The following is a 230,686-nucleotide window of genomic DNA, read 5'->3' as shown; positions in this document are numbered from 1 at the left end:
TCAAACGGTTTTGATTTCAGCTCGGGGTGAAACTGGACCCCGATGAACCATGGATGATCCGGCCATTCGACGATCTCGGGCAGTTTGCCATCAGGTGACATGCCGGAAAATGCCAGACCGGCTTTCTCCAACTGATCCTTATAGGCGATATCGACCTCGTAGCGGTGGCGGTGGCGTTCATCAATCGTCGTGGTGCCATAGGCCTCGGCGACGCGCGATCCGGCGGTCAGGGTTGCGTCATAGGCACCCAATCGCATGGTGCCGCCTTTGTCATCGCCGACCTTGCGTTCGACCTTGTGATTGCCCTGTACCCATTCCTTCAGGTGATAGACCACTGGCTCAAAACGTTTTTTGCCGGCCTCATGATCGAACTCTTCGGAGCCGGCGGTTTTCACGCCGGCCACGTTGCGGGCCGCTTCGATGACCGCCATTTGCATTCCCAGGCAGATGCCAAGATAGGGCACCTTCTGTTCGCGGGCGTATTGTGCGGCCTTGATCTTGCCTTCCGTGCCGCGCTCGCCAAAGCCACCGGGAACGAGGATCGCGTGATAGCCCTCAAGGTGGCTCGAGACGTCTTCGCTGCTGTCAAAGACTTCGGCGTCGACCCATTCGACCTTGACCTTAACCCGGTTGGCCATGCCGCCGTGGGTCAGGGCCTCGGCGATGGATTTATAGGCATCTTCCAGCTGCGTGTATTTGCCGACAATCGCGACCCTTACTTCGCCTTCGGGGTTGTGAACGCGGTCGTAGACATCATGCCAGACGCTCAGGTCGGGCTTGGGGGCGGGAGAGATGTCAAAGGCGTCCAATACCGCCTGATCCAGGCCCTGTGCGTGATAGGCCAACGGGGCCTCATAAATCGAACTCAGGTCATAGGCGGCGACCACATGTTCCTTACGCACGTTACAGAACAGGGCGATTTTCTCGCGTTCTTTCTCGGGGATCGGGTGTTCTGACCGGCAGACCAGAATATCCGGAGCAATACCGATGCTTTGCAATTCCTTGACCGAATGCTGGGTCGGTTTGGTCTTCAACTCTCCAGATGCCGCCAGATAGGGCAGCAGTGTCAGATGCATAAAGATGCATTGGCCGCGCGGCTTGTCATGGGCAAACTGGCGGATCGCTTCAAAGAAGGGCAGGCCCTCGATGTCGCCAACCGTGCCGCCGATTTCGCAAAGCATGAAATCAACTTCATCATCGCCAACCTTAAGGAAGTCTTTGATTTCATTGGTAACATGGGGGACGACCTGAATGGTTTTACCCAGATAATCGCCGCGCCGTTCTTTCTCTAGCACGGTGGAGTAGATCCGCCCGGAGGAAACGGAATCGGTCATCCGTGCTGGAACGCCGGTAAAGCGTTCGTAGTGGCCCAGATCAAGGTCGGTTTCGGCCCCATCGTCGGTAACAAAAACCTCGCCGTGTTCAAACGGGCTCATCGTGCCGGGATCGACGTTCAGATAGGGGTCAAGTTTGCGCAGCCGGACAGAGTAGCCGCGGGCTTGCAGTAATGCCCCCAAAGCGGCCGAAGCCAGACCTTTGCCAAGGGATGAAACCACACCGCCGGTGATGAAAATATAGCGTGCCATGTGCCCGAAGACCCCCGTGAATTTTTGAAACTGTGCGGAATCTCCGCAAGTGGCATGGGCTCAAAGCCGCACCATCACGGGATTTAAGAATAACAGGATTCGCCGCACCAAAGCAAGGCCAGCCCGCAACATCATGTTGCAATAAATGGCTGGGCCTCAAGGTTTAGATGTAAGTGGTTATTCGGAAACCGGAACCAGTGGCGCGTCGCTGTCCGCAGGGGGCAGCAGCAGATCACCGGAAGGCACCGATGTGTCGCTCTGCACAGGGGCAGGCGCTGCGGCACCCAGGCGGTCAATCACGGAAGCGCCGGAAGATTTCTGGGCCACGATGATCGTCAGGGTGATTGAGGTGACCAGAAAGGCCGCCCCGAGGATCCATGTCAGTTTGCCCAGTGCCGTTGCCGCCGAACGTCCCGGAACGGCCCCACCGCCGCCGCCGCCCATGCCAAGGCCGCCGCCTTCGGATCGTTGCATCAGCACAACGGCAATCAGGCCGAGGGCCAGCAATAGGTGGATAATCAGAACGACATTTTCCATGGTAGGGCTGCTTTCGGTTGGCGTTTGCGGCTATCTATTCATCTTTGCGCGGCGGGGCAAGGGAGGAACGCCTGTCTGAGGCGGCTCATTCGGGAAGAATGTAAATGGCGTGAAGAATATAAATCGCGCGAAGAAAGCAAATGGACAAGCCGTGAAAGCTGGGGCAGGTTTCGCATATGCCACATGATCACGCTTCACATGATGACCCGCACGCGCTTTTGCCTGTTGATCCTGCTTTGCGGGTCAAGGCATTGGAATCCCTGTTGACCAAGAAGGGCCTGATTGATCCGGCCGCTCTGGATGAGATCATAGATACCTATGAAAACAAGATCGGACCGCGCAACGGGGCGCTGGTGGTGGCGCGCGCATGGTCCAACCCGGCGTTTCGCGCAGCCTTGTTGGAGGACGCGACCGCAGTTGTGGCCGATCTGGGGTTTTACGGACGCCAAGGCGAACACATGGTCGCGGTAGAGAACACAGATTCGGTGCATAACATGGTCGTCTGCACCCTGTGCAGCTGTTACCCATGGCCGCTGTTGGGAATTCCGCCGGGCTGGTACAAATCCGATGCTTATCGCGCCCGGGTGGTACGGGAACCGCGCAAGGTACTGGCCGATTTTGGGGTGGTGTTGCCGGATGAAACGGCAGTGCGGGTCTGGGACAGCACGGCCGAGATGCGCTATCTGGTGATCCCCAAGCGTCCTGCGGGGACAGAGGGCATGGACGAGGCGGCGCTGATGGCCCTTGTTACCCGTGACAGCATGATCGGCACCGGACTGGCGGGCCAGCCATGAGCCGGCTGCATGATATGGGCGGGCGTTTTGGCGATGGCCCGGTTGAGCCTGAAGCGGAGGGGGTGATTTTCCACGCTGACTGGCATCCGCGCGCCATGGCGCTGACTGTGGCCACCGGGGCGGTCGGGGCCTTCAACATTGACATGTCGCGCCATGCCCGCGAATGCCTGTCTCCCAAGGATTACATGCGGTTTTCCTATTATGAAAAATGGCTGGGCGGGTTGGCGAATATTCTGGTTCAGACCGGGGTTATCACGCGCGACGAACTGGCAGGACTGACGGACCCTGCGCCCAGCCCGCTGGCCGAGCGCCGGTTAAGCGCGGATCGGGTCGCCGGTGTTCTGGCCAAGGGCGGACCCGTCGAGCGTCCGTCAGATGTGGCACCGGCCTTTGTCGCCGGGGATGTGGTTGTTGCGCGTAAATTTGCGCAAAATGCGCAGGTCAGCGGCGGGCACACCCGTTTGCCGTCTTATGCGGCTGGGGCACGGGGGCGGATTCTGCGCCTGCATGGGGCGCATGTGTTTCCCGACAGTAATGCCCATGGCGGCGGCGAAGCGCCGGAACCGCTTTATGCGGTGGGGTTTGCGGCTTCCGCGTTATGGGCGCACCCCGAACACCCGCAGGATGAGGTGGTTGTGGACATGTGGCAAAGCTATCTGGAGCGGGGCGAATGAAGCCGGAACCGGTTTTCCAAGCGCCTTGGCACGCGCAGGTTTTTGCCTTGACCGTTCATCTGAACGAGGCGGGACATTTTGAATGGGCTGCCTGGGCGGAGCGGTTCGGCGCGACCTTGAAGCAGCACGGTCTGGCGCGGGAACTTAATGGCGGTGAAGATTATTTTGCCGCTTGGCTGGAAACGCTGGAAGGGTTTCTGGCCGAGATCGGCATGGCCGCCCCTGCGGAGGTCACCGCCCTGCGTGATGCTTGGGAAGCGGCCTATCTCAGCACGCCACATGGCGCGCCGGTCACGCTGGCGGACGTCTGAGGGCGCTTTTGGCCGATGGCCAAATCACTCCGCTTGCCGCCCTTTATTCGTCGACATCATCCATATCGGCCTGCCCTGAAAGCATGCGGCGCACATGGCTCCAGCTGAGGCCGATGCCCAATACAAAGCTGAGCGCCCCGAGCCCAAGCCAGAGGTTGAAGTTGCGGTCATCGAGGCGCAGCACGCCCAAATCATACAGCACCCAGAGGCAGGCCCCGACGAGGGCCATCACCAGAACCATGCCCGCGGCACCGATCGAACGCAGGGTGGCGCGCAGGTAGATGATATAGCCGATGCCCAAGAGAAGCCCTGTCAGCACGGCGATCGACAGGTTGGCATTGCCGTAACTGCGGACCCAGCTGATATAGTTGTATGGCGTCGGATTGAAGGTCGCACTCAGCAGGAGGAAGGCGCAGAGCCAGCGCAGAATAAAGCCCATGTGGATGTCCTTGTTGCGGATTGTGGATGCCTAAAGCTTTTCGGGTTTAACTTGAGGCATCACCAAGCACTTTTTGCGGTGGTCCAATGGGACAGGCTGCGAGCAAGTGATTCAAGTGTTGTTCGAAATGCTATAGCGCGGGCAGGTGGTAAATGTCTACGGCCGGTGCGGGCAGAGAGTGCGGACAGTATATAAGGCCAAAAAGAGGGGAAAGGGTGCGTTTTGCGGTTTCCCGGACGCGGCGTGGCCGCTATGACGGGCGCGGATATCTGCAAAGGAAAGAACATTATGGCCAATGTCGTTGTTGTCGGAGCCCAATGGGGTGACGAGGGAAAAGGCAAAATCGTCGACTGGCTGTCGGAACGTGCCGATGTGATCGCGCGCTTTCAGGGCGGGCACAATGCGGGTCATACTTTGGTGATTGACGGCGAAGTGTTCAAACTGGCCGCATTGCCGTCGGGGATCGTTCGGGGTGGCAAGTTGTCGGTGATTGGCAACGGGGTGGTTCTGGACCCTTGGCACTTGATGAAAGAGATTGCGCAGATTCGCACGCAGGGCGTCGAAGTTTCGCCCGAGACCCTGATGATTGCAGAGAATACACCGCTGATCCTGCCAATTCATGGCGAGTTGGACCGCGCGCGCGAGGCGCAGAATTCCGTCGCCAAGATTGGCACAACCGGTCGCGGGATCGGGCCGGCCTATGAGGATAAGGTGGGCCGCCGGTCTGTGCGTGTCGCGGACCTTGCGGATGACGCGACACTGGAGATGCGGGTGGACCGTGCCCTTGTACATCACGATGCCCTGCGTCGCGGATTGGGATTGGAACCGGTTGACCGTGACGCTTTGCTGGCCGCCCTTCGCGAGATTGCGCCGGGCATTCTGGAATATGCGGCACCGGTTTGGAAGGTGCTGAATGAAAAGCGCAAAGCGGGCAAACGGATCCTGTTTGAGGGGGCGCAGGGCGCGTTGCTGGACATTGATTTCGGGACCTATCCCTTTGTGACCTCGTCCAATGTGATCGCTGGACAGGCGGCCACGGGCACGGGCGTTGGGCCGGGCACAATTGATTTCGTGTTGGGCATTGTCAAAGCCTATACCACACGGGTTGGCGAAGGCCCGTTTCCGGCCGAGTTAGACGATGCGGACGGTCAGCGCCTTGGTGAGCGGGGCCATGAGTTTGGCACCAACACCGGCCGCAAGCGCCGCTGTGGGTGGTTTGATGCGGTGCTGGTGCGCCAGACCTGTGCGACCTCGGGGGTGAACGGGATTGCCTTCACCAAGCTGGATGTGCTTGACGGTTTCGAGACTTTGAAAATCTGTACCGGTTACGAGCTGGACGGGGAGCGGCTTGAGTATCTGCCGACTGCCGCGGATCAGCAGGCGCGTTGCACGCCGATTTACGAGGAAATGCCGGGCTGGTCCCAGTCAACCGAAGGCGCGCGCAGCTGGGCAGATTTGCCTGCCGAGGCGATTAAATATGTGCGGCGTGTTGAGGAATTGATTGATTGTCCGGTGGCGCTTTTGTCGACCTCACCGGAGCGCGAAGATACGATTCTGGTGACAGATCCTTTTGCGGATTGATCGGAGGCACCTGTGGCACTGAGTTACAAAGCACGCAGGCGTTGGTCGCTGGTGATCCTTCTGGTGGCGATGCCGCTTTATGTGATCGTTGCCCTTAACATCGTCGCCTTGTTCGAGCGGCCTTCGATGCTGGTCGAGCTGCTTATCTATGTGGGGCTTGGCGTTGCCTGGGTGTTGCCGCTCAAGAGCATTTTTAAAGGGGTCGGACAGGCTGATCCGGACGCGAAGAGTGACGACAGCAGTCGCTTGGATTAAGAAAACGGGGCCGCTTGTTTGAAGCGACCCCGATACTCGTTACACAACAATGGCTGGTGTCAGTCAGCCGACGGCACGTTCATCCGGGCGATAACCGATGTCGTCGGAAACTGTGAACCGGCCCCCTTTGATTTTTTCGATCTTACCGGCGCGCAGCAACTGACCGAATGAGCGCAATCCCTCTTCGCGGCTGAAACTTTCGGGGCCGCCGGCCTGGCGTACCTTGGTCATCAGCTGCGGACGCGAGAACTGGTCGTGACCTTCGACGAATGACATATAGGCTGCTGCGGCTTCCAAAAGTTGGGGCAGGGTTGTGGCCCCCATTTCCGCGGCAAAGTCGGAAAAGCTTTCTGCATTGGGGTTTGGCGGCACATCATCGGCGGCAGCGGTAATGCGACGGGGACGTACCGGGCCTGTGTTGGCCGGTGGTTTTTGAACATCAATACGTTGCTCTGCCACCAGTTTCAGCGGTGCCGGGCGGGCGTCGCCAGGGCGTTCGGTGCGTGCGGCGGCGCTGGTCGGGCGGCGTGGTCGCACCACTTCGGCCAGATCCTCACGGTAGGCACCATCGCCATCTTCGGCATCTCCGGTGTCGCCCATGGCTACATCGGCTTTTCTAGCGGCGACGGCAGCGCGCAGGTGGGCAAAGGCGTCGCGCCGAATTGTGCTTTCCGGCTGGTCCATCTGATGGTCGGTCTCAGCCAACAGGCGGTTAACGTCTGTTTCCGAGGTGTCGTCAATCGCCGGCAGGCTATGGCGCGCCGCTTCGGTACGGTCGCCAGCTTGTTTTGCGGCGGGGGCCTTTGTGTTTTCCTCATCCAGCTCGGCCAGTTCGCGGGCCAGATCGGCGGCATCCTCGTCTGAAAGCGCAGTTTGCTTTTTGCCGCGGGCCGGAGCGAGGTCGTCCAGTTTCGGGGGCGTGACCTCTTCAGGCTGGTTGTTTGCGCCTTCGGGCTCGTCACCGTCGTCGCCGTATTCCTCAAGTTCACCCTTCTCAAGAGCGGCTTCAAGATCGGCACGTTTTACCTTGATCACACGGGCACGGGGCGCGGTTTTGTCTGATGTTGCATCGGTTGCATCCGCGACATTGGCCGTTTCTGTATCATCCGCGACCTTTGCGCTGGACGAGGCTGGCGCGGTATCAAGTGGGGCCTCGTCTTCAAACAGGTTGCTGACCGTATCTTCGACACTTGGTTGCGCCGGCGTGTCCGCAAGGGGGACATCCTTCAACGGTTTGGATTCCGCTTTGGCGACGGCAACCGGGGTGCCGCTTGCCGCGCTTTCCAGGCGGCTTAGGATCGCGCTGACATCATCATCCTGTTCGTCGCCCGCTTGGGACGGCGCTTCGGAGGTTGCGGTTTCGACCGCGTCATCGGCGTCAAGCGCGTCTTTGATCTCGGTGCGGGCATCCGCAATCACATCATCGGCTGACAGGTCATTGGCAGTGTCTTCTTCTTCAGCATGTTCGTCTTCAAGGTAGTCGTCGTCTTCCTCGTCGTCGTCTTCATGCTGTGCCACCACGGCGCGGATGCGCTGAAGCTTTGCTGTAATGCTGTCGGGTGCCGGCGCTTCGGAGGCGGGGGAAACTGTTTCCACCGGCGCAGTCTGCGTTTCATCGGCAAGGTCGGCGGCCAGTTCATCGTCTTCCGGCGGTAATTGTGCTTCCTTGCTGCTTTCGGCAAAGAAGGCTTCGACGTCTGCGTCGGGTTGGCCGGGCACAATGTCGTTTTCGTCTTCGACGAATTCCGGTGCCGCTGAATCGGTTTCAGCCACCTCTGCCACCGGCGCGTTAATTTCTTCTGGCGCGATTTTTGCAATGTCAGAGGATGTGTCGACGGCAACAGGCACGACGGATGCCGCATCTTGGGCGCTTTCCTCGATGGTGACGGTTGGTGCCGGCATATCTACCGCGGGCGCGGCTGTTGAGACCTCGACCTTCGCGTCAGCCGAGGGGGCGGGATCGGCGAGGGCGGCTGTGGCGGTGGCTGGCATCGGTGCCGGCTGTGAGGCAACGGTTTGGTCTTCGATGGCGCTGAGGACTATTTTGCCATCTTGTTCGCGGGCCTGAACACGGCGCGACACTTCTTTCTGTGCAATGCGTGCCAGCATATCCGCATCGGGCTGTGGCGGTTCCGCGCCAAAATACCGGTCATCGGCGGCGAGATCTCTAAAATACTCTGCAATAGCCTTCATCGTGCCAAAGGAATCGTCGAATCCCTCCAGCGTGCACGAAAATGTGCCATAGGAGACCGTAAGAATTTTGTTATTATTCATCATCGGATGCTCGTCCTCTGCGGTTTTCTAATTTACCGTTTACCACGATGTCCAAGACCAAAGCGGCCCGAATCTGTGCCCTGTAGCGTATCATTTTGTGGCGAGAATGTGATGAGTTTCCGAGAAGGCGCGTAATTGCCCATATTTGACCCCATTGTTTCCAGTCCTGATCTTGTTACCCTTGTTGGTGGCGGAGAGGCTACGCCGCAGGACCTAGCAGAAGCGTTAACGCTGGCCCCGGTTTGTGTCGCCGTGGATGGCGGGGCGGCATTGGCCTTGCGTTGCGATGTCGCACCAGCTGCCGTGATCGGTGATTTTGACTCCGTGTCCGACAGGGATCTGGCCGGTGTCCCGGCGCACCGTCAGCACCGGATCGCCGAACAGGACAGCACAGATTTCGAAAAGGCCCTGAGCAGGGTTGCCACGCCTGTGGTGCTGGGTGTCGGGTTTCTGGGCGGGCGGGTGGACCACCAGCTGGCCGCTTTTCACACCCTTGCCGCGCGCTGTGAACGGCCCTGTGTTCTGCTGGGGCGGGAGGAGGTGGTTTGCCTTGCGCCGCCTGCGATTTCCCTGCCGACACAGGTAGGGGATGTAGTTTCGTTGTTTCCACTGGCGGCGGTCGCGGGGCAAAGTACGGGGTTGGAGTGGCCCATTCAGGGCTTGGCGTTTGACCCTTTGACGCAGATCGGGACATCAAACCGGGCCACAGGACCGGTAACATTGCAAATGCAGACCGCAGCCATGATCTTGATTCTGCCGCGTCGCCTTATGCCCGAGCTTCTGTCAGCTCTTTCGCAGACAGCGACCGCGCGATGGCCCGCTCGCGCAGAATAACATACAGACCGGCAACAATCGTAATTGCGATACCGAGGCAGGCCAACCTGTTGGGAAATTCGCCAAAAATCAGCAAGCCCAACAAGGTCGCAAAAGGGATTTCGAGGTATTGCATTGGGGCCAGCGTCGCAGAGGGCGCAAAGCGCAGCGACCATGTCATCAGGAGGTGGGCGACTGTGCCTAAGCCCCCTAGACCTAACAGCATGGCCCATTGCCCGCTGGTGGGGGCGGCGATCTGAAGTGTTGGAATATCCTGGGCACTGCCGATCGCCAGAACCGGGACTATGAGTATCAGCGCCATTGCGCCACTGACGGCTTGCAGGCTGATCGGATCGGTTTCTTTGGCAATCTTGCGGGTGACGAGCATGAACAGCGAGAAGATGGCCGCAACGGCAACGGGCAGTAACGCTGGCCACCCGACGCTGACAAAGCTGGGCTGGATCACCAGAAGCGTGCCCAAAAAACCGACAAGGCAGGCGGCCAACCGCCGTTTACCGACTTCTTCGTTCAGGACGAATTTCCCAAGGATCAACATGAAGAAGGGCATGACAAATGCGATTGCGACGGCGTCGGCCAGCGGCAGATAGGTTAGGGCGATGAACATAGTCGTGATGCCCAGAATATGCAGGACGGTGCGCAGCAGAACCAGCCAAAAGGTGGCACCGTGTACCTGCCATGCCCGACCGGAAACCCAGACCAGCGGTGCCAGCAACAGGAATTGTACGGCAAAACGGATCATCACGACCTGCCCAAGGGCAACCGACGTGCCCAGCATTTTGGCGATGGCATCCGCCAGAGGCGCGATCAGGCAAAACCCGAGCATCAGGGTGATGCCGATGAAGGGGCGGTCTTGGGGCATGGGCAAAATCTAATGAAATCGGAGGGATTCTGCAACGCGTGGTTGTTTTGAGGCCGTTTTGGTGGATACGGCTGTCCGGTAAGACTGGCAATGCGGGAGAGGCTGGGCTGGCGAATACGGAAGCGGGCGGTTGGCGTGATGGCGGAGCAGATCAGGTGAGGGCGCGGTGGTTCTGTCGCCCTGATGCCAGCCTATAGGATTTGGAAGATCCGCTGTTATCCGGCACACGCCGCGAGCAGAAATGAATCGCCTGCGTGTTTGGCCCGTCTTGCTTGGTCTGCGACTGTCGATAAGGATCAACCGGTCGGGCGGCTTTGTTGTCTCCTCCGAGCCGGTTCTTGGCTGGGCGACAGCATCTGGTCCTCCCCTCAGGCTGCGGGTCGTCCCAGATTCACCTGATTGCGGCCGCGTCCCTTGGCCGCGTAAAGCGCACTGTCGGCTTCCTCCAGAAGAGTTTGGCCATCGCTGGTCTGGAGATCATGTTCTCCGGTATCTCCGCCGCCGATTGCCATGCCGATGCTGACGGTCACGGCGATTGGCGTCGCACTGCCCGGCACAATGAAAGGGGTGGACGAGATATCGCCGCACAGACGCAAGGCGGCTTTGCGCGCTTCCGCCAGATCCGCGGCGGGCATGATGACCAGAAACTCCTCGCCGCCGACGCGCGCAACCATATCAGAGCTTCGCAAGGTGCGGCGCAACCGGTTTGCCACCTCGACCAGCACCGCGTCGCCGGAACTGTGGCCATAGACGTCATTGATCCGTTTGAAATGATCCAGATCGGCCAACATCACCGCAAAGGTTCTGCCGGTCCTGTCCGCATGTTCGCAAATGCGCGCAAGGTGGGGCATGGCGTATCGGCGGTTGTAAACCCCCGTGAGCGGGTCAAACACCGCGGCTTGCAATCCGGTACGCACACTGGCGCGCAGCTGTTCACCCATCCGTTTCCGCCGCATCACGGCTTTGATCCGCAGGGACAGTTCGGCGGCGTCAAACCCGTGGGCCATCAGGTCATCAGCCCCTAGATCAAGCGCCTGCGCGCCCAAGCCTGCATCGGGCGCGGTCTGCAAGACGATAACGCCGGTATGTCGCGCGCTGGCATTGGCCCGTAACGTCGAAATCAGCCGCAGATCTTCAACTGCGGCGCTGGCATTTTCAGGCAGAACCAGCACGAATACATCCGGCAGGGCGTCTGACGTGACCTCAGCCATCAGGGTGGCGGCGCTGGAAAGGGTCAGTTTGGCCCGCAACACAGGGCGCAGATGCATGGCGAACTTCTGTAACTGCGGTGTATCCGAGCTGACGAGAACACAGCGGCATTGTTCCTCGAACCCGGTTTCCGGTTCTGCCAGTCCAAGGGCGCGGCACGTATCTTCGCGCATGCGCCATTCGGCGGTTGTGTTATGCGCCCGAATTAGGCTGCGCACCCGGCCCATCAGTAGGGTTTCGTCGACAGGTTGCGAGAAAACATCACGCACGCCGACCTCCAGCGCAGCCATGCGCGCTTCGGCATCTTCCTGCTGGCCAATGGCGATCACCGGAATATGGTCGGTTGCCTGATCGGTCGCCAGAACGTGGCACAGCTCGGCTGCACTGCCATCCGGTAGGGAAAAGGCAGAAATCACCAGACCGGGCAGCTCCTCACGTACAACGGCAATCGCCTCTTGCATGGATGTGGCATAGCTGACGTCATAATACACCTTGCGCAGCTTGACCTTGAGGATGATACGGTTCGTTGCGATCGCATCTACAATGAGGATTTTTCCCTGCACGCAAGCCGCCTTTCCACGTAAAAAGAGTTTCACATTTCATGGCGCAGTTTTTGCCGCTATTGGTTAACAAAGCGTTTCCACAGCTTCTAAAAACGGAAAGACACGATGCAAAAAACGCAAGAATCCGCCGAAACCCTTGGCTTGCAGGTCTTGGGCTGGTTGGTGGGCAATGATGATCTGATGTCGGTGTTTCTGGGCAGCACAGGCATATCAGAGGCGGACATCAGGGCGCGCGCTACCGATCCGCTGTTTCTGGGCGCTGTGTTGGATTTTCTGATGATGGATGACGCATGGGTCATCCGGTTTTGTGATGAACATACAATAGCTTATGATCGAATTATGCAGGCGCGCGCCGCCTTGCCAGGTGGGGAACAGGTGAACTGGACATGACAAAAATTACCGGAATTGTGTTCGACAAGGACGGCACGCTTTTTGATTTCTCCGCCACTTGGGCGGCTTGGGCCAGTGCATTTTTGATGCGGATTTCCAAGGGGGATCGGGCAAAAGCCGCTGAGATAGGCACTGTGATCGGTTTTGACATGGCGCGCGAAACCTTCGCTGCGGACAGTCTGGTTATCGCCAGCACGGCAGGCGAGGTGGGCGCGGCCCTGCATCCGTTTTGTCCGCATCTGACGATGCAGGAACTGATGGTCGCATTGAACGATGAGGCCGAACAGGCTCCTCAGGTTCAAGCCGTGCCGCTTGACCCCTTGCTGCGCGGGTTGCGGGCCGCGGGCATATGCCTTGGCGTGGCGACCAATGATGCTGAAAAACCAGCGCGGGCGCATCTGGAGCAAGCCGGAATCGGCGGTTTGTTCGATTTTATCGCGGGCTATGATTCCGGCCATGGTGGCAAGCCGGCACCGGGGCAACTGCTGGCCTTTGCCGCTGATACTGGTCTTGATCCCGCGCAGGTTCTCATGGTGGGGGACAGTACCCATGATCTTCATGCCGGCCGGGCCGCCGGGATGATCCCTGTTGGTGTGCTTACCGGGATTGCCTCGAATGCGGATCTGGCCCCCTTTGCGGAGGTTGTTCTGCCGGACATTGGGCACCTGCCAGGGTGGATTGCGGCACAAGGCTGACGGTTTAGCGCCCAAAAACGACAGAGACCGTCGCGAACGGCAAGGCTGTGACCGTGGCCTTGGGGCCTTCTGAAGACAACTTCAGGAGGACACAATATGACCGATGGACCTACGAAACGCAGGACACGCGGCGGCGGACGGGCAGGGGCCAAAGACCGGCGCGGCACCTCGGTTATTGAACAGATGCCCTGGAACCCGCCCGTGAACATTGACCGCCCGGTCGAACCGCTGGGCCCTGAGGGGGTTGCGGCCATTCACGACGGCGCTATGCGCATCCTCGAAGAGATCGGGATCGAATTCCTGAACCCCGAAGCACTGGACATCCTGCGCAAGGCGGGCTGCAAGGTCGAAGGGGAGAACGTCCGCATGGGGCGTGATTTTGTGATGGAATGGATCGGCAAGGCGCCGTCCGAGTTCACCCTGACGCCACGCAATCCAAAGCGCCAGATAACCGTCGGCGGGAACAACCTGTTGTTTGGCAACGTATCCTCGCCGCCCAACTATTGGGATATGTCCATCGGCAAGAAGATGGCCGGCACCCGCGCACAATGCAGGGATTTGTTAAAGCTGACCCAGTATTTTAACTGTATCCATTTCGCCGGTGGCTATCCGGTGGAACCCTGCGATGTCCATGCGTCGGTGCGCCATCTGGATGTGCTGTATGACAAGCTGACGCTGACCGACAAGGTGATGCATGCCTATTCGCTGGGGGCGGAACGGGTTGAGGATGTGATGGAGATGGTGCGCATCGCTGGCGGTCTGACCCATGAGGAATTCGATGCTAGCCCGCATATGTACACCAATATTAACTCTACTTCACCGTTGAAACATGACTTTCCGATGATGGACGGCTGGATGCGTATGGCGCGGCGCGGGCAGGGTCTTGTGGTTACACCGTTTACTTTGGCGGGGGCGATGGCACCGGTAACCATGTCCGGTGCTGTGGCGCAATCACTTGCCGAGGCACTTTGTGCCGTGGTGCTGGCCCAGATCATTCGCCCCGGCTGTCCGGTGGCGATTGGCACCTTTACCTCTAATGTGGATATGAAATCAGGGGCCCCGGCCTTTGGCACGCCTGAATATATGCGCGCGACACAGATGACGGGGCAAATGGCGCGGTTTTATGACCTGCCTTTGCGTTCTTCCGGCGTTTGTGCGGCCAATGTGCCAGATGGGCAGGCGATGTGGGAGACATCAAATTCCCTGTGGGCGGCGGTGCAATCGGGTACAAATATGGTTTATCACGCGGCGGGCTGGTTGGAAGGCGGGCTGATCGCGAGCCCTGAAAAGTTCATTATGGACTGTGAGGTTCTGCAACAAATACAGCGCTATATGCAGCCGGAGATTTGCGCGACCGGGCCGGATGAGATTGCTCTGGACGCGATCAAATCGGTTGGCAATCAGGGGCATTTCTTTGGCATCCAGCATACGCAGGACCGATATACCACAGCGTTCTATCAACCTTTCCTGTCGGATTGGCGGAACTATGAGGGCTGGGAAGTGGCAGGCGGTGTCTGGACGGCAGAACGGGCACATCACATGTTCAAGGAAATTGTCACCAGCTTTGAGTCACCGGAGATGGACATTGCGATCCGTGACGCGCTGGCCGATTTTGTGGCGCGTCGCAAATCAGAAGGGGGGGCTCCTACCGATTTCTGACACGGTGCATTGCCAATGGTGACTGCCACAGGAAAGTCCTTAAAATCAGGCATATTGGGTAAATTTTAACTCCGCTTGGTCTAGAACCCTCTGGGGCACGAGGGAGTAGAACAACATGCACGGGCTAATCAACCGCAGCATTCAGCAGTATGTCAGCCACACCTATGGCAGACCGGTCTGGGAACAGATCACACATAACGCCGGGCTGGATTTCTCAGATTTCGAGGGCATGTTGCGCTACACGCGGTCCTATACCGCCGATCTGCTTCAATCTGCCCAAGAGGTACTGGGGCGGCCACGCGGTGACATCATGGAAGATATCGGCGCGTTTCTGGTGTGCCATCCCGGTTTCGAGGCCGTTCGCCGCCTGTTGCGCTTTGGTGGCGTTGATTTCGTGGATTTTATGCATTCACTTGACGATCTTGATGACAGGGTGCGCCTTGCTGTCTCGGACCTGATCCTGCCCAAGGTCGAATTGCAGGTCTGCGCCGATGGCCATTTCATCCTGATCTGTGATGCCTCGATCAAGGGTTATGGCCATGTGATGATGGGGGTATTGCGGGCGATGGCGGATGATTACGGGGCTTTAGCCCTGCTTGAGCATTCCAAAGGTCGGGCGGCGGGAACGGAAACGGTCTCAATCACATTGGTCGAAAACGATTTCGCCGAAGGCCGCGCCTTCAGCCTTACGGCAGGTGCGCCATGAGGCCTGTCGAAGATTTCTCGGCGCTGGATGTTCTTTGTCCGATGCATCTGATACTTGGCCCTTCGGGCCATATTTTGCATGCGGGGCCGACCTTGCGCAAAATGCGCAAAGGGCAGGGGCTGACCGGCAAGCGTTTTCTTGAGGTCTTTGAGGTGAGGCGCCCGCGCGCTTTGCATTCTATGACCGACCTTGTGTCGAAAGAGCCGCAAAAGCTGCGACTTAAACTGCGCGATGCGCCGCATACGGCGTTGAAAGGGGTGCTGGTGCCGGCGGTGGACAGTGGCGGGACGATGATCGTCAATCTGAGTTTCGGGATATCCATACTGGACGGGGTACGCGACTTTGCCCTGACCAATGCGGATTTTGCTGCGACGGATCTGGCCATTGAGATGCTCTATCTGATCGAGGCGAAAACCGCCGCGATGGAGGCCTCATATAATTTGAATTCGAAGTTACAGGGGGCAAAGATTGCCGCTGAAGAACAGGCCTATACCGACACGCTAACCGGCCTCAAAAATCGCCGTGCATTGGATACGGTATTGACGCGGTTGCTGGCGACCAGCAATTCCTTTGCCGTCATGCATATTGATCTGGATTACTTCAAGACGGTGAATGATACGCTGGGCCATGCGGCGGGGGATCACGTGTTGCAGTATGTGGCCCGGATTATGGTGGATGAAACCCGAAGTCATGACCTTGTTGCACGGGTGGGCGGGGATGAGTTCACCCTCGTCCTGCCGGATGTGCGCGACGAGGGGGTTTTGAGGCGGGTCGGGCGGCGGATTATCCAGCGATTGGAGGTTCCCATCCCGTTTGAGGGCACCGAGTGCAAGATTTCCGCCAGCATTGGGACGGTCTGGATACAGCCCGGTGACAACCCGACGATGGAGGATCTATTGTCGGATGCCGATGTCGCGCTTTATGCTTCCAAACATGCGGGCCGCGCGACGCAAACACTTTATACGCCTGATTTGCGGGACGCGGCGAATGCCATCGGTGCCCCCTCTGTGCGGACGCCGCGCCCGGCCTGAGACGCGCCGCGTGAATGCCGGTTTGGGGCAGAAAGCGCAGGGCAAGAGTGGACCGCGCACGCGCACTGGCGTATCAGACCTCTATGAAAAGCCCCGCCCATATCCTGCGCCGTCTGTGGCAGCGCGCTGCCGAACGCCGCCGCGTTGCGCGGTTCAAAAAGACGCTGCGCCATTTACATGGCCCCAAGACACCTGAGATTCCGGCAGATGAGGTGTTGGCCATCGTCTTGGTGCGCAATGGCAGCTATTATATGGACGCCTTTTTTGACTATTACCGCGCGCTGGGTATCAAACATTTCGCTTTTATCGATAACGGGTCAACGGATGATACCATTGACTGGTTGCGATCCGAGCCGGGGGTGATCCTAGATCAATGCGTTTTGCCACTGGCTGGCTACGAAGACTTGCTGCGCGCCTATCCAGCCCAGACCTACGGGCAGAACCGCTGGTGCCTTTATGTAGACATGGACGAGGTGTTCGAATTCGAAGGCCGCGAGCGGATCGGGCTGGCCGGGCTGATTTCCTATCTTGAGGGGCAGGGCGCGATGGCGATGGTTTCGCAAATGCTGGAAATGTTCCCCAAGGCCCCGTTGGCCGCTGTGGCGAACTTCAGCTATGTGCAGGCGCTGGATGAATTTGCCTATTTTGACATCAGCAGCCTGAACCGTTTTGACTATCACAGCACTGAAATTCCGTTTTCCGCTTTACTGTCGGGGAATGAAGTACCTGATCCGGCACCGGAATTCATCTTTGGCGGGGTGCGGGGCAAGGTGTTTGGCGAAAACTGCTGTCTGACCAAACATCCGCTGGTCTTTAACGGGCCAGGCGTTATGCCGGGGCTGCATCCGCATTTGTCTGCAGGTGTGCGCTGTGCGGATATCACCGGGGTGATCAAGCATTACAAATTTGCCGGCGATACGGCGGCGCGGGATGCCGCGTCACTTTTGTCGGGTGATTTGGCCCATGGCGAGGATGCGGCGCGGGCGGCAGTTTTGGAACAAGCCCCTGATGTTACGTTGTTTTCGCTGGATGCACGGCGCTGGAACCGGATTGAGCTGCTTATCCGTGCCGGTTTCGTCATCAGCTCGTCCCGATATGCCGCCCATCTGGAAAAGGCGCAGATCTGACACGTCAGGCACGATTGTTCCGCGCAGCGCTTCAGCGTTGCCGCAACGCCTGCACCATCAGTCCGGGTAAGATTGCAAAACATTTGGCATAACGCGGCACCATGCGCATGGGGCTTTGCAGTGCCCGCCAGAGCCATTCAAGCGCCAGTGCCCGCATGATTTTTGGGGCGCGCACCTGATGACCTGAGAGGAAGTCCAGCCCGGCTCCGATCGAGGCAAAACCGACCGTTGGTGCCTTTTGACGGCCCCGGGCGGCAAAAAGCTCTTGTTTGGGTGCGCCAAGGGCGATGAAACACAGGCCGGCACCGCTGGCCGTCAGATCGTCAAAGATTGCATCAGCCTGCGCCCCCGCCGGATCAAACCCGTAAGGGGGGGCATGGGTATAACTTACGTTCAACCCGGCAACCCTTGCCTTCAGCGCCTCGGCTGCCCCTTCAAGGGCTGCGTCAGAACTGCCGACCAAGGCGATGGGCACGCCGAGTTCAGCACAGAGCGCACAGAGTGGCAGGATCATGTCGGAGCCGGGCATCAGCTCAAGCGGTTGTTGAGCCATATTGGCCAGCCAGACCACGGGCCTTCCGTCGGCAACCACAAGATCATGGGCGTGGTAAGCCGCCAGAAACGCGGGATCGACCGGCAATTTGGTCAGATGGTCAAGGTTCAGTGTCGCAAGGGCAAAACCGTCACGGGTGGTCAATCGATCTCTTACGGCCTGAAACAATGCTTGTTTCGTCGCTGTATTGACCTCGACTTGATGGGGGGGCTTGCCAAATTTCACAACGCTGGGGGCCGTGATGCTGTTGCTGTTTGGCCGCAGGAAATGCGGAGGGTTGGCAAATTTATCATATACTTCAAAACACTAAGGTCCTGTGGTTTAGGGTCGTTCAAATCTGTTGCTGAACCTAGCGGGATGACAGCCCCTGCGCCAAGTGCTAATTTGCGCCTTACCTCTGAGGCAAGAAAGCAAAGCGATCATGGGAAACGGACTTGCACATTTGATGCTGGCTGTCTGGCCGGTAGTTTGCCTTGTGCTGTTTCGCACCCAGAAGGTCGAACGCGCCCTCATCTGGTCGATTATGGGCGGCTATCTGTTCCTGCCTCCGCTGACGGAATTTGACCTGCCGTTGGTACCCAGCATGGATAAGGTTTCGATCCCCAACCTGTCGGTCTTGCTGATTATGGTGTTTGCGATGCGTGAGAAAGTCAGGCTGGTACCAGACTCGCGGGCGGCGTTGTTGTTGGTGGTGGGGTTGATCCTTTGCGCCGTTCCGACGGTGTTGACGAATACCGATCCGATTATTTTTCAAGTGCTGAGCGGCGCTGATCCGATCGTGTTCGAAGTGGATGCCCTGCCGGGGCAGTCGCTGCGCGACGTGGGTTCTGTGTTGATTGCGCAGGTGCTGACCGTGGTGCCGTTTCTGCTGGCGCGCCAGTTCCTGTCTTCTGAGGACGGGCTGCGTGAAATTCTGCTGGCGCTGATGGTTGGCACCTTAATCTACTCTATTCCCTCGCTGATCGAAATCCGGCTTAGCCCGCAGATGAACGTCTGGACTTACGGGTTCTTCCAGCATTCGTTTGCCCAGACCATGCGCGCGGGCGGGTTCAGACCGATTGTGTTCCTGCCGCACAGTCTCTGGCTGGCCCTGTTTGTTTGTATGGGGCTGTTGGCATCAGCCGCCTTTCTGCGTACGGCTCAAACAGAAGAACGGCGCAAGTTCCTGTTTGTGATGGGCTATATCGCGGTGTTGCTGGTCCTGTGCAAAAGCCTGGCTTCTTTTGCCTATGGGCTGGTGCTGACGCCAATCGTGTTATTCCTGCCGACCCGCTGGCAGATCAGGATCGCCGCCCTGTTTGCCTTTGTCGCCATCACCTATCCGATGCTGCGCAACCTTCAGCTGGTGCCGCTTGATGCGATTCTGGCGCAAGCCGAGGCGATCAGCGCAGACCGGGCGCATTCGCTGGGGTATCGGTTCTTTAACGAGGAACAATTGCTGGAACGGGCTGCTGAAAAGCCGCTGTTTGGGTGGGGTGGATGGGGCCGCAGCCTGATCCGTGATCCTGAAACTGGCGTCATCACCTCTATTCCTGATGGGCGATGGATCATTATTTTCGGTACTTTCGGTTGGCTTGGCTACCTGTGTGAATTCGGTTTACTTGCCCTGCCTCTGATCCTGATGTGGCGCTATGTGCGGGCCCAGGGTGATGCTGGGCTGTCCCCGTTTATTGCACCGCTTTGTCTGATCCTTGGGATTACGATGATGGATATGTTGCTGAACGCCACACTGACGCCGCTGACATGGCTGACCGCGGGTGCCATTCTGGGGTATGCGGAAAAGACCCGACCCCAGAAGGTGCGTCCCCCAAAGTTCGCCTTGGAAGGCGTCCTGATGCAAGGGGATGATCCGATAGAGGGCAAACGCACCGTTCTGTAAGGGAGGGGGCAATCCCATTAAGGCGGAAAACCGGACGCCCGGCTTTGGATGCTGGGGCTTATTGTTGCCGTTTTGGAAAAAAACCCCGCCGCATTGCAGGAATTGTTGTGGTATTCCCCTCAATATCCGCCGTCTGATTGGTGTAAGATCTCGGATATGCCCCGCGCATGGCGAAAAATGGCATAAAAATGCCCGAATTGCGCGATAGATCATGCGGGTATTTTTGAGGTAAACCATGGGGCCCACGCCCGGATTTTATCAACGGCGGGGTAGATTGCGAACGATGAACACAACAGCCAAAACCGCTTTTTCCGGCGAAGACATTGCGATTGTTGGTCTTTCTGTCAACGTACCCGGTGCTGCCGATGTAGAGGCCTATTGGGCCAATCTGCGCGACGGTGTGGAATCGATCCGCCGTCTGAGTGAACAGGAATTACTGGACGCCGGCGAAAGCCCCGAGGTGCTTGCGCGCAAGAACTATGTGCCCGCCGCCGCTGTTCTGGAGGGATTCGATACATTTGATGCGGATTTCTTTGGGTTTTCTCCGAAAGACGCCGCCATTCTGGACCCCCAGCACCGCAAATTCCTAGAGGTTGCCTGGGAAGCGATGGAGCAGGCGGGCCATCCGCCGGAAACCATGGCCGGACCAATTGGGGTCTATGCGGGCTGTGGCATGGGCAGTTACTTCTATTTTAATATCTGTTCGAACCCCGATCTGGTGGATGATGTGGGCATGTTCCTGTTGCGCCACACGGGCAACGACAAGGATTTCCTGTCAACGCGGGTCAGCCATGTGTTTGACCTCAAAGGCCCGTCGATCAACCTGCAAACCGCCTGTTCTACGTCTTTGGTGGCGATCCATTACGCCTGTCAGGCCCTGCGTGCGGGCGAAGTTGACATGGCGTTGGCGGGGGGCGTGACAATCGAATTGCCGCAGGGCAGAGGCTATGAATTCAAGGAAAACGAAATTCTGTCGCCGGACGGCCATTGCCATGCTTTTGATCACCGTGCCCAGGGTACGGTTTTTGGGTCAGGTGCTGGCGCGGTCGCGCTGCGTCGGCTGAGTGATGCCGTTGCGGATGGGGATCACATCTGGGCCGTGATCAAAGGCTCGGCTGTCAATAACGATGGTGCTGCCAAGGCAGGGTATCTTGCCCCTTCTGTTGACGGACAGACGCAGGCCATCGCCGCTGCATTGGATGCCGCAGGCGTGGCCGCGCAAAGCATCGGCATGGTCGAATGTCACGGCACCGGCACATATCTTGGCGATCCCATCGAAGTTGCTGCATTGACCGAAGCCTACCGTGCCGAAACCGCCGCTGTGGATTTCTGCCGTCTTGGATCGGTAAAGACCAATATCGGCCATCTGGATACCGCAGCGGGTGTTGCCGGCCTCGCCAAGGCGACGCTTGCTTTGCATAATAAACAAATCCCCCCGTCCTTGGGGTATGAAGCGCCCAATCCGGCGATTCCGTTTGACGGCTCGCCTTTCCGGGTGAATGCCAGCCTTACGGACTGGGCCGTGGGCGACACGCCGCGGCGCGCGGCAATCAACGCGCTGGGCGTGGGCGGCACAAACGCCCATATGATTCTGCAAGAAGCGCCTGAAGCTGCGGCTTCTGAGGAAAGCGACTGGCCCTTTCATGCGCTGGTGATTTCCGGTGCCTCCAAAGCAGCACTAGATGCTAATACCGCCGCGCTTGCGGCCCACCTGCGCAGCCATCCGGATCAGCCGTTGGCAGATGTCGCGCATACTTTGAAACAGGGGCGCCGCGCCTTTGAAAAACGCCGTGTGGTGGTTGCCGAAACCCACACCGAGGCGGCCGAGCTGCTAGAGAGCGCCGACACGCGGCGCGTTTTTACCCACGAGGCGCTGGGCGAGAACCCCGAGGTTGTCTTCATGTTCCCCGGTGGCGGGGCGCAATATGCCGGCATGGCGCGTGATCTATATGAAACTGAACCGGAATTCGCCGAATGGATGGATCGGGGACTGAACCATCTGTCGCCTCAACTTGACTATGATATCCGCGCCCTGTGGCTGCCCGAGGCGGATGAGACTGATGCCGCGTCGGAACGACTTAAACAGCCTTCTGTCCAACTGCCGCTGATCGCCATTGTCGAATACGCGCTGGCGAAACTCTGGATGTCATGGGGGGTGCAACCCGCCGCGATGGTGGGGCATTCCATGGGGGAAAACGTTGCCGCTTGCCTTGCCGGAGTGATGCGTTTTGAAGACCTGATCGACCTTGTTCTGCTGCGGGGCCGTCTGTTTGACGAAGTGCCCGCTGGTGGCATGTTGTCAATCTCGGCTCCCTTATCCGCCATCGAACCTTTGCTTGGGGATGACCTTGATATTGCCTCGATCAATGCACCTGAATTGATCGCTGTTTCCGGCCCGCAAGCGGCACTCGACGCTATGCAGGACCGTCTGAGCAAGGCTGACATCGACTACCAACGCATTGCCATCGACATCGCGGCGCACAGTCGAATGCTTGAGCCGATTCTTGCGCGATACCACGCCTTTCTGGCCGATCTCGACCTGCAAGCGCCGACCATGCCGTTCATTTCGAACCGGACAGGGGCGCCGATCACTGTGCAAGAGGCGACAAGCCCCGATTACTGGGTCGCGCAATTGCGCAACACGGTCAACTTTGCCGATTGCATCACAACGCTGAGCGCGCCGCGCCAACGCATCTATCTTGAGGTCGGACCGGGCAAGGCCTTGTCGGCGCTTGCACAAATGCATCCCGAAGTTGGCGCGGCACAGGTTTTGTCAACCCTGCGCCATCCCGATCAGGACATCGCGGATGACAAGTACTTCATCTCAGTAATCGGCCGCCTTTGGGCCTGTGGTCTTGAGGCCGATTGGTCGCAAATATGGGGTGAGGCCAAGCGAAACCGCGTGGTGCTGCCAACCTATCAGTTCCAGCGCGCGCGCTATTTCATCGAACCGGGCCAGACCGCACTGGCCGCGCCCATCGCACCCCTGACGCGCAGTGACGTGATCGAGGATTGGGGATCTGTTCCCGCATGGCGTCCGCGCTTTGCTGATACCGATATGGATGTTGCTACCGATCTGGGTGATGTGGGGCTGACATGGGTAATGTTTGCGGATGATGCCGGACGTGCCGCCCCCGCTGTGCAGCGGTTACGCGATGCGGGCCACAGGGTCATCACCGTGCGCGCCGGCGATGCCTTTGCCCGGACTGACGACACGACGTATACGCTTGCGCCTGAACAGGGGCGTCAAGGTTATGACCAATTGATTGCGGCGCTGAAAGAACGCGATCTGATGCCGGACCGGATTGGCCATTTCTGGCTGACGGATGACCATCTGCCGCCGCGTGCCGGGTCTTCGCTGTTTGACCGCAACCTGGAACAGGGATTCTGGAGCCTGACATGGCTTGCGCAAGCGCTGTCCGACGCAGGGCTTGATAAACCCCTGCATCTCAGCGCCTTTACCACCGGAGCCGCGCTGGTACGTGGCGAGGCGGTGCCCCATCCCGAGGCGGCGCTGATTGCCGGACCCGTTGGCGTCTTTGCCCGAGAAATGCCGGGTGTAACCTGCGCACAGATCGACATTGACCCGCGGGCCGAGCAGGCTGTTGTGTCAAAAGGTTGGTTTTCCAAGCCGGTCGAAGCCACGCCCGATGAGGGTTTGACTGAGCGTCTGCTGGAAGAGCTGATGGCGACCCCCGCGAATACTGTTGCGGCCTTGCGCGGGGCCAAACGGTTCGAACAAAGCTATCGTGACATCAAGCTGCCCGCGACAGAGACACCGGTGTTTCGCGACGATGGCACCTATCTGATCACCGGCGGCTTTGGCGGTATCGGGCTGACACTGGCGGCTGATATCCTTGGCCAGCATAAAGCGACTGTCGTGCTTTTGTCGCACGGCCCGATGCCCGCACGTCAGGCTTGGGATGGCTACCTCAAGACCCATGCCACCACGGACCGCACCGCGCGGCGTATCCACGCAGTGATGCGCCTCGAAGAGCTTGCCAAACCCTTGGGTGGTTCCATCGAAGTGGCACAGGCCGACGTGGCAAACCTTGCCCAGATGCGCCGCGTGACACAGGATCTTACAGCGCGCTATGGTGGGCTGACTGGGGTCATTCATGCGGCCGGTACGCTGGATGATGCGCCTTTGCTGGCCAAGACGGATGCCAGCATCGAAGCGGTGCTGTCCCCTAAGGTGCAGGGGTTGCGCGTGTTGGATCAATTGCTGCCTGACGGCACGCTTGAGCTGATGGTGCTGTTTTCATCGACTTCCACCGCCACACGTTCTGCAGGCCAAACAGATTATGTCGCGGCCAACGCATGGTTGAACGCCTTTGCCGCTGCACGGCGCGGGGCCAAAACCCGGGTTGTTGCGATTAACTGGGGCATCTGGGCCGATGTCGGCATGGCCGCCAAAGCGCTAAGCGGGGCGGCCAGTGATGTTTTGCCACCGCGCCGGTTGGAAGCTGCATTTTTGGAAACCGCCGGTGCGGATGCTGTTGGTGATATGGTGTTCACCGCACCGTTCACCACCGAGAACTGGATGCTGGATCAGCACCGCACCGCAGAGGGGCAGGCGATCCTGCCCGGCACCGGCTATATCGAACTTTTGGCCGAAGCAGCATCTGCGCAGGGCATGACAGGGTTTGATATTCAGGACCTCTATTTCCTGCGGGCCATGCCGGTTGAAGCGGATACACGCCGTGAAATGCAAATCACCCTGCGCCCCGAAGGCGGCGGATATGCAGCCGAAATGCGCAGCGATTGCACCCATATGGGCAAGGACGGTTGGCAGCTTCATGCGCAGGCCACAGTCACGCCACTGAGCAAAGCAGTGCCGGAAACGGTTGATCTTGCCGGGCTGGCCGCGCGGTGTACCACGGTTGAACAGGGCACGCACGAAAGCCGGCTGAAATCCCCGCAAGAAGCGCATCTGAACTTCGGGCCAAACTGGCACGTGCTGTCAGAAACGCGCATGGGCACAGCCGAGGGGGTGGCCAAGCTGTCGCTGCCATCGGGCCTGCAAACGACTGAAAATGCGCCGATCCTGCATCCGGGGTTGATGGATCTTGCCACCGGCTGGGCCATTGGGTTGGTGCCCGGATACGGCGCGACCCATCTTTGGGTGCCGGTGTCCTATGGGGCGATCCATGTTCACGCGGCCTTGCCTGCCGAGCTTTACTCATGGGTTCGTCTGCGCGAGGGGCAGGGTGATTTTGCCCGCTTCGATGTGACACTCTGCGACGGGGCAGGTCGCGTTCTGGTTGAGGTTAGCGATTTTGCCATGAAACGGCTGGAGGGCGGGTTGACGGCCATGCCGCTGACTGCCGCCGAAATCCGTTTCGCGGATGAGGATGACGGGGAAGGCACCCGCAGCCCCGCCGAAGAGCAACTGGCCTATCTGGTATCGCAAGGTATTCGCGCCAGTGAAGGCCCCGACGCCCTGCGCCGCGCCATCGCGCTGGACCGGTCACAGATTATGGTGTCCTCCCTGCCGTTGCAGGGGCTGATCGAGCGCGCCAATACGCCTGTGTCCGACAGTGCCGTGTCAGGGCAGAGTTTTGAACGCCCCGATCTGGATGGCTCTTTTGTGGCACCGCGCAATGGCATCGAGGAAAAGCTGGCTGAACTCTGGTCAAACCTTCTGGGCGTCAGCCCGGTCGGCGTTGAAGACAGTTTCTTTGACCTTGGTGGGCATTCACTGATTGCTGTGCGCCTGTTTGCCGCCGTGAAACGCGAATTCAAGGTAGAATTCCCGATTTCGGTTCTGTTCGAGGCACCGACTATTGCCAAATGCGCAGCTCTGATCGCGGCGCAGACCGGTGATCTGGGCGAGATATCAAGCGGGGAAGCCCCTGCCGCTGCCCCCGAAAAATACGAATTCCTTGTGCCGTTGAACCAAAGCGAACAGCGTGACGCACCGCCCTTGTTCATCGTGGCGGGAATGTTCGGCAATGTGTTGAACCTGCGCCATCTTGCGCTGCCTTTTGCGTCAGAACGGCGGGTGTTTGGCGTGCAGGCCCGCGGATTGATTGGCGACAGTGAGCCGCACCGTGATGTCGGTGCCGCAGCGCGTGATTATCTGGCGGAAATGCAGCGCCTACAACCCGAAGGGCCCTATCTGATTGCTGGTTACTCTGGTGGCGGGATCATGGCCTATGAGATGGCGCAACAGCTGCGTGATGCTGGTCACGCGGTTGGCGTACTGGCGATGTTCGACACACCTCTGCCGGTGCGTCCACCGCTAAGCAAGCCGGATAAGGCGTTGATCAAGCTGGCTGAACTGAAAACCAAGGGGCCCGGCTATTTGGTTGAATGGGCGCAGAACCGTTGGGCGTGGGAGATGCGCAAACGCAAAGGCGAAGCGGTTTCTGACGTGCCTGCGGGGGCCGAATTCAACAACCTGAAAATCCAGAATGCTTTTCTTGAGGCGGTGGGCAAATACCGGACGCCTGACTGGGACGGCCCGCTGACCTTGTTCCGTCCGGCGCTTGATTTGCATTGGCCGGTGACGGGCGGCAGGTTCGTCAGCAAGGAACGCGAATATGTCTTTGAGGACAATGATTGGCGGCATTACGCAACGCATCTTGAGGTGATCGAGGTGCCGGGTGACCATGACAGTATGATGCTGGCCCCGAATGTCACCACGTTGGCGCAGGAACTGCGCGAGGTGATCGGGCGGGCGCTTGAGGAGGGGGCGGACGATTGGCAACAGGCAACGGCGGCACAATGATGGCTGTTTCAACCCCTCGGGTGCTGGTGGTTCTGCTGAACTACCGGACCGCTGAAATGACCCTGCGCGCGGCTGCGGCCGCTTTGGCGGATATGCCGCAAGGGGCCGAATTGGTGATTGTCGATAATGCCTCTGGCGACGGATCGGCGGCGGTTCTGGGCAATGCCATCACGGAACGCGGCTGGGATGCGCAGGGGCGCGTGCGCCTGATCCCGTCGCCGGTAAATGGCGGTTTTGGCGCAGGCAACAATATCGGGTTCAAAGCGGGCATGTCAGACGGCAGCCAGCCTGACTATTTCTACGTCCTGAATTCCGATGCGTTTCCCGATCAGGGATGCTTGCGGGGGTTGATCCACCATCTTGAAACCACGCCAAAGGCGGGAATGGTCGGCAGCCATGTGCGCGGCGAGGATGATGCGCCCCATACTACAGCATTCCGTTTTCCTTCGATTGCAGGTGAATTCGAGGCGGCGGCGCGCACCGGGCCGATCACCCGCCTGTTCAAATCTTCGGTTGTCGCACCAGCCTTACCGCAGGAGCCCACCAGTGTGGATTGGGTGGCGGGGGCCAGCGTATTGATGCGGTCCAGGATGCTGCAAGAGATCGGCGTGTTTGACGAGACGTTCTTTCTCTATTTCGAAGAAACCGATCTGTGCAAACGTGCCGCTGTGGCCGGCTGGGAATGCTGGTATTTGCCGCAGGTGGGGGTCGTGCATATCGGCTCTGTCTCAACCGGGATGAAGGAATGGCAGCGCATTCCGGATTATTGGTTCGCCTCGCGCCGGCATTACTTTGTAAAGAACCATTCGCGGGCCTATGCGGCTGTTGCCCTGATGGCCAAGCTGGCCGGTGGGGCAATTCACCACCTGCGATGCAGGGTTTCCGGTGCCCCCCCGCAAGACCCGCCCGGTTTCAACCGTGACCTACTGCGTTTTGGCCTTGGCTTGCCATTGCGCCGCGAGACCCAAGTAAGCCGCCGTTCCGTATCGAAAGAAAACCAATGACTGTTCCCTTTAATTCACAAGCTTTTGACGCCTTTCTGATGGGGGATGAATCCCTGACCATCGCTTGCGGTGATATGATACTTGCGGGTGGGCACCGCCTGAGTGGTGTGATCACCTGCGACGCGACGGTGCGCGGCTGGGCCAAAGCCAAAGGGGTGGCGGTATTCGAACAACCCAGAGAGATCCTTGGCGCGGGTATCGGGGCGGATTGGCTGCTGTCCATTGCCAACCTGCGGATGATCCCGGCGGATGTGCTGGCTGTGCCGGGTAAGGGTGCAGTTAATTTCCACGACGGACCGCTGCCACGTTATGCGGGGCTAAACACGCCGGCTTGGGCGGTGATCAACGGTGAAACGTCACACGGCGTCAGCTGGCATGTGATCGAAGGTGGCGTCGACGAGGGCGACCTGCTGGCGCAGAAAACGGTTGCTATTGCGCCGGATGAAACCGCCTTTAGTCTGAATTCCAAATGCTATGCCGCCGGGATGGAGAGCTTTGCCGCAGTGCTGTCGCAGCTTGAAGCCGGCACGCTGGACCGCAGTCCGCAAGATTTGAGCCAACGCAGCTATTTCGCCCGTGACCAGCGGCCAGAAAACATGGGGCTGTTGGATTTCGCCAAGTCCGCCGCGCAGTTGGATAGCATGGTGCGGGGACTGGATTTTGGTGACTACTGGAACCCGCTGGGGCGGGCGAAGCTTGCGGCAGGGGGGGCGTTTTACAGTGTTACGGCGCTTGATCTGCTTGCGGATCAGACTGGCGGTGTTGGCGAGGTTCTGTCGGTCTCAGACGATCGCGTTACAGTGGGGACCGGCACCACGGCTGTGACCCTGCGCGGCCTGCGCAGCTTGGAAGGCGGGGCGGTTTGCGTTTCTGATTTGTTTGCGGTTGGGGATATGCTGACTGCGCCGGATGTGCCAACGCTTGATCTGAAAGACGAAGGGTACTGGCGCGCTGCGCTTACAGGGGCGGCACCAGTGCAGGTGCCCCTTGTGACGGTGGAAAATGGTGCTTCCATGGCGGAGCGCAATGGCGCTGACATGAACCGCCAGCCGTTATCCCTGCCTGCGGGGATGTCTGTTCAGGATCAGATCACGGTTGCAATGGCGGTGCTGTTAAGAGGCACCGAAGCCGGGCAGGGCAGTTTCGCGCTGAAATCCTCAAAACTCCATCCGATGGCCGCAGATTGGGTGCCGCTACAGGTGCGCGCTGTCCAGGACACGGATGTTAAAACGCTCAGAGAGGCGGTCGCCGGCCAGATGGAACGCGCAGCGACGTCTGCCGGCATGATGCGGGATTTACTGTCGCGCGATCCCGATATTGCGGCGCAAGGGCGGCCACCAATTGGCATCTCGCTGGATGCTGATCCGGTTGAAGGGGTCGCATTGTGCCTGTGTCTTGACGGGGAAACGGCCCATCTGTCCTATGATCCGGCAAGGCTGAAGGACGAGGCTGTTGGCCTGATCTGTGCCCGTATCCAATCGGCTGCGACGGCATTGGCCACAGCGCAGACCTGCGCCGACCTGCGGAGCTTGCCCGCCAGCGAAATGGCGCTTCTGGAGGGCTGGAATGATACTGAACGCAGCTATGAACGGACCACGATCCACGCCGCATTCGAGGCGCAAGTGGCCCAGACACCGGACAGTGAAGCGGTTGTTTTTGAAGGTGAAAGCCTAAGCTACGCAGCCCTGAACGCGCGGGCCAACAAGTTGGCGCATGTTCTGCGGGATCAGGGAGCCACCCCCGGCACCCCTATCGGTCTTTTCACAACCCGCAGCCTTGATCTGTTGATCGGGGCGCTGGGCATTCTCAAAGCGGGCGGGGCCTATGTGCCACTTGATCCTGCATACCCTGCCGAGCGGATTGCGCATTACATCAGCGACAGTGCCGCGCCGCTGATTGTGACGCAAGCCGCGCTGGCACAACAGCTGCCGACTCATAACGCGCAGGTTGTCGCGCTTGATGCTGATCCGCGCATTGCGGCAGCACCGGATGCCCCACTTGCCGAGGCGGCGACAGCGGACGATCTGGCTTACCTCATCTACACCTCCGGTTCGACCGGCACGCCAAAAGGCGTGATGGTCAGCCATGGCAATGTGGCCAACTTCTTTGCTGGAATGGACGACCGGATCGACCATGACGCAGGCGCAGTCTGGCTTGCGGTCACTTCGCTAAGCTTTGACATTTCGGTGCTGGAACTGTTCTGGACTCTTGCGCGCGGTTTCAAGCTGGTACTGGCCGGGGATGACTCGCGGACAATGGTCTCAAATGGCCCCATCGCGGCCTCAGACCGCAAGATTGATTTTAACCTGATGTATTGGGGCAATGACGATGGTGTCGGTCCCAAGAAATATGAATTGCTGCTGGAAGGGGCGAAATTTGCCGATGCCAACGGTTTTAACGCCGTCTGGACGCCCGAGCGCCATTTCCATGCCTTTGGCGGCCCTTATCCAAACCCATCGGTAACCGGCGCTGCGGTGGCTGCGGTGACGCAGAACCTGTCGGTCCGGGCTGGTTCTTGCGTGGCACCGCTGCACCACCCTGCGCGGATTGCCGAAGAATGGGCGGTGATCGACAATCTGACCAACGGACGGGTCGGCCTTGCCATTGCCAGCGGCTGGCAGCCGGATGATTTTGTGCTGCGCCCTGAGAACACACCACCCGCAAATAAACCCGCGATGTATGCGGCTATCGACCAGCTGCGCCAGATGTGGCGCGGCACGCCTGTGGAATTCCCCAAACAGGACGGCACCATGCACGCGGTTGTCACGCAACCGCGCCCGGTGTCCAAGGAGCTGCCGGTTTGGGTGACCACAGCGGGCAATCCGCAGACCTGGAAAGAGGCGGGCGAGATTGGTGCCAATGTGTTGACGCACCTGCTGGGGCAATCGGTTGATGAGGTCGCAGGCAAGATTAAAATCTATCATCAGGCGTTGCGCGATGCCGGCCATGATCCGGCGGATTTTACCGTTACCTTGATGTTGCACAGCTATCTGGCCGAGACCCGCGCGCAAGCCGAAGAGGTCGCACGTGGCCCGATGAAGGATTACCTGCGCTCTGCTGCCGCGTTGATCAAACAATATGCTTGGGCATTTCCGGCCTTTAAACGTCCGGAAGGCACCTCAAACGCCTTTGATCTGGACCTTGAAGGGGTGTCGGACGAAGAACTTGATGCGATCCTTGAGTTCGCCTTTCAGCGTTATTTTAATGACAGTGGTCTGTTCGGAACCGTGGCCGATGGCGTGGCGCGGGTTGAGCAATTGAAGGCGATTGGCGTCGACGAAGTTGCCTGTCTGATTGATTACGGCATTGATCCGGCATTGGTGATGGAGGGGCTGAAACCGCTGGCCGAGGTGTTGCACATGTCAAACCAAGGGACGGTGCTGGCGGATGATGATTTCTCGCTGGCCGCACAGATTGTCCGCCACAAGGTCAGCCACCTGCAATGCACCCCGTCAATGGCGCAAATGCTGGTGACCAATGACGGCGCTCGGGCGGCTCTTGGACAGTTGCAGCATTTGATGGTGGGCGGCGAAGCCTTGCCCGGTTCACTGGTCGGCGCGTTGAAATCTGCCACCCACGCCAGCCTGCAAAACATGTATGGCCCGACCGAAACAACGATCTGGTCAACCACCCAGATGATCGAGGATGCTGCAACAGCAACCGCGCCGATCGGAACGCCGATAGCCAACACACAAACCTTCATTATTGACGATAAGATGTGCCAGCAACCTGTTGGTGTGGAAGGAGAATTATGGATTGGCGGGGATGGGGTCACCCAGGGGTATTGGCAGCGCCCCGAGTTGAGCGATGAGCGGTTCGTGGCCAACCCCTTTGGCGCAGGCAAGCTCTATTGCACCGGTGATCTGGCGGCATGGGATGCGCAGGGCAGGTTGCATTTTGCAGGCCGCGCCGACGCACAGGTCAAGATTCGCGGCCACCGGATCGAGCTGGGCGAGATCGAGGCACGGATGGCCGAATTACCCGGTGTTTCCCAAGCGGTTGTGACCACGGTCAATGCGTTTGGTGGCGAACATCTGGTTGGCTATGTCACAGCGCAACCGCCGCTGGACCCAGAGCAGACCAAGGCGGCCCTTTCGGCGGTGTTGCCGGCCATCATGGTGCCCGGTTACTACGTGACTGTTGATGCCATGCCGTTGACACCAAACAAGAAAATTGACCGCAAGGCGCTGCCGCTGCCAAGGCACCGCCAGACGCCGCGCAGCGAAACTCCAAGCGTGCCGGCCAATGCCACACAGGCAACCATCAGCGAAGTCTGGACACGGCTGCTGGGGGTTTCTGACATCCGCGGCGAGGATAATTTCTTTGGCCTTGGCGGGCATTCCCTGCTGGCCGTGCAAGCCCATCGCGATATCAAGACAGCACTTGGCAGTGACAGTCTGACCATCACCGATATTTTCCGCTTCCCGACGCTTGCCGGGTTGGCGGGGCATATCGACAAGGGAACCGGCGGCGCGGCTCCGCAGGTCGCCGCATCGGCCCAGCCCGTTGCGACGGAGGCCATATCGAAACGGCGCGCCATGCGGGCTGGGCGCAGCAAGTCGGGGGCGTGAGCGTCTCACAGAGCGCCGACATGCTGGACCAGCTTAGGGCGGTAATTCCGCCACTTTTTGACTACCCCGTGGCAGTGGGGGTAAGTGACCCACGGGCGCCACAACCGCCCGTCATGGCGGGCGAGATGGCACATGGTCAGCGGGCCTTGGCATCTCGTGTGCAGGAGTTTGCCGCTGGCCGTGCTGCGGCGCGCCAAGCGATGGCGCAACTTGGCCTGGCGCCGGGGGCGATACCTGTGGCGGCGGACCGTTCACCGGTCTGGCCTGAAGGTTTACACGGCAGCATCTCGCATTGCGCAAGGCTTTGTGCTGCCGTGATTACAACCGGCCCGCAGTCTCTTGGCCTAGATATTGAAGAAAACACGCCCCTTTCAGAAGAGCTTTTACCGCTGATCTGTTCGGATGCCGAACAGGGCCGCATGGCGGGCCCGGATCTGTTTTGGCGGGCCAAACTGGTCTTCTCGGCCAAGGAAGCCGCATATAAGGCGCAATTTCCACTGACCGGCATGGTATTCGGATTTGATCACATCGACCTTAATCTGGATCTGCCGACACGCGCATTTACGGCCACCTTTTTGAGACCGGCGGGCTGTTTTGCGGCAGGCGACGGGTTGGCGGGGCGGTTCGATGAAATCGACGGTCACCTTGTCACGGCGGCGTGGGCTGATAAGTCTCTGTTAAAAGGAGCGTAAATTTATGCAGCCATTGACCCGACGTGCCGCCCTTGGGCTTTTGACTGTGGTGCTTGGGGCGGGTGGTTTGTTCTTTGCCCTCCGTCAACGCGGTGCTAAAATCGCTCAAACCCTCTATGCGCAGCCATTGCCCATGCCGGAAGGGGCGCTGCGGGTGTTTCATTTGGGGCATTCGCTGGTGGGGCGGGACATGCCCGCAATGGTGGCGCAACTGGCCGGTGCGGGGCATCACTATGACAGCCAGCTGGGGTGGGGCACCTCCTTGATGCAACATTGGGAGCCGGACCAACCGATCAACGGGTTTGATGTTGAAAACAACCATCCGCGATTTCGCGCCGCGAAAGAAGCGTTGGGAACGGGCGAATATGATGCGCTGGTGCTGACCGAGATGGTCGAGATTGCGGATGCGGTCCGGTATCACGACAGCGCCGCATATCTGGCACGGTGGGCGGGATTGGCGCGGGATGCCAGCCCGCAGACACGGATTTATCTCTATGAAACATGGCATCACACCGATGATGCGGCGGGATGGTTGACGCGGATCGACGATGATCTGCGCGGCTATTGGCAGGAAGGGATCACCTATCCCGCCTTGGCCGAAAGCGGTGCTGCGATCCATCTTATTCCGGCGGGACAGGTTATGGCCGCGTTTGTCCGGGCTGCCGCGGCGCAGGGGGGGCTGGACGGGCTGGATGGCGCAAACGCCCTAATGGCAAGAAACGAGGATGGCACGGTTGATACGATCCATCTCAATGATTTGGGGGCCTATCTGGTGGCCCTGACGCATTATGCAGTACTCTATCACAAGACGCCGGTTGGCCTGCCGTTTGCATTGAACCGTGCCGATGGCACGCCCGCGGATGCGCCGTCCCCCGCGGTGGCCGCGCTGATGCAGCGCACAGTATGGGAGGTGGTACGCCGCCATCCCGAAACAGGAGTAGCAGCATGAACGGTTTGGCATCCCTGTTTTCGGTTTTGATGGTGGGGCACAGCCTGTTCGGGACCACCGGCCCTACCATGCTTGAGCAGGCACTGCTGGCGGGCACCGGCGACGCCGAGGTTCAGGCGCAGATTATCAATGGGGCGCCCCTGCGCTACAATTGGGTTGAATCCCATACCGCAGAAGGGGTCGATGCCCGCGCGGTGCTGCCCGAAGGGGGGGTAAGCCATCTGATTCTCACCGAGGCGGTGCCGCTTGAAAACCACACGCAGTTTTCTGAAACCGGTGTATATGCACAGGCTTTTGCGGGGCTGGCGACGGCTGCTAATCCGGCGGTGCACATCTATGTTCAGGAAACCTGGCACAGTCTGAAAAGCGGCAGCGGCGAGCGCGTGGAACATGACGCCAAGGCGGATGTGCCTTGGCGCACACGGCTGGATCAGGATTTGCCGGTCTGGGAAAGTATCGTCGCCGAGGTGGCGGCAGGTGCGCGCTCTGACCGGGCCACGGTCACGCTGATCCCCGCCGGGCAGGCGATGGCACGGCTTTATGATGAAATTTCCGCCGGTCAGGTGGCGGGAATGGCTGACATCGCCGCACTTTTTGCCGATGATATTCATCTGAATGACAAGGGGCATTATTTTGTTGCGATGGTGCAATATGCAACCCTGACAGGGCAGAACCCGCTGGGTCTGCCGGTGGATTTCAAAGACCGGTTCGGCACAGCCTATGACACCCCGGACGAAGATACGGCCCGGGTTTTGCAACGTATCGCTTGGGAGGCGGTTCAGGCCTACGGCAGCCTGCCCGTGGCCCCTGTTTCATTGACCACAGCGGGGCGGGCCAGCATGGCTCCTGCCGCTCCGACCGGCCCACCAGCAGACCTGAGTGTTGTCAATGAGGGCGCTGTCGAGGGCAGCTCTGCCGTTGCCATCGGATTGGCGTCGGTCACAGACTGGAGTACGCAGGTGCCCTTCCTTGATCTGATGAAGACCGCCCGCCCGTGGATCGGGCACAAGGCGGGGCAATGGGGGGGCATGGAACAGGCCGAGCTGCGCGCAGAAGGGTTTCTGGATGCGGATGGTTGGCCGCTGAAGATGCCGCGCAGCCTGGGCAGTATTGGGACGCTGATCCTGACGGATATGCCCGAAGCTGCGGTATCGTTGAAGGGGCGCTACCGGCTGAAGTTTGATGGCAAGGGTGTGATTGAAGTCTCCGGGCGGGCGCAGAATGTGCGCTATGGCAAGGGCGAGGTGACATTCGATTACACACCGGGGCCGGGCAGTGTCGACATCCGCATCCAGCGTATCAACACCACCAACCCGCCGCGCAACATTAGCGTGGTACATACCGATAATGTCCGCCGTTTCGCGCGGGGCGCGGTGTTCAATCCGGCATGGACCGCCCATATCGGCCAGTTTCGCGCATTGCGGTTTATGGACTGGGCCGAAACCAATAACAGCCAGCTTTCGGACTGGGCACAGCGGCCACAGGTCACGGATGTCAGCTATGCCGAGGGGGTGCCCGTTGAGGTGATGATTGATCTGGCCAATGAGCTGGAGAGTGATCCGTGGTTCAACATCCCGCATCTGGCGGAAGATGATTTTGTCCGCGCCTATGCAGAGCTGGTGCGCACCCGGCTTGATCCCGAACTTACGGCCTATGTCGAGTTTTCCAACGAAGTCTGGAACTGGCAGTTTGCGCAGGCGGTTTGGGCGGATGAGGTCGCGCTGGCGCGGTGGGGGCAAAAGGACAAATGGATGCAGCTTTACGGTCTGCGGGCCGCTGAAGTGGCGCGAATATGGTCGGAGGTCTTTGCAAAAGAGCCGGAAGGGCGGCTGGTCAACGTGATTTCGTCACAAACAGGCTGGCTGGGTCTGGAAGACGAGGCCTTCACCGCGCCTTTGGCCGTGGCCGAGGGGCTGTCACCGCCGGTCGAGGCATTTGATGCCTATGCGGTCAGCGGTTATTTTGGCGGGGTTCTGGGGTTGGATGACCGTCAGGACATGGTCAAAGACTGGTTGGCGCAAAGCGCGGCCAAGGCCCAAGGGCAGGCGCAGGCACAGGGGCTGACGGGCAAGGCGTTGGAGGGTTACGTCGCGGCTCGCCGGTTTGATCATGCAAGCGAGCTGGCCGGGCGCGAGTTAACAGACGGCAGCGTCAGCGGCAGGTCCGAGGATACGTTGCACGATCTGGTTGGGCGGGTCTGGCCTCATCACGCACAGGTTGCCCGCAAGAATGATCTTGATCTGGTCATGTACGAAGGGGGCAGTCATATTGTCGGCATTGGCGGGCTGGTAGAGGATGCAACCTTGACCGAATTTATGCATCACCTGAATTACTCTGACGAAATGGGCCATCTTTATGCGGGTTTGCTCAAAGGGTGGAAGGCCGCTGGCGGGCAATTGTTCAACGCCTATTCGGATGTCTATGCTCCGACAAAATGGGGATCATGGGGGGCGCTGCGCCATCTGGACGACAGCAATCCGCGCTGGGATGCTTTGGTGGCGTTTCAATGAAGACCTCGGTTCTGATCCCCGCCCATAACGAAGCGGCCTATTTGCCGGCCTGCCTGTCGGCGCTGCTGGCCTCAGAGGCGGTTGCGGGGGACGTGCAGGTGGTGGTTGTCGCCAATGGTTGCACCGACAATACGGCGGAGATTGCCCGTGGTTTTGCCCCGCAGGCTGTGGCCAGGGGCTGGCAGCTGAAGGTGCTGGATCTTGCGCAGGGCGGCAAGTTGAATGCGTGGAACAAGGGCGAGGCGGCCGCCGTAGGCGAGGTGTTGATTTACCTTGATGCGGATGTGGTGGTTTCGCCGCAGGTGATCCCCCAGATCGCACAGGTTCTGGATGTGGATGCACCGCGCTATGCCAGCGGGCGCCCCAATGTTACGCTCAGCGGGGATGACGCGCTGACGCGGCATTACACGCGGTTTTGGCTGACCACACCGTTTATGGTCCATGGTGTGCCCGGCTTTGGTGTGTTTGCGATGAACCGCGCGGGGCGGGCGCGGTGGGATGACTGGCCCGACATCATTTCTGATGACACCTATGCCCGATTGAACTTTGCCCCGGCTGAACGGTTGAGTGTGCCCGCGGGCTATGACTGGCCGATGATCGAAGGGTTTACCCGTCTGGTTCAGGTGCGCCGTCGTCAGGACATCGGGGTGGCCGAGATCGAAGAACAGTATCCCGAGTTGATGGTCAACGACGACACCCATGATCAGACGGTGCCGGTGTGGAAACGGGCCCTATGGGATCCGGTGGCCTTTGTCGCTTTTGTCGCGGTGCGGATCGCCATTCGCCTGCCCATTCTGCGCAGCGGCAACCGTTGGGTGCGCGGGCGTTAGGAACCGCTGATATGGGTGGCCAGTTTGGCCGCTTCGGTGGTGATGTCGTGGCGCTCTAGCACCCGCTGACGGGCTTTGGTGCCCATGCGGGTCAGTTGGTCCAATGGGGTTTTTGCAAAATCGTCCATCGCGTCGGCCAGTGCCGCCACATCTCCGGCCGGTACCAGCCAACCGTGGGTGCCATCTTGCACCAACTCCGGTGTGCCGGCGATATAGGTGGCGATAACGGGCCGGGCGGCGGCCATGGCTTCCATCACCACCATCGGCAGCCCCTCGGCAAAGCTGGGCATGACCAACCCATGAGACGCGGCAAGCGCGCCATTCACCGCGGCCTCGTCAAGCCAGCCGGTCAGGGTCACGCGGTCTTGCAGTTTGTGCCGGGCAACGGCGGTTTCGATCACACCGCGCATTTCACCATCCCCGATCAGGGTCAGGTGGATGTCGCCTTGCGCCTGCGCCAACGCATTGATCAGCGCCAGTTGGCCCTTTTGCTCTACCAGCCGCCCGATGGCCACAAGGCGACGCGTACCATCAGGCATTGGTGCAGGGTCTGCAAACTTCTGCGGTTCAATCCCGCAATGTACGACCTTGATCTTGTCCCAATCCGCAGGGATGGCCCAGCGGCACAATTGCGAGCGGCCAAATTGGGTGATGGCCACGGTGAAATCCGAATGCGCGATCTTGGTCCCCAACGACAGGGCGCGGGGGGCGTCGTATTCTTCCGGGCCATGCACAGTGAAACTGTATTTCGGTCCACCAAGCAATGCGCTGAACATGGCTACAGCGGCGGAATTGGTGCCGAAATGTGCATGCGCATGGGAGGCACCCTCGGCACGGCAACGCTCGGCAACAAAGGCCGCTTCAGCGAGGTAGATCAGATGCCGCAGCACGCCAACTTCGGATGCGCGGCCCACAGAAAGGGCGGTTCGTATGGCCTGCCAGAACAGGGCAAAATCGCGTCTCGCGGCGCGCCAACTTGCCGCCAGCAGGGGTATCTTGCCGCCGGCCAGCACATATTCGGTGCGTTCGGCCTCTTCCCGGTCTTGCGGGTCAACCAGTGGGTCACTGCCCGGGCGCATGGCCAGCCGCAACACCTCTTGGCCGCTGGCTTCAAGCGCGCGAATTTCGCGACGGATAAAGCTTTGTGACGGTTGCGGATAGGTGTTCAGAATATACGCGATCTTCAAGGGGATTTTCCGCCTTATCGGTTTGCGGGATGGCGGGCCTGCCGTGCTGCGCGGCCCTGCAACCCGGCTTCGCTACGTTCCTGCCAAAGTTTGGCAATTCCTTTGCGTTCTTTGGGGCTGCGCGTTTCGGGGATAGAAACCACCGGCAACAATCCGGTTTCGCGCTGCATCTGGCGTGCGGTGCGGATCACGGGGCGGCGCAGTTCCAGTAAAAATGCAATAAGCAGCCCCAGACCGGTGGCGCCGGCAACCCCCAATAAAACCCGTTTCTTACGGCTCATGCTGATTGGAAACTCGGGAACCCGCGCCTCCTCAAGCGTGACAAAACGTTCACCGCGCGAGGCACTTTCCAGCGTAAATCCGACTTCGGCTTCACTGCGGCGGGTTGAAATATCGCCCAGCCGCTCGTTCAGCTGTTCAGAGCGGCGTTCGAATTCAGCCAAAGTCCGCTCCACTTCCGGGCGGGTTTCGATGCTGGCGCTCAGCGCGGCGCGCCGGTCCAGCAACAGCTGGCGCTGGGTGTTCAGGCTGTCCAGCAGCCGGCCCAGTTCTTCTTCCTCGCGTTTGACGGTTGCGGCGCGGGTGTTTCCGCTGCGGTCAATGTTTTCAAGGGCAAGCTGCGCCGAGATGATTTCACGGTCCAATGTCAGCAGGGCGTCATTGAGGCTGCCCAATTCCGAGCGGCTAAAGTCCAGTGACCCTTCGATGGAAATGTCGTTGGCGCTGCGAAACTCTGCCAGTTCTGTCTCCAGTTTGGCAATCTCCGCCTGCACGGCCTTTTCCTGTTCTTCAAAAAAGGCAAGCGTCTCTCTGGTTTGCACTTGGCGTTGCGAGGTTGCAAGGGCACGGGTCTGATCCGCAAACAAATGGGCGATGGCCTGTGCGGTTTCGGGGGAATCCATTTCGGCGGTAATGGTCAGCACCGCAATTGCACCATCATCGGCGAAGCCTTCACGGACCGCGGCAACGCCGGTGATCGTCACGGCTTGACGCAGCAAGTCAACCTTTTCAGACATCCCGGAAGTGCCAGCATTGCCGTAAAGGCCAAACTGGTTGATGACTTTTACCAGATTGTTATGCGCCATCAGTTGCTGTTCGATCAGCTGCAAGCGCCGCGCGGCAGAGCTTTCGACGGTTGAACGCGCCAGTTCGTCGGATATCTGCGGCTGCTCAATCTGCAAAACTTCGGAGGATTGGTAGAGGTGAGGAACAGATACGGCCCAGATCACCGACGCAAAGCAACCTGCAATGATCACAGCCGAGATCACACCCACGCGACGGCGCAGCATGTCCAAGAAATCGGCCATTGAAAAAATTGGTCCCATCAGTCCCTACATATCCCAGTTTTGATTCTCCGACAAACGCCAAGCGTGCCGGAAGATATGCCCTTTGATCAGAAAATTCTGACCAGAATAGGGCAAAAACAATCAGAAGATGAGAGGTTTCGCCTTAGGATCGGAAAAACCAGAGGCGGGCGCGATAACGCCCGTTCTCAGTTATAGCGCGGGACAGAATCCGCACGGGCCCGGTTCAGCACAACGCCCAAGAGTGGCACCTGATTGTTCAACAGGCGTTCGCATTCCATCAACTCACGGCCCATGGTCTGGGTGCCGTCGGAGACCAGCAAAACACCGTCAAGCTGGGGCAGGAACGCGGACACGTCATCATGGGTCAGCATCGCCGGAAGATCATACAGCACGATTTCGGGCTGCAAAGCGGCGCGCATCTGCGCCATTGTCTGGGCGGTTTCTGCGGACTGAAGTGTTTCTGCGGCTTCGGTATCGGGACTGTTGTTCAGACCCAGCGCCAAGGTGTCACTGACCTTGACCATATGATCCCCGATCGGCGCGTGGCCCATCAGGAAATCGCGCATGGCACCGCGTGGGGTGATGTCAAACGCCTTGGCGATGCCCGGGCGGCGCAGGTTGAAATCCATCAATACAGTCCGCGATCCTTTGACCCGCGACAGGCTCAGCGCAAGGTTCATCGCGGTGAAGGTGTTGCCACAGCCCGAGGTCGGGGTGGTGATGCCGATATTGGTCCAGCCATGTTCTTGAGTGATCTGACGCAATCTTGTGCGCAGCTGATCAAAAGCACGCACCGATGCGCTGTCACGGGCGGCGTCGACGACCGGCAGGGCGGTCCCGTCTTTGCCGCGGGTACCGGGTTCGACGCGATCCAGTTCGTGCCAGCGGGGCAGGTTGGTATCAGGAGCATACTGCCCCGGAAAGGCCGGTGCCATATCTGCCGTCAGATCAGCAGGAGTCTGAGCTTGGGATACCTGCGTCTTTGCGGTGGCAGGCAGTGCCCGCGTTGGCGTTACCTTGCCAGCGTCATCAATCAGTGCGCGGCGTGGGCGGATGCTGTGCCGCATGCCCGCTTTTGACATCACGACCGGCGTGTCCAACATCTCGGCGTGGAGATCCTCTGTGATTTGCAAATCACGCATTGTAGTCTCCTTCGGATCTTTGGGCATCAGACCTGTTTATACCTTTTTGTACCATCTCAACATCGTCCCTCATATCTAGTGACCTGTTGGGCGCAAAACCACACCAATGGTTTTGAAGAGGATTGTGAGGTCAAGTTTCAGCGTCAGGGATCGTTCGTAGGCGCTGTCTACTTCGTTGCGGTAAGTAAAGCGTTCACTGTTGCGCGCCGACACCTGCCATAGACCGGTGATGCCGGGTTTGACGGCATTATAATGGGTCGGATCGCCGTACATTTCCAACTGTTCAGGCATCATTGGGCGGGGACCGACAAGGCTCATGTCGCCGAACAACACGTTAAACAGTTGTGGCAATTCGTCCATCGAGGTCTTGCGCAGGAAATGCCCCAACGGGGTGATGCGCGGATCGTTGCGCAGTTTCTGGATTTCGTCCCATTCGCGGCGCATTTCGGGGTCTTTGGCCAGATAGTCTTCCAGAACCTGATCGGCATTCGCCACCATGGTGCGCAGCTTGAAGATCGAGAATTGTTTGCCGTCGGCACCCAGACGTTGCTGTGTGTAGAAGGGGGTGCCGCCGCTCAGCCACAGGGCAAGAGCGGACAGGCCGATAATAGGCAAGGAAAACGGCAGGGTCAGCAGAACAAACAAAATGTCCATGACGCGTTTGCCAAGGTGACGATACAAATTTATCGGTCCGGGCTTGGCGGCAAGTGCAGCATCCCAAACCTGACTTGGATGGGCCACGGCAGAGTCGCCAAAAGTGGTCCCATTTGAAAATGGAAAAATCCCGAAATCGGCGGAATTTGTTAAATTATCTTTCATTCCAACCCCCCAGGGTCAAATACGTTCTAAAAAAGGCAGACACCCTTTGGATGCCGGAATACTGTCCTGTCCGAGTGCTGGGAAGGGGAAAGGTTGGGTTTCAACGCCAAAATTAACCACTTCCTGCAACGATCCAGCTCACTTTCTGACAACAACTCGCTCAAACAGAGTGACCGAAACTTGTCAGGTTCTCGACGGGAACCGGGCAGACGCAATATTCACACCGCATCTATAACTCATTTTCGCCTCATTTGATGAAAACCCGGAGAAACAGTCTGTTTCTGGCAGGTTTTGACAACATTGGGGTTTCAGGAGGAGGATTGTTTACAAATGCGCATCCACCTTGCCACAAACTCCCGTTTGGAGGGAGTTATGTCCGGTCCCGCTTGTGCTTTGAAATCCCGTCAAAAGGGGGGGAAGATAGAATCAGTGCGGGCCGATCTCTGGAAAAGTTGAAATTTCCGCGCGACAATTTTTAAACTGTGCCGTAAAGTTTCTCTGCTGGTGACATAATGCATCGTAAGGATTTTGCGCGCCCTATGGAATACACGAAAATCAGGAACATGGAGGAGTTCGCCTCCGTCAGCGGATTGTCGCGCCCTACGGTCTCGAAATATTTCCACGATCCCAGCTCTGTGCGGGCAACCACCCGTGCGCGGATCGAGGCGGCGCTGGAGGAGCATGACTACCGGCCTAATATCTTTGCGATGAACCAGAACCGCAAACTGACCAAGAACGTTGGCATTCTTGTTCCCTATCTGGCGGACCCGTTTTTCGCCGAAATTGCACGGAACATAGAACAGCGCTGTATTGATGCAGGGTACAGCCCGACTTTGTATAGTTCACATGGCGACCCAAATTTGGAACGCGAGATTCTTGAGAACCTGCGGGCGCTTAAACCGGCCGGGGCCTTGATCGCGCCCTTGGGGCGGGTTTCGGACAACGGGGCAGTGGCGTCATTTTGCGAAGATGTGCCGACCGTGCTGTTTGACAGTAATCTGCCGGATGTCGGGCTGGCGTTTATCGGGTCGGACAACCCGCAGTTTTCCATGTTGATGGTTGAATACCTTAGCCGCACCGGCGAACCGCCGTGTTTTTTCGAGATGAAAGACCCCGCCAACCCCAATGCCAACAAGCGACGTCAGGGGTATCTGGACGCAATGGCGCAGCTGGGGTTCGAACCGACGATAGTTAAGGTGGACGGGCAGGGGTGGTCTTTTGAGGAAATTGGTCGTGCCGGCGGTATCCAGACGCTGGAGGCCGGCGGGTTTTCGACAAACACCGTATTATGCAGCAATGACCGGCTTGCCATTGGGCTGTTGACCGCTTGCTATGAAAAAGGTCTGCGTGTGGGGCGCGACGCGGACTGCGAACTGCGGGTCGCGGGGCAGGACGATCACCCGTTTTCGCGATACACCTGTCCGCCGCTGACGACCATTGCACAAGACTATGATGCGATGTCACGCCGCGCTGTGAAGACCCTGTTTGATGTTGTCGAATCCGGTGAGCGCAGCCGCCCGCATGAGACCGTACTTTATGAGGGCAGGCTGATTATGCGTCAGTCTGCCTAGGCTGATTTCCGTAAAGACGACTGAAAGGAGTGTGCCAAAGGATTGGGAATGTTTAACTTTTCTCAAAACTTTCCGCGCGTAAAAAATTATTTGACGCCGCGCTTTGTTTTGGCTTACCCTCAGGTCACATAACATCTAACGCTAGGGAGGATTTGGATGTCTTTGAGGAACGCACTTGGTGCGGCGACAGCGCTATCGCTGATTGCTGCAGGTGGCGTATTTGCCGAAACGCTTACAATCGCGACCGTGAACAATGGCGACATGATCCGAATGCAGGGTCTGACCGCCGACTTTACCGAAAAGACCGGCCACGAGGTTGAATGGGTCACATTGGAAGAGAACGTCCTGCGTCAGCGCGTTACCACGGACATCACGACCAAGGGCGGATCGTTCGACATCATGACCATCGGCATGTACGAAACCCCGATCTGGGGCAAAAATGGCTGGTTGGTGCCACTCGATGATCTGTCCGCAGAATATGATGCGGCGGACATTCTGCCGGCGATGGCGGGCGGGTTGTCTTATGAGGGAACCCTCTTTGCCGCCCCGTTTTACGGCGAAAGCTCAATGGTCATGTACCGCACCGATCTGATGCAGGCCGCCGGTATGGAGATGCCCAAGGCACCGACATGGGAATTTATCCGTGATGCGGCGGCGGCGATGACAGACCGTGAAAAAGAGATCAACGGCATCTGCCTGCGCGGAAAGGCCGGTTGGGGCGAGGGCGGTGCCTTTATCACCGCGATGTCGAATTCTTTCGGGGCGCGCTGGTTTGACATGGAGTGGAACGCACAGTTCGACACCGAGGCCTGGGCAAACACGTTGAACTTTTACAAGGACATGATGGACGCATCGGGGCCTTCCGGCTATGCGACCAACGGGTTCAACGAAAACCTGTCCCTGTTCAATCAGGGTAAATGCGGCATGTGGATCGACGCCACGGTTGCGGCTTCATTTGTGACCGGTAAAGATTCCACAGTTGCAGATCACGTCGGTTTCGCATTGGCACCCGACAATGGTTTGGGCAAACGCTCCAACTGGCTCTGGGCTTGGGCGTTGGCAATTCCGGCTGGCACACAGAAAGAAGCTGCGGCGAAGCAGTTCATCGAATGGGCCACCGGCACTGGCTATATTGAGCTGGTCGCTGCCAATGAGGGCTGGGCCAACGTGCCTCCGGGTGCGCGGACGTCGCTCTACGAAAACCCTGATTACCAGAAAGTGCCTTTTGCGCAGATGACGCTGGACTCGATCTTGTCGGCTGATCCGAACAACTCGACTGTTGAGGAAAGCCCCTATGTTGGTGTGCAATTCGCGGCAATCCCAGAGTTTGCAGGTATTGCAACCGACGTGAGCCAAGAGTTCTCGGCAGCCTATGCCGGTCAACAGACCGTCGAGGAAGCACTGGCCAAGGCGCAGGCTTTGACCAATGACGCAATGGAAGCTGCTGGATACAAATAACGAGACAGCGTGTGACTTGTAACGAGTAGCCGAAAGTATCCGAAGGGCGGCGGTATGCTGCCGCTCTTCACCCGCAAGACCCAATCCCTAACCATCCGCAACCTTAGACGGCGTGTCTGTCAACAGGAGAGGTGCATCCCATGGCAACCAAAGCATCCAGATCAGCCGCCCGCGTGATGATGGCACCCGCAGTGATCCTGCTTTTGGGATGGATGTTGGTGCCGCTCACCATGACCCTCTGGTTCTCGTTCAGAAAATACCTGCCGCTACGGGGCGGCGATCTGGGAGGGGCGGGTTTTGACAACTACCTGCGCTTTGTCAGCTCAAGTGCATTTTGGCCGTCGGTAATTACCACCTTGCTTATTGTCGGTTCTGTGCTGGTGATCACCGTGTGTCTTGGCATCCTGCTTGCGATGCTGCTGGATCAGCCGATGTGGGGACAGGGGGTTGTACGCATTCTGGTTATTGCCCCTTTCTTTGTCATGCCCACCGTCTCGGCGTTGGTCTGGAAGAATATCTTTATGGACCCCAACAATGGGTTGTTCGCACATCTTTGGAGGTTTTTCGGTGCTGATCCGGTGTCGTGGATGTCTGCGGCGTCGATGCCGTCGATCATTCTGATCGTCAGCTGGCAATGGCTGCCTTTTGCCACGCTGATCCTGCTGACTGCAATCCAGTCGCTGGATGGCGAACAGCTGGAGGCGGCAGAAATGGACGGCGCACCGCATCTGAAACGCTTCTGGTACATCGTGTTGCCGCACCTCAGCCGCGCCATCACTATTGTTATTCTGATCCAGACGATTTTCCTGCTGTCGATCTTTGCCGAAATCTTTGTGACCACCGGCGGGGCCTTTGGCACCAAGACTCTGACCTATCTGATTTTCCAGCGGGTGCTGGAAAGCCAGAATGTCGGGCTTGGGTCTGCGGGCGGTGTCTATGCCATCATCCTTGCCAATATCGTCGCTATTTTCCTGATGCGTATTGTGGGGAAGAACCTTGATGCTTGATCTGACACACCTCGCATCCGCGTACCGCGGCATTGATTTTCCGCCCTGTGAGACGCCAGCCGAGAGGACCGCATAATGGCACGTTCCGTCACACCTCAGCGCAAGGCGCTCAACACTGCGGCCGCATGGGCCATCGGTCTGCTGATCTTTTTCCCGATCCTCTGGACCATCATCACCAGCTTCAAAACCGAAGCGCAGGCAATCAGTGATCCACCGGTATTCCTGTTCTTTGACTGGACGCTGGAAAACTACGGCGCGGTGATGGAGCGGTCAAATTATGGCCGGTTTCTGTGGAATTCGATCATCATCGCGGGGGGCTCGACCCTGTTGGGGGTGATCATTGCCGTACCTGCCGCATGGTCCATGGCCTTTGTGCCCTCTAACCGCACCAAAGATATTTTGCTGTGGATGCTGTCAACCAAGATGCTGCCGGCAGTTGGGGTGCTTTATCCGATGTATCTGATCTTTATCAAATTCGGTCTGCTGGACAGCCGTACCGGCCTTGTCATTGTGCTGATGCTGATCAACCTGCCGATCATTGTCTGGATGCTCTATACCTACTTCAGGGAAATTCCCGGCGAGATACTGGAAGCGGCCCGCATGGACGGGGCGACCTTGAAATCCGAGATCATCTATATCCTGACACCAATGGCCATTCCGGGCATTGCTTCCACCATGCTGCTGAACTTCATTCTGGCCTGGAACGAAGCGTTTTGGACGCTCAACCTGACGGCCGCCAAGGCGGCACCGCTGACGGCGTTCATCGCCAGCTATTCCAGCCCGGAAGGCCTGTTTTATGCCAAACTGAGTGCGGCCAGCACCATAGCCATTGCGCCGATCCTCATCCTTGGCTGGTTCAGCCAGAAACAACTTGTACGCGGCCTGACCTTTGGCGCGGTGAAATAGGGACATCCGAAATGGGACGCATTACACTGGACAAAGTTACGAAATCCTTTGGCGAAACCGAAGTTATTCCGCCGCTGGACCTGACCATCGAAGACGGGGAGTTCACGGTTTTTGTCGGCCCTTCAGGCTGCGGGAAATCCACGCTGTTGCGCCTGATTGCGGGGCTTGAAGATACCACCAGCGGTCAGATCCGCATTGATGGCAATGACGCCACACAATTGCCCCCGGCGAAACGCGGTCTTGCAATGGTGTTCCAGTCTTACGCGCTTTATCCGCATATGTCAGTGCGCAAGAATATCGCCTTTCCGCTGAAGATGGCCAAGATGGCGCAATCCGAGATCGACCAGCGCGTCGACAATGCCGCCTCGGTGCTAAATCTTGCCGATTATATTGACCGCAAGCCGGGCCAGTTGTCAGGCGGGCAACGCCAGCGGGTGGCCATTGGCCGCGCGATTGTGCGCGAACCTTCGGCCTTCCTGTTTGACGAACCGCTTTCCAATCTTGATGCAGCCCTGCGCGTCGGTATGCGGATGGAAATTTCCGAACTGCACAAAAAACTTGCCACAACCATGATCTATGTGACCCATGATCAGGTCGAGGCGATGACCATGGCGGATAAAATCGTGGTCCTGCGGGCGGGGCATATCGAACAGGTCGGCTCTCCGCTTGAGCTTTATCGTGAACCGCGCAACCTGTTTGTCGCGGGGTTTATCGGGTCACCCAAGATGAACCTGATCGGCGGGGCAGAGGCAGAGAAACACGGGTGCCACACCATTGGCGTGCGACCGGAGCATATCGAAATATCGGCCAGTGAGGGCCCGTGGAGCGGCACGGTTGGCGTTTCCGAACATCTTGGGTCGGACACGTATTTCCATATCCACGACACCGGCCTTGCCGATACCATCACAGTACGGGCGGATGGCGAAGTGGGATTTAACTACGGGGACCGGGTGCATCTGAGCCCGCGAAAGGATGTGATCCATCGCTTTGGCGCAGACGGGCTGCGTATTGCATGAAGCGGCTGGACGGAAAAACCGCATTGATCACAGGGGCTGCGCGGGGCATCGGGTTAAGCTTTGCCAAGGCCTATGTGGCCGAAGGCGCGCGCGTCGCACTGGGGGACATCAATATCGACCTTGCCCGCGCCGCCGCAGCCGAGATTGGCGAAGCAGCAATCGCAGTCGAAATGGATGTGAGTGATCAAAAAAGCATCGACGATGCCGTGAGCGCAACACTTGGTGCGTTGGGCCAGATCGACATCCTGATCAACAATGCCGCGCTCTTTACGGCAGCACCGATCACCGAAATCGCGCGCGCAGATTTCAGTCGCCTGTTTAACATCAATGTTGCTGGCACGCTGTTCACGATGCAGGCCGTGGCGAAACATATGATTGATCGCGGCATTAAAGGAAAAATCATCAACATGGCCAGTCAAGCGGGCCGGCGGGGTGAACCGCTGGTTGCGGTCTATTGCGCCACCAAAGCATCAGTCATCAGCCTGACGCAATCGGCGGGGCTGAACCTGATCAAGCACGGCATCAATGTCAATGCCATCGCGCCCGGTGTGGTGGACGGTGACCATTGGGACGGGGTGGATGCGTTTTTTGCCAAACACGAAGGCAAGGCACCGGGGCAAAAGAAGGCCGAGGTGGGGGCGGCTGTGCCTTACGGGCGGATGGGGCGACCCGAGGATTTGACCGGTATGGCGGTGTTTCTGGCCAGCAAAGAGGCGGATTACATTGTCGCGCAATGTTACAACGTGGACGGCGGCCAATGGATGAGCTGATGGCAGATGGTGTGCAAAACATGGGACTGACCAGCCTGGGAAACGCGACGCTTGCGCAATTGCCCGAGGGCATCGTTCGGCCCACCTATGATCGCAGCAAGTTGACGGCGGGGATTGTTCACATTGGACTTGGCAATTTTCACCGGGCGCATCAGGCATGGTATCTGCACCGGCTGATGCAGCAGGGCAAAGCGTTGGACTGGGCGGTGATCGGGGCCGGTGTGCGCCCTGCGGACAGGATACAGCGGGATCGCTTGCTTGCACAGGATTGCCTGACCACACTTATTGAACTGGACCCCTCCGGAAAGTCAGCTGAGGTGACGGGGGCGATGATCGACTTTTTGCCGGTGCAGGATGGCAATGGCGCATTGATCGCAAAGATGGCTGATCCGGCCATTCGCATCGTGTCGCTGACGGTGACCGAGGGCGGCTACTACGTTGATCCCGTGACCGGCGGGTTTGATGCCAGCCATGCAGACATCCACCATGATGCTGCCCATCCAGATAAACCGCGCACGGCTTTTGGCGCGATGATTGCCGCCTTGCGGCTGCGACGGGACGCGAATGCGGGGCCGTTCACTGGGCAAAGCTGTGACAATTTGCAAGGCAATGGTGATATCCTGCGCCAGACGGTGGTATCGCTTGCGCGGTTGTCGGATCCCGATCTGGCCGAGTGGATCGCGAAAAAATGCAGTTTTCCCAATGCGATGGTGGATTGCATCGTGCCTGCGACCGGCCCTTCCGAGATGGCGTTAGCCCGCAGTTTTGGACTTGATGATGCGGCCCCCGTGACTCACGAGAATTTTCGTCAATGGGTGATCGAGGACAAGTTTTGTGCAGGCCGTCCGCCTTGGGAGGAGGCCGGTGCCACAATGTCCGACGCGGTACATGTGTTCGAGGCAATGAAGCTGCGGGTGCTGAATGGCGGACACCAGATCATTGCGGTTCCTGCCGAAGTGTTGGGGCTTGAGACAATATCGGGCGCGATGGCCCATCCGATGATCCATGCCCTGCTGGACAAGGTTGTTCGCGAAGAGATTGCCCCGCATGTGGCGGCGGTGCCGGGCATGACGCCCTTGGCCTATCTTGATCTGGTGGCCCGCCGGTTTGCCAATCCAGAGATCAAGGATACCACCCGGCGGGTGGCTTTTGATGGTTCCAGCCGCCACGCAGTTTTCCTGTTGCCCTCTGTGCGGGATGGGTTGGCGGCGGGCACGTCGGTTTCAGGGTTGGCTTTGGTCTCAGCGGTTTGGGCGCGGTATTGCATCGGTCAGCGCGAAGACGGCAGCACTGTGGTGGCGAATGACCCGGCGTGGAGTGCGTTGCAGAAGGTTGCAACCGCGGCAATAAGCTCGCCGGCTGCTTGGCTGGAAATGCGCCACATTTATGGGGATTTGGCCGGGGCGGCGTGCTTTGCCGATGCCTTTTGTGACTGGCTGTCGATGCTGCACCGGGACGGCATTGAGGCCACCTTAACGCGTTATATCGATGGTTAGGAGCGCACCATGATCATTTGCTGCGGCGAGGCCTTGATGGATATGATTCCGGTTGCGATGCCGGACGGTAGCACGGCCTTTACACCACATACCGGTGGTGCGGTCTTCAACACCGCCGTCGCCCTCGGACGGTTGGGCGCACCGGTGGCGATGATCAGCGGTGTTTCGCGGGACGAGTTCGGGGAAGAACTGGCTGAAACCCTCGTTGCAAATCATGTCGAAACCGCTCTGCTGGTGCGGTCAGACCTGCTTACGGCACTTGCCGTTGTCCATCTGGACAAGGGGCAGGCGACCTATGGGTTTTACGATGAGGGTTCCGCCGGGCGGATGATCGTTGCCAGTGACCTGCCAAAGCTGCCCGAAAATACCACGGCGCTTTATTTTGGTGGTATCAGTCTGGTGAGCCAGCCTGCCGCAGATGCCTATTGCGACCTTTGCGTCAAAGCCGCGGGCCGGTTTCCGGTGATGATTGATCCGAATATCCGGCCCGACTTTATCACTGATGCTGCGGCCTACCGGGCACGGTTGGACCGGATGCTGAAGCAGGCTGATATCGTCAAAGTATCGGACGAGGATTTGGCATGGATCACCGGCGGTGTCGGAAGCCTTGCTGAACAGGCAACAACCCTGCAATCCAAAGGACCACGGTTTGTCATCGTCACACGGGGTGCCGAAGGGGTGATGGCCCTATGTTCGGACAGGGTAATCCACGTCGCGGCGGAGCCGGCAACCGTGGTAGATACTGTTGGGGCGGGGGATACATTCAATGCGGGTTTCTTGGCGTATCTGGCACAACAGGACCGGTTGGATAAAGCTGCCTTGGTGCAGATGCCGCTGGAAGAATTGCGTGGCGCATTGGCCTATGGTGCGCGTGTTGCGGCAGTGACCGTGTCGCGCAGTGGCGCCAATCCACCCTGGCTGCACGAGCTGTGACAGGGGCGTCCATTGACCGGCGCGGCGCGGGTTATTTGCAAGCTAGGTTTGGGGAAAGCTGTATTTCGACAAGGGGGCCTTGCGGGGAAAATGGTTCGCAGGGATTCGCGGCAGTCATAACGCACCAAATACACGCAACAACTACCGCACCCTCCACAGGCGGGGTCACAAGTACCCCTCCGCGGAACCGCAAAAGCCTGACAAAAAGGCAGTTGCGCATGGCGGCGACCCAATTTCGCCTCCGAAGCCTTGGCACATCCGCAAGAATTGCGGACCAAAGCCCCGGAATTTCGACCCACACCCGGAGATGCGGGTTTTACGGTGGCGACAGCGTACCAATACCCGCCATCTCCATCGTAACTGCCGCAAGCCAGACAGAGACTGTCCATCTTGCGGTCTCCGTTCGCGCCTGACAAAAAGGCGTTTACGGCAGGCAGCGCGGTAAATTCGCGCTCGAACGCTGTGGCGTCCCACGAGACCGTGTTCTGCCAACCCGAAATTGCGGGTCTGGTTTTCCGAAGGAGTAGGTGACCGGTAACAGGTCGTTCCTTCGGAACCGGGCCGTGCCATAGCCCGACGAGCATTCTTTTGAGACGGCGCGGGTGCGGTGCAAATGCAGCCACGGGTGCGCGGTCAAATTCGTTTCCGGAGCAGATTGAAAGCCATAGCACCGGTGCATCCGTATCGGAAAATCATGGTGTCAGGGTATCGACCAAACCCGGTGCTGTCGGTTGCCACCTTTGTCCTGAACATCGGGGTGGTGGTTGTTGATTTCCTATCTTTCTTGTGTCCTCCGTCGGGTCTTTACGGACCGTAAAACAGGAATGCCATGATCCGGCCCGCTGATCTGCGAACCTGTTCACACAAGGTTAGGAAATTCAGTCAGGATTGAAGTTTTTTAATCTTTCAAGGGCTTCGCTGTCGCGTACTTTGATCCGGCCCCGCGACAGGCTGACGATTCCTTCGCGGCGCCATTCCGACAGAATCTTTGACACGACTTCGCGGGTGACGCCGACATAATCGGCCATCTGGGCCTGTGACATCCCGATTTCGCCGGTGTCGCCGGCCAGATAAAGGACCTTTGCCGCCAGTCGCGGGGCGGGGGGCAGGAACACCTGCTCCTCCATCTGCTGGCTCATCCAACGCATACGCTTGCCTGCCAAGCTAAGTAACTCTGCCGCCAGATGCGGCTTGCGGGCGATTTCGGCAATCAGGGCTGCCTGCCGGATATAACGCAGTTGGCAGTCCTCAACCGCTTCGATACGGGCGGTGCGCGGACCGGGGTCGAACATGGCGATTTCGCCAAACACACTTTCAGGGCGTAGCAGGTTCAGCGCATGTTTGCGCCCGCTTGCTGAATAAACACTGACTTCCAAAAGCCCCTTGTCCAGAACAAAAAGCCGGTCGTCATGTTCGTCTTGCTCGAACAGGGTTTCGCCCGCGTTCAGTTTTTGGGACACAAAGGCCTTGTCGAACAGCCGGCGCAGCTCTTGTGATGTTTCGAGAAAGAAACTGGCCTTATCCACGACTGGGTCTTTCGCATACAAACATAGCTGTTTGTATACCGGCGGTTTGCAGCGCAGTCTTTAGCGGAATGCGCCCAGAGCAGAATTTCGTGGCGTTTGACATCTGTAGCGTTGGGCCTGGGGTTCTTACCCTAGGCCTGCTGCAAGCGACCGTCCGCGGGTACACCGCATGATCCGCAGAACTTGTAGAACGAATTCTCCCGCTGGCCGCAGTTTTCACAGGCTTTGAACAGGCAAAACCCGCAATGCACGCAGAAATCCACTTTTGTCTCCGGTTTGGCACCGTCCTTGACCTTGCGGGTAGACTGTTCTGCGAACTGTCGGTCGCAACTGGGGCAGACACAATTCGAGATTTTCTTGATCGCGGTTTCATAGGCAATCAACTTGCGTTTTTCCGGCTCGGTGCGGGTTTCCTCCTTCTGCTTTTTCTGAAGGTATCGCGCCATGCCCTTGATTGAAAAATGCGCCAGCAAAAGCGCCAAAAGGATGCCAACACTATATCTGACATATCCGCCATAGGACGGCAGGTAGGGCACCAGTTCAACGAAAAATGCAAAGAGCGAAAACAGGATGAACCCTCGGTAGACCGGCCAATAACTTGAGCTGCGTTTCTTTGCGACCAGCCAGCCGGAAATCAGCAACAGGGGCATTGTCAGGCCCAGTCGCAGCAGGAACACCTTTAGAACCTCGCGCTTCTGCGCCTGTTGGTAGGGGGCGTTGGCGGCCGCCAGAAGCGCCGCATTTTGGCTGCTTAGGCTTTTCAAAGCGCGGTTGGTTTGAACCATCTCTTGCTGCAACTCTTCGACCCGCCGCGCGGCCTTGCGCTCTTCCTGCTTCAGTAGCTCGATTGCCTCAACACGTTTAACAACTTGGCTGTCTTGCGCCTCTGATCCGGTGGCAGAGCGGGTCTTGACCCAGTTTTCGAAGCTTGCACGTTGGTTCTGGTAGTCCAAACTACGTGAACGCAAGACGAAACGGGCATCTTCAAGCTCGTTCGCCTGAACCCTTTGTTCGTCCTCGCGTTGGTTAATATTGGCCTGCGTGATGTTCAGCTGGCTTGCGTCAACAAAATCGTTCCGTTCAAGCCGTTTGCCGGCTGTCGGAACATCCGACATGATCAATGCGCCAAGCTGAATCAGCAGTGAGGAGATCACAACCGACAGAAGCCACATTGCAAGGCTGTACCAAAATAGGGGGCGACGAACGGCTTTCATATCGGATCCAGTGCGGTGTGTGGCGGATAAGGTATGTCCACCAGTATAGCGTTTAAAGAAAAACTTGAATTCCTTGTTCACAGCCTCCCCCCTTGTGCGAACGTGAATAAGGGGGCGCGAAGTCTCCAGTTAAGCTTGAAGAGCTATAGTTAGGGTGTTCGGAACGATGTGACAACTGGCGGGCAAGATTGCTGCTGTTGGGCAAAGCTGTCGGGAAACACATTGTCGGCGCGAAAATTCGCCTGCACGTGGTGGATCTAATTACGTTCAACTGTTTGGGAAGATTAACAAGATGGCAGCCCGTAGGGGAGTCGAACCCCTCTTTTCAGGTTGAAAACCTGACGTCCTAACCGATAGACGAACGGGCCACTATCTTGTGAGGGCTTCACTAAGGTCTGTGGCGGTTACGCGCAAGAGAAAATTTGCCCCTGTTTGCGAAAAAGTTGCATTACGTACGGGCAGCATCTTCCAGGCGCAGCTGAACCGAGCGGCGGCCACGCCAATCGTTGATGTCCAGACGTCCGGCGAGGTGGAAACGGGCACCACCATGCGCCTCAAGGGCGGGGCCAAGGGCCGTGTTATACGCGCCAAAAGCAATGGCATCCATCTTGCCGCCCAAACCATCGCCAAAGCTGATCTTCAGGTGGTTTTCGCCAACCCGTTTGGCAAACAGAATTTGCATGTCTGCAAAAACATAGCGCGGGGCAGGGGCCGCGGCGCCAAAGGGGCCGGCCTGTTCGACCATCTCGGTCAGTTCAACTGTCGCGGCCCCCGGCATCAGCAGGCCGGTCACCTTCAGGTCTGCCGGTCCGCCCAGATGGGCACCTTGTTTTGCCATCAACTCACCCAGCCGCGTCATGGCGGCTTCGATTTTGTCCTCGGCAACCGTCAGCCCGGCGGCCATCTTGTGCCCGCCGCCCTTGATCAGCAGCCCCTCGGCGGCAAGACGCTGGATCGGCGCGCCAAGGTCGATCCCGGAAACCGACCGGCCTGATCCCTTGCCGATTCCCTCTTCCACCCCGATGACAATCGACGGGCGGTTTGAGGCTTCCTTGAGACGCGAGGCAACGATGCCCACCACACCAGGATGCCAACCCGGGCCTGCCGCCCAAGCCAAAGGGGCGTCAAATCCGCGTTCTTCGGCTTGTGCCATGGCGGCGGCACGCACGCTGGCCTCCACGTCGCGGCGTTCGGTGTTCAAGGTGTCCAGACGCTCGGCCAAAGCTGCGGTTTCATGCGGATCGTTCGAGGCCAGTAAACGCGCGCCCAAATCGGCCTGTCCGATGCGTCCGCCAGCATTGATGCGCGGCCCCAGCAGAAACCCCAAGTGATAGGCTGTCGGCGCGGTTTCCATCCGGGCGACATCGGCCAGCGCGGTCAGCCCCGGGCGTTCGCGCCGCGCCATGACCCGCAGGCCCTGACGAACAAATGCGCGGTTCACACCGGTCAGCGGGGCCACGTCTGCCACAGTTGCCAAGGCCACCAGATCCAGCAGCGCCATCAGATCGGGGCCCTTGCGATTCGCCGCACGCAATTGGCGTCCGGCCTCGACAAGCATCAGGAAAACAACACCGGCGGCGCAAAGATGCCCGCAAGCCCCGTCCTCATCCTGCCGGTTCGGGTTCACCACAGCCAGAGCATCAGGCAAGGTTTCGCCACCCAAATGGTGATCCAGCACAACCACATCCGCCGCGCTGGCTGCCGCTATCGGACCATGTGACAAGGTTCCGCAGTCGACACAAACAATCAGGTCGTGATCTGCGGCCAATGCGGCCATGGCTTCCTCGTTCGGGCCATAACCTTCGTCAATTCGGTCCGGCACATAAAGCGTCGCCGCCGCGCCCATATCGCGCAGCCAGATCAGCAACAAGGCAGCAGAACTGCCCCCATCCACGTCGTAATCTGCAAAAACCGCGATTCTCTGCCGCTGTGCCACCGCGGCCAAAAACCGCGCAGCCGCATTTTCCATATCTTTCAGCGAACGCGGGTCTGGCATCAAGTCGCGCAAGGAGGGCGCAAGAAAACCCTCGGCGTCCTCTGGGGCGACACCGCGGCGCGCCAGCACCTGACAGACGGCTTGGGGCAGGGCGGTTCGCTGCACCAGCAACTCTGCCGCCCGTTCGACTTCTACACCGGGACCAACCCACGTCCGCCCCGTCAGAGATGCCTCAACGCCCAGATAGCTCATGCGTCACCCCCAACTTCATCTTGCAAATTAAACTCAATCCCGCAGCAGCAACGGGGCGCAAACTTCACGCCCCGTAACGCCACATTCAGTCGTTTTCTACCGGTGTGCGGTAATTGATACGCCGCACAGAACCGGTCTTGGAACGCATGATCAGGGTCTCTGTGGTCATCCAACCCAATTCACGCTTAACACCGGGCACAAGGGCACCATCGGTCACGCCGGTTGCTGCGAAAATCACATCCTCGGTGACCATGTCGTCACGGGTATAGATGCGGTCGAAATCGGTGATCCCTGCCTTGGTGGCGCGGGCCTTTTCATCGTCATTGCGAAACAGCAGGCGGGTGAACATCTGCCCCCCCATGCATTTCAATGCGGCGGCGGCCAGCACCCCTTCAGGGGCACCGCCGGCACCCATGTACATGTCGATCCCGGTGTCAGGGTCTGCGCAATGCATCACCCCGGCCACATCACCATCGGTGATCAAACGGATCGCGGCCCCTTTGGCACGTACTTCGGCAATCATTGCTTCGTGACGCGGACGCTCCAGAATGCAGACCGTAATGTCGGATGCGGCACATCCTTTGGCTGCGGCCAAGGCATCAACCCGTTCACCCGGTGTCATCTCAAGGCTGACAACACCCTCAGCATATCCCGGCCCGATCGCCAGCTTGTCCATATAGGTATCCGGGGCGTGCAGCATGGAACCGCGTGGCCCCATGGCAATCACAGTCAGCGCATTTGGCATGTCCTTGGCGGTCAGCGTGGTACCTTCCAGCGGGTCCAATGCGATATCTACGCCGGGGCCTTCACCGGTGCCAACTTCCTCGCCGATGAACAACATCGGAGCTTCATCACGCTCGCCTTCGCCGATGACCACAACCCCAGCGATGTCCAACAGGTTCAGCTGTTCGCGCATTGCGTTGACTGCTGCCTGATCCGCCGCTTTTTCGTCGCCTTTGCCCACCAGCTTGGCCGAAGCCAGCGCGGCAGCCTCGGACACACGGGCAAGGCCCAGAGATAACATGCGGTCTTGAAAATCGGCTTTGGTGGTCATGGATATCTGTCCTTGATGGGGTTTTGTTGCCCCTCGTCTAGCGATAGGGGCGGATTACGGCAAGCCTGTCAAATCCACGCGAGGGCGATCAGGGCCAGAAAAACATAGCGAAAAGCCTTGGCCAGAGTGACCAGCAGTAGAAATGATGGCAAGGGTTCGCGCAACACGCCGGCCACAACTGTGATCGGGTCTCCGATCACCGGCACCCAACTGCCCAGCAAGGACCAGCGGCCGAACCGGCGATACCACCCTTCTGCACGCGCCAGCTGGGCTTGCGAGGCAGGAAACCAGCGCCGGTGACTGAACCGCAGCAGAAACCGGCCAAGCGCCCAATTGAGGACAGCGCCCAGAACATTGCCAAGGGTTGCCACGATTAGCAAGGTGGCAACCGGATGATCGCCTTGCAGGATCAGCGCGACCAGTACCGCCTCAGACTGCATTGGCAGGATCGTGGCCGCGATAAGAGCCGAGGCAAAAAGACCAGCATAGGCCAGCATGGTGTTGTGCTAGCCTTGTAGGGTCAGACTTCTTCGATGCGCAGCGCCACGGGGGCACCGGCCATCACGCCGGTGCTGTCCATTGAGGCAATGGCGGTTTCGATGTCCGCTTGGGTGGTTTTATGGGTGACAATCAACACCGGTGCCGAGGTGTCCTCATGGGCGTATTGGCGCATACGGTCAATGCTGACTCCTGCTTCGCCCAGAACTGTCGCGATCTTGGCCAATGCACCGGGTTTGTCCACCAATTGAAGGCGCAGGTAATAGGCGGCGGGCAGTTTGGTCAGCGCTGCTGTGGCATTCACAAGGTTCGCCGCAGGCTGGCCGAATACAGAGCCGCGCAGACCGCGGGCGATATCGCACACATCGCCCATCACGGCGCTGGCCGTGGGACCTTCGCCTGCGCCGGCACCGCGCAGCACGATCTGGCCGACCGCGTCGCCTTCCAGGACCACCATATTGGTGCCGCCATCCAGCTGTGCCAGTGGCGAGGTGTCCGGCACAAGACAGGGCTGCATCCGCTGTTCCAACCCGCGGCCGGTTTTCTGGGTCACGCCCAGCAGCTTGATCTTGTAGCCCATGTCAGCCGCGGCGCGAATATCCTCGATGCTGACCCGTTCAATGCCTTCCAACTGGATACCGTCGAAATCAACCTGAGTGCCAAAGGCAATGGCCGATAGAATTGCCAGCTTATGCGCGGCATCAATGCCGCCCACATCCAGTTGCGGATCCGCTTCGAGATAGCCCAGCCCGTCGGCCTCGGCAAAGATGTCCTGATAGGTGCCGCCGGAGGTTTCCATGCGGGTCAGTATATAATTGCACGAGCCGTTCATCACGCCCATCACGCGGGTGATTTCATTGCCGGCCAGGCCTTCCATCAAGGTCTTGATCACCGGGATACCGCCAGCCACTGCGGCCTCGTAACGGATGACGCGCCCCTTGTTTTCGGCAAGCTCTGCAAGGGCCTGACCGTGAATTGCCAACATTGCCTTGTTTGCGGTTACGACATCCTTGCCGGCTTTCAACGCGGCCTCGGTGGCGTCCTTGGCCGGGCCTTCGTCGCCGCCCATCAGTTCAACAAAGACATCGACGTCATCACGGGTCGCCAGTGCAACCGGATCGTCTTCCCACGCGTAGCTGTCCAGTGCGACTCCGCGGTCACGCCCCTTGGTGCGTGCCGATACCGCTGAAATGGTGATCTTGCGCCCTGTGCGTGCCTCCAGCACTGCCGCCTGCTGGCGAATAATGCGCACCACGCCGACACCGACGGTGCCCAAACCAGCAATACCAAGGCGAAGAGGGGCTGAGGTGGCATCAGACATGGCGGATGGTCCTTTTCAAAGGGAGGTTCAAACGAATTGGTGTTGCCTGGCGATGTAGCGGTTTCGCAGCGGCCTTGCAACGCGGCAAAACCCGGTTGGCCGTTATATATAGGGGGATGTCAGCGCAGGCCGGTTTCAAGCCGCCGCTTTTCTGCGTTTGACAAAACCGTGCCGCGCATGGCATTTGCCCGCGCCCGCAGACCCGCCAGCCGGCTGTCCAGATTTTCCTGCGTTTGCACCGGATCGGGACCGGGAGCATTGGCACGTGCCAAAAGCGGTTCGATCGGCACAAGGGCAGGGTATTCCGCCGCTTTCAAAGCGTCACTTTGGGTATGATCAAGATCGGGAAACTGGGTACAACCGGTCAGCGCGAGGGCGATCATGCAAAAGGAAAGGGCAAGTTTCATATGTTGTTCTTGCACCACTGTCTGCGACCGCGCAAGCGGGCTTTGCTTTTGAACGGATGTTCATTAATTTGGGGTCATGGCACGCACCACAGGATCACACGCCGGAATCACCGGCCCCAAAATACGGCAAACCGCTTTGCGCCTTTTTGCGCAGCGTGGCTATGCTGCGGTTTCGATGCGCATGATTGCCGCAGAGGTCGGCGTGCAGGCCGGTGCGCTGTATAACTACACACCGGACAAACAATCGCTGTTGGTTGATTTGATGCGCGGACATCTGGAGGCGCTACTGGCGGCGGCTGTCCCGGCAAAAGGAGATCCTCTGGCCCAGTTGGAGCAGTTTGTCTCTTTTCACATCCGTTTCCACGCCGACCGCCCCGACGAGGTCTTCATCGCCTATATGGAGCTGCGCAATCTGGAACCGGCCAACTTTACCGAGATCGAGGCGCTGCGCCGTCGGTACGAGGACCGGCTGGAAAAGATCCTGCACGATGGCGCGGCGGCAGGGGTGTTCGAGGTGACAGACAGCAAGATCGTTACCCTTGCCATCATTGCCATGCTGACTGGCGTGAACACATGGTTTCGCGATGGTGGCCGCTTGTCGTTGGATGAAGTTGTGGCACAGTATTGGGATATGGTGCGCAAAGCCGTAGGGGCCTAAGCGCCCGAACCTGGGGTCCTGACCTTAGAACAAACCGCGCCGCACGAGCTGGCGCATGGGGTCAGACACGTGAAAGGCGGGCTGGTTGTTGCCGGCGTGGCCCAATGCGATGCTGACCCCTGCACGCAATGTGGTGCTTGCATCCGCACGGTTGCGCCCATTCAGCCAATCGCGTGATGCTTCGGCAAAGAGAGAGGCGGGCGTGTTACCCAGACGGGTCTGCAAGCCAAATGTCGCTTCATGGGCGACAGCTCCAAAGTTCTGCTCGTCAAATTCGGTGATGTCATATTGAGCATAAAACCGGGTCGCATCCGTGGCTTGCCAGTGCAGACCCGCACCTGCGGTGATCCAATCCAGATTATTGTCAGCGGACAGGCCCGCAGCCGTGCGCAGCTCGAAATTGAAGTCTTTGGCCACAGTGAACATGCCCGCCGCACCAATCTGGCCATAGGTTGCAGAGGCATTGTTTTTATCGGCAACCATCAGCGTTAGCCCGTATTTTTGGCCGTCGCGCGGGGTCATGTACAGCACGCTGCCAAACCGGCCGATGCCGCCATTGGTGCGTTCTTCGTATTGCAGATCAAGTTGCAGGCCGTGGTTTTGAGTGATGGCAACATCCACAGTGCCAGCTACATATCCGCCTTCCCACTCCTGATCCGAGCCCCCCAGGCGCAATGTGCCCCCGATGATGCCCAAACCGGAATCAGCATGGGCTGGCAGCGCCGTCAGCGTGGCAAGAGCAGCGGCTTTTAACAACGAATGGAACATAGTGACTTTCCTTTGCTCAAATCAGCAATGCACCGGCCCCCGTCGGTACTCGGGCCTGTGTCGCGTGTTCTTGTGCTTTCGGAAAGTTGAAAGTAAACAATTGGTTAAGTAGTTAATTGGTTAACCCAACCAGTACCTCATTGTAGCGCGACACCAATTTTTGCAGTGAATGACAGAGATATTTGCTGTAGCGTGACACGAAGTTTTGCAGTGAATGACAGACATTTCTGCAGCAAACAGTTTTTGTTTTAATGCTTCAAATACGGCCTTAAACACCGTTTGAACAGTTGATTGTAGTGAATGTCAGCTTCGGAGCCCTGAGCGGCCGCCATCGAGCTGCGAACAGACTAAGGTTTTTAGAAATTCATACCTGTGAAGTTAGCCCCGCGACCTTCCATTACGCTACGGGCGATAGCAGCGGAGTCATTTCCAGAGTTTGGACTGTGTGGCTGATGTGTTTGTACAGGCTTTTTCTTTTTTGCTCGTAACAACTTGATGATCGCAATCACGAACGCTGCGAATATTAGCATCGGCGCTAAGAGCGAAAGAACTTGGTTAATTGTCATTGTTTACTCCATTGCCGAATAACTTAGCACACAGACCGAGAGTACTTGCAGAGGATGTCATAATTTTGACGGGTAACAAAGTCCGCACAGCCGACATCTAACCATCTTTAAGCAGGTACCGAAACACCGAGTTTGAAGGCCCCTTTAAGGGGCCATTAACACCCCCTTCAAATAACGCCACGCATTTGCCGCAGCCAAGGGGACCACCCCGTTGCCGGCCGCAGCGGATCGTTCCACCCAGAGGGCCATCCCATCATCCAGTCGCTGAACGCTGGGTTTAAGGTCAAGGCACCGGTCGAGTGTTTTTCGCCATTCAACAAGATCACTCGGCATGGGTGGGAATGGGGGAAGGTTTGGCCCTTCCGGTCACTGAAATAAGCTGTGTTACCTAACGCTCAATGCGCAGGTTTGATAAACGTCCCGTTGCGCAGTTCCGCCATGGCTGTTTGAAGCTCTGCGCGGGTGTTCATCACGATCGGCCCGTGCCAGGCGACCGGCTCTTCTATTGGGGCCCCTGAAATCAGCAGAAACCGGATGCCTTCGGGACCGGCCTGAACCGTCACTTCGTCACCGCTGCCAAAGCGGATCAGAGTACGGTCGCCAGACATGTCACGAATGTTGACTTCCTCGCCCGCAACCTCTTTCTCAAGCAGGACGCCAGCGGGCGCGGAGGCATCGGCAAAGGCGCCGGACCCGCCAAAAACATAGGCGAACGCGCGCCGGTAAGTGTCTATCCGAAATGTCTTTTTCACGCCGGCGGGTACGGAAATATCCAGATATTGGGGGTCAGCTGCAATCCCGTCGACGGGGCCTTTTTTGCCCCAGAAATCACCGGTGATCACTTTGACACGGGTGCCGTCATCCTCAGTGACCACGGGAATGTCTGCACTGGTGATGTCCTGATAGCGTGGCGCGATCATTTTCTGGTCGGCAGGCAGGTTGCCCCAAAGCTGGAAACCATGCATTTGCCCGTTGGCATTTCCCTTGGGCATCTCCTGATGCAAGATGCCGCGCCCGGCGGTCATCCACTGCACATCACCGGCCCCCAATGTGCCATCATTGCCCAGTGAATCCGCGTGATCGACAGTGCCTTCCAGCACATAGGTAATGGTTTCGATCCCGCGATGCGGGTGCCAAGGAAAGCCCTTTTCGAAATCCTCGGGGTGGTCATTGCGGAAATCGTCAAACAGCAGGAAGGGGTCCAGTTCTGACGGGTCCTGAAAACCAAAAGCGCGGTAAAGTTTGACGCCGGCCCCTTCCAGCGTGGGGCTGGCGTGGCGGGTTTCAAGTGTGGGTCTGATGGACATATTGACCTCCTTCAAAGGGTGTCCGGTGAAGATAGGCAGGGGGGAGATCTGCGACAACACAGCAAAATTGAACCACCTCTGTGCAGGTTTGCATGTCATCACCAATGGTGATGTGTTTGCTAACATATATTCGTTTTTAGAATTTAAATGTATCCCGTAAACAAGACCTGAACAAAACTCAGGAGGCTCCGATGGCGTGTCAAGATACAGATCACTCAATGAAATTCCCAAAAATCTCCCCGGCTCTTGTCATCGTGGTGCTAAGCTTTGCGGTTGGGCTTTGGCTTCTTTTGTCGGGCGGCGGTGGCTCCCTGATCGGCGCTTCACATCCCCATCAAAGCGCGATTCCCGGGGAGGACTGGCACGGCAATGTGCGCCGCTCCCGGTGACATTGGCCTTGGTGTAAAGCAGTCCCTGACCTCGCGCGGGCGCGCTGAGCGCTGACCCACAGCGTAACCGGTGCGGCAAAAGTCGCAGCTGGGCGCGACATGACGGTTCTGTCCCCGCTTCATGGGGTGAACAGCACAGGGAGAGCGTTATGAAAGTTGGGTTTATCGGGTTGGGTAATGTCGGAGGCAAGCTTGCAGGATCACTGCTGCGCAACGGGGTTGATCTGGCGATCCACGATCTGGATGCGGGGTTGGTTGCAGGTTTTGTGGCGCGTGGGGCGCAGGATGGTGGATCGGCAGCGGGACTGATGCAAAGTTGTGATGCGGTGATCACCTGTCTGCCCAGTCCGGCGGCCTGTGCGGCTGTGCTGGCCGAAATGATGCCGCATGTGGGGGGCGGCAAGATCTGGATGGAGATGTCGACCACGGATGCGGATCAGATCAAGGCGCATGCAGAGGCTGTGCTGGCCCGGGGGGGAGAGGCCGTGGATTGCCCGGTTTCGGGCGGGTGTCACAGGGCCGATACCGGTAATATCTCGATTTATGCGGGCTGCACGCGCGAGACCTTTGACAGGGTGCTGCCGGTCTTGACCCATATGGGCCGGCGCATTCTGCATGTGGGGGATGTGGGTGTATCCAGTACGTTAAAAGTGATGACCAACTATCTGGCAACAATAAACCTTTTGTCTCTTTGCGAGGCGCTGACTGTGATGAAGGCAGCGGGCATGGACCTTGGCGTGACCTATGAGGCGATTGCGGCGTCATCCGGTAATTCCTTTGTACATGAAACCGAGAGCCAGCTGATCTTATCGGGCGCGCGGGACGTGAATTTCACGCTTGATCTGGTGCAAAAGGACGTTGGCCTGTTCCAAAAACTTGCCGATGATCACAATGTGCCGTTGGAGATGTCGCCGTTGATGATTTCGATGTTGTCGGACGCGCAAGCGCGGTTCGGAGAGCGCGCCCAGTCTGACCGGATGATCGAGCGACTGGAAGAGGCAACAGGGCTGAGCATCACTGCGCCGGGGTTTCCGACGGAGCTGGTCGATGATGAACCCGAAGAGCGCGGATATGAGGTGCCGGTGCGCGGGCTCGGTTGATCCGCCGGACGCGCTTGCGCGCGATTACATTTTAGGAATTTGGGGGCGGCGTTCTCGCAGAATAGCGGTGTGGGGACACGCAGAGAGCTTCGCCCGATTTGCTGAGAGGTGCTTGAGGGATCACTGTGATCCTCAAGTCACCTGCGCAAGGGTGGGGGCGATTCCGAACGGCGTAAAGGACGGGCCAATCACAGATTGGTGCCTGCGGCATCCTTGACCCCGTGCAGAATCACCGCTGCGGGGATGTCAGCAGTTGGGCACATTGACCGCGAGACCGCCCAACGAGGTCTCTTTGTATTTCTCGCTCATGTCTGCGCCGGTCTGGCGCATGGTTTCAATACAGGCATCCAGCGGGACAAGGTGGGTGCCATCGCCGCGCAGGGCCAGAGAGGCGGCTGAGACGGCTTTGATTGCGCCCAGCCCGTTGCGTTCGATACAGGGCACCTGCACCAGACCTTTGACTGGGTCGCAGGTCATGCCGAGGTGGTGTTCAAGTGCGATTTCGGCAGCGTTCTCAACCTGTTCCGGCGTGCCACCCATCACAGCACAGAGGCCGGCGGCAGACATGGCGGCGGCCGAGCCGACTTCGGCCTGACAGCCGGCTTCGGCCCCTGAGATCGAAGCGTTGAATTTCACCAGCCCACCGATGGCCGCGGCAGTGAGCAGGAAATCCTCGATATGCGCCTCTGAGGCACCCGGTACATGATCGAGGTAATAGCGCAGGGTGGCGGGCAGCACGCCAGCAGCCCCGTTGGTGGGGGCGGTGACGACCTGACCGCCAGCGGCGTTCTCTTCGTTCACAGCCATGGCATAGGCGCTCATCCAGTCGTTGATTGTGTGGGGTGCGGGTTGGTTCAGGCCGCGTTCCGCGACCAGCGCATCATGGATACCTTTAGCGCGGCGTTTGACATAGAGGCCGCCGGGCAGGGTGCCTTCGCTGGTCAGCCCGCGATCGATGCAATCATTCATCACCTGCCACAGGCGCTTGGTGCCGGCACGCAGATGGATTTCCCCATTACGGGAGACTTCGTTGGCGCGCTTCATCTGGGCGATGGTTTTGCCAGATGATTGTGACATCTCCAGCATCTCGGTTGCGGATTTGAACGGGAAGGGGATTGGCGCCCCCTCGTCAGTGTCCTTGCCCGCAGCCAGTTCACTTTCGGTCATCACAAATCCGCCGCCGATGGAATAATACGTCTCGCGCAGGGTGATGTCGCCCTGGGCATCAGTGGCCATCAGGATCATGCCATTGGCGTGGCCGTCCAGTTTGGTATCATAGTCAAAGATCAGGTCGGTTTTGGGGTTGAAGGCAAGGGCGGGCAGCCCGTCCAAAGTGATCTGATGGGTGTCGTTGATGGCCGCCAGCGCCGCCTCGGCCTTTTCGGCGTCATAGGTTTCCGGCGTGAACCCTGCAAGGCCAAGGATTGTTGCGCGATCGGTCGCATGGCCGACGCCGGTAAAGGCCAGCGAGCCGTGCAGCGATGCCCGCAGCCCTGCAAAATGGAACGGCGAGGCGCGCATGGCTTCCAGAAACCGCTGTGCCGCAACCATCGGCCCCATGGTGTGGGACGAAGACGGGCCAATGCCCACTTTGAACATATCGAAGACGGAAAGAAACATCAGGTGGCGCTGCCTATGGGAGGGGTTGAAGGATGCGGATTGCTAAAAGGATGTGTGCCCAAGCCTTCGGTCAGGTGCAAGCAATCAGTGAATGGCAAGGCATCAAGTCGGGTGCAAATGCATTGAAGTGTTGGGAAAGCGGCAAGGGAAAACCAGGTCTTGGGCCGATCCGTTGGATAAATCGCTGACCAGCGCAACAGGGCTGCGGCGTAAAGATCAAGTGCTGTTGGCGTGCCCCCGCCAAAGATTGCAGGATGGTCGGCGGCGGCTTGGTCCAATATGTGAAAGTTCTGGTTCAGGGTTTGCTCAAGCCCGTCCCGCAGGGCCGCGGCGTGGTCTTGCGCGATGTATTTCTGAGGATAGAACAGCATCCGAAGCGCAGGGTGGAGCGTGTTTGACAGGAAGAACAGCCATTTCAAGAAGTCTGCCCGATTTGGGGCACCGGGGCCGGGGCCAAGCCCGCCATGGGTATCCGCAAGCCAGAGCAGGATTGCGCCGGTCTCAAAGATCGGTCCTTGCGGGGTTTCCAGTACCGGTATCAGTCCCGCAGGATTCAGTGCCCGGTAGTCGGCAGAGGCTTGTTGACGGCTGGCGCGGTCCACCAGACGGGTTTCATAAGGCTGTCCGCACAGCTCAAGGGCGGCCCGGATGATCAGGGAGGCATTGTCAGGGGCGTAGTGCAAAACATAGGTCATGGGAAACATCTAGGGGATCGGGCGGGAGGTGCAGGTGTGAATGCGACCTGATATACGCCATAATGGGCGTATGTGTAATGGATGGCCTGCGCGTTCTCTGGCTGTGGGGCCGCGAAAATCGGACAAATGTCACAAATCCCGGCCAAAAAACCGGCTTCCTGCCCCTCGCGCCCACAAGGGAATCTTTCTATAAGACCTGCAAGACGACCTGCATCTCACTTGCATCGGAGCTGACCCATGGCCGGAGAACTGTCCCCCATCGACAAGGCAAAGTTTGTCGCGGCCAAACGTGCCGCGCAATATGTCGAGGATGGTATGCGTGTGGGACTGGGGACCGGATCGACCGCCGCTTGGCTGGTGCGCTGTCTGGGCGAGATGGTGCGCGATGATGGGTTGCGCATCAAAGGGGTGCCGACCTCGTCCCGCACGGCAGAACTGGCGCGGGCTGTCGGAATTGAGGTGATTTCGCTGGACGAGGCCAAATGGCTGGACCTGACAATCGACGGTGCGGATGAATTTGACGGGGACTTAAACCTGATCAAAGGCGGCGGCGGTGCCCTGTTGCAAGAAAAAATCGTGGCAACGGCAAGTGACCAGATGGTGGTGATTGCTGATGTGGGCAAAGAGGTCGAGACTCTCGGGGCCTTTCCCCTGCCGGTCGAGGTGATCCCATTTGGCTGGCAGACCACGCAGGCATTGATAGAGGAAACGCTGATTTCCATGGATGTTCTGGGGCGCAGGTCGACGCTGCGCATGAGCGGTGACGTGCCTTACATCACAGATGAGGGGAACCACATATTGGACCTGCATATGAACCGCATTGGCAATGCCCGTCAGTTGGCGCTGGTGGTCAACCAGATGCCCGGCGTCGTCGAAAACGGTTTGTTTATCGACATTTGTGACGCAGTTGTGATCGGCTACGGGGATGGTCGTGTCGAGGTGCGGGACATAAATGATGGCACAGTCGCCACCGAGCGGCTGGATTTTGTCGAGGCGGACAATCTGTTTTCCGATCTCTCTGATTAAGGACTATTTGCATGGCTGAAACCTTTGATTTCGACCTTTTTGTTATCGGCGGTGGCTCTGGCGGCGTGCGTGCTGCGCGGGTTGCGGCGGGGGAACACGGGGCCCGCGTTGGCCTGGCCGAGGACGACCGGTATGGCGGCACCTGCGTGATCCGGGGCTGTGTGCCCAAAAAGCTGATGGTGTTCGCATCGGAATATGCCGGCATGCCCGCCGAGGCTGCGGCCTATGGCTGGGACATCAAGGCGGGGGCGTTCGACTGGACCGCGTTTCGCGGCAAGATGACCGATGAGCTGGACCGTCTTGAGGGGGTCTACCGCAAGCTGTTGGCGGGGTCGGGTGTCGAAACATTTGATCTGCGTGCCTCGATCAAGGATGCCCATACGGTGGCCTTGTCGGATGGCACCACCAAAACGGCGAAACATATTCTGATTGCCACCGGCGGACATCCGGTGCGCCCCGATCTGCCAAACGCAGAACTTGGCATCGTTTCTGATGACATCCTTCATTTGGAAACCCTGCCCAAGTCGATGCTGATTATTGGTGGTGGGTATATTGCCTGCGAGTTTGCCTGTATCCTCAATGGCTTGGGTGTTGAAGTCACGCAATACTATCGCGGCGCGCAAATTCTGCGTGGTTTTGATGACGAAGCCCGCGGGCTGGTTTCCGAAAGCATGTGTCACAGCGGCGTTGATTTGCATCTGGGCACAAATATCCTTGAAATGTCACAGGCCGAAGACGGCATTCGCGTCAAATCGACCAATGGCAGCGAGCGGAGTTTCGATCAGGTAATGTTTGCCACGGGCCGTGACCCCTCCAGCAAAGATATGGGGCTTGAGGATGTTGGCGTCGCGCTGGGCCGCAAGGGCCAGATCGAGGTCAACGAATACAGCCAGACCGCGGTGCCGTCGATCTATGCCATTGGTGATGTGACCGACCGCGTGAACCTGACCCCGGTGGCGATCCGTGAAGGGATGGCTTTTGTACAGACGGTATTTGCCGGCACTCCGACTGCCATGGATCACGACCTGATTGCCAGCGCAGTCTTCACTCAGCCCGAGATGGGCACCGTGGGCATGAGTGAGGAAGAAGCAAGCGAACAGGAAGAGATTGAGGTCTACAGCACATCGTTTCGTCCGATGCGGACGGCCTTTGCCGATCAGCCGGACCGGGTTTTGATGAAGCTTGTGGTTTCTAAATCCAGCCGGATTGTTCTGGGGTGTCACATCGTCGCGCCGAATGCCGGGGAACTGATCCAGATGGTGGGTATTGCCGTTAAGGCAAAGCTGACAAAAGAGCAGTTCGATGCGACCTGTGCGGTGCATCCGACCATGTCTGAAGAGCTGGTCACGATGCGCACGCCAACGCGCACCGCATGAAAAGACAGCCGCCACGGGGAACGGGGCGGTTGAAATTGATGGTTTAACAACCACATCAAGACGTAATACGACGGTCGCAAAGCTGCGGCAGAATGAGGGGAAGACGAATACATGGCTGGTAACAACGGCGGTCCTTGGGGCGGCGGCGGAAATTCAGGCGGTGGCGGACGGGACGACGGGCCCGATGGTCGCGGCAATCAGAACGGCGGCGGCGGGCGTGGACCCGGCGACAACAAACCGCAAATCCCCGAGATCGACGAACTGGTCAAAAAGGGGCAGGAACAGCTGCGCGTCTTGATGGGCGGCGGCGGTGGCGGCCCAACACGGGGCAACGGCTCTGGTGGCGGGCGCGGCAACGGCAGTGGGCCGGCGCTGACCCGCGGTACTGTTGGACTGGGGATTGTCGCGGCGGTTGTGGCATGGGGGCTGGCAAGCTTTTACACAGTGCGTCCGGAACAACAGTCAATCGAACTGTTTCTCGGGAAATTCTCGGCTGTTGGCACCGAAGGTCTGAATTTTGCGCCTTGGCCGGTTGTGACCGCCGAAGTGTTTGACGTCACAACCAACCGCACCGAAGAACTTGGTGTGCGGCGCGGCGGCGGCGGCAACGACGGTCTGATGCTGACCACCGACGAAAACATCGTTGATATTGATTTCCAGGTGGTTTGGAACATTAAGAACCCTAAAGATTTCAAGTTCTCCTTGCGGGACCCTGAATCCTCTGTGCGCGCGATTTCCGAATCTGCGATGCGCGAAGTGATCGCGCAGTCCGAACTGGCTCCGATCTTGAGCCGGGACCGTGGTGCGGTTGCCGATCAGGTCAAAGTTCTGATCCAGTCGACATTGGACAACCGCGAGACCGGTATCAATGTGCTGCGTGTCAACCTGAACAAGGTCGATCCGCCCAGCCAGAATGTCATCATCACCTATGCTGATGGCACGACGAGCCAAGGCTCTGTTGTGGATGCCTTCCGCGATGTTCAGGCCGCTGAGCAGGAACGCGATCGGGTGGAGCGTCAGGCAGATGCCTATGCCAACCGCAAAACCGCCGAAGCCCGTGGTGAATCGGCGCAATTGCTGGAAGCCGCCGAAGGTTACCGCGCGCGGGTGGTTAACGATGCTGTTGGTGAGGCCAGCCGCTTTGAGGCGGTTCTGACTGAATATGCCGCTGCACCTGATGTGACGCGCAAACGTCTCTATATCGAAACCATGGAAAAAGTACTGGGGGATGTCGACAAGATCATCCTCGAAAACGGTAATGGCGGTTCCGGAGGGCAGGGTGTTGTGCCTTATCTGCCCCTGAACGAGCTGCGACGCAGCGGAGGATCAAACTAATGGGTAAGTTGGGTTTATTACTGCCCATTGGGGTGGTTGCGATTGTTGCGGCCTTGTCTTCGATCTTTGTGATTGATGAGCGTGAAAAGGCTTTGGTGCTGCGGTTCGGGCAGATTAAGCAGGTGGTGACAGAGCCGGGTATCGGTTTCAAAGTGCCCTTGCTGGACGAGGTTGTGCGATTTGAGGATCGTATCCTGTCGCTGGAAACGGAGCTGATCGAGGTAACACCGGCGGATGACCGGCGTCTGGAAATTGACGCATTTGTTCTTTATCGGATCGATGACATCGAACAGTATCGCAAAGCCATTGGTGCCGGCGGTGAACGTCAGGCCGTTAATGACCTGAGCGGTATTATGGAATCCCAGATCCGGGCAGTTCTTGGTGCGCAGGGTGTGACATCGAACACCATCCTGTCACCTGAGCGTTCTTCCTTGATGGAGCAGATCCGCGAACGGGCAGATGCCCGCGCCGATGCGCTGGGTCTTGCGGTTGTGGATGTGCGTCTGCGTCAGACCAACCTGCCGGAACAGAACTTTGCCGCGACTTTGCAACGGATGATTGCCGAGCGGGACCGCGAAGCGACGGATGAGCGCGCAAGAGGCCGTGAGGCGGCACAGCGGGTAACTGCTTTGGCGGATCGTACCTATGAAGAGATCCTGTCAGAGGCCCGCCGGGATGCGCGGATCATCGAAGGTGAGGCGGATGCGGAACGTAACAAGATCTTTGCAGAAGCCTATGGCAAGGATCAGGAGTTCTTTGAATTCTACCGTTCTCTAACGGCCTATGAGGAAGCGCTGAAAGGCAATAACTCTACCATGGTTCTGTCACCGGATAGTGAGTTCTTTAACTATTTGCGCTCGGACCAAGGTGGAGCGCCGGTTCAAGGTGCGCGCAATTGAGCTTGATCTTTCTGGCTTTCGGGCTGGTGATGATTTTCGAGGGGCTGGTGTACGCACTGGCCCCTTCGTTTTTGGAACGCATGTTGGAAGCGCTGCGTCAGATGCCCGAAGCGGCTGTGCGCCAGATCGGGTTTCTGGTGATTGTAGCGGGTTTGATTTTTGTCTGGATCGCCTTTCAAATTGGGGCGTAACCCAAAGGCGCAGGCAAGCCTGCACGACATTTTTTTGGGGCTCTGCCCCGTCATCAAAGATGACTCCCCGCAGGATTTAAGGCCAAAAAGAGAAACGAAGAGGCGGCGGTGCGCAGGGCATCTGCCATCGGGGCAGTTGAATTCCCTGTGATAAGCCACATGTTTGATGTTGCGGCAGGGGCAAGAGCGTTGCAGTCTGTTTGCAAGGAATTTCCGGGCGCATATGCCCCACAAAAGTACAGCAGGAGAACACGGATGCAGACACAGGCCAATTTGCGGCGGCGCAGCGGTGCGCAGGTCAAGGTGCAGGCAAAACCGGTGTCGGAGCGTTTTGCCTGGAAGTCGATGATGCTGACTGTTCTGGCTTTTGCATTGGTGTTGTTGCAGGCGGTGGCGGCGTTTGCCAAGCCTGAAAGTCTGGCTCCTTTGGCCGAAAAGATCAGCCCGTCTGTGGTGAATATCACCACCTCGACTGTGGTCGAAGGGCGCACCGGTCCGCGTGGTATTGTGCCGGAAGGATCGCCGTTTGAGGATTTTTTCCGCGAGTTTCAGGATCGCAACAATGGCGGTGACGGGGAGGGGCGCAGGCCGCGCCGGTCATCAGCCTTGGGGTCAGGGTTTGTCATTTCCGAAGACGGGTTTGTTGTGACCAACAACCACGTCATTGAAGGGGCTGACGAGATCACCATCGAGTTCTTTTCCGGTCGTGAGCTGAAAGCCAAGGTGATCGGCACAGACCCCAACACCGATATTGCCTTGTTGAAAGTCGAGGCCACCGAGCCACTGCCATTTGTTAACTTTGGCGATAGTGATGCGGCGCGGGTAGGCGATTGGGTGATTGCCATGGGCAACCCGCTGGGACAGGGGTTTTCGGTGTCTGCCGGGATCGTGTCTGCCCGTAACCGTGCGCTTTCGGGGACTTATGATGATTACATTCAGACCGATGCGGCGATCAACCGAGGCAACTCGGGGGGGCCTTTGTTTAATATGGACGGAGGGGTGATCGGTGTTAACACGGCCATTTTGTCGCCAAACGGCGGGTCGATCGGTATCGGGTTTTCCATGGCGTCCAATGTGGTGACGCGGGTGGTGGATCAGTTGAAGGAATTCGGCGAGACGCGCCGTGGCTGGTTGGGGGTACGCATTCAGGACGTGACCGATGATGTGGCTGATGCCATGGGGTTGGCCAAGGCGACCGGTGCTTTGATCACAGATGTGCCAGAGGGGCCGGCGAAAGAGGCGGGCCTGTTGACCGGAGATGTGATCCTGTCGTTTGACGGTGTTGAGGTGGCGGATACCCGTGCGCTTGTTCGGCAGGTGGGCAACAGCCCGGTTGGTGCTGCTGTCCGGGTGACCGTAATGCGCGAGGGCAAGAGCCAGACCATCAAGGTGGTTCTGGGCCGGCGAGAGGATGCCAACGGAGAGGGTACGCAAACGGATGGCCCTGAAGCCGAGGCTGAACCGGAAACCAAAGATTTACTGGGGTTGACCCTGTCGCCATTAAACAATGCCATTCGCAAGGAGCTTGACCTTGAAGAGGAACTGACCGGATTGGCGGTGACAGAGGTAGATGAAACGTCGGAAGCCTTTGAAAAGGGGCTGCGCACCGGGGATGTGATCACCGAGGCGGGGCAGCAGAAGGTTGTCAACATTGCCGATCTTGAAAAACGGGTTGCGGCGGCAAAAGAAGCGGGACGTAAGTCACTGTTGTTGCTGGTCCGTCGCAACGGTGATCCACGGTTTGTGGCCTTGGCTTTGGGCAGCTGAGCCGCTCACAGAGGTATCTGCTTGCGACAAGAAGGGCACCTTACCGGGTGCCCTTTTGCGTTACTCTGACGGCACGCGCGGCACGGCGATCAGGCCCAATGTGCGGGCTGTGGCCAAGGAAAGCACAGCGCTGTCGAGACCCTGTGCGCGCTGGAACCTTTCTACCGCGGTGCGCGTTTTGGCATCAAGCTTGCCGGTGATGGCACCGCTATAGCCGCCGCGGACTTGCAAGGCGCGTTGCAATGAGGACAGGAATTCCGGGGTCAGAACATCCGGACAAGGGGTCTGGAACCAGTTATCGCGGCGCGGTGTCACAATCACCTGACGTTTTTCGGTGCGGTAGACGGGCAGGCGACCAATTGTGCCATCCGGATTCACCAATGCCGGCTTGATCTGCACCTGTTCGGTGACACGCTCCACCACGGCGGGGCTGATGGTCTTGCCCCAACAACTGCCTGCCGGCGCGTCGGCGGGCCCGTTGCGCGTGGCTTCCAGAACGCCGGGTTCAGGGGGCTCCGCTGGGGACGGGGAGGTCACGGGATCACAGCCGGCCAGCGCTGTGCAGGTCAGCAGTGCGAGTGCCAGGTGCCACGCCCGCCTGTTCTTGAAAATTGCCTGTGTCATTGCCCGCTGCCTTTGGGTCTGGTTTTTCAGGCACAATAGCGCGTTTTTGGCGCGCTGCAAAGCGGCAGAGGTGACTGCGAAAAGGGGCTGGCAGAGGTGGACGGCCCCCGTTAGAAACAATCTAAACTTTAAGACAGGAAAACAGATATGGCAAAAATTACCTATGTCGAGCATGGCGGCAAAGAGCATGTGGTCGATGTGGCCAACGGGCTGACGGTCATGGAAGGCGCACGCGACAATAACATCCCCGGCATCGAGGCTGATTGTGGCGGGGCCTGTGCCTGTTCCACCTGCCACGTCTATGTGGATGAAGCATGGGTAGAAAAAGTGCCGGCCAAGGACGACATGGAAGAAGACATGCTCGATTTCGCATTCGAGCCTGATCCAAAAACCTCACGTTTGACCTGCCAGATAAAGGTCACGGATGAGCTGGACGGTCTGCGCGTCAAAATGCCAGCCAAGCAGATTTGATGCGGTTGCTGGGCATTTTGTTGTGCGGGCTTTGTGCCCTGCCGGCGGATGCCCAGCAGATCACCTCGGCAGTTTTTGTTGAGCCCACGTCCCGCTATGCGCATGGCATTCTGGGGGATGCAATTGAATGGGGCGGGTTGCAGATAGATGTTGCAGGGCAGGGCCGCGTGACAGTGGATCTGCCGAAGGATCATGTATTCGAAGATATCGCCCCGCGATTGTGGGATGTCACCGGTGATGGACAACCCGAGGTCGTGGTGGTTGAAACCGATATGGCCAAGGGGGCGGCGCTGGCGGTTTATACCGCAGAGGGTAAAATTGCCGAAACCCCGCATATCGGGCGCAGCAATCGTTGGCTGGCCCCGATTGGCGCGGCTGATCTGGACGGGGACGGGGTGATTGAAGTCGCTTATGTTGACCGCCCGCATCTGGCCAAAACCATTCGAATCTGGCGTTTCGAAGCGGGCAATAAACTGACACCGATTGCTGCGCTGCGGGGGTTCACCAACCATAGGATCGCAGAGGCGGACATCGCAGGCGGTATCCGTAGCTGTGCGGGCAGACCTGAAATGATTGTGGCCACAGCGGATTGGGTGCGGCTTGCCGCCGTCAGCTTTGAAGGCCGCACTTTTGCGGTACGCGATATCGGGCCACACACGGGCCGCGCCAGCTTTGCAGCAGCGCTGGCCTGCGATTAGAGGTTTTCAGGTTTCTTTGGAAACACTGAAGGGCCTAGGGTCAGGACCCATTAATCCTGTGCCGTCAGTTTGCCTGATTTTTTCGCTAACAAGGAACATCTTATGCAGGAATCCCCTCTCGGGACATTGCTGCGCAATGCCCTGTCGGGCAGTGGTGGTTCTATTTCAAATAGATGTAACGCCCCCTCTCGGGATCATCCTTTGGATGACCCTGCCGGGCAATGGGAAGCGGGAAAATCCGGCAAACCCGCAGGGCAGTAATTTCACTTCATTTCAGCGTCTTGGACCGCTTGCAAATAGAACCACTATTGACCGCGCGGCCCAAACCATTGAAATTTCGTGGAATTGCCGCTGACGATACAGGATTATTGGGGCCTGACCCTAATCCAGCGCCCGCCAGCCAATATCACTGCGGCTAAACCCTTCAGGCCAGTCGATCCGGCTAAGCATATCATAGGCGCGGTTGCGGGCTTCTTTCAAAGTGTTCCCCCGCGCGGTGACATTCAGCACGCGGCCACCGGTGGCGGTGAGGCTGCCGTCTTTGGCGGTGGTGCCGGCATGGAAAACCATATTGCTGCTGTCCTCGGGCAAACCGTCCAGCCCTTTGATCACCGTGCCTTTTTCATAGGCGGCAGGATAGCCTTTGGCCGCCATCACAACTGTGATCGCGTGGTCGTCTGCCCAGTTGACCTGCACTTGCGAAAGGCGGCCCTGTGCGGTGGCATGGATCAGATCAAAGGCCTGTGCACCAAGACGCATCATCAGCACCTGACATTCGGGATCACCAAAACGGGCGTTGTATTCAACCAGACGCGGCTGGCCGTCCTTGATCATCAGGCCGGCATAAAGCACCCCTTGATACGGGATGCCGCGTTTTGCCATTTCGGCCATGGTCGGGCGGATGATTTCATCCAACGCCTTTTGTGCAATCTCGTCGGTTAGAACCGGCGCGGGGGAATAGGCCCCCATGCCGCCGGTGTTCGGGCCGGTGTCGCCGTCGCCAACGCGTTTGTGATCCTGTGCGGTACCGATGGGCAGGACATTTTCGCCGTCACATAGAACAAAGAACGACGCTTCTTCACCTTCCATGAACTCTTCGATCACCACCTCGGCACCGGCGTCGCCAAAGGCACCATCGAACATTTCATCCACTGCTGCGGCGGCTTCGGCGTCGGTCATCGCGATGATCACCCCTTTGCCAGCGGCCAGACCATCGGCTTTGATCACCAACGGCGCGGGGGTTTGGGCGACATAGGCACTTGCACTCGCGTGATCGGTGAAATGGGCGTATCCGGCTGTGGGCGCATTGCTGGCAGCGCAGATCTCCTTGGTGAAGGCTTTGGAGGCTTCCAGCTGTGCCGCCGCAGACGAGGGGCCGAAGACCAGAAACCCTGCACCGCGCAGGTCGTCGGCAACACCGGCGGCGAGCGGCGCTTCTGGGCCGATGATAACAAAGTCGATGTTGTTTTCTTCGCAAAAGGTAATGACCGCCGCACCATCCATGATGTCGATACTGGCGCAATCGGCGATTTTCGCGATGCCAGCGTTGCCCGGAGCGACGATCAGCTTGTCACATTTGGGGTTTTGCAAAGTGGCCCAAGCGAGGCTGTGTTCGCGTCCGCCGCTGCCTAAAATCAGGATGTTCATCAGCATGTTCCCTTGGCCTTTGATTGCGGGCGTTCTAAGCTGTGGGGCGGCAAGGGGCAAGGCAATCTAAAACGTCTGGCCTTTTGAATGAACCGAACTATATCGCCAATGTCCCGAGGGCGGCAAAGCCGTGGCAAGGTATGGGCGGTGCGGGTTAAAGGCGAGGCGATTTGATGGACATGTTTGACGATACACCTGACGAGGTGGCACCGGGGCAGAACAGCCCGGAGTTTTCGGTTACCGAACTGTCGGGTGCGATCAAACGGGTGATCGAGGGCGAATTTTCACATGTGCGCATCAAGGGTGAAGTCGGGCGCGTCAGCCGGCCACGCTCGGGGCATATCTATCTGGACCTGAAAGACGATAAATCGGTGATCTCCGGGGTGATTTGGAAGGGTGTTTCTGCCCGGCTTGAGACCCAGCCTGAAGAGGGGATGGAAGTGATTGCCACCGGGCGGATCACCACCTTTGGCGGGCAGTCAAAGTATCAGATCGTCATTGAAGATATTAAACCCGCCGGTATGGGCGCACTGATGGCGCTGCTGGAAAAGCGCAAAAAGATGCTGGCGGCGGAAGGCTTGTTCGATCCTGCCCGCAAGCGGCCTCTTCCCTATCTGCCGGAGGTCATCGGGGTGGTGACCTCGCCCTCTGGCGCTGTGATCCGCGATATTCTTCACAGGCTGCGGGACCGATTCCCGCGCAAGGTGTTGATCTGGCCTGTGGCAGTGCAGGGGGCAAAATGCGCGCCTGAAGTGGCCCGTGCCATTGACGGGTTTAATGCGATGACGCCTGGCGGGGCCATGCCCCGTCCTGACCTGTTGATCGTGGCACGAGGCGGCGGGTCGGTCGAGGATCTGTGGGGGTTTAACGAGGAAGTTGTGGCGCGGGCCGCAGCGGCAAGTGCCATCCCGCTGATTTCTGCTGTGGGGCATGAGACCGACACGACATTGATTGATTTTGTCTCCGACAAGCGCGCGCCGACGCCAACCGCGGCTGCGGAACTTGCTGTGCCGGTGCGCCATGAACTGGTGGCATGGTTGGAAGGGCAATCCGCGCGTATGGGGCAATTGCTGAGCAACGGGTTGAGCGCGCGGGGGCAGCGTTTGCGCGATATGGCGCGGGCTTTGCCGCGTGCGGAAACTTTGTTGGATGGTCCGCGCCAGCGGATGGATCGTGCGGGCGAGCAACTTGGCCCCGCGTTGATTGCCGGTGTACAGCGTCGTCGGGTGCGTCTGGCGGATGTGTCAGGGTCGTTGCGTTCTGCAACCCTGCGCCAGCGGCTGGCAAATGACCGGCGGCGTCTGGATGCGCTGGCCGTTCGGTTGGGGCCGGCTCTGGGGCGTGGTGTCGCGGCCAAGCGCGACCGTTTCGAAAGCCGCGCCAAGGGGTTCCGGCCCGAGGCCCTTGCACGCGACCGGGCGGTCAAGGCCGAGGTATTCGAGAAATTGGCGCAGCGCCTGTCCGATGCTGGCGTGCGGCAGACAATGGGCTGGCGGCAGCGGTTGGCCGGGCTTGAGCGGTTGCGCGAAACGATGAGTTACAAAGCCACGCTGGCGCGGGGGTATGCGGTGGTACGGGGCGACGGGGCCGTGGTGACGGATTCCAAAGCGGTGCGAAAAGCCGTTGAGCTGGAGATTGAATTTGCCGACGGGCGGGTCAAGGTCGGTCAGAAACCGGCCCCTGCGCGTAAGAAGGGAACACCGGAAGCACCGGAGCAGGGAACGCTGTTGTAACAGCTTGGCCGCTTGGGCAATTCGGCGAAGAGGGCTGTCAGGGGATTGAACGCAGCTGACGGCGTCCGGTCGAGGGTGAGGACAGTATATAAGGCCAAAAAGAGGAGGAAGAGGCGGCTGGCGCGGCTCTCAGACTCCGACCTTAGGGCCGAGGCAGAGCATTTTCTGATCCCCTTCATTGGCTTCGTATAGTTCGGTGGTGTCGGGGCGGTTTTCGAATCTGGCGATCAAGCCGTTGGCACCTTTACTGAAGCTCCAGCATTGCGGATCGGGATTGTTTTCATAGACAAAACAGATCAACCCGTTGGCGTCGTACCATTCACCTTCCTTGCAATCCCCATCCAGAAAGGACCACTCGACACGGCGGTTTTCGTAGTAGATTTCAGCACCATAAGCCTGACCGGATTTGCCGTAGAACAGGGTTTTACCTTTGGTATAGGCATCGAACTCTTCAGGGGTGAGGAGATCCTGTGCAGCAAGCGGGGTGGTCAGCAATATGAGCAGCAGCGCGTGTTTTTTCATAGTGCGAGACTGGCAGAAAACCGGTGCAACGACCAGAGGTTCAGGTGGAGTTTTGCCGCGTTAAGTCATGTCGCGGCCTATGCTGGCTGTTTCTTATTGGCGAAACCGGGCGCGTCACAGGAGAATTGTGATACCTGTAGAAACATGCCGAACGCGCAAAGGACAAGGGAATTGTCGTTTTCGGATCGTAGTGTGCGGCGTGTTTTTGCTAGAAAGGGCGCAATACTGGATGGAGGGACAGGAAATGGCGCTGGATCAGCACGACAAGGCCGCAGGCAAAGGCCCAGAAAAGGGCGTTTGGAAGTCGGGCAAGGGGAAAGGTCGGCGTCATACCAAGGGTCGACAGTTGCTGGACGGTCCATGGGAAGAGGTGCGAGCCCTGTTGGGAGACCAACCGCGCCGCGCGGATTTGCTGATCGAGTTTCTGCATCTGATACAGGATGCCTATGGTTGTCTATCCGCAGCGCATTTACGCGCTTTGGCCGAAGAGATGCGGATGTCGATGGCCGAAGTCTATGAGGTGGCCAGTTTTTACGCGCATTTCGATGTCGTGAAAGAAGGCGAGGTGCCGCCACCGGCCTTGACGATCCGAGTTTGTGATTCTCTGTCCTGCGAGCTGGCTGGGGCGCAAGCGCTGAAAGCGGCATTGGAAGACGGGCTTGATGCCAGTGACGTGCGTGTCTTACGCGCGCCCTGCATGGGGCGTTGTGATACGGCACCGGTGCTGGAGATCGGGCATAATCATATCGACCATGCAACGGTAGAGAAGGTTGAGGCGGCGATTGCGGCGGATGATACCCACGTGCATGTGCCAGCCTATGAAGGGTTCGACGCCTATGTCGCCGAGGGCGGCTATGGCAAGTTGAAAGAGCTGCGTGCATCCGGCAATTGGGAAGAGGTGCAGGAGACCGTGCTGGCATCAGGATTGCGCGGTTTGGGCGGCGCGGGTTTCCCATCTGGTAAGAAATGGGGGTTTGTGCGTGCCAATGCCGGCCCGCGTTATATGGCCGTGAACGGGGACGAGGGCGAGCCGGGCACATTCAAGGACCGCTATTATCTTGAGCGCGTGCCGCATCTGTTCCTTGAGGGCATGTTGATTGCCGCATGGGCCGTGGAAGCGGAAAAAGTATTCATCTATATGCGCGACGAATATCCGGCGGTGCTGGATATTCTGGCGACCGAGATTGCCGCACTGGAAGCTGCGGGCATTGTCGAGGCCGGATTTATTGATCTGCGCCGTGGGGCCGGGGCCTATATCTGTGGCGAGGAATCCGCGATGATCGAAAGCATCGAGGGCAAGCGGGGCATGCCGCGTCACCGGCCGCCTTTTGTGGCGCAGGTCGGGGTTTTTGGCCAGCCAACGTTGGTTCATAACGTTGAGACCCTGCATTGGGTGACACGGATTTACCGTGAAGGGCCGGAAGTTCTGTCCGGGACCGAGCTGAACGGGCGCAAGGGGCTGCGATCTTATTCCGTCTCTGGACGTGTGGCACAGCCGGGGGTTTATCTGCTGGCGGCGGGATCGACGATCACCGATGTCATTGCGGCGGCGGGGGGCATAGCCGAGGGGCAGGTGTTCAAGGCCTATCAGCCAGGCGGGCCGTCTTCGGGTCTGTTGCCCGCAAGCATGAATGACATTCCGCTGGATTTCGACACGCTTCAGCCCCACGGCACTTTCATTGGATCGGCGGCGGTTGTGGTGTTGTCCGAAGAGGATTCCGCACGGGCGGCAGCGCTGAATATGCTGCGGTTCTTTGAGGATGAAAGCTGTGGGCAATGTACCCCCTGCCGGGTTGGGTGTGAAAAAGCGGTCAAGCTGATGCAGGCAGAGCGCTGGGATACCGGATTGCTGGAAGAATTGTCCACGGCGATGGTTGATGCCTCGATCTGCGGTTTGGGGCAGGCGGCACCAAATCCGATCCGCATGGTGATGAAACACTTTGCTGATGAGGTTTAGGAGGGGATCGGTTTCTTTCAAAGAAATCGGCCGGAATTTTTGAAAAATTCCGGTCCCCGCTGACCGCTTAGTTTTCCATCACGCGACAGCGGCACCCTTGGCGGCGCATGGCTTTGCACAGCTGGCGCGCGCTGTCCTTGGTGTTACGGCCAAACTGCGCGAAAAAATATCCTTTGTTGCGCGCAACCCGGTGTGGTTTGTAAATCAGTTCGGGCTTTTCACGCCCGAGAACGCCACGGCAGGCCGCGGTCCTGAACCGCGCCGCGGCGCGGGCGGCTTTCTTCGATTGGGCAAAACCGACCTGCACCCCCCAGGGTTTGATCTTTGGGGCTGGCGGTTTCGGCTTTGCCAGCGGGGTGATCCGGCGGTTTTTGGCCATTGCATAACAGGCAGGCAGGAAGTCTTGTGTTTTGGACAGGCGCATGTCGTGCGCTTTGGGTTTTCCATCGCGCCAGTCTTCGGCGGGCAGGCCGGTAATGATCGGCACATAGTTGACGGTTTCCGGGGCCAGCCCTTTGCCCGCCAGAAACCCTTCGGCGCGGCGTTCCCCGCCGTTATAGCCGATCGCCGCCATGCCTTCGTTTCCGTATTTTCTTAACATTTCAGCGAGATATTGTGCAGAATGCTCTAGGGCATTCGCCGGATTATAGGGGTCGTTCAGCCCGCGCAGTTTTGCGGTCGAGGGGATAAACTGGGCAATGCCACGGGCATTTGCGTGGGATAACGCATTGGGATCAAACCTGCTTTCCTGCCAGATCAACCGCGCGAAAAAGCCACGGTCCAATCCGTGGCGTTTTGAAAAGACCTTGATCGCATTGCAGGTGTCATAGACAAAATGTGCTGGACGGATGCAGTGGGCATGTCCCCATTTTTGCGAGGAACACATGCGCCCGGGCTCTGCTTGTGCCGTGTCGGCGCAGGGGGCGGTCAATAACAGGGCAACAAGGGCAAGTTTGATCTGCATGGGGTGTTGTTGCGGGTCCCTCGCGCCTATGTCAATTCAAACAGGTACACTTCCATCCCCGCGACAGAGGGGGTAAGTCTGATCGAAACTGGTGCGGAGACCCTCCTTGGCGTTTTTCAAGAAATTAAAAGACCGTATGTTCAAGTCCTCGTCCAAGATTGACGAGGGGCTAGAGGCCATTGTCGGAGAGGGCGAAACCCAGGACAGCGCAGCAGAGATAGAAGCGCAGGAAGCTGCGGTAGCGGCTGAGGCTGAAGCACAGGTCGCTGCTGAAGCGCAGGCGGCAAAAGAAGCCGAGGCGCAGGCGCAAAGGGCGGCGCAAGAAAAAGCTGCACGTTTGGCGGCGCAGACCGCAGCTGATGAAAAAGCCGCCCGCGCAGCCGAGGCACAGGCGGTCCGTGACGCGGCAGATGCCGCCGCGCAGGCCGCAGAACGTGAGGCGGCCAGCCAAGCGGAAGCGGCGCAGATGCGCGAAACGGCAGCAGCAGCCGAGGCTGCGCGTCAGGCAGAAATTGCACAAAAAGAAGCGCAAGAAGCAGCACAACAGGCCGCCGAACCGCCCGCGCCGCCTGCGCCAGCCGCCCCTGAAACGTTGAAAACCACGCTGACTCCAGTGGCCCCCGATCTGGAAGAGGCGACGTCAGCGCCGGCTGCGAAACCCGGTCTTTTAGGGCGTCTGATGGGGCGTGCGGCACCCAAGACCGTGGTGCGCCGGGTGCTTGATGACGACATGTTGGAACAGCTCGAAGAGTTGTTGATCAGTGCCGATATGGGGGTGGATACGGCCCTGCGCGTGACGGCCAATATGGCCGAGGGACGCTTTGGCAAAAAGCTGTCCGTGGGGGAAATCAAGGCGCTGATGGCGGATGAAATTGCGCGGATCATGGAACCGGTGGCGCGGCCCTTACCGCTTTACCCCAAGACCCCGCAAGTGGTTCTGGTGGTGGGGGTCAACGGCTCTGGCAAGACGACAACCATCGGTAAACTGGCCAGCCAGTTCAAGGCGGCGGGCAAGTCTGTGGTGATTGCGGCGGGGGATACGTTTCGTGCGGCTGCAGTTGAACAATTGCAAGTCTGGGGGGAACGCGCCGGCGTGCCGGTGCTGACCGCAGCACAGGGATCGGACCCTGCAAGCCTTGCTTTTGACGCCATGGCACAGGCCGAGGCCGAAGGTGCGGACCTGCTGTTGATCGACACCGCCGGCCGTTTGCAAAACCGCAGTGATCTGATGGAAGAGCTGGCCAAAATCGTGCGTGTGATCCGTAAAAAGGACGAGACCGCCCCGCATAACACCTTGCTGGTGCTGGATGCGACCACGGGGCAGAACGCGGTGAGCCAAGTGAAGGTTTTTCAAGAGATTTCCGACGTATCCGGGTTGGTGATGACCAAGTTGGACGGCACCGCCAAGGGCGGTGTTCTGGTGGCGCTTGCAGATAAGTTCGGCCTGCCGATCCACGCGATCGGAGTGGGGGAACAAATAGACGATCTGTCCCCGTTTGATCCGCAAGAGTTTGCTGATGCGCTGATCGGGCACGAGCGTTGAACAGGGCGCAATGACCGACTGGCTGATCTCTATCGAGGGGACCGCGACGGGGCATACTGTTGCGTTGTTCCTTGCCATCATGGCGGCCATCCTTCACGCGGTTTTCGGGGCCCTGCAAAAAGGGCGACATGACCCCTGGCTTACGCGCGGTGCAATTGATTTCTCCTATTGCATGATGGCCGCGCCCTTTGCCTTTTTTGTGGTGCCATGGCCTGAACCGCATATGTGGGCAATCTTTGCCGGCGTCTTTGTTATCCACATTATTTATAAGTGTTTGCAGGCCTGGGCCTATACCAAAGGGGCCTATACGGTGGTCTACCCGGTGGTACGTGGCACAGGGCCACTATTCGCGGTCATCGGGGCTTATCTGATTTTTGACGAGCGGTTCACGCTGCTGCAATGGCTTGGGGTGGGGGTGCTGTTGGCCGGTATTTTCGGGCTGGCGCTCTATAACATGCGCAATCTGGTCGCCGAGCGCGAGACGCTGAACGCGGCCCTTGGGATCGCCGTGCTGACGGGGCTGTTTGTGGCACTTTATACTACATTTGACGCGTACGGCATTCGCGCAACGCAAAACCCGTTCACCTTTCTTGCGTGGTTTTTCATGATTGATGGTTTTGTGATGCCCTTTGTTGCCGCCCGACGGTGGATGCGGATGGACAACCCGCCCGCGTTGGGGCCTTTGATGACGCGTGGGCTGGCCGGTGGCATTATCGCCTTCCTCAGTTTTGGGGCAATCATGATGGCGACGCGGCTGGACAAGGTGGGCGAAGCGGCCGTTCTGCGCGAAACCTCGACGGTATTTGCGGCTGTCATCGGTGTGGTATTCCTGAAAGAGACCGTGGGGCCACGTCGCATTGCCTTGATGGCATTGATCGCGGCAGGCGCTGTGATAGTTGAGATGGGCGGGTAATACGTTTGCAAAGCGCCGCCCGCTATCCGGGCGCGCCGGTGACGGAACAATGCGGCAGTGGGCATCGGTGTTGAATGCCCGTGCGATGGCGCAAAAGGAGAACCAAATGGGGCAACCCAAAACCATAAATCCGATCCTGAAACAGGTGCTTGAGCTGGGACCGCCGCTGTTGTTCTTCGTAATCTACCTGCGCATTCGCGATGATGTGTTTGAACTTGGCGGCACCGAATATTCCGGGTTTATCGTGGCGACATTGGTGTTCGTGCCGATCCTGCTGGTGGCGATGGGGGTCTTGTGGGTCTTGACCGGACAGTTGAGCCGAATGCAGATTTTCACTGCCTTCATGGTGATTTTCTTTGGCGGGCTGACCGCGTGGTTCAATGATGAACGGTTTTTCAAAATGAAGACCACCATTGTTTACGGGTTCTTCGCGGCGATCCTGTCAATCGGTTTGCTGCGCGGACAAAGCTATCTGGCCTATGTCATGTCAGAGATGATTCCAATGAAACAGGAAGGCTGGATGGTGTTAACGCGCCGGTTGACCGTGTTTTTTGTCGCGCTGGCAATTGCGAATGAACTGGTCTGGCGCACGATGTCGACAGACGCCTGGGTCAAGATTGAAACCTTTGGCTTTCCGGTGCTGATGTTTGTTTTCCTCTGGACGCAGATCGTCGCGCTAGAGCGGTTTACCGAGTTGGATGAGACGGAGTAACCGGTCTGATTTGAACACCCCAGGCCGGAGGCTTTGAAAGCTTCCGGCTGTTTTCTTTGAAAGAAAACACCTGCTCTCCTTGTCTTTGTGTCATCTGCAAACAGGGTACGTCTTTGCGGCTGAATGATGGCGCTTAAATCACGGCTGAGCTTAAAGGTGGCGGATTGACGAAACCCGGTGACGGGCGTATGCCACACGATGTGGTGATTTGTTACCGGATTGCGGGCCACGTAAAATAATCTGCTAAAAGGTCAGGATGAAAGCCCCCTTTCGCTTGGCCGCGTCTGGGGTTTTTTATTGCCCGCCTGAGCGGGCCGGAAGGATGATTTGATGAGCGACGACACCCAAAACACTTGGCACAAAAGCACCCGCGCTGTACATACGGGCACCCGGCGCAGCCAATACGGCGAAGTGTCCGAAGCGATCTATATGACGCAGGGGTTTGTCTATGACAGCGCCGAACAGGCCGAAGCGCGTTTTGAAAGCGCCGGGCCGGATGAATTTATTTACGCGCGGTACGGCAATCCAACGGTCGCAATGTTCGAAGACCGGATCGCGTCTCTGGAAGGGGCCGAGGATGCCTTTGCCACCGCATCGGGCATGGCGGCTGTCAACGGGGCGCTGATGTCGATCCTCAAGGCGGGCGACCATCTGGTGTCGGCGCGGGCATTGTTCGGGTCTTGTCTGTACATTGTTGAGGAAATCCTGCCCCGTTTCGGGGTCGAGGTCACCCTTGTTGATGGTGGGGATATGGCCCAGTGGGAGGCGGCAATTCGTCCCGACACGCGGGCTGTGTTCTTTGAATCGCTGTCGAATCCCACGTTGGAACTGGTGGATATCGAAGCTGTTTCGGCACTGGCCCGGGCCAATGGTGCATTGGTTGTCTGCGATAATGTTTTTGCCACACCGGTCTATTCCAATGCTATTGCCCAAGGTGTTGATCTGGTGATCTATTCTGCCACCAAACACATAGACGGGCAGGGGCGGGCGCTGGGAGGCGTGATCATTGGCAGCCGCGAATTGATCCGCAAGACGGTTGAACCTTTCATGAAACACACTGGCGGCTCAATGAGCCCATTCACCGCGTGGATTATGTTGAAGGGGTTGGAAACCATGGCCTTGCGCGTCAAGGCGCAAACCACATCCGCGTTGGAAATCGCCCAAAAGCTCCAAGGCCATCCGGCGCTAAGCAAAGTAACCTATCCTGGTTTGCCGGATCATCCGCAACATGCGCTTGCGATGGCGCAGATGGGGGCGGGCGGCACAATGCTGGCGATTGAGGTGAAAGGCGGCAAGGAAGCGGCCTATCGCTTCCTGAATGCCTGCAAGATCGGCATTATCTCTAACAACCTTGGTGATGCCAAAACCATCCTTACCCCGCCGGCCTTTACCACCCACCAACGGCTGCCGCAGGATCAGAAGGACGCGCTTGGCATTACCCCTGGCTTGGTGCGTATTTCGGTCGGCCTTGAGGATGCGGGCGATCTGACCGCTGACTTTATCGCGGCGCTTTCGACCTGATTATGCCGGTTTCGCGGGGGGCATGCCCCCCGTTTGCCGGTCTAAGTTACATCGTTGTTTGTAATCATGGCAGGACACCCTAAGTATAGGGCAGACGCCAGAAGGGGCCCAGCTGATGAATGTGATAACGTCTGTCGACAAGGCACCAGAACGCGCGCAGGCCGAACAGGCGCTTGCCACCCTCAGGGCGTGGGCCGAACAAGCTACCAAGGCAGAGATCGAAGCACTTGACCCAGCGGTGGCGCGGTTGTTGTCGCAGACAGGCGGGTATCCCGAGTTTAACCGCAGCTACCCTGAAGATTTCGCAGTCGGTGATAACTACCATGCCACCTTGCCAGATTTGCAGAACGGCCCGTCCAGCCTGATCCGCGGTGCGCAGCAACAGATCCAGCATGTGGGTATTTCCAACTTTCGCCTGCCCATCGGGTTCCGGACCCGGGATGCAGGCGACTTGGTCCTTGAAACCTCGGTAACCGGTTCGGTCAGCCTTGAGGCGGATAAGAAGGGCATTAACATGTCCCGGATCATGCGCAGTTTCTACAAACATGCCGAACGCACCTTCAGCTTTGAAGTGATCGAGGCGGCGCTGGATGATTACAAGGCCGATCTGGACAGCATGGATGCACGGATACAAATGCGGTTCAGCTTTCCGATGAAGATTGAATCGTTGCGGTCCGGCCTGTCAGGTTATCAATATTATGATGTGGCACTGGAACTGGTCGAGAAAGACGGTGTGCGCCAGAAAATGATCCACCTTGATTATGTCTATTCCAGCACCTGTCCCTGTTCGCTGGAGTTGTCCGAACATGCCCGTTCAACCCGCGGGCAACTGGCCACGCCGCATTCGCAGCGCTCGGTGGCGCGGGTTTCCGCAGTGATCAACTGTGATGGCGATTGCCTGTGGTTTGAAGATCTGATCGACGCCTGCCGTCGTGCCGTGCCCACTGAGACTCAGGTGATGGTCAAACGCGAGGACGAACAGGCCTTTGCCGAATTGAACGCTGCCAACCCGATTTTTGTCGAGGATGCCGCGCGTTTGTTCTGCGAACAGCTGTTGGCAGAGCCAAGGGTCGGCGATTTCCGCGTTATTGCCAGCCATCAGGAAAGCCTGCACAGCCATGATGCGATTTCGGTGCTGACAGAGGGCCCGACCTTTGAGATGCAGAGTATTGACCCAAAACTCTTCAATACGCTGTTTCACGTCGGCTGAACGGCAGGTCCGTAAGAGGTGTGCCAAATTTATGCCGCAATGCGGCATGCGTTTTTTGCCAACCGGCTATGCAGTATTGTCTCTATTCTGCGGTGCAGCAAGTGCCTAGACGGACGTGTAACGATAAACATTCCGTCATGAGGCACCTATTATGGCTTACCAAGATTTCGCATCCACAAGCACTGATGCATCCGCCGTTCTCAACAATGAGATCACCGCAACCCGGAACTTCTTTATCCGTCTTGGTCTGAAGATCGAGAACGTTGTGAACAAAATGGCAATGTCCTCCACTGGTCAGCGCCGGGTGGATCAGGTTCACATGTTGCAGGCAAAATCCGACGCGGAGCTGGATAAGATGGGTATCAAGCGCGACGATATCGTGCATTTCGTCTTCCGCGACCTGTACTATCTCTGAACTGCGGCTTCCCAGCACAGTCTGATAAATGGCCTGTTCCGACCCCATAATACGGGTGTTGGGCAGGCCGTTTTCGTTTGAATAACCGGTGACCGCTTGACACTGCTGTGGCCCCGCGCCAACGCTGCGGCCATGTTAGATTTACGCCCTGTCGGATATGTTGTTGGCCTGCTGGTGGCTGTGCTGGGCGTGGCCATGCTGTTGCCGATGCTGGTGGATGTGGCCGAGGGCCGTGGGCATTGGCGTGTCTTTGCTGAATCCGCCCTGATCACAACCCTGGCCGGAGGTATGCTCGCGCTGGCCTGCGCCAATGGCGTGCGCGAGGGGCTGACCATCCAGCAGACGTTTTTGCTTACCACGGGCGTGTGGCTGATGTTGCCGCTGTTTGGTGCCTTGCCCTTTATTCTGGGGGCCACCGGCTCGGGGTTCACCGATGCGTTCTTTGAGGCAATGTCAGGCCTGACCACCACCGGATCTACGGTGCTGAGCGGGCTGGAAACGCTGCCCAAGGGGCTGTTGTTGTGGCGCGGCATCCTGCAATGGCTCGGCGGGGTTGGTATTATTGTTGTCGCCATGGTGTTCCTGCCGGAACTCAAGGTGGGCGGTATGCAGATTTTTAAGTCTGAAGGGTTTGACACCTTTGGTAAAATCCTTCCCCGCGCCGGTCAGATCGCCACCCAGATTTCGGTCATCTACCTTTGGCTGACGCTGGCCTGTGTGCTGGGCTACGTCTCAGTGGGGCTGAGCATCTTTGACGCTACGGTACATGCGTTGACCACCATCGCTACTGGCGGGTTTGCCAATTACGATGCTTCTTTCGGCGCGTTTTCGGGCAACGCCGAATACGTCGCATCAGTCTTTATGATCCTCGCGGCTCTGCCGTTCGTGCGCTACGTGCAGCTGTTGAACGGCAATACCATGGCCTTGCACCGTGATCCGCAAGTGCGCGGGTTTATCTTTACCCTGCTTATTCTTGTGGGGATCACGATCTTCGTTTTGCATCAGCTGTTTCCGAACTCATGGGAAAAGAACTTTCGCGAGGCGCTGTTCAATATCACCTCGATCATTTCCGGCACCGGATATGCCAGCGTTGATTACATGCAATGGGGCGGCTTTGCGGTAACCCTGTTTTTCTTCATTGGCCTGATCGGTGGTTGTGCGGGTTCTACCGCCTGTTCGATCAAGATTTTCCGCTACCAGCTTCTGTTTGCCTCGATCCGTGCCCAGTTGCGCCGTATCCGTTCGCCGCACGGCATTTTCACGCCGCGCTATGACGGGCGCCCCGTGGGGCCGGATGTTCTGTCCTCGGTGATGTCGTTCTTTATGTTCTTCATCGTGACGCTGGGGTTGGTTGCCGTTGCGCTGAGCCTGACAGGGCTTGATTTCATCACTTCGGTCTCGGGCGCGGCGGCAGCCTTGGCGAATATTGGTCCGGGATTGGGCCCGATTATTGGCCCAGCTGGAAACTTTGCCAGCCTCAACGATACCGCAAAATGGATTCTGACCATTGCAATGTTGATTGGCCGGCTGGAACTGCTGGCGGTCTATGTCATCTTAACTGTTAAATTCTGGAGAGCGTGATGCCCGAAACAAAACTTGCCAATGGGGCCAAACCACTGGGTGCGCAGATTTCTCATATGTTGAAAGAGCGCGGCGTTGATGTGATTTTCGGCATTCCCGGTGTGCATAACCAAGAGATGTATCGCGGCATTGAAGAGGCGGGCATCGCCCATGTTCTGGCGCGCCATGAACAAGGTGCAGGCTTTATGGCCGATGGCTATGCCCGTGCGAGTGGCAAGCCGGGGGTGGCCTATGTGATCACCGGTCCGGGGGTGTGTAACATTATGACACCTATGGGGCAGGCCTATTCCGATAGCGTGCCGATGCTGGTGATGTCATCCTGTCTGGACGAGGTGGCGGCGCGGCGTGGCCAGTTGCACCAGATGAAGGATCAGCAGGCGGCGGCTGCAACGGTCTGTGACTGGTCTGAGGTCGCCGTCAGCGCGGATGCGGCTTACGGGTTGGTCGATCGCGCCTTTGCTGAATTCATCAGTGCGCGGCCCCGCTCAAAGCACATTCAGGTCCCGATTGCACAGTTGGAAGCCGTGGCATCGCCGGCACCGGCCAAGCTGTCACCGGTGGTAGCAACAGGGTATCGGGCACAGGACGTTGCGCAGTTGGTCACGATGCTGGGGCAGGCGCAAATGCCGCTGTTTGTCTTTGGCGGTGGCGCGGCACAGGCAAGTGAGGCTGCACGTGCGGTGGTGTCGGCCTGCGGCGCGGCCAGCATGAGCAGCTATGCGGGGCGGGGCATCATCGCGGGGGACGACCCGTTGAATTACGGTGCCTGTCTTGCCCGCGGAGAAAGCGCCACGGTTCTGGGCAAGGCTGATCTGGTCATCGCCATCGGAACTGAATTCGCCGAGGTCGACATCTGGCGGTCCCATCTGGGACATACTGGCGATCTGGTACGCATTGATCTTGATCCCGAAGTTCTCTCCGATCCGCAACGGGCCAGCCATCCGATGCAGGCCGAAGCCGGTGCTTTCCTAAGCGCATTGGCCGCCGAACTGCCACAAGACGGCACCCGCCAAAGCGGCTGGAAGGCGGAGGAGGTCGCGGCGACCCGTGCCCGCTGGCGTGCCGAAACAGACGCCGAACGCCCCGGTATTGTGCCGGTTTGTGACGCCCTGCGCGCGGCGGTACCTGCGGACACGATGATCTATTCCGACATGACGCAGTTTGCTTATGTGGCCAAAGAAGTTTGGGATATGGACCGCCCCGGGCATTGGCACCATCCCTATGGCTTTGGCACTTTGGGATACGCCACGCCGGCGGCGATTGGCGGGGCGGTTGCACGTCAGGGCAAGCCGACCCTGGCGATTATCGGGGATTATGGGTTTCACTACACCATGCAAGAGCTGGGTGTGGCGGTTGAGCTGGGGCTGAGCCTGCCGATCATTCTGTGGGACAATGGCAAGCTGGGTGAGATCGAGGACAGCATGGTGCGCGCCCAGATTGCGCCAAATGCTGTGGTGGCGCGCAATCCGGATTTTGTGAAGCTGGCCGAGGCCTTTGGCGCGCGGGCTGTGGCACCGGGGGATTTGGCGCAGATGCAAGAGGCGGTTTCCGATGCCTTTGCAGCGGACGGGCCGACACTGATTTATCTGACGCCTGCCATTCTGGGATAGGCGTTTTCTTTTAAAGAAAACGGTCCGGATTTTTCAAAAAAATCCGTCTGGCGCGGTGTTCTGAAAAGCTCCGCGCCAAAGGAAAAAGGGCAAGACCTGCACAAAAGTCTTACCCTTTTTCATCATTCCCAGCAGCTGACCAATACGGTCATGCCCTGCGCGGCCAGTCGCAAGTCACGCGGGGCGATGCTGTCGGTGCGCTCCGAGGCCGTCAGTTCTACACCTGCTTGCGCAGCAAGAGCCGCAACAGTGCCGCCGGCCAGTGCAAAGCTGACATCTTCCGGCAATTCCTGCGCACCGGACGGTCGGGGCAACAACATCCCCACAACATTGCCGCTTGCGTCAAACACCGGACCACCGGCATCGCCGGCCTGTGCCTTGAGCGCCAGACGGTTCAGGTGTTCTTCGCCGGACAAGCCGCGCACGTCTGCCAGTTTGCCAAAGGTCAGAGTCGCGGCGGACAGCACACCTTCGTAGGAATAGCCAGCAACAGAGACTTCCGACTGCAGGCGCGGGGTGCCCAGATCAAAGGCGGCAACCGCCAGCGGGGCAAGGTCGCCGCGCGGCTTCAGGAACGCGATACCGTTGGTGTCGTCCTGTGCCAGCACATCGGCATCGGTGTCACCATCCACCGTCAAGCGCCCACAAGAACGCACGGCTTCAGCTGTGGTTACCACCGTGCCGCTGCGGTCAATGAAAAAGCCCGAGCGGGCCAGTTTCGCCTGACGCACCTGCAAGCCTGACACCAGATCAATGGCCTGTTCGGCGTCGCCGCCAGCAGCCGGATCAAGAACACCGGGCAGGCGGGTAAAGCTTTTGTCGAGTTCGGCCATCACACGGCTGCGACGCGCCTCGTCCCCAGCAGGCCAGATCAGGGTGAAACCCTTGACCTGACCGTCTTTCAGGCTGGCACGTGTTTCGCTGATGATCCGGTCGTTTTCCCCCACCAGCGTGAATGACGATTTGCGGCGTTCACGCGGCCCGTTCAGTGGTACGATTTCAAGGGTTTGCATGATGTCGTACAAACCGAACAAGGTGTTCTGGTCGCCGGCCTGTGATATCAGCAAAACCCGCGCGCCAATGTCGCCGGTGCTGTCATACTGGGCAAAAGGGGCCTCGTATCTGGCAAAAGCAACTTGTGCTGTTGGCATCACCATTTCGATTCCTGCCTGCACATCGCGCACAAGGTTCAGGCCCAATCCGTCAAGCACGGCATTATACTGTTTCAACAGCGTTGCCCGTTGCAGGGTCGTCAGAACACCGGTTGTTTCAAAGTTATTTGCATCCTGCCACGCGGCCATTGAATTGCGCGTGCCGCGCCCGAAAGAGCCGTCGATAGCTGCGTTATAGTGCCCGGCCCATTTCAGCGCGATCTGCAAATCCTTGCGTTCCTGCCCATTCAGCCGACGCTCACTGCGGCGCGCTTCGGATAGGGTTTCATCGATGGGTTCCTGAACGGGGATCGCCGGTGTCTGAGCAACTGTTGGTTGGGGCGCTTCGGCGGGTGCGGATGCGCTGTCCGGTGCATCGGGTTCTTGTGGAACGGCTGGTGCGTCCGGTGCCTGTGCGACATCGCGGTTCAGTACATTTGCGCCCACTGGCCAGAACTGCTGGCGAAAGCTGCTTGAAAGCTGGATGAAACTGTCACGCGGCACGATGCCACTGCGCACATATTGCCGCAAGACCTGCTCGGCGTCCGCACGGCGGTAGGGGCCCACTGCAATCGCGTACCAGCCGCCACCCAGTGAAAACCCGTTCACATCCTCTACCTGTTCGGCGTAAACGCGGGCGCGGGCAGTGGCTTCGGAAAGCCGTGGTTGTGCCTCGATCTGAACCCAGACGACATCGTCAGGTGACTGTGCGAGGGCGGCGCTCTCTAGAAAGATCAGGAGAGAAAAGGTTGCAGCCAGCAAAATCGAAAAAATGCGCGTCATAGGGGAAGTTTCTCATGTGATTCACAGGTTGCGGAGATAAAGCAGGAAAACGCTAGAAACGCCATGGTTGCATCGGGCATTTGCCGCGCGATTTTGTAGGTGTGATGCAATTGACGCCCAAGGGTGGGGACCGTAGGTAGAAGCCAAAGCCAACGAGAGGCAATTGAGATGTCCCAGACCCCCGAGAAAAACCAGAGTATCGCAAAACCAAAATCGTTTCAGGCGATCATTCTGGCGTTGCAGAATTATTGGGCCTCCAAAGGCTGCGCTATTTTGCAACCCTATGACATGGAGGTCGGGGCGGGGACCTTCCATCCGGCAACCACCCTTCGGTCACTGGGCACCCAAGCTTGGGCCGCGGCCTATGTGCAGCCCTCGCGCCGCCCCACTGACGGGCGCTACGGCGAGAACCCGAACCGGTTGCAGCATTATTACCAGTATCAGGTGTTAATCAAACCGAGCCCGCCAAACCTGCAAGAGTTGTATCTTGGTTCGCTTGAAGCGATCGGCATCAATATGGACCTGCACGACATTCGTTTTGTAGAGGACGATTGGGAAAGCCCGACCTTGGGCGCTTGGGGCTTGGGATGGGAAGTCTGGTGTGATGGTATGGAAGTCAGCCAGTTCACCTATTTCCAGCAGGTCGGCGGACATGACTGTCATCCGGTCAGCGGCGAATTGACCTATGGTCTGGAACGTCTGGCGATGTATGTCCTTGGCGTTGACCATGTGATGAACATGCCGTTCAACGATCCTGATGCGTTGATCCCGTTGACCTATGCGGATGTGTTCAAGCAGACCGAAGAGGAATACGCCCGCTGGAACTTTGACACTGCCAACACCGACGTGTTGTTGCGCCAGTTCGAAGAGGCCGAGGCCCATTGCAAGATGATCCTTGAACAGCCTGTAAATGATCCCAAAACCGGTAAGCGTATCATCATGGTACATCCGGCCTATGATCAATGCATCAAGGCCAGCCATATGTTCAACCTGTTGGATGCGCGCGGCGTGATCTCTGTGACCGAGCGGCAGGCCTATATCGGACGGGTGCGTGCCCTGTCCAAGATGTGCGCCGATGCCTTTGTGCAAACCCGTGCCGGTGGCTGGTCCGAGGATGCAGCATGAACCGGACAGCGCCGCAGTTGTCCCCTAAGGTGTTCCATATGGGGCGGCAGCCATGAACGGCAAAATCGTAGGGATTGTGATCTTGATTTCAGCACTCATTGCCGGCGCCGGGCTGTATTACCTGCAAATCTATGGTTTCTACGAAGCCGTGGCCGAGGAAGAGGTGGCCCTTGTGTCGCTGAATTCGCAGGCCCCCGAGCCGATCCTTTTCGACAGCTTCCAAGCGATCGACGCCGAAAGCTCTCCGATCCGCTATCGCGCCTGTTTCACCACCACGCAAAGCCTGGCCTTTTTGACCGAAAGCTATGTGTTGATCGACAATGTCGAACCGCGCAATGCGCCGGCATGGTTTGATTGTTTCGACGCTGCTGCCATCGCAGCCGAAATCACCGCTGGCACCGCGCTGACCTTTCTGAGTGGCAAAAACGTGCATTACGGCGTGGACCGGATTGTTGCCATCACCGATGACGGGCGTGGCTATGTCTGGCACGAGCTGAACGATTGCGGCGAAAAAGCATATGACGGCACCGTTGTGGGCGAAGAATGCCCCGCCTTGCCTGAAAAAACCGCGCCTTCTGAATAATCCGAACCTGACCCCTTCCACCGACCCGATGTTAAGGAAAACCCGTGCCTGACCTGCTGATCGAACTGTTCTCTGAAGAAATCCCCGCCCGTATGCAATCGCGTGCCGCTGCGGATTTGCAAAAGCTGGTGACAAACGGTCTGGTCGAGGCCGGTCTGACCTATGCCTCTGCCGCTGCCTTCAGCACCCCGCGCCGTTTGGCATTGACGGTTGAGGGGATGCTGGATGCCTCTCCTGCTGTGGTCGAGGAACGCAAAGGCCCCAAGGCCGATGCACCGGAAAAAGCCATCGAGGGTTTCCTACGCGGGGCAGGGGTGAACCGCGACCAGCTTGAGGAACGCGACACACCCAAGGGCAAAATCCTGTTTGCCAAGATCAACAAGCCGGGCCGTCCCGCTGCCGAGATCATTGCCGAAGTGCTGGAACAGACGATCCGCAATTTCCCTTGGCCCAAATCCATGCGCTGGGGCAGCGGCAGTTTGAAATGGGTGCGCCCGTTGCACTCTATCCTTTGTGTGATGTCCGCCGAAGATGGCGCGCAGATCGTCCCGCTGGAGGTGGATGGGATCACATCTGGCGACACCACCTTTGGCCATAGATTCCTTGCGCCTGACGCGATTAAGGTCACGTCTTTCGAGGATTACGAGGCGAAGCTTGCCCGCGCCAATGTTGTGCTGCGCGCTGATGCCCGCGGCGAAACCATTTGGAACGATGCCACCAATGTCGCCTTTGCCAGTGGCATGGAAGTGGTCGAGGATGCCGGATTGCTGGCCGAGGTGGCCGGGCTGGTCGAATGGCCGGTTGTGCTGATGGGCAATATTGCCGACGACTTCCTTGGCCTGCCGGCTGAGGTGCTGCAAACCTCGATGAAAGAGCACCAAAAGTTCTTTTCCGTGCGCAACCCCAAGACGGGGCGCATTGAGAAATTCATCACCGTTGCCAACCGCACCACGGCTGACAATGGCGCGACAATTTTGGCGGGAAATGAAAAGGTACTGTCAGCGCGTTTGGCCGATGCCAAGTTCTTTTGGGAGAACGATCTGCGCGTCGCCAAGTCCAAGGACGGCATGGCGACGTGGGTTAAGGCGCTGGAAAACGTCACCTTCCACAACAAGCTGGGCACACAGGCCGAGTTGATCAACCGCATGGCCGTGCTGGCCCGCGAATTGGCCCCGATGGTCGGCGCGGAAGCGGATGAGGCGGAAGCGGCGGCCAAGGTGGCCAAGGCCGATCTGTCGTCTGAAATGGTCTATGAATTCCCCGAATTGCAGGGCTTGATGGGGCGGTATTATGCGTCTGCTGCGGGCATGTCGGATGCGGTTGCTGCGGCGGCGCAGGAACACTACGCGCCTTTGGGGCCGTCCGATGACGTGCCAACCGCACCGGTGTCCGTGGCCGTGGCTCTGGCCGAGAAGATCGACAAGCTGACCGGCTTCTGGGCGATTGACGAGAAGCCGACGGGGAGTAAGGATCCATTTGCGCTGCGGCGGGCTGCGTTGGGGGTTATTCGATTGGCAGTCTCTAACGGGTTGAGCTTGGATATTAAATCAGCAATAGAGGAAGCTTACTGGCTTCTATTGAACCAACTTAACCGAAACAATCGACTCTACGATATTGGCTCTGACGAAGACAACGAGAGTGACGCATATGTCGTCAGTGCTTGGCCACATCAAGAAGCAGAATTATACTTAGGGCCGTCGCACAATGGGGTCACAGAAGTAGCATATGATATCGCTGAGTGGAGTGCTCATATTACTCCGATCGCGCAAGCACCACAGTTTCTTGAAATCCTCGCCTTCCTCCATGACCGCCTCAAAGTTTATCTCAAAGACCAAGGCATCCGTCACGACATCATCGACGCCTGCATCAGTATTCCTGATGGCGCGCCGGAAGGCGCGACGCCCCAAAACGACGACCTGACGCTTCTCGTCAAACGCGCCAAAGCCTTGTCGGAAACCCTCAAAACCGATGACGGTGAAAACCTGATCCAGGGCTTCAAGCGTGCCAACAACATTCTGACACAGGCCGAGGAAGCCGACGGGGTGGAATACTCCTATGGTGCGGATGTGAAGTTCAGCGAAACCGACGAAGAGCGTGCATTGTTTAAGGCACTGGATGAAGCAGAGGCGGTGATCACCCCCGCCATGGAGAAACAGGATTTCACCACCGCCATGTCCGCCATGGCCACCCTGCGCGCGCCGGTCGATGCGTTCTTTGATGCGGTACAGGTGAACAGCGACAATGGCACGGTGCGGCGCAACCGGTTGAACCTGCTCAGCCGGATCCGCACGATCTGTACCTCTGTCGCTGATTTGACAAAGGTGGATGGTTAAGCGGTTTTTGTAACGCCCGCATGACATCCGGGGCTGCGCGCCCTTGCCAGACATCGCATAAACCCTATGCTGCACCTGAACATCAGGGGTGCCGCAGTGCAGAATAATCCAGACACCACATTGGTCACCGCGACCGGGCCGATTGCAAACCACACCCATGGCGGGCGGGCGAAATGCCTGCAGCGTCTGGTGCGGCTTGATCTGCCGGTACCGCGCACGGTGGCTGTGTCCTTTGATGCGGTGCAGAAAATCGCCAAGGGCGAGATGCCCGATGTCGCAAGTGTTGTCGCCGAGATGCCAAAAGGCGCGTTGATGTGTGTGCGCCCGTCAAGTCAGGATCCCGATTGGGGCGGGCCGGGGGCAGTACTGAACATCGGGATCAATGACACCCGTTTCGAAGAGCTGTGTGGCAGCATTGGCGAAGAATCTGCTGCGGCGCTCTATACGCGGTTTGTGCAGGGCTACGCGATCAATGTCGCGCGCCTTGACCCTGATATGTTTGACGAGGTGTCCGGCGACGGGCGGGCCGCACTGACCCAATCCTTGCGGGCCTATGAGGCTGAAACCGAAGAACAATTTCCCCAAGACCCAGAGGTCCAGCTGGCGGCGGTGCTGCGGTCGATGGCGCGGGCCTGGGATGGCACATCGGCACGTTTGTTGCGTCAGGCCAAGGGGGCGCCTGCGGATGCGGGGCTGGGCCTTGTGGTGCAGGAAATGGCCTTTGGTGTGGGCACCGGGCAATGCGGGTCCGGTGTGTTGCAACTGGTTGATTCCGACACGGGGCTGCGCCAGATCACCGGCCGCTATCTAAGCCAGTCACAGGGGCGTGATGCCCTCGCGTCCGATGCAGGCAGCCTGTACCTGACCCGCGATCCGCGCGGCCCCTCACTGGAGGAACTGGCACCAGAGGCGTTTCAAGAACTGACAGAACATGCCGCGCTGATGCGGCGCAAGCTGCGGGCGGAAATGCAGGTCGAATTTGTCATTCAGGATGGCAAGCTGCATATTCTGGATGGAGTTGTTGTCGCGCGTTCTTCACGGGCGGCGGTGAAGATTGCCGTGGCCCTTGCGGATGAGGGGATTATCCCGCGCGAAGAGGCATTGATGCGGGTTGAACCGCGCACCTTGACCGAACTGTTGCACCGCCAGATTGATCCGCGCTTCAAACGGGACGAGATTGGCCGTGGCATTGCTGCCAGCCCGGGGGCTGCGACCGGCAAGATTGTCTTTTCCGCCAGTGAGGCACAGGCATCAGCCGCGCGTGGAGAGGCCTGTATTCTGATCCGGCGCGAAACCTCGCCCGAGGATATTCGCGGGATGCACGCGGCTGCCGGTGTCCTGACCGAGCGCGGCGGTGTGACCAGCCATGCTGCCGTTATCGGGCGCGGTCTTGGTCTGCCCTGCGTGGTTGGTGTGTCTGATATCAAGTTCAATCTGCGCAAAAAGCAGATGACAACGCAGGACGGTCGGGTGTTTGGCGAAGGGGACGAGATCACGTTGGATGGATCAAGCGGCACTATTCTTGCCGGTCAGGCCCAGATGATCGAAGCCGCGCTGGACGAGAATTTCACAAGGTTGATGGGCTGGGCCGAAGATGTGGCTGATATCGGTGTGCGGGCCAATGCTGATACGCCCGCGGATGCGCAGACGGCGCGCAACTTTAATGCCCACGGTATTGGGCTGTGTCGCACCGAACATATGTTCTTTGAGGCGGGGCGTCTGACGGTGATGCGCGAAATGATCTTTGCCGAGACCGGCAAGGACCGGCGCGCGGTGCTGGAGCGCCTGTTGCCGATGCAGCGTGATGATTTCAAAGAATTGTTTCGCATTATGCAGGGCCAGTCGGTGTGCATCCGCCTGTTTGATCCGCCACTGCACGAATTCCTGCCGATGCACAAAGCCGGACAGCGCGAACTTGCTGATGCGTTGAACCTGCCGCTGTCGGACGTCACCCGGCGGATCGAAGCGATGTCAGAGTATAACCCGATGCTGGGCCTGCGCGGCGTGCGTTTGGGTGTCACGGTGCCCGAAATTTACGAGATGCAGGCACGGGCAATTTTTGAGGCCACGGTCGAGGTCAGTCGCGGTGGCGAGCCGGTGGTTCCGGAAATCATGATCCCGCTGGTGTCTGCGCGACGCGAGGTTGAATTGGTCAAGACCGCCATTGATGCGGTGGCCGCTGCGGTGCGGACCGAACAGGACAGCAGTTTTGAATACCGTCTGGGTATTATGGTAGAGACCCCGCGCGCGGCGCTGATGGCCGGCGAGATTGCGCCGCATTGTGCCTTCCTCAGTTTTGGCACCAATGATTTGACCCAGATGACCTATGGTCTTTCGCGTGATGATGCGGGGCGGTTCATGTCGGATTACGTGCAGCAGGAGGTGTTTGACGAAGATCCTTTCCATATGCTGGATACGCAGGGTGTGGGCGAGCTGCTCAAACTGGGCGCAGAACGCGGGCGCGCGGCGCAACCGGGCATCACAATTTCGCTTTGTGGGGAACATGGCGGCAATCCCGAATCAATCGCATTTTGCCGCGATGCGGGATTTGACTATGTTTCCTGTTCACCTTTTCGCGTTCCGGTTGCGCGATTAGCCGCGGCACAGCTCGCAATAAAACACAAGATAGGGTAGGAAACTGGCGGGTTTTTGCCACAGAGTGTAGTGGTTAGGGGGTATGCAAGCGGGGAATTGTCGGCATCCTTTACCATTTTGGGAATTATGCTAAGCGCTGACCCAATTGAAACGACCTGTGAGACCCCTCATGCTGCCTATTCGCCAATTGTTCATTGCCCTGTTTTTGGGCGCGCTGACCTTCGTTCCGGTGGGGGCCTCGGCATCTTCCGACAAAGCAAAGGAACTGGCCCGTGTTGAACAGACGGGGCTGAAAGCGACCGGTAAGGACCGGCTGAATGAACTATTGGTACAGCCTGCCGCGGCAAAAGGCGGGGTAAAACTGACGCGCAGCTGGATCGACAGCCAGCCAAAGGCCAGCGGGTCGGCCCAGTGGCGCTGCCTGACAGAAGCCCTTTACTTCGAAGCGCGCGGTGAGACCGTCAAAGGGCAGTTCGCAGTGGCCGAGGTGATCATGAACCGGGTTAAGAGTGGGCGCTTCCCGGGGTCTCTTTGTGGGGTTATCAATCAGGGCACAGGCAAAAAGTACCAATGCCAGTTCACCTATACCTGTGACGGTCATGCCGAAGTCATCTCCGAACCACGCGCCTATGCCCGTGCCGGCAAGGTTGCCCGCTATATGATGGATGGCAAGGTGCCGGCGCTGACCAAAGGGGCCACCCATTACCACACAACAGCGGTGAATCCGCGTTGGGCCCGCGTATATACCCGAACTGCAAAGATTGGCGTACATCTGTTTTACCGTCATACTTGGCGTACCGCGTCCAACTGACGGATTTTGGTGCTGGCGTGCCGGAAACCGGACTGTCACTCGGGCGACAGGATCGCTAGATGGTTGGAAACGATCCATCACCAAGAGGTGCCCCATGCCGAACGAAGTCCGACTGGCCTTTGCCCATCCGTCCGAACGGGCTGATGCGATGTCCGAAACCCTGTCCGGTAGTGATCCGCTTGACCGGATTTCCCTGCGCGACCATACCGTAGAGGTCGAGATCGGCGCATTTCAGGCCGAACGGGGCGTCACCCAACGCATTTGTTTCAATGTTGTCGTTGAAGTGCGCCCGCTCACCGGCCCGATTGACGACGATGTTGACCGTATCCTCAGCTATGACCGCGTAACCGAGGCGATTGCAGCTGAACTGGCTGTTGAACGTCTGGCCTTGCTGGAAACGCTGGCCGGGCGGGTTGCTGAACGTATTTTACTGGAACCACAGGCGATGCGGGTGTTTGTCCGGATCGAAAAACTGGACCGTGGCCCCGGTGCATTGGGTGTGGAAATTGTGCGCACACGGGCCGGCGAGGTGGCTGTGGAGCTGGATGCAGAAGAAGCACCACAGCCGGAATTAGTGTACCTGAGCAATGCCGCGATTGCGTCGCCTCATCTTAAGGGGTGGCTGGACCAGTTGGAAGCACAGGGCCGCCCCCTGATCCTTTGCGTTGGCGCCCCCGAGACGCCGGCACCGAACCTGCCTCATAAAATGGCGCAACGGCGCATTGACCTGCTGGCGATCGAACAAAACGCTTGGGTATTGGCGTCCAAGGATGACCGTTGTGTGGTGGTGGAAACCCGCACAGAACTGGATTGGGCCATGAAAAACGGTCAGACCTGCGTTTGGGCCCCGTCCAAGATCGTGCTGGATGCGGTGGATACACCTTCAGCGCAGCCTCATGATGCGGTGGCATTGGCGGCATGGTTCGCAGCCAGTTTTGATGCGCAGGAGATGTTGGTGGTCGGGGCCGAAGGACCGGGCGACAGCTCTGTGCCGCTTCGGGTCATGGATGTGACACAGGCGCAGCTGTGACCGGGGCCGCCGAATATTACCGCCCGCTTGTTCAGACCGGACCGGGGCGTCCGGCGGGCGGGTTGGCATTGGCCGGCGGATGGGGGTGGTTTACCCACCTCGAAGTTCTGGCACGTGGACGCATTCCTACGGTGATCCCGATGACCGAGGCACCGGCGGATGTGATCGAGCGTCTGGCCGCGCCACGCTCGGATATTGGCGGGCTTTCCATGGCTGCGCCGCGTGTAATGGGTATCCTGAACGCGACACCGGACAGTTTTTCTGACGGCGGGCTACATGCGGCAGCGGCGGATGCGGTACGGGCCGGACAGGTCATGCGGGACGCCGGTGTCGATCTGCTGGATGTCGGCGGGGAATCCACCCGTCCGGGGGCAGAAACCGTGGCGATTGACGCAGAGATTGGCCGCGTTGTGCCGGTGATCAGCGGCTTGCGCCGCGCAGGTGTGAAAACGCTGGTCTCGGTCGATACGCGCAAGGCGGCGGTGGCACAGGCGGCCCTGAAGGCGGGGGCGGGGCTGATTAATGACGTGTCGGGGTTCACTTATGACGCGGCGCTGACACCCTTGGCGGCACAACAGAATGTTCCGGTTTGTGTGATGCACGCCTTGGGCGATCCCGCCACGATGCAGGTTGATCCGCAATATGATAACGTCCTTCTGGATGTCTATGACTTCCTTGAGCGGCAGATTGATACGTTGGTGGCGTTGGGCATCGCTCGAAACCGGATCATCGCCGATCCGGGCATCGGATTTGGCAAAACGCTGGAACATAACCTGACAATCCTTGCGCGGCTCGGGCTTTTCCACAGCCTTGGCGTTCCGGTCTTGTTGGGGGCATCGCGTAAACGGTTTGTCGGCACGATTTCGCAAACAGATCAGGCGGATGCCCGCGTGTCGGGCAGTTTGGGGGTCGCTTTGGCCGCTCTTTCCCATGGCGTCCAGATTTTGCGGGTGCATGATGTGCCTCAGACGGTACAGGCAATTGCATTATGGCGGGCTGCCATGGCAGGAAGACAGGTATGAGTACACTTTTTGGAACAGATGGCGTGCGTGGCACGGCCAATATTCACCCGATGACCCCTGATATGGCATTGCGCATCGGCGCGGCTGTGGGGCGGTATTTTCGCAACGACGGCTCTGCTGTGCATCGTGTCGTGATCGGCAAAGATACGCGGCTGTCGGGGTATATGTTTGAAAACGCGCTGACAGCGGGTTTGACCAGCACAGGCATGAACGTGTTGTTGCTGGGGCCGGTACCGACACCGGCGGTCGGATTGCTTACACGCTCGATGCGCGCCGATCTGGGGGTGATGATCTCTGCCAGTCATAATCCGGCCCATGACAATGGGATCAAGTTTTTTGGCCCTGATGGCTTCAAGCTGTCAGACGAGGCTGAGGGAGAGATTGAGGCACTTGTCGCCTCTGGTGTTGATCTTGCCCCGGCGATCGAGATTGGCCGCGCCAAGCGGATTGATGACAGCCGGTTCCGTTATATCGAGCGGGTGAAATCCTCCTTTCCACGGCGTATGCGGCTGGATGGGCTGAAGGTGGTGATTGATTGCGCCAATGGGGCCGCGCACCATGTTGCGCCCATGACGCTTTGGGAACTGGGGGCGGATGTGATCCCGATGGGGGTTGCACCCAACGGATTGAATATCAACGAGGGCTGCGGATCGACCCACCCTCAGGCCGCCGCTGAAATGGTGGTGGCGCATGGGGCGGATGTTGGCATCTGTCTGGATGGCGATGCAGACCGGGTGATTCTGATTGATGAAAAGGGTCAGGTCGGGGACGGGGACCAGTTTATGGCGCTGATGGCGGCACGCTGGGCCGAAGAGGACCGGCTCAAGGGTGGCGCATTGGTTGCCACGGTGATGAGCAATCTGGGCCTTGAGAACTTCCTGAACGGGCGCGGGTTGCGTCTGGAACGTACCAATGTTGGCGACCGTTATGTGGTCGAGCGGATGCGGCAGGGCGGTTACAACCTTGGTGGGGAACAATCCGGCCATATTGTGATGACCGATCATGCCACCACCGGCGACGGGCTGATGGCTGGGTTGCAGTTTCTGGCGGAAATGGTGCGCTCTGCCAAGCCGGCATCGGAATTGATGCATCAGTTCGAAAAAGTGCCACAGTTGCTAAAGAACGTGCGTTTCGACGTGGGGCAGACACCATTGGAAGCGCCCCAGGTGATTGCGGCAATCAAACAGGCCGAGGCCGATCTGTCTGGTGGTGGACGGTTGTTGATCCGCAAGTCGGGCACCGAACCTTTGGTACGGGTGATGGCGGAACACGAAGATGCTGGATTGATGACACAGGCCGTTGATCATGTGGCAGAGGCCGTTGCGCAGGCGGTCAAATAAGCGGGAGAGACGTACCTGCGTTAACCTGTCTGTCCCTTTGGGCGGGCAGAACCTGTTACGATTTCGCGCGAAACAACCTGCTGAGGGCGCCATATTGGCTTAACCCGACACCGGCCAAAATCAGTCCCATCCCATAGAGCAAGGCAGGCGGCAGGGGTTCTGACAGGATCAATGCGCCCAGCACCACGGACCAGACCGGCACCTGATAGTTGACCAGGCTCATAAATACCGGACCGGCACTGCGCACCACCAGAACCCGCAGAAGGTTTGCTCCCGCTGTCGGGACAAGCCCCAGAAAAGCCAGTACAATCAGCGTATTGCCGGTGGGCATTGATGGAATACCTTCTGCGATCAGGGCAAAGGGCAGACTGTAAACGGATCCGATCAGCAGCAAGACCGTAGAGAGGCCGATGGTGTCGACCGCCGGCAGGCGGCGCATCAGGATAGAACTGAGCGCGTAGCAACTGGCCGCCCCAACACAGGCAACCCGGCCCGCGGCCTCTAAGGATTCACCGGTGCTTTCAAAGGCTTGACCGCCGATCAATAGGGCAACACCGAAAAAGCCGATGATAAAGCCCAGCACCCGCCGCCATGTCATGCGTTCGCCCGGCACCAAAAAATGTGCCATGGGCAGAATAATCAAGGCGGATGATGCCATCGACACCCCCGCAAAGCCTGATGTGACATGTTGTTGGCCCCAGGCCAGCAAGGCAAAGGGGATTGCGCCACTTAATCCGCTGATCACAACCAGGATGACCAGATCGGCCCGCGACGGGCGCGAGGTAAATAATGCAAACCCGCGTATCGCCCAGATTACTGTCATCACGATGGCTGCAAACCCGATGCGGGCGCTGGCAATCCAAAAGGGTGTCATACCGGTCAGCGCAACTTCGGTGACCAGAAATGTTCCACCCCAAACAAAGCCAAGCGTGGCAACCATCAGCCAGCTTTTATAGGTAATTTCGGGGAGTTGTGTCATACAACCGGCTTACGTGCGGGCCGTGGCAGGGTCAATGGGGCGCGGTCCTATCAGGGTGGGCGCAGGGAAAAACGTTGCGGGACAATGCAAAAAGGGCGACCCGCAGACCGCCCTTTCTCTAGGATAAGGGATGCCCCTTAGTTTTTGGATTTATCGACCATCTTGCCGGCAGAAATCCATGGCATCATGTCACGCAGCTTGCCGCCGACCACTTCGATCTGGTGCTCGTCGTTGGCACGACGGGACGCTTTCAGCGTTGGCTGGCCAACAGTGTTTTCCAACATGAAGTCGCGCACGAACTTGCCGGTCTGGATATCGCTCAGAACCGCTTTCATACGGGCCTTGGTTTCATCATATGGCAGGATCCGTGGGCCGGAAACATACTGGCCGTATTCGGCTGTATTGGAGATCGAGTAATCCATGTTGGCGATGCCGCCTTCATAGATCAGGTCAACGATCAGCTTGGTCTCATGCAGACACTCGAAATACGCCATTTCAGGCTCATAGCCGGCTTCAACCAGCGTTTCGAAACCGCAACGGATCAATTCAACGATACCGCCACACAAAACGGCCTGTTCGCCGAACAGATCAGTTTCGCATTCTTCACGGAAGTTGGTTTCGATGATGCCGGAACGACCGCCACCGATGGCCGAGCAATAGGACAGGCCGATTTCCAGCGCTTTGCCGGTCGCGTCGGTGTCAACCGCTACAAGGCAGGGCACGCCGCCGCCCTTGGTGTATTCGCCGCGTACGGTGTGACCGGGGCCTTTGGGCGCCATCATGATCACGTCAACGCCCTCTTTTGGCTCGATCAGGCCGAAGTGTACGTTCAGGCCGTGGGCAAATGCGATGGCAGCGCCTTCACGGATGTTGTCGTGTACGTATTTTTTGTAGGTGTCGGCCTGCAATTCGTCGGGCATGGTGAACATGATTACGTCGGCCCATGCTGCGGCTTCGGAGATTTCCATAACCTTCAGGCCTTCACCTTCGGCTTTTGCTTTGGAAGCAGAGCCGTCGCGCAGAGCAACAACAAGGTTTTTCGCGCCTGAATCGCGCAGGTTCAGAGCATGGGCGTGGCCTTGTGAGCCATAGCCGAGGATGGCGACTTTTTTGTCCTTGATCAGGTTAACGTCGCAGTCACGGTCGTAATAAACGCGCATTTCTTTGGTCCTTTGGGTTGGTGTCTTCTGCTGGGGACCATAGCGGATGTGACGCGATGGGGTAGGTCGGATTTATGAGTTTATTTGGCAAGATGAAGATGGTAATGCGCGATATGTTTGAAAAATGGAAAAATCATGCTTGATGATGTGGATCGCCGCTTGTTGCGCTATTGGCAGGCCGAGCCAAGCCTGTCACCGGGCGAATTGGCGCAGCGCTGTGGTCTGACGCCGGGCAAGGCAGGCCGGCGGATTTCGCGGATGGAGGAAGAGGGTATTATTCAGGGTTTGGGCCGGGTGGTGAACTGGACGGCATTGGGATACGCGGTTGAGGTGTCGTTGAGGGTCACGCTGGACAAGACGCAGGGCAATGCCTTTGACGTGTTTCTGGCGGAGGCGCGTCAGGTGCCGGAGGTGATTGAGGTTCAGACCTTTTTGGGGCGCGTTGACCTGCGCCTGTCGATCATCGCGCGCGACATGGCGCATTATCAGCAAATCTATCGCAGCCGTATTCTGACCTTGCCACATATCGCCGACATCGAAGCCCTGATGCATGTAGCGCGGATCAAAGATGACGAGACCTTGCCGCTATGATTGAATTGGATGACATCGACCGGCAGTTGATTGCAAGTCTGGCGCGCAATGCCCGCCAGTCGGCGAGCGCCTTGGGCAAACGCTATGGGCTGTCGCAACCGGCGACCTGGCGGCGGATCAGGCGGTTGGAAGAGGCCGGCGTGCTGGGGGGGCAGCGCCTGCGTTTGGATGCGGAAAAGCTGGGTTTTGGTGTGACAGTGTTTCTGGGCATCAAGCTGGCCCGCAAGGGGCATGTATCACTGGAGGATTTCGAACGTGCGGTGGCAGCGGTTCCCGAGGTGCAGACGGTTGAGCATATTCTGGGTCTTTATGATTATCGCCTGAGGGTGGTGGCGCGGGATTTGCCGGATTTTGAACGCGTCCTGCGGCGCCGGATCATGACCCTGCCCGGGGCGGGGGATGTCGAGGCGAACGTGCTGTTGACTGAAGAGCGTCTTGCGGGGCCGCTTTAGGAAACCTGTGTTTTCAAAGGAAACCAGAAAAGGCGGGATGGTATTGGGGCTGCGCTTATTTGCATTGGCCAGGGGGGGCAGGGCGTTATAGTCCGCTTCAGACATCTGCATGAAGGATAGAAAATGGCATTGCTTGATACTGTGGACCCAACGGGCCTTGAAGAATTTTCGGTTGTATTCACCGACCGGTCACTGAACCACATGAGCGGTTGTTTCCAGCAGGTGATGCGCGACATATCGGAGCTGTTGCGCGAGGTGTATAATGCGGATGCCGTGGCACTGGTGCCTGGTGGCGGCACCTATGGGATGGAGGCGGTTGCCAGACAGTTTGCGCGCGGGGCTGACGTGTTGGTCGTGCGCAACGGCTGGTTCTCCTATCGGTGGTCGCAGATCATTGAGACCGGCGGTTTGACGGCGAAGACCACGGTGATGAAGGCGCGGCCAGAGGGCAACGCGCCAGTCAGCCCCTTTGCGCCAGCCCCGATTGAGGATGTCGTTACAGCCATTCACGACGAAAAGCCGCAGGTTGTTTTTGCCCCGCATGTGGAAACCAGCGCAGGGGTGATCCTGCCGGATGACTATATCGCTGCAATGGCGAAAGCGGCGCATGAGGTCGGGGCGCTGATGGTACTGGATTGCATCGCGTCTGGCTGTATCTGGGTCGATATGAAGGCGCTGGGAGTGGATGTGTTGATCTCTGCCCCACAAAAGGGGTGGTCGGCGTCCCCTTCTGCGGGATTGGTGATGATGTCGGCGCGGGCTGAGGCGCGGTTGGCGGAAACCACCTCTGACAGCTTTGCCATTGATCTGGGCAAATGGCGGGCAATTATGAAAGCTTATGAAAACGGCGGCCATGCGTATCATGCAACCCTGCCGACAGATGCCTTGCGGGCCTTTCGCGATACCATTCTTGAGACAAAAGAATATGGATTTGGCCGGTTGAAAGAGGCGCAATGGGCCTTAGGCGACGGGGTGCGCAGGATGTTGGCGGAGAAGGGGGTGACCTCGGTTGCCGCAGAAGGGTTCGGCGCGCCGGGGGTGGTGGTGAGTTATACCGGTGATCCCGAAGTGCAGAACGGCAAAAAATTCGCCGCTGAGGGCATGCAGATTGCAGCCGGTGTGCCCTTGCAGGTGGGCGAGCCCGAAGGGTTCAGCACCTTCCGTTTGGGGCTGTTCGGTTTGGACAAGCTCTATAACGTGGATGCAACGCTTGGCCGTTTGGCAGCGGTGGTTGACAAAGTTCTTTAACGCAACTGGGGTAGGGCGTTAGCGTACGCCCAACCCCATCTGCATCAGCAGTTTGCGCACCGGGGCCATGGCATAAAGCGCATCCAGCCCGGTTGCGCGCAAATCCCGTGCCAGCGGGTTTCCGGCTTGAGAGGCGCGGTTCAGCAGGTCGATGCCGTTGATACGCAGTTGCACATCACGATAGCGGGCCTTGTGATAGGCCTCCAGCATGGCGGCATTGCCCAAGTCCTCGCGGTGGGTTTCGGCAAGGGCCAGCAAAGTGGCAAGGTCTTGGAGGGACATGTTCAGCCCCTGCGCCCCAATCGGGGGCAACACATGGGCGGCCTCCGCGATCAGGGCGATCCGTTCGCCCGACAGACGTTCTGCATGTTGGCTGATGATCGGCCAGACGTTGCGGGGGCTGGCAAGGGTAAGCGGGCCGAGGATGTGACAGGAACGTTCGGACATTGCGGCTTCAAACGCAGGTACCGCCATTTTGGCGCGTTCCAGCGTTTTGGCACCGTCGTCCATCCAGACAACCGCAGAGGATGGCACCCCGTCGCGGTCCGGCAGGGGCACCAGCGTGAAAGGGCCGCCGGTGCGGTGGATTTCAGTCGATACATGCTCATGCGGGATCGGGTGGGTGACGGCATAGGCCAGCGCCTTTTGCCCATAGCGTCGCGTGCTGACGTCAATGCCCGCGGCGTTTCGCATCGGGCTGTCACGGCCGTCGGCTGCGATCAGCAGGCGGGCGACAATATGGGTGCCGTCTGTCAACCCCACCTTGGCGCTGGCGGTGCGGGTGAACAGGGATGTGGTGCCGGTGCCGGGGCGAAAATCCACATTGCTGAGCAGTTTAAGCCGTTCCAGCAGGGCACGGCGCAACAGCCAGTTAGGAAAATTCCAGCCGAAAGGCTGTTCGGATATTTCGGAGGCGTCGAAATCACGGGTCACACGCGGTTCGGGCAACGCGCCGCCGGCGTCGATCACCCGCATAATCTGTAGCGGCGCGGCATCCTTTGCCAGCCGGTCCCAGACACCAGCATTTTCCAGCACGGCGCGGGCCGGTTGCAGCATCGCGGTAGAGCGCATGTCCGCACCATCGGCATCGCGCTCGGTGATCGGCGGGGCGGGGTCAACGCAAATGACGTCAAAGCCGGCGGTGCCAAAAACCGCCGCCGCTGTCAGCCCGGCGATACCGCCACCGGAAATCAGGATATCACAATCATATTTCATAACACCAGTTTACCCCGTCAGGCGGCCAAGGAAGTGAGACAAATCGTCCGTGTGATATTCAATATGTGCGGCTTGGGCGTGACCGGTCTCAAGCGGTTTGGGGGCGACATGAACCGTGCGCATACCCATCTCAAAAGGCGCAGCAAGATTGCGCGGATCGTCCTCGAACATCGCGGCACGTGCGGGCACCACACCATCCAGCGCAAAAACCCGGTCAAAGGCGGCGCGTTCCGGTTTCGGCAGAAAATCTGCATGTTCCACCCCGTAGATCGCATCAAATAGGCCCGACAAGCCGCGTGCGGCCAGTACCCGTTCCGCATAAGGGGCGGACCCGTTGGTATAGACAATGCGCCGACCGGGCAGGGCGCGGATGTGCGTTGCAAGTGCCGGATCGGGGATCAGACTGTCCATCGGGATGTCATGTACATCAACCAGATAGGGTTCGGGATCAACGTCATGTTCGCGCATAAGTCCCGCCAGAGTGGTGCCATGGGTGCGCCAGTAATGTACACGCAACCGGTCGGCTTCGGCCTTGTCGACCTTAAGCTCATCCATGACCCAGGCGGTCATGCGGGTTTCGATATGATCAAACAGCCGCGCAGAGGGCGGATAAAGCGTGTGATCAAGGTCAAAGACCCAAGTATCAACATGTGAGAAAGCATCGCGTGGCATGAGGGCATCGTTAGGCGGTTCGCAAGGCGCGCGCAAGTCGGGTGCTTGCGCAAATGGCCGCGCTAGGTAGGATGCGCCAACTAAAAAGGAATCCTGTCATGCCTGCGCCCAAGACCGGCTCTACTGATGCTTACTCGCTGATTTTGGATGCGATTGATGGCGGTACCTATCGCCCCGGTGATCGTCTGGTGGAAAGCGAACTGGCCGAACGGTTCAATGTATCGCGGACGCCGATCCGCGAAGCTTTGCAGCGGCTTGAGACGCAATCCCTGCTGGCACGTGAAGGGCGTAGCCTGATTGTGGCGTCACTGGATCACAACCAAACGGCAGAGCTTTATGCGGTACGTGGTGAGTTGGAAGGGCTGGCGGCACGGCTGGCTGCGCGCCATGCCACCTCCGAAGAGGTGCGCGTACTGCGCGAGATGGTTGAGGCAGATAACGCGCTGATTGACCAGCCGCAGGCCTTGGCACGCAGCAATCGCCGGTTTCACAAACAGGTTCATCTGGCCTCGCACAACCGCTATCTGGTGCAACAGCTTGACCTTGTTTACCGCTCGATGGCGCTGATGGCGACAACATCGCTGGCCGCCGAAGGGCGCGGCGAGATTGCACAGGCCGAACATGCGCGCGTCGTCTCGATGATCGAAGCACGCGACGAGGAAGGTGCAAGCGAAGCCTTGCGGGCGCATATTTCGGTGGCTTTTGTGACCCGCCTGAAACAGGTCGCCGAGGGGAACGAGCAGGACGGCTAGGCCCGATTTTGGGCCGTCGCGCGTCTGGTGAAACTGACGGGGCTGGCGGCGGTGGCGGTTTGATAGCGCCGGCGAAAAACCGGCTCTGCTGGCATTGTTTTCTGTCGCGCTGTTGAGTGGAGAATTTGTGTGTCCGTATCGGGCAAGGGCGTGACCCCGTGTTCGGTTTTATCCCAGTAAAACGGGCTGGCGACAAACTCGTGCAGGGCCTTGAATGCTGCCAGTGCCCCCAAGGGAAAGTAAAATGGCGTCGTGAACACCCACCACAAAAGATGCCGGTGATCCTTGCCTGAAACCGCGACCAGCGACAGGGCGAGGTTCAGGGTCGCAGACAGGATGAACACCCCGACCATGGACCAAAGCACCGTCGTTCCAAAGGTTTGTTCAACCGGATGCATCACGCCAAAGACGGCCAGCCAGAAAGACCACAGCAATGGGGCGCAGGCGAATTGCGCAACCGTGGCCAGCAGCATAGTCTGCACGCCAATGAACCGCACCCATCCCAGATCCCGCACCAATTGGGCCGGGTCGCGCATATGGACGCACCATGTGATCAAAAACCCCTTGAGCCAGCGCGAGCGTTGCCGCACCCACGGCCAGAGCCGGCAATTGGCCTCCTCATAGGTGACCGTGGGCAACAATTCCGTGACATAGCCCGCCCGCGCCAGCCGGACGCCTAGATCGGCGTCTTCGGTGACGTTATGTGCGTCCCATCCAGCCAGTTTTTCCAAAATGGTGCGGCGAAAGAACAAGGTGGTGCCGCCCAGCGGTATCACCAGACCCAAGCGCGCAATACCGGGCAGCAGCACCCGCCACCATGCGGCGTATTCGATGGTGAAACAGCGCGCCAGCCAATTGGCGCAGGGGTTGTAGTAATCCAAAATACCTTGCAGGCAGGCGACATTCTTTGGCGCTGAATGAAAGCGGCTGACAACCCGTTCCAGCTGATCCGGCTCGGGGGCGTCTTCGGCATCCCAAACGCCGATGATACTGCCTTTGCAAAAATCCAGTGCGTAATTCAGCGCCCGCGGCTTGGTGGTCAACCCACCGTGCGCCGGCACGGCGATCACGCTGATCCATGGCGGCAGCGCGGTACGGGAAAGGGTTTCCTTGGTGGTTGTGTCCGTTTCTTCCAGCACCAGAACAACGTCGAGCAGGGACTTAGGGTAGGTTAGCATCGTCAGGCGCGCCACCAAGGCGCTGGCGATTTCCTTTTCCTTGAGGAGCGGCACCATGATCGACACGCGGGGCAGGCGGTAAGGCAATGTGCGTTGCGCAATGAAGGGCAATGGTGTTTCGGCAGTCTTGTTCATGATTTGCGACCAAAGGGCGGCAGCCTTGAGAACGGTGGTCATTAACAGTGTTATAAAGGCCAGCATGGTAAAGGCCGCCAGTGTGCTGATCGGGGCTTTGATCAGGGCGATGAGTGCTGCAATGGCAAGCGCAAAGGCAAAGATCTGGCGGCTGCGCCCTGCGGCCTCCCAGCTGCGGCAGCTGATGGCGGCCGGGACGCGGCTGGCCGCCTTATGGGCCAGTTCACCGCCGTAGGTCCGGGTGATTTCATCTTGAATTTGTTGTTCGCTGGCCACCACCGGCAGGATGGTCGGAGCCCGGTCCCCTAAGGCGCGGCGCAGCATCGCAAACCGATGCGGCTGGCTGGTCGCGACAAGCAGGGACCCGCCCATATCCAACCAGGCAATAGCACGATATTCCAGACATAGGCTTGCCGGCAGGCGATGCCCGAGCCCCGGCTGGGGGGGATCGTCGCGCAGATCGACAAACTGTGTGTTGTGTTGACGCGCCAGCGCCTCAAGAACGTCCTGTGGATTCGCCAGCCCCTCAGCCATGAGGATTTCACCCAGCGGCGCATCGACCCGGTTTTGCACCTCTAACGCATGGACCAGATCACTATTCCCGATTGCCCCCGCCTCGATCAGGTGCTGCCCCAACGGCATTGACGGGGGGGCAGGCCGCGCCATTTGCGGATTGGCAAGATGCAGCCGCAGATTACTCATTAAGGACCCCTACGCATTGAACGTAGGGACCTTGGCAGTGATCGGTTAATGACGCGTTAACGCTGTTTCGCGCGTTTGGGGATCAGGCAGGTTCGTTTACGGATTTTCTATCCTGCATGGCCGCAGCGAACCGTTCGAACAGATAAAAACTGTCCTGTGGTCCCGGAGAGGCCTCCGGGTGGTGCTGAACAGACCAAACAGGACGCCCTTCCATGCGGATGCCGCAGTTGGAGCCGTCAAACAGTGAAACATGGGTTTCAACTACGCCAGCGGGCAGGGTCTGGGCATCTACGGCGAAACCGTGGTTCATCGAGGTGATTTCAACCTTGCCGGTGTCGTTGTCCTTGACTGGATGGTTTGCGCCGTGGTGTCCGTGACCCATCTTGATGGTTTTTGCGCCCAAGGCCAGCGCCAGCATCTGGTGCCCCAGACAAATGCCAAAGACCGGCAGGTCGGCTTTTTCCAGAACGTCGCGGATCATTGGTACGGCATATTCGCCCGTGGCCGCCGGATCGCCGGGACCGTTGGACAGGAACACACCATCGGGGTTGTGCGCCATTACGTCCTCATATGTCGCACTGGCCGGCAGCACCGTGACGTCACAGCCAGCCGAGGCCAGACAGCGTAGGATGTTGCGCTTGGCACCATAGTCGATTGCTACAACTTTGTGTTTTGGATCAATCTGTTGTGCGAAGCCATCCGGCCATGCCCAACGCATTTCGTCCCAGCGGTAAGATTGCGCACAGGTGACTTCCTTGGCCAGATCCATGCCTTCCAGACCTGCGAATTCGCGGGCGGCCTTAACCAGGGCTTCAATGTCGAAATTTCCGTCAGGGTCATGAGCCAGCGCCACATGCGGGGCACCTTGCTGGCGGATGGCACGGGTCAGGCGGCGGGTATCAACGCCACCGATTGCGATGCGTCCGCGCGCGGCAAGCCACTCTGAAATTGGTTGTACATTGCGCCAGTTTGACGGGTCGGTTGGCATCCATTTCACAACCATCCCTGCCGCGACCGGGTCTGCGGTTTCATCATCTTCGGGGTTGGTGCCGGTGTTGCCGATATGGGGGAAGGTGAATGTCACGATCTGACCTGCATAAGACGGGTCGGTCATGATTTCCTGATAACCGGTCATCGCCGTGTTAAAACACAATTCGGCGACGGTCTGGCCGGTGGCCCCGAACCCCATCCCATAAAACAGCGATCCGTCAGCGAGGGCAAGGCAGGCGGTAGGGCGCATGGGCAGTCTCCGGAACATGAAGCTAATGGGTAAACGATGCCGTAGATACTGGCCTGTTCGGGCAGGGTCAAGGATCAAGCGGAAATAAGATATCACGTGATTTCAGGGGGTTAACTTGGCGGCAATGGCATTGCGTCGCTGGGGGAGTTTGGCTATGGTCGTGAACTTGGAAAATTCATAGAACAAGGCGGCAAAACGATGGTTCTGCGCACGCGCATCACGGATGCTTTGAAACAGGCGATGAGAGACAAGGACGCCGCGCGGTTGTCCACTTTGCGTCTGATCAATGCGGCGATCAAAGACAAAGACATTGCGGCCCGCGCCACAGGTACCGATGAAGGTGTTCCTGACAGTGAAGTGCTTGCGATTCTTGGGAAAATGTCCAAGCAGCGGTTGGAATCCGCACGCGCCTATGAGGAAGGCGGTCGTTTGGATCTGGCCGAGCGCGAGCGTTCGGAGATCTCGATTATCGAAGAATATCTGCCGCGCCAGTTGAACGAAGAGGAGACGGCCGCAGCGGTTGAAGCAGCCATTTCTCAGATCGGAGCCGAAAGCATTCGGGACATGGGCAAGGTTATTGGTGCCCTGAAAGCCAAGTTCACAGGGCAAATGGATTTCGGCAAGGTCGGTCCAATGGTTAAAGACCGCTTAAGTTAAGGACGATAACGCAGGGAGCGTGGCGATTTCTTAACGGCATTTTTACCGTTCACGTCTTGCCGATTACCTCGCGCAGAAGGGCCTTAATTTTACATCCCTTTCAAATAGATACGGGCAACCCCTCATGTTTAACGTGAGGGGTTTCTTTTTGCCTGCGTTTGGGCGCTTTGTCGTTCTGATACCAAAACGGCATCGGCGCCCAGCGGTTCGACCTTCTCGCTCACTTGTTCCAAATCAACGCATGATCAACCGCCAGCCTGTACATCTTTGGTGTGGCTTGAGGCGGTACGCTCTAGGAACGGGGAATCGAATGACCAAAATTGCTTTACTGTTCGGTGTTCTCCTGCTGCTGTTGCTTGTGGGGCTCTTTCTATGGCGGGCGCTGGATCATCGGGCCGACAAGGTGGAATTCGTAAGGCTGCTTGCCCTGCAACCCACCGAGCCAGCACTTTTTGATCGCAGCATGGTTGAAACCCTGCCAGAACCAGCGCGGCGGTATTTCCATTTTGCAATTAAGGAAAGAACACCGCTTTTTACTGTCGCCGAGATTTCCATGCGCGGACAATTCGGGATGGGGGACAAGAGCGCGCCGAACTATTTGCCGATGCGGGCAAAACAGGTTCTGGCGGTTCCTGAAGGATTCATCTGGAAAATGTCGGGCGGCTCTGGCGTTCTGCGGGTTTCCGGCTCTGACAGTGCCAGCTGGACGCGGTTCTGGCTGGCCGGCATTGTACCGGTTGCACGGGCAGGGGGCACGCGGGATCACGCTTTGTCCAGCTTGGGCCGATACCTGTCCGAAGCGGTGTTCTGGACCCCGGCGGCTGTTTTGCCGCGGCCCGATGTTGTCTGGACCGCGCTGGATAAGGATACGGCCCGGGTCACAGTGACCAGAGATGGCGCAGAACAGGCTGTGGATGTGACCGTTGACCCGGAAGGGCGTCCTGTCAGGGTATTTCTGCAACGTTGGAGCAACGCGAACCCTGACGGTGTTTACCAGCTTCAGCCGTTTGGCGGCACCTTATCGGCATTTCGCGAGGTCGAGGGGTTTCGCATTCCCACCCATGTTGAAGCGGGTAACTTCATGGGAACCGATGCCTATTTCCCGTTCTTCATTGCTGATGTCACCGACATTCGCTTTGATCCATTGTCGGGCGGTTAGGGACAGGACAACGCAGCCCCAGTTACTTGTGTGCCGGGCTGGTAAGTTGCGCTATAAGGGCTCAGCGGCGCAGGCTGCGTTGCAGTTCATCATAGAGGGTAATGCGTTCTTCCTCGCTGAGAAAAGCACCGATTTCCACCTCGCGCCCTTCGCCCCGCAGGGTGACATAATGCGGGACAGGCCCTTCGGATGGGTAGGTGGTGACCGTGGTCCAATAGCGGTTGCACTGCCATTCTTTTTCTTCGCCCTTGGGGGAAGTGTGGATCAGCCGCGCTGTATTGGCGTCGAGAGTCAGGATTTCCTCGATCTGGCGCGACTTATAGTTCGATTGCAGTGCGAAATAGATGCCAGCGACGGCCAACAGGGCAAAGGGCAACAGCCCCCACAACAGCACCGTGCCCAACAGCGCCAAGGTCGGGATTAGGATCATGACAAAGGTGGCGAGGATAAAGCCGGTAAACCCGCGGGGGGAAAGGGATTGATGCGGCCAAAGGCGCATCTGTTGGCTGGGAGCATTGGGCGGGGTGGTCCACTGGTAAGGCATCGCGGTTCTCTTGATCGTGTAAACCAAAGGTAACAGTCAACGCGGCGGTGGCAATGCGACAGGATGGTCTGGATCAGCTGCATTCGATCAAATCCCAGCGATTACCGTAAGTGTCGGCGAAAACCGCAACGGTGCCATAGGGTTCGTGGCGTGGCGTTTCCTCAAACTGGACACCCGCGGCGATCAGCCGGCTGTGGTCGGCGGCGAAATCTTCGGTCTCCAGAAACAGCCAGACGCGGCCGGCACCTTGGTTGCCGATTGCCTTGGTCTGATCATCGCAACCGGGTTCGGCAAGGATGATGCCGGTTTCTGCGTCAGGTGACGGGGCAATACGGACCCAGCGTTTATGCCCTTGGTCAATGTCGTCGATCAGGGTGAAGCCGAGGATGTCGGTGTAATAGGCAATTGCATCGTCGTACTTCGGGATGATCAGAGTGAGGGCGGAGAGGCGCATTTTGTGGATCCGTGATGAGGTGATGTGCTGCATTTAACTTTGTGCATTAAAGCCGGTTTCACCTGAAGAGTTAGACTAGTGATCGAGTGATCGATTGGCTATCACCTTTGAAACCCAAATGAGGACGCCAACGACAACGCCCCAGAATGCGCCGCTTACACCGAAAAGCGTCATGCCGCTTGCTGCAATTAAAAACGTCATCGCCGGCGCTTCCAGCTGGGCTGGTTCACTAAAGGCGGCAGAGATGGAGCCAACCAAAGCGGGGATAAGTGCAAGCCCGGCCACGGCAGTGATGAGGGCGATAGGGGCAAGGCTGGCCAAGGAGGTTACCAGCCCTGCGGCGAATGCCAGCCCTACATAAGCGATGCCTGATGTCATTGCCGCCCAATAGCGGGTTGCTGGATCTCGGCCTGCGTCCTCACCTGCCATAATCGCCGCTGTGATCGCGGACATATTGACAGGCACTGATCCGAACGGTGCAAATGCAAGGCTGACAAGGCCGGTTTTGCGGATCAAGGGTTGGCGTTCGACAGGGTACCCGTTCAGCTCTAGGACCGCGAAACCGGGTACGTTTTGCCCCGCCATTGTCACTAGGTAAAGCGGCAGGGCGATGGAAAAGAACGACTGGATCGTAAAGGTTGGCAGGGTTGGGGTGAAGGCAGGAAGCCATCCTGTGTCTGTATGAAGAGTGCTGCCTGACGTATCGACAGCGAAATAGAGAACCACAAGAAAGGCCAGGACGGCAAACGGCATTGCGGCCAACCGGTTCCATGTCAATCCAATCAACCATGCAATAAGCACGGGCAGGGCCAGCAAAGGAATGCTGCCGAGCGCAAGTGCAGGGGCGAAGCACAGTTTGAGCAGAACGCCAGCGAGCAACCCGTTTGCAATGGGTTTCGGGATGGCGGCGACGATCCTTCCAAGAGTTGGAATGAAACCGGTCAAGACAATCAGACCGGCGCAATAGATGAGCGCCCCTACGGCCTCACCAAAGCCACCCGGCAAAGCGGCTGTTGCCGCAAGAAATGCAGCCCCCGGCGTTGACCATGCCACCGCAGCGGGAATGCGCGTGACGGCAGGCAGCCAGATACTGCAAATTCCCATCCCAATTGTTGCAAAGAACAACCCGGTGGTGGCCTGCTCGTCTGTGGCCCCCATCGCCGTAATGCCTGCCAACACAATGGCGAATGACGCTGAATACCCCACAAACGCGGCGAGTAGCCCCATGGAAACAGCAGGTATTGAAAGATCGCGGAGCATTGGACTAGGGCACCTTGGTCAAGGGGTTTCACCGACGCTATAGAGTTTCACGGAATCTTCCAGAGCCGTCATTCAAAACCGAAATCTGGCAGGAAACGTTGCTGGCAATGCCGACCGTTCCCTGCATGGCTTTCACTCCAACTCTACCAGCAAGTCTTTCGCGTCAATCTGCCCCCCTGCCTGCACATGCACGGCTGTCACCACCGCGTCACGTTCGGCGTGGATGCCGGTTTCCATCTTCATCGCCTCAATGGTCAACAACAGATCACCTGCGTGGACCTGTTGGCCCACGACCGCACCTACAGACGCCACAACACCCGGCATCGGTGCGCCGATGTGGTTGTCATTGCCCGCTTCGGCCTTGGGTCGCTGCGCCGTGGTAGCCTTGACCAGACGGTTGGGCACGCGGATCACACGGGGTTGTCCGTTGAGTTCAAAGAAAACTTTGACCTCGCCGTCTTCGCTGGTCTCTCCAATGGCTTGCAGACGTATCTCAAGGGTTTTGCCGGGGTCGATTTCGGCGCTGATTTCCTCGGACGGGTCCATCCCATAGAAAAAGGTCTGCGTTGGCAGGGTGCGCACCGGACCGTATTGGCGGTGACGGCCCATGTAATCAAGGAAGACCTTGGGGTACATCAGGTAGCCGGCAAGGTCTTCGTTGTCGATTTCCATGCCTTCCAACTGTTTGGACAGGTCGGCGCGGGTCGCTTCAAGGTCGACCGGTTTCAGGTGTTTGCCGGGGCGTTCGAGGTTGGGTTTCTCGCCTTTCAGGGCTTTTGACACGATAGTTTCAGGGAAGCCTCCGGGGGGCTGGCCAAGGTTCCCACGCATCATGTCGATCACGGAGTCGGGGAAGGCGACATCGGTTTCAGGGTCTTCCACCTGCGCGCGGGTCAATCCTTGGGACACCATCATCAGGGCCATGTCGCCAACAACTTTAGATGAAGGCGTGACCTTAACAATATCGCCGAACATCTGGTTCACGTCCGCATAGGTGCGGGCGACCTCGGGCCAGCGATCGTCAAGCCCAAGAGAAGAGGCTTGGGCCTTGAGGTTGGTGAATTGGCCGCCGGGCATTTCATGCAGGTAAACTTCCGATGATGGTGCCTGCATACCGGTCTCGAAGGCCCCGTATTGGTGACGCACGTCTTCCCAGTAGTCCGAGATTTCACGCACGGCGGTCATATCAAGGCCGGTGTCGCGGTCGGTGTGTTTGAGGGCCGAGACGACAGAGCCGAGCGTGGCTTGCGATGTATTGCCGGAAAACGCGTCCATGGCGCAATCAACCGCATCTACACCGGCCTCAGACGCGGCGAGGATGGTGGCGGTCGCGATGCCGGCGGTGTCATGGGTGTGGAAGTGGATCGGCAGGCCGACCTCGGATTTCAGTGCTTTGACCAGCACGCGGGCCTGCGCGGGTTTGAGCAATCCAGCCATGTCTTTCAGGCCCAGCACATGCGCACCAGCGGCCTTCAGGTCTTTACCCATCTGGACGTAGTATTTCAGGTCGTATTTGGCGCGCTCGGGGTCGAAGATATCGCCGGTATAACAAATCGTGCCTTCGCAGACCTTGCCTGCGTCGATCACAGCATCCATCGCAACGCGCATGTTTTCCACCCAGTTCAGGCTGTCGAATACGCGGAAAACATCGACGCCGGATGTGGCGGCCTGTTTCACAAAGAACTGCACCACATTGTCCGGATAGTTGGTGTAGCCGACACCGTTGCTGGCGCGCAGCAACATTTGCGTCATCACGTTTGGCATGGCTTCGCGCAGGTCACGCAGGCGCTGCCACGGGCATTCCTGCAAAAAGCGGTAGGCCACATCGAAGGTGGCACCGCCCCAGCATTCCACAGAGAACAGCGTGGGCAGATTGGCCGCATAGGCGGGGGCCACCTTGATCATATCGTGGCTGCGCATTCGGGTGGCAAGCAGGCTCTGGTGGCCGTCGCGCATTGTGGTGTCGGTGATCAAAAGCTGGCGTTGTTGGGACATCCAGTCGGCGACGGCCTGCGGGCCTTTTTGTTCCAACAGGTTGCGGGTGCCCATCAGCGGCTCTGCCCGGTTGGCGGGGGGCTTGGGCTGGCGCACGCTAGGGGCAAGGCGGGGATGACCTTTGGTTTCCGGATGGCCGTTTACTGAGATATCCGCGATGTAATTCAATACTTTAGTGGCGCGGTCGCGGCGTTTCTTGAAGGTAAAGAGGTCGGGTGTCTCGTCAATGAATTTGGTGTGATAGGTGTTGTCGAGGAAGGTTGGATGTTTCAACAGGTTCTCGACAAAGGCGATGTTGGTGGCAACACCGCGGATACGGAATTCGCGCAGGGCACGGTCCATGCGGGCGATGGCCGCCTCTGGGGTTTGCGCTTTGGCGGTGACCTTCATCAGCAGAGAGTCATAATAGCGGGTGATTACGCCGCCGGAATAGGCGGTGCCACCGTCCAACCGGATACCCATGCCTGTGGCCTCGCGGAAGGCGGTAATCCGGCCATAGTCCGGAATGAAATTGTTCAGCGGGTCTTCGGTGGTGATGCGGGTTTGCAGGGCGTGGCCGGTGAGCTGGATGTCATCCTGTGACGCCTTGCCGGTGGCCTCGGCAATGGTCTTGCCTTCAGCGATCAGAATTTGGGACTGAACAATGTCGATGCCGGTGACTTCTTCGGTGACGGTATGTTCGACCTGCACACGCGGGTTTACTTCGATGAAATAGAATTTGCCGTCCGCCATATCCATCAGAAACTCAACGGTGCCGGCGCATTCATAGCCGACATGGGCGCAGATCTTGCGGCCCAGTTCGCAGATTTCGTGGCGTTGCTCTTCGCTTAGGTACGGGGCAGGGGCGCGTTCAACAACTTTTTGGTTGCGGCGCTGGACAGAACAATCGCGCTCAAACAGGTGATAGATGTCGCCGTGTTTGTCGCCAAGGATCTGCACCTCTACATGGCGCGCTTTGAGGATCATTTTCTCAAGATAGCCTTCGCCATTGCCGAAAGCGGCTTCGGCCTCGCGCCGCCCTTCAAGGACTTTCTCTTCAAGTTCGGATTCCGCGTAGATCGGGCGCATACCGCGACCACCTCCACCCCAAGAGGCCTTGAGCATGAAAGGGTATCCAACTTCGGCGGCTTCTTTTCGGATGGCGTCCATATCGTCGCCCAAGACCTCGGTGGCGGGAATGACCGGCACGCCCGCCTCAACCGCGACGCGGCGGGCAGAGGCCTTGTCGCCAAGCGCACGCATGGTTTCGGCACGCGGGCCAATGAAGGTGATGCCGTTGTTTTCACAGGCATCCACAAAATCCGGGTTTTCGGAAAGCAGGCCGTAGCCGGGATGGATCGCATCCGCACCGGCGGCCTTGGCGACGCGGATGATTTCGTCAATGCTCAGATAGGCGGCAACAGGGCCAAGGCCCTCGCCAATGCGGTAAGCCTCATCCGCTTTAAAGCGGTGCAGGCCCAGCTTGTCCTCTTCGGCATAGACGGCGACCGTCTTTTTGCCCATCTCGTTGGCGGCGCGCATAATGCGGATGGCAATTTCACCGCGGTTGGCGACGAGGATTTTCTTGAAGTCAGGCATGGCAGTCTCCGCTTTTGGGTGTGGGCACTCTAGGGCCGCTGCACTGCGGCACAATACCCAAAACCCCGGAGAATGTCACATTTCAGAAACATTTCGAAACCGACGGTCTGTGCAGGTCGCGGGCGTGTCGGCCATAGTCGGAAATGGTGCGGGCTTCAGCCGGAAGGGTTTCGGCCTTAACCGGAAATTCAGTCGAATCGTTGAAGCAGGGCCGAGAAAGACAAAGAGGCAGGCCATGATTTACCGTAAAGTCTATGTCAGTGACATGTCCCCGGATGTCGGGCAAAAGGATGTTGAACAAATCCTTATGGCGTCGCGGCGTAATAATGCTGTGGCCAATCTGTCGGGTTTGTTGGTTTCTGACGGCAGGCGGTTTTTTCAGGTTCTGGAAGGGCCGCTTGATGCTTTGGAAGCCTGCTATGCGCGGATCGAGGCCGACACCCGACACAGGCGGGTGCATCTGTTGGCCAAGGGTACAGCGCCGGAAAGGGCCTTTGGGAACTGGCAAATGGGCCATGCGAATCCGGCGGAATTGCAACCTTTGGTCAGAGACAGTGTATTTGAATTGACCCGCCTGTTGGATGCGCAGGCACCCGAGCGAGGTGACAATGCGCGGGTGCATGGTTTGCTTGAGACATTTTTGGCGGCGGCCATGGCCGGCAGTTTGGTCTCGCAGACGGGATCGCCTGTCGTTGGAACCTGATCGCCCGCAGACCGCCGTGGCGGGGGATTGCCGTCTGATTTCAGCGCAAGTTAATCGTGTCCGGCAGGGATTTAAGGTTGGCGGCACCCAGCTGCCCCATATTGGCGGCAAGGTCTTTGGCAAGGATATCAATCAGGTGGTCCACTCCTTTGGCCCCCATGGCCCCAAGGGCAAAGTGGAAAGCCCGTCCCAGCATGACAAAATCAGCCCCCAGTGCCAATGCCCGCAGGATATCAAGGCCGGATTCCACACCGCTGTCGAACACCAATGGTAGTTTCGTGGCGGCGCGGATCGCGGGAAGGGCCTCTATGCTGGCGGGGGCCGCGTCGAACTGGCGGCCAGCATGATTTGAAACCCAAAGGGCATCCGCCCCCATTGTTTCCAACCGCGTGGCATCTTCGGGGCGCATCACCCCTTTGATCACCAGCGGCCCATCCCAATGATCGCGCAGCCATGTGACGTAGTCCCAGTCAGGTGAGGTGCGCAAAAGATACCCGACATGGGCGGTCGGCGGCAGGCCCTTGGTCGCGGCAGAGGTATATTTATCGATACCCCGCATATAGGGCATACCGCGTTTGGCGGTTTCTAATGCCCAAGTGGGACAGGTGGCGATTTGCGCCAGAAGGCGCGGGGTGATCTTGGGCGGGTTGGTCAGCCCCGAGCGGACTTGCCGTTCGCGGCGCGAGGATGTCGGGACATCAACCGTCAGGACAAGGGTGGTGAAACCCGCGGATTTGGCACGGGCCAGCATGTCGCGGCGGATGTCGGGATCGCGTGGCGGGTAGAGTTGGAACCACGCATGTGTGCCGATATGCGGAGCCATGTCTTCTGGGCTTTGGGTGGCCACGGTAGAGATGCAATAGGGAATGCTGTGTTTGGCCCCAGCCTGCGCCAATGTCGGTTCGGCCCCCGGCCAGATCAGGCCGGACATCCCGATTGGCGCAATGCCGAAGGGCAAAGGGTGGGCCTGGTTCAGAAAGATCGTTGTCAGATCGGGCGTGATGTCGCCGTGCAAGATCGACGCGGCAAAGCCGATTTTGTCCAGCTCGCTTCGGTTGCGCGATTTCGTGGCCTCTGTCCCGGTGCCGCTGTCCAGATATTCCCAAACGAATTTGGGGATGCGTTTTTTCGCAAGGGCGCGCAGATCGGCCAAAGCGGGATATGTGCTGTGCAGGTCCATGCGGGTATCTGTGCGCGGCTTTTTGGATTTGTCCAGTGGTACCGAGGGGGCCATAGCAAGTGATCCGGGTTTGGTCAGGGGTGCGCCGCAGTATTTAGAGCCAAAAAGAGAAGCGGAACATGTGGCGAACATGGGTTTTCCTTTTTTGTGGAATTGGCTAGGTTGACGGGATGAATGATTTTGATGAAATGGACGCCTTTGAGGGCGCATCTCTGTCAGCGCGGGCCATGGCTGCGCGGCCGCAACCCTATCTGGATGGCTTGAATCCGGCGCAGCGCGCTGCGGTTGAGCAGATGGACGGGCCGGTTTTGATGCTGGCCGGGGCGGGCACGGGCAAGACCAAAGCTCTGACCGCGCGGATTGTGCATTTGCTGAATACCGGGCGGGCGCGTCCAAACGAAATTCTGGCGGTGACTTTTACCAATAAAGCGGCCCGGGAAATGAAGACCCGTGTGGGGACCTTGTTGGGTCAACATGTCGAGGGGATGCCCTGGTTGGGAACGTTTCATGCGATTTGTGTAAAGCAGCTGAGGCGGCATGCCGAACTGGTCGGGTTAAAGAGTAACTTTACCATTCTGGATACAGACGACCAATTGCGGCTGCTCAAGCAGTTGATCCGCGCGGAAGGCATTGACGACAAACGCTGGCCGGCGCGGATGTTGGCGGGGATCATTGACGGTTGGAAAAACCGGGCACTGACGCCAGACAAGGTGCCGGGGGCGGATGCCGCGGCCTATAATCACCGCGGTGCCGAGATTTACGCGGCCTATCAGGCGCGGCTGATCGAGCTGAATGCGACGGATTTCGGTGATCTGTTGCTGCATATGGTGACGATTTTCCAAAGCCATCCGGATGTGCTTGAGCAATATCAGCGCTGGTTCAAATACCTTTTGGTGGATGAGTATCAGGATACGAACGTCGCACAATACATGTGGTTGCGCTTGTTGGCACAGAGTCACAAGAATATCTGTTGTGTCGGTGATGATGATCAGTCGATCTATGGCTGGCGCGGTGCGGAAGTGGGCAATATCCTGCGCTTCGAGACGGATTTTCCGGGTGCCCATGTGGTTAAGCTTGAGCAGAATTACCGTTCGACCCCACATATCCTGGCCGCGGCATCAGGTGTGATTGCTGGCAATGAGGGGCGGTTGGGCAAGACCCTGTGGACCGACCGTGAAGAAGGCGAAAAGGTTCGGCTGATCGGCCATTGGGATGGCGAGGAAGAGGCGCGTTGGATCGGGGACGAAATCGAGGCGATGCAACGCGGGACCCGTGGAAAGGACCCGGTATCGCTGGACCATATGGCAATTCTGGTGCGGGCCAGCCACCAAATGCGTGCGTTCGAAGACCGGTTTCTGACCATTGGCTTGCCCTATCGGGTAATTGGCGGGCCGCGGTTTTACGAGCGTTTGGAGATTCGCGACGCGATGGCCTATTTTCGCGTGGTGACCAGCCCGGATGATGATCTGGCGTTTGAGCGGATTGTGAACACACCCAAGCGCGGCTTGGGGGATAAGGCGCAGCAGAAAATCCAGATGACGGCGCGGGAAAATGGCGTGAATCTTGTGGAAGGTGCGCGGATTTTGCTGGCGAACGGCGGTTTGGGCGGCAAGGGCGGTGCCCAGCTGCGGCTATTGATTGACGGGATCGAGCGCTGGAACAGCAAGCTGCGCGGGCCGGTGATGCCGGTGCAGGTGGATAATGAGGTGTTGGACAACGAAAGCGGTCCGGCGCGGGTTGAATATGGCCCGCCCGAGATCAGCCATGTGGAGCTGGCCGAGATCATTCTGGATGAATCCGGCTATACCGGCATGTGGCAGAACGACAAAACGCCCGAGGCACCGGGACGATTGGAAAACCTGAAAGAGCTGGTCAAAGCCTTGGAGCAGTTCGAGAACCTGCAAGGATTTCTGGAACACGTCAGCCTGATTATGGACAATGAAAGCGATGATGGCGGCGCGAAAGTGTCGATCATGACGTTACATGCCTCGAAAGGGTTGGAGTTTCCGGCGGTGTTCCTGCCGGGGTGGGAAGACGGGCTGTTCCCCTCGCAGCGTTCGATGGATGAAAGTGGTCTCAAAGGGTTAGAGGAAGAGCGTCGGCTGGCCTATGTCGGGATCACGCGGGCAGAGGCGATCTGTACGATCAGTTTTGCCGCCAACCGGCGGGTGTTCGGGCAATGGCAAAGTGCGATGCCGTCGCGGTTTATCGACGAGTTGCCAGAGGCCCATGTGGAGGTGTTAACGCCGCCCGGTCTATACGGCGGCGGGTTTGGCGCGGCGATGCCAACCAGCAACCTGCATGACGCAGCGGCAGAGGCGAATGTCTATAACTCGCCGGGTTGGCGGCGGTTGCAATCACGTGCCGGTGAACGCGGGGTGTCGCAGCCGTCTGAGGCCAAGAATGTGACCATTGATATGCAGGCGGTCAGCAGTTTTGCGATGGGGGAACGGGTGTTTCACCAGAAATTTGGCTATGGCGCAGTGACCGGGATTGAAGGCGACAAGCTGGAGATCGACTTTGAAAAAGCGGGGACCAAAAAGGTGGTCTCCCGCTTTGTCACCGGTTGTGATGACGTGCCGTTTTAGTCCGCGGCGGGAGTGTGGGTGTCAACGACATGGCATTTATCAAGCTTTTTCGCCTCGACCCATTTGCGCGCTTGGATGCCGATAGGGGCCATGCCGTGGGAACTGTCCAGTTTACAATAGGCAAGGGCAGCCTCCGTGGCCTCTTTTTTCGTGTCCCAGCCGAAGGAAAGGCCGAAACCATAGGCCCCGTTGATGGCAAATGCGCCGAATTTGCCGTCTTTTTGGCGTTTGGGATATTTGCGCTCGAATACCTTTCCGGCGCGTTGCCCCAATCCTTCAAGCCCGTTTCCGTTTGGGTCCATGCCCTTGGGATATAGAACCGCGTGCAAGACGCAGGATTTGGACTTTGACACGATTTCACAGCCGGTTTTTGCCGCTTCCTGTGCAGTTTTCATGCTGTGAAAATTTCGGGTCCAGAACAGATCATCCGTGCCTTCGACCACATAGAATGCACCGAAATAAGCCTTTTTGCTAGCATACCATTTCAAGGCACGGCGTTGTTTGGCGCTGAGTTTTACACCCGGCACTTTGCCCATTGTGACCGCATTGCCAAACAATTTTGGTTCGGCCTGAGCGGGCACCGCCATGAGGGTCGTACAAATCACTGCAGAGAGAATGCTTAGTCGTTTCATATCAAAAGTCCTGCTTCGGTAAGGTTGCCTAATGAAAGCTGGACAAGTAGCGAATATCAAGTAAAAATTATCGTAATGCAGTAAATTTTCTACCGGAGCGGGATTTGGAAAAAATTAAACGCCTTTGTTCAGTCGCCTTGATCTTGGTAATTCCAGTGATGATTTATTCGTTTGGCGCCGGGATCAGCTGGGCCTTTAATGAGGCGCTGTTGCAACCGGAACGCTGGTTGAATGACAGTTGGGTTGATCCAAATGCCGTGATTGCACCGATGACACGGGTGGTGTTTCTGTTGCTCTGGATCATGTCGCCACTGTTTGGGTTGTTTTCCTATGCTTGGGCAGTGCGTGCCCTGCTGTTGATGCGGGCAGGGCATTTGTTCGACTTGCGCACGGCCCGCGGCATCTTTGGGGTCGGGTTCTGGCTGAGCATGTCAGCACTGGCGCAGCTGTTGGGGGGCTGTCTCAGTCCGATGATCAAATCCTGGCACAATCCACAGGGGCCCTTGCCACTTCGATTCTGGTATTCAAGCGAAACCCTTGCGCTGGTGTTTTGTGGCTTGGGGTTCATCCTGTTGGGCAAAATCCTGCATGAGGCAATAGGCATCGCCCGCGAGAATGAGGAATTTGTCTGATGGAGATCATCGTGAGGCTGGATGTCATGCTGGCGCAGCGCAAGATGAAGTCAAAGGATCTGGCGGCAGCGGTGGGAATCACAGTGCAGAATATGAGCCTGCTGAAGTCCGGCAAAGTGAAGGGGGTGCGCTTTGAGACACTGGCGAAAATTTGCGAAGTGCTGGAGTGTCAGCCCGGTGACCTTCTGGAGGCCGCGCCAAAGCAGGGATGAATAATAGCAGAGTGTAAAACGGAAAACAGCTGCACCTTGGGAGGAAGGTGCAGCTGCTCACTTGTCGGCCCGAAGCGTGATGGGAGGATCATTCTTCGGGTCTTGTCACGTGGGCTGCAACCTCGGGGAGGAGGCGTTGCTGAAGCCCAACGCGACCTGACGTACCGCGGGGAGGCGCGGCACGGCAGGATCTCTTAGCGCAGGGTAATGCGTGATGATTCCCGTGCAATCTGTTGCAGGTTTGAACGGTTCAGACCCAGGTCGGCCAGCTCGCGGTTGCTGAGCGCGCTCAACTCGTTGAAGGTCTCACGGTACAGACGGTGCTGTTTGTAGCTTGTAACAATGTTCTGAAATGCTGCGGATGCACGGTCAGCGAATGATGTGCCGGTTGCGGATGTTGATGTCAAATATGCCATTAGGGCGCCTCGTATAGAATGCTAAATCGTCTCGTTTCGTTGACGCATAAATAGCCTCTGATTTTCATTGCACAATGGACATGCCGGCATTGCCGCTATGCGCTTTTTGCATAGGGGACGTCGGGTCAACTATCTGTAATTGAAATAGAAACAATTACCGCCGGCGCGATGTTTGGGTGTGTCGGGGGAAGTGGAGATAAAAAAATGGCGACGATATCTGGGAGGAGATATCGCCGCCGGAAAAACAGACTTGTTCGGGAGGAGGATGAACTCGTCTGGTCGTACTCGTGAAGAACTAATGTCGCTTCGATACACCTACATTCACATTTATGCTGCCGATGCACAATGAATTATTTTGCAATGCTGCCATGCAGCAATGGCATGGTTATGTTGTATATCCCCTAGGCGGTGTGCGGACAAAACAGGCAAATGGCCGCGCCCCCTTGTGTCCTCAGTGGAAAATGCGATGTCACAGGGACGTAAGCCGTTTATAGGAGCCGCGCCATGTCCGACCCGAAACCTGTCACCAAAGCTGATGTCGAAGCTGCCCTCGAACGGATCGGCCTGCCAGACGGACGCAGCCTTTTGGCGCATGATTTTGTGCGTGCCCTGAACATAGAAGGGGGTGTCGTACGGTTTGTGATCGAGGCCCCGAATGCAGACGCTGCGCGCCAGATGGGGCCGCTGCGCGATGCGGCGGAAAAGGCCGTGTCGGAATTGCCCGGAGTGACGCAGGCCACAGTCGCTTTGACGGCGCATGGTCCTGCGGCGAAACCCGCCGCGGCCCCCAGTCTCAAGATCGGGGGGCACCCCAAACCGCAGGAGGGGCCATCGAAACCATCGGGTGTACAGCGCATTCTCGCAGTGGGGTCTGGTAAGGGCGGAGTCGGGAAATCCACAGTCAGCACCAATTTGGCGGTCGCATTGGCCAAGGCAGGGCGCAAAGTCGGGCTGCTCGACGCAGATATCTACGGGCCCAGCATCCCGCGTATGATGGGGATCAATAAAAAACCGGCATCACCGGACGGCAAGACGATCATTCCCTTGCAGGCCCATGGCGTCACCTTGATGTCCATCGGGTTTATGATGGAAGAGGGCAAAGCGGTTGTCTGGCGGGGGCCCATGTTGATGGGGGCGTTGCAGCAGATGTTGGGGCAGGTCGAGTGGGGCGCGCTGGACGTGCTGATCGTTGATCTGCCGCCGGGCACAGGGGATGTACAGCTGACGCTCTGTACCAAGTCGGAACTGAGCGGTGCCATCGTTGTCAGCACCCCGCAGGACGTGGCGTTGATTGATGCCCGCAAGGCGTTGGATATGTTCGCGACATTGAAAACACCGGTTCTGGGTCTGATCGAAAACATGTCGATGTTTGTCTGTCCCGATTGCGGGGCAGAGCATGAGATATTCGGCACGGGCGGCGTTGCGGCCGAAGCGCAGACCATGGGCGTGCCCTTGTTGGGGGCCTTGCCTATTGACCTTGAGACACGGCTGGCAGGCGACTCCGGAACCCCGGTTGCCGCGGGAGATGGCACGATGGCACAGGCCTATGCGCGGATCGCAGAGGGGCTGATCAAAGGGGGGATGGCCTAAAACTCTTTGGGTTAACCTCAGGGGGCAGGCCCGCCTTTTCGCCTTGGGTTAGAGGAAGAGATATAGGGTACCTGTCTCAGGTTTTTCTCAGAAGGCTGTAGGTTATCCCTCTAAGCTCGGGTGTTAATGTTCTTTGGGGTGTCGCCGTGTCGCCGGCTTTTGGCACCGGCTATTGCCCCAAAGACCGGCCTTCGACCAGATGCCCGTAAAGGGTGGTTAGCATTGAGACAAAGACCAGACCTTCGAGCATGTAAACGAATGTCTGCACCAGTACGCCGGTAAGGCCCGTATCTGGCAGAAGGTTGCTGGTGATCAAATACATGCAGGTATCCAGCCCCGATAGCAAAAGGGCGACCCCCCAAAGTGCAGCAGCGGCTGGTTTGGTTTCATCCCAGCTTTGGCCGAGAGACATCGGATGACCTAGGGCTGCGGCTGGCAATACCAGGCTAAGCCGCATTGCAATCCAGACAAGGGCAATGCCCAATGCGAAGGTCAGCACGGTCGCAGTTGCTCCGCTTGGATCGCCAGTTAAGGAAGCGCCGGCCAAAATGCCTAGAATGAGGGCGGCCGGAATGCTTGCAATAATCTGCACCAGCCCCAAAACGATTGCACGCCAGACATAGCTAAGGAAGATGCGGCGGTCTGGACGTAGGTTTTCCCGGTTATCCGCTCCGTTCAAAAGGACATGGCGGTGCCAGAGTATCGCCATCAGCGCATATCCCATGAGGCCGATAAGACCAAACACCAGAAAGCTGAACACGGCATTGGGGGTGGGGATATACTGAAGGTCGCCTCCCACCTGCATCGAGGTTACCAGATCGCCGGCCAGCATTGTAATGGCCCAGCTGCACCCCAGCACGACAAGGATTGCAGGTAAAATGACGCGCAGCGTTGTTGAAGGCTCATGGATCAGCATGCGCAGGGCGTGGGCCAGAATAGCCAGTGCAGTGTTCATAATCGTCTCCGAAGAAATACAAATGTGTTTTGGCGACTTGTCAGCAAAGAAGCAAGCTTGGGCGGGGTATTGGGTGCGGCGCGAAGCTGTTGTGGGAAATCATGGGACGGCGTACGGGAAACCATGGGAAAGACCGGCGCAACGGCCAGCCTTGCCCACGGGGCTGAGTGAATTCCGAATCACTTTTCCGGAAAAACGCCTATGTTTTGAGTGAAAATACCGTTTGACTTGAGAACAAGTCGAGAACATAAGCTGTGGATAAGTCTGTGTGCATAATTTTCTGGGATTTAATGGGACACTATGGAGAAGGTTAGCGTTTTTCTATATGTTGTGTTTTTCGAAATGCTGCCATCTATATAGGATACAAATCTGCCGTGATCTACTGCGGTGTGCTGATATTCTTTCCTGTGTAGAACCAAAATCTCAGTATATCTTCCGAAATTTATATAGACGCCCATGAATTCCCACGGTATCCCTATTGTATCGGATGAGAACGGGACTTCGGGGCAGCAAACGACCCCAAATAAAAACAAAACCTAGCAGGTTTCATACAGGCACCTCGCTTTCATCAGACCAAGAGATCCGGCGCGCGAGCGAGCAGACATCCCCCCAGGTGGCGCGCGCAGTCGGACTTCCCCGCAAGGCGGGACAGGGACGGCGGGTTGATCAGTGGCAGCAGATCAGACCCGCCGTTTCCGCATCTAACACATTGGTTTTCCGCGCGGGGTGCGGCGGGCCGGGGCGCAAAGAAGCCAAGGCGCGCAAGCGCGTATATAGGAACGTAATACAGTGAGCCGCAGGTTCAGAGGCGAAAGCCACCACAAGGTCGATACGAAGGGGCGGGTGTCTATCCCAGCCTCTTTTCGGCGTGTGCTGGAGGCGGGCGATCCGAACTGGAAAAGCGGCGAAAACCCCGAGCTGGTCATTGTCTATGGGGATCACCGCCGCAATTACCTTGAATGCTATACAATGAACGCGATTGACGAGGTGGACGCCAAGATCGACGCCCTGCCGCGTGGCAGCATGGAGCGCAAGATGTTGCAGCGCCTGTTCCACGGTCAGTCCTTTCCGACGAATGTCGACGAAACCGGCCGCCTGGTGCTGCCTGCCAAGCTGCGTCAGAAAATTGATCTGGAGAACGAGGCATTCTTTATTGCCGCCGGTGATACCTTCCAGATTTGGAAAACCGAGACCTACGACACGGTAGAACGTGCAAAAGAACAGGAATGGCTGGACGATCTGCCAGAGGATTTTGATCCGATGGCGTTCCTTGACGGCCCTTCAGGGGAATAAAGACAATGGCTGCTGCGGCCTCTTCAGATACACCTTCCTCTCCCCATACACCGGTTTTGTTGCGCCCCATTCTTGAGGCTGTGGCCCCTGTTGAGGGTGTCTGGTTGGATGGGACGTTTGGGGCGGGCGGCTATACCCGTGGCTTTCTGGATGCCGGGGCGTCAAAGGTTATAGCCGTGGACCGCGATCCGCTTGCCTTTGAGATGGCCGCTGGTTGGGCCGGAGAATATGGTGAGCGGTTGGTGATGCAGGCGGGTGTGTTCTCCAAACTGGATGAATATGCGTCTGATTTGGATGGTGTTGTGCTGGACCTTGGCGTTTCGTCCATGCAGCTGGATCAGGCCGAGCGCGGATTTTCCTTCATGCGTGACGGTCCGCTGGACATGCGGATGTCACAAGATGGGCCTTCCGCGGCGGATATCGTCAATGAGGCCGATGAAGAGGTTATCGCCAACATCCTGTTTCAATACGGCGAGGAACGCGCAAGCCGGCGGATTGCTGCGGCGATTGTGCGGGCCCGCAATGAGGCACCGATCACCTCGACGTTAAAACTGGCTAAGTTGGTCGAGGGGTGTTTGCCGCGCTCCAAACCCGGCCAAAGTCACCCGGCGACACGCAGTTTTCAGGGGCTGCGTATTGCGGTGAATAACGAATATGGTGAGCTGTTTCAGGGGCTTATGGCCGCAGAACGGGCGTTAAAGCCCGGTGGGCAATTGGCAGTGGTGACGTTCCATTCTGTCGAGGACCGGATGGTGAAACGCTTTCTTACGGCGCGGGCAGGGACGGGCGGGAATGCCAATCGTTTTGCCCCCGAAGAGGTGCGCGCCGCACCACAATTCATCGTCAAGAAGCGCAAGGCCATCGGGCCGGATGCACAAGAACTAGAAGAAAACCCGCGCAGCCGTTCGGCAAAGCTGCGGGTGGCCATCAGAACCGATGCGCCCTCGGGCGAGATTGACGCAAAAACCGTGGGAATGCCCATGGTTAAGGGGCTGTAGAGATGCGCGCGATCCTTCATATTTTGACGACAATTGCGGTGATTGGTCTTGCCTTCTGGGCTTACCGCGAGAATTACGCGACCCAGCAAGCGCTGAGCGAGGCGGATAAGTTGCACGCAAGTATCCGCGCGGCCCATGCGCGTCTGGCTGTCCTCAAGGCCGAATGGGCCTATCAGAACCGCCCCGACCGTTTGCGCGATCTGGCGGAAATCAACTTTGAGCGTCTGGGCCTCTTGCCGCTGCACCCGGACCAGTTCGGTCAGGTTGACGAGGTACCGTACCCGCCTGCACCGCTGTTGCCGATCACCAATCCTGTAGATGTTTCCAGTGCCGCTGCCAAAGACGAGGCTCCGTTATGATCCGCACCCCGCTACGCCCGCTGGCACGTATTCTGGACGCCCGTCAAAAAGGTGAAAACCCGGACGCGATTGAGAATGAAAACAAACGTATCCGCCACGAACAGATGCGCGATAAGGCACGGATGCGCGCCGAGGGGCGTTTGTTGGTTCTGGGGGTGTTCTTCTTTTGCGCTTTTGGTGTTGTTGGTGCCCGAATGGGGATGTTGGCCAGCACTGATCCGGTTGAACCGCGTGCCCATGCGCCTGGGGCTGTAATCTCGGCCAGCCGTGCTGACATTGTTGACCGTCATGGCAACTTGCTGGCGACAAATTTCGACACTCACGCGCTTTATGCACAACCCAAACATATGGTTGATCCGGTGATGGCGGCCAAGGGGCTGGTTAAGGTGTTTCCCGATCTGAACGAAGAGCGGTTGATCAAGGATTTCACCGGTAAGCGCAAGTTCTTGTGGATCAAAAAGAAAATCAGCCCGGAACAAAAGCAGGCCGTGCATGATATTGGTGATCCGGGCCTGTTGTTTGCGCCGCGTGATATGCGTCTCTATCCCAACGGAACGCTGGCGGCCCATGTTATGGGCGGCGCGTCATTTGGCAAAGAGGGGGTACATGCCGCCGAGGTGATCGGGGTTGCCGGTGTCGAGAAGTATTTCGACGATTATCTGCGTGATCCTGCCAATGCCGGCAAGCCGCTGGAGCTATCGCTGGACCTGACAGTGCAGGCCGCCGCCGAGCGGGTGCTGTGGGGGGGGATGAAGTTGATGAATGCCAAAGGTGCCACAAGTGTGCTGATGGATGTGAAAACCGGCGAGGTGATCTCGGTGGTTTCCCTGCCAACGTTTGACCCCAACAACCGCCCACGCCCCGCAGTTGAGGGGGACGCCTCTGACAGCCCGCTGTTCAACCGTGCGGTTCAGGGGGTTTATGAACTAGGGTCTGTGTTCAAGATCTTCGCAGCGACGCAAGCGATGGAACTGGGTTTGGTAAGTGCTGAAACGGTGATTGAAACCAAAGGTCCGCTGAAGGTTGGCGGGTTCAGGATCGGCGAATTTCAGGGCAAGAACTATGGTGCCTTGTCGGTAACGGACATCATCGTCAAATCGTCGAACCGGGGCACCGGTCGGATGGCCTTGCAGATCGGACCAAAGCGGCAGCAAGAATTCCTCAAAAGCCTTGGATTTTTTGAGGCGACACCCTTCGAGATTGTCGAGGCCGCAGGGGGCAAACCCTTGTTGCCCAAAAAGTGGACGGATTTATCCGCAGTCACGATCTCTTATGGTCACGGGCTATCGACATCACCGATGCATCTGGCCGCAGGCTATGCGGCAATTGCCAATGGCGGATACAAGGTTACGCCGACCCTCATTAAACAGGTCAACCCGAAACAGGGGCCGCGCGTCATGTCGGAACGGGCGGCGCGCGATGGTCGCATGATGCTGCGCAAGGTTGTGGCTAAGGGCACGGCCAGTTTTGCCCGGGTGCCGGGGTATTTTGTTGGTGGCAAGACCGGCACTGCAGACAAGCCCAAGCCCCGCGGCGGGTATTACAAGAAAAAGACACTGGCGACCTTTGCGTCGATCTTCCCGTCACATGATCCGAAATATGTGTTGATCGTCACGTTGGACGAACCCTCTGAAAATTCTGGTGACAAGCCGCGCCGCACCGCCGGCTGGACGGCTGTGCCTGTCGCTGCCGAGATGATCCGCCGCGTGGCACCTTTGCTGGGGCTCAGACCCGCTGTTGAACCTGTGAAAACCTCTATGGTAACGCTGACCAGCAGCAGCAACTGATAGAAGATTTCACCATGAGCCGTTCAAGTGTTTCGCTTTCTTCCCTTGGACTTACGGCACGTGGGGGGGCGAATCCTGACATTACCGGACTGGCTGTCGACAACCGCGATGTCAAAGCCGGCTATTTGTTCGCGGCTTTGCCCGGCACTCATGTGCATGGGGCGAAATTCGTTCTTGATGCGTTGAAACGTGGTGCTGCGGCTGTTTTGACCGACAAAGAAGGTGCGTTGTTGGCGGGTGTCGAGCTTGGTGTTTCAGATGCTGCGCTGGTCGTGACAGATGCCCCGCGCGAGGTCCTTTCGCGCACGGCGGCTCTTTGGTCGGGGGGGCAGCCCAATACAATGGTGGCGGTGACGGGCACCAATGGCAAAACATCCGTTTCGACCTTTGTGCGCCAGATCTGGATTGAGATGGGGCTGGCGGCGGTCAACCTTGGCACTACAGGAGTAGAAGGCGCATGGGCTGCACCGCTGGCCCATACCACGCCCGAACCGATTACCCTACACAGGGCACTTGCGGATGCGGCGGCAAACGGCATCACCCATGCGGCGATGGAGGCGTCCTCGCATGGGTTGGACCAGCGCCGCCTTGATGGTGTGACCCTGAAGGCGGCAGGGTTCACCAACTTCACGCAGGACCATCTGGATTATCACGAAACATTCGACGCTTATTTCGACGCCAAGGCAGGGCTGTTTTCCCGTGTGCTGCCCGAGGACGGTACAGCAGTGATCAACATCGACGATCCCAAAGGGGTCGAGATGGCGGCGATTGCGCGCGCGCGCGGCTGTGCGGTTATCACAGTGGGCCGCGATGGCGGAGATTTACAACTGACCGGCCAGAGGTTTGATGCAACGGGGCAGGACTTGCGGTTTTCATGGGGCGGTAAGGATTATCAGAAACGGCTTGAACTGATCGGCGGTTTTCAGGCGGAAAATGTGCTGCTGGCCTGTGGGCTGGTGATTGCCTGCGGGGCCGATGCGGCGGATGTATTTGATACCTTGCCCCATCTGACAACCGTGCGGGGCCGGATGCAACTGGCCGCAACACGTGACAATGGGGCAGCGGTGTTTGTCGATTACGCCCATACGCCGGATGCCATTGCCACCGCACTTAAGGCCATGCGCCCGCATGTGATGGGCCGTCTGGTGGCGATTGTCGGGGCAGGCGGGGACCGCGATGCAACCAAGCGGCCCTTGATGGGGGCGGCGGCGGCAGAACATGCGGATCTGGTGATTGTGACCGATGACAACCCGCGCTCGGAAGATCCGGCGGTGATCCGCGCGGCGGTCCTGCTGGGGGCATCGGATGCCACCGAAGTAGGGGACCGCGCCGAGGCGATTCTGCGCGGGGTGGATGCGATTGGTCCCGGCGATGCCTTGCTGATTGCGGGCAAGGGGCATGAGACGGGGCAGACCGTTGGCGATGATGTGCTGCCCTTTGATGATGTGGAACAGGCAAGTGTGGCGGTGGCCGCCCTTGATGGGAGATTGGCATGACTCTTTGGACAAGCGCACAAGCCGAGGCTGCAACTGGAGGCCGTGCTATAGGCACATGGAGCTGTGATGGTGTGTCGATTGACACCCGCACGATTGAACAGGGCGATTTGTTTGTGGCGCTTAAGGATGTGCGTGATGGCCATGAATTTGTGGCGCAAGCGCTTGAAAAAGGGGCGGGGGCGGCTTTGGTGTCGCGCGTGCCCGAGGGGGTGGCGGAAGATGCGCCTTTGCTGATTGTCGAGGATGTGTTGGCGGGGCTTGAAGCACTGGGGCGCGCCGGGCGGGCACGGACAGGCGCAAAGGTGGCGGCAGTCACCGGCAGCGTTGGTAAAACGTCGACCAAAGAGATGCTGCTTGCTATGCTGGGCGACCAGGGACGCACCCATGCATCGGTGGCCAGTTATAATAACCACTGGGGGGTGCCGCTGACTTTGGCGCGGATGCCGCAGGACACGGAATATGCGGTGATCGAAATCGGCATGAATCACCCGGGCGAGATTGCGCCCTTGGCCAAAATGGCGCGCCCCGATGTGGCGATGGTGACCACAGTGGCGGCGGCGCATCTGGAAGCTTTCGACAATGTGGCGCAGATAGCTGTCGAAAAAGCAGCGATATTCGAAGGCGTTCCTGTGGGTGGCGTCGCTGTGATCAACGCCGATATTGAACATGCGGCAATCCTGATGGCCAAGGCGGTGGATTGCAAACTGCACGAGATCGAATTTGGCACCCACGGGTTCCAGTTCAAGTTGAAGGAGGTCAGCGTTCAGGCCGATGCCACCGTTGTACAGGCTGATGCCGACGGCACGCCGTTGTTGTTCAAGATTGCCACGCCGGGACGGCATTTTGCGATGAACGGGTTAGGGGCTTTGGCCGTGGTACAGGCGCTTGGGGCCGATATGGCGCTGGCGGCGCAATCGCTGGGGCGCTGGACGCCGTTTCAGGGGCGTGGTGTGCGCGAGGTGATCACGCTTGATCCCGTTGAAACCCATCTGACGCTGTCGCTGATTGATGACAGTTACAACGCCAACCCCACCTCCATGGCGGCATCACTTGAGGTATTGGCGGCCAGTGCGGTTACCCATGACATCGGGCGGGTCAGCAAAGGACGCCGGATCGCTTTCTTGGGGGATATGAAAGAGTTGGGAGATGATGCTATCGCGCTGCATGCGGGGTTGGCGCATCTGGAGGCGACCCAATCGCTGGACGTTGTGCATTGTGTTGGGCCGTTGATGCGGTCGCTTTATGATCTGCTGCCGGAACACCAGCGCGGCGATTGGACCGAGACATCGATAGAGATGTTAACTGGCTTGCGGCAAAAGCTGGACAGCGGAGATGTGGTGTTGGCCAAAGGATCGTTGTCGATGAAACTGGGGGCGATTGTTGACGCCATCCGGAAAATGGGCCATCGGACGGATGGTATGTAAGTGGACTTGTTCCCACAAGATGATGATAAGGTGTGCATTGAATGCTCTATTGGTTGACTCTACTGTCGGATGGCGGCGATTTCTTTAACCTGTTTCGCTACATCACGTTTCGCGCCGGTGGGGCCTTTCTGACGGCACTGGTTTTCGGGTTCATCTTTGGTCGTCCCTTGATCGCAGTGCTGCGCCGCAAGCAGGGCAAGGGCCAGCCGATCCGCGATGACGGTCCCGAGGGGCATTTTGTTAAGGCCGGCACACCCACCATGGGGGGGCTGCTGATCGTCGGGGCCTTGTTGACATCGACCTTGTTTTGGGCGCGGCTGGACAATCCGTTTGTCTGGCTGGTGCTGTTTGTCACCATGAGTTTCGCTGCCATCGGGTTTGCCGATGATTATGCCAAAGTCAGCAAGCAAAATACCGCAGGTGTGTCTTCTAAGGTGCGGATTTTGCTGGGCTTATTGATTTCCATCATCGCTGCGGTCTGGGCCAGCATGTATCACCCTGAGGGGCTTCAGTATCGGCTTGCCATGCCGGTTTTCAAAGACACATTGATTAATATGGGGGTCTTCTTTGTGCCCTTTGCGGTGATCGTTATTGTTGGGGCGGCCAATGCGGTCAACCTGACCGACGGTTTGGACGGGTTGGCGATTATGCCAGTGATGATTGCTGCCGCAACGCTGGGGGTGATTGCCTATGTTGTGGGCCGGGTCGATTTCACCGAGGGTCTGGGGCTGCATTATGTGCCAGGAACCGGTGAGATGTTGGTCTTTACCATGGGGTTGATTGGTGGTGGTCTGGGCTTTCTTTGGTATAACGCGCCGCCAGCGGCAGTGTTTATGGGCGATACCGGATCATTGGCTTTGGGGGGCGCGCTGGGGGCCATTGCGGTGGCAGCCAAGCATGAGATCGTCTTTGCCGTTGTGGGCGGTGTCTTTGTCGCTGAGGCTTTGTCAGTGATGATACAGGTGTTGTATTTTAAGCGCACAGGCAAGCGGGTGTTTCTGATGGCACCGATCCATCACCACTATGAGAAAAAGGGCTGGGCCGAGCCACAGATCGTGATCCGGTTCTGGATCATTTCGCTGATCCTTGCGATGATCGGGCTTGCCACGCTGAAGGTACGCTAGGCCCGACTTTGGTTCAGCAGTACCGCGCCTGGGCCAATGGTGCGGGCGGGGCCAGCCTTGTCTTTGAGTTTAAGGGCAAGATGAAGATGGGCGCGATGCGGGCGGCAGGTCCTTAGAAGATTGACCAGTTCATTTGACGGGCGAGGGTGGCAAGTGCTTCGGTGCCTTTGTGGCTGTTTCCATAGCGGTTCAGCCCGGGGGACCAGACGGCGATAGAGGCCTTGCCCGGCACAATGGCCAGAATGCCGCCGCCGACGCCGGATTTGCCCGGAATGCCGACGCGGTAGGCGAAATCGCCTGATCCGTCATAATGTCCGCAGGTCAGCATTAGGGCGTTCAGGCGGCGCACGCGTGCGGTGGAAATTAGTTTCGGCATGTTGGCGGCCCCCATCAGGAAACGGCCGGATTGGGCCAGTTGGGTGGTGGTCATTTCCAGCGCGCAATGGTGGAAATAGGTGCCAAGTGTCATATCAGGCGGGTTTTTTAGACTATCGAAAGACGCCAGAAAATGCGCCAGCGCAAAGTTGCGGTGCCCATGTTGGGTTTCTGATGCGGCGACGGCTTCGTTGATGTGGATGTCTTCGGAACCGGCAGCAGTGCGGATGAATTGCACGATTTCGGCCAGCGCGTCACGGGGGGCGCGACCGGCAAGCACCTCATCTGTGGTGACAATGGCACCGGCGTTGATGAAGGGATTACGCGGGCGGCCCTGTTCGCGCTCCAGCTGGACGATGGAGTTGAAGGCGCTGCCCGAGGGTTCGCGTCCCACGCGGCTCCAGAGTTGATCGCCCGAACGGCCCAAAGCGATGGCAAGGGTGAAGACCTTGGTGATGGATTGCACGGAAAAGCGGGTGTCGCAGTCACCGGCGCTGTAAACCGCGCCGTCCGCTGTGATCACTGTGATGGCGAATTGGGCGGGGTTGATACCGGCCAATTCGGGAATGTAATTGGCGGGGGTGCCCCAGTTGTCATCTGCGCGCATCGTGGTGTTCAGATTGCGCAAAAGAGTGGGAAGGTCGGCCATGGTGCAGGCTCCGGCTTGTGAAGGACGCGCAATGGCATCATGGTGCAGCAACAAGGCTAACAGGGGTAAGATGATGATTCCAGTGCAAGGTTTGGCGGGCAGCCGGGTGGCGGTTTTGGGTCTGGGGCGCTCTGGTCTGTCGGCGGCAATTGCGTTGCGGGCGGGTGGGGCGCAGCCTGTGTGTTGGGACGATAATCCGGCAGCACGGGAAAGAGCCGAAGCCGAAGGATTTGACTGTCGGGAGTTGAAATCACCGCAGGCATTTGACGGCATTGCGCGTCTCATTGTTTCGCCGGGTATCCCGCATCTTTATCCCGCGCCTAACCCAGTGGTGGGCTATGCCTTGGAGGCCGGTGTGCCGGTGGACAATGACATAGGGTTATTTTTCCAAAGCTTCGCCACCCGGGATTGGGACAATTTTGAAACCAGCCCGCGGGTTGTGGCCGTCACCGGATCGAACGGTAAATCGACGACCTCAGCATTGATCCACCATATTCTGGAGCATGTGCAGCGGCCCTGCCAGTTGGCGGGAAACATCGGGCGCGGGGTGCTGGATCTGGATCCTGCGGTGGATGGCGAGGTGGTGGTCCTTGAACTGTCGTCCTATCAGACCGACCTTGCACGTAACCTGACGCCGCATGTTGCGGTGTTCACCAACCTTAGCCCTGATCATCTGGATCGACATCACGGCATGGGCGGGTATTTCGCGGCCAAGCGCCGGTTGTTTGCCGAGGGTGGACCTGATCGGGCAGTCATTGGTGTCGATGAGCAGGAGGGGCGGTTTCTGGCCGGGCAGTTGAGCGAGGGACCGGCGGATGATCGGGTGATCCGTGTTTCGGTTGACCGCAAGTTGACGGGCCCGGGGTGGCAGGTGTTTGCGCGCAAGGGGTTCTTGTCTGAGTACCGCAAGGGCAAGCAGGTTGCGTCGATTGATCTGCGCGCTGTCGCCGGGCTGCCGGGGGCGCATAACCACCAGAATGCCTGCGCGGCCTATGCGGCCTGTCGGACGCTGGGACTGGCCCCGAAAGTGATCGAGCTGGCGTTTCATTCTTTTGGTGGTCTGCCACATCGCAGTCAGACCATTGCCGAAGCAGGTGGCGTGCGGTTTGTGAATGACAGTAAGGCAACGAATGTTGATTCAGCGGCCAAGGCCTTGGCTGCGTTTAAAAATATCCGCTGGATTTGTGGCGGGTTGGAGAAGGAAGGCGGGCTGGAAGGGCTGGCAGAGGCCAGTGTGTCTGTGCGCAAGGCCTATGTGATCGGGCGCGAGGCGGCCAGGTTTGCCATGCAGTTAAATGTCGAGGCCGAAGTCTGCGGTACGATGGAGGCTGCGGTGGCGCAGGCGAGCGCGGAAGCGGAAGACGGTGATGTTGTCTTGCTGGCACCCGCAGCGGCGAGTTTTGATCAATACGACAGTTTCGAGCGGCGCGGGGAGGATTTCATCGCGCAGGTACAGGTGGTTATTGGCCGCTGATCGCCCGTGCGGCGGCCATGCCCGAAGACCACGCCCATTGAAAATTGAACCCGCCCAGCCAGCCGGTGACGTCAACCGCTTCACCGATGAAATACAAGCCATCAACGTCTTTTGACATCATCGTTTTCGACGATAGCGTGTCGGTGTCAATGCCGCCAAGGGTGACTTCGGCGGTGCGGTATCCTTCGGTGCCGCCGGGGATGATCTGCCATGCGGCAAGCGTGTCGGTGAGTTCAGTCAGCCGGGTGTCGGACCAATCGGCAAGATTGCCGGTCAGGTCGAATTCTGTGGCAAGGTGCTCAACCAATCGGGCGGGCAGGTGGTGGGCCAGTTCGGTGGTAAAATTCTTGCGTCCCGAAGTCTGGCGCTGGGCCCGCAATTTCTCCAACATGTCGTTGGCGGGAATAAGGTTCAGGGTGATTGCCTCGCCCTCGTGCCAATAGGAGGAAGCTTGCAGCACCGCAGGGCCGGACAGCCCGCGGTGGGTAAACAGCAGAGCCTCTTCAAAGGTGGTGCCGCCTGCGGTGATTTTTGCAGGTGTGGCCGTGCCGGAGATGCCAGCGAAACGACCGTTTTCAAAGGTAAAGGGCACAAGACCGGCGCGGGTGGCGGTCACGGGAATGTTGAACTGGCGGGCGACGTCATAGGCAAAACCGGTGGCACCCATCTTGGGGATGGATTTTCCACCGGTGGCGATGACAAGGTTAGATGTCTGAATTTGCGATTTTTTATCAGCCTGTTGAAGTGCGATTTTAAAGTGATTTCCTGTCTTTTGGATGCCAGTGACGCTGGTGTTCAGGCGTAGATCAACATCCGCGTCCTCCATCAACCGGCGCAGCATTGCGACGATCTCTTTGGCGGAAGTGTCACAGAACAACTGGCCGAGTGTCTTTTCGTGCCAAGCAATACCATGGGCATCGACCAGCGCGATGAAATCCCATTGGGTATAGCGGGCCAGTGCGGATTTCGCGAAATGCGGGTTGCCCGACAGGAAGTTCTCCGGACCGCAGTACATATTCGTGAAATTGCAGCGCCCGCCGCCGGAAATGCGGATTTTTTCACCCGGCGTTTTGGCGTGATCCACCACCAGCACACGCCCCTTGGCATGGGCGGCGCACATCATGCCAGCGGCACCGGCACCTATGATAACCGTATCGAATTCCATGCCCCTCGCTTTTCACGCCATGGCGAGGCGGTCAAGTTGCTGTGAACAACCTTGCTGCTGGGCGGGTGGGCTGTCACCTTCGGCTTCAATTGGACACAAGCACGAAGGAATGAATATGACAGGATTGGCCGCAGGTAGCCGCTTTCCCACACAAAAGGTCGCACAATTGGGCGGCGGAACCCTGACGCTGGGTGTGCCGCAAGGCGGGCAGGATTGGCAGCTTGTCGTGGTGTATCGCGGATTGCATTGCCCGATTTGCAAAACCTATCTGGCCAAGCTGGATGGTTTGGTGAGCGATTTCAACGATCTGGGGGTCGATGTTGTTGTCGTTTCCGGCGATCCCGAACCCAAGGCGCAGACGATGGTGGACGAAAAAGAACTGACGCTGAACATGGGATACGGGCTGGATATCGCCCAGATGCAGGCGCTTGGGCTCTATATCTCGGACCCGCGCAGCGCGCAGGAAACCGACCGGCCCTTCCCGGAGCCGGGGCTTTTTGTGATCAACGACAAAGGTGATATCCAGATCATCGACATTTCGAATGCGCCCTTCGCGCGGCCCGAACTGGAGAGTATCAAAAATGGGATCAAATTTATCCGGGCAAATGGTTATCCAATTCGCGGAACCCACGTGACAGCCTAAGGACGGGGCAAATCTTGCGCCGCAGGCGATGGTTTGCGGCGGAAACCCCCTAGCTTGTGGGGCGAAATCTGTTTATACTTGTTCGATAGACCCCAAGAATGGGGCTGGCCCTAAGGGGCGTTTGAGGCAGTGTAAGGCAGACAGTCATGACAGCGATGGCGCACGGTACCGTTCGGGTGGTCGACGGCGAACCGATTCTTCCAAAATGGTGGCGAACCGTAGACCGGTGGGCATTGTCCTGCGTGTTGATGTTGTTTGCAGTCGGGCTTTTGCTAGGCTTTGCAGCCTCGGTGCCATTGGCCGAGCGCAATGGGTTTCAGCCGTTTCACTATGTTCAACGGCAAGCGGCCTTTGGCAGTCTGGCGATCGTTGCAATGTTGCTGACCTCGATGATGTCACCGCTTGTTGTGCGACGTCTGGCAATTGTCGGGTTCCTTGTGGCTTTTGTTGCGCTGGCGTTGTTACCGTTTCTGGGAACGGACTTTGGTAAGGGGGCAACCCGGTGGTATTCGCTTGGGTTTGCCTCTGTGCAACCCTCTGAATTCCTCAAGCCCGGATTTGTTGTGGCTTCGGCGTGGATGATGGCGGCGTCTCTTGAGATCAGCGGCCCTCCAGGTAAGGTCTGGTCCTTTGCCCTGTGTATCGCGATTGTGCTGATGCTGGCATTGCAGCCTGATTTTGGGCAGGCCTGTCTGGTTCTGTTTGGCTGGGGCGTGATGTATTTTGTCGCCGGTGCGCCAATGGTGTTGCTGGTGGGAATGGCTGCGATGGTGGTGATTGCCGGCACAGTGGCATATGCCAATTCAGAACATTTTGCCCGGCGCATTGACGGGTTCCTCAGCCCTGATGTCGACCCGACAACGCAGTTGGGTTATGCCACGAATGCCATCCGCGAAGGTGGCCTGTTCGGCGTTGGTGTCGGGGAGGGCGAAGTGAAGTGGTCGCTGCCCGATGCTCATACGGATTTTATCATCGCGGTTGCCGCAGAAGAATATGGTTTGGTTTTGGTGATGTGTATTATTGCGCTTTATACCGGTGTTGTTGTGCGTTCCCTGCTGCGGCTGGTGCGCGAACGTGATCCGTTTATTCGTCTTGCGGGCACCGGGCTTGCCTGCATGTTTGGCGTTCAGGCCATGATCAATATGGGTGTGGCTGTGCGGTTGCTGCCGGCCAAAGGAATGACCCTGCCGTTTGTCAGCTACGGTGGCTCTTCGGTCATTGCCTCGGGCATTGCGGTGGGCATGTTGTTGGCGTTTACCCGCACCCGTCCACAGGGCGAGATTTCGGATATTCTGGGCCGGAGCCGCTTCCGATGAGTGCGCCTTTGTTGATCATTGCTGCGGGCGGCACAGGCGGACATATGTTCCCGGCACAGTCTTTGGCCGAAGTGATGCTGGCGCGCGGTTGGCGGGTGCGCCTGTCCACGGATGCGCGCGGTGCGCGATATGTTGGCGGCTTCCCAGACGCGGTTGAAATTGTGCAAGTCAGCTCGGCCACCTTTGCGCGTGGTGGTCTGGCGGCCAAGGCCATGGTGCCTTTCCGTATATTGGCCGGAACAGTAGGGGCCGCATGGCGCATGTTGCGCGACCGGCCAAGTGTGGTTGTCGGCTTTGGCGGATACCCGTCGATCCCGGCGCTGGGGGCGGCAACAATGCTGCGCCTGCCGCGGATAATACATGAACAAAACGGTGTCTTGGGACGCGTGAACGAACTGTTTGCCAAGCGTGTCGATAGGGTTGCCTGCGGAACATGGCCAACCGAATTACCGGACGGTGTTGAAGGTGTGCATGTGGGCAATCCGGTACGGGCCTCTGTTTTGGAACGGGCAGGCGCGGGGTATATCCCGCCCGGCGATTACCCGATGGAATTGCTGGTGATGGGCGGTTCGCAGGGGGCGCGTATCCTGAGTGAAGTGGTGCCACCCGCGATTGCCGCTCTGCCGATGGAGATGTTGAAAAATATCCGCGTCAGCCATCAGGCCCGTGATGAAGATGGCGAACGGGTGATTGCGTTTTACCGCGACAACGGGATCAACGCCGACGTCCAGCCGTTTTTTGAGGATGTGCCACGCCGCATGTCCGAGGCGCAGTTGGTGATCACCCGCGCTGGCGCGTCAACCGTGGCGGATATGTCGGTGATCGGACGGCCCTCGATCCTCGTGCCGCTGGCGGCTGCGATCCGGGATGAACAAACCGCCAACGGGCGCGGCTTGGTTGATGCCGGTGCCGCTGTCATGTTGACAGAGCAGGAAGCCTCGCCTGATACGCTGACCGAACAAATTCAAACAATCCTCAGCATGCCGGAAATTGCTTTGCAGATGGCCAGCGCCGCCTTGTCGGTGGGCAAGCCAGAAGCGGCCGAAGCGCTGGCGGCATTGGTTGAGGATCTTGCAGATCAAGGAAAAAAGACATGAACGCTGCTGCAACCAAATTGCCCACCGATGTGGGGCCGATCCATTTTGTCGGGATCGGTGGCATCGGCATGTCGGGGATTGCAGAGGTTTTGTTGAACCACGGCTATACCGTGCAAGGGTCGGACCTGAAGGCGACCAAGATCACTGACCGTTTGAAGGGGCTGGGGGCAACGATCTTTGAGGGGCAGCGGGCTGAGAACATCAAAGGTGCCGAAGTCATCGTGATTTCCTCGGCGATCAAACCGGGCAATGCGGAACTGGATGCTGCGCGTCTGGCGGGGCTGCCTATTGTGCGCCGAGCTGAAATGCTGGCCGAGCTGATGCGCCTGAAATCAAACATTGCGGTGGCGGGAACCCATGGCAAGACCACCACCACAACGATGGTGGCGGAACTTCTGGTCGCGGGCGGTATTGACCCCACCGTGGTGAATGGCGGGATTATCCACGCTTACGGCTCAAACGCGCGTATGGGGCAGGGCGAATGGATGGTGGTCGAGGCCGACGAAAGCGACGGCACATTCAACCGCTTGCCCGCAACCATTGCCATCGTGACGAATATCGACCCCGAACATATGGAACATTGGGGCGACTTTGACACCCTGCGCCAGGGCTTCGTTGATTTTGTGTCCAACATTCCGTTTTACGGCTTGGCTGTCTGCTGCACTGATCATGAAGAGGTGCAAAAGCTGGTGGGCAAGATCACCGACCGGCGGGTGCTGACGTATGGGTTTAACGCGCAGGCCGATGTGCGTGCCCGCAACCTGCATTACAAGGCGGGCGTGGCGCATTTCGACATTCATTTTCAGGCCGAGGATGTGGTGATCGAGGACTGTGCCTTGCCGATGCCGGGGGATCATAACGTCTCGAACGCGCTGGCCGCAGTGGCGATCTCCAGACATCTGGGAATGAAGCTTGAGGAAATTCGGGCGGCTTTGGCGGCTTTTGGCGGTGTTAACCGGCGCTTTACGAAAGTGGGTGAAGTTGACGGTGTGACCATCATTGATGATTACGGCCACCATCCGGTCGAAATCGCAGCCGTGCTGAAAGCGGCACGTCAGGCAACCGAGGGGCGTGTCATCGCGGTGCATCAGCCGCACCGGTATTCACGGCTGAGCCATCACTTTGATGAGTTCTGCGCCTGTTTCAATGATGCGGATGTGGTTGGCATTGCCGAAGTCTTTGCCGCCGGTGAAGACCCGATTGCAGGGGCATCGCGCGATGATCTGGTGGCCGGTTTGATCCGTCACGGCCATCGCCATGCCCGCAGCGTTCAGGATCAGGATGATCTGGCGCGGCTGGTACGTGAACAGGCCGGGCCGGGGGATATGGTTGTTTGTCTTGGGGCCGGTACAATAAGTGCATGGGCCAATGAATTGCCGGAAAAGCTGGCGACTTCAAAAGGGGCCGCTGCGTGAGTGTAGAAATGGGCATCGCCGGCGCGCCGGCTGTGATGCCAAGGCATTGGATGGTGACACGATGATGCTGATGTGGATGTGTATCCTTTGGGTGTTTGCGTCGGTGGCGGTGGCGATGCTGCCGATGCGCCGGCAGTATGTCCCGGGTATCGCTCTGTTGCTTGCGGCACCGGTGTTGATTTTCTTTGTTGGCCAGCAACATGGTTGGGTGATGGCGGTGCTGGGGCTGGCGGCCTTTGTGTCAATGTTTCGCAACCCGCTGAAGTTCATTCTCGCCAAGCTGCGTGGACAGAACCCGCAGGTGCCCCAATGAGCCTGTCGCTGACCCTTGCCTGTTGTTGGGCGGTGCTTGCCAATGTTCTGGCGATGACACCAAGCCGCGATAACCATTGGCGCAACGCCTATGTGTTGATTGCTGTCGGCATTCCATTGCTGGGGTTCATCACCGCGCAACATGGGCCTTGGATCGGGTTGCTGGTGCTGGCGGGAGGGTGTTCGATCCTGCGTTGGCCTGTGATCTATCTGGGCCGCTGGGTGCGCAGTAAAATGGGCGGCTCAAAGGACCCCGCTGCATGAACACGCTTCTGGGCACCTTGCTTGGGTTGCTGGCCTTGTGGATGGCCGCCTGTTGTTTCTGTGGTTACAAACGGCGGTTTCTCTGGTTCTTGGTGGTGCTTCTTGGCGGACTGGGGGCGAACCTGTGTTGGATGGTCTTTGGGTTGAATGCGCGGGTTTTGGAAGTGAATGTACTGATTGCGCAGGCCTCGGCAGCGACGTATGCGGTCTGTGCGTTTGCGATTGGCCTGTTTGTGGGTCGCATCCGGCGCAAATGGATAGAAAGCCGTGTTGAAGGATCGTGAAAGCCCATGACAAGCAGCAATATGCCGACACCGCGCGGCAAACTCACAGCGCAGCGTAGCTTAGGTGATCTGACATGGCTGCGTGTCGGCGGGCCTGCGGATTATCTGCTGCAACCGGCCGATCTGGATGATTTGCGCGATTTTTTGCGCGATTTGCCGGATGATGTGGCAGTTTTCCCCATGGGGGTCGGCAGTAATCTGATTGTGCGTGATGGCGGATTACATGCTGTCGTGGTGCGTCTTGGACGCGGGTTCAACAGCATCGAGACCGACGGCAAGCTTGTAATTGCCGGGGCGGCGGCGCTGGACGCTCATGTGGCCCGCAAGGCTGCGGATGCGGGGCTGGACCTGACCTTCCTGCGCACCATTCCCGGCAGTATCGGCGGGGCTGTGCGGATGAATGCAGGCTGTTACGGCAGCTATACGGCGGATTGTTTTGTGTCGGCGCAGGCTGTTTTGCGCGACGGGTCGCTGGTGACCCTTACCGCTGATGATCTTAATTTTCGGTATCGCCAGAGTGACTTGGCCGATGGGGCGATTATCGTTTCGGCGACATTTGCCCCGCCCAAGGGAGATCCGGCAGAGTTGCACACGCGCATGGAAGAGCAATTGCGCAAACGCGACGAAACCCAACCAACCAAAGATCGCAGCGCGGGCAGCACCTTTCGCAATCCGGCAGGCTTCTCATCGACCGGTCAGGCGGACGATGTGCATGACCTGAAAGCCTGGAAGGTCATTGATGATGCGGGTATGCGCGGGGCAACAGTGGGCGGCGCACAGATGTCGCCCAAACACTCGAATTTTCTGATAAATACCGGTGGCGCCAGCGCCGCAGACCTCGAAAACCTCGGTGAAGAGGTGCGAAAAAAGGTTTACGATACCAGCGGGATAAGGCTAGTATGGGAAATCATGCGCATTGGTGAATTTGAAGGCTCTTCCGAGGTTGAACCAGGCGTATAGAACCAAGCCGGAAACCGGCAAAGACAAAGAATAAGGGCCGCAAAAGGTCCGGGTAAAAGGCAGCTAAAGTGGGTAAGTCGAGCAGACGAAACCCGATAGTGGCGGTAATTATGGGTGGCCCCTCGGCTGAGCGCGAGGTGTCGTTAAGCACGGGCAACGCCTGCGCGGCCGCACTGCGGGAACATGGTGGATATGAGGTGATCGAGGTCGATGCGGGCCACGATCTCTGTGCTGTCCTGACAGAAATCAAGCCGGACGTTGTCCTCAATTGCCTGCATGGGCGTTGGGGGGAGGATGGCTGCGTGCAGGGGCTGCTGGAGTGGATGGGCATTCCGTACACCCATTCCGGTGTGCTGGCTTCGGCGCTGGCGATGGACAAGCAGCGCAGCAAAGATGTGTATCGCGCCCACGGTTTGCCAGTTGTCGACAGCGTGATTGCCCCGTCTGCGGATGTGCGGGCAGGGCATGTGATGGCACCGCCCTATGTGGTCAAGCCGAACAACGAAGGGTCCTCTGTCGGGGTTTATCTGGTGCAGGAGGCAGCGAACGGGCCGCCACAGCTGGACGCTGATATGCCCGAGGAGGTGATGGTTGAGGCCTTTGCGCCGGGTCGCGAGATGACAACAACCGTGATGGGCGAGCGCGCCCTGACGGTCACCGATATCATCACAACCGGCTGGTACGACTATGATGCAAAGTACCAAGAGGGCGGTTCAAGCCATATTGTGCCGGCGGACATCCCACAGGAAATTTTTGATCTCTGCATGGAATACGCCCTGACAGCGCACCGCGCTTTGGGGTGTCGCGGTGTCAGCCGGACGGATTTCCGTTGGGACGAAAGCAAGGGCGCTTCTGGGCTTGTGTTGCTGGAAACAAACACCCAACCCGGCATGACAGCCACCTCGCTTAGCCCCGAACAGGCGCAAGCGGTTGGTATTTCCTTTCCGGAATTATGCGCCTGGATGGTGGAGGATGCCACATGTGGCCGTTGACCTTCGAGAAGCGGGCCCAGAAAGCCGATCCCGCGCCCTCACGCTGGGCATGGCGGATGCAGCGCCTGATGCTGACGCCGGGGTTTCGGCTGGCTTTGCGGGCAGGGGTGCCGTTTTGCCTGACCTTGATGGTGGGCACGATCTATCTGGCGGATGACGGTCGGCGCGGGGCCATCGCCCAAGCGGTTGCCGATGCCCGCACCAGCATCGAAGAACGTCCGGAGTTTATGGTCAATCTGATGGCGATTGACGGGGCCGAAGGCACCTTGGCCGCTGAGATACGTGACACCATGCCGCTGGAATTCCCACAAAGTTCGTTTGATCTGGACCTGACAGATTTGCGTCGCGAAATCACTGCGTTGCCGGGGGTGCGTACGGCGAATGTGCGGATCAAGCCCGGAGGTATCCTGCATGTTGACGTGACGCGCCGGGTGCCGGTTGCGGTTTGGCGCAATGACGCCGGGTTGGCGCTGGTTGACGAGGCCGGAGCCCATGTGGCGGAAGTCGCCGCGCGTGCTGCCCATCCCGATCTGCCGTTGATTGCAGGGGACGGGGCGCAAAATCATGTGCCGCAAGCTTTGGAATTGCTGCGCACGGCTGCGGCCCTGCGGGAAAGGGTGCGTGGTGTTGTCCGCATGGGGGATCGGCGGTGGGACGTGGTTCTGGACCGTGGCCAACGTGTCATGTTGCCAGAAGAGCAGCCGCTTCCGGCGCTTGAACGGGTGATCGCGCTTGAACGCGCCCAAGAGGTGCTGACCCGCGATGTGGCAATTGTGGATATGCGGCAGGGTGAACGTCCGACCATAAGGATGAACCCCGACGCAAACGAGGCTTGGTGGCAGGCCAAGACGAAATAATGGTTCGGAAAAGAGCCGGGCAGTGAAGGCAGTGCAATGATGAACGATCTATATGAAAGCCAGCGGTCTATGCGCCACATGCGCAAGCTTGCCATGCAGCGTGGCGTAGTGGCGATTTTGGATGTGGGCAGTTCCAAGATAGCCTGTTTGGTGTTGCGCTTTGATGGCGGTGATACGCTGAACGATGAGGGCACGATCGGATCCCTTGCCGGCCAGTCCGGGTTTCGCGTCATCGGTGCGGCGACAACCCGGTCGCGCGGCGTCAGGTTCGGCGAAATCGAGGCGATGAACGAAACCGAACGGGCCATTCGCACGGCCCTGCAAGCGGCACAGAAAATGGCCGGCATCCGTGTGGATCACGTGATTGCCTGTTTCTCAGGGGCCGAACCACGCTCTTATGGGTTGGATGCTCAGATTGATCTGGATGGCGAAACCGTCAGCGAAGATGATGTTGCGCGGGTGCTGGCGGAATGCGATGTGCCGGAGTACGGCGAAGGCCGCGAGGTGTTGCACGCCCAGCCGGTGAACTTTGCACTGGATCACCGGTCGGGCCTAAGCGACCCGCGGGGCCAGTTGGGGCAGATGTTATCGGTTGATATGCATATGCTGACTGTCGACGCTGCCGCTGTTCAACACCTCGCGCATTGTATCAAACGTTGTGATCTGGAACTGGCGGGCATTGCTTCTTCTGCCTATGCATCGGGTATCTCGGCTTTGGTTGAGGACGAACAGGAGCTTGGCGCGGCCTGTATCGACATGGGCGGCGGTGCCACCGGCGTGTCGATCTTTATCAAGAAACACATGATTTACGCTGACACGGTGCGCATGGGCGGCGATCACGTGACACAGGATATTTCGCTGGGCCTGCAAGTGCCGACGGCGAACGCCGAGCGGATCAAAACCTTTTACGGCGGGGTCCATGCCACCGGTATGGACGACCGCGAGATGATCGAAATCGGGGGCGACACCGGAGACTATGAACACGACCGGCGCACCGCGTCCCGCGCCGAGTTGATTGGCATCATGCGCCCTCGCGTCGAGGAAATTTTGGAAGAGGTACGGGTGCGTCTGGATGCGGCGGGTTTTGATCATCTTCCGAGCCAGCAAATCGTGCTGACCGGTGGCGGCAGTCAGATCCCCGGACTGGACGGTCTGGCCAGCAAGATTTTGGGACAGCAGGTGCGTCTGGGCCGGCCTTTGCGGGTGCATGGGTTGCCACAGGCCGCGACCGGACCCAGCTTTGCCTCTGCGGTTGGTCTGTCCCTGTTTGCCGCCCATCCACAGGATGAATGGTGGGACTTTGACATCCCGGCAGATAAGTACCCTTCGCGGTCACTTAAACGTGCCGTGAAGTGGTTCAAAGACAACTGGTAACGCGGGTTTGCCCGCCCCGAAATGTCACAGGGGCGGGCGGTTGTTTGTCCAGTTGCATTAATGGGCCCCGCCTTTAACCTGAGCCATCAGATGCCGCTTTTCGCGTTCGACCAAAGGGAGGGGCAGCGCACAAGCGATTCATGTTCAAGGCGGGACGCTCTAGATTCTCATACGCGGCACGTCGTTGGGATCAAGGCGCAACTCGATCAGGAAGGGCCCCTTGCGGGTGTGCAGGGCGTCCAATGCCGTCTCAAGCTCTTCGGCGGAATGCACTTCGACCCCGTCACCGCCCAGCGATTTTGCGATGCCGGCAAAAGATGGCCAGTTAAACTCAGTCAGGCTGGGATCCATTTTACGGTCGATGAACTGGATATGTTCCGCGCCATAAGCGGAATCATTCGCCACAATAACGATCAGATCAAGCCCCAGACGCACAGCGGTGTTAAACTCGTTGATGCCCCCCATCATAAAGCCGCCATCCCCGCTGAACAGCACCACAGGACGGTCTGGCGCGGCCAGTCCGGCCCCCACAGCTTCCTGCAAGCCCAGACCGATGGACCCAAAGTTCACCGTGGGGACAAAGCTCTGTGGATCACGGGATGAGATACGGCACCAAACTTCGGTCATGAAACGGCCCCCATCCGTGACCACGACGCGGTCTTGCGGCAGGGCCTCTTCGAGACGCTCCAGCGCATGGACAAAGTTGACAAACCCCGGCCCGGATTTCGCCGGCCCTGTCGGGTGGGTTGTCAGGGTGGCAACATCCAGTTCGCGGGTGAAACCGCTGGCCGGCAAATCCGCCTCGTCCAGCCAGTACAGGATGGTTTCCGCGGTCAACCCGGCATCGGCGACGAGGGCGGCGTCAGGGTGCAGGCCCCCACCAATGGCTTCAGGCTCCACGTCGATCTGGACGATGCGCTTGTCTTTCATCAATTTGCCGCGGTCAGTGGTAAAATCATGCAGCGCGGTGCCAAAGCAAACGATACAATCGGATTTCGCAATCAGATCATAGGCTGCCGGGGTCGACAACGTGCCGAAGATGTCAATGTTATAGGGGTGTTCATTGAACAGCCCTTTCGCCTTGAGCGTGGTCGCAAGCGGCGCTTCCAGTCGGTCGGCCAGCTTGATCAGCTGTTCACGGGCCCCAACCGCGCCAGCACCGGCAAGGATCAGCGGCCGGCGGGCGGACGCAATCATGCCAATGGCATCATCAAGGATATCCCCCTGAGCGACCCCGCCGGGGGCGGTAAAGACACTGAGAACCTGCATGTCGTGGGTGCATTCTTGCAGCATGTAATCGGCTGGCATGTTCAGAACAATCGGGCGGCGCTCTACCTGGGCGCGGTAAAACGCGCGGGCAACGTCCTTGCCGACTGTGGCGGGGGTGCGTAATTGTTCGAACCCGGCACCTGTGGCCTTGGCCAGCTCGCGTTGGTCGATGCCTTGCAAGTGGCGCGGGTTTTCCACGGGCGTGTCGCCGGCCAGCACCACCAGCGGAACATGGCCGCGGGCCGCTTCGGTCAGGGCCGTCATGCAGTTGGTGAGGGCAGGGCCATGGGTCACTGTGGCGACACCAACCTTGCCAGAGACATGCGCATAGGCCAGCGCCATCAGGATAGAGCTGCCCTCGTGGGCGGCTGGAACAAACCGCCCGCCGCTCTCACGAACAAAGCTGTCGACCATGAACAGGTTTGCATCCCCCATCAGCCCGAACATGGTTTGCACCCCGTGTTCATGGGTGGCGCGGGCGATGGATTGATAGACGTATATTTGCTGGCTCATGGGGTCCACTCTTTATGATTGATGCTTATCGTTTATCAGATGGGCCACGCGCGAATGTCGCAATTACTTCACGTGTGAAAGGAATTATGCGGAATCTTCGCGGAGTTGTGTGATTCTGTGCGTGTCATGAGCGCGAATTCCCAAAATTCAGGAAAATCCCGTCAATTGCCATGTACATGCCGTAAAAATTTCCTGTTGTTCCCCCGTGACAAGCATTTTCAGACCCTGTATTAGATGAGGCAACGCCGTGGCCAAGATAAGGCCGATAAAATTCAGGCGGGCGGGTCGAGCAGGACCACGTACAGTTGTATTGAGATGATTGCGTACCTTGTATTTGGTGCGAGATACCTGCTGTCTTGTGGTCGGGTGGTGTTGTACCGCAAGATTTGCGCGAATAGGCGAAATCTTGCGTGAAAACGCTTATTTTATTGCTGTATTTTGTGTCGTTTTCGCGGTTTTTGCGTGACCTTGGTGAATACTGTCGCTAATATTACCTGAATCTACCAAGAAAAGTGCCCGTGGGACGTGGGCTAAATAAACAGGCGGACAGCACATGACACTCAACCTTTCGATGCCCGGTCAAGAAGACCTCAAACCCCGTATCACTGTTTTCGGTGTTGGTGGTGCAGGCGGTAACGCGGTCAACAACATGATCGAAAAAGAGCTGGACGGTGTTGATTTCGTCGTGGCGAACACCGATGCGCAGGCGCTTCAGCAGGCCAAATCTGAAAACCGCGTGCAATTGGGCATCAAGGTTACCGAAGGTCTGGGTGCGGGGGCGCGTGCCTCTGTTGGGGCTGCCGCCGCTGAAGAGTCCATCGAGCAGATTGTGGATCACCTCGCTGGCGCGCATATGTGCTTTATCACTGCCGGTATGGGCGGGGGCACCGGTACAGGTGCCGCGCCAATCATCGCGCAGGCGGCCCGCGAATTGGGTGTGCTGACAGTCGGTGTTGTGACCAAGCCGTTTCAGTTTGAGGGCGCCAAGCGTATGCGTCAGGCTGAGGACGGTGTTGAAGCCCTGCAAAAGGTTGTCGACACACTGATCATTATTCCGAACCAGAACCTGTTCCGTCTGGCAAATGAAAAAACCACCTTTACCGAAGCCTTCAGCCTTGCAGACGATGTGCTGTATCAGGGTGTAAAGGGCGTGACCGATCTGATGGTCCGTCCAGGCCTGATCAACCTCGACTTTGCGGACGTGCGTGCCGTGATGGACGAGATGGGCAAGGCGATGATGGGCACGGGCGAAGCCGAGGGCGAAGATCGCGCCATTCAGGCCGCCGAAAAGGCCATTGCAAACCCGCTGTTGGACGAAATCAGCCTGCGCGGTGCAAAAGGCGTGTTGATCAACATCACCGGTGGCGACGACCTGACCTTGTTCGAACTGGACGAAGCGGCAAACCGCATCCGCGAAGAAGTCGATCCAGAAGCCAACATTATTGTCGGTTCCACCATGGACGACAAATTGGGCGGCATGATGCGGGTTTCCGTTGTGGCCACAGGTATTGATGCAACTGACGTGAATACTGAAATGCCGGTGCCGCGCCGCTCCATGAGCCAGCCCCTGCGTCAGCAGACCCGTGTGGAAGAGGCCGCTGAAGTTGCGCCAGCCGCGACCGTTGCTGCGGTAACGGAAGTCGCAGAAGAGCAGACAACCCTGTTTGAAGACCGCGATGTTCAGCGCGTTGCCGCGCAAGAGCAGGCCGAAGACCTGTTCGAGGACGAAGGGGCTGCGGCGGATGATTTGCCGCCACCTGCCTATCAGCCACAGGTTGCCGCATTCGAACCACGGTTTGAGGATGAACTGGAAGCCGAACCCGAAGCCTATGTCGCACCCCGTGCGCCGGCACCCGGCACCCCATCCCCCGAAGCGCTGGCACGTCTGCGCGCGGCGGCTCAGAAAGCGAACCCTGAGCAGCAGCAACAACAGCAACAGCGTCCGGTAGCAGCCGCACCGGCGGGTGGTCAGGCAGGGGGCGATAAGCCACGGTTTGGCATTAACTCCTTGATCAACCGCATGACTGGTCATGCTGACGGCGAAGCGGCGCCGCGCCCTACACGCCAGCAGCCTCCAGTCCAGCAGCAACAGCCCCGCGTGGCCGCTGCACCGCAGCCCGCGCAAGAGCAGGATCCAGATCAGGAACGGATTGAAATTCCTGCATTCCTGCGCCGTCAGGCGAATTAAACAGCTTGAAATTGTGAAATTGGGGTCGCCTTTGGGCGGCCCTTTTTCGTTTTGTATCAGGGTTTTAAGGTAGGGCAGGCGCGTTTGCGCCCATTTGTTACAGGCATGTTTCAGTCCGTTACAAAGATTGAGTTGAGGATTTGGCCGGTGCAGCCTATCTGCATTAACAACTTAGATATCGATCCATGATCCGAGAGTGAGACGGCGTGCAAACAACCATCAAATCAGCGATCAGTTTTACAGGCAAAGGCCTGCATTCAGGCACCCCGGCAACCGTGACGATCCGTCCGGCGGGGGTGCATCACGGTATCTGGTTTTCGCGCAGCGATGTTTCTGTTGGTGATCGTTTGGTGCCTGCGCGCTGGGATGCGGTGAACCGCTCGCCGCTCTGCACCAAGCTGGAGAATGCTGCGGGTCTTTCCGTGTCCACGGTCGAACATCTGATGGCTGCGCTTGCCGGTTGTGGTATCCATAACGCTCTGATCGACATTGACGGTCCCGAAGTGCCGATTCTCGATGGCTCTGCGATTCCGTTTGTGCGTGGCTTTATGCAACGTGGTATCCGGGTTCTGGCCGCGCCCGTGATGGCATTCGAAGTGTTGCAGACAGTCACTGTGACCGAAGGTGACGCGACGGCGATGCTGGCCCCCTCGGACACGTTGCGGATTGATTTCGAGATTGATTTCACCGATGCAGCGATTGGCAAACAGCAGAAATCGCTGGTGATGAACAATGGTTCTTTTGCCCGCGAGCTTTGTGACAGCCGGACCTTCTGCCGGCAGGCGGATGTGGTGGCGATGCAGGCCAATGGTCTGGCTCTTGGCGGCGATTCTGGTGAAAACGCAGTGGTTTTTGACGGCGATCACGTCGTCAGCCCCGGCGGTCTGCGCCATGCGGACGAGCCTGTGCGTCACAAGATGCTGGACGCACTTGGGGATCTGGCATTGGCCGGCGCGCCACTGTTGGGGCATTATACCGGTACCCGGGCAGGGCATTCCCTGACCAACACCCTGCTGCGCAAGCTGTTCGCGACGCCCGGCGCAGTGCGCATGGTTGAATGTGATGCGGCGATGGTGCAGCGTTTGCCGGGCTATGGCCTGGTTTGGGATGAAATCCCGCAGGTTGCCTGAACCCGCTGACGCGGTGTCGCGGCCCTTGAAACTCCTTATTTCCAGATGTATTTCTTGACCGGTGCTGCCCTTTTAGGGCGTGATCATAATGAATTGTTAATGTCGGTGCCGGTTGTGGTGCAATCGGCATTTTGCATCACAGATTAATGTGCTAGCAAGTGGTCAATAACGGTTGCAAAGACCATGGGTGTGAAGATGCAAGAGGTTCAGGCATGAGCAGGACGAGATCCACCAAGAAGGTGATCGGTGCAATGCTTGTTGCAGCCAGCCTGACAGCCTGTGGTGGCAGCCGAAACGCCGGACTGGTTGGCGGCAGTTTACTCAACCCGCAGGAGATTCCGCTTGAAACCTATTCCGCGGAACAGATTTTTGAACGGGGCGAATACGAGCTGAACCGCAAGCAGGCGGGCGAGGCGGCATTCTATTTCTCCGAAATTGAGCGGCTATATCCCTATTCTGATTGGGCGCGGCGTGCGCTGATCATGCAGGCCTTCTCATATCACCGTGATCAGGATTATCCCAACAGCCGCTCTGCGGCGCAGCGCTTTATAGATTTCTATCCCGACGATGATGATGCTGCCTATGCGCAGTATCTGCTGGCGCTTAGCTATTATGACCAGATTGACGAAGTGGGCCGTGATCAGGGGCTGACTTTCCAGGCGTTGCAGTCTTTGCGGGAAGTGATCGAAAACTACCCCGACAGTGAATATGCCAAATCCTCGATTCTCAAGTTTGATCTGGCGTTTGATCATCTTGCGGGCAAGGAAATGGAAATCGGGCGCTACTACCTGAAACGTGATCATTACACGGCTGCGATCAATCGGTTCCGTGTTGTGGTCGAGGATTTCCAGACAACCACCCATACCGCCGAGGCGCTGCACCGGTTGGTCGAATCCTATCTGTCGCTGGGTCTGACCCAAGAGGCGCAGACGGCAGGGGCCATTCTGGGGCATAATTTCCGGTCTACTGAATGGTATGAAGACAGCTATAAATTGTTGACGGGTCGTGGTCTTGAACCTGCGTTCTTCAAGGACAATTGGCTGGGTGCCGTGTATCGCCAGACGATCAAAGGCGAGTGGTTGTAGGAACGGTGGGTTTCACCCACCCTACGGGAAAAGCACATGCTGCGCGGACTTGATATTTCCGACATGTTGATCATTGACCGGTTGGAGTTAAGCTTTCAATCGGGTCTCAACGTGTTGACCGGCGAAACCGGCGCGGGAAAGTCTATCCTTTTGGATTCGCTGGGTTTTGTTCTGGGCTGGCGCGGCCGTGCCGATCTGGTGCGCCAAGGCGCGGCGCAGGGTGAAGTTACCGCGTGGTTTGATTTGCCAGAGGGGCATCCGGCACATGGCGTATTGCAAGAGGCGGGGTTGCCGGATGGCGACGAGCTGATCCTGCGCCGCATCAACACTGCCGAGGGACGTAAGACGGCCTGGGTCAACGACCGGCGGTGTTCGGGGGATGTATTGCGGGCCCTGTCGGAAACCTTGGTTGAGTTACACGGCCAGCATGATGATCGCGGTCTGTTGAACCAGCGCGGCCATCGCGCAATTCTGGATGACTTTGCCGGCACAGCGACAGCGCGCAGCAAGGTACGCAAGGCGTGGACTGTTTTGGGCGCAGCGCGCAAAGCGGCAGCTGATGCCGCAGCAGAGCGCGAGGCCATCAAGGCCGAAGAAGAATTCCTGCGTCATTCAGTGGCCGAGCTGGACAAGTTGAGCCCGCAAGAAGGTGAAGAGGAGGAATTGGACATTGCCCGTCGCAAGATGCAGGGCGCTGAAAAAATCCGCGCAGATGTGATCAATGCCTATGAGATGATGGGCCAAGGCGGGGCAGAGCGCAATTTGGGCGACGCAATGCGCTGGCTTGATGGGGCCGCAGCCCAGGCTGAAGGGGTATTGGAAGCGCCGATGGCCGCGTTGGGCCGTGCCATGGTCGAGCTGGACGAGGCAATGTCGGGTGTGGCCGGGGCGATGGATCAGATGTCGTTCAATCCGCTGGAGCTGGAAGAAACCGAAGAGCGCTTGTTCGCGATCCGCGCCATGGCGCGCAAACATGATGTTCAGGCGGATGAACTGGCCGGTTTTGCCACAACCCTGCGCCGCAAGCTTGAGGCGCTGGACGCGGGCGAGGCTGCCAAGGCGGGGTTTGATCAGGCGGTGCGCGCGGCGCAATCCGCCTATGATGACGCCGCCACCGCCCTGACAAATGCGCGGCGCAAAGCGGCAGGCAAGCTGGACAAGGCGGTGTCGGCAGAGCTGGCCCCGTTGAAGATGGAACGGGCGGTCTTTGAGACGCAGATCACGGATGAACCGGATGGGCCGGACGGGCGTGACGCGGTCAGCTTTACCGTGGCGACCAATCCGGGCGCGCCTGCCGGTCCACTGGGCAAGATTGCCTCGGGCGGCGAATTAAGCCGGTTCCTGCTGGCCTTGAAGGTTTGCCTGACACGAAACCAGACCGGTTTGACGATGATATTTGACGAAATCGACCGCGGTGTCGGCGGGGCAACCGCAGATGCCGTCGGGCGGCGTTTGTCGGCGCTGGCGCAGGATGGTCAGGTCCTGGTCGTCACCCATAGCCCGCAGGTGGCGGCCCTTGGGGCACATCACTGGCGGGTGGAAAAGGCGGTGAGCAAAGGGGTAACCACATCGAATGTGGTGCCACTGTCCGCGCCCGAACGGGTGGACGAGGTGGCACGGATGCTGGCCGGTGATACGATCACCGATGCGGCCCGCGCGGCGGCAGAGGCTTTGCTGGCTGGCTGATGGCACAGGGGCGGGCATAAGATGAGCAAGCCCGCCTTTATTGCGCAGCAACTCGGCATGGCCGCGACCTCCCTAAAATCGGGGTGGCATGTGATCCGCCATCGGGGGCCGGGCAAGATCACATTCTGGTTTATTGCTCTGCTGATCGGTATCGCTGCGGGCTTTGCGGCGTTGTTGTTCCGCAAAAGCATTAACGGCTTGCAGGCGGCGCTATATGGCACTGACGAAGTTGAAAAACTCCATACATTTATCAGCGGGCTGGAATGGTATTGGGTCATATTGATCCCTACGGTCGGCGGTTTGGTGGTGGGGCTGATCCTGCACCACTTTACCAATGATGCGCGGGCGCGCTCGGTTGGGGATGTTATTCTAGGTGCTGCGATGCACGACGGGCGGGTCGAAACCAAAGCGGGTGTTGCATCGGCCTTTGCCTCATTGATCACCCTTTCTACCGGTGGATCATCGGGGCGCGAAGGGCCGGTTGTGCATATCGTCGGTGTGATTTCGACTTGGGTCAGTGACAAGATCAATGCGGATGGCATCACTGGCAGGGATTTGCTGGGATGTGCTGTTGCGGCGGGGGTTTCGGCCTCTTTCAACGCGCCGATCGCGGGGGCTTTGTTCGCGCTTGAAGTGGTGTTGCGGCATTTTGCGGTACATGCTTTTGCGCCGATTGTCATCGCCTCTGTTGCGGGCACTGTGATCAACCGGATCGAGTTCGGCGGTGTGACCGAATTTGTCCTGCCGACCTATGGAGATTTGCAATTCTATGTGGAATTGCCCGCCTTTTTGCTGCTGGGCCTGACCTGTGGTCTGGTTGCCGTGGCGTTGATGCGCAGTATTTTCTGGGCAGAAGAGCTGGGCAATGCGGTGCAAACCCGTACCGGCTGGCCGCGGTGGCTGCGTCCGACCGTGGCAGGGGCAATGCTGGGCGTGCTTGCCCTGTGGTTCCCGCATATCATCGGGGTCGGGTATGAAACCATGTCTCTGGCCCTGACCGGAGAGTTGATGCTGCACGAGGTGATCGTCTTTGCCATTCTCAAGGTGACGGCGGTGGCCATCACTTTGGGCGGGCGTATGGGAGGCGGGGTGTTTTCGCCCTCTCTGATGATCGGCGCGTTGACGGGACTGGGGTTTGGACTGATCGCAACCGGTGTGTTTCCCGATGTCTCGGGCTCTTCGTCGCTATATGCGCTGGCGGGTATGGGGGCGGTGGCTGCCGCCGTGCTGGGGGCACCGATTTCGACCACACTGATTGTGTTTGAAATGACCGGGGATTGGCAAACTGGATTGGCTGTGATGGTGGCAGTCAGCATGTCCACAGCACTGGCAAGCCGTATTGTGGACCGTAGTTTCTTCCTCACCCAGATCGAACGGCGCGGCATCCACCTTGCCGCTGGACCGCAGGCCTATCTGCTGGCGATGTTCATGGTGGCGCGGATCATGCGCCGGCCAGATGACCCCAAGGCCGCAGACGAGGCGGAATGCTGGGCGTTGATCGATGCGGGCACCTATATTGATGGGGCCGCGACCCTAGAGGCGGCGATGCCGATGTTTGAAACCAGCGGTGCGCGGTTCATTCCGGTGGTGACCCTGTCTGTGAACGCCCCGCCACAGCTGTTGGGGGCGGTCTTTCATGTGGATGCGCTGAAGGCTTACAACCGCGCTTTGGCGGCGACAGCAGCTGAAGAACATTCTTAATTTATAGTTAAGTATTTCAGAGCATTGTGCAGCATGCCGCCGCCCTCGGGTTTGGCTGGCTGTGCAGCCTCCGTGTTTTGGCGGGCTGTTTTTCGTTAATTCAATTTCGGGAGCCGCGCTGCCATGCTCGCCTATATTCTATTGCCAATGATCGGTCTTGGACTTTTTGCGTCTTTTGTTGGGACGGATGAAGAAGAGGACAATGACAATGACGCCTCCGTGGTGACGCCGCCACAATCGAACCCTGATCCGGTTGAAGGCAGCACAGGGAATGATTTCATGGTCGGCACAGGCGGGAACGATCTGATCAGCGGGCTGGACGGTAACGACGCGCTGCACGGGTCCGCCGGTACAGATACCTTGATTGGCGGCGGCGGGGATGACCTTGTGATTGGTGGTCAGGGTGACGACCTGCTGTTGGGGCGCACCGGTGCGGATACGCTTTGGGGGCGGGATGGCGATGACCGGCTGAATGGCAGTTTTGGCGATGACATTATGCGCGGTGACGATGGGGACGACGTGCTGCGTGGTGGCAAGGGGGATGATGTGTTGCTGGGCGGGGCGGGCGATGACGCGCTGATCGGCAATTTGGGGGATGACCTGATCGAGACGGGAAATGGGGCGGACACGGTCTTTGGCGGGTCCGGCGATGATCTGATTACCGGCTTCCGCTTGCCGGTGGCAGAGGGGTTTGCCGCGGGTGAGGATGATCTGTTGCCAGACGAGTTGAACGGCGGCAGCGGTGATGACACCATTACCGGCAATGACGGCGATACCGTTTCCGGTGGAACAGGTGAGGATTTGTTCCGCACCATCGGTTTTGACCAGCGAGAGGGCGGTGGGATCACCGTCACCGATTTCGACCCGGCTGAGGATATGCTGCTCTTGGCGGTCAGCGCCGGCTCCGAATTGTCGATTGAGGCCGGCAGCGACCGGATTTCGGTGGCTCAGGCGGCCAATGGTGAAGACAGTAATGTATCGCTGGACGGGCGATTGGTTGCGGTGCTGCGCGATACGGATGCGGTGGTGCTGGCGGCCGATCTGTCCTGGCTTGGCAATGTCGCAGAGGCCCCGCTGCCTGCGCCACTTCAAGGGACGTCAGGGGATGACACACTTACCGGATCCGGCGCGGCAGATGACATGCGCGGCGATGCAGGAGACGATGAAATGCGGGGGGGCGGGGCTGATGACACGCTCAGCGGCGGCAGCGGTGATGATTTCCTGATCGGGGGGGCAGGGGATGATGCCCTTGGCGGCGAAACCGGCGCAGATACACTTTGGGGAATGAGCGGCGATGATGTGATGGACGGGGGCGACGACAATGACGTCATAAATGGCGATGCCGGTGATGATTTCATCAATGGCGGTCGCGGCAATGATGCGCTGCGCGGCGGGGCCGGTGACGACAGCGTAAATGGGGGCGCTGCGGATGATGTGATTCTTGCCGGCACAGGCGCCGATCTGATCAATGGTAATGACGGTGACGACCAGATCATAGGATTTCAGGAGCTGACTTTATCAACGGACTATGCTGGGCTTGATGATGGGGCGGCCGACACGTTGAACGGCGGCACCGGCAACGACACCATCACAGCCAATGATGGCGATCTGGTCAACGGTGGCGCAGGGGCTGATTTGATCCGCGCTCTGGGCACAGGACAAATTGATCAGGACACGGTGATCGTTACCGATTTTGATCCCGCCGAGGATGTTCTGATGCTGGTCGGCGTGGACGGCGAGAATGCGGTTATATCCGACGGTGAAAACCTCTTGGTGCGCTCGACGCTGGACGGGACAAGCGCGGAAGTGCTGTATCGCGGTAATGTGGTTGCGCTGTTGATTGGCACCCCGACAGAGGGGCTTGAGCTGACGCAGCCGTGGTTTGGCAATTCATTTGAATTGCCGTCTGTTGTTGGCCCGACTGCGGTCGCTGCTTAGGGATCACTGCGCACCGGATAGGCTGATCCATCCGGGCGCAGTTTCACCAGCGTTAAAGTTGCTCTACGGCGATTTCATCCATGTCGTAGAACGCCAGATAGCCTTTGATTTCCGCCATTGAATCCAGCGGATCTTCATAAGACCAGACGGCATCCTTCAACGTCCGGCTTTTGGTGACAACAGAGTAATAGCTGGCGTCGCCCTTATGTGGGCAGTGGCTTGTCTTGTCGCTGCTGTCCAGAAAGGCCAGGGCAATGTCATCGCGGGGAAAATAGATCACCGGTGCGCGGTCGCCTTCGGTCAGCGCAAGCGCCGCGTCGGTTTCCCCCAGAACCGCACCGCCAGCGCGCACTGTCCAAGACCCGGATGCCTTGGTAATCTTGATTTCATTGCTCATTCGTTTCCCCTCAAACTATCGTGGCGCACGTCAAAGTGGTGCAGTTGCCGCATCCAACCATAGTTTTGTAACAGGTGATACCCGTGGTCCGATTTTTTCAGCCACCTGCGCATGATAGCTGTTCAACCAGTCCCGCGCGTCGGCATCCAGCAGGGACAGATCAATCAGCCGCCGGTCAATGGGCGCAAACGACAGGGTCTCCCAATGCAGCATCGCGCGGTGGTCATCGCCGCCCGCAAGCGCAGGGGCTGGACGCACCACCAGCAGGTTTTCAATGCGGATGCCAAAGGCCCCTTCGCGGTAATACCCCGGTTCGTTACTCAGGATCATCCCCGACTGCAGGGGCAACTGGCTGACACGGCTCAGCCGTTGCGGTCCTTCGTGAACACTTAGATAGGCACCCACACCATGGCCCAGACCATGATCAAAATCCTGCCCGGCAAGCCAGAGCGGCATACGCCCGATGGCTTCGATATGACAGCCGGCAAGCCCCACGGGCCAGCGCAGACGGCTCATCGCGATCATCCCGGCCAGCACCCGGGTAAAGGCAGCGCAGGCCTCGGCAGGGGGCGTACCTATGGCCACGGTCCGGGTAATGTCGGTGGTCCCGTCAAGGTACTGGCCACCTGAATCCAGCACAATCAACTGACCATCTTCTAATGTCGCATCGGTTTCTTCGGTCACGCGATAGTGCATGATTGCCCCATTTGGGCCAGTGCCTGCGATGGTTTCGAAACTGATGTCCTGCAAGGCGTTGTCTTTGCGCCGCGCCGCTTCCAGCTGGCGCACTACCTGCGTTTCCGTGACACTGCCCGTGGGCTGGGCGTCAAGCCAGGCCAGCAATTCGCACAGGGCCGCCCCGTCGCGCAAATGGGCCCGCGCCGATCCTTGTATTTCTGCATCGTTCTTGCAGGCTTTAGGCAAGGCGCAGGGATCTGGCCCCCATACTGCAGCTTCGCCCAAACTGTCGGCAACACGCACCGGCACGGAGTGCTTGTCCAGCCGCACCGGCCCGTCCAGCGTGGCCAACCTGTCAATAAACACCTCCGGCGCATGGCAACGGACCTGTGGCCCCAGATGATCCTGCAAGCCCTCCAGCTTGCTTGCTGCCATGAACAAGTCAATGCTGGCATCGTCGTGCAATATCGCAAACCCATGTGCCACCGGATTGCGCGGGATGTCGGCACCGCGAATGTTCAACAGCCAGTTGTGACTGTCGGGCAGGGTGATTACGGCAGCCTTTTGTCCGGCACTTTTTAGCGTCTGTGCCAGCCGTTCCCGCTTGTCCGTATGGGGTTCACCGGCAAATTCAACCGGATGGACCTTGGCCGGAAACATTGGCGGTGCCGGCTGATCCTGCCAAATGCGATCGACAAGGTTGCTACAGGCGCGCAAGGCAATGCCCGTCCCCTTCAGGGTGTCTTTGGTCTGGGCAATCTGGTCCGGCGTATGCAACCAGGCATCAAACCCGATGGTGCCCCCATGCGGCAAACGGTCCTTCAACCAATCAGCCAAGGATACTTCAGGCCATGGTACGGGGGTATACTCCGCCGCCACCTGCGCCTTGACCTGTGTGCGATAGCGCCCGTCGATGAACACGCCGGCCACATCGCGCAAAGCACAGCAAAAACCGGCAGATCCGGTGAACCCTGTCAGCCATGCAAGCCGGTCATCATGGGCGGCGACATATTCTCCCTGATGGGCATCAGCGCGGGGCACCAAAAAACCGTCCAGCCCCTCAACATCCAGTTCAGCGCGCAGCGCCAGCAAACGGGGCGGCCCCTGTTCCGGCCTCGCAGTTACCTCGAAACTCTGGAACATCCGTCCCCCCTTCATCTTGCTTTTAAACTCAATCCCACGGGATCAACCGGCGCGACGCATACCCATAACGCGCGCACGTGCCCGCGGATCACTGTCAAACAACGCCGCCAGTTGCTCTGTCATTGCACCGGCCAACTGGTCCACATCGGTGATCGTCACCGCGCGATCATAATACCGCGTCACATCATGTCCGATGCCAATCGCCAGCAATTCAACCGCCTTGCGTTTCTCAACCATGGCAATCACATCGCGCAGGTGTTTTTCCAGATAATTCGCCGGGTTCACCGACAGGGTGGAATCATCCACTGGTGCCCCGTCCGAAATCACCATCAGGATTTTGCGGGCCTCGTGGCGCGCCATCATCCGGCGGTGCGCCCATTCCAATGCCTCTCCGTCGATGTTTTCCTTAAGCAGACCCTCTTTCATCATCAGGCCCAGATTGTCACGGGTCCGTCGCCAGGGGGCATCGGCAGATTTATAGATGATGTGGCGCAGGTCGTTCAAACGACCGGGCTGCACGGGGCGGCCATCGTTTAGCCATGCCTCGCGGGCTTGGCCACCTTTCCACGCACGGGTGGTAAAGCCAAGGATTTCCACCTTGACGTTGCAGCGTTCTAAGGTGCGCGCCAGAACATCGGCACAGATCGCCGCAATCGAGATCGGACGCCCCCGCATGGAGCCAGAGTTGTCCAGTAGCAACGTCACACAGGTATCGCGGAATTCAGTGTCTTTTTCCTGTTTGAACGACAGCGGCGTGGTTGGGTTTGCCACAACGCGGGCAAGTCGTCCGGCATCCAGCGTGCCTTCCTCCAGATCGAACTCCCAAGAGCGGTTCTGCTGTGCCTGCAAACGCCGTTGCAGCTTGTTGGCAAGGCGCGAAACCGCTCCTTTTAATGGCTCAAGCTGTTGATCCAGATAGGCGCGCAGGCGTTCCAGCTCTACCGCATCGGCAAGATCTTCGGCCCCGATCACCTCGTCATGGGTGTCGAGATAGACCAGATAATTCGGGTCGGCGTCGGAAACCGGTTGCGGGGCGGGGGGCTCCATCGGGGCGTCGCCCTCGGGCATTTCGGCTTCTTCACCCAATTCCTGATCGGCCATGTCGTCCATCGAGACCTGCGCCTCGGAACTGTCTTGCTGCTCTTCCTGCGACTGCTCGGCGCTGCCTTCCGCCTCTTCGTCGTCCTGATCATCCTGACCGCTGCTGTCGGGATCCTGTTCCTCTTCTGCGCCTTCTTCGGCCTCGTCCTCGTTGTCCTCGTCCAGCATGTCAGGGTCATCGCCCAGCTGATCGGCATAGCCCAGATCACTGATCATCTTGCGGGCGAATTTGGCGAATTCCGATTGATCTTCCAGAATGTCGTTCAGGTTCTCAAGCGTGCCGCCGGCCTGCTCTTCGATGAAGCCGCGCCACAATTCCATGGCGTTTTCCGCCCCGGCAGGCAGGTCGCGTCCCGTGGCCAGATGGCGCACAAGGTATCCGGCAGCTGTGGCCAAGGGCACATCGCTGGCCTGTTTGGCTTGATCATAGCCTTTGCGCAGGGCCTCGTGTTTGATTTTGACATCAATGTTGCCAGCGGTGCCGGGCATGTCGCGGGCACCCATGGCCTCGCAACGGGCGGTTTCCATCGCCTCGTAAAGGTCCCGCGCCATATCGCCTTGCGGGGCATATTTCGCATGAGTCTGGCCGTTGTGATAGCGCCGGTTCAAGGCCAGCGCATCCGCCGTGCCCCGTGCCAGCAACACTTCTTCGCGGGTCATGCGGCGGGACACCTGCGGCAGGCGCATGGTTTCGCCGGTCAGGCCGGAAGGGTCGACCGAATAGGTGACGTTCAACTCGGGATCATTGGCCATAACCTTGGAGGCTTCGGCCAACGCCTTTTTGAACGCATCTGCGGGGTTGTCGGTTGGTTTTGACATCAGTCTTTCTTCCCTATTCGGTTCCACGCAGGCTTTAGTAAGGAGATCAGCCTAACTTCTGTTTCCTCGGCAAGCTGGGCGGTTTCTATCTCGAACCAAGCCATTGATACATTTTTCAATATGAAAGCAGTACGTTCCGACTTTTCAGGAAACCGCTGAATAAATTGCCTATGGGTCGTATGCCTTTCGTCGCCGCCAACATAGTTGCGCTTTCTATTTCTCAGGCCCTTTTTCCCACGCGCAACACCAACGTAAACCCTCTGGCTTTCAAAAAAAAGCGCGTAAACACCGGATGAATACGGCGGTTTAGCGACCTCTAACAACTTTGCTTTTTCTAGCGTTAGCTCGATGTTTGAAATTTTCCGAATTTCCTCGAAATCCAAGGATCACCCCAAGCTCACACTCGCCGCTGACTCCGGCAATTCCTCGTCAAACAAACGCTGATAGAACTCTGCAACGGTCTGGCGCTCCAGTTCGTCACATTTGTTCAGGAAGGACAGGCGGAAGGCATAGCCGACGTTGCGGAAAATCTCGGCGTTCTGCGCCCATGCGATGACGGTCCGCGGTGACATTACCGTGGATAGTTCACCGTTCATAAAGGCCGTGCGCGTCAGGTCGGCAACGGTCACCATCTGCTTGACGGTCTTGCGGCCCGCCTCGGTATTGTAATGCGGGTTCTTGGACAGAACGATGGCGGTTTCCGCGTCAATCGACAGATAGTTCAGCGTCGCGACCAGTGACCAGCGGTCCATCTGGCCTTGGTTGATCTGTTGTGTGCCGTGATAAAGACCGGTTGTGTCGCCCAGACCGACCGTGTTCGCGGTGGCGAAAATGCGGAATTGGGGGTGTGGCTCGATCACCTTGTTCTGGTCCAACAGGGTCAGCTTGCCGTCGACTTCCAGAACGCGCTGGATCACGAACATCACATCCGCGCGGCCCGCATCATATTCGTCGAACACAATTGCTGTCGGGTTGCGCAGGGCCCAGGGCAAAATACCCTCTTGGAATTCAGTGACTTGCACACCGTCTTTCAACTTGATCGCATCCTTGCCGATCAGGTCGATACGGGAAATGTGGCTGTCGAGGTTGACCCGCACGCAGGGCCAGTTCAGGCGGCTTGCCACCTGTTCGATGTGGGTCGATTTACCGGTGCCGTGGTAGCCCTGAACCATGACGCGGCGGTTGTGGCCAAAGCCTGCAAGGATCGCCAGTGTCGTATCAGGGTCAAATTTATAGGTGCTGTCCAGTTCCGGCACCCGGTCGGTGCGGTCTGCAAAGCCTTTGACGACCATATCGGTATCAATGCCAAAAACGTCGCGGACGCTGATGTCTTGTGTTGGTTTTGCGTCGAGATCCAGCGTGCCGTCGGCCATGAGGTCGTCCTTTCATCGGTACTTCCCCAAGGGAAGATGTGTTCGGGCAATTGGTGCAACATATCCGGGGTAGCTGCAAGGGTTGGCCTAAGGGTTTATTCCCCGTGAGGCCAGATTGCGGATCGAACGTTACGACATGGCGGCCTGTGCGCAGCCGCAGGCCGCTTTAACAGGACGGTCGGCGCGGGCTGTCGCCAGATCAAGGCGCAGCTTTAAGTGGGCGGTCTCGCCGGTTTTTCCTTGCGCCAGCAAACAGTCATACAGCCCGCGCAGCGCCCAGACGTTATCTGGATGTTGACAGGCGCGGGGGAGACCCTCGGCCAACCCGAGGTCCTGACGAAAGACCTGTTCTGCCTCCGCAAAATGGCCCTGCTCGAACAAGAGCGCCCCCAGTGCATGGCGCGTCGGCTGCATCCAGCCCCAGGGTTCATCATAGGGCAGGGCATCATCCAGCGCGACCGCATCCCGCAGGCGCTGGAAGGCATAATCATAAGCCCCTTTGCGATAAGCCAACTCTCCGTCCAGCATGGCTGTGGCAATCTGTAACAGATCCACGGCCCGCACATTATGCAGCAATCGGGTGTCCGGCACGCGGGTCTTGGCAGCGGTGAACACCTCGTATTGCGCTTCGGCCTCTGGCACGCGGCCAAGGGCGGACAGGGCCAACGCCTTGGCGTACTCGATCATCGCAACCTTGGTACAGCGGGTTTCGACGTCATCGGGTAGGGCCAGTTTCAGGATATCTTCCCACATGCCGAACCGGATCATCACATGGGGTTCCATGCTCAGATAGGCCTCGAAAAAGTCGGCCATTGGCGGCGACTGGATGTTCAAAAGCGCCTCTGGCGTGGTGGCGTCCATGCCGCGTACCGCCCGAATGGCAGGTTCGTATTGCCCAAGGAACAAGGCCCCGTAGATCACAAAATGATAATTGTGCTGCCGGTATCCGGTATAGATGTTGAACGCGCCCTCGGCCTCGTAATACTTCAGATCAGCCTCAACCGCCTTCTCGTTCCAGCGCACCACGTTTTCGTAATGGCCGCACAGCACGTCAATATGGCTGGGCATATGCACGATATGGCCGGCATCCGGCAGCAAGGTGCGCAGGACATCACTGGCCTTCAGCGCTTGTTCGGGCATTGGCGACATTTCCATCAGATGCACATAGAGATGCAGAATTCCGGGGTGGGCCATACCATCGGGCAAGGTCATCTGGCGTTCAAGCACGGTACGTGCCTCGACTGTGGCGGCCCCTTTGGCAACAGCGCCAGTGGGCAGGTCCCACATATTCCACGGCGTCAGGTTCATCAGCGCATCAACATGAATCGCGGCGATATCTGCATCGTCGGGAAATTCAGCCTGCACCGCGCGCATCGCTTCGGCAAAGGCGTGATCCCACGGGGCCATATCGTCAATCGGCGCGCGTTGCGGATAGCGATGGATCAACGTGTTAATCAGCGCTTTTTCAGGGGCGCTCATGTGGGCGATATGCACAAGGGCCTTGCGGGTCGCTGTATAGGCCTCGTTCAGAGCTTCAGCGCGACCTTTAGAGTCATACAGAACCCAAGGCATGTTATAGTTGGGGCCTGCCGCATAGGCATGGCCCCAATAGGCCATGGCGCAACTCGGGTCTGCCGCGGCTGCCCGTTCGAAACAGGCAATCGCTTCTTTGTGGTTGAACCCGTAAATCCAGTTCAGCCCCCGATCAAACCAACGCTGCGCCTCGGCACTTTTGGTTGTGATCTTGCGGGAATAGCGTCCTAAATCATAGGGATAGTCCATATTGGCCTCCTTGCCTTGGCGGGGTGAGGCCAAGCGTTCAATCCTTGAAGCTGCGGCTGCCCTTGATCTGGTCCCATGCCCACATCACCTGCTGCAACTGATCTTCCTGACTGCGGTCACCGCCATTCATGTCGGGGTGCAGGACCTTGATCAGTACCTTATAGGCCTTGCGGATTTCCGGCTTGGTCATGTTGTCCTTGACCTCCAGAATCTCCACGGCGCGACGCTCGGTGGGCGGCAGGCGGCGGCCTGACTGGGCCCCTTTGCCGGGGTTCTGCGTGGCGTTCTTGCCCAAGACCTGATGCGGGTCCTCAATGCCCAGGCGCGCCCATGCGCGGGCTTCTGGATCGCCAATCGGTTTGGTCTTGCGTTCCCAGACCTTATCCTCGGATTGCTGGGCGTTCATTTCGGCTTCGGTTGTCCCGTCAAAGAAGTTCCATTTGAGGTTATATTCACGCACGTGCTGCTGACAGAACCAGAAGTAATCGTCCAACACGTCAGGGGCCTTGGGCGCGCGGAACTTGCCAGCCTCTTCGCAACCATCGTGGTCGCATACCCGTGTCGAGGTTTCCGATGCGCCCGACATGCCACGGCGGCCCCGTGGGTTTTTCTTTTTGGAGGTCGACACGGACATGTCGAAACCGAAGGGATCTGATTTGCTCATGGGGATGGACCTTTCCGACTCAGGCTGGTCAGTCTAGAGGCTGTGGGGCGATATTGAAGGGGGCAAAGCGAAAAAACATGTCGAAAACGCAAGAGATTGAAGCGCGGTTGCAAGCGGCGCTGTCGCCGCGGGAGTTGGACGTGGTGGATGACAGTGAAAGTCATCGTGGACACGCCGGATTTCAAGAGGGTGGCGAGAGCCATTTTAACGTGCGGATCAGGTCAGAGGCATTCAACGGCATGTCGCGAATTGCCCGCCACAGGGCCGTGCATGGGGCAATTGGTCCCGAGCTGATGGGGCGAATTCACGCTCTGGCGCTGGATCTGGATGTTTAGGACCCTGCATTAACCATCTGTTTTTGCTGATTTACGTGCTGCGGCGAGAGTTTCAAGTGTCGAGCCGACACCTGCAACATCGGCGGTGTCTTCTACGCCGTTGTCCCAGGCTGGCGCGGCATCTGCTGCTGCGGTGGGGGCTGGTCCTACGGTCGGGGAGGCAACAACTGGTGAGGCTTTGGGGGTATCGCTAGTTTCGGATATATGCGGTGCCGTTTCCGCGGCGTCGACCTCCATCTCGGTGGGTGGTGGGGGCAGCAATTCCGGCGCGAAGGCTGCTGTGTCGTTTTCACGCAGTCGGCGGAACACCAGCACATTACGCCACTCGGTGGTGGTTGAGGTCAGTCCGGCGCGTTCGATGCTGGGCAGGGTTTCGGCGCGCTGGTATTCCCAGCCATCCCCCGCCAGACCATTCATCAGTTCCTCAAGCGCATGGGAGAAACGTGCTTCGGCACCTTTGATGCCTTTGGCTTTCAGGCCTTTTTGCGGGGCGGGGACAACTTTATATTCAAAACGGGGCATTGGATGTCTCTGATTTGGGTCAAAGCGGTTTAGCCCATGGTGGTAGGAAAGGGAACGGGCCAAGGCAGGCAGATGAGAAAATCCGCCGTGATGTCCCCGCCCATCCGACGCGGGCGGGCGCGGCGTCAGCCCGGTTTGCGGGTCAGCGAAATCTGGCGGCCAATGCGGGACGGGTCAACCGGGGTTGTCTGTCGCGCTTGGTAGGCGGCCATTTCATCCTGAATGGACTGGGGCATTGGCGCAACCTTGGGGCCGGACTGATCGACATGCAGGGTCAACCCCTCGGCAGTGGCGGCCAGCCAGCCGTCCTTGTGATAAAGCTCGCTATAGCTATGAAAACGCTTTTCGTCGAAATCTACCAAATGGAAGGTGGCGTAAACTTCGTTTCCTTCATGCAATTCGCGCAGGTAACAGACATGGAATTCAGCCACATAGGTGGTACAGCCGGTCGCCTTTACATAATCATAGCCAAAGCCGAGTTGCGGATAGAGTTGATCGATCGACTGGTCAAACAGGACGTTATAGTAAGCCATGTTCAAATGACCGTTAAAGTCTATCCATTCGGGTTTCACCGTCATCAGGTTTGAGCGGAAGGGGGCATTCATGGAACTGGCTTTCCGTAGGGCAGGGATGGCCCCGCATTTTTCATATCCTGGCGTGCGGCGGCGGGGAAAACCCCGCCCTACTTGAGCTTGGCCGCTACGATCTGGTTTACCGCTTTCGGGTTTGCCTTGCCGCCGGTGGCTTTCATCACCTGACCGACAAACCACCCTGCGAGTTTCGGGTTGGCCTGCGCCTTGGCCACCTGATCGGGGTTGGCAGCGATGATTTCGTCCACTGCGGCCTCGATGGCACCGGTATCGGTAACCTGTTTCATGCCTTCGGTCTCGACGATCTCGGCAGGGTCGCGGCCTGTGGTATAGCTGATTTCAAAGACTTCCTTGGCGATCTTCCCTGAAATGGCGTCTGAACCGATCAGTTCGACAATTTCGCCCAGCTGAGCCGGCGTGACGGGGCTGTCCGAGATGTCTTTCTCATCTTTTTTCAGACGGCCAAACAGTTCATTGATCACCCAGTTCGCGGCCATTTTTCCGTCACGCCCCTGTGCGACAGCTTCGAAATAGCCCGCACTATCAAGGTCGGCGGTCAGAACCGAAGCGTCATAGTCCGACAGGCCAAAGTCATTGATAAACCGCGCTTTCTTGGCGTCCGGCAGTTCGGGTAGCTTGGCGGCGATATCATCGACCCATGCCTGTTCTATTTCCAATGGCAACAGGTCGGGATCGGGGAAGTAACGGTAATCATGCGCTTCTTCTTTGGAGCGCATGGAGCGGGTTTCCTGTTTGTCAGGGTCAAACAGGCGGGTTTCCTGCGTGACTTCGCCACCTGCCTCAACAATCGCGATCTGACGTTTAGCTTCGACGTCAATCGCCTGCTGGATAAAGCGCATGGAGTTCATGTTCTTGATCTCGCAACGGGTGCCGAGATGAGAAAAGTCCTGTGTTTCCTGATACTTTTCGTACTGGCCTACACGGCAGATTGACACGTTTACATCGGCGCGCATGGCACCTGATTGCATGTCGCCGTTGCAGGTGCCCAGATAACGCAGGATCTGGCGCAGCTTGGCAAGATAGGCGGCGGCTTCTTCGGGGCCCCGAATGTCGGGGCGGCTGACAATCTCCATGAGACAGACACCGGTGCGGTTCAAATCCACAAAAGACATGTTCGGGTCCATATCGTGGATTGATTTACCCGCGTCCTGTTCCATGTGGATGCGTTCCACGCGCACCAGACGGGCGGTGCCGTCCCCCAGTTCCACCAGAACCTCGCCTTCGCCAACAATGGGTTCGTAAAGCTGCGAAATCTGATAGCCTTGCGGCAGATCAGGGTAGAAATAGTTCTTGCGGTCAAAAGCGGATTTCAGGTTGATTTGCGCCTTCAGACCAAGGCCGGTGCGCACAGCCTGTTCAATGCAGAACTCGTTGATCACGGGCAACATGCCGGGCATGGCCGAGTCGACAAAGGCCACGTTGCTATTGGGTTCCGCGCCAAATTGCGTTGAGGCACCGGAGAACAGTTTCGAATTAGACGAGACCTGCGCGTGGACCTCCATACCGATCACAAGTTCCCAATCATGTTTGGCGCCTGCAATCACGCGGGGTTTCGGGGTGTCGTATGTCAGATCAAGCATGGCTGGCCTCGTGTGCGCTGGTGTTGGCTTGGTCTTAGGACAGCCGGCGGAGTGCTGCAAGAGCGCGGGGGCGATATCGCGGCGTGGTTGCGCCTGTGTGGTTGGATTTATGGCTGCGGGTTCGCCCGTCGGGCATCAAATGCGGCCACCATCGCGTCGCGCAGGCGGGTCACGTCCGCATCCACTGTTGCGGTCGGGTCGCAGACAAACGGCGGCAACACCTCAATATGGATCACGCCGCTGGCGGGGATGGATTTGCCACGCGGCAGCAAAACGTCACTGTCGTGGATGACGATGGGGGTGATGCTACGCCCGGTATCGCGGGCAACAAGGACGGCACCGGCTTTGAATTCGCCCAGTTTTTCGGCTTTGGTGCGCGTCCCTTCGGGGAATAACACCACAGAGCGGCGGCTGGGCATTTCGCGCACCGCCTGTGTCAGTGTTTCCATCGCAACAGAGCCGCTTGCGCGGTCTATGGGCACCAGGCCGGCACCGTTGAAACCGGTGCTGAGCAGCTTGGCATCGCAAAGCTCTTTCTTAGCGGCAAAAGTGAACCATTTGGCATCGGGAACCACATGCATCAGGGCGAATCCGTCCAGATGGCTGCGGTGGTTGATCACGATGATGCTGTTTTCATCGGTGGCAAGGCGGGCCTGATCCTGCGATGACATTTCTGCCCGCACGCCAAGCAGCCACAACAGATGTGAACAAGACCGTTTGACCTTGCGCCAGTACCAGCCCCGAAACCCTTTGCGGCGGGCGCAAAGCAAGGGGACAAATGCAATAAACAAAAAGTAGGCCGGCCCAAGCAGGACCAGCATGCTGCGCTTGATCAGGCGCGCGGCGAATCCATCAATCGGGGCAGGTGCGTGGGGGGAATGTTGCATGGCATCCAATCACGGGTGCCCCGTCAGGGACAGCAGGGGGGCCATGAAAGGAGCGCAGGGCAGCGTCATGACATTCGCAAAACAGGTGCCGGCATCAGGGCCGGTCTGTCACTAATGTGTCAAATGACGTAGCGTTGCAACATTAATTCGGGTTGGCAAACCGTCCGGGCGGTTTCAGCACTCCATTGCCACGGGGCCGGTTTCGGTGAACACGATCCGCTTGCCCGCAGCAATCTCAGAACTGAACAGCGAAGAGATCAGCCGTACGGCATCATCGCGACCAGAAGCGGCAAATCGGCCGGGGGAATGAATGCGCAGGTTATTGTCAAACCCACGGGCGGCATGGGCCCAGATCATTGGGTGCAATTCAGTCAGGTGTTCGCGCACAATCCACTGAGAACAATCGGAAATCTGTGCGCGGATCAGGTCGGCCTTGTCGTTGCCGGAAAAGCTCTGGCCGATAGAGTTTGCGCAATATGCTGCCAGCAGGTTTGCCGTATAGGCATCCGGCTTGCGGGTCAGAATATCGCGCAACCCTTCAATGAAGAACTCCAGATCAAGGTTCGCGCAAGCGTCATCATCACAGGAAATGGCGTCGAACTGCACCCAAGTATAACCGCCGGCCCCCCAGATATGTTCTGTACGCGCGGCGGTCCGCCGGGCCTCCAGCTCTAGCTCGGGGTAGGAGCCGTACCAGCGCGGCAACAGGTGATTGCCCATCGCCCGCATTGGGCGCGGATTAGCGGGGTTCAGGTTGATCAACGTTTCATAGCTGTCCGCGACACGCCGTTTGGCGTTCTCGATGCCGCCCAGCAAGGCGCAACAGGTTGCGGCCAGCAGGGGGGAATTCAGGGACTGCGGACAGAATTCTGCCATGATGTCAGCGGCGCGGTCAAAATGAGCGGTAAAGGCAGCGCGGTTGCGGGCCGGCACTTCGATGTCCCAACCGGCACCGCGCCATGCCCATGCGATATCCATATGAGACTGGGCCACGATACAGGCCATGACATAGCAATTCGGATGATCCGCCAGCTCGTGTTCCAGCGCTTCGATGCCGGCCAGGATCGGCGCACCTTTCGCGGGTTTACCGTCGATCAGGGCATGTTCGGCGGCCTGCACAACATCGGCGCGGGCACCAAAGGACAACAGGTCGGCAATTGGCATCGTGCCGGGTGTCATATGACGGTGGGCATCGGCCGTTTTGATGGCTGAAATCAGATCGTCCCAACGTTCCTGTCGTACAAGATATTGCGCTTTGGCCAGATGCTTGTCACGTATCGCGTCTTCGGCAGTGGGGTCAGGGCAGGGGATGTGCAGCACCTCATCGACCGCCATCGGCATCACGGTACGGGGAACACGTCGCCGGATCAACGCCGGCGGCACCGGCTCAATCGGCGTTGGTGTGTCGTTTGCGCGCAGCATGCTGCCCAAGGGACGCATGTGTTTCTGAATGAAGGCGCTGAGGGGTCTCATTTAGGTGATCCAATAACACGTTTCGGTTGGATTAAACTTGGTCGAGCATTGGGGCGTAACAGTGGCAGCCATGGGATTAATTCACGGTAATTTTGACCAACTGGCATGGCACTTTGCGGCCTTCATGAGAAGGCTCAGGATGCCGGTTGTTCGCGTCGTGTGAACGATCATCCCTGTGTGGTGTTATTGTTGCCGGTTCAAGGTGCTGTGCCATCTTGATCTTGCCAACAACAGGCAATGCTCGGCATAGTCGGTCGATGAAAAAGCTTGGCCTTGTTATAATCTTTGCACTTGTGGGGGCTGCGGTCCCGCTGGTTGCCGAAACAGTGGTGCGTCCCCCATCCCGCGCTGCATCTGGCAAGGCAACCCCGGCAAAGCAAGCTGACGCGCGCGGGTCAGTCATGCCTCTGGGCGCAGAAGCCGGTGAAATGGCATTTACGGCACCGACCAATACCTTTGCAACAAACCTGCGTCCACCAGCCCGTATAGCGCATATCCCGCGCACCCGTTGGCAGCATATGGGCGGGCATCAGCTTTGGACGCGCGCGGCCCTGTCGGCGCTAAAGGAACATGGCAAACCACTGGTTGATATGGTGCCGGCTGATATCGCGAATTGGTGTCCTAAATACCCCTCTGCCAGTGACGCGGAACGGCGTGCCTTTTGGGTCGGCTTCATGTCGGCATTGGCGAAGCACGAAAGCACCTACAAACCTTGGGCCGTGGGCGGTGGGGGGCTGTGGTACGGGTTATTGCAAATCCTGCCTGCCACGGCGCGGGGGTATAAATGCAACGTCGGGACCGGTGATGCGCTTAAGAACGGCGCGGCGAACCTCAGCTGTGCGGTGCGCATCATGGCCCATACGGTGCCGCGCGACGGGGTGATCCACGGCTATAAGAAACGTAAAGGGCAGGGCGTCACGGCAGACTGGGGGCCAATGCACTCTGCGTCCAAGCGGCGCGACATGGCGGGCTGGCTGAAGCGGCAGACCTATTGCACGCCAGTGAATGCAAAGCGACCTCAATCCCGCCCGTAACGCGACGCGGCGCGCGCTATTGCATCAATTGAAAGTGGAAACGTTTCGTGGTGAGGCCCTGTGCGCTCAGCGCCGCCTCAAGGGCGTGATGGGGTGGGGTCGCCTCAAACGGCAGGCGTAGCTTAGCACCGGTTTTCAGCACCAGCGTCACCTTTACCGAAAAATCCAGTCGCGTATCAAAACGAACATGGTCGATTTCAGCCAAGGCGACGGTGGCGTTGCGGCGCCCCGTGTACCACGCGATGTCATTCCCCGTCAGGGTGAGCCCGCTGACCGGATTTCGGGTCAGATCCAAGCAGGCTGGTAGGGTAAACAATGCGAGAAGGGCCACAAGCCAATGGGCCGCGTCGAAAGCCATCCAAAGGACCATCAGGGCCGCCCAGACCGCCAGAACAACTACGGCGGTGCGCAAATTGCGGCCCTGCGCGGCAAAGGTGAAAGCCGCGCTCACCGCCCACCGGTCACATCAAGGGTGGAGCCGGTGACATAGGACGCCTCATCCGACATCAGCCACAGCACCGCGTTGGCGACTTCTTCGGCTGATCCGGTGCGGGCCATCGGTACGTTAGGGGCCAGTCGCGCGGCGCGGCCTGGATCGCCGCCTTTGGCGTGAATGTCGGTGTCGATCAACCCCGGAGCCACGGCCATAACGCGGATGCCTTTGCCTGCCACTTCGTCCGAGAGCCCCTTGGTAAAGGTATCAATGGCCGCTTTGGAGGCGGCGTAATCGACATATTGGTTGGCTGACCCAAGGCGCGCGGCGGCTGAGGTGATGTTGACGATTACACCGCTGCCCTGTGACTCCATGCGCCGTACGGCACCCTGTGCCACCATGATCGCGCCGATAACATTGACGTCGAACATCTGGCGGAGGCGGGCGTGCGACATCTCGGTAACGCGGGTGGCTTGATCCACAATGCCCGCATTGTTGATCACTGCGTCAATACGGCCATGGGTCTTGTCGATACGGGCGTACATCCGGTCAATAGCGGCGGGATCGGACACATCGACCTGCAAAACCAGCGCCTGCGCGCCAATGGCATTGGCCGCCGCCGCGACCTCTTCGGCCCCTTTGGGATCAGAGTTGTAGGTCAGCGCAAGATCATAGCCGCGCTGGGCGGCCAGACGCGCACAGGCCGCCCCGATGCCGGCAGAGGCCCCCGTGATCAGGCAAACGGGCCGCACTGTTCAGGCTCCTTTGATGCGCGTCAGCATCTCGGTTGTGTCACGGCTGAGGTTCGGGGTGGCAAGGATGCGCTCGACTTCGGCCAGCATCATCGACTGGCGGCCCACGTCATAGCGTTTCCATGTCTGAAAGGCGGAACACATGCGTGCCGTGGTCTGCGGGTTCAGCGGATCAAGGGTGATCAGCCAGTCAGCCAGCAGCGTGTAGGCTTCGCCCGAGGCGTGGTGAAACCCGGCATGGTGGGTGATCAATGCGCCAAAGACCGCGCGGAAGCGGTTGGGGTTCTTGTGGGTGAATGCAGGGTGTTCGGTCAGGCGGCGTGCCGTGGCGGCGGCATTTTCCGGCTTCGCTTTGGAGACCTGAAGACCAAACCATTTGTCCATCACCAGACGGTCATCCTGCCATTGCGTTTCAAAAGAGGCCAGCTGGGCATCTCCTTTGCCAACGCCGATCAGCTGTGCAAGTGCGACAAGCTGTTGGTTCATGTTATCAGCAGCATCATATTGCGCGCGCGCCTTTGCCCCGTCGTCGCGGCGGGTGAGCATGGCGAGCATGGTATTGGCCAGCACACGCATGCCGGATTGTTCAGCGTTAGGCTGGTAGGGTTCTGTCACTGTATTGGCGGCATGGATGTCTGCGGCGACATCTGCAAAGGCATCGGCGCGGGCCTCGGCCATGGTTTCGCGGGCGGTGTGAATGGCGGCCGGGTCTGGCGTGGTGCCAGCCTCATGCAGAACGGTGGCAAGTTCGGCGTCGCCGGGCAGGCTCAGCATCAGCGCGCGGGTGGCGGGATCAAGCGCGGTGTCGGTGGCGACCTTGTGGATGCCATCAAGGTAGGCGTGGTCTGGGTCTGCCCCTTTGGTGATCATGGCGATCAAGGATGCGCGCGCCAGCATCCGGCCCTGTTCCCAGCGGTTGAACGGATCGGTGTCATGCGCCAAAAGATGCGCTCGGTCGGCATCCGTCAGATCATGGTTCAGCACCACAGGGGCGGAGAAGCCGCGCAGGACGGAAGCAACCGGTTGATCCTCAAGTCCGGTAAAGCGGAAACTCTGGGTTTCCTTGGTCATTTCAAGGATCTGGGTTTCCAGCGCTTCGCGGCCATCAGGATAGATCAGGCCGACAGCAATGGGGATCACCTGTGGTTGCGGTTCCGGCGTAGCGGCGCTGGGTGGGGTGTGTTGCGTGAAGGTAAGCGTCAGCGTGTCCAGCTCAAAACTTTCCTCGACGGACAGGCGCGGGGTGCCGGCCTGAGAATACCAGCGTTTGAATTGGGTCAGGTCGCGGCCTGTGGTGTCCTCGAATACCTTCAGCCAGTCCTCAATGGTGGCGGCATCGCCGTCGTGGCGGTCAAAATACAACTCTACGGCTTTGTAATAGGCTTCCTCCCCCACAAGGGTTTTCAACATGCCGATGACCTCGGCCCCTTTTTCGTAGACGGTTGCTGTGTAGAAGTTGTTGATCTCTTGAAAGCTTTCGGGGCGCACCGGATGGGCCAGCGGGCCTTGGTCTTCGGCGAACTGCCGCCCGCGCAAATCAATAACGTCGTCGATCCGCTTGACTGGTGCGCTGCGCATGTCCGAAGTGAACTGGCTGTCACGGTAGACGGTCAGCCCTTCCTTGAGGCAAAGCTGGAACCAGTCGCGGCAGGTGATACGGTTGCCGGTCCAATTGTGGAAATACTCATGGGCGATGATCGCCTCGATGCGCTCAAAGTTGATGTCGGTGGAGGTTTCGGGGGAGGCGAGGACAGCGGAGGAGTTGAAGATGTTGAGGCCCTTGTTCTCCATTGCGCCCATGTTAAAATCATCGACGGCCACGATGTTGAACAGGTCCAGATCGTATTCACGTCCGTAAACCTGTTCGTCCCATGTCATCGAAGCCTTCAGTGCGCCCATGCCAAAGGCGCATTTGCCCTCATCGCCGGGACGGACATAAAGGTTCAGATCAACCTGGCGCCCGTTCATAGTGGTGAAACTGTCGGAGTGGGCGACCAGATCGCCGGCAACCAGAGCGAAGAGATAGGCGGGCTTGGGCCATGGGTCATGCCATTCGGCGTGATGTTCACCGGTCTTTACCGGGTTGCCGTTGGACAATAGCACCGGGTGCGGCCCGTCGATGGTGACGGTGAACACGCTCATCACATCGGGGCGGTCCGGATAGAAGGTGATCTTGCGAAACCCCTCGGCCTCGCATTGGGTGCAATACATGCCATTCGACATGTAGAGCCCCTCAAGCGCGGTGTTGTTTGCCGGATCAATCTCGACCTCTGCTTCCCATGTGAAGGGGCCCGTAGGCACTGTGCAGCTCAGACCGTCGTCGGTGAGGTCGGGGGTGACTGGTGCCCCGTCGATCTGTGCCGAGATGAGTTTTACCTGTTCCCCGTGCAGGAACATTGTCTTTGGCGTTTCTGCACCATGTGTGGGGTTCGGCACAAAGCGGATCACGCTGCGCACGCGGGTTGCATGGGGATCGAGTGAAAAATGCAGATCGACGTTTTCGATGTTCCACGGAAAAGGCGTGTAGTCGGACAGAAAGATGGTCTTGGGGGCGGCGTCACGCATGAGGAACCTCAGATAAATGGGAACGATTGGTTTGCCTGCAGGTTAGTCCGACAATTGCCGACCCTCAACGGGTCAAATGGAACGAACAGATAGGAGACGTAAATGTCAGCCCCTGACACAAATATTGAAACGCAAAAAGATAACCACAAGCCCTCATTGTTTGGCGTCAAAGGTGCCATCGGCTTTGGTGTTCTGATGCTGGTCCTTGTGCTGGGCTTTACCTTTGCCAACTCAAGTGATCCGCAGGGCGATGCCGGTTTGAACCCGATTGACGGAGCCGCAGCAGAGTCGACAGCAACAACTGTGGTCGCAGACTAGGGAACGCGATGAATGTCCACAGGCTCTAGTCCGACATCTTAAGGCTGGGTTATGATCAGCGCTGTGACAGAGGCAGCGCCATGATAGATTTATTGAAAGGGTGGCCCGGATGTCCGGTGCCGCTCTTGTTCTTTACCAAACCAACGGGTCGATCCGGCTTGTTTCAGCGTTAGGCCCCATCGCGTCATGGCAAAAATGCAAAAGAAAGAAAACCGCCCGCAAAAGATATGCGCCTGCTGTGGTCGACCATTCTCGTGGCGGCGCAAATGGGCGGATGTCTGGGCTGAGGTACGCTATTGCTCGCAGCGCTGCAAAAGGCAGCGGCAACAGCCTGTTGCTGATTTTGGTAAGGAAATATGACCGCTTTGTCTTGTGAGATCCCCCTATAGGCAGTATGGGTTTCCGAAAGGAAACACCACAGGGAGGAGCGTGACATGCAGCGCATTGATAAACACGGCTTGCAGGTAGACACCGCATTGGTTTCGTTTGTTGAAGACAAGGCTTTGCCCGGAACCGGTGTATCAGCAGCAGCTTTCTGGTCGGGGTTCTCCCAATTGGTGCATGATCTGGGGCCAAAAAACCGGATGTTGCTGGAAAAGCGCAGCGAAATTCAGGGTCAGATTGATGCATGGCACAAGGCCCGTCAGGGTGAACCCCATGATGCAGATGCTTACGCAGCTTTCCTGCGTGAAATTGGCTATCTGGTTCCCGAGGGCCCCGAATTTGCGATTGAGACCGCCGGTGTTGATCCGGAAATTGCAGCGGTGCCGGGGCCGCAACTGGTGGTGCCGATCACCAATGCACGCTTTGCGTTGAATGCAGCAAATGCCCGCTGGGGCAGTCTTTATGATGCGTTCTATGGCACGGATGCGCTGGGCGACCTGCCAACGGGCGGGGGTTATGACACGGCGCGCGGTGCGCGTGTGGTTGCCGCGGCCAAGGCCTTTCTGGATGACGCCGTTCCTTTGGTATCCGGCAGCCATGCGGAGTTGAGCGGTTACCGGGTTGCCGATGGCGTGGTCCTTGGCAAATCGGGGGATGCAACGATTGCACTTGCCGATCCGGCCCAGTTCGCAGGGTTCGAAGGCACCGCAGATGCACCCACCGCAATTGTGTTCCGGAAAAACGGACTGCACATCATTGTGCAGATCGACGCCAGCCATGCGATTGGCAAAGATGATCCGGCTCATGTCGCGGACGTGATCCTGGAGTCTGCCCTGTCTACCATCATGGATTGCGAAGACAGTGTCGCGGCAGTGGATGCCGAGGATAAAGTTGTTGCCTACACCAACTGGCTGGGCCTGATGAAAGGGGACCTGTCAGAGACCTTTGAGAAAGGCGGTCAAAGCCTGACGCGGGTCATGAATCCGGATCGTATCTATACCGCGCCTGACGGAGGCGCGCTGACGCTTAAGGGGCGCGCCCTGATGTTGATCCGCAATGTGGGTCACCTGATGACCAACCCTGCGGTGCTGGACCGTGACGGTGCAGAGGTTGGCGAAGGGCTGATGGATGCGATGATCACATCCTTGATCGCAATGCATGATTTGGCGCGCGATGGTGGCAACTCGAATGCGGGCTCTGTCTATGTGGTCAAACCGAAGATGCATGGCCCCGAAGAAGTGGCTTTTGCCGACGAGATTTTCACACGGGTGGAAACCGCGCTGGGCTTGCCAGCGAACACGGTGAAGATGGGCATCATGGACGAAGAACGCCGCACATCGGTGAATCTCAAGGAATGTATCCGCGCCGCCAAATCGCGGGTTGCGTTTATCAATACTGGTTTTCTGGACCGCACCGGCGACGAAATTCATACCTCGATGGAAGCAGGCCCGATGGTGCCCAAGGGGGATATGAAGAACGCCGCTTGGATTGCCTCTTACGAGGACCGCAATGTGGATATCGGTCTGGCCTGTGGTTTGCAGGGGCGGGCGCAGATCGGTAAGGGTATGTGGGCCATGCCTGACCGGATGGCGGATATGATGGCGGCCAAGATTGGGCATCCGCAATCGGGTGCCAACTGCGCATGGGTGCCGTCCCCAACGGCGGCGACGCTTCATGCGATGCATTATCACAAGGTTGATGTGCTAGCGCGTCAGGAAGAGCTGAAAGCAGGCGGGGCGCGTGGCACGCTCGACGATCTGCTGACCATTCCCGTGTTGTCGGGCCGCAACCTGTCTGACGAAGAGATCACCCGCGAGATCGAGAATAACGCGCAAGGCATCCTCGGCTATGTGGTGCGTTGGGTGGATCAGGGCGTCGGTTGCTCCAAAGTGCCGGACATCAATGATGTGGGCCTGATGGAAGACCGCGCCACTTGCCGAATTTCCGCGCAAGGGCTGGCCAACTGGTTGCATCACGGCGTGGTAAATGCAGATCAGGTGACAGCGGCGCTGCACAAGATGGCGCAGGTTGTGGACCGTCAGAACGCAGGTGATCCCTTGTACAAGCCGATGGCACCGGGGTTTGACGGGATCGCATTTCAGGCCGCCAGTGATCTGGTGTTCAAAGGCCGTGTCCAGCCTTCGGGCTATACCGAACCTGTATTGCACGCCCGTCGCCTTGAATTGAAGGCGGCCAGCTGAACCAGTGTTCCGGTGGCGCTTGGCACCGGACGTGAACATCAAAAAGATAAAGGTATGAAGATGGCAATATCACTGCGCAAGGCGCGGACGATCATCCGCAAGACATTGGAAAAGGGCCGCGCGATGGAGTTGAAACCTCTGTCGGTTGTGGTTTTGGATGCAGGGGGGCACGTGCAGGCGTTTGAGCGCGAGGACGGGGCGGCACCGGGACGGTTTGCGATTGCCCATGGCAAGGCTTATGGCGCGGTGATGCTGGGCATGGCCGGCACAGCCCAGATGAAGCGGGCCGAGGATCAGTCCTACTTTATGGCGGCAGTGAACGGTGTTTACGGCGGACAGGTTATTCCGGTGCCCGGTGGTGTGTTACTGCGCGACAAGAAAGGTGCGGTGATCGGGGCGGTGGGTGTGACCGGCGATACCTCTGACAATGACGCGGTTGCAGCGATGGCCGGGATTGATGCGGCTGGGCTGGCTGGCGAAATCTGACCATCTATAAGAACAGTGCCTGCGGCCTGACGGGCGGCAGGCGCGGGCCGATCCCCAAGTATACTTGAGTGATGTCATCGCCTGTCATATATAGGTGCGAATACAGGCAATCTTTGGTGACTTATGGCCCGACCCGTTGTTGGCATTATCGGCAATTCATATCTGTTGAACGACCAATATCCGGTTCATGCAGGCGGGCAGATGAACTCTGACGCGATTTCTGAGGTGTCCGGGTGTATGCCTCTGATTATTCCAGCCGATCCGCGTCATGTTTCTGTCGAAGAACTGATGCAGACCTGTGACGGCTTTTTGTTCACTGGCGGGCGGCCCAACGTGCATCCCGAAGAATACGGCGAGGCGGAAACGCAGGCGCATGGGGCCTTTGATCGCGCGCGCGATGCGATTGCCCTGCCGCTGATCCGCGCCTGTGTTGAGCGCGGCCAGCCGATATTCGGCGTTTGTCGCGGTTTTCAGGAAGTGAATGTTGCGATGGGCGGCACGCTTTACCCCGAAATTCGTGATCTGCCGGGGCGGATGAACCACCGCATGCCACCCGATGGCACCATGGAAGAGAAATTCGAGTTGCGCCACGATGTCACTTTCTCCGAGGGCGGTGTGTTCCACAAGCTGATGGGCCAGCAGCTGGTGCGTACCAACACTTTGCACGGTCAGGGTATCAAAGACGCGGGCGCACGGATCGTAATTGATGGTTATGCTGATGATGGCACACCCGAGGCGATTTATGTGCAAGGTGCCCCCGGTTTCACACTGGCGGTACAGTGGCACCCGGAATGGAATGCAGATGCTGATCCGGTATCACGGGTATTGTTCGCCGGTTTCGGCGAGGCGGTGCGCAGCTGGGCGGCGCGGGGCGACACACCGGCGCTTAAGGCTGTCTGAAAAATCAACACGGCATTTGTCCGGGCTTTGGGACCGGTAACACCGCGCAGGTAATCGCCCGTTTTCAATTCCTGAACGATCAGGTGCCGGCAGGTGCGGCGTGATCCTGTGAACAATGTTGCACAGGCCTTGCCCTGCGTGGCGATGCGGTGATTTTTGTCTCGCCCCTAAATGCTGTGGCTGCGGCCTGTCCTTGGCGCAGGTCACGGTGAAGTGAACTATGCGGCCAATCCTGCGGCTGTGTGCAAAGTCCGGCGTGAACCGGCGCGAGGTAGATCAGGCGGCGATGCCGCGCCAGATCATCAGCGTCGCCTATGACATGTTCCCAATGCCGCCGCTGCCAGATGCCTTTTTCACCGCGCTTGATCTGCGCAAGGCTGCGGTGCGGAGGCATGGGGCATCCGCGGGAAAACCGTGATTTCAACATGGCGATACGGGCAGGGTAGGCATCATCGCCCGCTGGCAACCGCCAGATCATGTGAAGCGTCGCAGGCAACACGGTAATGGCATCAATACGGAATGGGTGGCGGTTCAATGTCGCCCGCATTGCGTGGCGCAATACATTGATTTGGCGTAATAAAAGATCACTGTGCCGCTCGGCCAGGCGAATGGTGAAAAAATACGTGGCACGGGGGATGTGCCGTTCAGGGGGTGTTGGCGGGGCAAACTGCGACATGCACAATCCTAGGCTGTGCTTGGTTAACTTTCTGTAAACGCGCGCCGCAACCGGATGCTGTGGCTGCCGCCAGCCCTGATCGGAGGGCTACCGTTTTCCGCAGCGCGGCAAAAAACGCAAATCCTGCGTGAAATTTTCAAGCGCTGAGTTGTTTGTGCGCGACATAATGTTGCTGCGACTTTGGTCGGCAATGGAATATAATTTCGGAGCCAACTTGCCGATTTTACCGGAAAATACGCTACGACAGGGGTGAAATTTGCGGTATTAAACCGGTTTTGGCGTTGCTATGCTTGTAGAAATGTCGTCTTCGCGCTATTTGCTGCAGGTGCAAAACTGGGGCCGAAATGCGCGAGTGACGGCCGGGAACATAATTGGGGGAAGACTGAGTGAAGATCGGAACGCCGAAAGAGATTTTTCAGGGCGAGAACCGCGTCGCGATGACGCCGGATTCTGCGCGACAACTGCAAAAGCTGGGGCATGAATGCCTGATCGAAACCGGCGCTGGCGCTGCTGCCGGTTTTGCCGATGCCGATTACGCCGCTGCCGGTGTTGAGGTGGTCAAAACCGCTGCGGCGCTTTGGAAAGCTGCGGATGTCATTGCCAAGGTGCGCACGCCGAACGAGACCGAAATGAAACGGCTGCGCGCAGAGCAGACGCTTATTTCGTTCTTCAGCCCTGTCGCCGACGAAGTGAACATGAAAAAGGCTGCCGATAAGGGCACCACGGTCGTTGCGATGGAAATGATCCCGCGTATTTCGCGGGCGCAAAAAATGGACGCGCTGTCGTCAATGGCCAATATCGCCGGCTACCGTGCGGTGATTGAGGCGGGCAACAACTTTGGCCGCTTCTTTACTGGCCAGATCACTGCGGCGGGCAAGGTGCCGCCGGCGAAGGTGCTGATTGTCGGGGCCGGTGTGGCCGGCTTGGCTGCAATCGGCACGTCGACCTCACTGGGTGCGATCACCTATGCCTTTGACGTGCGCCCGGAAGTGGCAGAGCAGGTTGAATCCATGGGGGCCGAGTTTGTTTACCTCGATTTCGAGGAGGAACAGCAGGACGGCGCAACCTCAGGCGGCTATGCTTCCGTGTCTTCACCCGAGTTCCGCGAGGCGCAGCTTGCCAAGTTCCGCGAGATGGCACCCGACGTTGACATCGTGATCACCACCGCATTGATCCCGAACCGCGAAGCGCCAGAGCTGTGGACCGAAGATATGGTCGCCGCGATGAAGCCGGGTTCGGTGATTGTGGATCTGGCAGCGGAAAAGGGCGGTAACTGCAAGCTGACCGTGATGGACGAAAAGATCGTTACCGAAAATGGTGTGACGATCATCGGCTATACCGATTTCCCCAGCCGGATGGCAACGCAGGCCTCGACGCTTTATGCCACCAACATCCGCCATTTGATGACCGATCTGACACCGGAAAAAGATGGTGTGATCGACCACAATATGGAAGACGACGTGATCCGTGGGGCAACCATTGCCCATGCCAAGGAAGTCACCTTTCCGCCGCCACCACCCAAGGTGGCCGCAATTGCGGCGCAGACCAAGAAACCTGCGCCCAAGGAGCTGACGCGCGAAGAAAAGGCCGCCAATGAGGTCGCTGCATTCAAACAGCAAACCAAGAACCAGGTCACACTTCTGGCTGTGGGCGGGGCGCTTTTGCTAGCGGTTGGTCTGGTCGCTCCGGCCAGCTTTATGCAGCACTTTATCGTGTTTGTACTGGCGGTTTTTGTCGGATTTCAGGTCATCTGGGGCGTGGCGCACAGCCTGCACACCCCGTTGATGGCGGTGACCAACGCCATTTCTTCGATCATTATTCTGGGGGCGCTGATGCAAATCGGATCCAGTTCCGCGTTGGTGATCATACTTGCTGCTTTGTCGGTCTTCATGTGTGGGATCAACATTTTTGGCGGCTTCCTCGTGACACGGCGTATGCTCGCCATGTTCCAGAAATCTTAAGGGGCTGATGTAATGGATTTCGGTTTTACAACAGCAGCTTATGTGGTTGCAGCAATCTTGTTCATCCTGTCGCTGGGGGGGCTTTCCGGTCAGGAAAGCGCCAAACGCGCAGTTTGGTATGGCATTGTCGGTATGGCGCTGGCCGTTGCCGCGACGTTGATTGGTCCCGGCTCAGGATACTGGCTTTTGTCGCTGCTTCTGATCGCGGGCGGGGGTGCTATCGGGTACCAACTGGCCACACGGGTACAGATGACCCAGATGCCAGAACTGGTGGCAGCAATGCACAGTTTGGTTGGTTTGGCGGCGGTTTTCGTCGGCTTTATCGCGCATTTCGAAATTGGTCGCGTGGCGGACTATGTCGCGGGCGGCGGTGACGTCTATGCGCTTGGTACCTTTGCAGGGCTGATCGCGAAAAAGACAGTGGTCGAGATCAACATTCTGCGGGTCGAGGTTTTCCTTGGCATCTTCATCGGTGCGGTAACCTTTACCGGGTCGGTGATTGCCTATGGTAAACTGGCTGGCAAGGTGGATTCAGCAGCCAAGAAATTGCCCGGCGGTCACATGTTGAACGCAGGTGCTGCGGGCCTGTCACTGCTCTGCCTGATCTGGTACTTCAATACCGGCGGCTTCATGCCCCTGTTTATCATGACATTGGCAGCCCTGTTCATCGGCTATCACCTGATCACTGGTATCGGTGGCGCGGATATGCCTGTGGTCGTCTCCATGCTGAACAGCTATTCCGGTTGGGCCGCGGCGGCGATTGGTTTCTCGCTTGGCAATGACCTCTTGATCGTGGTTGGTGCGCTGGTTGGTTCCTCTGGGGCGATCCTGTCCTACATCATGTGTAAGGCGATGAACCGGTCGTTCATCAGCGTTATTCTGGGCGGTTTTGGTGGCCCTGCGGGCGAACAGATGGCGGTTGAAGGCGAACAGATCGCCATCGAAGCGGATGGTGTTGCCACAGCTTTGAACGAAGCCGACAGTGTTATCATCATTCCGGGATACGGGATGGCGGTTGCACAGGCACAGGGCGCGGTCAGCGAGCTGGTCAAAAAGTTGCGGGCACAGGGCAAGAACGTGCGTTTCGCCATTCACCCTGTTGCGGGGCGTTTGCCCGGGCACATGAACGTGCTGCTGGCCGAGGCCAAGGTGCCTTATGACATCGTGATGGAGATGGATGAGATTAACGATGATTTTCCGGACACGGATGTTGCCATCGTCATCGGGTCCAACGACATTGTGAACCCAGCGGCACAGGATGATCCGAACTCGCCAATCGCGGGGATGCCCGTCCTTGAATGCTGGAAAGCCAAGACGGTGTTTGTCTCCAAACGCGGGCAGGGTACAGGGTATTCCGGTATCGAAAATCCGTTGTTCTTCAAAGACAACACGCGGATGTTCTATGGCGATGCAAAAGCGTCCTTGGACAAACTGCTGCCAATGATCGACTAATCGCTTCCTTTAGAGGAGACGTTTCGGAAATTTCAAAAATTTCCGGATCCAGATTGAAACGCCCTGCCGGAAACGGTGGGGCGTTTTACTGTTTGAGGGACGGCGCAACCCGCGCTGCGTGAATGACGCGGGGGGCTGTTGGCGCAAGCGGTGGGCATTTCGCGTAATCCTGCTGGCCTGCCTGCACCAAAGCGTTTTGACAGGTGGTGTCACTCAGTAACAAAGGATCACCGTAATGACACAGCTTCTGACAGGCGCACCGCTTTGGGTTTGGCCGCTACTGGCGCTTTTGGTTTTCACCGGCCTAAGGGCGCGGCAGGAGCGCATGGCACCGGTCCTGCTGATCTATCTGATGCCGCTGCTGGGCCTATTGGCGCTGCGGTCGGTGGCGGGGTTGCCTGCGGGTGGCTGGGTCTGGTTGGTCTTCGGGGCGTTTTACTGTGCCGGGGTTTGGGCGGGCCAGGCCCTACAGGCCCGGTGGATACTGGAGCGCCGCGGGCAGATGGTCCGGCTTGCCGGAGAGAACCTGACCTTGGTGGTCGTGATGGTGGTGTTCTGGGCAAATTACGCCAGCGGTGTGCTGATGACTTTTGCCCCCGAGGTTTTGGGTAACAATGTGTTTCAGGCCTGTTTTACGGTGTTGGTTGCGCTTGCGACAGGTAGTTTTGCCGGCCGTGCCCTGTGTGTCTGGCGTGGGGGGAAAGCCCCATTGTATACGGCTGTATCCCGTTAACTGACTGAAAAATATAAACATTTGATAATTTTTTGGCGGCGTTCTATGTGTTGGGCAGGATTATGCAGGAACCCCGCTATGGCCCCGATCAAAGATTACCCTGACCGCTATGCCTTGAGTGGTGAATTGCACGCGCGTCCGTTTCCCTCACTCAAAGCCCCGTCAAGCGCGGTGTTCCTTGCGATCAAGCAACCCGAGGATGCGGCCAGCCGGGACAAGGGGCAGGACCTTGATCACCTGAATGCCTTGTTGGACCATTATGGCGCACCGCGTCCTGATCCGAAGGCCACACACTATTACGGTGAGATGGGGAAATACTGGCTCAAATGGGAGCAGCACACAGAAATGGTGACCTATACGGTGTTCAGTGACACCTTGGGCGACCGGCCTTTTGCCCCGGATGAATTTGACGTTTTTCCTGACTATTGGTTAGCGGATGCGCCGGGGGGGCGGATCACGTCTTCTTTGCTACGGTTGTTGCCAAAACCCGACAGTGTTGAACAGATCAGCGCTTTGCTTGGAAGTTGGTTTGTACCCGAAAGCCTCGCCGTCGCCTCGGTGCTGGAAGGGGCGGCGGTTGTGGCATCTGATTTTCGCATTGATCCTGCAGGACATCTACGGATTGCGGTGTTTACCGATGAGACCACAGGCGACCGCCGTCGCGGGCGGATCGTGCAGCGCCTGTTCGAGATAGAGACCTATAAGGCGGCATCGATGCTGGGTTTTTCCATGGTGCGCTGGTTGCAACCGCAGTTGAACGCACTGGATATGAAGCTGACCGATCTTATGGCCCAGATGCGGGGGCCTGCGGCACGGGCTGAGGATACTCTACATGCGCTTTTGGACATCTCTGTCGAGCTGGAAACACTGGCGGTGAAAACGGCGTTTCGCTTTGGGGCTACCGGGGCCTATCGCACCATCGTAGGACAGCGGATCACGGTCCTGCGCGAAGAGCGGTTTCTGGGCCGGCAGGGCTTTGCCGAGTTCATGTTGCGCCGTTATGACCCCGCGATGCGCACGGTCGAGGCCACGGAAAACCGGCTGAAAACGATGTCGGAACGCGCCATCCGCGCCGCCGAGTTACTGCGCACCCGAGTTGATGTGGAACGCTCTGCGCAAAATCAAGATATCCTTGCGAGCATGGATCGGCGTGCGGATTTACAGCTGCGCCTGCAAAAGACCGTGGAGGGGCTTTCGGTGGTTGCGATCAGCTATTATGCGGTTTCGCTGGCGGGGTATCTTCTCTATCCGCTGGCCGGTGCCTTTGGGGTGAGCAAAGGCACCTTGCTGGCCTCGGTTACGCTGCCGGTTGTGGCTGGCGTGTGGTTGATGGTGCGGCGGTTGAAACGCCACCTTGGTTGAGGATGGCCTGCGCCGCTTTGGCACCAAGGGCAATCATTGCGATGGCCAGCAGCGCCGCAACCGAGAGTGTCGGCACCCCGGACAGGCCGGCCCCAAGGGTACACCCCCCGGCCAGCACGCCACCAACCCCCATCAGTGCCGCCCCAGATACGTAGCGGCCGGTCTGGCGGGGGCTTTCAAAGCTCTGCCACTGGAAGCCGCCAAAGATCAGGCTGGCTGCCAGCGCGCCCAATAGCACACCACCAACCAGTCCGGTGCCAAAGCCCGGTGCGATAGAGGTGCTGGCAATCCCCCAGAACAAGGTGTCAGCGGCGGGCGAGGTGAACGACAGGCTTTGCATGGCAATTGGGTCGAAGTCATCAAACAGCACAAATCCGGTGCCAACCCAGGCCGCAGGCACGAGGAGGCCGATCAGCGCCGCAAGCACCAGCATCCCCACGCCGTTGCCGGATCGGATGGCGAGGCTCAGGGCGGCAAGGGCCAGAATACCGGTCCAGAGCAGCGCGCCACCGGGCAGGGCGGCGAGCGTGACATACTCCCCCATATTCACTGTCACTGCGCCAAGCGTGGTGCGCAGCGGGACCAAGACACCCTTAAGCGTCATATGGGCGACAACAGCAAAGACCAGAAGCACAACAGCCGCCCGCAGGTTGCCTGAGCCAGACAGTACAGTCAGCCGCGAAACACAGCCCCGGGTCAGCACCATGCCGGCCCCGAACATTAGCCCACCGATGGCGATGGCCAGTACGGGCATGTCGGAGATCATGAAACGGTGATCGTCAAATGTGATCCAGCCGGCGGATACAGCGGCCTGCGTGCCCAACAGGGCAGTGGCCAGTGCGGTGAACCAGACACCGGCAGCGGCGCGGCGGTCCTCGCCGACAAGGGCGCGGCGGAAACAGAATTTTGTGATCTGGGCCAGAATTCCGAAAAGTGCCCCGATGATCAGTGCGAAATAGACCGACGCTTGCGGTGCGGTTAATGTCTCGAATTCGAATGTCTCAAACATGGCCCGACTCCTTGTGGGAACAGTTGGGAGGAACAATCGGGCTATTTGGAGGGGGAAGGAACGTAAATCAATCCCTCAGGCCCGCTGCTTGGGCCTGTTTGTCGGGAAATTTTTCTGATTGGGCGACTTCTTTGGCGCGAATGTTCTTTCGCACTGCCGCGCAGGTGGAACAGACGGGTGGCAGGCGGTCGCGCGTCCCTGTTCTGGTTCTTTTTTGTCAGAGCAAGGTGGCGCTGGCTATTTTCGGGCCTGTCCCGATGGAACGGGGCAGGCAGGGCGTATCGTGAAGTGATCGGGGCTTAGCGTCCGCGAATCCGTGGATCAAGCGCGTCGCGCAGCCCGTCGCCAAGGTAGTTCACACTTAGCACGGTCAGGGAGATTGCGATGCCGGGCAGCAGCACCCGTTCAGGATAGTACTGCATTCGTTGCACCGCATCGGCCAACAGCTTGCCCCATGTTGGGTAGTCCGACGGAAATCCGACACCAAGAAAGCTAAGCGCGCTTTCGGTGATGATCGCGGTCGCCAGACCAAGGGTGGCAGAAACCATGATCGGAGAGATTACATTTGGCAGCAGGTGACTGCGGATGATTTTGCCTGACCTTGTCCCGATGGAACGGGCGGCCAGAATGAACTCGCGCTCCTTGAGGGCCAGAATATCACCGCGTACGATCCGCGCGGTTTGCATCCACGAGGTCATGCCGATGATGCCCACGATCAGGATGAACATACCGCCCTCGGGGCCGAAACTTGCGTTCAGTGGCTGGCGGAAAAGGGTCACAGCCAACAGGGTTAGAGGTAGGATCGGCAGGGACAGTGCCAGATCGGTAAACCGCATCAGCCAGAAATCGAGACGTTTGAAATAGCCCGATACAACGCCAACCGCTGTGCCGATAACCAGCGCCAGCACCATGGCAAGCCAGCCAACGGCCATGGACACACGTCCGCCGGAAATCATCTGGGACAGAATATCACGTCCCAGCTGGTCACTGCCCAGCGGATGGGCCCAGCCGACTTTTCCCCGTTCTACCGCATCGGTGTCCCAAAGGGCATGATAGATCGGGCGCCAGTCCTTGTTACGGATATCCAGCGCCTTGGGGTCCAGATCCCACAAGAACGGGCCAAAGATCACAGCCAGCGTGATGAACAGCAAGAAGCTGCCGCCGAATACCGCGCCTTTGTGTTTGCGAAATTGCTCCCAGACGTCGAACCACTGGCTGCGCGGGGGCTTTTGCGGTTCTTTGTCGGTCAGGGCTCCAAAGGTTTCCATGTCAGCCTCGATGGGGCTTGCGGGGATGGCTTGTTCAGTCATAGCGGATCCTTGGGTCGAGAAGCCCGTAGAGGACATCGGCGATGAGGTTAAACAGAACGATAAGGATGGCGAAGATAAACGTGAGCGTCATCACCATCGGCAGATCGTTCGCGAAAAGGGCGGTCAACAGCAACTGTCCGATGCCATTCACCTTAAAGACGTTCTCAGTGATGATCGCGCCGCCGAAGATCGCCGGCATGCCAAGCGCGATAACCGTGACCACGGGGATCATTGAGTTACGCAGTACGTGGACCATGACAACAACACCTTCGCGCAGGCCCTTGGCGCGGGCTGTGCGCACGTAGTCTTGGTTGAGGTTGTCGAGCATCGCACCGCGCATGTAGCGGCTGATCTGAGCCGTGGTCTGCAAGGCCAGCACCATCACCGGCATGATCATCTGGAAAATCTGGACCTTAAAGCTTTCCCAGTCGTTGACCACATGGGTGGTGTCATAGATCGAGGGCAGCCAGCCAAGGTAGACCGAAAAGATCACGATCAGCAGCGGGCCGGTAAAGAACGGCGGAATCGAAAAGCCGACCATGGTGATAAATGTCCCGGCCTGATCGAATACCGAGTAATGTTTGTAAGCAGAGTAAATACCGATCGGGATCGCGATGACGATGCCCACAACATAGCTCAGGCCGACCACCCAAAGCGTCTGTGGCATACGCTGCATTACGATATCCATGACAGGGCTGCGGGTCTGCCAAGAGATGACGCGCAATTCGTCCTGATAGAATGATGTGTCAGGCAACCAGCCAAACAGAAAGCTGGTGTTGGTTAGGTAATCTATAAAGATTTTGGGTTCGACCCAGAAAAATTGGATCAGCCATTTATAATACTGAACATACCACGGCGCGCCAAGGCCAAGCGCCTCGCGCATTTTCTGTTTCACTTCTGGGGGGACGGTCAGGGGAACCTGGGCCATCGGATCGCCGGGGGCAAGTTGCAGCAGCCCGAAGATGATGAAACTGATGAACAAAAGCGTAGGTATCGAGAGGATCAACCGTCGGAGCGTAAAGGTCAGCATAGGGCACAGGCGCCTTTGTTTATCAGTCTGAAAGAAGTGTGTGGGGCGGGGTGGACCCCGCCCGCGGCTTTGTCAAGGCGGGGGAAGCCCCCCGCCGTAACGATTATTCCTTGATGCGGTACCAGTCGGCAGCATTCCACAGCTCGGAATCCCATGTGTTCAGGATCACACCACCAAGGGTAACAGAGGCTGCGGAAACGCGACCACGGTCAACCAGCGGCAGCATGGAATAGCTGTCCTTGGTCAACATGTCGTTCAGCTTCTTCGCGATTTCGCCACGTTTGGACAATTCGCCAGTGCTGCCCAGTTCGGCAACCAGCTTGTCGTATTCGGGGTCGCAGAAACGGTTGATGTTTTCACCCTGCCACTGTGTTTCCGGACGCGGTGCCTTTTCACAAGTGCGCTGTGCAAGATAGCTTTCAGGGTCTGTGCCATCAAAGTTGTTGGCGTACATTTCCACGTCCGCATAGAACTTCTGGAAGGTGTCAGGCGAACCCGGGTCACCACCAAAGTAGACAGAACCGTCAATGTTGCGCAGTTCGGTTTCGATGCCGATCTGGCTCCACCAGTCTTTGATCAATGCCTGAAAGTCCTGACGTACAGCGTTGGTCGATGTCTGATACAGGATCGACATTTTGACGCCGTCCTTATCACGAACGCCGTCGCCATCACTGTCGACCCAGCCCGCTTCGTCCAGCAATGCATTGGCCCCTGCGATGTCCTGCGTCATACAATCGGTGTTGTCGGATGCGTAAAGCGCTGGTGCAGGCACCACATTACAGGTCGGACGACCGGCCTGACCGTAGCCAACTTCTGTCAGCAGTTCGCGGTCGATGGCCATGGACAGGGCCTTGCGCACTTTCAGATCGGACAGGAAGGGGTGCGGGTGCTTGGCCGTGGCACGCTCGCCTTCGGGCAGATCAGGAGACGGGTTCGTCAGGTTGATCTCGATGCGCTCGACCAGCGTACCGAATGCTGCGATCGGCTTGCCTTTGCCGGCTTCGGCCATCCGGGCCAGAACTTCCGGTGCCAGCTGCATGTTCCAAGCATAGTCGTATTCGCCGGTTTCCATGACCGCACGACCTGCCGCTGCCGCGTCACCGCCGCCTTTGAACGTCACCGAAGCAAAGGCAGGTTTGCCTTCGTGGCGGAAGTTTTCGTTTGCAACCATCGAAATGACGTCATTCGGACGGAAGTCTGTAACCACAAACGGGCCGGTGCCGATGGGGTTAAAGTTGGCTTCGGTACATTCGGGTGCCTTTGCGCCCATGCAGTCCGCGAATTGTGCGGCCTGTAGGATCGGAGACTGACCGCCCATGAAAGGACCGTAAGGGTTTGGTTTTGGTTCGGCGAACTTTACTGTGACGGTAAGATCGTCAACCACGTCAACAGAGCTAACGCCTTCGAACTTTGCCAGCTGGGCGCAACCCCCTTCGGGGTCCATGCAGTAATCTGCAGTGAACTTGAGGTCGGCAGAGGTGACAGGCGAGCCGTCAGACCACAGCAGGCCTTCCTGCAACTTCCATGTGATCTCGGTCAGGTCGGCGTTGACGCCGCCGTTTTCAACTGTTGGGATTTCTTCGGCCAGAAAGGCGACCAATGCGCCGGTTTCGTCATAGCGGCCCAAAGGTTCCAGAACCAACGAAGATGATTCGATGTCTTTGGTCCCGCTGGACAGATAGGGGTTCAGGATGGACGGTGCCTGCCAATAGATGATTTTGACTTCACCGTCACGGCCGCGTTCGCCGGAATGTCCGTCGGCAAATGCAACCGGAGCAAAAGCGGTCGTCGCAATTGCCCCCATTAAAAGGGTGCGTAACTTCATAAATACTCTCCTTGTCGTACACTTTTTAGTTGTGTTACGTTTTGGGGCAAGGTAAATTTGCCCAGTGTTTGTGGCTCTTGGTGCATTAAGAAATCTTCTTAACCCCGCGTAACGGAAGGTTAAATTAGATGGCTTCTTGCCGCACCTCGGACCCATGGGCGTAATCACAACATGTTTCACAAGAATTGCAAGCATTCTCATCAACCTCTTGCAAAATACCTTTGGTCAAGGCCTGTGGTATTTGACCTGCCAAAGTAATCCCCTTAGCTTCGCCGCAAGACGCATCAGAATATTGCGTCATGATATTGTCAGGGGACATCATGCTGGATCAGACGAATTCGGGGCCAATTGCGCAAATTCAGGGCCTCAGGGTCGAATTTCAGACCAAAGACGGCCCTGTGGTTGGGGTCGAGGATGTCAGTTTTGACATCAATCCGGGCGAAACGGTCTGTGTGGTCGGCGAATCTGGTTCCGGTAAATCGGTGTCGTCGCTGTCGTTGATGCGGCTGGTTGAATACGGCGGTGGCGAAATTGCCGGCGGGCGCTTGTTGTTTGACCGCGACGGCAAAGACCAGATTGATCTGGCCCAGACAGATGGTGCCGATATGCGCCGGATCAGGGGCAATGAAATAGGCATGATTTTTCAGGAGCCGATGACGGCCCTCAATCCGGTGTTCACGGTGGGTCGGCAGCTGACCGAGGGGCTGCGTCTGCACAAGGGGTTGAGCAAGGCGCAGGCTGAGGCCCGTGCGTTGGAGCTGATGACACAGGTTCGCATCCCAGAACCTGAGGCGCGGCTGAAGCAATATCCACATGAATTGTCAGGCGGTATGCGCCAGCGGGTGGTGATCGCCATGGCACTGGCCTGCGAACCCAAACTGTTGATCGCTGACGAACCGACAACGGCGCTGGACGTGACCATTCAGGCTGAAATCCTCGCATTGATGGACCGCTTGAAACGTGAAACCGGCACTGCGGTGATGTTTATCACCCATGACATGGCGGTGGTGGCCCAGATGGCGGATCGCGTTGTGGTGATGTTCCGCGGCAATAAGGTGGAAGAGGGCTCGGTCGAGGAAATTTTCGAGAACCCGCAGCATCCTTATACAAAGGCGCTGCTGGCGGCGGTGCCCAAGCTGGGCGAAATGACGGGCAAACCTTACCCCGAACCGATGAAGCTGTTGGGGTCCAAGGACAAGCAGATCGAGCCGATCAAGGGCAGTGACGAGGTGCTGCTGAAAGTGCGCAACCTGACCACACGGTTCCAGGTCAAAGGTGGTTTTTTCCGGCGCACGGTGGCCAATGTCCATGCGGTTGAGGACCTTTCATTTGATATCAACAAAGGCCAGACCCTAAGCCTTGTTGGCGAATCCGGTTGTGGCAAATCTACGGCGGGCCGGTCGATTTTGCGCCTTGTCGAGCCGATGCGAGGCGAGATTGATCTGGCGGGCAAGGACATCATGGCGCTGAACCAGGGTGATCTGCGCACTGCGCGTCTGGACATGCAGATGATTTTTCAGGACCCCTTTGCCTCGCTTAACCCGCAGATGCAGTTGGCCGATCAGGTTGCCGAACCAATCCACAACTATGGCACTCTGAAAGGGCAAGCGGTTAACGATCGCGTCGAAATGCTGTTTGATCGGGTCGAACTGCCGCGCAGTTTCATGCGCCGGTTCCCGCACGAGCTGTCCGGCGGTCAGCGCCAACGGGTCGCGATTGCCCGTGCCCTCGCTCTGAACCCCAAGCTGATCATCGCAGATGAGGCGGTCTCGGCGCTGGACGTGTCGGTGCAGGCGCAAGTGTTGAACCTGATGATGGAGTTACAGTCCGAGCTGGACCTGAGTTTCCTGTTTATCAGCCACGATATGGCTGTTGTTGAACGGGTCAGCCATCATGTCGGTGTGATGTATCTGGGGCGTATCGTCGAAATCGGCACCCGCCAGCAAGTGTTTGAGAATCCGCTGCACAGCTATACGCAGGCCCTGATGAAGGCCGTGCCGATTGCCGATCCGCGCAAACGTAAGGACGAGAAGGATTTGAACTTTAAACCGATCCCGTCTCCGATCCATCCGGCCAAGTATGATGCCAAACCTTCCGAGTATGTCGAGGTAGAACCGGGCCATCACCTTTTGATCACTGATTGCGGATACTGAACCATGGCAGAGCGTCTGACCCCACTGGAGCTGATGACCAAGCTGATCAGCTTTCCCACTGTTTCGCGCGATAGTAATATCCCGCTGATTGACTGGGTGGCCGACTACCTGGCCGGTCACGGCATTGAAAGCCACCGCTATATTGACCCCAACCAGCCCAAACATGCGTTGTTTGCCCATGTTGGCCCTTGGGAAGACGGCGCGGTTGTCCTATCAGGGCACACGGATGTGGTGCCGGTAGACGGGCAACCCTGGGACACCGATCCGTTCACGGTGGTGGAAAAAGACGGTAAATATTACGGGCGCGGCACCTGTGACATGAAGGGATTTGATGCGCTTGCGATTTGGGCCTTGGTCGAAGGGAAGTACGCGGGACTTAAGCGACCGTTACAGATTGCGTTGAGCTTTGACGAGGAAATCGGCTGTACCGGTGCGCCGCCGATGATCGAAGCGATGCAACCGGTATTGCCAAAAGGGTCAGCGGCCATCATCGGCGAACCTTCGTCCATGCAGGCGGTCACAGGCCACAAGGGCGGCACAGGGTTTGATACCCATGTCGTCGGTTTCGAAGTGCATTCATCGCTGCTGCATACTGGGGTCAATGCCATCATGGCGGGGGCCAAGCTGATCGAATGGGCCAATGAAATGAACACCGCCAATATGGCGGCCAAGCCGACGGATATTGCCGCAATGTTCGATCCGCCTTTCACAACCTGCCATGTCGGGATGATTGAAGGTGGGACCGCGCATAACATTACTGCGAAAGACTGTAAGTTCGCGATGGATTTCCGTGTGGTGCCGGGTGAAGATAAGAATTACTGGGCGACCGAATACCTCAAGAAAGTGCGCGAGGTAGAGGCCCAGATGCAGGCGGTTGTACCGGAAACGGAAATTCGCATCAGTGAACGCTTTGACGTGCCCGCCCTGCAACCCGAGGACAATGGCGAGGCCGAAACGATGGTGCGCCAGATCACCGGCGACAATGCCAGTCACAAGGTCAGCTATGGCACCGAGGCAGGACAGTTCCAGAATGCGGGCTATTCTGCGGTGATCTGTGGTCCCGGCGATATCGCGCAGGCGCATCAGCCGAATGAGTTCATCGAAGTGGCACAATTCGAAGCGGGCCATGATTTCATGCGCAAGCTGTTGCTCCGCCTGGGGGATTGAGGGCAGGACTGATCCATCACAAGTTGCGCCGCAACGCGCGGGGGGCATGACGATGCAGGCATTTCCACTTTCCGAAGCCAATCCGATCTGCTTTGCCGGCCCGCCGCCGGGGGCTGCGGATGTGGTTGTGATCGGCGGCGGGATCATTGGGGTTTGCACGGCGCTGTATCTTGCGCGGGCAGGGCAATCCGTTGTGCTGCTGGAAAAGGGGCGCATCGCGGCTGAGCAATCCTCGCGCAACTGGGGCTGGATCCGGCAACAGGGCCGTGATCCTGACGAACTGCCGATCATGATCGAGGCGCTGGGGCGCTGGAAGGAACTGGCCGCCGAAACCGGTGTTGACTTTGGCTTGCGGCAGGGCGGTGTCACCTATTTCGCCAAGAGTGCAAAACAGCTTGCAAGCTATGAACGTTGGACGGCCCATGCCAACAGGGCCGGTGTCGATACACGAATATTGAATGCGGCAGAAACCGCCACGATGTTTCCTCAGATGGAGACTGCCGTGGTCGGGGCGATGGTAACCCCGTCGGACATGCGGGCGGAACCTTGGACAGCGGTGCCCGCCTTGGCCGGGATTGCGCAACGCGCCGGTGTGCGGCTGATTGAGAACTGCGCTGTACGGATGCTGGACATACAAGCCGGGCGGGTTGCCGGCGTTGTGACCGAGCAGGGATTGGTTAAAACGGATACTGTGGTGCTGGCTGGTGGGGCGTGGTCCTCGCTGTTTTTGCGCAACCACGGTGTTGATATTCCACAGCTTTCGGTGCGCGAAAGTGTGGTGGCGACCTGTCCCTTGCCGGATATTCACGCAGGGGCGGCTGCGGACAACCGCGTGGCGTTCCGCCGGCGTTTGGATGGCGGATATACATTGGCCCCGTCTGGCGTGGCCGAGCTATTCATCGGGCCGGATGCCTTTCGTGCCTTTCGCAAGTACCTGCCGCAGCTCAGGCAGACCCCGTTCGGGCAAAGCTATCGCCCGGCAGCCCCCAAAGGGTTTCCTGACAGTTGGAACACGCCGCGGCGCTGGTCAGGAGAGGATGTCACCCCCTTTGAACGTATGCGCATCCTTGATCCGGCACCGGACATGGCGCAACTGCGTCGGTTGCTGCGCAACTTCGCCACCCGCTTTCCGACATTGCCAAAGGTGCGGATGCGCTCCGCTTGGGCGGGAATGATTGATACTTTGCCCGATCAGGTGCCGATCGTTGATCACTGCGCAGATATTCCCGGATTGGTGATTGGCACGGGTATGGCGGGGCACGGCTTTGGGATCGGGCCGGGCATGGGGCGTGTGCTGACAGCTCTGGTCATGGGGGACGCGGTAGGGCATGATCTGCAACGGTTCCGCGCCGACAGGTTCTCCGACGGCAGCGCTGTTGATCTGGGGCCAAATTACTGAGTACCAACAAGGACTTGTGCCATGCCGATCAAGAATCGTTTTTCCGAAACCCATGCCGAAATTACCGCATGGCGTCGCCACTTGCACCAATACCCCGAACTGGAGTTCGATGTGCATGAGACCGCGAAATTTGTAGAGGAAAAATTGCGCAGTTTCGGCATCACCGACATCACCACCGGCATCGGCCAGACCGGTGTTGTTGCGGTGATTGAGGGGCGCGAAAATACATCGGGGCGCACAATTGGTTTGCGCGCGGATATGGATGCCTTGCCGATTCAGGAAGCCACAGGCTTGCCCTATGCTTCAAAGATCGCGGGCAAGATGCACGCCTGCGGCCATGACGGCCATACGGCGATGCTCTTGGGGGCGGCGCAATATCTGGCGGAAACCCGCAACTTCGATGGTCGCTGCGTGCTGATTTTCCAGCCTGCCGAAGAAGGCGGCGGCGGTGGCAACGAGATGGTCAAAGACGGGTTGATGGAGCGTTGGGATATCGACGAGGTCTATGGCATGCATAATATGCCTGACTATCCAGTGGGTAAATTCGCCATCCGCAAAGGGGCGTTGTTGGCGGCGACCGATGAGATTTGCATCATCATCGAGGGTCAGGGTGGCCATGCCGCGGCCCCCCACGAGGCGGTCGACAGCAATCTTGCTGCGGCCCATGTGGTGGTTGCCCTGCAATCCATTGCGGCCCGCAATATCGACCCGGTGAAACAGGTGGTTGTCTCGGTCTGTACTATGCGCAGTGACACGGACAGTCACAATGTGCTGCCCCAGACGGTCAAGCTGCGTGGCACGGTGCGCACCCTCGATGAGGATGTGCGTGATCTGGCAGAGGCCCGTCTGCACGATATCGTCACCCATACCGCAGCGGCCCATCAATGCCGCGCCGAGATCACCTATGATCGCGGTTACCCGGTGACGGTGAACCATGACGACGAAACGGATTTTGCAGCGGATGCCGCCGAAACCGTGACCCCCGGCGTATGGCGCGATACGCCGCCGATCATGGCTGCCGAAGACTTTTCGTATATGCTCAACGAGCGGCCCGGTGCCTATATGATGATCGGCAACGGGGAAGAAGGGGCAACCGTGCATCATCCGATGTATGATTTCAACGACGAGGCGATTCCCGCGGGCTGTTCGTGGTTCGCAGAGATTGTCGAAACCCGTATGAAGGTTTCCTAGGGGCAGGACCCTATAATCCTGCCACGTTAGTTTTGTCGAAACTGCATTAGGGGTCTTGCCCCTATCGCTCTTCAGGGGATGCCGCCGGAGCGGTTGTCAGCTTGCCCAGTGCATCATGGGTGACTTCGGTTTTGGCCAAGTCTGTTCCGGCAAAACAGGTTTGAAAGCGCCATGCCCGTAGTTTGTAAAGGATGTCGAGATCATCCTGCGGCAAGGTAAAGACGTCCCCTTTGGCGGTTTTGTAAGAGGGAATAAACCGTTCTGATGACAGCAGAACGGTTTGTTTGCCATCATGTTGCGGTGTGCTGATATGGAAGCGGCAACCGCGCAGCGGCGTTGCCCAGTCTTGTGCGCTGATATGGGTGACCCAATAGACAAACTCCTGATCATTCAGGGTTTCGCGATAGATGGCTTCGATATCGTAGTTATATCCGCCGGCTTTGATGCGGAACTGGGCGATTGTGTCTTTGGTATCCACCTGCGGGGTAACCCACAAAAGAACCGGCCCCTTTTCGGTCAGCTTGGATTTCAGAAAGGACTGGCCGCGCATTTCCAGGACAAACGCGCCATAGCGCACCAGCCACTCGGTTGCGGTTTCAAGGCGTTCGATGGCGGATTTTTCCAAAGAGCTGAGATTTTGCGCATTCATCGTGCTGGTTCCCAAGAGAAAGAGTGATAGGGCCATCTGCCAAAGGTGCCGTCGCTGCATCTAGTTTCCCCATTTGTTGTAGGGATCAACATCAGCTGCCTTATGGCCCCAAAAGTTATCCGGGCCGAAGAAATTGAATGTGCCCTTATAAGCGTCGGAGTTGTCCAGCGCACCTGTTGTCTTGTTATAGACCGCTTCAAGGTGACCATCCGGGCTGATCCATTTGGAGTTGTTCCACGGGTCATGGTACCAGGATTTGATATAAGACAGCCGCTCGTACTCCGCTGCCTCGGCGGCTTGGGCGGTGGCGGGAATGTTCTGGTTCAGAATATCGCGGTAATTCTGGTGTAATGTGCGGTCATTCATAAGCAGGGTTCGCGCCGCGTCATGATCCGTAAACAGGGTTTTGACGGTATCGGGGCTAAGTTCCTTGCCGGTGTCCGCCTCGTATTGTGCGATTGTTTCGCTCAGCTTGGTGCCGGTTGTGGCTTCAAACGACTTGCCGAAATCGGTCTCGTCCATCGGGTCGGGTGCCACGGGGGCAAGCAGGTCTTCGTTTGCCTCGGCATCGACCGGGGTTTCCGCCGGGTTTTTGGTTTCCTCGTCATCTTTGCAATTGCAAGGGCCCGTTGATGTGGCCTCTTCGGTGCGGTTGGCCTCTGCATCGGCCTGCGTTCCCAGATCAACAGCATCTGCAACGGCGGGATCTGACACCGGTGCCAGTGGAACTTCCAAATGACCGCCGACCATGATCAGATCGGGGTTTGCAACTTGCGGATTGGCTTGCAGCAAGGCCCTGACGCTGGTGCCTTGGGTACGGGCAATCGCTGAAAGCGTGTCGCCTGATTTGATCTGATAGGCGCTCATGGCGTCGCCCCCAGCGTCTGATAGATGAAATCCAGCTTTGCAGTGCCGGTCAAATCCCTGCGGGTCAGAACTTGCGTGATCCAGTCCCTGTCGGGGCTGTTGTGCCAATCTTTTGACATGCCCAATAACAGATAATGATAACGGGTATAATCGGACTGGCTGCGCATCCCATGCCGGTCTGCCTGTTTCCAAAGCCGGTCGGCCTGCGCGAGGATGACGTGATCGGCCAATCCATGCGGGGCTTTCGAAAAATCGGTTCGCAAACGGGTCACCAAATTTTCCCTGAAAGGGCTGGCTTGGTCAGCGACGGGCTGTCTAAGCTGGGATTTGCTGAAAGTAAGCAAGTGATGTCCTGTGCCCATGCGCGCGACGGCGAATTTTGCCCGCGTGTCTTGCGCAATCATAGGTAGCATCCCGCCCCATGTCAAAGGCCGATCGAAGGGTTTGCCACGCTTTGCAGGCGTCCATATGCAGATGTTGATTTTGGGCAGGTTGGCTATGGACCTTGGCAGGATCGTCGGCGGTCCCTGAAAGTTAGGGGCTGAAAGCGTGACCTGAGGACATACCCGCGCTGCCAGTGCTTTCAAATGCGGCCGTTAGCGCCTAGATAGATGACAATACATACATAAGGATAGAGACATGCCCGTCAAAAACCGCTTTGCCGAACTACACGAAAACATCACCGCCTGGCGCCGTGATTTCCATGAACACCCTGAAATTCTGTTTGAAACCCACCGGACTTCTGCATCGGTTGCCGAAAAACTGCGCAGCTTCGGCTGTGACGAGGTTGTTGAAGGGATCGGGCGCACCGGTGTGGTGGGTGTGATCAAAGGCAAACAGAACAACAGTGGCAAGGTTATCGGGCTGCGCGCGGATATGGACGCTTTGCCGATCCACGAGCAGACCGGGGTTGAATATGCCTCCAAGACGCCAAATGCGATGCACGCCTGCGGGCATGACGGGCATACGGCGATGCTGCTGGGGGCGGCGCAATATCTGGCCGAGACGCGCAACTTTGACGGCACCTGTGTGGTGATCTTCCAGCCCGCCGAAGAAGGTGGCGGTGGCGGCAAGGAAATGTGTGACGATGGCATGATGGACCGCTGGGGCATTCAGGAAGTTTACGGCATGCACAACTGGCCCGGGATGCCAACGGGCAGCTTTGGCATTCGTACCGGCCCGTTCTTTGCTGCGACGGACCTGCTGGAAATCGAAGTCGAGGGCCTTGGTGGTCACGCGGCCAAGCCTAATGAAACCATTGATACAACCGTAGTCACTGCGCATATCATCACCGCGCTGCAAACCATCGTCAGCCGGAATGCCGATCCTATTGGCAATATCGTGGTGTCGATCACCTCGATTGAATCCTCGTCCAAGGCGTTCAATGTGATCCCGCAGCGGGTAAACCTGTTGGGCACGGTCCGTACGCTTTCAAACGACTTGCGTGATCTGGCCGAAAAACGTGTGGTCGAGATTTGCGAAGGGGTTGCGGCCAGTTTCGGGGCGGTGGCACGGGTGAAATACGTGCGCAACTATCCGGTGATGGTGAACCACCCCGAGCAGACAGAATTTGCGGCGGATGTGGCGCGTCAGGTCACGGGGGAATGTGGAGAGGCCCCCTTGGTCATGGGCGGCGAGGATTTCGCATTCATGCTGGAAGCGCGCCCCGGGGCCTACATCCTGATGGGCAACGGCGAGGGTGCGGCGGTGCATCATCCGATGTACAACTTCAACGACGAGGCGATCCCGACCGGCTGTAGCTGGTGGGCCGGTATCGTCGAACAACGTATGCCAGCGGCGTAACGCTTTGGCGGCAGGGTGGGGCGTGGCCTCTCCCTGCTGTTGCTTTGATTAGGGCATGCGATGAATGTCCACAGGCCCTAGGGTCCTGACCCTAGCTTTCTGACAGCAAACGACGGTACAGCGTGACCAGATCTGCCGCTTCCCGCTCAATGGCGAAATGCGCGGCGACATGGGGCCGTGCTTTGGTTTCCCATTGGGCAATTGGGCTGGGTGGCTCGCAGGCTTCAAGCAGGGCGGCCCCCAGCGCCGCAGGATCGTCCGGTGCGACAAGATAGCCGGTGCCCGGCACGACAATCTCTTCAAATGCGCCGACGCGGGTGGCGACAACCGGTACACCGCAGGCCATGGCCTCGATTGGGGTCAGGCCAAACCCTTCCCAGCGCTGGGGCGCGACGTAAAGGTCGAGAACACGGTACCAATCTGCCATATCCTCTACGGGGACTTCGGGCAGAAAGTGGAAGTTGTCGGAAAATCCCTCTGCTGCAACCGCCTCTTTGATCTGTTGCAGGAACTCTTTGTCCTTGGGCACGGCACGTCCCATGATCAGGGCATGAACCTGAGGGTGACGCTTGATCACCTCAACCATGGCGGCCTGAAACACATCGGTGCCTTTTGACGCGCGGATGCGCCCATAGCAGCCCAACAGCATCCCGTCCTTGGGCAATCCCAGCTTCTCGCGCAGGGCCGGTTTATCTTGCGCCGGGGCGAAGCCGTCCAGATCAATCCCATGCATGACAACTTGCGCAGGGGCTTCAAGATAGGTGGCACCGCGCGCAGAGGTGGCCACCACCGCGTCCATCCGGCGGATCAGCCAGCGGGTCAACCCGCTTTGCTTGCGTTGCGAGGCCGAGGTGAAAACCAGCTTCAGGCGTTTGCCCAGAAGATATTTCAGTGCCAGCCCGCCGATCATCTCGACGTTGCGCCGTGCGTGCCAGACACGTGGCCCGTCAGGCCCGGATCGGGGCATGGTGATCAACGACCAAAGCGGGATTTGCGGCACATGCGCGGGGATCACGGGGCCGGTGGCGGCAATATTGATATCGCGGGATTGGACCGGCACAAGGCGCACAACGGTGGCCGTCACACCGGACAGGCGTTTCTTAAAATTGGGGGCGATGACCTGCGTGGCGCGGATGTCGACTTGGGTCATGGTGTTAGCTCCAGCGCGGTGATCAGGCGGGTGGCGATGCCGTCCAGCAGGTCAGTCTGGCCGTCGATATAGTCACGGGCGGCCGCGCAGGCCTGTGCGCGGTGGGCTGCGTCGCTGAGCCATTGATCCACCTGTGCGGCCAGATCATCCCCATCCGCCACAAGACGCGCCGCGCCTTGGGCTTCCATTTCGGCGTAGGTTTCGGCAAATGCCGCAACATGCGGTCCGGATAGAACACAGGCACCTGATTGTGCAACCTCGAACGGGTTATGCCCGCCAATGGGTTTCAGAGAGCCACCCAGAAATACAATGTCAGCCAGATCATACCACAGGCCCAACTCGCCCATGGTATCGGCCAGAAACACCTGAGCCCCCGGCATGTCGCCGCGGGTACGCCGGGTCAGGCTAAGGCCCGCGCCGGCAATCATGTTCATCACCTCGGTGCCGCGTTCAGGGTGGCGTGGCGCTAGGATCAGGCAGAGGTCCGGGTGGGATTTCAACAGGGTCTTATGGGCGGCAAGCACCGCTTGTTCTTCACCCTCGTGGGTTGACGAGGCCACCCAGACGGGGCGGTGAGCAATGGCGGTGCGGGCCTCGAACAAGGCGTCCTCGTCAACAGGCAGAGGGCCGGCCATGGATTTCAGGTTGATCCCCCGCGCAACCCGATCAGCAGGGGCGTGCATATCGACCATGCCTTGGGCCATTCTGTCGTTCTGAGTCAGGATCAGCGAAAATACGTCCAGCAGATAGCGGGCGGAGTTCGGGAACTTGCCCCAGCGCGCCATTGAGCGTTCTGACAACCGGGCGTTGACCATTGCCAGCTTCGCGCCGGTTGCATGGGTGCGGCGCAGCATTTGCGGCCAGATTTCGCTTTCGACAAACACGGCTGCATCGGGGTGCCAGTGTTTCAGGAACCGGCGCAGCGGACCGGGGGCGTCAAACGGCGCAAACTGATGCACGGTGCGGGGCGGCAGGCGGCTGGCCAGCAGCTTGGCTGAGGTCGCCGTGCCGGAGGTAATAAGAAACTGGGCTTGCGGTAGATGCACGCCTATGCGCGCAATAAGCGCGAGTACCGACAGGCTTTCCCCGACTGAGGCGGCATGGAACCAGACCAACGGCACAGCGTCCTGACGCGGCTCTGTGGCGTGGCCGATTTTTTCGTGGGCGCGCTGCACGCTGATGCCAGCACGGCGCAGTTTGCGCGTTTCGATCAATGCGGCGAAAGGCACAAGAACCATGCTGGCCGCAACCCATGCGCGGTAAAGAAAGGGCACGGACATGATCGGGCTCAGCCGCCGGTGTGGCTCATGTGGCGCGGCATCTGGCCATCCAGCCGCTGGCGGGAGTAGTCGAAATCATGGCCTTTGGGTTTATGGCTGATGGCCTCACGAATGGCGGCTTCTAAAGCGCTGGAGTCATCCGGGCTGGCCCGCAGGGGCGCGCGCAGGTCGGCCATGTCTTCCTGACCCAGACACATATAAAGTTCGCCGGTACAGGTCAGCCGCACGCGATTACAGCTTTCGCAGAAGTTATGCGACAGCGGCGTGATAAACCCGATCTTCTGGCCGGTCTCCTCAAGGCGTACATACCGCGCCGGCCCGCCAGTGCGTTCCGCAAGATCGGTGACCGTGTAGTGATCAGCGTAGCGCGCGCGCACATCGTCCAGCGACCAATACTGGCCCAGCCGGTCCTCATTGCCCAGATCCCCCATTGGCATGACCTCGATCCACGTCAGATCCATGCCCAGATCGGCACACCATTTGGTGAGTGCGGGCAGTTCATCTTCGTTAAAGTCTTTCAGCGCAACGGCGTTGATCTTGACCTTCAGCCCCGCTTTGAGCGCGGCTTCTACGCCGCGCAAGACTTGCGGCAATCGGCCCCAGCGGGTGATCTCGGCAAACTTGCCCTCGTCGATGGTATCAAGCGAGATATTCACGCGGCGCACACCAGCGGCATAAAGGTCACCGGCAAACCGTTCCAGCTGGCTGCCATTTGTGGTCAGTGTCAGCTCTTTCAACGCGCCGCTTTCCAGATGGCGGGTCATTGAATTGAAGAAGGTCATGATCCCCTTGCGCACCAGTGGTTCCCCGCCCGTGATGCGCAGCTTTTCGACGCCCATGCCAACAAAGGTTGTACACATCGCGTCCAGCTCTTCCAGCGTCAGCAATTCCTTTTTCGGCAGGAAGGTCATGTTTTCGGACATGCAATACACACAGCGGAAATCACAACGGTCTGTAACCGATACGCGCAAATAGGTAATGGCGCGGGCGAATGGATCAATCAAAGGTGCGTTCATAAGTAATAGGTAATGCCCTGTCGGGGGCTGAGCAAGCGGCATTTGGATGATTGAAGTGACGTAAAGGTAAAGCTAGGGTCGGGGGATTGAGACCAAAGGACTAGAGAATGAAGCATTTGATGATTATGACGACCTTGGCTGCCCTGCTGGCCGGCTGCACCCCGCCCGAGGTTGAGGCCCCGGTTGAAGAACCGCAACAAGAAATTATACCATTGAGCATCGCACTGCCGACCTGAGGGTCGCAGGTCAAAACAGGAAAAGCGGCGCAGGAGACCGGATAGATGATGAAGCACCTCGTGGTATCCGGCGTTCTTGTAGCGCTTTTGCCGGGCTGTTCGGCGGTTGGCAGTTTTCTGCGCAAGGATCCCGCGTCCAAAGTTGTGGTGGCTGAAAAGATGATAGAGCCTGCCGCAGAGGTTGACACTGCCGCCCTTGCACCCGCCACGACCGCGCCGCCCCCACCGCCAGCGGCCCGCACGGTTGAGGCGCTGGATACCACAACACCGGAGCAGCGCGCGGCGGCGGTAGCCCCCCCCAAGGTCCCGAACAAGAACCTTGGCAAGACGGTTGTCTCACTGGGCAGCCCGACAGAGCCAGGACTTTGGATGAAAACCCCGCTGGTTAAGAATGAGGCACAGGGCCGCGTGACCAATCCGGCCAATGGCAAATCATCACTCGTGACTCTGTTGCCGCTGGACGGTCCGGCCACGGCAGGCAGCCGGATGTCACTTCCCGCCTTGCGGCTGATCGGCGCATCGTTGACGGATTTGACCGAGGTTCAGGTCGCCTTGGAAGGCTAGGTTCAGGCTGATTTTTTCAGGAACCGCAGGGCCTCTTTCACCGCAAAGGGTTTCATCTTGTCGCCATGGGCGTCGATGAAACCCGTGGTGCGCACCGCGTCATGTTTCGACAGTTCACGCAGCCACCAGCCGATGGCCTTTTGGATAAACCACTGATGGTCAGTGGTCAGTGACGCGGCCCAGCCAAGGATCCGGTCACGGGCCTCGATCTCGGCGGGTTTGGGATTGTTTTGCTTGGTCCAGGGCAGGGTGCTGACAAAGGCGGCGCGGCGCGTCCACATGTGATCCGAGGCGATCCATGTCTCGACGTGATCCAGTCGCGCAGGATCGGCCACCAGACGTTTCTGTCCCGCCATGCAGGCGTGATCGGCAATGGCCCAGCTGTCAAAGTCCGGCGTCCATGATGCGATCAATTCCCATGCTGCGGTGTCATCAGGGCGGATGCGGGCCTGTGTCAGCAGTTTGGCTGCCGCCACCCGTGCCTCATAGACATCGGTCTGCCACAGGGCATCTGACAGGGCGACGCGGGCGTCGGTATCCAGCTCGGTGCGCCACTCTTTGGTCAGTGCGTCAATCTGCGGATTGGCAAGGCCCAGATAGGTGCGGTCCACCTTGTGGTATTTGCGCATGTCCAGCGCTTTGGCCGGGTTCGCGAGCGCGGTCAGCTGTTCGAGGTAAGGTTCATGCATCAGGTGTATCCAGAATATGTGTAGGCAATCCGTCGATGGTGCTTTGATTGTCGCGTGCCCATCGTTGGGCCACGCCCTTTGGGCCATGCTGTTCGGCCTGACGCCTTAGCGTGTCCCTTGGGCCCTTGTGGTCGTAGAAGGGTACCGCATAGCCGCAGGAGGTTTGAAGCAGATCGATGGTCATGTCGTAGATCTGGCGCGCACCAACGTCAGTTTCGAAATGGGCGTTCAACGCTGAAAAAGCCGCGTCGCGAGGATGCAAGGTCTCTGCGCGGCCATAGGCCCGCATAATCATCGGGCGGATTTCAAACCCGCACCACATCAACGTCATCCGGTTCATGCGCAACAGGTGGCCCGCGGTTTCATTGCCCGAGCCGCTCAGGTTGCGCCAGATGATCCGGTTGGGCCCCATCACGCGCAGACTGTCCATGCCCTTGGGCGAGATGTTCACACGGCCCTCATCGGCAGCCGTACCGCAAAAGAAAATATGCTGCGCGTCGATAAACTGGCGGTGGTCGTCGGAGATCTGGTCAAACTGCTTGGCCATTATTCCACCGTAACGGATTTGGCGAGGTTGCGGGGCTGATCCACATCGGTGCCTTTCGCGACCGCCGTGTGATAGGCCAGCAATTGCGCGGGGATGGCATAGAGGATCGGACCCAGCGCTTCGGAAATGCGCGGCATTTCGATGGTCGCCCAGACGCCCTCGCTGGCGGTGGCAAGGCCCTCGCTGTCAGAAATCAGGATCACCTTTCCCTGCCGCGCCATGACTTCCTGCATGTTGCTGACGGTCTTGTCGAACAATGAATCATGCGGGGCCAGAACCACCACGGGCATGTTTTCATCGATCAGGGCAATGGGGCCGTGCTTTAGTTCACCTGATGCATAAGCTTCGGCGTGTATATAGCTGATTTCTTTTAGTTTAAGAGCTGCCTCATGTGCCATTGGAAACATCCGGCCACGGCCCAGAAACAGAACATCCTGTGCATGTGACAGCTTTTGCGCAGCGTCGCGGATTTCGCTGTTTTTCTCTAGGGCGGCATTGATCACCGAGGGCAGGCCGCGCAGGGCGCTGACGTGATCGGCCAGAGCCTCGTCGTTCAATGTGCCGCGCTGCTGGGCCGCTTTGAGCGCCAACATGAAAAGGACCGTCAGCTGGCAGGTAAACGCCTTGGTCGAGGCCACACCAACCTCGATACCGGCATAGATCGGCAGGGTTAGGTCGCTTTCACGGGCGATAGAGGATTCCGGCACATTCACGACTGATAGGATGGTTTGCGCGCGCTCCTCACAATAGCGCAGGGCGGCCAGCGTGTCGGCGGTTTCGCCGGACTGGCTGACAAAAAGTGCCAAAGTGTGATCAGGGATCGGCGGTTCACGGTAGCGGAACTCTGATGCGACATCGACCTCGACAGGGATGCGGGCAATCTGTTCGAACCAATATTTCGCCGTCAGACAAGCGTAAGAGGCGGTGCCACAAGCAACCATGGTGATGCGATCAACCTTGGTAAAATCAACACCTTCGCCGGGCAAAAGGATGTCGCCCGTATCAGAGAGATAATGCGACAGCGCCTGACCGATTACACCGGGTTGTTCGGCAATTTCCTTGGCCATGAAATGCTTGTGACCGGCCTTGTCGATACGGGTTGCGTCGACCTGAATTTGTTTGATGGCGCGGTTGGCAAGATTGCCATTGGCGTCGGTAACTTCGACCGAGCTGCGGGTGACGACGGCAATATCGCCCTCTTCAAGATAGGAAATACGGTCGGTCATTGGTGAAAGGGCGATTGCATCACTGCCGACAAACATTTCACCGGTGCCATAGCCGATGGCAAGGGGGGATCCCTTGCGGGCCGCAATCATCAGATCGTCATAACCGTCAAACAGAAAGGCCAGTGCAAAAGCGCCGTCCAGACGGGACAGGGTCGTTTTGACGGCGTTAACCGGCGTCATGCCAGATTTCATATAGTGATGGGTCAACAGCGCAACGGTTTCAGTGTCTGTTTCGGTCACAAATTCGACGCCATCTTCGGCCAGCTCACTGCGCAACTCGCGGAAATTCTCGATGATGCCGTTGTGTACAACCGCGACCTTGCCGGCCTGATGTGGGTGGGCGTTGCTGACGGTGGGCGCACCATGGGTGGCCCAGCGGGTGTGACCGATGCCTGCCTTGCCCGCCAGCGGTTCATGCACCAAAAGATCGGACAGGTTCACCAGCTTACCCACCGCGCGGCGGCGCGCCAGCTTGCTATCGTTTACGGTGGCAATGCCGGCACTGTCATAGCCGCGATATTCAAGCCTCTTGAGGGCCTCAACCAGAATAGGGGCCACTTCATGGCTGCCCAAAACACCGACAATACCACACATTTTTAGCTGCCTCTCTGTTGTTTGGCCTTCTTGGCCTTTAACATATCGAACAATTTTCGTGCCATGCCCGGTTTTTCAATCTGCGGTGCGCGGGCCAGTGCCAATGCATCTGGTTCCACGTCCGAGGTGATCACCGAGCCGCTGCCGGTCAATGCACCAGCGCCGATTGAGACAGGGGCGACCAACATGGTGTTTGATCCGATAAACGCATTGGCCCCAACATGGGTATGATGTTTCATTACCCCATCGTAGTTACATGTAATGGTGCCGGCACCGATATTTGCCGCGGCCCCGATGGTCGCATCGCCGATATAGCTCAGGTGGTTCACTTTGGCCCCTTCGGCGATCTGGGCATTTTTGATTTCGACAAAATTGCCGATCTTAACGTGTTCGGCCAGTTCTGCACCCGGGCGCAGGCGCGCGTAGGGGCCGACAACTGATCCGCGTGAGACGTGGCAGCCCTCAAGGTGCGAAAAGGCGCGGATGGTGGCGCCGGATTCCACCGTGACGCCGGGGCCGAACACCACATTGGGTTCTATTAATGTGTCGCGTCCAATCACGGTATCGCGGGCAAGGAAAACCGTATCGGGGGCGGTCAAGGTTACCCCGTCTTCCAGCAGTGCCGCACGGGCGCGTTTCTGGAAATCGGTTTCGGCGCGGGCCAGTTCGGCGCGCGAATTGATACCGACGGTCTCCCATTCGGCGCAGGTGACGGCAGTGGCGGACAAACCGCGGGCGCGGGCCAGCCCGACGATATCCGTCAGGTAATATTCCTCGGAGGCGTTTTTGTTATCCACAGCGTTGATCAGATCAAACAGCAGATCGGCATTACCAGCCACAACACCGGAATTGCACAGGGTGATCATCCGTTCGTCTTCGGAGGCGTCTTTGAACTCGACAATCCGGTCCAATTGCTGACCATCCATCACCAGCCGGCCATAGCGCGCAGGGTCTGCCGCCTCAAATCCCAACACGACAACATCGTTTTGGGCAAGGGCCGCCTGCATTTCCTCAAGAGTTTCGGCGCGTATAAAGGGGGTGTCGCCATAGAGCACCAGCGCCATGCCATCAAACCCGGCAAGGGCGTCGCGCGCCTGTGCCACCGCATGAGCGGTGCCCAGTTGCTCTGACTGTTCGACCACTTTGATTGAAATATCATGCTCGAGCGTGGCTGCTCGGACCTGATCGGCACCGTGACCGGCCACCACAACCGCACGCTCAGGAGTAAGCATTGTGCCGGCCTCAAGGGCGTGGATCAACATGGGCTCCCCGGCGATGGGGTGCAGGACCTTGGGCAGGTCGGAATTCATCCGTGTGCCTTTGCCAGCGGCAAGCACGATCAGGGCGGTTTTCATGTTCTACTCGCTTTTGGGGTCTTTTGCCCCTCTTTACGCGCTTGGCAGTCCGGTGCAAGTCTGCCACCAATCAAACAAGGTTGCGTGTTGCAACATCGACGGGCGGGGTTCCGCGCATGGGAGGGATTTCGTGAAGACAGTTGTATTCGATCTGGACGGGACTTTGGCAGACACCAGCGGCGATCTGATTGCGGCGGCCAATGCCTGTTTTCGCGACATGGGAGCAGGTGATCTGCTGGATGTGAAACAGGACGCAGGTACGGCCCTGCGCGGCGGGCGCGCGATGTTGCGGTTGGGGATGGAGCGGCTGAACCGTGCGGATGATGAAACGGTGATTGACGCCTATTACCCAAAATTGCTGGCGGCCTATGCGCAAGACATTGATACACATACGGTGTTGTATGAGGGGGCAATGGCAGCGGTCGAACGGTTGAAAACCGCGGGGTACTTTGTGGCGATTTGCACCAATAAGCCGGAAGGGCTTGCCGATACTTTGCTGACACGGCTGGGTGTTCGCAATGTCTTTGACGCCATGCTGGGGGCGGATACGCTGGCGGTGCGTAAACCTGATCCGGAGCATTTGTTTGAAACCGCAAGGCGTGCGGGCGGTGATCCGGCGCGATGCATGTTGATTGGTGATACAGAAACCGACCGCAAAACAGCCCAGGCCGCTGGCGTGCCCTGTGTGTTGGTAACCTTTGGTCCTGCGGGTGGTGACATGCAGGCGCTGACCCCTGAGGCGGTGCTGGACCATTACGATGATCTGGACGGGATTGTCGCGCAGTTGATCGGGCCGGCGGTATGAGCGAGGTTTTCAAAGGCAGCTTCACCCAGCAAGAGCCGATCCCGGAAGAAGGTATCGAGGCCGCGATTGCCGTGATGCGGTCGGGGCGCCTGCATCGCTACAACACGGCTGCGGGTGAGGTGGCGGAAACGGCCCTGCTGGAACAGGAATTCGCCAAGCAGGTGGGGGCGAAATATTGTCTGGCGGTTGCCTCGGGGGGGTATGCCATGGCGACGGCCCTGCGTGCGGTCGGGGTGCGGCCCGGCGACAGGGTGCTGACCAATGCCTTTACACTGGCACCTGTGCCGGGTGCGATTGCTGCCGTTGGGGCGGTGCCGGTCTTTGTCGGAGTGACGGAGCAACTGGTGATCGACCTTGATGATCTGGCGGCCAAAGCCGGGCAGGCTGATGTGCTGTTGCTGAGCCACATGCGCGGGCATCTGGCGGATATGGAAGCGCTGATGGCGCTCTGTGATACTGCCGGCGTGATTGTGATCGAAGATTGTGCGCATACGATGGGGGCGTCCTGGAAGGGTGTCCCGTCAGGCACGCAGGGCAAGGTCGGGTGTTATTCCTGCCAGACCTATAAACATGTGAATTCCGGCGAAGGTGGTTTGTTTGTCACCGATGATCCAGAGGTTGCGGCGCGGGCCGTGATCCTGTCAGGGTCTTATATGATGTATGAAAAGCATCCGGCTGGACCGCCTGCTGAGGCCTATGCGCAGATACGATACGAGACGCCAAACATCTCCGGGCGGATGGACAATCTGCGCGCGGCGATCCTGCGGCCCCAGTTGCGCAAGCTGGATGAACACCGTGAGGGCTGGAACGCCCGTTACTTCGCGGTCGAAAAGGGGCTGCGCGACACGCCCGGACTTACGGTGATTGAGCGGCCCGAAGCCGAGATCATCGTGGGATCGTCGATCCAGTTTCTGTTGCAGGGCTGGTCAGCGGCAAATGTCGAGGACGTGCTGGCACGTTGCCTGAAGCGCGGTGTCGAGCTGAAGTGGTTCGGCGGCGCAGAGCCGGTCGGGTTTACCAGCCGGTATGACAGCTGGCGATATGTGGATGCGCCGGTCATGCCCAAAAGTGACGCGGTATTGGCGGGGATTATCGACATGCGTGTCCCGTTGACCTTTTCACTGGAAGACTGCGCGCTGATTGCGCGGATTATCAAAGCAGAGGTTGGGGCGGTTTTTCAGAGCGCCTAGAGCGTCCTGCCTTAAACATGAAGCGCTTGTTCGCGGCCTCTTCCTTTGGTCGAACGCGAAAAGCGATAGACAATGGCTCAGGTTAAAGGCGGGACGCTTTGGGCGAAGAATTAATAGGCCTGCCGTCACGCAAACGCCCCCGGCATTGCCGGGGGCGTTAGGGCCCGCGATCGGGCGGGGGTGGGCATGATCAGAATGTGATGACCGCGTGGTCGCCGACATCGGGTTTGCTGTCGGTCAAATTTGCCTTGGCGATCTCATAAAGGAATTTGATACTGCCACCGGTGATCCAGACCTCGGCCTCTTTCGGGTCAAAGCGCAACAGCTGGATGTCCGGATCCTGTTTGCCCCCTTCGAACCATGCTTCGGCCACTTTCGACCAAATCCGATCAAGTTGGGCCGCGTCGTTGGAAATGCTGAGCGTGCCTTCAAGGCGGGCGTGAAGGGATTCATCCGTGCTGTTGACAATGAATGTGCCGGGTGTGCCGGAGCCCGCAGCCTTGGAAAGATCGGTTTGCTTGGCGGTGATAAACCACAGTGTCGCCTGGGGGTCGTCATCGTCAAAATAGTGGCTCATCGGTACGGCCCGGGCCGCGCCGGCGGACAACATGCCGACGCGTGTGTCTTCCAAACGGTCGAGAAATTCCTTCTTGATGTGATCAGTCATGTTCTGTGTCCTTTTGTATCATCTGCGTTCAGGGGCTTAACGGAATGGGGGCGCTGTGGTTCCATCACGACGGGCGCAAAACGTGAAAACCGCCGCAGGATCATGCGTCCCTGTTGACGCATGGCGGGCAGATCGTTAAGGATATGAACAAGTGTTCATTAAATCGGTTTTGGGGAGAGAGCCATGTTCACCGCAAGCATGAAATTCAATCTGGGCGAAGACGTCGAAGCCATGCGCGAGATGGTGCATCGTTGGGCGCAGGAACGGGTCAAGCCGATGGCGGCGGAAATCGACCAGAAAAACGACTTTCCACCAGAGCTGTGGAAAGAAATGGGCGAGCTTGGTCTGCTTGGGATGACCGTCAGCGAAGAGTTTGGCGGCTCTGGCATGAGCTATCTGGCGCATACAGTTGCTGTTGAGGAAATCGCGCGCGCCTCGGCCTCTGTGTCCTTGTCTTATGGGGCGCATTCAAATCTTTGCGTGAACCAGATCAAACTGAACGGCACAGACGAGCAGCGTCATCAATTCCTGCCAAAGCTTTGCTCTGGCGAGCATGTGGGCGCGCTTGCGATGTCGGAGCCTTCCGCAGGCAGTGATGTGGTGTCGATGAGGCTGCGGGCGGAAAAGCGCAATGATCACTACCGCTTGAGTGGCAATAAATACTGGATCACCAACGGGCCGGACGCGCAAACTTTGGTGGTCTACGCCAAAACCGATCCGGATGCCGGGTCCAAAGGGATCACGGCCTTCCTGATTGATAAGGACATGAAGGGGTTTTCCACCAGCCCGCATTTCGACAAACTGGGGATGCGTGGATCAAACACCGCCGAGCTGATCTTTGATGATGTCGAAGTGCCGTTTGAAAACGTTCTGGGCGAAGAGGGGCGCGGCGTGCGCGTGCTGATGTCTGGTCTGGATTACGAACGGGTGGTGTTGGCCGGTATTGGTCTTGGCATCATGGCCAACTGTCTGGACGAGATTATGCCCTATATGGCCGAGCGCAAACAATTCGGCCAGCCGATCGGGAATTTCCAGCTGATGCAGGGCAAGATGGCTGATATGTACACGGCGATGAACTCGGCGCGGGCCTATGTTTACGAGGTCGCCAAGGCCTGTGACCGTGGCGACGTCACCCGTCAGGATGCTGCGGCCTGCTGTCTTTATGCTTCTGAACAGGCGATGGTGCAGGCGCATCAAGCCGTACAGGCGATGGGGGGGGCAGGTTATCTCTCCGATAACCCGGTAGGCCGGATTTTCCGCGATGCCAAATTGATGGAAATCGGCGCGGGTACTTCTGAAATCAGGCGTATGCTGGTTGGTCGCGAAATGATGGCGGCAATGGGCTGAGCCAGATCATGACAGCAGCTTTGCCAGGCGTGTTGGAAGACGGGACGTGGGATTTTCCCGCGCGGTTGAACATGGCGGCGCAATGTCTGGCACAGCCTGCGGATGCGGTTGCGATTGTTGATCTGACTTTGGCACACCCGCGGGACGTAACTTTTGCTGACCTAAAGGAAATGGTGGACGGTTTGGCGCGCGCACTTGAGGCGCGGGTGCAGGCTGGGGATCGCGTGGGTGTCTTGCTGTCGCAATCGCCATGGTGCGCTGCCGCCCATCTGGCCATCTGGAAAATCGGCGCGGTTTCAGTACCTTTGTTCAAACTCTTCAAGCAGGATGCTCTTTCGTCGCGGGTAACGGATGCCGGTTGTGCGCTGGTTCTGACCGACGTGGAAGGGGCCGCCCTGCTTGGGCGGCTGGCAGAGGCATGGATTGCGGATGAGGTTGGTGTCGCTGGCGCTGATGTGCCCTTTGCGGATACTGGCCCTGACGATCCGGCGGTGCTGATCTATACGTCCGGCACCACCGGCAGCCCCAAGGGGGCGTTGCATGGGCACAGGATGTTGACCGGCCATCTGCCCGGTGTTGCGATAAGTCATGATTTTCTGGGCCAGCCCGGGGATTGTCTGTGGACGCCTGCGGATTGGGCATGGATCGGCGGTCTGTTTGACGTGGCGATGCCGGCGCTGGCCTTGGGAGTGCCTGTGGTGGCGGCACGGATGGCGAAATTCACGCCGGACGGGTGCTGTGACGTGATCAAACGGGGCGGGGTGCGTAACGTATTTTTCCCGCCTACCGCTTTGCGGATGTTGAAAGCGGCGGATGTGTCGGTGGCCGGGCTGCGTTCGGTTGCCAGTGGCGGTGAGCCTTTGGGGGCGGAAATGCTGGCGTGGGGCCGGCAGGCATTCGGCCTTGAGATCAACGAGTTCTACGGACAGACGGAATGCAACATGATCGCGTCGTCCTGTGGCGCGGCCTTCGCGGCTTTGCCGGGGGCGATTGGAAAGCCGGTGACAGGTCACCATCTGGCGGTGCTAGACGCGCAGGGGCAGGAAAGTGACGCAGAGGGGGATATCGCGGTGCGGCGCGGCTCTGCGTCGATGATGCTGGGGTACTGGCAGCGGCCAGAGGAAACAGCGCAGAAATACTGTGGCGACTGGATGCTGACCGGGGATCGGGGCATCTGGGACGGGGACTACTTGCGTTTTGTTGGCCGCGAGGATGATGTGATCACCTCTGCGGGCTACCGGATTGGTCCGGCCGAAATCGAAGATTGCCTGTTAAGCCATCCCGATGTTGCAACCTGCGGTGTGGTGGGCAAACCTGATGCCCTGCGTACCGAAGTGGTCAAAGCCTATGTGGTGCGCAAAAAAGGGGCGGATGTGACCGGCGAAGCCCTACAGATGTGGGTTAAAGATCGGCTGGCAAGCTATTCATATCCAAGGGAAGTTACTTTCTTGGAGGCGCTGCCGATGACCGTGACCGGCAAGGTCATTCGTGCCGAGTTGAAAGCGCTGGCGCAAGCGGAGGCCACAGTGTGATGCAGTCTCCGCCAGATGTCAGGGTGTCGTCAGAATTTCACGACATAGGCAAAGTTGACCACATAAGGGTCAATTTCGGCAGTGCCGATGGATGCACCGTTCAAAGTTGCTTCGGTGTCGATGTCCATCCAGCGCAGGTTTGCACGAAGAGCCGCTTTTTCGTTCAGTTCATAATCAACACCGACCTGAACCGAGAAGCCAAAGCTGTCGTCAAGTTCAAGCGTGCCAAGGGGAGACTCTTCTTGGAAGAATGTGGTGTAGTTCACACCGGCACCGATATAGGGCTTGAACGCCGAGTCTGTCCGGAAGTGGTAGTTCAGCGACAAGGTGGGCGGCAACTGCTTGGTGACGCCGGCATGTCCGATACCGGCGATGCTGATATCGTGTTTGAACGGAGTCGCAGCCAGCAATTCGATGCCAAGGTTGTCCCGGATGAAATATTCAGCGGTAAAGGTTGGCCGCAGGTTGCTGCCGATGTCGGCGGTGCCGCCGGCGAGCGTGCCATTGCCGGATTTTGGCATGACAGAACCAAAGCCGAAGCCAACGGTAATGTCTCCCTGAGACTGCGCCATGGCGCTTGTTGCACTGACACTGGCAAGCAGGAGGGCGGCGAGGGTGTGTTTCATCTTACTATTCCCGATTCTAGTTACAGCCCCAATTTATGCTGCGGCGCAGTATCACAGTATGATTTGGATCAATCCTTAAGTGGATTTTATTTTACCGAGCAACAGTTTGCTCGAAATTTCGCAGTTGCCGCATGAAGGGGTTTCCATGAAACTAACGTCACAAGCTCTAACTTCATCCGAAGTATTCAAGGCCAATGAGGCCGCGCATCTGGATGCGTTGTCATTGGTGAACGAGGCCGCGCAGGTGGCGGCGATGGGGGGCGGCGAAAAATCCCGCGCCCGCCACGAAAGCCGCAGCAAGATGTTGCCCCGCGAAAGGGTGGCAAACCTGCTTGATCCGGGCAGCCCGTTTCTTGAGGTTGGTGCGACGGCGGCGCATGGGCTTTACGACAATGCCGCGCCCTGTGCGGGGGTCATTGCCGGCATCGGTCAGGTGCAGGGGCAGGAGGTCATGGTGGTCTGTAACGACGCCACTGTGAAGGGCGGCACCTATTTCCCGATGACTGTGAAAAAGCACCTGCGCGCCCAGGAGATCGCAGAGGCCAATCATCTGCCCTGCGTCTATCTGGTGGATTCCGGTGGCGCGAACCTGCCGCAACAGGACGAGGTGTTCCCCGACCGCGACCATTTTGGCGCGATTTTCTATAATCAGGCACGTATGTCGTCCAAGGGCATTCCGCAGATTGCGGTTGTGATGGGCTCTTGTACCGCAGGCGGGGCGTATGTGCCTGCGATGTCGGATGTGACGATCATTGTGAAAGAACAGGGGACGATTTTTCTTGCTGGTCCACCCTTGGTCAAGGCCGCAACCGGCGAGGTTGTCAGTGCCGAAGATCTGGGCGGCGGCGATGTGCATACCCGCCTGTCGGGGGTTGCGGATTATCTGGCCGAGGATGACGCCCATGCGCTGGCATTGGCGCGCCGTGCGGTGGGGCAGTTGAACCGGGCCAAACCCGCGACCGTTCAGTGGCAGACCCCGGAAGAACCGGCCTATGATCCGGCGGAACTGTTGGGGGTCGTGCCTGCGGATCTGCGCACACCCTATGACATCCGCGAAGTGATTGCGCGGCTTGTGGATGGCTCGCGCTTTGACGAATTTAAAGCGCGGTTTGGCGAGACCTTGGTGACCGGGTTTGCCCATGTCAAAGGATGCCCTGTCGGGATTATCGGCAATAATGGGGTGTTGTTCAGCGAAGCCGCGCAAAAGGGTGCGCATTTTGTCGAACTGTGTTCACAGCGCAATATCCCCTTGGTGTTCTTGCAAAATATCACCGGTTTTATGGTGGGCCGGAAATACGAGAATGAAGGTATCGCGCGGCATGGGGCCAAGATGGTGACTGCTGTAGCCTCTACCAATGTACCCAAGATTACCATGCTGGTTGGCGGGTCCTTTGGTGCCGGCAACTATGGTATGGCCGGGCGGGCCTATCGGCCACGGTTCCTGTGGACATGGCCGAACAGCCGGATTTCAGTGATGGGCGGGCCGCAGGCGGCGGGTGTATTGGCCACGGTAAAGCGCGATGCGATCGAGCGGTCAGGCGAGACCTGGTCCGCCGAGGAAGAGGCCAAGTTCAAGCAGCCCACAATTGATATGTTCGAGGAGCAGAGCCATCCGCTTTATGCAAGTGCGCGGCTTTGGGATGACGGGATCATTGATCCGCGCAAGTCACGTGATGTGCTGGCGCTGAGCCTGTCTGCATCATTGAATGCGCCGATTGAAGAAACGAAGTTCGGCGTGTTCCGGATGTGATGGTGCTTTGGGCTGATGGTGGGACATTCCGGAGGCTCTGCCTCCGGACCTCCGGTGTTTAAGGGCAAGATGAAGATGAAAGATGAGAGGTTTGGGTATTCATGTTTGATACAATCCTGATTGCGAACCGGGGCGAGATTGCCTGTCGGGTGATGGAGACGGCGCGTCGCTGTGGCGTGCGCTGTGTGGCGGTTTATTCGGACGCGGATGCGCAGGCCAAACATGTGGCGATGGCCGATATGGCGGTCCATATCGGGGGATCAGCCCCGGCAGAGAGTTATCTGCGTGGTGATGTGATCATTCAGGCGGCGCTGGACAGTGGCGCGCAGGCGATCCATCCGGGGTATGGCTTTTTGTCCGAGAACCCCGATTTCGTCGAAGCGGTGGAAAAGGCCGGTCTGGTATTTATCGGCCCCTCTGCATCTGCCATCCGAGCAATGGGTCTGAAAGATGCGGCCAAGGCCTTGATGATCGAGGCGGATGTGCCGGTTGTGCCAGGCTATCACGGGGCAGATCAGGATGACGCTTTGCTGGCGCAGGAAGCAGACAAGATCGGCTTTCCGGTGTTGATCAAGGCGGTGGCCGGTGGTGGCGGCAAGGGGATGCGGCTGGTTGAGGAGGCTGGCGCGTTTCAGGCGGCGCTGGAATCGGCAAGGTCTGAGGCAAAGACGGCCTTTGGCAACTCCGATGTACTGGTTGAAAAATTTGTCTCTAAGCCGCGCCATATCGAGGTGCAGGTGTTTGGCGATGGCACCAAGGCGGTGCATTTGTTTGAACGCGACTGTTCCTTGCAGCGCCGTCACCAGAAGGTGATCGAGGAAGCACCGGCACCGGGAATGACGCAGGAAATGCGGGCCGCGATGGGCGACGCGGCGGTTAAGGCTGCCGAGGCGATCGGTTATGCCGGGGCGGGCACGGTTGAATTCATCGTTGATGGATCGGACGGTTTATCGTCGGACGGGTTCTTTTTCATGGAGATGAACACCCGCCTTCAGGTCGAACATCCGGTGACCGAGGCCATCACGGGCGTGGATTTGGTGGAGTGGCAATTGCGCGTGGCGGCGGGGGAAGCTTTGCCAAAGGCGCAGGAGGAATTGAAGATTGACGGCCATGCCTTTGAGGCGCGGCTTTATGCCGAGGACGTGCCGGCGGGCTTTTTGCCGGCGACGGGGACATTGACGCATTTGCAGTTCACACCACAGACGCGGGCGGATTCAGGCGTGCGTGCGGGGGATACAATCAGCCCGTTTTATGATCCGATGATTGCCAAGGTGATTGTACATGGGGCGACGCGGGATATCGCGCTGGCCAAGTTGCGTGCGGCCCTGAGCGGCTGTCAGGTGGGGGGGACGGTGACAAATCTGGCGTTTCTGGGGGCGCTTGCGGGGCATGTCGGTTTTGGCAAGGGGGATGTCGACACCGGCCTGATTGCCCGCGACATCGACAGTTTGACCCAGGTTCCCGCGGTCGAGGCGCGGCATGTGGCCTTAGCGGGCATGGCGGCTTTGGGCTTGTTGGACGGGATGCCGGAAACCGGATTTACCCTGTGGCGGCCCTTGCGCCGGGCGGTGACTTTGGCGCGCGGCGAGGAAATCCATGCCCTGAAAGTGCGGGTTCTGGGGCCGGATGCGCAGATCTGGAATGTGGATGATGTCGAGGTGCGCGCCGCGCGGCGTGGGCAGAGCTGGACCCTTGGCGGGCAACAGGCCGCAGATGTGGTGCTGGCGGCTGGTGTGGTTACGGTCTTTGATGGCTATGGCATGGCCTTTGATGTGGTTGATCCGCTGGACCGCGCATCTGGGGCGCAGGGGGATGGCAACCTGATTGAAGCGCCTATGCCGGGGCTGGTGCGGGCTGTGGATGCCAAGGTTGGACAGGTTGTCAGCAAAGGTGACAGGCTGGCTGTGCTGGAAGCGATGAAGATGGAGCATTCCTTGCTGGCGGCGCGCGATGGCGTGGTGGCAGAGGTCTTGGCGGTTGTGGGCGATCAGGTGGAAGCCGGTGCTGCACTGGTCCGGTTGGACGCAGAGGCGGAGACGGCAGCATGATCACCTTGCATCACTGCCCGCAGACCCGTTCGATGCGCACGCTTTGGCTGCTGAACGAGTTGGAAGTGGATTTTCAGGTCAGGTTTCATGCTTTCGATCAGTCGTTGCGCGAACCGGAGTACCTAAGCCTGTCGCCGGCAGGCCGGGTGCCGGCGTTGGAGATCGACGGGGAGCGGATGTTCGAAACCGGTGCAATCACACAATATCTGTGCGAGCGGTTTTCGCCGGACCGGATGGGGCGTTCAAAAGACAGCATGGACCGGATGGCCTGGTTGGTCTGGGTGCATTTTGCTGAAACCCTGAGCCAGCACACGGCGGCGCTAACCCAGCAGCATGTGGCGCTGCGCGAAGACAGTATGCGTTCGCCGATTGTGATGAAACTGGAGGCGGCGCGGATCGGCAAATGTTACGATGCCATTGAGGCGCGGTTAAGTACGCCGGTGGAGAATCGCGACTATTTGCTGACAAGTGGTTTTTCGGCGGCGGATATTTCTGTGGGGCAGGCGGTTTACATGTCGCGGTATTTCGTCAAGCTGGACCGGCATCCCGCTGTGGCGGAGTGGTATGCCCGTATTTCCGAACGGCCAGGATTTCAGCAATCCTTGCCGCAAGGAGATGGCATTTATACGCAGGATTTCTATGAACCCTGGCCGGTCGTTTGAAGCACCTGTTGGAATTGAGTTTATAGGCAAGATGAAATTGGGGGGCGGTATGTCTTTGGGACCATGCGAGATTTTCGAAGTCGGGCCACGGGATGGTTTGCAGAATGAGGCGGGTGAGATTTCAGTCGCGGATAAGGTCGCGCTGGTTGATCGGCTGACCGATGCGGGGTTTCGCCGGATTGAATGTGCCAGTTTTGTATCGCCCAAGTGGGTGCCGCAGATGGCGGGCTCGGGCGAAGTTATGGCCGCGATCCGGCGCAAGGACGGGGTGCGCTATGCTGCATTGACCCCGAACATGCGCGGTTTTGAGGATGCTTTGGCGGCAGGCGCTGATGAGGTTGCGGTTTTCGGGTCTGCATCGGAAGGTTTTTCTCAAAAGAACATCAATGCCAGCATTGCCGAGAGCCTGTCCCGTTTTGAGCCGATTTTGGAAGATGCGCGCCATCGCGATATTCCTGTGCGGGGCTATGTGTCTTGTGTGGTGGAATGCCCCTATGACGGGGCGGTGACCCCGGCAGCGGTGGCCGCGGTGGCGGACAAGTTGTTTGCCATGGGGTGTTACGAGATTTCGCTGGGCGATACGATTGGCGCGGGCACGCCCGACAGCGTTGCGCGCATGTTGCTGGCAGTGCGTGATGTGGTGCCTGCGGGGCGTCTGGCAGGGCATTTTCACGACACCCACGGGCGGGCGATGGCGAATATTGATGCCTCCCTGTCATTGGGGGTGCGGGTGTTTGATGCGGCTGTCGGTGGCTTGGGTGGATGCCCCTATGCGCCGGGTGCCAGCGGTAACGTCGCCACAGAGGCGGTGAACGCGCATTTGACAGCGCTTGGATATGAAACCGGTTTGGATCAGGACGTTCTGGAACAGGCTGCTGGTTTGGCACGGGCAATGCGGGGCTGAGGCATGTTTGAAACGATTAGGATTGAGACCGACACGCGTGGTGTCGCAACGCTGACGCTGGCGCGGGAAGACAAACATAATGCCATGTCGGCGCTGATGTTGGCAGAGCTGACGCAGGCCGCAGTGGATTTGGGTGCGGATGATGCGGTGCGGGTTGTGATATTGACCGGCGCGGGGAAGTCATTCTGCGCTGGCGGTGATCTGGGCTGGATGCGCGATCAGCGCGACATGGATGGTGCAACACGGGCGGCGGAAGCAGGCAAGCTGGCCACGATGCTGGGCGCATTGAACACATTGCCGAAACCGTTGATCGGGCGGGTGCAGGGCAATGCCTTTGGCGGCGGCGTCGGCATGGCCAGCGTTTGTGATGTGGCGATCGGTGTCGACAGCCTTAAGATGGGGCTGACCGAGACGCGGCTGGGGATTATTCCGGCAACAATCGGGCCCTATGTGATTGCACGGATGGGCGAGGGTCGGGCGCGGCGTGTCTTTATGTCGGGGCGGCTGTTCGGGGCGGCGGAGGCGGTTGAGCTGGGCCTGTTGGCAAAAGCGGTGCCGGCGCAAGATCTGGATGCCGCAGTCGAGGCTGAAGTTGTGCCCTATCTTAGTTGCGCACCGGGGGCGGTTGCCGCGGCCAAAGCTCTGGCCTTGGAATTGGGCGGTGCTGCGAGCGAGGAAGCCGTGGCGATGTCGATTGCCGCCTTGTCAGCCCGTTGGGAGACGGAAGAGGCCGCCGAGGGGATCGGCGCGTTCTTTGACAAACGCAAGGCCGCTTGGATGTCCTGAGGAAAGAGGGCCGGTTGTGATTCGAGCCGGCCATCGCCGGATCAGCCGGCCTGTTTTTCACTTTCGGCTGCTGCGTCATATGTCGCACGTGCTGCATTGATGACAGCCAGATTGTCCAGCGCCCAAGCGCCCAAGGCCCGAACCGGTTCACGAAACGACTCACCCATCGGGGTTAGGGTGTATTCGACCTTGGGCGGGATCGTCGGGTGATAGGTCCGCTTGACCAATCCGTCCCGTTCCAGCGCCCGCAGCGTCAGGCTGAGCATCCGTTGTGAAATGCCAAGATGCCGTTTCAGCGCGTTGAAACGCAATGTGCCGTATTGTGACAGTGAAATCACGACAAGCACGCTCCAGCGGTCCCCGACACGTGAGAGAACTTCGTTTATATGTTTGCAATCAGGACATTGTTCGGCGTCTGGCATGTGGTTCCCTTCATGTAACCGAGGCGCAACTTTGTGCCTTCTTGCGGGAATAGATGGTTATCAATATATCGTCGGTTACAAATGTATACTGCATCGAGCCGATGCCGACAATAGGACAAGACTGATGACAAACAAGACACTGATGGATCACCTGAACTGGCGTTATGCGACCAAAAAAATGGACCCTGCCAAGGCGGTCCCTCAGGAGAAGGTAGACGCCATCATCGAAGCGATCCGCATGGCACCAACATCAAGCGGCACACAACCTTTTGAGATGATCGTGGTGACAAACCCCGACGTATTGGCAGAGATTCGCAAAGCGGCGATGGATCAGGCGCAGATTACGGATGGCTCGCATTTGTTGGTATTTGCGGCATGGGACAATTACACAGACGAGCGTATTGACGCGGTGACAGAGGCCAATGTCGCGGCGCGTGGTGATCTGCCGATGCTGAATGCCTATTACGACAAGCTGAAACAGACCTATGTGCCGCGCGACGCGGAAGTAAACTATGCACATGCTGCGCGTCAGGCCTATATCGCGCTTGGTATCGGATTGGTCGCTGCGGCAGAACAGGAAGTCGACAGCACGCCGATGGAAGGGTTCGATCCTGCGACCGTTGACGAGATTTTGGGCCTCAAGGCGCGCGGGCTGCGGTCGGTTGTGCTTTTGCCACTGGGTTATCGCGATTCTTCCGCTGATTGGTTGTTGCCGATGAAGAAAGTGCGCAAATCGGTTGAAACATTGGTCTCAACGGTCGACTAGGGGCCTAACTCTAAACACGTTAGCATTCTTTGCTAGGCTCTTCTGAAACAGGCATCCAATTGATTTGGGGTGCCTGTTTTGTGTCAGCCCGGTCGGGGCGCAAAGTCAGATTCCAGCGTATTGGTTTCCGCCAGACTGCATTTCAGGCGATCCCGCCATGGTCACCGGCGGAGCGGGGACAAACCGCGACCTTAGGCGCCCGTTTTCCCATCGCCATCCCGTTGACCCTGTCGGCACTTGGGTTTAGACCCATTTTAACGTCTGTTATGCCGCCGCTCTTACGTGACCCGAGTGGCAAAGCCAAAAGGAGCCTCCCTTGGACGATATGCTGCGGGAATACCTGCCAATCCTTGTTTTTCTGGCTGTTGCCATCGGTTTGGGCCTTGTCCTGATCCTGGCCGCCGTGGTTTTGGCGGTGCGCAATCCGGACCCTGAAAAGGTGTCAGCCTATGAATGCGGGTTCAACGCATTTGATGATGCACGGATGAAATTCGATGTGCGCTTCTACTTGGTGTCAATTCTATTCATTATTTTTGACCTTGAAATCGCCTTTCTGTTCCCTTGGGCAGTAGCGTTCAAAGACCTTTCCATGGTCGGTTTCTGGTCGATGATGGTATTCCTTGGCGTGCTGACCGCAGGCTTTGCATATGAGTGGAAGAAAGGGGCGCTGGAATGGCAGTAACGGACGCAGGGGTTGCGGGCGGCTATTCCGCCGGAGCAGACCGCGAAGTTGCCACGCAAGAGCTGAACGCAGCTTTGCAGGACAAGGGTTTTCTGGTCACCTCCTCGGCGGATGTGATCAACTGGGCGCGCACCGGTTCGTTGCACTGGATGACCTTCGGGTTGGCCTGCTGTGCGGTTGAAATGATGCACACCTCTATGCCGCGCTATGACCTTGAACGGTTCGGGACGGCGCCACGGGCCAGCCCGCGCCAGTCGGATTTGATGATCGTGGCAGGCACGCTGACCAACAAAATGGCACCGGCTTTGCGCAAGGTCTATGACCAGATGCCAGAACCGCGCTATGTGATCTCTATGGGATCCTGTGCAAATGGCGGTGGCTATTACCACTATTCCTACAGCGTTGTGCGTGGCTGTGACCGGATCGTGCCGGTAGACATCTATGTGCCCGGATGCCCGCCCACGGCAGAGGCGTTGTTGTATGGCATCCTGCAATTGCAGAAAAAGATGCGCCGGACAGGGACAATCGTACGATGAGTGACGCACTGAATGAACTGGGTGCCTATATTGAGGCGAAGCGCCCCGATTGTGTGCTGTCATGGGACGTCACCAAGGGCGAATTGAACCTGAATGCCACGCTGGGCAATATTGCCGGGCTGGTGGATTTCCTGAAGGGCGATGCGACCTGCCGCTTCTCGACGCTCGTGGATATCACGGCAGTGGATTATGCGGGGCGGGCGAAACGCTTTGACGTGGTGTATCACCTGCTGAGCATGTACCAGAACCACCGTATCCGCCTGCGTGTTGCGGTGCGTGAAAAAGACATGGTGCCCTCGCTGGTCGATGTGCATCCGTCTGCCAACTGGTTTGAGCGCGAGATTTTCGACATGTTCGGCATCCTGTTCTCCGGCCACCCCGATTTGCGTCGTATCCTGACCGACTATGGTTTCCGCGGCTTCCCGCTGCGCAAGGACTTCCCAACCACGGGCTACACCGAAGTGCGTTATGATGAAGCGCAAAAGCGGGTGGTCTATGAGCCGGTGTCGTTGGTGCAGGAGTATCGCCAGTTCGACTTTATGTCGCCATGGGAGGGTGCCGAATACATCCTGCCCGGT

The 230,686-nt window shown here is 58.4% G+C and carries 202 protein-coding genes, 1 tRNA gene and 1 riboswitch (2 of these 204 running past the window's edge); of the genes, 124 read left to right on the top strand and 79 right to left on the bottom strand.

The window, feature by feature from the left end:
• Both HKX44_RS07295 and secG read right to left on the bottom strand, forming a co-directional pair.
• Window positions 1-1,586, bottom strand: the 5' portion of a protein-coding gene (locus HKX44_RS07295) for a CTP synthase (protein ID WP_276150612.1). It extends 61 nt beyond the left edge of the window; the window shows 1,586 of its 1,647 coding nt (coding positions 1-1,586); its start codon is at window positions 1,584-1,586; its stop codon lies beyond the left edge, outside the window.
• A 177-nt stretch (window positions 1,587-1,763) separates the two neighbouring features.
• Window positions 1,764-2,123, bottom strand: a complete 360-nt coding sequence (secG, locus tag HKX44_RS07290) for a preprotein translocase subunit SecG (protein ID WP_276150611.1) — start codon at window positions 2,121-2,123, stop codon at window positions 1,764-1,766.
• Window positions 2,124-2,299: 176 nt separating this feature from the next.
• On the opposite strand from secG, the gene nthA reads away from it, so the two are divergent.
• From nthA to HKX44_RS07275, 3 genes are read left to right on the top strand one after another with little or no spacing between them, the layout of a single operon-like run.
• Window positions 2,300-2,917: a nitrile hydratase subunit alpha gene (gene nthA, locus HKX44_RS07285; protein WP_276150610.1), complete on the top strand. Its 618-nt coding sequence runs from the start codon at window positions 2,300-2,302 to the stop codon at window positions 2,915-2,917.
• A complete protein-coding gene (gene nthB, locus HKX44_RS07280; protein ID WP_276150609.1) occupies window positions 2,914-3,591 on the top strand; it encodes a nitrile hydratase subunit beta in 678 nt (225 codons plus the stop codon). Before nthA ends, nthB begins: the two co-directional genes overlap by 4 nt.
• Window positions 3,588-3,902 (top strand): nitrile hydratase accessory protein, encoded by a 315-nt coding sequence (locus HKX44_RS07275; protein WP_276150608.1) that lies wholly within the window; start codon window positions 3,588-3,590, stop codon window positions 3,900-3,902. The genes nthB and HKX44_RS07275 overlap by 4 nt, the downstream gene beginning before the upstream one ends.
• Window positions 3,903-3,945: 43 nt before the next feature.
• Here HKX44_RS07275 and HKX44_RS07270 read toward each other — a convergent pair whose 3' ends face one another.
• Window positions 3,946-4,341, bottom strand: a complete 396-nt coding sequence (locus HKX44_RS07270; RefSeq protein WP_276150607.1) for a DUF6524 family protein — start codon at window positions 4,339-4,341, stop codon at window positions 3,946-3,948.
• A 288-nt stretch (window positions 4,342-4,629) separates the two neighbouring features.
• Here HKX44_RS07270 and HKX44_RS07265 point away from each other — a divergent pair, with 288 nt between their 5' ends.
• Both HKX44_RS07265 and HKX44_RS07260 read left to right on the top strand, forming a co-directional pair.
• Complete coding sequence (locus HKX44_RS07265; RefSeq protein ID WP_276150606.1) at window positions 4,630-5,922, top strand: adenylosuccinate synthase; 1,293 nt, start codon at window positions 4,630-4,632, stop codon at window positions 5,920-5,922.
• A gap of 12 nt (window positions 5,923-5,934) precedes the next feature.
• Window positions 5,935-6,177 carry a DUF2842 domain-containing protein gene (locus HKX44_RS07260; RefSeq protein ID WP_276150605.1) on the top strand — a complete coding sequence of 81 codons (243 nt, stop codon included), beginning with the start codon at window positions 5,935-5,937 and terminating at the stop codon, window positions 6,175-6,177.
• 63 nt (window positions 6,178-6,240) lie between these two features.
• Here the strand turns inward: HKX44_RS07260 and HKX44_RS07255 are convergent, their stop codons facing one another.
• Entirely contained in the window at window positions 6,241-8,454 is a 2,214-nt protein-coding gene (locus HKX44_RS07255) for a hypothetical protein (RefSeq protein ID WP_276150604.1), read from the bottom strand.
• 132 nt (window positions 8,455-8,586) lie between these two features.
• On the opposite strand from HKX44_RS07255, the gene HKX44_RS07250 reads away from it, so the two are divergent.
• The gene (locus tag HKX44_RS07250) at window positions 8,587-9,285 is read left to right on the top strand and encodes a thiamine diphosphokinase (RefSeq protein ID WP_346348170.1); all 699 of its coding nucleotides are present in this window, start codon (window positions 8,587-8,589) and stop codon (window positions 9,283-9,285) included.
• Here the strand turns inward: HKX44_RS07250 and HKX44_RS07245 are convergent.
• Entirely contained in the window at window positions 9,218-10,144 is a 927-nt protein-coding gene (locus tag HKX44_RS07245; RefSeq protein ID WP_276150603.1) for a DMT family transporter, read from the bottom strand. The two genes, HKX44_RS07250 and HKX44_RS07245, sit on opposite strands and share 68 nt — an antisense overlap.
• Window positions 10,145-10,512: 368 nt before the next feature.
• A complete protein-coding gene (locus HKX44_RS07240) occupies window positions 10,513-11,916 on the bottom strand; it encodes a diguanylate cyclase (protein WP_276150602.1) in 1,404 nt (467 codons plus the stop codon).
• A 105-nt stretch (window positions 11,917-12,021) separates the two neighbouring features.
• Between HKX44_RS07240 and HKX44_RS07235 the strand changes: the two genes are divergently transcribed.
• From HKX44_RS07235 to HKX44_RS07210, 6 genes are all read left to right on the top strand, one after another.
• Window positions 12,022-12,306 (top strand): DUF3572 domain-containing protein, encoded by a 285-nt coding sequence (locus tag HKX44_RS07235; RefSeq protein WP_276150601.1) that lies wholly within the window; start codon window positions 12,022-12,024, stop codon window positions 12,304-12,306.
• Window positions 12,303-13,001: an HAD family hydrolase gene (locus HKX44_RS07230; RefSeq protein ID WP_276150600.1), complete on the top strand. Its 699-nt coding sequence runs from the start codon at window positions 12,303-12,305 to the stop codon at window positions 12,999-13,001. The genes HKX44_RS07235 and HKX44_RS07230 overlap by 4 nt, the downstream gene beginning before the upstream one ends.
• A 96-nt stretch (window positions 13,002-13,097) precedes the next feature.
• Window positions 13,098-14,660 (top strand): trimethylamine methyltransferase family protein, encoded by a 1,563-nt coding sequence (locus tag HKX44_RS07225; protein WP_276150599.1) that lies wholly within the window; start codon window positions 13,098-13,100, stop codon window positions 14,658-14,660.
• 115 nt (window positions 14,661-14,775) lie between these two features.
• Window positions 14,776-15,366 carry a heme NO-binding domain-containing protein gene (locus tag HKX44_RS07220; protein WP_276150598.1) on the top strand — a complete coding sequence of 197 codons (591 nt, stop codon included), beginning with the start codon at window positions 14,776-14,778 and terminating at the stop codon, window positions 15,364-15,366.
• Window positions 15,363-16,397 carry a diguanylate cyclase gene (locus HKX44_RS07215; protein ID WP_276150597.1) on the top strand — a complete coding sequence of 345 codons (1,035 nt, stop codon included), beginning with the start codon at window positions 15,363-15,365 and terminating at the stop codon, window positions 16,395-16,397. The genes HKX44_RS07220 and HKX44_RS07215 overlap by 4 nt, the downstream gene beginning before the upstream one ends.
• 47 nt (window positions 16,398-16,444) lie before the next feature.
• Window positions 16,445-17,524 carry a glycosyltransferase family 2 protein gene (locus HKX44_RS07210; RefSeq protein WP_276153199.1) on the top strand — a complete coding sequence of 360 codons (1,080 nt, stop codon included), beginning with the start codon at window positions 16,445-16,447 and terminating at the stop codon, window positions 17,522-17,524.
• Between the two features lie 31 nt (window positions 17,525-17,555).
• Here the strand turns inward: HKX44_RS07210 and HKX44_RS07205 are convergent, their stop codons facing one another.
• Window positions 17,556-18,221 carry a WecB/TagA/CpsF family glycosyltransferase gene (locus HKX44_RS07205; protein WP_276150595.1) on the bottom strand — a complete coding sequence of 222 codons (666 nt, stop codon included), beginning with the start codon at window positions 18,219-18,221 and terminating at the stop codon, window positions 17,556-17,558.
• Between the two features lie 277 nt (window positions 18,222-18,498).
• Here HKX44_RS07205 and HKX44_RS07200 point away from each other — a divergent pair, with 277 nt between their 5' ends.
• The 8 genes from HKX44_RS07200 (at window position 18,499) to HKX44_RS07165 (ending at window position 37,245) form a co-directional block, all read left to right on the top strand.
• Window positions 18,499-19,956 carry a hypothetical protein gene (locus HKX44_RS07200; RefSeq protein WP_276150594.1) on the top strand — a complete coding sequence of 486 codons (1,458 nt, stop codon included), beginning with the start codon at window positions 18,499-18,501 and terminating at the stop codon, window positions 19,954-19,956.
• A 283-nt stretch (window positions 19,957-20,239) separates the two neighbouring features.
• Window positions 20,240-26,689, top strand: a complete 6,450-nt coding sequence (locus HKX44_RS07195) for a type I polyketide synthase (RefSeq protein ID WP_276150593.1) — start codon at window positions 20,240-20,242, stop codon at window positions 26,687-26,689.
• Window positions 26,686-27,693: a glycosyltransferase family 2 protein gene (locus tag HKX44_RS07190; RefSeq protein ID WP_276150592.1), complete on the top strand. Its 1,008-nt coding sequence runs from the start codon at window positions 26,686-26,688 to the stop codon at window positions 27,691-27,693. Before HKX44_RS07195 ends, HKX44_RS07190 begins: the two co-directional genes overlap by 4 nt.
• Entirely contained in the window at window positions 27,690-32,264 is a 4,575-nt protein-coding gene (locus HKX44_RS07185; RefSeq protein WP_276150591.1) for a MupA/Atu3671 family FMN-dependent luciferase-like monooxygenase, read from the top strand. The genes HKX44_RS07190 and HKX44_RS07185 overlap by 4 nt, the downstream gene beginning before the upstream one ends.
• Complete coding sequence (locus HKX44_RS07180) at window positions 32,261-32,956, top strand: 4'-phosphopantetheinyl transferase superfamily protein (protein WP_276150590.1); 696 nt, start codon at window positions 32,261-32,263, stop codon at window positions 32,954-32,956. Before HKX44_RS07185 ends, HKX44_RS07180 begins: the two co-directional genes overlap by 4 nt.
• A gap of 4 nt (window positions 32,957-32,960) precedes the next feature.
• Window positions 32,961-33,905 (top strand): hypothetical protein, encoded by a 945-nt coding sequence (locus HKX44_RS07175; RefSeq protein ID WP_276150589.1) that lies wholly within the window; start codon window positions 32,961-32,963, stop codon window positions 33,903-33,905.
• Window positions 33,902-36,415 carry a hypothetical protein gene (locus HKX44_RS07170; RefSeq protein ID WP_276150588.1) on the top strand — a complete coding sequence of 838 codons (2,514 nt, stop codon included), beginning with the start codon at window positions 33,902-33,904 and terminating at the stop codon, window positions 36,413-36,415. The genes HKX44_RS07175 and HKX44_RS07170 overlap by 4 nt, the downstream gene beginning before the upstream one ends.
• Complete coding sequence (locus tag HKX44_RS07165) at window positions 36,412-37,245, top strand: glycosyltransferase family 2 protein (RefSeq protein ID WP_276150587.1); 834 nt, start codon at window positions 36,412-36,414, stop codon at window positions 37,243-37,245. The genes HKX44_RS07170 and HKX44_RS07165 overlap by 4 nt, the downstream gene beginning before the upstream one ends.
• Here the strand turns inward: HKX44_RS07165 and HKX44_RS07160 are convergent.
• From HKX44_RS07160 to HKX44_RS07145, 4 genes are all read right to left on the bottom strand, one after another.
• Window positions 37,242-38,432, bottom strand: coding sequence for a glycosyltransferase family 4 protein (locus HKX44_RS07160; RefSeq protein WP_276150586.1), 1,191 nt, complete (start codon window positions 38,430-38,432; stop codon window positions 37,242-37,244). The two genes, HKX44_RS07165 and HKX44_RS07160, sit on opposite strands and share 4 nt — an antisense overlap.
• A gap of 14 nt (window positions 38,433-38,446) precedes the next feature.
• On the bottom strand, window positions 38,447-39,739 hold the full coding sequence (locus HKX44_RS07155; protein WP_276150585.1) for a DUF874 domain-containing protein: 1,293 nt from the start codon (window positions 39,737-39,739) through the stop codon (window positions 38,447-38,449).
• A gap of 185 nt (window positions 39,740-39,924) precedes the next feature.
• Window positions 39,925-40,881: a CpsD/CapB family tyrosine-protein kinase gene (locus tag HKX44_RS07150; RefSeq protein WP_276150584.1), complete on the bottom strand. Its 957-nt coding sequence runs from the start codon at window positions 40,879-40,881 to the stop codon at window positions 39,925-39,927.
• 75 nt (window positions 40,882-40,956) lie between these two features.
• Complete coding sequence (locus tag HKX44_RS07145) at window positions 40,957-41,700, bottom strand: sugar transferase (RefSeq protein ID WP_276150583.1); 744 nt, start codon at window positions 41,698-41,700, stop codon at window positions 40,957-40,959.
• Window positions 41,701-42,239: 539 nt separating this feature from the next.
• On the opposite strand from HKX44_RS07145, the gene HKX44_RS07140 reads away from it, so the two are divergent.
• From HKX44_RS07140 to HKX44_RS07105, 8 genes are all read left to right on the top strand, one after another.
• A complete protein-coding gene (locus HKX44_RS07140) occupies window positions 42,240-43,271 on the top strand; it encodes a LacI family DNA-binding transcriptional regulator (RefSeq protein ID WP_276150582.1) in 1,032 nt (343 codons plus the stop codon).
• 156 nt (window positions 43,272-43,427) lie between these two features.
• The gene (locus HKX44_RS07135; RefSeq protein WP_276150581.1) at window positions 43,428-44,729 is read left to right on the top strand and encodes a sugar ABC transporter substrate-binding protein; all 1,302 of its coding nucleotides are present in this window, start codon (window positions 43,428-43,430) and stop codon (window positions 44,727-44,729) included.
• Window positions 44,730-44,869: 140 nt separating this feature from the next.
• On the top strand, window positions 44,870-45,736 hold the full coding sequence (locus HKX44_RS07130; RefSeq protein ID WP_276150580.1) for a sugar ABC transporter permease: 867 nt from the start codon (window positions 44,870-44,872) through the stop codon (window positions 45,734-45,736).
• 75 nt (window positions 45,737-45,811) lie between these two features.
• Window positions 45,812-46,642 carry a carbohydrate ABC transporter permease gene (locus HKX44_RS07125; RefSeq protein ID WP_276150579.1) on the top strand — a complete coding sequence of 277 codons (831 nt, stop codon included), beginning with the start codon at window positions 45,812-45,814 and terminating at the stop codon, window positions 46,640-46,642.
• A gap of 11 nt (window positions 46,643-46,653) precedes the next feature.
• Window positions 46,654-47,658, top strand: coding sequence for an ABC transporter ATP-binding protein (locus tag HKX44_RS07120; protein WP_276150578.1), 1,005 nt, complete (start codon window positions 46,654-46,656; stop codon window positions 47,656-47,658).
• The gene (locus HKX44_RS07115; RefSeq protein ID WP_276150577.1) at window positions 47,655-48,428 is read left to right on the top strand and encodes an L-iditol 2-dehydrogenase; all 774 of its coding nucleotides are present in this window, start codon (window positions 47,655-47,657) and stop codon (window positions 48,426-48,428) included. The genes HKX44_RS07120 and HKX44_RS07115 overlap by 4 nt, the downstream gene beginning before the upstream one ends.
• Entirely contained in the window at window positions 48,416-49,924 is a 1,509-nt protein-coding gene (locus HKX44_RS07110) for a mannitol dehydrogenase family protein (RefSeq protein ID WP_276153198.1), read from the top strand. Before HKX44_RS07115 ends, HKX44_RS07110 begins: the two co-directional genes overlap by 13 nt.
• A 9-nt stretch (window positions 49,925-49,933) precedes the next feature.
• The gene (locus HKX44_RS07105) at window positions 49,934-50,857 is read left to right on the top strand and encodes a carbohydrate kinase (protein ID WP_276150576.1); all 924 of its coding nucleotides are present in this window, start codon (window positions 49,934-49,936) and stop codon (window positions 50,855-50,857) included.
• 878 nt (window positions 50,858-51,735) lie between these two features.
• Here the strand turns inward: HKX44_RS07105 and HKX44_RS07100 are convergent.
• From HKX44_RS07100 to HKX44_RS07065, 8 genes are all read right to left on the bottom strand, one after another.
• Window positions 51,736-52,383, bottom strand: a complete 648-nt coding sequence (locus HKX44_RS07100; RefSeq protein ID WP_276150575.1) for a Crp/Fnr family transcriptional regulator — start codon at window positions 52,381-52,383, stop codon at window positions 51,736-51,738.
• Between the two features lie 131 nt (window positions 52,384-52,514).
• The gene (locus HKX44_RS07095) at window positions 52,515-53,678 is read right to left on the bottom strand and encodes a zinc ribbon domain-containing protein (RefSeq protein WP_276150574.1); all 1,164 of its coding nucleotides are present in this window, start codon (window positions 53,676-53,678) and stop codon (window positions 52,515-52,517) included.
• A 212-nt stretch (window positions 53,679-53,890) separates the two neighbouring features.
• A tRNA-Glu gene (locus HKX44_RS07090) sits at window positions 53,891-53,965 on the bottom strand.
• Window positions 53,966-54,045: 80 nt separating this feature from the next.
• Window positions 54,046-55,785 (bottom strand): single-stranded-DNA-specific exonuclease RecJ, encoded by a 1,740-nt coding sequence (gene recJ / locus HKX44_RS07085; RefSeq protein ID WP_276150573.1) that lies wholly within the window; start codon window positions 55,783-55,785, stop codon window positions 54,046-54,048.
• Window positions 55,786-55,870: 85 nt separating this feature from the next.
• Window positions 55,871-56,839 carry a class II fructose-bisphosphatase gene (gene glpX / locus HKX44_RS07080; RefSeq protein WP_276150572.1) on the bottom strand — a complete coding sequence of 323 codons (969 nt, stop codon included), beginning with the start codon at window positions 56,837-56,839 and terminating at the stop codon, window positions 55,871-55,873.
• A gap of 68 nt (window positions 56,840-56,907) precedes the next feature.
• The gene (locus HKX44_RS07075; RefSeq protein ID WP_276150571.1) at window positions 56,908-57,336 is read right to left on the bottom strand and encodes a YqaA family protein; all 429 of its coding nucleotides are present in this window, start codon (window positions 57,334-57,336) and stop codon (window positions 56,908-56,910) included.
• Between the two features lie 23 nt (window positions 57,337-57,359).
• Window positions 57,360-58,658, bottom strand: coding sequence for a homoserine dehydrogenase (locus HKX44_RS07070; protein WP_276150570.1), 1,299 nt, complete (start codon window positions 58,656-58,658; stop codon window positions 57,360-57,362).
• 119 nt (window positions 58,659-58,777) lie between these two features.
• Complete coding sequence (locus tag HKX44_RS07065; protein ID WP_276150569.1) at window positions 58,778-59,065, bottom strand: hypothetical protein; 288 nt, start codon at window positions 59,063-59,065, stop codon at window positions 58,778-58,780.
• A gap of 76 nt (window positions 59,066-59,141) precedes the next feature.
• On the opposite strand from HKX44_RS07065, the gene HKX44_RS07060 reads away from it, so the two are divergent.
• Window positions 59,142-59,723, top strand: a complete 582-nt coding sequence (locus tag HKX44_RS07060; RefSeq protein WP_276150568.1) for a TetR/AcrR family transcriptional regulator — start codon at window positions 59,142-59,144, stop codon at window positions 59,721-59,723.
• Window positions 59,724-59,747: 24 nt separating this feature from the next.
• Here the strand turns inward: HKX44_RS07060 and HKX44_RS07055 are convergent, their stop codons facing one another.
• From HKX44_RS07055 to HKX44_RS07045, 3 genes are all read right to left on the bottom strand, one after another.
• Window positions 59,748-60,491: a hypothetical protein gene (locus HKX44_RS07055; protein WP_276150567.1), complete on the bottom strand. Its 744-nt coding sequence runs from the start codon at window positions 60,489-60,491 to the stop codon at window positions 59,748-59,750.
• A 356-nt stretch (window positions 60,492-60,847) separates the two neighbouring features.
• Complete coding sequence (locus HKX44_RS07050) at window positions 60,848-61,057, bottom strand: hypothetical protein (RefSeq protein ID WP_276150566.1); 210 nt, start codon at window positions 61,055-61,057, stop codon at window positions 60,848-60,850.
• 395 nt (window positions 61,058-61,452) lie between these two features.
• Entirely contained in the window at window positions 61,453-62,364 is a 912-nt protein-coding gene (locus tag HKX44_RS07045; RefSeq protein WP_276150565.1) for a pirin family protein, read from the bottom strand.
• A gap of 538 nt (window positions 62,365-62,902) precedes the next feature.
• Here HKX44_RS07045 and HKX44_RS07040 point away from each other — a divergent pair.
• Window positions 62,903-63,853 (top strand): NAD(P)-dependent oxidoreductase, encoded by a 951-nt coding sequence (locus HKX44_RS07040; RefSeq protein WP_276150564.1) that lies wholly within the window; start codon window positions 62,903-62,905, stop codon window positions 63,851-63,853.
• Window positions 63,854-64,099: 246 nt separating this feature from the next.
• Here HKX44_RS07040 and HKX44_RS07035 read toward each other — a convergent pair whose 3' ends face one another.
• Window positions 64,100-65,473, bottom strand: coding sequence for an L-serine ammonia-lyase (locus tag HKX44_RS07035; RefSeq protein WP_276150563.1), 1,374 nt, complete (start codon window positions 65,471-65,473; stop codon window positions 64,100-64,102).
• Complete coding sequence (locus HKX44_RS07030) at window positions 65,473-66,168, bottom strand: glutathione S-transferase (RefSeq protein ID WP_276150562.1); 696 nt, start codon at window positions 66,166-66,168, stop codon at window positions 65,473-65,475. The genes HKX44_RS07035 and HKX44_RS07030 overlap by 1 nt, the downstream gene beginning before the upstream one ends.
• Before the next feature lie 237 nt (window positions 66,169-66,405).
• Between HKX44_RS07030 and rpiA the strand changes: the two genes are divergently transcribed.
• From rpiA to HKX44_RS07000, 6 genes are all read left to right on the top strand, one after another.
• Window positions 66,406-67,194: a ribose-5-phosphate isomerase RpiA gene (gene rpiA, locus HKX44_RS07025; protein WP_276150561.1), complete on the top strand. Its 789-nt coding sequence runs from the start codon at window positions 66,406-66,408 to the stop codon at window positions 67,192-67,194.
• Between the two features lie 11 nt (window positions 67,195-67,205).
• On the top strand, window positions 67,206-68,570 hold the full coding sequence (gene gor / locus HKX44_RS07020) for a glutathione-disulfide reductase (RefSeq protein WP_276150560.1): 1,365 nt from the start codon (window positions 67,206-67,208) through the stop codon (window positions 68,568-68,570).
• Window positions 68,571-68,681: 111 nt separating this feature from the next.
• Complete coding sequence (hflK, locus tag HKX44_RS07015; RefSeq protein ID WP_276150559.1) at window positions 68,682-69,905, top strand: FtsH protease activity modulator HflK; 1,224 nt, start codon at window positions 68,682-68,684, stop codon at window positions 69,903-69,905.
• Window positions 69,905-70,804: a protease modulator HflC gene (gene hflC / locus HKX44_RS07010; RefSeq protein WP_276150558.1), complete on the top strand. Its 900-nt coding sequence runs from the start codon at window positions 69,905-69,907 to the stop codon at window positions 70,802-70,804. Before hflK ends, hflC begins: the two co-directional genes overlap by 1 nt.
• Window positions 70,801-70,995, top strand: a complete 195-nt coding sequence (locus tag HKX44_RS07005) for a DUF2065 domain-containing protein (RefSeq protein ID WP_276150557.1) — start codon at window positions 70,801-70,803, stop codon at window positions 70,993-70,995. Before hflC ends, HKX44_RS07005 begins: the two co-directional genes overlap by 4 nt.
• A gap of 345 nt (window positions 70,996-71,340) precedes the next feature.
• A complete protein-coding gene (locus HKX44_RS07000; RefSeq protein WP_276150829.1) occupies window positions 71,341-72,762 on the top strand; it encodes a DegQ family serine endoprotease in 1,422 nt (473 codons plus the stop codon).
• A 60-nt stretch (window positions 72,763-72,822) separates the two neighbouring features.
• Here the strand turns inward: HKX44_RS07000 and HKX44_RS06995 are convergent, their stop codons facing one another.
• The gene (locus HKX44_RS06995) at window positions 72,823-73,386 is read right to left on the bottom strand and encodes a peptidoglycan-binding domain-containing protein (protein ID WP_276150556.1); all 564 of its coding nucleotides are present in this window, start codon (window positions 73,384-73,386) and stop codon (window positions 72,823-72,825) included.
• 147 nt (window positions 73,387-73,533) lie between these two features.
• On the opposite strand from HKX44_RS06995, the gene HKX44_RS06990 reads away from it, so the two are divergent.
• The 3 genes from HKX44_RS06990 to HKX44_RS06980 all read left to right on the top strand — a co-directional run bounded on the left by HKX44_RS06990 (window position 73,534) and on the right by HKX44_RS06980 (window position 74,816).
• The gene (locus HKX44_RS06990; protein WP_276150555.1) at window positions 73,534-73,857 is read left to right on the top strand and encodes a 2Fe-2S iron-sulfur cluster-binding protein; all 324 of its coding nucleotides are present in this window, start codon (window positions 73,534-73,536) and stop codon (window positions 73,855-73,857) included.
• Window positions 73,857-74,555: a VCBS repeat-containing protein gene (locus HKX44_RS06985; protein ID WP_276150554.1), complete on the top strand. Its 699-nt coding sequence runs from the start codon at window positions 73,857-73,859 to the stop codon at window positions 74,553-74,555. Before HKX44_RS06990 ends, HKX44_RS06985 begins: the two co-directional genes overlap by 1 nt.
• Before the next feature lie 102 nt (window positions 74,556-74,657).
• Window positions 74,658-74,816 carry a hypothetical protein gene (locus HKX44_RS06980; protein WP_276150553.1) on the top strand — a complete coding sequence of 53 codons (159 nt, stop codon included), beginning with the start codon at window positions 74,658-74,660 and terminating at the stop codon, window positions 74,814-74,816.
• A 120-nt stretch (window positions 74,817-74,936) separates the two neighbouring features.
• Here the strand turns inward: HKX44_RS06980 and purD are convergent, their stop codons facing one another.
• A complete protein-coding gene (gene purD, locus HKX44_RS06975) occupies window positions 74,937-76,202 on the bottom strand; it encodes a phosphoribosylamine--glycine ligase (protein WP_276150552.1) in 1,266 nt (421 codons plus the stop codon).
• A 173-nt stretch (window positions 76,203-76,375) separates the two neighbouring features.
• Between purD and xseA the strand changes: the two genes are divergently transcribed.
• Window positions 76,376-77,935, top strand: a complete 1,560-nt coding sequence (gene xseA / locus HKX44_RS06970) for an exodeoxyribonuclease VII large subunit (protein ID WP_276150551.1) — start codon at window positions 76,376-76,378, stop codon at window positions 77,933-77,935.
• 129 nt (window positions 77,936-78,064) lie between these two features.
• Here the strand turns inward: xseA and HKX44_RS06965 are convergent, their stop codons facing one another.
• Window positions 78,065-78,457, bottom strand: a complete 393-nt coding sequence (locus tag HKX44_RS06965) for a hypothetical protein (protein ID WP_276150550.1) — start codon at window positions 78,455-78,457, stop codon at window positions 78,065-78,067.
• Window positions 78,458-78,701: 244 nt separating this feature from the next.
• On the opposite strand from HKX44_RS06965, the gene HKX44_RS06960 reads away from it, so the two are divergent.
• Complete coding sequence (locus HKX44_RS06960) at window positions 78,702-80,414, top strand: NAD(P)H-dependent oxidoreductase subunit E (RefSeq protein ID WP_276150828.1); 1,713 nt, start codon at window positions 78,702-78,704, stop codon at window positions 80,412-80,414.
• Window positions 80,415-80,481: 67 nt separating this feature from the next.
• Here the strand turns inward: HKX44_RS06960 and HKX44_RS06955 are convergent, their stop codons facing one another.
• A complete protein-coding gene (locus tag HKX44_RS06955; protein ID WP_276150549.1) occupies window positions 80,482-81,378 on the bottom strand; it encodes a lytic transglycosylase domain-containing protein in 897 nt (298 codons plus the stop codon).
• A gap of 106 nt (window positions 81,379-81,484) precedes the next feature.
• Here HKX44_RS06955 and ftsY point away from each other — a divergent pair, with 106 nt between their 5' ends.
• The 8 genes from ftsY (at window position 81,485) to HKX44_RS06915 (ending at window position 90,883) form a co-directional block, all read left to right on the top strand.
• On the top strand, window positions 81,485-82,921 hold the full coding sequence (gene ftsY, locus HKX44_RS06950; RefSeq protein WP_276150548.1) for a signal recognition particle-docking protein FtsY: 1,437 nt from the start codon (window positions 81,485-81,487) through the stop codon (window positions 82,919-82,921).
• A gap of 10 nt (window positions 82,922-82,931) precedes the next feature.
• Window positions 82,932-83,834: a DMT family transporter gene (locus HKX44_RS06945; RefSeq protein WP_276150547.1), complete on the top strand. Its 903-nt coding sequence runs from the start codon at window positions 82,932-82,934 to the stop codon at window positions 83,832-83,834.
• Window positions 83,835-83,940: 106 nt separating this feature from the next.
• Complete coding sequence (locus HKX44_RS06940) at window positions 83,941-84,546, top strand: inner membrane-spanning protein YciB (protein WP_276150827.1); 606 nt, start codon at window positions 83,941-83,943, stop codon at window positions 84,544-84,546.
• A gap of 190 nt (window positions 84,547-84,736) precedes the next feature.
• Window positions 84,737-84,813: riboswitch (SAM riboswitch) on the top strand.
• Between the two features lie 63 nt (window positions 84,814-84,876).
• Entirely contained in the window at window positions 84,877-86,067 is a 1,191-nt protein-coding gene (metZ, locus tag HKX44_RS06935) for an O-succinylhomoserine sulfhydrylase (RefSeq protein ID WP_276150546.1), read from the top strand.
• A 115-nt stretch (window positions 86,068-86,182) separates the two neighbouring features.
• The gene (gene folE2 / locus HKX44_RS06930; RefSeq protein WP_276150545.1) at window positions 86,183-87,277 is read left to right on the top strand and encodes a GTP cyclohydrolase FolE2; all 1,095 of its coding nucleotides are present in this window, start codon (window positions 86,183-86,185) and stop codon (window positions 87,275-87,277) included.
• A 151-nt stretch (window positions 87,278-87,428) separates the two neighbouring features.
• Window positions 87,429-87,692, top strand: coding sequence for a hypothetical protein (locus HKX44_RS06925; protein WP_276150544.1), 264 nt, complete (start codon window positions 87,429-87,431; stop codon window positions 87,690-87,692).
• Window positions 87,693-87,824: 132 nt separating this feature from the next.
• A complete protein-coding gene (locus HKX44_RS06920; protein WP_276150543.1) occupies window positions 87,825-89,273 on the top strand; it encodes a TrkH family potassium uptake protein in 1,449 nt (482 codons plus the stop codon).
• Window positions 89,273-90,883, top strand: coding sequence for a thiamine pyrophosphate-binding protein (locus HKX44_RS06915; protein WP_276150542.1), 1,611 nt, complete (start codon window positions 89,273-89,275; stop codon window positions 90,881-90,883). The genes HKX44_RS06920 and HKX44_RS06915 overlap by 1 nt, the downstream gene beginning before the upstream one ends.
• A gap of 122 nt (window positions 90,884-91,005) precedes the next feature.
• Here HKX44_RS06915 and HKX44_RS06910 read toward each other — a convergent pair whose 3' ends face one another.
• Window positions 91,006-92,817 (bottom strand): serine protease, encoded by a 1,812-nt coding sequence (locus tag HKX44_RS06910; protein WP_276150541.1) that lies wholly within the window; start codon window positions 92,815-92,817, stop codon window positions 91,006-91,008.
• A gap of 168 nt (window positions 92,818-92,985) precedes the next feature.
• On the opposite strand from HKX44_RS06910, the gene HKX44_RS06905 reads away from it, so the two are divergent.
• From HKX44_RS06905 to glmM, 8 genes are all read left to right on the top strand, one after another.
• Window positions 92,986-93,942, top strand: a complete 957-nt coding sequence (locus HKX44_RS06905; protein WP_276150540.1) for a glycine--tRNA ligase subunit alpha — start codon at window positions 92,986-92,988, stop codon at window positions 93,940-93,942.
• 52 nt (window positions 93,943-93,994) lie between these two features.
• Window positions 93,995-94,525, top strand: a complete 531-nt coding sequence (locus HKX44_RS06900; protein ID WP_276150539.1) for a DUF6446 family protein — start codon at window positions 93,995-93,997, stop codon at window positions 94,523-94,525.
• Window positions 94,526-94,569: 44 nt separating this feature from the next.
• Window positions 94,570-96,858 carry a glycine--tRNA ligase subunit beta gene (glyS, locus tag HKX44_RS06895; protein WP_276150538.1) on the top strand — a complete coding sequence of 763 codons (2,289 nt, stop codon included), beginning with the start codon at window positions 94,570-94,572 and terminating at the stop codon, window positions 96,856-96,858.
• Between the two features lie 66 nt (window positions 96,859-96,924).
• Window positions 96,925-99,492 (top strand): putative PEP-binding protein, encoded by a 2,568-nt coding sequence (locus HKX44_RS06890; RefSeq protein WP_276150537.1) that lies wholly within the window; start codon window positions 96,925-96,927, stop codon window positions 99,490-99,492.
• Between the two features lie 130 nt (window positions 99,493-99,622).
• Entirely contained in the window at window positions 99,623-100,264 is a 642-nt protein-coding gene (locus HKX44_RS06885; protein WP_276150536.1) for a cell wall hydrolase, read from the top strand.
• A 94-nt stretch (window positions 100,265-100,358) separates the two neighbouring features.
• Window positions 100,359-101,294 (top strand): dihydroneopterin aldolase, encoded by a 936-nt coding sequence (locus HKX44_RS06880; RefSeq protein ID WP_276150535.1) that lies wholly within the window; start codon window positions 100,359-100,361, stop codon window positions 101,292-101,294.
• Window positions 101,291-102,316 carry a dihydropteroate synthase gene (folP, locus tag HKX44_RS06875; RefSeq protein WP_276150534.1) on the top strand — a complete coding sequence of 342 codons (1,026 nt, stop codon included), beginning with the start codon at window positions 101,291-101,293 and terminating at the stop codon, window positions 102,314-102,316. Before HKX44_RS06880 ends, folP begins: the two co-directional genes overlap by 4 nt.
• Window positions 102,313-103,656, top strand: a complete 1,344-nt coding sequence (glmM, locus tag HKX44_RS06870; RefSeq protein WP_276150533.1) for a phosphoglucosamine mutase — start codon at window positions 102,313-102,315, stop codon at window positions 103,654-103,656. The genes folP and glmM overlap by 4 nt, the downstream gene beginning before the upstream one ends.
• A gap of 55 nt (window positions 103,657-103,711) precedes the next feature.
• Here glmM and HKX44_RS06865 read toward each other — a convergent pair whose 3' ends face one another.
• Together HKX44_RS06865 and ilvC are read right to left on the bottom strand one after the other, a co-directional pair.
• Complete coding sequence (locus tag HKX44_RS06865; RefSeq protein ID WP_276150532.1) at window positions 103,712-104,635, bottom strand: DMT family transporter; 924 nt, start codon at window positions 104,633-104,635, stop codon at window positions 103,712-103,714.
• 137 nt (window positions 104,636-104,772) lie between these two features.
• Window positions 104,773-105,795: a ketol-acid reductoisomerase gene (gene ilvC, locus HKX44_RS06860; RefSeq protein WP_276150531.1), complete on the bottom strand. Its 1,023-nt coding sequence runs from the start codon at window positions 105,793-105,795 to the stop codon at window positions 104,773-104,775.
• A gap of 135 nt (window positions 105,796-105,930) precedes the next feature.
• On the opposite strand from ilvC, the gene HKX44_RS06855 reads away from it, so the two are divergent.
• The 3 genes from HKX44_RS06855 to HKX44_RS06845 all read left to right on the top strand — a co-directional run bounded on the left by HKX44_RS06855 (window position 105,931) and on the right by HKX44_RS06845 (window position 108,086).
• A complete protein-coding gene (locus tag HKX44_RS06855) occupies window positions 105,931-106,386 on the top strand; it encodes an Lrp/AsnC family transcriptional regulator (RefSeq protein ID WP_276150530.1) in 456 nt (151 codons plus the stop codon).
• The gene (locus HKX44_RS06850) at window positions 106,383-106,838 is read left to right on the top strand and encodes an Lrp/AsnC family transcriptional regulator (protein WP_276150529.1); all 456 of its coding nucleotides are present in this window, start codon (window positions 106,383-106,385) and stop codon (window positions 106,836-106,838) included. Before HKX44_RS06855 ends, HKX44_RS06850 begins: the two co-directional genes overlap by 4 nt.
• A gap of 123 nt (window positions 106,839-106,961) precedes the next feature.
• Window positions 106,962-108,086: an aminotransferase class V-fold PLP-dependent enzyme gene (locus tag HKX44_RS06845; RefSeq protein WP_276150528.1), complete on the top strand. Its 1,125-nt coding sequence runs from the start codon at window positions 106,962-106,964 to the stop codon at window positions 108,084-108,086.
• A gap of 18 nt (window positions 108,087-108,104) precedes the next feature.
• On the opposite strand, the gene HKX44_RS06840 is transcribed toward HKX44_RS06845, so the two are convergent.
• Window positions 108,105-109,301, bottom strand: coding sequence for a UbiH/UbiF family hydroxylase (locus HKX44_RS06840; protein ID WP_276150527.1), 1,197 nt, complete (start codon window positions 109,299-109,301; stop codon window positions 108,105-108,107).
• Window positions 109,302-109,310: 9 nt separating this feature from the next.
• Entirely contained in the window at window positions 109,311-109,973 is a 663-nt protein-coding gene (locus tag HKX44_RS06835) for a pyrimidine 5'-nucleotidase (protein ID WP_276150526.1), read from the bottom strand.
• A gap of 98 nt (window positions 109,974-110,071) precedes the next feature.
• On the opposite strand from HKX44_RS06835, the gene HKX44_RS06830 reads away from it, so the two are divergent.
• Window positions 110,072-110,725, top strand: coding sequence for a GntR family transcriptional regulator (locus tag HKX44_RS06830; protein WP_276150525.1), 654 nt, complete (start codon window positions 110,072-110,074; stop codon window positions 110,723-110,725).
• Here HKX44_RS06830 and HKX44_RS06825 read toward each other — a convergent pair.
• Window positions 110,722-112,740: a glycosyltransferase family 2 protein gene (locus tag HKX44_RS06825; protein WP_276150524.1), complete on the bottom strand. Its 2,019-nt coding sequence runs from the start codon at window positions 112,738-112,740 to the stop codon at window positions 110,722-110,724. The genes HKX44_RS06830 and HKX44_RS06825 overlap by 4 nt on opposite strands.
• Window positions 112,741-112,822: 82 nt before the next feature.
• The gene (gene carA / locus HKX44_RS06820) at window positions 112,823-113,980 is read right to left on the bottom strand and encodes a glutamine-hydrolyzing carbamoyl-phosphate synthase small subunit (RefSeq protein WP_276150523.1); all 1,158 of its coding nucleotides are present in this window, start codon (window positions 113,978-113,980) and stop codon (window positions 112,823-112,825) included.
• Window positions 113,981-114,178: 198 nt separating this feature from the next.
• Between carA and HKX44_RS06815 the strand changes: the two genes are divergently transcribed.
• The gene (locus HKX44_RS06815; RefSeq protein ID WP_276150522.1) at window positions 114,179-114,637 is read left to right on the top strand and encodes a GatB/YqeY domain-containing protein; all 459 of its coding nucleotides are present in this window, start codon (window positions 114,179-114,181) and stop codon (window positions 114,635-114,637) included.
• A 310-nt stretch (window positions 114,638-114,947) separates the two neighbouring features.
• The gene (locus HKX44_RS06810; protein ID WP_276150521.1) at window positions 114,948-115,796 is read left to right on the top strand and encodes a DUF6544 family protein; all 849 of its coding nucleotides are present in this window, start codon (window positions 114,948-114,950) and stop codon (window positions 115,794-115,796) included.
• Between the two features lie 61 nt (window positions 115,797-115,857).
• On the opposite strand, the gene HKX44_RS06805 is transcribed toward HKX44_RS06810, so the two are convergent.
• The 4 genes from HKX44_RS06805 to HKX44_RS06790 all read right to left on the bottom strand — a co-directional run bounded on the left by HKX44_RS06805 (window position 115,858) and on the right by HKX44_RS06790 (window position 121,627).
• On the bottom strand, window positions 115,858-116,340 hold the full coding sequence (locus HKX44_RS06805) for a DUF2244 domain-containing protein (RefSeq protein ID WP_276150520.1): 483 nt from the start codon (window positions 116,338-116,340) through the stop codon (window positions 115,858-115,860).
• 73 nt (window positions 116,341-116,413) lie between these two features.
• Window positions 116,414-116,794: a VOC family protein gene (locus HKX44_RS06800; RefSeq protein ID WP_276150519.1), complete on the bottom strand. Its 381-nt coding sequence runs from the start codon at window positions 116,792-116,794 to the stop codon at window positions 116,414-116,416.
• A gap of 75 nt (window positions 116,795-116,869) precedes the next feature.
• Window positions 116,870-118,054 (bottom strand): benzoate/H(+) symporter BenE family transporter, encoded by a 1,185-nt coding sequence (locus HKX44_RS06795; RefSeq protein WP_276150518.1) that lies wholly within the window; start codon window positions 118,052-118,054, stop codon window positions 116,870-116,872.
• A 132-nt stretch (window positions 118,055-118,186) separates the two neighbouring features.
• A complete protein-coding gene (locus HKX44_RS06790; RefSeq protein WP_276150517.1) occupies window positions 118,187-121,627 on the bottom strand; it encodes a pyruvate carboxylase in 3,441 nt (1,146 codons plus the stop codon).
• 235 nt (window positions 121,628-121,862) lie between these two features.
• On the opposite strand from HKX44_RS06790, the gene HKX44_RS06785 reads away from it, so the two are divergent.
• Window positions 121,863-122,330 (top strand): BLUF domain-containing protein, encoded by a 468-nt coding sequence (locus HKX44_RS06785; protein ID WP_276150516.1) that lies wholly within the window; start codon window positions 121,863-121,865, stop codon window positions 122,328-122,330.
• A 40-nt stretch (window positions 122,331-122,370) separates the two neighbouring features.
• On the opposite strand, the gene HKX44_RS06780 is transcribed toward HKX44_RS06785, so the two are convergent.
• Window positions 122,371-123,510 (bottom strand): alpha-hydroxy acid oxidase, encoded by a 1,140-nt coding sequence (locus HKX44_RS06780; RefSeq protein WP_276150826.1) that lies wholly within the window; start codon window positions 123,508-123,510, stop codon window positions 122,371-122,373.
• Window positions 123,511-123,680: 170 nt separating this feature from the next.
• On the opposite strand from HKX44_RS06780, the gene HKX44_RS06775 reads away from it, so the two are divergent.
• Window positions 123,681-126,098 carry a UvrD-helicase domain-containing protein gene (locus tag HKX44_RS06775; RefSeq protein ID WP_276150515.1) on the top strand — a complete coding sequence of 806 codons (2,418 nt, stop codon included), beginning with the start codon at window positions 123,681-123,683 and terminating at the stop codon, window positions 126,096-126,098.
• Here HKX44_RS06775 and HKX44_RS06770 read toward each other — a convergent pair.
• A complete protein-coding gene (locus HKX44_RS06770) occupies window positions 126,095-126,730 on the bottom strand; it encodes a hypothetical protein (protein WP_276150514.1) in 636 nt (211 codons plus the stop codon). The two genes, HKX44_RS06775 and HKX44_RS06770, sit on opposite strands and share 4 nt — an antisense overlap.
• A 158-nt stretch (window positions 126,731-126,888) precedes the next feature.
• On the opposite strand from HKX44_RS06770, the gene HKX44_RS06765 reads away from it, so the two are divergent.
• On the top strand, window positions 126,889-127,362 hold the full coding sequence (locus HKX44_RS06765) for a hypothetical protein (protein ID WP_276150513.1): 474 nt from the start codon (window positions 126,889-126,891) through the stop codon (window positions 127,360-127,362).
• Window positions 127,362-127,574 carry a helix-turn-helix transcriptional regulator gene (locus HKX44_RS06760; protein ID WP_276150512.1) on the top strand — a complete coding sequence of 71 codons (213 nt, stop codon included), beginning with the start codon at window positions 127,362-127,364 and terminating at the stop codon, window positions 127,572-127,574. The genes HKX44_RS06765 and HKX44_RS06760 overlap by 1 nt, the downstream gene beginning before the upstream one ends.
• Before the next feature lie 194 nt (window positions 127,575-127,768).
• Here HKX44_RS06760 and HKX44_RS06755 read toward each other — a convergent pair whose 3' ends face one another.
• Window positions 127,769-127,990 (bottom strand): DUF1127 domain-containing protein, encoded by a 222-nt coding sequence (locus HKX44_RS06755; RefSeq protein ID WP_276150511.1) that lies wholly within the window; start codon window positions 127,988-127,990, stop codon window positions 127,769-127,771.
• Window positions 127,991-128,494: 504 nt separating this feature from the next.
• Between HKX44_RS06755 and HKX44_RS06750 the strand changes: the two genes are divergently transcribed.
• Window positions 128,495-129,580 carry an Mrp/NBP35 family ATP-binding protein gene (locus HKX44_RS06750; protein WP_276150510.1) on the top strand — a complete coding sequence of 362 codons (1,086 nt, stop codon included), beginning with the start codon at window positions 128,495-128,497 and terminating at the stop codon, window positions 129,578-129,580.
• A 169-nt stretch (window positions 129,581-129,749) separates the two neighbouring features.
• On the opposite strand, the gene HKX44_RS06745 is transcribed toward HKX44_RS06750, so the two are convergent.
• Window positions 129,750-130,535: a hypothetical protein gene (locus HKX44_RS06745; RefSeq protein WP_276150509.1), complete on the bottom strand. Its 786-nt coding sequence runs from the start codon at window positions 130,533-130,535 to the stop codon at window positions 129,750-129,752.
• 789 nt (window positions 130,536-131,324) lie between these two features.
• Here HKX44_RS06745 and mraZ point away from each other — a divergent pair.
• From mraZ to mraY, 7 genes are read left to right on the top strand one after another with little or no spacing between them, the layout of a single operon-like run.
• Entirely contained in the window at window positions 131,325-131,828 is a 504-nt protein-coding gene (gene mraZ / locus HKX44_RS06740) for a division/cell wall cluster transcriptional repressor MraZ (protein ID WP_276150508.1), read from the top strand.
• Window positions 131,829-131,833: 5 nt separating this feature from the next.
• Complete coding sequence (rsmH, locus tag HKX44_RS06735) at window positions 131,834-132,826, top strand: 16S rRNA (cytosine(1402)-N(4))-methyltransferase RsmH (RefSeq protein WP_276150507.1); 993 nt, start codon at window positions 131,834-131,836, stop codon at window positions 132,824-132,826.
• A 2-nt stretch (window positions 132,827-132,828) separates the two neighbouring features.
• Complete coding sequence (locus HKX44_RS06730) at window positions 132,829-133,185, top strand: cell division protein FtsL (RefSeq protein WP_276150506.1); 357 nt, start codon at window positions 132,829-132,831, stop codon at window positions 133,183-133,185.
• Window positions 133,182-134,972, top strand: a complete 1,791-nt coding sequence (locus HKX44_RS06725; protein ID WP_276150505.1) for a penicillin-binding protein 2 — start codon at window positions 133,182-133,184, stop codon at window positions 134,970-134,972. The genes HKX44_RS06730 and HKX44_RS06725 overlap by 4 nt, the downstream gene beginning before the upstream one ends.
• A 14-nt stretch (window positions 134,973-134,986) precedes the next feature.
• A complete protein-coding gene (locus HKX44_RS06720) occupies window positions 134,987-136,468 on the top strand; it encodes a UDP-N-acetylmuramoyl-L-alanyl-D-glutamate--2,6-diaminopimelate ligase (RefSeq protein ID WP_276150504.1) in 1,482 nt (493 codons plus the stop codon).
• Entirely contained in the window at window positions 136,465-137,892 is a 1,428-nt protein-coding gene (gene murF / locus HKX44_RS06715) for a UDP-N-acetylmuramoyl-tripeptide--D-alanyl-D-alanine ligase (RefSeq protein ID WP_276150503.1), read from the top strand. Before HKX44_RS06720 ends, murF begins: the two co-directional genes overlap by 4 nt.
• A 41-nt stretch (window positions 137,893-137,933) precedes the next feature.
• On the top strand, window positions 137,934-139,016 hold the full coding sequence (gene mraY / locus HKX44_RS06710; RefSeq protein ID WP_276150502.1) for a phospho-N-acetylmuramoyl-pentapeptide-transferase: 1,083 nt from the start codon (window positions 137,934-137,936) through the stop codon (window positions 139,014-139,016).
• Between the two features lie 112 nt (window positions 139,017-139,128).
• Here the strand turns inward: mraY and HKX44_RS06705 are convergent, their stop codons facing one another.
• The gene (locus HKX44_RS06705; protein ID WP_276150501.1) at window positions 139,129-140,040 is read right to left on the bottom strand and encodes a glutaminase; all 912 of its coding nucleotides are present in this window, start codon (window positions 140,038-140,040) and stop codon (window positions 139,129-139,131) included.
• 73 nt (window positions 140,041-140,113) lie between these two features.
• Here HKX44_RS06705 and murD point away from each other — a divergent pair, with 73 nt between their 5' ends.
• Entirely contained in the window at window positions 140,114-141,514 is a 1,401-nt protein-coding gene (murD, locus tag HKX44_RS06700; RefSeq protein ID WP_276150500.1) for a UDP-N-acetylmuramoyl-L-alanine--D-glutamate ligase, read from the top strand.
• Here murD and HKX44_RS06695 read toward each other — a convergent pair.
• A complete protein-coding gene (locus tag HKX44_RS06695) occupies window positions 141,501-142,679 on the bottom strand; it encodes an NAD(P)/FAD-dependent oxidoreductase (protein ID WP_276150499.1) in 1,179 nt (392 codons plus the stop codon). The two genes, murD and HKX44_RS06695, sit on opposite strands and share 14 nt — an antisense overlap.
• Window positions 142,680-142,794: 115 nt before the next feature.
• On the opposite strand from HKX44_RS06695, the gene HKX44_RS06690 reads away from it, so the two are divergent.
• The 11 genes from HKX44_RS06690 (at window position 142,795) to ftsA (ending at window position 152,193) form a co-directional block, all read left to right on the top strand.
• The gene (locus HKX44_RS06690; RefSeq protein ID WP_276150498.1) at window positions 142,795-143,322 is read left to right on the top strand and encodes a redoxin domain-containing protein; all 528 of its coding nucleotides are present in this window, start codon (window positions 142,795-142,797) and stop codon (window positions 143,320-143,322) included.
• A gap of 146 nt (window positions 143,323-143,468) precedes the next feature.
• Window positions 143,469-144,638: a putative lipid II flippase FtsW gene (gene ftsW / locus HKX44_RS06685; RefSeq protein ID WP_276150497.1), complete on the top strand. Its 1,170-nt coding sequence runs from the start codon at window positions 143,469-143,471 to the stop codon at window positions 144,636-144,638.
• Window positions 144,635-145,735, top strand: a complete 1,101-nt coding sequence (locus tag HKX44_RS06680; protein WP_276150496.1) for a UDP-N-acetylglucosamine--N-acetylmuramyl-(pentapeptide) pyrophosphoryl-undecaprenol N-acetylglucosamine transferase — start codon at window positions 144,635-144,637, stop codon at window positions 145,733-145,735. Before ftsW ends, HKX44_RS06680 begins: the two co-directional genes overlap by 4 nt.
• Entirely contained in the window at window positions 145,732-147,150 is a 1,419-nt protein-coding gene (gene murC / locus HKX44_RS06675; protein ID WP_276150495.1) for a UDP-N-acetylmuramate--L-alanine ligase, read from the top strand. The genes HKX44_RS06680 and murC overlap by 4 nt, the downstream gene beginning before the upstream one ends.
• Window positions 147,104-147,463: a DUF2484 family protein gene (locus HKX44_RS06670; protein WP_346348169.1), complete on the top strand. Its 360-nt coding sequence runs from the start codon at window positions 147,104-147,106 to the stop codon at window positions 147,461-147,463. The genes murC and HKX44_RS06670 overlap by 47 nt, the downstream gene beginning before the upstream one ends.
• A complete protein-coding gene (locus HKX44_RS06665) occupies window positions 147,460-147,726 on the top strand; it encodes a DUF2484 family protein (protein ID WP_276150494.1) in 267 nt (88 codons plus the stop codon). The genes HKX44_RS06670 and HKX44_RS06665 overlap by 4 nt, the downstream gene beginning before the upstream one ends.
• Window positions 147,723-148,010 carry a hypothetical protein gene (locus HKX44_RS06660; protein ID WP_276150493.1) on the top strand — a complete coding sequence of 96 codons (288 nt, stop codon included), beginning with the start codon at window positions 147,723-147,725 and terminating at the stop codon, window positions 148,008-148,010. The genes HKX44_RS06665 and HKX44_RS06660 overlap by 4 nt, the downstream gene beginning before the upstream one ends.
• Before the next feature lie 6 nt (window positions 148,011-148,016).
• Window positions 148,017-148,970 (top strand): UDP-N-acetylmuramate dehydrogenase, encoded by a 954-nt coding sequence (murB, locus tag HKX44_RS06655; protein ID WP_276150492.1) that lies wholly within the window; start codon window positions 148,017-148,019, stop codon window positions 148,968-148,970.
• Between the two features lie 110 nt (window positions 148,971-149,080).
• On the top strand, window positions 149,081-149,962 hold the full coding sequence (locus tag HKX44_RS06650) for a D-alanine--D-alanine ligase (protein ID WP_276150491.1): 882 nt from the start codon (window positions 149,081-149,083) through the stop codon (window positions 149,960-149,962).
• Window positions 149,950-150,819, top strand: a complete 870-nt coding sequence (locus HKX44_RS06645) for a cell division protein FtsQ/DivIB (RefSeq protein ID WP_276150490.1) — start codon at window positions 149,950-149,952, stop codon at window positions 150,817-150,819. The genes HKX44_RS06650 and HKX44_RS06645 overlap by 13 nt, the downstream gene beginning before the upstream one ends.
• A gap of 39 nt (window positions 150,820-150,858) precedes the next feature.
• Window positions 150,859-152,193 carry a cell division protein FtsA gene (gene ftsA / locus HKX44_RS06640; RefSeq protein WP_276150489.1) on the top strand — a complete coding sequence of 445 codons (1,335 nt, stop codon included), beginning with the start codon at window positions 150,859-150,861 and terminating at the stop codon, window positions 152,191-152,193.
• Window positions 152,194-152,352: 159 nt separating this feature from the next.
• Here ftsA and HKX44_RS06635 read toward each other — a convergent pair whose 3' ends face one another.
• Window positions 152,353-153,975, bottom strand: coding sequence for a thiamine pyrophosphate-binding protein (locus tag HKX44_RS06635; protein ID WP_276150488.1), 1,623 nt, complete (start codon window positions 153,973-153,975; stop codon window positions 152,353-152,355).
• A 553-nt stretch (window positions 153,976-154,528) separates the two neighbouring features.
• Here HKX44_RS06635 and ftsZ point away from each other — a divergent pair.
• From ftsZ to HKX44_RS06605, 6 genes are all read left to right on the top strand, one after another.
• Window positions 154,529-156,163 (top strand): cell division protein FtsZ, encoded by a 1,635-nt coding sequence (ftsZ, locus tag HKX44_RS06630; RefSeq protein ID WP_276150487.1) that lies wholly within the window; start codon window positions 154,529-154,531, stop codon window positions 156,161-156,163.
• Window positions 156,164-156,369: 206 nt separating this feature from the next.
• Window positions 156,370-157,293: a UDP-3-O-acyl-N-acetylglucosamine deacetylase gene (lpxC, locus tag HKX44_RS06625; RefSeq protein WP_276150486.1), complete on the top strand. Its 924-nt coding sequence runs from the start codon at window positions 156,370-156,372 to the stop codon at window positions 157,291-157,293.
• Between the two features lie 212 nt (window positions 157,294-157,505).
• Window positions 157,506-158,378, top strand: coding sequence for an outer membrane protein assembly factor BamD (locus HKX44_RS06620; protein WP_276150485.1), 873 nt, complete (start codon window positions 157,506-157,508; stop codon window positions 158,376-158,378).
• Window positions 158,379-158,414: 36 nt separating this feature from the next.
• Window positions 158,415-160,064 (top strand): DNA repair protein RecN, encoded by a 1,650-nt coding sequence (gene recN / locus HKX44_RS06615; protein WP_276150484.1) that lies wholly within the window; start codon window positions 158,415-158,417, stop codon window positions 160,062-160,064.
• Between the two features lie 21 nt (window positions 160,065-160,085).
• On the top strand, window positions 160,086-161,765 hold the full coding sequence (locus tag HKX44_RS06610; RefSeq protein WP_276150483.1) for a chloride channel protein: 1,680 nt from the start codon (window positions 160,086-160,088) through the stop codon (window positions 161,763-161,765).
• A 123-nt stretch (window positions 161,766-161,888) separates the two neighbouring features.
• The gene (locus tag HKX44_RS06605) at window positions 161,889-163,703 is read left to right on the top strand and encodes a calcium-binding protein (RefSeq protein ID WP_276150482.1); all 1,815 of its coding nucleotides are present in this window, start codon (window positions 161,889-161,891) and stop codon (window positions 163,701-163,703) included.
• Between the two features lie 52 nt (window positions 163,704-163,755).
• On the opposite strand, the gene HKX44_RS06600 is transcribed toward HKX44_RS06605, so the two are convergent.
• The 7 genes from HKX44_RS06600 to HKX44_RS06570 form a co-directional block, all read right to left on the bottom strand.
• Window positions 163,756-164,100, bottom strand: a complete 345-nt coding sequence (locus HKX44_RS06600) for a DUF427 domain-containing protein (RefSeq protein WP_276150481.1) — start codon at window positions 164,098-164,100, stop codon at window positions 163,756-163,758.
• 30 nt (window positions 164,101-164,130) lie between these two features.
• Window positions 164,131-165,921: an aminopeptidase P family protein gene (locus HKX44_RS06595; RefSeq protein WP_276150480.1), complete on the bottom strand. Its 1,791-nt coding sequence runs from the start codon at window positions 165,919-165,921 to the stop codon at window positions 164,131-164,133.
• A 42-nt stretch (window positions 165,922-165,963) separates the two neighbouring features.
• Window positions 165,964-167,841, bottom strand: coding sequence for a cobaltochelatase subunit CobT (cobT, locus tag HKX44_RS06590; protein WP_276150479.1), 1,878 nt, complete (start codon window positions 167,839-167,841; stop codon window positions 165,964-165,966).
• On the bottom strand, window positions 167,841-168,224 hold the full coding sequence (locus tag HKX44_RS06585; RefSeq protein WP_276150478.1) for a hypothetical protein: 384 nt from the start codon (window positions 168,222-168,224) through the stop codon (window positions 167,841-167,843). Before HKX44_RS06585 ends, cobT begins: the two co-directional genes overlap by 1 nt.
• A gap of 3 nt (window positions 168,225-168,227) precedes the next feature.
• Window positions 168,228-169,214, bottom strand: a complete 987-nt coding sequence (gene cobS / locus HKX44_RS06580; protein WP_276150477.1) for a cobaltochelatase subunit CobS — start codon at window positions 169,212-169,214, stop codon at window positions 168,228-168,230.
• A gap of 129 nt (window positions 169,215-169,343) precedes the next feature.
• Window positions 169,344-170,996, bottom strand: a complete 1,653-nt coding sequence (locus tag HKX44_RS06575) for a hypothetical protein (protein WP_276150476.1) — start codon at window positions 170,994-170,996, stop codon at window positions 169,344-169,346.
• 37 nt (window positions 170,997-171,033) lie between these two features.
• Complete coding sequence (locus HKX44_RS06570) at window positions 171,034-171,660, bottom strand: J domain-containing protein (RefSeq protein ID WP_276150475.1); 627 nt, start codon at window positions 171,658-171,660, stop codon at window positions 171,034-171,036.
• Between the two features lie 77 nt (window positions 171,661-171,737).
• Here HKX44_RS06570 and HKX44_RS06565 point away from each other — a divergent pair, with 77 nt between their 5' ends.
• A complete protein-coding gene (locus tag HKX44_RS06565) occupies window positions 171,738-171,995 on the top strand; it encodes a BolA family protein (RefSeq protein ID WP_276150474.1) in 258 nt (85 codons plus the stop codon).
• Window positions 171,996-172,004: 9 nt separating this feature from the next.
• Here the strand turns inward: HKX44_RS06565 and HKX44_RS06560 are convergent, their stop codons facing one another.
• From HKX44_RS06560 to HKX44_RS06540, 5 genes are all read right to left on the bottom strand, one after another.
• Entirely contained in the window at window positions 172,005-172,517 is a 513-nt protein-coding gene (locus tag HKX44_RS06560) for a DUF4177 domain-containing protein (protein WP_276150473.1), read from the bottom strand.
• 125 nt (window positions 172,518-172,642) lie between these two features.
• Complete coding sequence (locus HKX44_RS06555) at window positions 172,643-173,122, bottom strand: thioesterase family protein (protein WP_276150472.1); 480 nt, start codon at window positions 173,120-173,122, stop codon at window positions 172,643-172,645.
• Between the two features lie 77 nt (window positions 173,123-173,199).
• On the bottom strand, window positions 173,200-174,708 hold the full coding sequence (gatB, locus tag HKX44_RS06550) for an Asp-tRNA(Asn)/Glu-tRNA(Gln) amidotransferase subunit GatB (protein WP_276150471.1): 1,509 nt from the start codon (window positions 174,706-174,708) through the stop codon (window positions 173,200-173,202).
• A gap of 107 nt (window positions 174,709-174,815) precedes the next feature.
• Window positions 174,816-175,595: a lysophospholipid acyltransferase family protein gene (locus HKX44_RS06545; protein WP_276150470.1), complete on the bottom strand. Its 780-nt coding sequence runs from the start codon at window positions 175,593-175,595 to the stop codon at window positions 174,816-174,818.
• Between the two features lie 174 nt (window positions 175,596-175,769).
• Window positions 175,770-177,068 (bottom strand): hypothetical protein, encoded by a 1,299-nt coding sequence (locus tag HKX44_RS06540; protein WP_276150469.1) that lies wholly within the window; start codon window positions 177,066-177,068, stop codon window positions 175,770-175,772.
• A 257-nt stretch (window positions 177,069-177,325) separates the two neighbouring features.
• Here HKX44_RS06540 and HKX44_RS06535 point away from each other — a divergent pair, with 257 nt between their 5' ends.
• Complete coding sequence (locus HKX44_RS06535) at window positions 177,326-178,102, top strand: transglycosylase SLT domain-containing protein (RefSeq protein ID WP_276150468.1); 777 nt, start codon at window positions 177,326-177,328, stop codon at window positions 178,100-178,102.
• 16 nt (window positions 178,103-178,118) lie between these two features.
• Here HKX44_RS06535 and HKX44_RS06530 read toward each other — a convergent pair whose 3' ends face one another.
• Genes HKX44_RS06530 through pepN form a run of 3 tightly spaced genes read right to left on the bottom strand, consistent with a single transcriptional unit; the run spans window position 178,119 to window position 181,852 of the window.
• Window positions 178,119-178,553 carry a hypothetical protein gene (locus tag HKX44_RS06530; RefSeq protein WP_276150467.1) on the bottom strand — a complete coding sequence of 145 codons (435 nt, stop codon included), beginning with the start codon at window positions 178,551-178,553 and terminating at the stop codon, window positions 178,119-178,121.
• Window positions 178,550-179,287 carry an SDR family oxidoreductase gene (locus HKX44_RS06525; protein ID WP_276150466.1) on the bottom strand — a complete coding sequence of 246 codons (738 nt, stop codon included), beginning with the start codon at window positions 179,285-179,287 and terminating at the stop codon, window positions 178,550-178,552. Before HKX44_RS06525 ends, HKX44_RS06530 begins: the two co-directional genes overlap by 4 nt.
• Before the next feature lie 3 nt (window positions 179,288-179,290).
• Window positions 179,291-181,852, bottom strand: a complete 2,562-nt coding sequence (pepN, locus tag HKX44_RS06520) for an aminopeptidase N (RefSeq protein WP_276150465.1) — start codon at window positions 181,850-181,852, stop codon at window positions 179,291-179,293.
• 102 nt (window positions 181,853-181,954) lie between these two features.
• On the opposite strand from pepN, the gene HKX44_RS06515 reads away from it, so the two are divergent.
• From HKX44_RS06515 to HKX44_RS06495, 5 genes are all read left to right on the top strand, one after another.
• Window positions 181,955-182,170, top strand: a complete 216-nt coding sequence (locus HKX44_RS06515) for a hypothetical protein (protein ID WP_276150464.1) — start codon at window positions 181,955-181,957, stop codon at window positions 182,168-182,170.
• Window positions 182,171-182,356: 186 nt separating this feature from the next.
• On the top strand, window positions 182,357-182,530 hold the full coding sequence (locus tag HKX44_RS06510) for a DUF2256 domain-containing protein (protein ID WP_276150463.1): 174 nt from the start codon (window positions 182,357-182,359) through the stop codon (window positions 182,528-182,530).
• A 74-nt stretch (window positions 182,531-182,604) separates the two neighbouring features.
• The gene (locus tag HKX44_RS06505; RefSeq protein WP_276150462.1) at window positions 182,605-184,755 is read left to right on the top strand and encodes a malate synthase G; all 2,151 of its coding nucleotides are present in this window, start codon (window positions 182,605-182,607) and stop codon (window positions 184,753-184,755) included.
• 60 nt (window positions 184,756-184,815) lie between these two features.
• Window positions 184,816-185,241 carry a heme-binding protein gene (locus HKX44_RS06500; protein WP_276150461.1) on the top strand — a complete coding sequence of 142 codons (426 nt, stop codon included), beginning with the start codon at window positions 184,816-184,818 and terminating at the stop codon, window positions 185,239-185,241.
• Between the two features lie 123 nt (window positions 185,242-185,364).
• The gene (locus HKX44_RS06495) at window positions 185,365-186,141 is read left to right on the top strand and encodes a gamma-glutamyl-gamma-aminobutyrate hydrolase family protein (RefSeq protein WP_276150460.1); all 777 of its coding nucleotides are present in this window, start codon (window positions 185,365-185,367) and stop codon (window positions 186,139-186,141) included.
• A 79-nt stretch (window positions 186,142-186,220) separates the two neighbouring features.
• Here the strand turns inward: HKX44_RS06495 and HKX44_RS06490 are convergent, their stop codons facing one another.
• The gene (locus HKX44_RS06490; RefSeq protein ID WP_276150459.1) at window positions 186,221-186,817 is read right to left on the bottom strand and encodes a transposase; all 597 of its coding nucleotides are present in this window, start codon (window positions 186,815-186,817) and stop codon (window positions 186,221-186,223) included.
• A 386-nt stretch (window positions 186,818-187,203) separates the two neighbouring features.
• On the opposite strand from HKX44_RS06490, the gene HKX44_RS06485 reads away from it, so the two are divergent.
• The 4 genes from HKX44_RS06485 (at window position 187,204) to HKX44_RS06470 (ending at window position 192,325) form a co-directional block, all read left to right on the top strand.
• A complete protein-coding gene (locus tag HKX44_RS06485) occupies window positions 187,204-188,778 on the top strand; it encodes a Re/Si-specific NAD(P)(+) transhydrogenase subunit alpha (RefSeq protein WP_276150458.1) in 1,575 nt (524 codons plus the stop codon).
• Window positions 188,779-188,790: 12 nt separating this feature from the next.
• Complete coding sequence (locus HKX44_RS06480; RefSeq protein ID WP_276150457.1) at window positions 188,791-190,230, top strand: NAD(P)(+) transhydrogenase (Re/Si-specific) subunit beta; 1,440 nt, start codon at window positions 188,791-188,793, stop codon at window positions 190,228-190,230.
• Window positions 190,231-190,465: 235 nt separating this feature from the next.
• Entirely contained in the window at window positions 190,466-190,963 is a 498-nt protein-coding gene (locus tag HKX44_RS06475) for a hypothetical protein (protein WP_276150456.1), read from the top strand.
• A 78-nt stretch (window positions 190,964-191,041) separates the two neighbouring features.
• On the top strand, window positions 191,042-192,325 hold the full coding sequence (locus HKX44_RS06470) for a DUF3422 domain-containing protein (protein ID WP_276150455.1): 1,284 nt from the start codon (window positions 191,042-191,044) through the stop codon (window positions 192,323-192,325).
• Here the strand turns inward: HKX44_RS06470 and HKX44_RS06465 are convergent.
• The 4 genes from HKX44_RS06465 to HKX44_RS06450 all read right to left on the bottom strand — a co-directional run bounded on the left by HKX44_RS06465 (window position 192,261) and on the right by HKX44_RS06450 (window position 197,499).
• A complete protein-coding gene (locus HKX44_RS06465) occupies window positions 192,261-193,334 on the bottom strand; it encodes a YeeE/YedE family protein (RefSeq protein WP_276150454.1) in 1,074 nt (357 codons plus the stop codon). The two genes, HKX44_RS06470 and HKX44_RS06465, sit on opposite strands and share 65 nt — an antisense overlap.
• Window positions 193,335-193,633: 299 nt before the next feature.
• The gene (locus HKX44_RS06460; protein ID WP_276150453.1) at window positions 193,634-194,644 is read right to left on the bottom strand and encodes an ABC transporter permease; all 1,011 of its coding nucleotides are present in this window, start codon (window positions 194,642-194,644) and stop codon (window positions 193,634-193,636) included.
• Entirely contained in the window at window positions 194,637-195,674 is a 1,038-nt protein-coding gene (locus HKX44_RS06455; protein ID WP_276150452.1) for an ABC transporter permease, read from the bottom strand. The genes HKX44_RS06460 and HKX44_RS06455 overlap by 8 nt, the downstream gene beginning before the upstream one ends.
• A gap of 103 nt (window positions 195,675-195,777) precedes the next feature.
• A complete protein-coding gene (locus HKX44_RS06450) occupies window positions 195,778-197,499 on the bottom strand; it encodes a peptide ABC transporter substrate-binding protein (RefSeq protein WP_276150451.1) in 1,722 nt (573 codons plus the stop codon).
• Window positions 197,500-197,819: 320 nt separating this feature from the next.
• On the opposite strand from HKX44_RS06450, the gene HKX44_RS06445 reads away from it, so the two are divergent.
• The 4 genes from HKX44_RS06445 to HKX44_RS06430 are packed head-to-tail and all read left to right on the top strand — an operon-like array spanning window position 197,820 to window position 203,409.
• The gene (locus HKX44_RS06445; protein ID WP_276150449.1) at window positions 197,820-199,652 is read left to right on the top strand and encodes an ABC transporter ATP-binding protein; all 1,833 of its coding nucleotides are present in this window, start codon (window positions 197,820-197,822) and stop codon (window positions 199,650-199,652) included.
• A 3-nt stretch (window positions 199,653-199,655) separates the two neighbouring features.
• On the top strand, window positions 199,656-200,819 hold the full coding sequence (argE, locus tag HKX44_RS06440; RefSeq protein ID WP_276150448.1) for an acetylornithine deacetylase: 1,164 nt from the start codon (window positions 199,656-199,658) through the stop codon (window positions 200,817-200,819).
• 52 nt (window positions 200,820-200,871) lie between these two features.
• Entirely contained in the window at window positions 200,872-202,218 is a 1,347-nt protein-coding gene (locus HKX44_RS06435) for an FAD-binding oxidoreductase (RefSeq protein WP_276150447.1), read from the top strand.
• A 21-nt stretch (window positions 202,219-202,239) separates the two neighbouring features.
• Window positions 202,240-203,409 (top strand): M20 aminoacylase family protein, encoded by a 1,170-nt coding sequence (locus HKX44_RS06430; RefSeq protein ID WP_276150446.1) that lies wholly within the window; start codon window positions 202,240-202,242, stop codon window positions 203,407-203,409.
• A 61-nt stretch (window positions 203,410-203,470) separates the two neighbouring features.
• On the opposite strand, the gene HKX44_RS06425 is transcribed toward HKX44_RS06430, so the two are convergent.
• The 3 genes from HKX44_RS06425 to HKX44_RS06415 are packed head-to-tail and all read right to left on the bottom strand — an operon-like array spanning window position 203,471 to window position 205,197.
• Window positions 203,471-204,118, bottom strand: coding sequence for a hypothetical protein (locus tag HKX44_RS06425; RefSeq protein ID WP_276153132.1), 648 nt, complete (start codon window positions 204,116-204,118; stop codon window positions 203,471-203,473).
• Complete coding sequence (locus HKX44_RS06420) at window positions 204,119-204,925, bottom strand: LysM peptidoglycan-binding domain-containing protein (protein ID WP_276150444.1); 807 nt, start codon at window positions 204,923-204,925, stop codon at window positions 204,119-204,121.
• Window positions 204,922-205,197 carry a hypothetical protein gene (locus HKX44_RS06415; RefSeq protein WP_276150443.1) on the bottom strand — a complete coding sequence of 92 codons (276 nt, stop codon included), beginning with the start codon at window positions 205,195-205,197 and terminating at the stop codon, window positions 204,922-204,924. The genes HKX44_RS06420 and HKX44_RS06415 overlap by 4 nt, the downstream gene beginning before the upstream one ends.
• 367 nt (window positions 205,198-205,564) lie before the next feature.
• Here HKX44_RS06415 and HKX44_RS06410 point away from each other — a divergent pair, with 367 nt between their 5' ends.
• Complete coding sequence (locus HKX44_RS06410) at window positions 205,565-206,728, top strand: M20 aminoacylase family protein (protein ID WP_276150442.1); 1,164 nt, start codon at window positions 205,565-205,567, stop codon at window positions 206,726-206,728.
• A gap of 91 nt (window positions 206,729-206,819) precedes the next feature.
• Here HKX44_RS06410 and HKX44_RS06405 read toward each other — a convergent pair whose 3' ends face one another.
• From HKX44_RS06405 to moaA, 3 genes are read right to left on the bottom strand one after another with little or no spacing between them, the layout of a single operon-like run.
• Window positions 206,820-207,878, bottom strand: coding sequence for a glycosyltransferase family 4 protein (locus HKX44_RS06405; RefSeq protein WP_276150441.1), 1,059 nt, complete (start codon window positions 207,876-207,878; stop codon window positions 206,820-206,822).
• The gene (locus tag HKX44_RS06400; RefSeq protein WP_276150440.1) at window positions 207,875-209,158 is read right to left on the bottom strand and encodes a 3-deoxy-D-manno-octulosonic acid transferase; all 1,284 of its coding nucleotides are present in this window, start codon (window positions 209,156-209,158) and stop codon (window positions 207,875-207,877) included. The genes HKX44_RS06405 and HKX44_RS06400 overlap by 4 nt, the downstream gene beginning before the upstream one ends.
• Before the next feature lie 8 nt (window positions 209,159-209,166).
• Entirely contained in the window at window positions 209,167-210,174 is a 1,008-nt protein-coding gene (gene moaA, locus HKX44_RS06395) for a GTP 3',8-cyclase MoaA (protein WP_276150439.1), read from the bottom strand.
• Between the two features lie 107 nt (window positions 210,175-210,281).
• Here moaA and HKX44_RS06390 point away from each other — a divergent pair, with 107 nt between their 5' ends.
• Together HKX44_RS06390 and HKX44_RS06385 are read left to right on the top strand one after the other, a co-directional pair.
• A complete protein-coding gene (locus HKX44_RS06390; protein WP_276150438.1) occupies window positions 210,282-210,410 on the top strand; it encodes a hypothetical protein in 129 nt (42 codons plus the stop codon).
• A 45-nt stretch (window positions 210,411-210,455) separates the two neighbouring features.
• Window positions 210,456-210,974: a hypothetical protein gene (locus HKX44_RS06385; protein WP_346348167.1), complete on the top strand. Its 519-nt coding sequence runs from the start codon at window positions 210,456-210,458 to the stop codon at window positions 210,972-210,974.
• Between the two features lie 2 nt (window positions 210,975-210,976).
• Here HKX44_RS06385 and HKX44_RS06380 read toward each other — a convergent pair whose 3' ends face one another.
• The 4 genes from HKX44_RS06380 to glmU are packed head-to-tail and all read right to left on the bottom strand — an operon-like array spanning window position 210,977 to window position 215,385.
• Window positions 210,977-211,663, bottom strand: a complete 687-nt coding sequence (locus tag HKX44_RS06380; RefSeq protein WP_276150437.1) for a DNA alkylation repair protein — start codon at window positions 211,661-211,663, stop codon at window positions 210,977-210,979.
• The gene (locus HKX44_RS06375) at window positions 211,656-212,210 is read right to left on the bottom strand and encodes a pyridoxamine 5'-phosphate oxidase family protein (RefSeq protein ID WP_276150436.1); all 555 of its coding nucleotides are present in this window, start codon (window positions 212,208-212,210) and stop codon (window positions 211,656-211,658) included. Before HKX44_RS06375 ends, HKX44_RS06380 begins: the two co-directional genes overlap by 8 nt.
• The gene (gene glmS, locus HKX44_RS06370; protein ID WP_276150435.1) at window positions 212,210-214,030 is read right to left on the bottom strand and encodes a glutamine--fructose-6-phosphate transaminase (isomerizing); all 1,821 of its coding nucleotides are present in this window, start codon (window positions 214,028-214,030) and stop codon (window positions 212,210-212,212) included. Before glmS ends, HKX44_RS06375 begins: the two co-directional genes overlap by 1 nt.
• Before the next feature lie 2 nt (window positions 214,031-214,032).
• Window positions 214,033-215,385 carry a bifunctional UDP-N-acetylglucosamine diphosphorylase/glucosamine-1-phosphate N-acetyltransferase GlmU gene (glmU, locus tag HKX44_RS06365; RefSeq protein WP_276150434.1) on the bottom strand — a complete coding sequence of 451 codons (1,353 nt, stop codon included), beginning with the start codon at window positions 215,383-215,385 and terminating at the stop codon, window positions 214,033-214,035.
• A gap of 130 nt (window positions 215,386-215,515) precedes the next feature.
• On the opposite strand from glmU, the gene HKX44_RS06360 reads away from it, so the two are divergent.
• Together HKX44_RS06360 and HKX44_RS06355 are read left to right on the top strand one after the other, a co-directional pair.
• Window positions 215,516-216,190, top strand: a complete 675-nt coding sequence (locus HKX44_RS06360) for an HAD-IA family hydrolase (protein WP_276150433.1) — start codon at window positions 215,516-215,518, stop codon at window positions 216,188-216,190.
• Window positions 216,187-217,380 (top strand): aminotransferase class I/II-fold pyridoxal phosphate-dependent enzyme, encoded by a 1,194-nt coding sequence (locus HKX44_RS06355; RefSeq protein ID WP_276150432.1) that lies wholly within the window; start codon window positions 216,187-216,189, stop codon window positions 217,378-217,380. The genes HKX44_RS06360 and HKX44_RS06355 overlap by 4 nt, the downstream gene beginning before the upstream one ends.
• 190 nt (window positions 217,381-217,570) lie before the next feature.
• On the opposite strand, the gene HKX44_RS06350 is transcribed toward HKX44_RS06355, so the two are convergent.
• Window positions 217,571-218,047, bottom strand: coding sequence for a pyridoxamine 5'-phosphate oxidase family protein (locus HKX44_RS06350; protein ID WP_276150431.1), 477 nt, complete (start codon window positions 218,045-218,047; stop codon window positions 217,571-217,573).
• 183 nt (window positions 218,048-218,230) lie between these two features.
• Here HKX44_RS06350 and HKX44_RS06345 point away from each other — a divergent pair, with 183 nt between their 5' ends.
• Together HKX44_RS06345 and HKX44_RS06340 are read left to right on the top strand one after the other, a co-directional pair.
• Window positions 218,231-219,394, top strand: coding sequence for an isovaleryl-CoA dehydrogenase (locus HKX44_RS06345; RefSeq protein WP_276150430.1), 1,164 nt, complete (start codon window positions 218,231-218,233; stop codon window positions 219,392-219,394).
• Window positions 219,395-219,402: 8 nt separating this feature from the next.
• Window positions 219,403-220,926, top strand: a complete 1,524-nt coding sequence (locus tag HKX44_RS06340; RefSeq protein ID WP_276150429.1) for an AMP-binding protein — start codon at window positions 219,403-219,405, stop codon at window positions 220,924-220,926.
• Between the two features lie 29 nt (window positions 220,927-220,955).
• Here the strand turns inward: HKX44_RS06340 and HKX44_RS06335 are convergent, their stop codons facing one another.
• A complete protein-coding gene (locus HKX44_RS06335; protein WP_276150428.1) occupies window positions 220,956-221,552 on the bottom strand; it encodes an OmpW family outer membrane protein in 597 nt (198 codons plus the stop codon).
• Between the two features lie 145 nt (window positions 221,553-221,697).
• Between HKX44_RS06335 and HKX44_RS06330 the strand changes: the two genes are divergently transcribed.
• From HKX44_RS06330 to HKX44_RS06310, 5 genes are all read left to right on the top strand, one after another.
• Window positions 221,698-223,302: a carboxyl transferase domain-containing protein gene (locus HKX44_RS06330; protein ID WP_276150427.1), complete on the top strand. Its 1,605-nt coding sequence runs from the start codon at window positions 221,698-221,700 to the stop codon at window positions 223,300-223,302.
• Between the two features lie 101 nt (window positions 223,303-223,403).
• Window positions 223,404-225,350, top strand: a complete 1,947-nt coding sequence (locus tag HKX44_RS06325) for an acetyl/propionyl/methylcrotonyl-CoA carboxylase subunit alpha (protein ID WP_276150426.1) — start codon at window positions 223,404-223,406, stop codon at window positions 225,348-225,350.
• Complete coding sequence (locus HKX44_RS06320) at window positions 225,347-226,012, top strand: glutathione S-transferase family protein (RefSeq protein WP_276150425.1); 666 nt, start codon at window positions 225,347-225,349, stop codon at window positions 226,010-226,012. Before HKX44_RS06325 ends, HKX44_RS06320 begins: the two co-directional genes overlap by 4 nt.
• A gap of 49 nt (window positions 226,013-226,061) precedes the next feature.
• Window positions 226,062-226,916 (top strand): hydroxymethylglutaryl-CoA lyase, encoded by an 855-nt coding sequence (locus HKX44_RS06315; protein ID WP_276150424.1) that lies wholly within the window; start codon window positions 226,062-226,064, stop codon window positions 226,914-226,916.
• 3 nt (window positions 226,917-226,919) lie between these two features.
• Entirely contained in the window at window positions 226,920-227,702 is a 783-nt protein-coding gene (locus HKX44_RS06310; RefSeq protein WP_276150423.1) for a crotonase/enoyl-CoA hydratase family protein, read from the top strand.
• A gap of 41 nt (window positions 227,703-227,743) precedes the next feature.
• On the opposite strand, the gene HKX44_RS06305 is transcribed toward HKX44_RS06310, so the two are convergent.
• On the bottom strand, window positions 227,744-228,124 hold the full coding sequence (locus HKX44_RS06305; protein ID WP_276150422.1) for a helix-turn-helix domain-containing protein: 381 nt from the start codon (window positions 228,122-228,124) through the stop codon (window positions 227,744-227,746).
• A 124-nt stretch (window positions 228,125-228,248) separates the two neighbouring features.
• On the opposite strand from HKX44_RS06305, the gene HKX44_RS06300 reads away from it, so the two are divergent.
• The 4 genes from HKX44_RS06300 to HKX44_RS06285 all read left to right on the top strand — a co-directional run.
• A complete protein-coding gene (locus HKX44_RS06300; protein ID WP_276150421.1) occupies window positions 228,249-228,890 on the top strand; it encodes an NAD(P)H-dependent oxidoreductase in 642 nt (213 codons plus the stop codon).
• Between the two features lie 316 nt (window positions 228,891-229,206).
• Window positions 229,207-229,572 carry an NADH-quinone oxidoreductase subunit A gene (locus HKX44_RS06295; RefSeq protein WP_276150420.1) on the top strand — a complete coding sequence of 122 codons (366 nt, stop codon included), beginning with the start codon at window positions 229,207-229,209 and terminating at the stop codon, window positions 229,570-229,572.
• Window positions 229,563-230,108, top strand: coding sequence for an NADH-quinone oxidoreductase subunit B (locus tag HKX44_RS06290; protein ID WP_276150419.1), 546 nt, complete (start codon window positions 229,563-229,565; stop codon window positions 230,106-230,108). Before HKX44_RS06295 ends, HKX44_RS06290 begins: the two co-directional genes overlap by 10 nt.
• Window positions 230,105-230,686 carry the 5' portion of an NADH-quinone oxidoreductase subunit C gene (locus tag HKX44_RS06285; protein WP_276150418.1) on the top strand. Its footprint extends 27 nt past the window's final position, so the window shows 582 of its 609 coding nt (coding positions 1-582); it begins with the start codon at window positions 230,105-230,107; the stop codon falls past the right edge of the window. Before HKX44_RS06290 ends, HKX44_RS06285 begins: the two co-directional genes overlap by 4 nt.

It is taken from the genome of Sulfitobacter sp. M05, assembly GCF_029285175.1.
GTDB lineage: Bacteria > Pseudomonadota > Alphaproteobacteria > Rhodobacterales > Rhodobacteraceae > Sulfitobacter.
The sequence above is the reverse complement of the archived record's forward strand: the minus strand, read 5'-3'. Positions and strand labels throughout refer to the sequence as shown.

Coding starts and splice junctions, on each gene's coding strand:
- secG (WP_276150611.1), bottom strand. CDS start 2,123: ATGGAAAATGTCGTTCTGATTATCCACCTATTGCTGGCCCTCGGCCTG.
- nthA (WP_276150610.1), top strand. CDS start 2,300: ATGCCACATGATCACGCTTCACATGATGACCCGCACGCGCTTTTGCCT.
- nthB (WP_276150609.1), top strand. CDS start 2,914: ATGAGCCGGCTGCATGATATGGGCGGGCGTTTTGGCGATGGCCCGGTT.
- HKX44_RS07275 (WP_276150608.1), top strand. CDS start 3,588: ATGAAGCCGGAACCGGTTTTCCAAGCGCCTTGGCACGCGCAGGTTTTT.
- HKX44_RS07270 (WP_276150607.1), bottom strand. CDS start 4,341: ATGGGCTTTATTCTGCGCTGGCTCTGCGCCTTCCTCCTGCTGAGTGCG.
- HKX44_RS07265 (WP_276150606.1), top strand. CDS start 4,630: ATGGCCAATGTCGTTGTTGTCGGAGCCCAATGGGGTGACGAGGGAAAA.
- HKX44_RS07255 (WP_276150604.1), bottom strand. CDS start 8,454: ATGATGAATAATAACAAAATTCTTACGGTCTCCTATGGCACATTTTCG.
- HKX44_RS07245 (WP_276150603.1), bottom strand. CDS start 10,144: ATGCCCCAAGACCGCCCCTTCATCGGCATCACCCTGATGCTCGGGTTT.
- HKX44_RS07235 (WP_276150601.1), top strand. CDS start 12,022: ATGCAAAAAACGCAAGAATCCGCCGAAACCCTTGGCTTGCAGGTCTTG.
- HKX44_RS07230 (WP_276150600.1), top strand. CDS start 12,303: ATGACAAAAATTACCGGAATTGTGTTCGACAAGGACGGCACGCTTTTT.
- HKX44_RS07225 (WP_276150599.1), top strand. CDS start 13,098: ATGACCGATGGACCTACGAAACGCAGGACACGCGGCGGCGGACGGGCA.
- HKX44_RS07220 (WP_276150598.1), top strand. CDS start 14,776: ATGCACGGGCTAATCAACCGCAGCATTCAGCAGTATGTCAGCCACACC.
- HKX44_RS07215 (WP_276150597.1), top strand. CDS start 15,363: ATGAGGCCTGTCGAAGATTTCTCGGCGCTGGATGTTCTTTGTCCGATG.
- HKX44_RS07200 (WP_276150594.1), top strand. CDS start 18,499: ATGGGAAACGGACTTGCACATTTGATGCTGGCTGTCTGGCCGGTAGTT.
- HKX44_RS07195 (WP_276150593.1), top strand. CDS start 20,240: ATGAACACAACAGCCAAAACCGCTTTTTCCGGCGAAGACATTGCGATT.
- HKX44_RS07190 (WP_276150592.1), top strand. CDS start 26,686: ATGATGGCTGTTTCAACCCCTCGGGTGCTGGTGGTTCTGCTGAACTAC.
- HKX44_RS07185 (WP_276150591.1), top strand. CDS start 27,690: ATGACTGTTCCCTTTAATTCACAAGCTTTTGACGCCTTTCTGATGGGG.
- HKX44_RS07175 (WP_276150589.1), top strand. CDS start 32,961: ATGCAGCCATTGACCCGACGTGCCGCCCTTGGGCTTTTGACTGTGGTG.
- HKX44_RS07170 (WP_276150588.1), top strand. CDS start 33,902: ATGAACGGTTTGGCATCCCTGTTTTCGGTTTTGATGGTGGGGCACAGC.
- HKX44_RS07165 (WP_276150587.1), top strand. CDS start 36,412: ATGAAGACCTCGGTTCTGATCCCCGCCCATAACGAAGCGGCCTATTTG.
- HKX44_RS07155 (WP_276150585.1), bottom strand. CDS start 39,739: ATGGCCGATTTCTTGGACATGCTGCGCCGTCGCGTGGGTGTGATCTCG.
- HKX44_RS07150 (WP_276150584.1), bottom strand. CDS start 40,881: ATGCGTGATTTGCAAATCACAGAGGATCTCCACGCCGAGATGTTGGAC.
- HKX44_RS07145 (WP_276150583.1), bottom strand. CDS start 41,700: ATGAAAGATAATTTAACAAATTCCGCCGATTTCGGGATTTTTCCATTT.
- HKX44_RS07140 (WP_276150582.1), top strand. CDS start 42,240: ATGGAATACACGAAAATCAGGAACATGGAGGAGTTCGCCTCCGTCAGC.
- HKX44_RS07135 (WP_276150581.1), top strand. CDS start 43,428: ATGTCTTTGAGGAACGCACTTGGTGCGGCGACAGCGCTATCGCTGATT.
- HKX44_RS07130 (WP_276150580.1), top strand. CDS start 44,870: ATGGCAACCAAAGCATCCAGATCAGCCGCCCGCGTGATGATGGCACCC.
- HKX44_RS07125 (WP_276150579.1), top strand. CDS start 45,812: ATGGCACGTTCCGTCACACCTCAGCGCAAGGCGCTCAACACTGCGGCC.
- HKX44_RS07120 (WP_276150578.1), top strand. CDS start 46,654: ATGGGACGCATTACACTGGACAAAGTTACGAAATCCTTTGGCGAAACC.
- HKX44_RS07115 (WP_276150577.1), top strand. CDS start 47,655: ATGAAGCGGCTGGACGGAAAAACCGCATTGATCACAGGGGCTGCGCGG.
- HKX44_RS07110 (WP_276153198.1), top strand. CDS start 48,416: ATGGATGAGCTGATGGCAGATGGTGTGCAAAACATGGGACTGACCAGC.
- HKX44_RS07105 (WP_276150576.1), top strand. CDS start 49,934: ATGATCATTTGCTGCGGCGAGGCCTTGATGGATATGATTCCGGTTGCG.
- recJ (WP_276150573.1), bottom strand. CDS start 55,785: ATGAGCTATCTGGGCGTTGAGGCATCTCTGACGGGGCGGACGTGGGTT.
- glpX (WP_276150572.1), bottom strand. CDS start 56,839: ATGACCACCAAAGCCGATTTTCAAGACCGCATGTTATCTCTGGGCCTT.
- HKX44_RS07075 (WP_276150571.1), bottom strand. CDS start 57,336: ATGCTGGCCTATGCTGGTCTTTTTGCCTCGGCTCTTATCGCGGCCACG.
- HKX44_RS07070 (WP_276150570.1), bottom strand. CDS start 58,658: ATGTCTGATGCCACCTCAGCCCCTCTTCGCCTTGGTATTGCTGGTTTG.
- HKX44_RS07065 (WP_276150569.1), bottom strand. CDS start 59,065: ATGAAACTTGCCCTTTCCTTTTGCATGATCGCCCTCGCGCTGACCGGT.
- HKX44_RS07060 (WP_276150568.1), top strand. CDS start 59,142: ATGGCACGCACCACAGGATCACACGCCGGAATCACCGGCCCCAAAATA.
- HKX44_RS07055 (WP_276150567.1), bottom strand. CDS start 60,491: ATGTTCCATTCGTTGTTAAAAGCCGCTGCTCTTGCCACGCTGACGGCG.
- HKX44_RS07050 (WP_276150566.1), bottom strand. CDS start 61,057: ATGACAATTAACCAAGTTCTTTCGCTCTTAGCGCCGATGCTAATATTC.
- HKX44_RS07045 (WP_276150565.1), bottom strand. CDS start 62,364: ATGTCCATCAGACCCACACTTGAAACCCGCCACGCCAGCCCCACGCTG.
- HKX44_RS07040 (WP_276150564.1), top strand. CDS start 62,903: ATGAAAGTTGGGTTTATCGGGTTGGGTAATGTCGGAGGCAAGCTTGCA.
- HKX44_RS07035 (WP_276150563.1), bottom strand. CDS start 65,473: ATGTTTCTTTCCGTCTTCGATATGTTCAAAGTGGGCATTGGCCCGTCT.
- HKX44_RS07030 (WP_276150562.1), bottom strand. CDS start 66,168: ATGACCTATGTTTTGCACTACGCCCCTGACAATGCCTCCCTGATCATC.
- rpiA (WP_276150561.1), top strand. CDS start 66,406: ATGGCCGGAGAACTGTCCCCCATCGACAAGGCAAAGTTTGTCGCGGCC.
- gor (WP_276150560.1), top strand. CDS start 67,206: ATGGCTGAAACCTTTGATTTCGACCTTTTTGTTATCGGCGGTGGCTCT.
- hflK (WP_276150559.1), top strand. CDS start 68,682: ATGGCTGGTAACAACGGCGGTCCTTGGGGCGGCGGCGGAAATTCAGGC.
- hflC (WP_276150558.1), top strand. CDS start 69,905: ATGGGTAAGTTGGGTTTATTACTGCCCATTGGGGTGGTTGCGATTGTT.
- HKX44_RS07000 (WP_276150829.1), top strand. CDS start 71,341: ATGATGCTGACTGTTCTGGCTTTTGCATTGGTGTTGTTGCAGGCGGTG.
- HKX44_RS06995 (WP_276150556.1), bottom strand. CDS start 73,386: ATGACACAGGCAATTTTCAAGAACAGGCGGGCGTGGCACCTGGCACTC.
- HKX44_RS06990 (WP_276150555.1), top strand. CDS start 73,534: ATGGCAAAAATTACCTATGTCGAGCATGGCGGCAAAGAGCATGTGGTC.
- HKX44_RS06985 (WP_276150554.1), top strand. CDS start 73,857: ATGCGGTTGCTGGGCATTTTGTTGTGCGGGCTTTGTGCCCTGCCGGCG.
- HKX44_RS06980 (WP_276150553.1), top strand. CDS start 74,658: ATGCAGGAATCCCCTCTCGGGACATTGCTGCGCAATGCCCTGTCGGGC.
- purD (WP_276150552.1), bottom strand. CDS start 76,202: ATGAACATCCTGATTTTAGGCAGCGGCGGACGCGAACACAGCCTCGCT.
- xseA (WP_276150551.1), top strand. CDS start 76,376: ATGGACATGTTTGACGATACACCTGACGAGGTGGCACCGGGGCAGAAC.
- HKX44_RS06965 (WP_276150550.1), bottom strand. CDS start 78,457: ATGAAAAAACACGCGCTGCTGCTCATATTGCTGACCACCCCGCTTGCT.
- HKX44_RS06960 (WP_276150828.1), top strand. CDS start 78,702: ATGGCGCTGGATCAGCACGACAAGGCCGCAGGCAAAGGCCCAGAAAAG.
- HKX44_RS06955 (WP_276150549.1), bottom strand. CDS start 81,378: ATGCAGATCAAACTTGCCCTTGTTGCCCTGTTATTGACCGCCCCCTGC.
- HKX44_RS06945 (WP_276150547.1), top strand. CDS start 82,932: ATGACCGACTGGCTGATCTCTATCGAGGGGACCGCGACGGGGCATACT.
- HKX44_RS06940 (WP_276150827.1), top strand. CDS start 83,941: ATGGGGCAACCCAAAACCATAAATCCGATCCTGAAACAGGTGCTTGAG.
- metZ (WP_276150546.1), top strand. CDS start 84,877: ATGAGCGACGACACCCAAAACACTTGGCACAAAAGCACCCGCGCTGTA.
- folE2 (WP_276150545.1), top strand. CDS start 86,183: ATGAATGTGATAACGTCTGTCGACAAGGCACCAGAACGCGCGCAGGCC.
- HKX44_RS06925 (WP_276150544.1), top strand. CDS start 87,429: ATGGCTTACCAAGATTTCGCATCCACAAGCACTGATGCATCCGCCGTT.
- HKX44_RS06920 (WP_276150543.1), top strand. CDS start 87,825: ATGTTAGATTTACGCCCTGTCGGATATGTTGTTGGCCTGCTGGTGGCT.
- HKX44_RS06915 (WP_276150542.1), top strand. CDS start 89,273: ATGCCCGAAACAAAACTTGCCAATGGGGCCAAACCACTGGGTGCGCAG.
- HKX44_RS06910 (WP_276150541.1), bottom strand. CDS start 92,817: ATGACGCGCATTTTTTCGATTTTGCTGGCTGCAACCTTTTCTCTCCTG.
- HKX44_RS06905 (WP_276150540.1), top strand. CDS start 92,986: ATGTCCCAGACCCCCGAGAAAAACCAGAGTATCGCAAAACCAAAATCG.
- HKX44_RS06900 (WP_276150539.1), top strand. CDS start 93,995: ATGAACGGCAAAATCGTAGGGATTGTGATCTTGATTTCAGCACTCATT.
- HKX44_RS06890 (WP_276150537.1), top strand. CDS start 96,925: ATGCTGCACCTGAACATCAGGGGTGCCGCAGTGCAGAATAATCCAGAC.
- HKX44_RS06885 (WP_276150536.1), top strand. CDS start 99,623: ATGCTGCCTATTCGCCAATTGTTCATTGCCCTGTTTTTGGGCGCGCTG.
- HKX44_RS06880 (WP_276150535.1), top strand. CDS start 100,359: ATGCCGAACGAAGTCCGACTGGCCTTTGCCCATCCGTCCGAACGGGCT.
- glmM (WP_276150533.1), top strand. CDS start 102,313: ATGAGTACACTTTTTGGAACAGATGGCGTGCGTGGCACGGCCAATATT.
- HKX44_RS06865 (WP_276150532.1), bottom strand. CDS start 104,635: ATGACACAACTCCCCGAAATTACCTATAAAAGCTGGCTGATGGTTGCC.
- ilvC (WP_276150531.1), bottom strand. CDS start 105,795: ATGCGCGTTTATTACGACCGTGACTGCGACGTTAACCTGATCAAGGAC.
- HKX44_RS06855 (WP_276150530.1), top strand. CDS start 105,931: ATGCTTGATGATGTGGATCGCCGCTTGTTGCGCTATTGGCAGGCCGAG.
- HKX44_RS06850 (WP_276150529.1), top strand. CDS start 106,383: ATGATTGAATTGGATGACATCGACCGGCAGTTGATTGCAAGTCTGGCG.
- HKX44_RS06845 (WP_276150528.1), top strand. CDS start 106,962: ATGGCATTGCTTGATACTGTGGACCCAACGGGCCTTGAAGAATTTTCG.
- HKX44_RS06840 (WP_276150527.1), bottom strand. CDS start 109,301: ATGAAATATGATTGTGATATCCTGATTTCCGGTGGCGGTATCGCCGGG.
- HKX44_RS06835 (WP_276150526.1), bottom strand. CDS start 109,973: ATGCCACGCGATGCTTTCTCACATGTTGATACTTGGGTCTTTGACCTT.
- HKX44_RS06830 (WP_276150525.1), top strand. CDS start 110,072: ATGCCTGCGCCCAAGACCGGCTCTACTGATGCTTACTCGCTGATTTTG.
- HKX44_RS06825 (WP_276150524.1), bottom strand. CDS start 112,740: ATGAGTAATCTGCGGCTGCATCTTGCCAATCCGCAAATGGCGCGGCCT.
- carA (WP_276150523.1), bottom strand. CDS start 113,980: ATGCGCCCTACCGCCTGCCTTGCCCTCGCTGACGGATCGCTGTTTTAT.
- HKX44_RS06815 (WP_276150522.1), top strand. CDS start 114,179: ATGGTTCTGCGCACGCGCATCACGGATGCTTTGAAACAGGCGATGAGA.
- HKX44_RS06810 (WP_276150521.1), top strand. CDS start 114,948: ATGACCAAAATTGCTTTACTGTTCGGTGTTCTCCTGCTGCTGTTGCTT.
- HKX44_RS06805 (WP_276150520.1), bottom strand. CDS start 116,340: ATGCCTTACCAGTGGACCACCCCGCCCAATGCTCCCAGCCAACAGATG.
- HKX44_RS06800 (WP_276150519.1), bottom strand. CDS start 116,794: ATGCGCCTCTCCGCCCTCACTCTGATCATCCCGAAGTACGACGATGCA.
- HKX44_RS06795 (WP_276150518.1), bottom strand. CDS start 118,054: ATGCTCCGCGATCTTTCAATACCTGCTGTTTCCATGGGGCTACTCGCC.
- HKX44_RS06790 (WP_276150517.1), bottom strand. CDS start 121,627: ATGCCTGACTTCAAGAAAATCCTCGTCGCCAACCGCGGTGAAATTGCC.
- HKX44_RS06785 (WP_276150516.1), top strand. CDS start 121,863: ATGATTTACCGTAAAGTCTATGTCAGTGACATGTCCCCGGATGTCGGG.
- HKX44_RS06780 (WP_276150826.1), bottom strand. CDS start 123,510: ATGGACCTGCACAGCACATATCCCGCTTTGGCCGATCTGCGCGCCCTT.
- HKX44_RS06775 (WP_276150515.1), top strand. CDS start 123,681: ATGAATGATTTTGATGAAATGGACGCCTTTGAGGGCGCATCTCTGTCA.
- HKX44_RS06770 (WP_276150514.1), bottom strand. CDS start 126,730: ATGAAACGACTAAGCATTCTCTCTGCAGTGATTTGTACGACCCTCATG.
- HKX44_RS06765 (WP_276150513.1), top strand. CDS start 126,889: ATGATTTATTCGTTTGGCGCCGGGATCAGCTGGGCCTTTAATGAGGCG.
- HKX44_RS06760 (WP_276150512.1), top strand. CDS start 127,362: ATGGAGATCATCGTGAGGCTGGATGTCATGCTGGCGCAGCGCAAGATG.
- HKX44_RS06755 (WP_276150511.1), bottom strand. CDS start 127,990: ATGGCATATTTGACATCAACATCCGCAACCGGCACATCATTCGCTGAC.
- HKX44_RS06750 (WP_276150510.1), top strand. CDS start 128,495: ATGTCCGACCCGAAACCTGTCACCAAAGCTGATGTCGAAGCTGCCCTC.
- HKX44_RS06745 (WP_276150509.1), bottom strand. CDS start 130,535: ATGAACACTGCACTGGCTATTCTGGCCCACGCCCTGCGCATGCTGATC.
- rsmH (WP_276150507.1), top strand. CDS start 131,834: ATGGCTGCTGCGGCCTCTTCAGATACACCTTCCTCTCCCCATACACCG.
- HKX44_RS06730 (WP_276150506.1), top strand. CDS start 132,829: ATGCGCGCGATCCTTCATATTTTGACGACAATTGCGGTGATTGGTCTT.
- HKX44_RS06725 (WP_276150505.1), top strand. CDS start 133,182: ATGATCCGCACCCCGCTACGCCCGCTGGCACGTATTCTGGACGCCCGT.
- HKX44_RS06720 (WP_276150504.1), top strand. CDS start 134,987: ATGAGCCGTTCAAGTGTTTCGCTTTCTTCCCTTGGACTTACGGCACGT.
- murF (WP_276150503.1), top strand. CDS start 136,465: ATGACTCTTTGGACAAGCGCACAAGCCGAGGCTGCAACTGGAGGCCGT.
- mraY (WP_276150502.1), top strand. CDS start 137,934: ATGCTCTATTGGTTGACTCTACTGTCGGATGGCGGCGATTTCTTTAAC.
- HKX44_RS06705 (WP_276150501.1), bottom strand. CDS start 140,040: ATGGCCGACCTTCCCACTCTTTTGCGCAATCTGAACACCACGATGCGC.
- murD (WP_276150500.1), top strand. CDS start 140,114: ATGATTCCAGTGCAAGGTTTGGCGGGCAGCCGGGTGGCGGTTTTGGGT.
- HKX44_RS06695 (WP_276150499.1), bottom strand. CDS start 142,679: ATGGAATTCGATACGGTTATCATAGGTGCCGGTGCCGCTGGCATGATG.
- HKX44_RS06690 (WP_276150498.1), top strand. CDS start 142,795: ATGACAGGATTGGCCGCAGGTAGCCGCTTTCCCACACAAAAGGTCGCA.
- ftsW (WP_276150497.1), top strand. CDS start 143,469: ATGACAGCGATGGCGCACGGTACCGTTCGGGTGGTCGACGGCGAACCG.
- HKX44_RS06680 (WP_276150496.1), top strand. CDS start 144,635: ATGAGTGCGCCTTTGTTGATCATTGCTGCGGGCGGCACAGGCGGACAT.
- murC (WP_276150495.1), top strand. CDS start 145,732: ATGAACGCTGCTGCAACCAAATTGCCCACCGATGTGGGGCCGATCCAT.
- HKX44_RS06670 (WP_346348169.1), top strand. CDS start 147,104: ATGAATTGCCGGAAAAGCTGGCGACTTCAAAAGGGGCCGCTGCGTGAG.
- HKX44_RS06665 (WP_276150494.1), top strand. CDS start 147,460: ATGAGCCTGTCGCTGACCCTTGCCTGTTGTTGGGCGGTGCTTGCCAAT.
- HKX44_RS06660 (WP_276150493.1), top strand. CDS start 147,723: ATGAACACGCTTCTGGGCACCTTGCTTGGGTTGCTGGCCTTGTGGATG.
- murB (WP_276150492.1), top strand. CDS start 148,017: ATGACAAGCAGCAATATGCCGACACCGCGCGGCAAACTCACAGCGCAG.
- HKX44_RS06650 (WP_276150491.1), top strand. CDS start 149,081: ATGGGTGGCCCCTCGGCTGAGCGCGAGGTGTCGTTAAGCACGGGCAAC.
- HKX44_RS06645 (WP_276150490.1), top strand. CDS start 149,950: ATGTGGCCGTTGACCTTCGAGAAGCGGGCCCAGAAAGCCGATCCCGCG.
- ftsA (WP_276150489.1), top strand. CDS start 150,859: ATGAACGATCTATATGAAAGCCAGCGGTCTATGCGCCACATGCGCAAG.
- HKX44_RS06635 (WP_276150488.1), bottom strand. CDS start 153,975: ATGAGCCAGCAAATATACGTCTATCAATCCATCGCCCGCGCCACCCAT.
- ftsZ (WP_276150487.1), top strand. CDS start 154,529: ATGACACTCAACCTTTCGATGCCCGGTCAAGAAGACCTCAAACCCCGT.
- HKX44_RS06620 (WP_276150485.1), top strand. CDS start 157,506: ATGAGCAGGACGAGATCCACCAAGAAGGTGATCGGTGCAATGCTTGTT.
- recN (WP_276150484.1), top strand. CDS start 158,415: ATGCTGCGCGGACTTGATATTTCCGACATGTTGATCATTGACCGGTTG.
- HKX44_RS06610 (WP_276150483.1), top strand. CDS start 160,086: ATGAGCAAGCCCGCCTTTATTGCGCAGCAACTCGGCATGGCCGCGACC.
- HKX44_RS06605 (WP_276150482.1), top strand. CDS start 161,889: ATGCTCGCCTATATTCTATTGCCAATGATCGGTCTTGGACTTTTTGCG.
- HKX44_RS06600 (WP_276150481.1), bottom strand. CDS start 164,100: ATGAGCAATGAAATCAAGATTACCAAGGCATCCGGGTCTTGGACAGTG.
- HKX44_RS06595 (WP_276150480.1), bottom strand. CDS start 165,921: ATGTTCCAGAGTTTCGAGGTAACTGCGAGGCCGGAACAGGGGCCGCCC.
- cobT (WP_276150479.1), bottom strand. CDS start 167,841: ATGTCAAAACCAACCGACAACCCCGCAGATGCGTTCAAAAAGGCGTTG.
- cobS (WP_276150477.1), bottom strand. CDS start 169,214: ATGGCCGACGGCACGCTGGATCTCGACGCAAAACCAACACAAGACATC.
- HKX44_RS06575 (WP_276150476.1), bottom strand. CDS start 170,996: ATGGACTATCCCTATGATTTAGGACGCTATTCCCGCAAGATCACAACC.
- HKX44_RS06570 (WP_276150475.1), bottom strand. CDS start 171,660: ATGAGCAAATCAGATCCCTTCGGTTTCGACATGTCCGTGTCGACCTCC.
- HKX44_RS06565 (WP_276150474.1), top strand. CDS start 171,738: ATGTCGAAAACGCAAGAGATTGAAGCGCGGTTGCAAGCGGCGCTGTCG.
- HKX44_RS06560 (WP_276150473.1), bottom strand. CDS start 172,517: ATGCCCCGTTTTGAATATAAAGTTGTCCCCGCCCCGCAAAAAGGCCTG.
- HKX44_RS06555 (WP_276150472.1), bottom strand. CDS start 173,122: ATGAATGCCCCCTTCCGCTCAAACCTGATGACGGTGAAACCCGAATGG.
- gatB (WP_276150471.1), bottom strand. CDS start 174,708: ATGCTTGATCTGACATACGACACCCCGAAACCCCGCGTGATTGCAGGC.
- HKX44_RS06545 (WP_276150470.1), bottom strand. CDS start 175,595: ATGCAACATTCCCCCCACGCACCTGCCCCGATTGATGGATTCGCCGCG.
- HKX44_RS06540 (WP_276150469.1), bottom strand. CDS start 177,068: ATGAGACCCCTCAGCGCCTTCATTCAGAAACACATGCGTCCCTTGGGC.
- HKX44_RS06535 (WP_276150468.1), top strand. CDS start 177,326: ATGAAAAAGCTTGGCCTTGTTATAATCTTTGCACTTGTGGGGGCTGCG.
- pepN (WP_276150465.1), bottom strand. CDS start 181,852: ATGCGTGACGCCGCCCCCAAGACCATCTTTCTGTCCGACTACACGCCT.
- HKX44_RS06515 (WP_276150464.1), top strand. CDS start 181,955: ATGTCAGCCCCTGACACAAATATTGAAACGCAAAAAGATAACCACAAG.
- HKX44_RS06510 (WP_276150463.1), top strand. CDS start 182,357: ATGGCAAAAATGCAAAAGAAAGAAAACCGCCCGCAAAAGATATGCGCC.
- HKX44_RS06505 (WP_276150462.1), top strand. CDS start 182,605: ATGCAGCGCATTGATAAACACGGCTTGCAGGTAGACACCGCATTGGTT.
- HKX44_RS06500 (WP_276150461.1), top strand. CDS start 184,816: ATGGCAATATCACTGCGCAAGGCGCGGACGATCATCCGCAAGACATTG.
- HKX44_RS06495 (WP_276150460.1), top strand. CDS start 185,365: ATGGCCCGACCCGTTGTTGGCATTATCGGCAATTCATATCTGTTGAAC.
- HKX44_RS06490 (WP_276150459.1), bottom strand. CDS start 186,817: ATGTCGCAGTTTGCCCCGCCAACACCCCCTGAACGGCACATCCCCCGT.
- HKX44_RS06480 (WP_276150457.1), top strand. CDS start 188,791: ATGGATTTCGGTTTTACAACAGCAGCTTATGTGGTTGCAGCAATCTTG.
- HKX44_RS06475 (WP_276150456.1), top strand. CDS start 190,466: ATGACACAGCTTCTGACAGGCGCACCGCTTTGGGTTTGGCCGCTACTG.
- HKX44_RS06470 (WP_276150455.1), top strand. CDS start 191,042: ATGGCCCCGATCAAAGATTACCCTGACCGCTATGCCTTGAGTGGTGAA.
- HKX44_RS06465 (WP_276150454.1), bottom strand. CDS start 193,334: ATGTTTGAGACATTCGAATTCGAGACATTAACCGCACCGCAAGCGTCG.
- HKX44_RS06460 (WP_276150453.1), bottom strand. CDS start 194,644: ATGACTGAACAAGCCATCCCCGCAAGCCCCATCGAGGCTGACATGGAA.
- HKX44_RS06455 (WP_276150452.1), bottom strand. CDS start 195,674: ATGCTGACCTTTACGCTCCGACGGTTGATCCTCTCGATACCTACGCTT.
- HKX44_RS06450 (WP_276150451.1), bottom strand. CDS start 197,499: ATGAAGTTACGCACCCTTTTAATGGGGGCAATTGCGACGACCGCTTTT.
- HKX44_RS06445 (WP_276150449.1), top strand. CDS start 197,820: ATGCTGGATCAGACGAATTCGGGGCCAATTGCGCAAATTCAGGGCCTC.
- argE (WP_276150448.1), top strand. CDS start 199,656: ATGGCAGAGCGTCTGACCCCACTGGAGCTGATGACCAAGCTGATCAGC.
- HKX44_RS06435 (WP_276150447.1), top strand. CDS start 200,872: ATGCAGGCATTTCCACTTTCCGAAGCCAATCCGATCTGCTTTGCCGGC.
- HKX44_RS06430 (WP_276150446.1), top strand. CDS start 202,240: ATGCCGATCAAGAATCGTTTTTCCGAAACCCATGCCGAAATTACCGCA.
- HKX44_RS06425 (WP_276153132.1), bottom strand. CDS start 204,118: ATGCAGCGACGGCACCTTTGGCAGATGGCCCTATCACTCTTTCTCTTG.
- HKX44_RS06420 (WP_276150444.1), bottom strand. CDS start 204,925: ATGAGCGCCTATCAGATCAAATCAGGCGACACGCTTTCAGCGATTGCC.
- HKX44_RS06410 (WP_276150442.1), top strand. CDS start 205,565: ATGCCCGTCAAAAACCGCTTTGCCGAACTACACGAAAACATCACCGCC.
- HKX44_RS06405 (WP_276150441.1), bottom strand. CDS start 207,878: ATGACCCAAGTCGACATCCGCGCCACGCAGGTCATCGCCCCCAATTTT.
- HKX44_RS06400 (WP_276150440.1), bottom strand. CDS start 209,158: ATGTCCGTGCCCTTTCTTTACCGCGCATGGGTTGCGGCCAGCATGGTT.
- moaA (WP_276150439.1), bottom strand. CDS start 210,174: ATGAACGCACCTTTGATTGATCCATTCGCCCGCGCCATTACCTATTTG.
- HKX44_RS06390 (WP_276150438.1), top strand. CDS start 210,282: ATGAAGCATTTGATGATTATGACGACCTTGGCTGCCCTGCTGGCCGGC.
- HKX44_RS06385 (WP_346348167.1), top strand. CDS start 210,456: ATGATGAAGCACCTCGTGGTATCCGGCGTTCTTGTAGCGCTTTTGCCG.
- HKX44_RS06380 (WP_276150437.1), bottom strand. CDS start 211,663: ATGCATGAACCTTACCTCGAACAGCTGACCGCGCTCGCGAACCCGGCC.
- HKX44_RS06375 (WP_276150436.1), bottom strand. CDS start 212,210: ATGGCCAAGCAGTTTGACCAGATCTCCGACGACCACCGCCAGTTTATC.
- glmS (WP_276150435.1), bottom strand. CDS start 214,030: ATGTGTGGTATTGTCGGTGTTTTGGGCAGCCATGAAGTGGCCCCTATT.
- glmU (WP_276150434.1), bottom strand. CDS start 215,385: ATGAAAACCGCCCTGATCGTGCTTGCCGCTGGCAAAGGCACACGGATG.
- HKX44_RS06355 (WP_276150432.1), top strand. CDS start 216,187: ATGAGCGAGGTTTTCAAAGGCAGCTTCACCCAGCAAGAGCCGATCCCG.
- HKX44_RS06350 (WP_276150431.1), bottom strand. CDS start 218,047: ATGACTGATCACATCAAGAAGGAATTTCTCGACCGTTTGGAAGACACA.
- HKX44_RS06345 (WP_276150430.1), top strand. CDS start 218,231: ATGTTCACCGCAAGCATGAAATTCAATCTGGGCGAAGACGTCGAAGCC.
- HKX44_RS06340 (WP_276150429.1), top strand. CDS start 219,403: ATGACAGCAGCTTTGCCAGGCGTGTTGGAAGACGGGACGTGGGATTTT.
- HKX44_RS06335 (WP_276150428.1), bottom strand. CDS start 221,552: ATGAAACACACCCTCGCCGCCCTCCTGCTTGCCAGTGTCAGTGCAACA.
- HKX44_RS06330 (WP_276150427.1), top strand. CDS start 221,698: ATGAAACTAACGTCACAAGCTCTAACTTCATCCGAAGTATTCAAGGCC.
- HKX44_RS06325 (WP_276150426.1), top strand. CDS start 223,404: ATGTTTGATACAATCCTGATTGCGAACCGGGGCGAGATTGCCTGTCGG.
- HKX44_RS06320 (WP_276150425.1), top strand. CDS start 225,347: ATGATCACCTTGCATCACTGCCCGCAGACCCGTTCGATGCGCACGCTT.
- HKX44_RS06315 (WP_276150424.1), top strand. CDS start 226,062: ATGTCTTTGGGACCATGCGAGATTTTCGAAGTCGGGCCACGGGATGGT.
- HKX44_RS06310 (WP_276150423.1), top strand. CDS start 226,920: ATGTTTGAAACGATTAGGATTGAGACCGACACGCGTGGTGTCGCAACG.
- HKX44_RS06305 (WP_276150422.1), bottom strand. CDS start 228,124: ATGCCAGACGCCGAACAATGTCCTGATTGCAAACATATAAACGAAGTT.
- HKX44_RS06300 (WP_276150421.1), top strand. CDS start 228,249: ATGACAAACAAGACACTGATGGATCACCTGAACTGGCGTTATGCGACC.
- HKX44_RS06290 (WP_276150419.1), top strand. CDS start 229,563: ATGGCAGTAACGGACGCAGGGGTTGCGGGCGGCTATTCCGCCGGAGCA.